The organism is Flagellimonas lutimaris (assembly GCF_051494225.1).
GTDB lineage: Bacteria > Bacteroidota > Bacteroidia > Flavobacteriales > Flavobacteriaceae > Flagellimonas > Flagellimonas lutimaris_A.
This window is the reverse complement of the sequence record NZ_JBNPYE010000001.1, coordinates 980,412-1,165,562: the sequence shown is the minus strand read 5'-3', so window position 1 is coordinate 1,165,562 and position 185,151 is coordinate 980,412. Positions and strand designations below refer to the sequence as shown.

General features: G+C 39.9%; 156 protein-coding genes and 1 tRNA gene. 96 read left to right on the top strand and 61 right to left on the bottom strand.

What is annotated here, in order from left to right; all coding sequences use genetic code 11:
- A partial coding sequence (locus tag ACQQ5U_RS05165) for a GMC oxidoreductase (RefSeq protein WP_437395883.1) occupies nucleotides 1–1,651 on the bottom strand: 1,651 nt, incomplete at its 3' end.
- Nucleotides 1,652–1,927: 276 nt separating this feature from the next.
- On the opposite strand from ACQQ5U_RS05165, the gene ACQQ5U_RS05160 reads away from it, so the two are divergent.
- Nucleotides 1,928–3,382, top strand: coding sequence for an alpha-L-fucosidase (locus tag ACQQ5U_RS05160; protein ID WP_437395882.1), 1,455 nt, complete (start codon nucleotides 1,928–1,930; stop codon nucleotides 3,380–3,382).
- A gap of 452 nt (nucleotides 3,383–3,834) precedes the next feature.
- Nucleotides 3,835–5,451 (top strand): carboxylesterase/lipase family protein, encoded by a 1,617-nt coding sequence (locus tag ACQQ5U_RS05155; protein ID WP_437395881.1) that lies wholly within the window; start codon nucleotides 3,835–3,837, stop codon nucleotides 5,449–5,451.
- 82 nt (nucleotides 5,452–5,533) lie between these two features.
- Here the strand turns inward: ACQQ5U_RS05155 and ACQQ5U_RS05150 are convergent, their stop codons facing one another.
- The 3 genes from ACQQ5U_RS05150 to ACQQ5U_RS05140 form a co-directional block, all read right to left on the bottom strand.
- Nucleotides 5,534–7,021, bottom strand: coding sequence for a serine hydrolase domain-containing protein (locus tag ACQQ5U_RS05150; RefSeq protein ID WP_437395880.1), 1,488 nt, complete (start codon nucleotides 7,019–7,021; stop codon nucleotides 5,534–5,536).
- Nucleotides 7,022–7,121: 100 nt separating this feature from the next.
- A complete protein-coding gene (locus ACQQ5U_RS05145) occupies nucleotides 7,122–7,751 on the bottom strand; it encodes an NAD(P)H-dependent oxidoreductase (protein WP_437395879.1) in 630 nt (209 codons plus the stop codon).
- 21 nt (nucleotides 7,752–7,772) lie between these two features.
- Nucleotides 7,773–8,222: a DMT family transporter gene (locus tag ACQQ5U_RS05140; RefSeq protein WP_437395878.1), complete on the bottom strand. Its 450-nt coding sequence runs from the start codon at nucleotides 8,220–8,222 to the stop codon at nucleotides 7,773–7,775.
- Between the two features lie 175 nt (nucleotides 8,223–8,397).
- Here ACQQ5U_RS05140 and ACQQ5U_RS05135 point away from each other — a divergent pair, with 175 nt between their 5' ends.
- The 6 genes from ACQQ5U_RS05135 to ACQQ5U_RS05110 all read left to right on the top strand — a co-directional run bounded on the left by ACQQ5U_RS05135 (nucleotide 8,398) and on the right by ACQQ5U_RS05110 (nucleotide 15,844).
- Nucleotides 8,398–9,861: a serine hydrolase domain-containing protein gene (locus ACQQ5U_RS05135; protein ID WP_437395877.1), complete on the top strand. Its 1,464-nt coding sequence runs from the start codon at nucleotides 8,398–8,400 to the stop codon at nucleotides 9,859–9,861.
- Between the two features lie 4 nt (nucleotides 9,862–9,865).
- Nucleotides 9,866–11,194 (top strand): amidohydrolase family protein, encoded by a 1,329-nt coding sequence (locus tag ACQQ5U_RS05130; RefSeq protein ID WP_437395876.1) that lies wholly within the window; start codon nucleotides 9,866–9,868, stop codon nucleotides 11,192–11,194.
- A gap of 181 nt (nucleotides 11,195–11,375) precedes the next feature.
- Nucleotides 11,376–11,720, top strand: coding sequence for a 5-carboxymethyl-2-hydroxymuconate Delta-isomerase (locus ACQQ5U_RS05125; protein ID WP_437395875.1), 345 nt, complete (start codon nucleotides 11,376–11,378; stop codon nucleotides 11,718–11,720).
- Between the two features lies 1 nt (nucleotide 11,721).
- Complete coding sequence (locus ACQQ5U_RS05120; protein ID WP_437395874.1) at nucleotides 11,722–12,864, top strand: alpha/beta hydrolase; 1,143 nt, start codon at nucleotides 11,722–11,724, stop codon at nucleotides 12,862–12,864.
- A 155-nt stretch (nucleotides 12,865–13,019) separates the two neighbouring features.
- Entirely contained in the window at nucleotides 13,020–14,615 is a 1,596-nt protein-coding gene (locus ACQQ5U_RS05115; RefSeq protein WP_437395873.1) for an alpha/beta hydrolase-fold protein, read from the top strand.
- A 62-nt stretch (nucleotides 14,616–14,677) separates the two neighbouring features.
- Entirely contained in the window at nucleotides 14,678–15,844 is a 1,167-nt protein-coding gene (locus ACQQ5U_RS05110; protein WP_437395872.1) for a serine hydrolase domain-containing protein, read from the top strand.
- 126 nt (nucleotides 15,845–15,970) lie between these two features.
- On the opposite strand, the gene ACQQ5U_RS05105 is transcribed toward ACQQ5U_RS05110, so the two are convergent.
- The 6 genes from ACQQ5U_RS05105 to ACQQ5U_RS05080 form a co-directional block, all read right to left on the bottom strand.
- The gene (locus tag ACQQ5U_RS05105; RefSeq protein ID WP_437395871.1) at nucleotides 15,971–16,270 is read right to left on the bottom strand and encodes an antibiotic biosynthesis monooxygenase family protein; all 300 of its coding nucleotides are present in this window, start codon (nucleotides 16,268–16,270) and stop codon (nucleotides 15,971–15,973) included.
- A gap of 24 nt (nucleotides 16,271–16,294) precedes the next feature.
- Nucleotides 16,295–16,696: a DoxX family protein gene (locus ACQQ5U_RS05100; protein WP_437395870.1), complete on the bottom strand. Its 402-nt coding sequence runs from the start codon at nucleotides 16,694–16,696 to the stop codon at nucleotides 16,295–16,297.
- Between the two features lie 17 nt (nucleotides 16,697–16,713).
- Nucleotides 16,714–17,337: a hypothetical protein gene (locus ACQQ5U_RS05095; RefSeq protein ID WP_437395869.1), complete on the bottom strand. Its 624-nt coding sequence runs from the start codon at nucleotides 17,335–17,337 to the stop codon at nucleotides 16,714–16,716.
- 166 nt (nucleotides 17,338–17,503) lie between these two features.
- Nucleotides 17,504–18,232 carry a GNAT family N-acetyltransferase gene (locus ACQQ5U_RS05090; protein WP_437395868.1) on the bottom strand — a complete coding sequence of 243 codons (729 nt, stop codon included), beginning with the start codon at nucleotides 18,230–18,232 and terminating at the stop codon, nucleotides 17,504–17,506.
- A gap of 10 nt (nucleotides 18,233–18,242) precedes the next feature.
- The gene (locus ACQQ5U_RS05085; protein WP_437395867.1) at nucleotides 18,243–18,866 is read right to left on the bottom strand and encodes an NADPH-dependent FMN reductase; all 624 of its coding nucleotides are present in this window, start codon (nucleotides 18,864–18,866) and stop codon (nucleotides 18,243–18,245) included.
- A 77-nt stretch (nucleotides 18,867–18,943) separates the two neighbouring features.
- Nucleotides 18,944–19,522 (bottom strand): Crp/Fnr family transcriptional regulator, encoded by a 579-nt coding sequence (locus ACQQ5U_RS05080; protein ID WP_437395866.1) that lies wholly within the window; start codon nucleotides 19,520–19,522, stop codon nucleotides 18,944–18,946.
- A gap of 178 nt (nucleotides 19,523–19,700) precedes the next feature.
- Here ACQQ5U_RS05080 and ACQQ5U_RS05075 point away from each other — a divergent pair, with 178 nt between their 5' ends.
- Nucleotides 19,701–20,381, top strand: a complete 681-nt coding sequence (locus tag ACQQ5U_RS05075) for a DUF4386 domain-containing protein (RefSeq protein WP_437395865.1) — start codon at nucleotides 19,701–19,703, stop codon at nucleotides 20,379–20,381.
- A 15-nt stretch (nucleotides 20,382–20,396) separates the two neighbouring features.
- Here the strand turns inward: ACQQ5U_RS05075 and ACQQ5U_RS05070 are convergent, their stop codons facing one another.
- The 5 genes from ACQQ5U_RS05070 to ACQQ5U_RS05050 all read right to left on the bottom strand — a co-directional run bounded on the left by ACQQ5U_RS05070 (nucleotide 20,397) and on the right by ACQQ5U_RS05050 (nucleotide 27,186).
- Nucleotides 20,397–20,972 (bottom strand): Crp/Fnr family transcriptional regulator, encoded by a 576-nt coding sequence (locus ACQQ5U_RS05070; RefSeq protein WP_437395864.1) that lies wholly within the window; start codon nucleotides 20,970–20,972, stop codon nucleotides 20,397–20,399.
- A gap of 248 nt (nucleotides 20,973–21,220) precedes the next feature.
- A complete protein-coding gene (locus ACQQ5U_RS05065; RefSeq protein ID WP_437395863.1) occupies nucleotides 21,221–22,621 on the bottom strand; it encodes a Gfo/Idh/MocA family protein in 1,401 nt (466 codons plus the stop codon).
- A 23-nt stretch (nucleotides 22,622–22,644) separates the two neighbouring features.
- The gene (locus ACQQ5U_RS05060; RefSeq protein WP_437395862.1) at nucleotides 22,645–24,003 is read right to left on the bottom strand and encodes a TolB family protein; all 1,359 of its coding nucleotides are present in this window, start codon (nucleotides 24,001–24,003) and stop codon (nucleotides 22,645–22,647) included.
- A gap of 145 nt (nucleotides 24,004–24,148) precedes the next feature.
- Nucleotides 24,149–26,347: a PAS domain S-box protein gene (locus ACQQ5U_RS05055; RefSeq protein ID WP_437395861.1), complete on the bottom strand. Its 2,199-nt coding sequence runs from the start codon at nucleotides 26,345–26,347 to the stop codon at nucleotides 24,149–24,151.
- 137 nt (nucleotides 26,348–26,484) lie between these two features.
- A complete protein-coding gene (locus ACQQ5U_RS05050) occupies nucleotides 26,485–27,186 on the bottom strand; it encodes an arylesterase (protein WP_437395860.1) in 702 nt (233 codons plus the stop codon).
- Nucleotides 27,187–27,229: 43 nt separating this feature from the next.
- Here ACQQ5U_RS05050 and ACQQ5U_RS05045 point away from each other — a divergent pair, with 43 nt between their 5' ends.
- The 11 genes from ACQQ5U_RS05045 to ACQQ5U_RS04995 all read left to right on the top strand — a co-directional run bounded on the left by ACQQ5U_RS05045 (nucleotide 27,230) and on the right by ACQQ5U_RS04995 (nucleotide 45,176).
- The gene (locus tag ACQQ5U_RS05045) at nucleotides 27,230–27,907 is read left to right on the top strand and encodes an ABC transporter ATP-binding protein (RefSeq protein ID WP_437395859.1); all 678 of its coding nucleotides are present in this window, start codon (nucleotides 27,230–27,232) and stop codon (nucleotides 27,905–27,907) included.
- A gap of 2 nt (nucleotides 27,908–27,909) precedes the next feature.
- Entirely contained in the window at nucleotides 27,910–30,447 is a 2,538-nt protein-coding gene (locus ACQQ5U_RS05040) for an ABC transporter permease (RefSeq protein ID WP_437395858.1), read from the top strand.
- A gap of 424 nt (nucleotides 30,448–30,871) precedes the next feature.
- Nucleotides 30,872–31,426, top strand: coding sequence for an RNA polymerase sigma factor (locus tag ACQQ5U_RS05035; protein ID WP_437395857.1), 555 nt, complete (start codon nucleotides 30,872–30,874; stop codon nucleotides 31,424–31,426).
- Between the two features lie 149 nt (nucleotides 31,427–31,575).
- On the top strand, nucleotides 31,576–32,754 hold the full coding sequence (locus ACQQ5U_RS05030) for a FecR family protein (protein WP_437395856.1): 1,179 nt from the start codon (nucleotides 31,576–31,578) through the stop codon (nucleotides 32,752–32,754).
- A gap of 65 nt (nucleotides 32,755–32,819) precedes the next feature.
- Complete coding sequence (locus tag ACQQ5U_RS05025; protein WP_437395855.1) at nucleotides 32,820–36,344, top strand: TonB-dependent receptor; 3,525 nt, start codon at nucleotides 32,820–32,822, stop codon at nucleotides 36,342–36,344.
- 18 nt (nucleotides 36,345–36,362) lie between these two features.
- Nucleotides 36,363–37,742, top strand: a complete 1,380-nt coding sequence (locus tag ACQQ5U_RS05020) for a RagB/SusD family nutrient uptake outer membrane protein (protein ID WP_437395854.1) — start codon at nucleotides 36,363–36,365, stop codon at nucleotides 37,740–37,742.
- Nucleotides 37,743–37,933: 191 nt separating this feature from the next.
- On the top strand, nucleotides 37,934–38,821 hold the full coding sequence (locus ACQQ5U_RS05015) for a PIG-L deacetylase family protein (protein WP_437395853.1): 888 nt from the start codon (nucleotides 37,934–37,936) through the stop codon (nucleotides 38,819–38,821).
- A 59-nt stretch (nucleotides 38,822–38,880) separates the two neighbouring features.
- The gene (locus ACQQ5U_RS05010) at nucleotides 38,881–40,137 is read left to right on the top strand and encodes an MFS transporter (RefSeq protein ID WP_437395852.1); all 1,257 of its coding nucleotides are present in this window, start codon (nucleotides 38,881–38,883) and stop codon (nucleotides 40,135–40,137) included.
- Nucleotides 40,137–40,982, top strand: a complete 846-nt coding sequence (locus ACQQ5U_RS05005) for an ROK family protein (protein WP_437395851.1) — start codon at nucleotides 40,137–40,139, stop codon at nucleotides 40,980–40,982. Before ACQQ5U_RS05010 ends, ACQQ5U_RS05005 begins: the two co-directional genes overlap by 1 nt.
- Before the next feature lie 21 nt (nucleotides 40,983–41,003).
- Nucleotides 41,004–43,658 carry a hypothetical protein gene (locus tag ACQQ5U_RS05000; protein WP_437395850.1) on the top strand — a complete coding sequence of 885 codons (2,655 nt, stop codon included), beginning with the start codon at nucleotides 41,004–41,006 and terminating at the stop codon, nucleotides 43,656–43,658.
- An 84-nt stretch (nucleotides 43,659–43,742) separates the two neighbouring features.
- Nucleotides 43,743–45,176: an SLC13 family permease gene (locus ACQQ5U_RS04995; protein WP_437395849.1), complete on the top strand. Its 1,434-nt coding sequence runs from the start codon at nucleotides 43,743–43,745 to the stop codon at nucleotides 45,174–45,176.
- A gap of 76 nt (nucleotides 45,177–45,252) precedes the next feature.
- Here the strand turns inward: ACQQ5U_RS04995 and ACQQ5U_RS04990 are convergent, their stop codons facing one another.
- Entirely contained in the window at nucleotides 45,253–46,350 is a 1,098-nt protein-coding gene (locus ACQQ5U_RS04990; protein WP_437395848.1) for a formylglycine-generating enzyme family protein, read from the bottom strand.
- Nucleotides 46,351–46,602: 252 nt separating this feature from the next.
- Between ACQQ5U_RS04990 and ACQQ5U_RS04985 the strand changes: the two genes are divergently transcribed.
- Both ACQQ5U_RS04985 and ACQQ5U_RS04980 read left to right on the top strand, forming a co-directional pair.
- A complete protein-coding gene (locus ACQQ5U_RS04985) occupies nucleotides 46,603–47,445 on the top strand; it encodes an ATP cone domain-containing protein (RefSeq protein WP_437395847.1) in 843 nt (280 codons plus the stop codon).
- Between the two features lie 6 nt (nucleotides 47,446–47,451).
- Nucleotides 47,452–48,822, top strand: a complete 1,371-nt coding sequence (locus ACQQ5U_RS04980) for an MBL fold metallo-hydrolase RNA specificity domain-containing protein (protein ID WP_437395846.1) — start codon at nucleotides 47,452–47,454, stop codon at nucleotides 48,820–48,822.
- A gap of 14 nt (nucleotides 48,823–48,836) precedes the next feature.
- Here the strand turns inward: ACQQ5U_RS04980 and upp are convergent, their stop codons facing one another.
- On the bottom strand, nucleotides 48,837–49,490 hold the full coding sequence (upp, locus tag ACQQ5U_RS04975; protein WP_437395845.1) for a uracil phosphoribosyltransferase: 654 nt from the start codon (nucleotides 49,488–49,490) through the stop codon (nucleotides 48,837–48,839).
- Nucleotides 49,491–49,693: 203 nt separating this feature from the next.
- On the opposite strand from upp, the gene ACQQ5U_RS04970 reads away from it, so the two are divergent.
- The 3 genes from ACQQ5U_RS04970 to ACQQ5U_RS04960 all read left to right on the top strand — a co-directional run bounded on the left by ACQQ5U_RS04970 (nucleotide 49,694) and on the right by ACQQ5U_RS04960 (nucleotide 51,887).
- Nucleotides 49,694–50,605: a DnaJ C-terminal domain-containing protein gene (locus ACQQ5U_RS04970; protein ID WP_437395844.1), complete on the top strand. Its 912-nt coding sequence runs from the start codon at nucleotides 49,694–49,696 to the stop codon at nucleotides 50,603–50,605.
- 6 nt (nucleotides 50,606–50,611) lie between these two features.
- Nucleotides 50,612–50,902 carry a chaperone modulator CbpM gene (locus ACQQ5U_RS04965; RefSeq protein WP_437395843.1) on the top strand — a complete coding sequence of 97 codons (291 nt, stop codon included), beginning with the start codon at nucleotides 50,612–50,614 and terminating at the stop codon, nucleotides 50,900–50,902.
- A gap of 85 nt (nucleotides 50,903–50,987) precedes the next feature.
- Complete coding sequence (locus ACQQ5U_RS04960) at nucleotides 50,988–51,887, top strand: universal stress protein (RefSeq protein ID WP_437395842.1); 900 nt, start codon at nucleotides 50,988–50,990, stop codon at nucleotides 51,885–51,887.
- On the opposite strand, the gene ACQQ5U_RS04955 is transcribed toward ACQQ5U_RS04960, so the two are convergent.
- Nucleotides 51,888–52,295 (bottom strand): hypothetical protein, encoded by a 408-nt coding sequence (locus ACQQ5U_RS04955; protein ID WP_437395841.1) that lies wholly within the window; start codon nucleotides 52,293–52,295, stop codon nucleotides 51,888–51,890.
- Nucleotides 52,296–52,381: 86 nt separating this feature from the next.
- Here ACQQ5U_RS04955 and ACQQ5U_RS04950 point away from each other — a divergent pair, with 86 nt between their 5' ends.
- From ACQQ5U_RS04950 to ACQQ5U_RS04900, 11 genes are all read left to right on the top strand, one after another.
- Nucleotides 52,382–53,920 carry a PAS domain-containing sensor histidine kinase gene (locus tag ACQQ5U_RS04950; protein WP_437395840.1) on the top strand — a complete coding sequence of 513 codons (1,539 nt, stop codon included), beginning with the start codon at nucleotides 52,382–52,384 and terminating at the stop codon, nucleotides 53,918–53,920.
- On the top strand, nucleotides 53,892–54,941 hold the full coding sequence (locus ACQQ5U_RS04945; RefSeq protein ID WP_437395839.1) for a response regulator: 1,050 nt from the start codon (nucleotides 53,892–53,894) through the stop codon (nucleotides 54,939–54,941). Before ACQQ5U_RS04950 ends, ACQQ5U_RS04945 begins: the two co-directional genes overlap by 29 nt.
- Before the next feature lie 88 nt (nucleotides 54,942–55,029).
- The gene (locus ACQQ5U_RS04940; RefSeq protein WP_437395838.1) at nucleotides 55,030–55,866 is read left to right on the top strand and encodes a universal stress protein; all 837 of its coding nucleotides are present in this window, start codon (nucleotides 55,030–55,032) and stop codon (nucleotides 55,864–55,866) included.
- A gap of 149 nt (nucleotides 55,867–56,015) precedes the next feature.
- The gene (locus ACQQ5U_RS04935; protein WP_437395837.1) at nucleotides 56,016–56,858 is read left to right on the top strand and encodes a universal stress protein; all 843 of its coding nucleotides are present in this window, start codon (nucleotides 56,016–56,018) and stop codon (nucleotides 56,856–56,858) included.
- Between the two features lie 8 nt (nucleotides 56,859–56,866).
- Complete coding sequence (locus ACQQ5U_RS04930; RefSeq protein ID WP_437395836.1) at nucleotides 56,867–57,682, top strand: universal stress protein; 816 nt, start codon at nucleotides 56,867–56,869, stop codon at nucleotides 57,680–57,682.
- Nucleotides 57,683–57,740: 58 nt separating this feature from the next.
- Entirely contained in the window at nucleotides 57,741–58,592 is an 852-nt protein-coding gene (locus ACQQ5U_RS04925; RefSeq protein WP_437395835.1) for a universal stress protein, read from the top strand.
- Nucleotides 58,593–58,604: 12 nt separating this feature from the next.
- A complete protein-coding gene (locus tag ACQQ5U_RS04920; protein ID WP_437395834.1) occupies nucleotides 58,605–59,033 on the top strand; it encodes a hypothetical protein in 429 nt (142 codons plus the stop codon).
- Between the two features lie 73 nt (nucleotides 59,034–59,106).
- On the top strand, nucleotides 59,107–59,526 hold the full coding sequence (locus ACQQ5U_RS04915; RefSeq protein WP_437395833.1) for a hypothetical protein: 420 nt from the start codon (nucleotides 59,107–59,109) through the stop codon (nucleotides 59,524–59,526).
- A gap of 77 nt (nucleotides 59,527–59,603) precedes the next feature.
- A complete protein-coding gene (locus ACQQ5U_RS04910; protein WP_437395832.1) occupies nucleotides 59,604–60,044 on the top strand; it encodes an Hsp20/alpha crystallin family protein in 441 nt (146 codons plus the stop codon).
- 50 nt (nucleotides 60,045–60,094) lie between these two features.
- A complete protein-coding gene (locus ACQQ5U_RS04905; protein ID WP_437395831.1) occupies nucleotides 60,095–60,538 on the top strand; it encodes a hypothetical protein in 444 nt (147 codons plus the stop codon).
- Between the two features lie 21 nt (nucleotides 60,539–60,559).
- Nucleotides 60,560–61,567, top strand: a complete 1,008-nt coding sequence (locus ACQQ5U_RS04900; RefSeq protein ID WP_437395830.1) for a 2-hydroxyacid dehydrogenase — start codon at nucleotides 60,560–60,562, stop codon at nucleotides 61,565–61,567.
- On the opposite strand, the gene cls is transcribed toward ACQQ5U_RS04900, so the two are convergent.
- Nucleotides 61,562–62,968 (bottom strand): cardiolipin synthase, encoded by a 1,407-nt coding sequence (gene cls / locus ACQQ5U_RS04895; RefSeq protein ID WP_437395829.1) that lies wholly within the window; start codon nucleotides 62,966–62,968, stop codon nucleotides 61,562–61,564. The genes ACQQ5U_RS04900 and cls overlap by 6 nt on opposite strands.
- A 153-nt stretch (nucleotides 62,969–63,121) precedes the next feature.
- On the opposite strand from cls, the gene ACQQ5U_RS04890 reads away from it, so the two are divergent.
- Complete coding sequence (locus ACQQ5U_RS04890) at nucleotides 63,122–64,162, top strand: zinc-dependent alcohol dehydrogenase family protein (RefSeq protein ID WP_437395828.1); 1,041 nt, start codon at nucleotides 63,122–63,124, stop codon at nucleotides 64,160–64,162.
- 57 nt (nucleotides 64,163–64,219) lie between these two features.
- Here the strand turns inward: ACQQ5U_RS04890 and ACQQ5U_RS04885 are convergent, their stop codons facing one another.
- From ACQQ5U_RS04885 to ACQQ5U_RS04875, 3 genes are all read right to left on the bottom strand, one after another.
- Nucleotides 64,220–65,548: a rhodanese-like domain-containing protein gene (locus ACQQ5U_RS04885; RefSeq protein WP_437395827.1), complete on the bottom strand. Its 1,329-nt coding sequence runs from the start codon at nucleotides 65,546–65,548 to the stop codon at nucleotides 64,220–64,222.
- Between the two features lie 54 nt (nucleotides 65,549–65,602).
- Nucleotides 65,603–66,268 (bottom strand): peroxiredoxin, encoded by a 666-nt coding sequence (locus tag ACQQ5U_RS04880; protein WP_437395826.1) that lies wholly within the window; start codon nucleotides 66,266–66,268, stop codon nucleotides 65,603–65,605.
- A 135-nt stretch (nucleotides 66,269–66,403) separates the two neighbouring features.
- Nucleotides 66,404–67,099: an aspartate/glutamate racemase family protein gene (locus ACQQ5U_RS04875; RefSeq protein WP_437395825.1), complete on the bottom strand. Its 696-nt coding sequence runs from the start codon at nucleotides 67,097–67,099 to the stop codon at nucleotides 66,404–66,406.
- 279 nt (nucleotides 67,100–67,378) lie between these two features.
- On the opposite strand from ACQQ5U_RS04875, the gene ACQQ5U_RS04870 reads away from it, so the two are divergent.
- From ACQQ5U_RS04870 to ACQQ5U_RS04835, 8 genes are all read left to right on the top strand, one after another.
- Complete coding sequence (locus tag ACQQ5U_RS04870; protein WP_437395824.1) at nucleotides 67,379–69,019, top strand: TldD/PmbA family protein; 1,641 nt, start codon at nucleotides 67,379–67,381, stop codon at nucleotides 69,017–69,019.
- Nucleotides 69,020–69,046: 27 nt separating this feature from the next.
- On the top strand, nucleotides 69,047–70,363 hold the full coding sequence (locus ACQQ5U_RS04865) for a TldD/PmbA family protein (RefSeq protein ID WP_437395823.1): 1,317 nt from the start codon (nucleotides 69,047–69,049) through the stop codon (nucleotides 70,361–70,363).
- A 90-nt stretch (nucleotides 70,364–70,453) separates the two neighbouring features.
- Nucleotides 70,454–71,074, top strand: coding sequence for a DUF4159 domain-containing protein (locus tag ACQQ5U_RS04860; RefSeq protein ID WP_437395898.1), 621 nt, complete (start codon nucleotides 70,454–70,456; stop codon nucleotides 71,072–71,074).
- Nucleotides 71,075–71,084: 10 nt separating this feature from the next.
- Complete coding sequence (locus ACQQ5U_RS04855; protein ID WP_437395822.1) at nucleotides 71,085–72,089, top strand: AAA family ATPase; 1,005 nt, start codon at nucleotides 71,085–71,087, stop codon at nucleotides 72,087–72,089.
- On the top strand, nucleotides 72,089–72,988 hold the full coding sequence (locus ACQQ5U_RS04850) for a DUF58 domain-containing protein (RefSeq protein WP_437395821.1): 900 nt from the start codon (nucleotides 72,089–72,091) through the stop codon (nucleotides 72,986–72,988). The genes ACQQ5U_RS04855 and ACQQ5U_RS04850 overlap by 1 nt, the downstream gene beginning before the upstream one ends.
- On the top strand, nucleotides 72,989–74,260 hold the full coding sequence (locus tag ACQQ5U_RS04845; protein ID WP_437395820.1) for a BatA domain-containing protein: 1,272 nt from the start codon (nucleotides 72,989–72,991) through the stop codon (nucleotides 74,258–74,260).
- Nucleotides 74,257–76,491 (top strand): tryptophan-rich sensory protein, encoded by a 2,235-nt coding sequence (locus ACQQ5U_RS04840; RefSeq protein ID WP_437395819.1) that lies wholly within the window; start codon nucleotides 74,257–74,259, stop codon nucleotides 76,489–76,491. Before ACQQ5U_RS04845 ends, ACQQ5U_RS04840 begins: the two co-directional genes overlap by 4 nt.
- Nucleotides 76,484–78,238, top strand: a complete 1,755-nt coding sequence (locus tag ACQQ5U_RS04835; protein WP_437395818.1) for a hypothetical protein — start codon at nucleotides 76,484–76,486, stop codon at nucleotides 78,236–78,238. The genes ACQQ5U_RS04840 and ACQQ5U_RS04835 overlap by 8 nt, the downstream gene beginning before the upstream one ends.
- Here the strand turns inward: ACQQ5U_RS04835 and ACQQ5U_RS04830 are convergent.
- From ACQQ5U_RS04830 to ppdK, 6 genes are all read right to left on the bottom strand, one after another.
- A complete protein-coding gene (locus tag ACQQ5U_RS04830) occupies nucleotides 78,235–78,438 on the bottom strand; it encodes a hypothetical protein (protein ID WP_437395817.1) in 204 nt (67 codons plus the stop codon). The genes ACQQ5U_RS04835 and ACQQ5U_RS04830 overlap by 4 nt on opposite strands.
- Nucleotides 78,439–78,511: 73 nt before the next feature.
- Nucleotides 78,512–78,988, bottom strand: a complete 477-nt coding sequence (locus ACQQ5U_RS04825) for a hypothetical protein (protein ID WP_437395816.1) — start codon at nucleotides 78,986–78,988, stop codon at nucleotides 78,512–78,514.
- Nucleotides 78,989–78,994: 6 nt separating this feature from the next.
- Nucleotides 78,995–79,837 (bottom strand): C-GCAxxG-C-C family (seleno)protein, encoded by an 843-nt coding sequence (locus ACQQ5U_RS04820; protein WP_437395815.1) that lies wholly within the window; start codon nucleotides 79,835–79,837, stop codon nucleotides 78,995–78,997.
- Between the two features lie 267 nt (nucleotides 79,838–80,104).
- A complete protein-coding gene (locus tag ACQQ5U_RS04815) occupies nucleotides 80,105–81,835 on the bottom strand; it encodes an alpha/beta hydrolase-fold protein (protein WP_437395814.1) in 1,731 nt (576 codons plus the stop codon).
- A gap of 61 nt (nucleotides 81,836–81,896) precedes the next feature.
- Nucleotides 81,897–82,778 carry a cation diffusion facilitator family transporter gene (locus ACQQ5U_RS04810; protein ID WP_437395813.1) on the bottom strand — a complete coding sequence of 294 codons (882 nt, stop codon included), beginning with the start codon at nucleotides 82,776–82,778 and terminating at the stop codon, nucleotides 81,897–81,899.
- 144 nt (nucleotides 82,779–82,922) lie between these two features.
- Nucleotides 82,923–85,643, bottom strand: a complete 2,721-nt coding sequence (ppdK, locus tag ACQQ5U_RS04805; protein ID WP_437395812.1) for a pyruvate, phosphate dikinase — start codon at nucleotides 85,641–85,643, stop codon at nucleotides 82,923–82,925.
- Nucleotides 85,644–85,975: 332 nt separating this feature from the next.
- Here ppdK and ACQQ5U_RS04800 point away from each other — a divergent pair, with 332 nt between their 5' ends.
- The 7 genes from ACQQ5U_RS04800 (at nucleotide 85,976) to ACQQ5U_RS04770 (ending at nucleotide 92,147) form a co-directional block, all read left to right on the top strand.
- Nucleotides 85,976–86,578 (top strand): YceI family protein, encoded by a 603-nt coding sequence (locus ACQQ5U_RS04800; protein WP_437395811.1) that lies wholly within the window; start codon nucleotides 85,976–85,978, stop codon nucleotides 86,576–86,578.
- A gap of 36 nt (nucleotides 86,579–86,614) precedes the next feature.
- Nucleotides 86,615–87,877: a hypothetical protein gene (locus ACQQ5U_RS04795; protein ID WP_437395810.1), complete on the top strand. Its 1,263-nt coding sequence runs from the start codon at nucleotides 86,615–86,617 to the stop codon at nucleotides 87,875–87,877.
- A gap of 78 nt (nucleotides 87,878–87,955) precedes the next feature.
- Nucleotides 87,956–88,555 (top strand): YceI family protein, encoded by a 600-nt coding sequence (locus tag ACQQ5U_RS04790; protein ID WP_437395809.1) that lies wholly within the window; start codon nucleotides 87,956–87,958, stop codon nucleotides 88,553–88,555.
- Between the two features lie 170 nt (nucleotides 88,556–88,725).
- Nucleotides 88,726–89,592: a sugar phosphate isomerase/epimerase family protein gene (locus ACQQ5U_RS04785; RefSeq protein ID WP_437395897.1), complete on the top strand. Its 867-nt coding sequence runs from the start codon at nucleotides 88,726–88,728 to the stop codon at nucleotides 89,590–89,592.
- A gap of 104 nt (nucleotides 89,593–89,696) precedes the next feature.
- Nucleotides 89,697–89,770: transfer RNA gene (locus ACQQ5U_RS04780), tRNA-Arg, on the top strand.
- A gap of 231 nt (nucleotides 89,771–90,001) precedes the next feature.
- A complete protein-coding gene (locus tag ACQQ5U_RS04775; RefSeq protein WP_437395808.1) occupies nucleotides 90,002–91,273 on the top strand; it encodes a site-specific integrase in 1,272 nt (423 codons plus the stop codon).
- 304 nt (nucleotides 91,274–91,577) lie between these two features.
- On the top strand, nucleotides 91,578–92,147 hold the full coding sequence (locus tag ACQQ5U_RS04770; protein ID WP_437395807.1) for a BfmA/BtgA family mobilization protein: 570 nt from the start codon (nucleotides 91,578–91,580) through the stop codon (nucleotides 92,145–92,147).
- Between the two features lie 277 nt (nucleotides 92,148–92,424).
- Here the strand turns inward: ACQQ5U_RS04770 and ACQQ5U_RS04765 are convergent, their stop codons facing one another.
- The gene (locus ACQQ5U_RS04765) at nucleotides 92,425–92,580 is read right to left on the bottom strand and encodes a lmo0937 family membrane protein (RefSeq protein ID WP_437395806.1); all 156 of its coding nucleotides are present in this window, start codon (nucleotides 92,578–92,580) and stop codon (nucleotides 92,425–92,427) included.
- A gap of 21 nt (nucleotides 92,581–92,601) precedes the next feature.
- Entirely contained in the window at nucleotides 92,602–93,072 is a 471-nt protein-coding gene (locus ACQQ5U_RS04760; protein WP_437395805.1) for a hypothetical protein, read from the bottom strand.
- Between the two features lie 112 nt (nucleotides 93,073–93,184).
- On the opposite strand from ACQQ5U_RS04760, the gene ACQQ5U_RS04755 reads away from it, so the two are divergent.
- Both ACQQ5U_RS04755 and ACQQ5U_RS04750 read left to right on the top strand, forming a co-directional pair.
- Nucleotides 93,185–93,403, top strand: a complete 219-nt coding sequence (locus ACQQ5U_RS04755) for a hypothetical protein (protein WP_437395804.1) — start codon at nucleotides 93,185–93,187, stop codon at nucleotides 93,401–93,403.
- Nucleotides 93,404–93,598: 195 nt separating this feature from the next.
- Nucleotides 93,599–95,083 carry a glycoside hydrolase family 130 protein gene (locus ACQQ5U_RS04750; protein ID WP_437395803.1) on the top strand — a complete coding sequence of 495 codons (1,485 nt, stop codon included), beginning with the start codon at nucleotides 93,599–93,601 and terminating at the stop codon, nucleotides 95,081–95,083.
- A gap of 768 nt (nucleotides 95,084–95,851) precedes the next feature.
- On the opposite strand, the gene ACQQ5U_RS04745 is transcribed toward ACQQ5U_RS04750, so the two are convergent.
- The 6 genes from ACQQ5U_RS04745 to ACQQ5U_RS04720 form a co-directional block, all read right to left on the bottom strand.
- On the bottom strand, nucleotides 95,852–98,131 hold the full coding sequence (locus ACQQ5U_RS04745; protein ID WP_437395802.1) for a glycosyltransferase family 4 protein: 2,280 nt from the start codon (nucleotides 98,129–98,131) through the stop codon (nucleotides 95,852–95,854).
- A 319-nt stretch (nucleotides 98,132–98,450) separates the two neighbouring features.
- Nucleotides 98,451–99,617, bottom strand: a complete 1,167-nt coding sequence (locus ACQQ5U_RS04740) for a glycoside hydrolase 100 family protein (RefSeq protein ID WP_437395801.1) — start codon at nucleotides 99,615–99,617, stop codon at nucleotides 98,451–98,453.
- Nucleotides 99,618–100,760, bottom strand: coding sequence for a glycosyltransferase family 4 protein (locus ACQQ5U_RS04735; protein ID WP_437395800.1), 1,143 nt, complete (start codon nucleotides 100,758–100,760; stop codon nucleotides 99,618–99,620). It abuts the gene before it with no gap.
- 21 nt (nucleotides 100,761–100,781) lie between these two features.
- Nucleotides 100,782–101,435 carry a PIG-L deacetylase family protein gene (locus ACQQ5U_RS04730; RefSeq protein ID WP_437395799.1) on the bottom strand — a complete coding sequence of 218 codons (654 nt, stop codon included), beginning with the start codon at nucleotides 101,433–101,435 and terminating at the stop codon, nucleotides 100,782–100,784.
- Between the two features lie 29 nt (nucleotides 101,436–101,464).
- Nucleotides 101,465–101,803, bottom strand: a complete 339-nt coding sequence (locus ACQQ5U_RS04725; RefSeq protein WP_437395798.1) for a cupin domain-containing protein — start codon at nucleotides 101,801–101,803, stop codon at nucleotides 101,465–101,467.
- Between the two features lie 212 nt (nucleotides 101,804–102,015).
- Complete coding sequence (locus tag ACQQ5U_RS04720) at nucleotides 102,016–102,576, bottom strand: helix-turn-helix domain-containing protein (protein WP_437395797.1); 561 nt, start codon at nucleotides 102,574–102,576, stop codon at nucleotides 102,016–102,018.
- A 122-nt stretch (nucleotides 102,577–102,698) separates the two neighbouring features.
- On the opposite strand from ACQQ5U_RS04720, the gene ACQQ5U_RS04715 reads away from it, so the two are divergent.
- The 16 genes from ACQQ5U_RS04715 (at nucleotide 102,699) to ACQQ5U_RS04640 (ending at nucleotide 119,582) form a co-directional block, all read left to right on the top strand.
- Nucleotides 102,699–102,932 (top strand): hypothetical protein, encoded by a 234-nt coding sequence (locus ACQQ5U_RS04715; RefSeq protein ID WP_437395796.1) that lies wholly within the window; start codon nucleotides 102,699–102,701, stop codon nucleotides 102,930–102,932.
- A 797-nt stretch (nucleotides 102,933–103,729) separates the two neighbouring features.
- On the top strand, nucleotides 103,730–104,062 hold the full coding sequence (locus tag ACQQ5U_RS04710; RefSeq protein ID WP_437395795.1) for a cupin domain-containing protein: 333 nt from the start codon (nucleotides 103,730–103,732) through the stop codon (nucleotides 104,060–104,062).
- Nucleotides 104,063–105,624: 1,562 nt separating this feature from the next.
- Nucleotides 105,625–107,784 carry a tetratricopeptide repeat protein gene (locus tag ACQQ5U_RS04705; protein WP_437395794.1) on the top strand — a complete coding sequence of 720 codons (2,160 nt, stop codon included), beginning with the start codon at nucleotides 105,625–105,627 and terminating at the stop codon, nucleotides 107,782–107,784.
- Entirely contained in the window at nucleotides 107,781–108,518 is a 738-nt protein-coding gene (locus ACQQ5U_RS04700; protein WP_437395793.1) for a LytR/AlgR family response regulator transcription factor, read from the top strand. The genes ACQQ5U_RS04705 and ACQQ5U_RS04700 overlap by 4 nt, the downstream gene beginning before the upstream one ends.
- 262 nt (nucleotides 108,519–108,780) lie before the next feature.
- Complete coding sequence (locus tag ACQQ5U_RS04695; protein WP_437395792.1) at nucleotides 108,781–110,484, top strand: hypothetical protein; 1,704 nt, start codon at nucleotides 108,781–108,783, stop codon at nucleotides 110,482–110,484.
- 104 nt (nucleotides 110,485–110,588) lie between these two features.
- Nucleotides 110,589–111,794, top strand: coding sequence for a hypothetical protein (locus ACQQ5U_RS04690; RefSeq protein WP_437395791.1), 1,206 nt, complete (start codon nucleotides 110,589–110,591; stop codon nucleotides 111,792–111,794).
- Between the two features lie 10 nt (nucleotides 111,795–111,804).
- Nucleotides 111,805–112,869 (top strand): trypsin-like peptidase domain-containing protein, encoded by a 1,065-nt coding sequence (locus ACQQ5U_RS04685; RefSeq protein ID WP_437395790.1) that lies wholly within the window; start codon nucleotides 111,805–111,807, stop codon nucleotides 112,867–112,869.
- An 83-nt stretch (nucleotides 112,870–112,952) separates the two neighbouring features.
- Entirely contained in the window at nucleotides 112,953–113,915 is a 963-nt protein-coding gene (locus ACQQ5U_RS04680) for a hypothetical protein (protein ID WP_437395789.1), read from the top strand.
- A 1-nt stretch (nucleotide 113,916) separates the two neighbouring features.
- A complete protein-coding gene (locus tag ACQQ5U_RS04675; protein WP_437395788.1) occupies nucleotides 113,917–114,687 on the top strand; it encodes a hypothetical protein in 771 nt (256 codons plus the stop codon).
- 15 nt (nucleotides 114,688–114,702) lie between these two features.
- Nucleotides 114,703–115,317, top strand: a complete 615-nt coding sequence (locus ACQQ5U_RS04670) for a hypothetical protein (RefSeq protein WP_437395787.1) — start codon at nucleotides 114,703–114,705, stop codon at nucleotides 115,315–115,317.
- On the top strand, nucleotides 115,314–115,454 hold the full coding sequence (locus tag ACQQ5U_RS04665) for a hypothetical protein (RefSeq protein ID WP_437395786.1): 141 nt from the start codon (nucleotides 115,314–115,316) through the stop codon (nucleotides 115,452–115,454). The genes ACQQ5U_RS04670 and ACQQ5U_RS04665 overlap by 4 nt, the downstream gene beginning before the upstream one ends.
- Nucleotides 115,455–115,808 (top strand): hypothetical protein, encoded by a 354-nt coding sequence (locus ACQQ5U_RS04660; protein ID WP_437395785.1) that lies wholly within the window; start codon nucleotides 115,455–115,457, stop codon nucleotides 115,806–115,808.
- A 14-nt stretch (nucleotides 115,809–115,822) separates the two neighbouring features.
- Complete coding sequence (locus tag ACQQ5U_RS04655; protein WP_437395784.1) at nucleotides 115,823–117,130, top strand: hypothetical protein; 1,308 nt, start codon at nucleotides 115,823–115,825, stop codon at nucleotides 117,128–117,130.
- 2 nt (nucleotides 117,131–117,132) lie between these two features.
- Nucleotides 117,133–117,696 (top strand): LemA family protein, encoded by a 564-nt coding sequence (locus ACQQ5U_RS04650; RefSeq protein ID WP_437395783.1) that lies wholly within the window; start codon nucleotides 117,133–117,135, stop codon nucleotides 117,694–117,696.
- Nucleotides 117,697–117,706: 10 nt separating this feature from the next.
- Nucleotides 117,707–118,510, top strand: coding sequence for a DUF1266 domain-containing protein (locus tag ACQQ5U_RS04645; RefSeq protein WP_437395782.1), 804 nt, complete (start codon nucleotides 117,707–117,709; stop codon nucleotides 118,508–118,510).
- Nucleotides 118,511–118,514: 4 nt separating this feature from the next.
- Nucleotides 118,515–119,582, top strand: coding sequence for a DUF3137 domain-containing protein (locus ACQQ5U_RS04640; RefSeq protein WP_437395781.1), 1,068 nt, complete (start codon nucleotides 118,515–118,517; stop codon nucleotides 119,580–119,582).
- Nucleotides 119,583–119,754: 172 nt separating this feature from the next.
- Here the strand turns inward: ACQQ5U_RS04640 and ACQQ5U_RS04635 are convergent, their stop codons facing one another.
- The 7 genes from ACQQ5U_RS04635 to ACQQ5U_RS04605 form a co-directional block, all read right to left on the bottom strand.
- Complete coding sequence (locus ACQQ5U_RS04635; RefSeq protein ID WP_437395780.1) at nucleotides 119,755–120,351, bottom strand: Crp/Fnr family transcriptional regulator; 597 nt, start codon at nucleotides 120,349–120,351, stop codon at nucleotides 119,755–119,757.
- 140 nt (nucleotides 120,352–120,491) lie between these two features.
- Nucleotides 120,492–122,801 (bottom strand): glycoside hydrolase family 3 N-terminal domain-containing protein, encoded by a 2,310-nt coding sequence (locus ACQQ5U_RS04630; protein ID WP_437395779.1) that lies wholly within the window; start codon nucleotides 122,799–122,801, stop codon nucleotides 120,492–120,494.
- Nucleotides 122,802–122,877: 76 nt separating this feature from the next.
- The gene (locus ACQQ5U_RS04625; RefSeq protein WP_437395778.1) at nucleotides 122,878–123,924 is read right to left on the bottom strand and encodes an alpha/beta hydrolase; all 1,047 of its coding nucleotides are present in this window, start codon (nucleotides 123,922–123,924) and stop codon (nucleotides 122,878–122,880) included.
- Nucleotides 123,925–123,934: 10 nt separating this feature from the next.
- Nucleotides 123,935–124,246: an AtuA-related protein gene (locus tag ACQQ5U_RS04620; RefSeq protein ID WP_437395777.1), complete on the bottom strand. Its 312-nt coding sequence runs from the start codon at nucleotides 124,244–124,246 to the stop codon at nucleotides 123,935–123,937.
- A gap of 3 nt (nucleotides 124,247–124,249) precedes the next feature.
- A complete protein-coding gene (locus ACQQ5U_RS04615; RefSeq protein ID WP_437395776.1) occupies nucleotides 124,250–125,596 on the bottom strand; it encodes an acyclic terpene utilization AtuA family protein in 1,347 nt (448 codons plus the stop codon).
- A 3-nt stretch (nucleotides 125,597–125,599) separates the two neighbouring features.
- Nucleotides 125,600–126,901, bottom strand: a complete 1,302-nt coding sequence (locus tag ACQQ5U_RS04610; protein WP_437395775.1) for a CitMHS family transporter — start codon at nucleotides 126,899–126,901, stop codon at nucleotides 125,600–125,602.
- The gene (locus tag ACQQ5U_RS04605) at nucleotides 126,898–128,526 is read right to left on the bottom strand and encodes a carboxylesterase/lipase family protein (protein ID WP_437395774.1); all 1,629 of its coding nucleotides are present in this window, start codon (nucleotides 128,524–128,526) and stop codon (nucleotides 126,898–126,900) included. The genes ACQQ5U_RS04610 and ACQQ5U_RS04605 overlap by 4 nt, the downstream gene beginning before the upstream one ends.
- A 91-nt stretch (nucleotides 128,527–128,617) precedes the next feature.
- Between ACQQ5U_RS04605 and ACQQ5U_RS04600 the strand changes: the two genes are divergently transcribed.
- Nucleotides 128,618–129,355 (top strand): NUDIX hydrolase, encoded by a 738-nt coding sequence (locus ACQQ5U_RS04600; protein WP_437395773.1) that lies wholly within the window; start codon nucleotides 128,618–128,620, stop codon nucleotides 129,353–129,355.
- 55 nt (nucleotides 129,356–129,410) lie between these two features.
- Here ACQQ5U_RS04600 and ACQQ5U_RS04595 read toward each other — a convergent pair whose 3' ends face one another.
- The 6 genes from ACQQ5U_RS04595 to ACQQ5U_RS04570 form a co-directional block, all read right to left on the bottom strand.
- Entirely contained in the window at nucleotides 129,411–129,512 is a 102-nt protein-coding gene (locus ACQQ5U_RS04595; RefSeq protein WP_437395772.1) for a hypothetical protein, read from the bottom strand.
- 38 nt (nucleotides 129,513–129,550) lie between these two features.
- The gene (locus ACQQ5U_RS04590) at nucleotides 129,551–129,790 is read right to left on the bottom strand and encodes a nucleoside hydrolase-like domain-containing protein (RefSeq protein WP_437395896.1); all 240 of its coding nucleotides are present in this window, start codon (nucleotides 129,788–129,790) and stop codon (nucleotides 129,551–129,553) included.
- A 109-nt stretch (nucleotides 129,791–129,899) separates the two neighbouring features.
- Nucleotides 129,900–131,267 (bottom strand): Gfo/Idh/MocA family protein, encoded by a 1,368-nt coding sequence (locus ACQQ5U_RS04585; protein ID WP_437395770.1) that lies wholly within the window; start codon nucleotides 131,265–131,267, stop codon nucleotides 129,900–129,902.
- A gap of 4 nt (nucleotides 131,268–131,271) precedes the next feature.
- A complete protein-coding gene (locus ACQQ5U_RS04580; RefSeq protein ID WP_437395769.1) occupies nucleotides 131,272–131,865 on the bottom strand; it encodes a gluconate 2-dehydrogenase subunit 3 family protein in 594 nt (197 codons plus the stop codon).
- Nucleotides 131,866–131,867: 2 nt separating this feature from the next.
- A complete protein-coding gene (locus ACQQ5U_RS04575) occupies nucleotides 131,868–133,574 on the bottom strand; it encodes a GMC oxidoreductase (protein WP_437395768.1) in 1,707 nt (568 codons plus the stop codon).
- 70 nt (nucleotides 133,575–133,644) lie between these two features.
- Nucleotides 133,645–134,361, bottom strand: a complete 717-nt coding sequence (locus ACQQ5U_RS04570; RefSeq protein ID WP_437395767.1) for an NUDIX hydrolase — start codon at nucleotides 134,359–134,361, stop codon at nucleotides 133,645–133,647.
- 152 nt (nucleotides 134,362–134,513) lie between these two features.
- On the opposite strand from ACQQ5U_RS04570, the gene ACQQ5U_RS04565 reads away from it, so the two are divergent.
- The 5 genes from ACQQ5U_RS04565 (at nucleotide 134,514) to ACQQ5U_RS04545 (ending at nucleotide 144,080) form a co-directional block, all read left to right on the top strand.
- Nucleotides 134,514–134,774, top strand: coding sequence for a hypothetical protein (locus ACQQ5U_RS04565; RefSeq protein WP_437395766.1), 261 nt, complete (start codon nucleotides 134,514–134,516; stop codon nucleotides 134,772–134,774).
- A gap of 180 nt (nucleotides 134,775–134,954) precedes the next feature.
- The gene (locus ACQQ5U_RS04560) at nucleotides 134,955–135,299 is read left to right on the top strand and encodes a hypothetical protein (protein ID WP_437395764.1); all 345 of its coding nucleotides are present in this window, start codon (nucleotides 134,955–134,957) and stop codon (nucleotides 135,297–135,299) included.
- Between the two features lie 251 nt (nucleotides 135,300–135,550).
- Nucleotides 135,551–138,760: a SusC/RagA family TonB-linked outer membrane protein gene (locus ACQQ5U_RS04555; protein ID WP_437395762.1), complete on the top strand. Its 3,210-nt coding sequence runs from the start codon at nucleotides 135,551–135,553 to the stop codon at nucleotides 138,758–138,760.
- 3 nt (nucleotides 138,761–138,763) lie between these two features.
- On the top strand, nucleotides 138,764–140,485 hold the full coding sequence (locus ACQQ5U_RS04550) for a RagB/SusD family nutrient uptake outer membrane protein (protein ID WP_437395761.1): 1,722 nt from the start codon (nucleotides 138,764–138,766) through the stop codon (nucleotides 140,483–140,485).
- 256 nt (nucleotides 140,486–140,741) lie between these two features.
- Nucleotides 140,742–144,080, top strand: coding sequence for a VCBS repeat-containing protein (locus ACQQ5U_RS04545; protein WP_437395760.1), 3,339 nt, complete (start codon nucleotides 140,742–140,744; stop codon nucleotides 144,078–144,080).
- Between the two features lie 37 nt (nucleotides 144,081–144,117).
- Here ACQQ5U_RS04545 and ACQQ5U_RS04540 read toward each other — a convergent pair whose 3' ends face one another.
- Genes ACQQ5U_RS04540 through ACQQ5U_RS04520 form a run of 5 tightly spaced genes read right to left on the bottom strand, consistent with a single transcriptional unit; the run spans nucleotide 144,118 to nucleotide 150,606 of the window.
- Entirely contained in the window at nucleotides 144,118–145,176 is a 1,059-nt protein-coding gene (locus ACQQ5U_RS04540) for a serine hydrolase domain-containing protein (RefSeq protein WP_437395759.1), read from the bottom strand.
- Between the two features lie 15 nt (nucleotides 145,177–145,191).
- Nucleotides 145,192–146,814 (bottom strand): serine hydrolase domain-containing protein, encoded by a 1,623-nt coding sequence (locus tag ACQQ5U_RS04535; RefSeq protein WP_437395757.1) that lies wholly within the window; start codon nucleotides 146,812–146,814, stop codon nucleotides 145,192–145,194.
- A gap of 4 nt (nucleotides 146,815–146,818) precedes the next feature.
- Complete coding sequence (locus tag ACQQ5U_RS04530; protein ID WP_437395755.1) at nucleotides 146,819–148,117, bottom strand: M20/M25/M40 family metallo-hydrolase; 1,299 nt, start codon at nucleotides 148,115–148,117, stop codon at nucleotides 146,819–146,821.
- 6 nt (nucleotides 148,118–148,123) lie between these two features.
- Complete coding sequence (locus ACQQ5U_RS04525) at nucleotides 148,124–149,713, bottom strand: N-acyl-D-amino-acid deacylase family protein (RefSeq protein ID WP_437395753.1); 1,590 nt, start codon at nucleotides 149,711–149,713, stop codon at nucleotides 148,124–148,126.
- Nucleotides 149,714–149,727: 14 nt separating this feature from the next.
- Nucleotides 149,728–150,606, bottom strand: a complete 879-nt coding sequence (locus tag ACQQ5U_RS04520) for an aminotransferase class IV (protein WP_437395752.1) — start codon at nucleotides 150,604–150,606, stop codon at nucleotides 149,728–149,730.
- Nucleotides 150,607–150,853: 247 nt separating this feature from the next.
- Between ACQQ5U_RS04520 and ACQQ5U_RS04515 the strand changes: the two genes are divergently transcribed.
- Genes ACQQ5U_RS04515 through ACQQ5U_RS04500 form a run of 4 tightly spaced genes read left to right on the top strand, consistent with a single transcriptional unit; the run spans nucleotide 150,854 to nucleotide 153,784 of the window.
- Nucleotides 150,854–151,375: a 5' nucleotidase, NT5C type gene (locus ACQQ5U_RS04515; RefSeq protein ID WP_437395751.1), complete on the top strand. Its 522-nt coding sequence runs from the start codon at nucleotides 150,854–150,856 to the stop codon at nucleotides 151,373–151,375.
- A gap of 12 nt (nucleotides 151,376–151,387) precedes the next feature.
- Complete coding sequence (locus ACQQ5U_RS04510) at nucleotides 151,388–152,110, top strand: prolyl oligopeptidase family serine peptidase (protein WP_437395750.1); 723 nt, start codon at nucleotides 151,388–151,390, stop codon at nucleotides 152,108–152,110.
- A 5-nt stretch (nucleotides 152,111–152,115) separates the two neighbouring features.
- Entirely contained in the window at nucleotides 152,116–152,841 is a 726-nt protein-coding gene (locus ACQQ5U_RS04505) for a M15 family metallopeptidase (protein ID WP_437395749.1), read from the top strand.
- Nucleotides 152,842–152,857: 16 nt separating this feature from the next.
- Nucleotides 152,858–153,784 (top strand): alpha/beta hydrolase, encoded by a 927-nt coding sequence (locus ACQQ5U_RS04500; RefSeq protein WP_437395747.1) that lies wholly within the window; start codon nucleotides 152,858–152,860, stop codon nucleotides 153,782–153,784.
- Here ACQQ5U_RS04500 and ACQQ5U_RS04495 read toward each other — a convergent pair.
- From ACQQ5U_RS04495 to ACQQ5U_RS04485, 3 genes are all read right to left on the bottom strand, one after another.
- Nucleotides 153,781–154,899, bottom strand: coding sequence for a THUMP-like domain-containing protein (locus tag ACQQ5U_RS04495; RefSeq protein WP_437395746.1), 1,119 nt, complete (start codon nucleotides 154,897–154,899; stop codon nucleotides 153,781–153,783). The two genes, ACQQ5U_RS04500 and ACQQ5U_RS04495, sit on opposite strands and share 4 nt — an antisense overlap.
- Nucleotides 154,900–154,972: 73 nt before the next feature.
- Nucleotides 154,973–156,073, bottom strand: coding sequence for an AI-2E family transporter (locus ACQQ5U_RS04490; protein ID WP_437395745.1), 1,101 nt, complete (start codon nucleotides 156,071–156,073; stop codon nucleotides 154,973–154,975).
- Between the two features lie 3 nt (nucleotides 156,074–156,076).
- The gene (locus ACQQ5U_RS04485; RefSeq protein WP_437395744.1) at nucleotides 156,077–156,727 is read right to left on the bottom strand and encodes a DUF4159 domain-containing protein; all 651 of its coding nucleotides are present in this window, start codon (nucleotides 156,725–156,727) and stop codon (nucleotides 156,077–156,079) included.
- Nucleotides 156,728–156,766: 39 nt separating this feature from the next.
- Here ACQQ5U_RS04485 and ACQQ5U_RS04480 point away from each other — a divergent pair, with 39 nt between their 5' ends.
- Nucleotides 156,767–157,528: a DUF1223 domain-containing protein gene (locus ACQQ5U_RS04480; RefSeq protein WP_437395743.1), complete on the top strand. Its 762-nt coding sequence runs from the start codon at nucleotides 156,767–156,769 to the stop codon at nucleotides 157,526–157,528.
- On the opposite strand, the gene ACQQ5U_RS04475 is transcribed toward ACQQ5U_RS04480, so the two are convergent.
- Both ACQQ5U_RS04475 and tsaD read right to left on the bottom strand, forming a co-directional pair.
- Nucleotides 157,525–158,232: a 16S rRNA (uracil(1498)-N(3))-methyltransferase gene (locus ACQQ5U_RS04475; RefSeq protein WP_437395742.1), complete on the bottom strand. Its 708-nt coding sequence runs from the start codon at nucleotides 158,230–158,232 to the stop codon at nucleotides 157,525–157,527. The two genes, ACQQ5U_RS04480 and ACQQ5U_RS04475, sit on opposite strands and share 4 nt — an antisense overlap.
- 18 nt (nucleotides 158,233–158,250) lie before the next feature.
- Complete coding sequence (gene tsaD / locus ACQQ5U_RS04470; protein WP_437395741.1) at nucleotides 158,251–159,279, bottom strand: tRNA (adenosine(37)-N6)-threonylcarbamoyltransferase complex transferase subunit TsaD; 1,029 nt, start codon at nucleotides 159,277–159,279, stop codon at nucleotides 158,251–158,253.
- Between tsaD and ACQQ5U_RS04465 the strand changes: the two genes are divergently transcribed.
- The 4 genes from ACQQ5U_RS04465 to ACQQ5U_RS04450 all read left to right on the top strand — a co-directional run bounded on the left by ACQQ5U_RS04465 (nucleotide 159,240) and on the right by ACQQ5U_RS04450 (nucleotide 166,881).
- Nucleotides 159,240–163,802, top strand: a complete 4,563-nt coding sequence (locus tag ACQQ5U_RS04465; RefSeq protein WP_437395740.1) for a translocation/assembly module TamB domain-containing protein — start codon at nucleotides 159,240–159,242, stop codon at nucleotides 163,800–163,802. The genes tsaD and ACQQ5U_RS04465 overlap by 40 nt on opposite strands.
- 145 nt (nucleotides 163,803–163,947) lie before the next feature.
- Nucleotides 163,948–164,934: a 6-phosphofructokinase gene (gene pfkA, locus ACQQ5U_RS04460; RefSeq protein ID WP_437395739.1), complete on the top strand. Its 987-nt coding sequence runs from the start codon at nucleotides 163,948–163,950 to the stop codon at nucleotides 164,932–164,934.
- 22 nt (nucleotides 164,935–164,956) lie between these two features.
- The gene (gene gap / locus ACQQ5U_RS04455; RefSeq protein ID WP_437395738.1) at nucleotides 164,957–165,958 is read left to right on the top strand and encodes a type I glyceraldehyde-3-phosphate dehydrogenase; all 1,002 of its coding nucleotides are present in this window, start codon (nucleotides 164,957–164,959) and stop codon (nucleotides 165,956–165,958) included.
- Nucleotides 165,959–166,029: 71 nt separating this feature from the next.
- On the top strand, nucleotides 166,030–166,881 hold the full coding sequence (locus ACQQ5U_RS04450; protein WP_437395737.1) for an N-acetylglucosamine kinase: 852 nt from the start codon (nucleotides 166,030–166,032) through the stop codon (nucleotides 166,879–166,881).
- Here the strand turns inward: ACQQ5U_RS04450 and ACQQ5U_RS04445 are convergent.
- Nucleotides 166,874–167,254, bottom strand: a complete 381-nt coding sequence (locus ACQQ5U_RS04445; RefSeq protein WP_437395736.1) for a RidA family protein — start codon at nucleotides 167,252–167,254, stop codon at nucleotides 166,874–166,876. The two genes, ACQQ5U_RS04450 and ACQQ5U_RS04445, sit on opposite strands and share 8 nt — an antisense overlap.
- 46 nt (nucleotides 167,255–167,300) lie before the next feature.
- Nucleotides 167,301–169,988, bottom strand: coding sequence for a putative LPS assembly protein LptD (locus ACQQ5U_RS04440; RefSeq protein WP_437395735.1), 2,688 nt, complete (start codon nucleotides 169,986–169,988; stop codon nucleotides 167,301–167,303).
- 128 nt (nucleotides 169,989–170,116) lie between these two features.
- Between ACQQ5U_RS04440 and ACQQ5U_RS04435 the strand changes: the two genes are divergently transcribed.
- From ACQQ5U_RS04435 to ACQQ5U_RS04385, 11 genes are all read left to right on the top strand, one after another.
- Complete coding sequence (locus tag ACQQ5U_RS04435) at nucleotides 170,117–171,319, top strand: N-acetylmuramoyl-L-alanine amidase family protein (RefSeq protein ID WP_437395734.1); 1,203 nt, start codon at nucleotides 170,117–170,119, stop codon at nucleotides 171,317–171,319.
- A gap of 65 nt (nucleotides 171,320–171,384) precedes the next feature.
- Nucleotides 171,385–172,371, top strand: a complete 987-nt coding sequence (locus ACQQ5U_RS04430) for an MlaD family protein (RefSeq protein ID WP_437395733.1) — start codon at nucleotides 171,385–171,387, stop codon at nucleotides 172,369–172,371.
- Nucleotides 172,372–173,697, top strand: coding sequence for a 4Fe-4S dicluster domain-containing protein (locus ACQQ5U_RS04425; protein WP_437395732.1), 1,326 nt, complete (start codon nucleotides 172,372–172,374; stop codon nucleotides 173,695–173,697).
- Nucleotides 173,698–173,707: 10 nt separating this feature from the next.
- A complete protein-coding gene (locus tag ACQQ5U_RS04420; protein ID WP_437395731.1) occupies nucleotides 173,708–174,499 on the top strand; it encodes a (Fe-S)-binding protein in 792 nt (263 codons plus the stop codon).
- 54 nt (nucleotides 174,500–174,553) lie between these two features.
- A complete protein-coding gene (locus tag ACQQ5U_RS04415) occupies nucleotides 174,554–175,036 on the top strand; it encodes an ABC transporter ATPase (RefSeq protein WP_437395730.1) in 483 nt (160 codons plus the stop codon).
- Between the two features lie 80 nt (nucleotides 175,037–175,116).
- Nucleotides 175,117–178,029, top strand: a complete 2,913-nt coding sequence (locus ACQQ5U_RS04410; protein WP_437395729.1) for a glycoside hydrolase family 3 N-terminal domain-containing protein — start codon at nucleotides 175,117–175,119, stop codon at nucleotides 178,027–178,029.
- 28 nt (nucleotides 178,030–178,057) lie between these two features.
- Nucleotides 178,058–179,200, top strand: a complete 1,143-nt coding sequence (gene bshA / locus ACQQ5U_RS04405; protein WP_437395728.1) for an N-acetyl-alpha-D-glucosaminyl L-malate synthase BshA — start codon at nucleotides 178,058–178,060, stop codon at nucleotides 179,198–179,200.
- Nucleotides 179,201–179,235: 35 nt separating this feature from the next.
- Nucleotides 179,236–179,664 carry a hypothetical protein gene (locus tag ACQQ5U_RS04400; protein WP_437395727.1) on the top strand — a complete coding sequence of 143 codons (429 nt, stop codon included), beginning with the start codon at nucleotides 179,236–179,238 and terminating at the stop codon, nucleotides 179,662–179,664.
- A gap of 114 nt (nucleotides 179,665–179,778) precedes the next feature.
- Nucleotides 179,779–180,948 carry an OmpA family protein gene (locus ACQQ5U_RS04395; protein ID WP_437395726.1) on the top strand — a complete coding sequence of 390 codons (1,170 nt, stop codon included), beginning with the start codon at nucleotides 179,779–179,781 and terminating at the stop codon, nucleotides 180,946–180,948.
- Nucleotides 180,949–181,052: 104 nt separating this feature from the next.
- Nucleotides 181,053–184,010, top strand: a complete 2,958-nt coding sequence (locus ACQQ5U_RS04390) for a gliding motility-associated C-terminal domain-containing protein (protein WP_437395725.1) — start codon at nucleotides 181,053–181,055, stop codon at nucleotides 184,008–184,010.
- A 21-nt stretch (nucleotides 184,011–184,031) separates the two neighbouring features.
- Nucleotides 184,032–184,967, top strand: a complete 936-nt coding sequence (locus ACQQ5U_RS04385; protein WP_437395724.1) for a PorP/SprF family type IX secretion system membrane protein — start codon at nucleotides 184,032–184,034, stop codon at nucleotides 184,965–184,967.
- The last annotated feature ends 184 nt before the right edge of the window (nucleotides 184,968–185,151 follow it).

Here is a 185,151-nt window from a genome sequence, read left to right as displayed (position 1 = left end):
TCAAGGATGGGTTCACACAACTTGCGGAGGCCATAAAGGCACCATCGGTAACATATACGTTCTTACAGGTGTGTACTTGGTTGTTGCCATTTACAACGGAAGTCTTTGGGTCACGGCCCATACGTGCGGTACCCATTTCGTGGATACCCAGACCCAGTGCACCAGGGTTATCAAAGGGCTCAACATCCCTTAATCCTGCTTGGGTAAGCATCTCCACAGCTTGCTCCTTCATATCTTCCCGCATCTTCCATTCATTTTCATGGAATTCGGCATCAAAGGTCACTGTAGGTAGGCCCCACTGGTCCAGCTTATCATAATCCAGTGTCATTCTGTTGTCTTCGTAGGGCAGTACCTCTCCGAATCCACCCATTCCAAATGTCCAGCCCCCTGGTTTAAGCATAGCGTCTTTGTATTCCTTGCCAAAGGACAATTCCGCTACGGCTTCTTCCCAATTTCCTCTTCCTGCACCACCTTGGTAACCATAGCCTCGGATAAAGTCCTTTCTATTGGAGTCCCCACCAAGGTTTCTAAATCTCGGAATATAGATACCATTGGGTTTTCTTCCTTTATAGTATTTATCTTCAAATCCATCAAACTTGCCGGAAGCTCCCACTCCTAAATGGTGGTCCATAATATTTCTTCCCAATTGGTCAGAATCATTTCCTAATCCATTGGGGAACCTATCTGATTTGGATTGCATCAAAATGGAGGTGGAAGCCATTGAAGAGGCACAAAGGAATATTACCTTGGCCTTAAATTCAAATTCTTCTTTGGTTTCCCTATCGATTACCTTAACTCCAGTAGCTTTTTTGGTATTTGGGTCATAAATCACCTCGTGAACAATGGAATCAGGTCTTAGGGTTAAGTTTCCTGTTCTTTCCGCCGTTGGCAAGGTAGAGGAGACGCTACTAAAATATCCTCCAAAAGGACAACCTCTAATACAACGGTTCCTGAACTGACAACGTACTCGGCCATCACCTTCAAACTTTTTATCACTGTTAATGTGTGCTGTACGTCCAGCAGTTACCACACGACCGTCAAAATTCTCGGCAACTTTTTCACGAAAATGCTGTTCTACACAGTTTAAATCCATCATAGGTTCAAATATGCCGTCAGGAAGTTGTGGAAGCCCCAAGTTCTCACCAGAAACACCGATGTAACTTTCAACTTTATCGTACCATGGTGCAATGTCTTTGTAACGTACCGGCCAATCCACGGCGATACCGTCATTTTTATTGGCTTCAAAATCTATATCACTCCAACGGTAGCTTTGGCGCCCCCACATAATGGAACGTCCTCCAACATGATAACCCCGCATCCAATCGAAACGTTTGGTCTCGTTGTATGGGTGTTCCAAATCGTTCACAAACCAATGTTTGGAAGCGGCATTGACCGTATAACCCGTTCTGGATTGTTTTTCTTGTTTCTTTTTATCCTCTCTTGTTTGTTGTCCTCCATTGGGGAAGTCCCATGGATCCATATTGGCTGTTGGATAATCTTCTCGGTGCTTTACCATGGGCCCTCGTTCCAATATCAAGGTCTTTAGACCGTTTTCGCACAACTCTTTGGCGGCCCAGCCACCACTGATTCCAGTTCCTACAACAATAGCATCGTAGGATTCCTGTTCCTCGTTGTAATAAAATTTGCTCATTAGTTTAGTTATTGAAGGCGTAATATATTAATTTCAAATGTGTTTTTAAAGGCCAATAGCCGTATAATCATAGCTATGTGGATAATTTTACGTTCATGTTGATTGATTTTGGTATTTTAATCCTAATTATGATAGGCCAGAACTTTAATTGTAAGTTTGATTATCTTCAGGATGAATTATTTTGGGGCGTAAAAAATTATGATGGCTTAATAGAACAGATTATTAAGAGGCACGTCAATTTTCAGGTACCCAAATACGAATAACAACCAAAAAACAATGAAAAATCTTTTTTTGCCACTAGCCATTTGTATGTTTTTGGCCAATATATCCTGTCAAAAGGAAAATAAAGTAAATCCCCCCAAACCATTTGGTCCTCTACCATCTTCAGAACAGTTAGCTTGGTATGAAATGGAAATGAATGCTTTCATACATTTTACTATCAATACATTTACGGATAAGGAATGGGGGTTTGGAGATGAATCCCCTGAACTTTTTAACCCTACCTCTTTTGATGCCGACCAATGGATGGAAACTTTGGAGCAAGCTGGGTTCAAAGGCGTTATCTTAACTGCTAAACATCATGATGGGTTCGCCCTATGGCCTTCGGCGTATACGGAGCATTCCATAAAGAACAGTCCGTTCCAATCCGGAAATGGAGATATTGTAAAATCAGTTTCCGAATCAGCCACGGAACATGGACTTAAGTTCGGAGTCTATCTTTCTCCTTGGGATAGGAACCGTTCCGATTATGGTGAGCCGTCTTATGTGGAGTATTATCGAAACCAGTTAAGGGAATTGTTCACAGGATACGGACCCATTTTTGAAATGTGGTTCGATGGCGCAAATGGGGGAGATGGTTATTATGGTGGTTCAAATGAAAAAAGGACTATTGACAGAAGGAATTATTATGACTGGCCGACCACTTTGAAAATGGTTGATTCGATGCAGCCAAAAGTATTGTTTTTTAGCGATGCAGGTCCCGATTTAAGATGGGTGGGCAATGAACGTGGCATTGGAGGTAAAACCCATTGGAACACCATTACTCCGGATACGTTGTTTGCGGGGAAATCAGGAATTGAAAACTTGTTGCAACATGGCACTCCCGGTGGTACTCATTGGATTCCTGCCGAAGTCAATGTTTCCATAAGACCGGGATGGTTCTATCATAAAGCAGAGGATAGTTTGGTTCGAACCCCAGAAAATCTTTTTCAACGATACCTTACCTCCGTAGGTAGAGGTTCTACCTTGCTTCTAAATATTCCTCCGGATACTCGGGGACTCTTTCATGAAAATGATGTGAAAGCCTTGAAGGGCTTTAGAAAGATTTTGGATAGTGTTTTCCAATACGATATGGCCAAATCATCAACAGTAATGGCCAGTACTTATAGAGGGGACGACTTTAGATTTTCCCCCATAAATCTTATAGATGAAAATGATGAAACCTATTGGACCACCGACGACGGAGTAACTTCAGCATCTTTTGAAATTGAGTTGGATACGGAACGAAAGTTGAATTACCTTCTACTTCAAGAATACATACAGCTTGGACAACGAGTGGCAGCATTTGATATATATACATGGCAAAATAATCAATGGAAAAAGTTGGGCAGTGAAACAACCATTGGCTACAAACGAATTGTACCCTTGAATGGAATCAAAACATCCAAGATTAAAATTGAAATTAGCGAAGCTCTTGCATGTCCTTTAATTTCGAATGTAGGCCTATATTAGTTTTACGGAAATCAGTTATTTGCAAACTATTTCGATATCCGCAATTGTTGAAACTTGCTTCTCTCAATCTTGAGCCGTTGCTTTTTGGACATCCCACGATTTATGGACAACCCATTCTATGCAATTCAAAGAAACTGCTTGTAGTTCCTTTTTTTTCAACAAATAAAATTTTAGTACTACGAGCAGGACAGTATAGAACGGATTAATTACAATTTCACCGTATCTTAACCTTTTGGATAATTGAGATAGAATTTTACGGGATTCCTTTGGGTTCTAAAGGGCTTGTCTTAAATTTAAAAACATCTAATCGGTACTGTATTTTTGCAAAAGGATTGTCCCGACCAGTTGCCAACTAGCAATCAATTTTAGGATTTTGAAGGACCTACAGGTTCTTTCCCTAGCATTAAAATTAAAACAATTTAACCCATATAAGATCAACTAAACAAACTAACATGAAATTAAAAACGATACTCTATTTATTTCTAATTGCAATAGAGATAAGTACTTTACATGCTCAAACAGAAGTGATTACTGGAGAAGACGTTGCGGTTACCGATACTGAATCGGGAAAAGTCCGTGGGTTTATCCAAAACGGAATTTACACATATAAAGGAATTCCATATGCTACAGCAGAACGTTTTATGCCAGCCAAAAAAGTGGAACCTTGGAAAGGAGTTAGAAGTTCTACCATGTATGGTCCCGTAGCACCTCTAATGACTCCGACCACCCAAGTTCAAGACGAACCTGAATTTGTTTTTGATCATGATTGGGGCTATACCAATGAGGACTGTCTTCGGATCAATGTTTGGACCCCAAGTATTGATGACGACAAAAAAAGGCCCGTACTTTTTTGGATTCATGGTGGTGGTTATACCGCTGGTTCCAGCCAGGAACTGCCATCCTACCACGGAGAAAATTTAAGTATTAAAGGTGATGTTGTCGTGGTTTCTATCAACCATAGATTAAATATTCTTGGATTTTTAGACCTATCAGCTTATGGCGATAAATATAAGGAGAGCGCCAACAATAGTATGTTGGATATTGTTGCTGCATTGGATTGGGTTAAAACCAATATTTCCAATTTTGGAGGAGACCCCAACAACGTTACCATTTTCGGTCAGTCTGGCGGAGGCGCCAAGGTCAACACGCTAATGGCGATGCCAAGAGCTAAAGGATTGTTTCATAAAGCCATCAACCAAAGTGGTTCATTTAGAGGTAGATTGACCAAAAAAGAGGTTTCTCAGGAGATTACCGCTGAGGTATTGAATCAACTTTCCCTATCTCCAAATCAGGTAGATAGTCTTCAAACCATTCCATTTGATAAACTAAGTGCAGCAGGCACAGCAGCTCTAGGTATAGTGGAAAAGAAAATGAGAGAAGAAGGAAATGCACCTGTTGGTTTTGGCCTAAACTGGGGGCCGAGTTTGGACGGTATTGTACTTCCACACGATTTGATGTCTGATGAAGCATTCGAACTATCAAAGAATATACCCCTAATGTTGGGAAGCACGAAAAATGAATTTACGCCATTTATGAACGGACGCTTTTTTAAAGCATCGGAAGAGGTAGTGATGTCTCATATAAAAGAGACATATAAGGAGAAGGCAGATGATTATATAGCCGCCGTACAAAAGGCATACCCAAAGGACACAAAACCATCCGATCTATTGGACATAGATGCCACCTTTAGACCAGGAGCGGTCTTTCAAGCCAATGCAAAGTCACAATTGAAGAATGGAGCACCAGTTTACATGTATTTGTTTACATGGCAATCTCCAGTTTTTGATGGGAAATATAAAGCACTCCATTGTATGGAACTTCCTTTTGTTTTTGATAATATAGAGCGTGCCAGGCAAATGACAGGTGGAGGGCAAGAAGCCCATTTGCTAGCAGACAAGATGAGCGGTGCGTGGATCAATTTTGCCAAGACGGGTAATCCAAATCACGATGGATTACCACAATGGCCACAATATAACCCAAAGAATACATCAACCATGTTTTTTGACAACTCCTGTGAAGTAAAACCACAGCACGACAAAGAATTCTTGGCTTTGATGGCCAATATGTAAAAGCTAAGGATATTACATAAAAATCCACCTTGACAACATTGTACAGGGTGGATTTTTATTTTTATAGATTCCTGGAAGAATTTTAAGGCCTTACTTTTTTATATGCCAAGGAACCTGTGGTGAGTGAGTCGTTACTTATTTTAAAGTCTCTGGATAAAACTCCGAGATTACTGTTGAAGTTCCCTTTTTCATTTCGGAATATTTTGCCTTTTAAAACTCCCCAATTAAAAATGTAGTGGCCACCTTCTTTGTAAATTTTGATGGTAGGCCAGTTTTCAGTGTTTTTGTAGGTGCCTATTATCTTATCGTTTCCACTGTTGGTTACTAAAATTTCTGAATCATCAGGATATTGGATGTCATTCTCTCTTTTAAAGCTTTTATCAAATGAAGTTTTCTCAATATTTAAAATACTGTCCGCAGGCTGTTCATTGATTATGTTGTAGGCATAATTTGCCATTAAGTGTGGTAGCAGATACGCTCTGTTATCATTGGAGAACGCAATTACCCCTACATTTTTATCGGGCATGAATGAAATATGGAAACTAATGCCTGCTAATCCTCCAAAGCGAGTCAAAATGCTATTATTCTGATATTCTGCAATGTCCCATCCCAAGCTGTAACCAGATCGTTGATACGTATAATATTTCTTGTCCTGTGTTGCGGTTGAGGTATGGAGCTCCTCCCATGAATCATTATTTAATAATACATTATTCTGATTAATATTTGTCGCTAACCATTTTGACATATCATTTATGGTTGAAATGATTCCTCCAGAAGCGTGCATTGTGATATCTGATTTGTAAAAATCTTTCTCAACGATTCCTCTTTCTTTGTTGACGGTTAATGATGGCCGAATGTTCTTAAAATCAAAATTACTGACATGGGCACTGGTATTTTTCATTTGTAAAGGCGAGAAGATGCGCTCCTCCATAAGTGTTTTCCAGTTCTTTCCTGTCACCTTTTCTGCAACCATTCCAGCAACAATCGGTCCTACGTTTGAATACCGATACCTACCGGAGGGGTCAAATAGAAAATCGGTGTTCAAATCGTTGATCAATTCTTCATTACCTCCGCTATACCCTAAAAATGCGGTTTTCCAGGTCATAGAGGTACTGAATGTACCGTGGGTATGGTTTAAAAGATTTTTGATAGTGATGTTCTTGGCATCAATACTATCATTGAAATTAAGTTCGGGAAGATATTGATCAAGAGAATTGTCCAAATCCAATACGCTGTCCTGATCCAATATTTTAAGCAATGTTCCAGTAAAAGATTTTGTACTGGATGCGATATAAATAGGAGTATCATTATCCAAAGAGGATCTTTTACCATCTAAAATTTCTCGATTCAACGCAAATGAATATGCCAATCCATTTTCATCGACCACGGCAAAGATGAAATCCCCGTACATCTCCTTTTCAAGGTAAATGTCTTTTACCTTATTTTGAAACTGTGTCGAAAACTCTGGGTATTCTTTCCTGAAATTGCTCGTGTTTTCCGGCGTTGTGTCTTTGCTTGTTCCACAAGAATAAGTGATAAGTAATAGTGTCAATAAGAATAACAGTCTCATAAATTGATTAGTTTTTTGATGTAAGGAGTTTGACGAGTAAACTCCATGATGGGTTACACTTTTGCTTTTACTCCTTATGTCATCTAGGATGAACCGATTATTAAATTTCCTCGAACAGGATTTCTTTGGGTTTGCGCACTTTTTGCCTGAATTGTGTGTGGTCTTCCGTTGACCGATATCCCACTGGAGCAATTATCGCTGCATTCAACCCATTTTGGTCAAGTCCTAAAATTTGGTTGAATTTTTCAGGTTCAAAGCCCTCCATGGGGCAAGAATCTATTTTTAGTTCGGCACAAGCGACCAACAGATTTGAAAGCGCCAAATAAGTCTGTTTTTCGGACCAGTTTTGCCATTCTTCAATAGGTTTTGCGGATAAACTTTGTTTAATAAAATCCCCATATCCTTCCAATTTTTCCAGTGGAGTATTTTGTGTTTCGGAGGTTGCTCGAATATATTCGTCAATATGCTCGTTTTTTCTTTCCGTATAATTGCAAAACACAAAAATATGTGAAGCATCGGTCAATTGGGATTGGTTCCAAGCGGCCTCTTTTAATTGAAGCTTCAGCTCATCGTTTGTAATGATCAACACCTTGTACAATTGCAATCCATAGGAGGACACCGATAATTGTACGGCCTCTTTTAATATCTCAATATCCTTTTGTTCAATTTTTTTTGAGGCATCAAATTTTTTGGTAGCATATCGCCATTTCAAATTTTCCAATAGTTTCATTATCGTTGTTTTTAGATTTGTTCAATTTTTATTGATCAATACAATGCCAACCATCATGGTAAGTAACCCTAATAATTTTTTTGTAACCATGGGTTCCTGTGGTAAGCCAAACCACCCATAATGTCCTGCCACTGCCGAAAAAATTAGTTGACCGAAGAGTCCCAGGGAAATCATGGTGGATATGCCCAGTTTGGGAATGGTATAGTAATACAAACCTATTCCGATTACACTGAACAATGCTCCCGTAAACCATAAATGTTTGGGAATGGTGAGCAAATATGAGGTCTTGGGGATGTCTTTTACACCTATAATCACTGCTAGCAAGGCAAAAACCATACTAAAAAAGAAGGCGGTGAGCGAAGCCAACAGTGGATTTTTGAGCTGAATCCCGAGTTGAGCGTTCAGGCCTCCCTGCATGGCCAAAAACACGCCCCCTATAAATGCCAATATAATATTGATGTACTGGTTCATGACCTCACTTTTTTTTGATGTCACAAAACTAGCAGGAAGCTCTATGGGAAATCTTAAGATAGATTAAGAAACTAGAAATTATGTGGACCTAATTTTGATTCCAGATTATGTTCCCCAATCTGCTTTCTTAACCAAAGTCAATGAATAGCATAGTGCGACAAAATAGCTTTGCTTGATGATGAAAAATCAGAATAATAGAATTAAAAAACAGAGCATTCCACGAATAGCACACCTATTTGTATTACTCCTATGTATGTGCCCCATAATTGGTGTTGGTCAAATCACTGACGAATCAAAAAATCAAATTGATGCTTTGTTCAACGATTGGGATTTGGGAAACCATCCTGGAGGGGTAGTCGGCGTTGCAAAAGCAGATGAGGTTATTTATTCGAATTCTTTTGGTAATGCGAGTTTGGAATATCAAGTTCCGAACACTACCGAAACTTTGTTCAATATTGGGTCTATATCAAAACAATTTACAGCGATGGGCATTATACTTCTTGAGAAACGAGGATTGTTGTCCATAGATGACCCTGTTCAAAGGTACTTCCCAGAGTTTCCGATTTTTAATAAATCCATCACCATAAAACATTTGTTACAACATACGAGTGGTTTAAGGGATTTTCACGATTTGATGGCCCTTGCCGGTTGGCGAGGTGATGATTACAGGACTAATGAAGATGTTTTACGATTGCTTCAAAAGCAAACAGACTTAAATTTTGAACCCGGTGAACAATTTATGTATTCCAATACGGGATATGTTGTGTTGGCCGAAATCATTGAAAAAGTGACAGGTGAGGGTTTCAAAACATGGATGCAAAATAATGTTTTTGAGCCATTGCAAATGCAAAACACCTATGTGGAGGACAATTATCAGCGTATTGTCCCCAGTAGGGCCACATCGTACTATCACAGTCACGATAAGGTGTTTGAAATGGCCCAAGGGTATTGGGCATATACTGGCGCGGGGAATATGTATTCCACCGTGGAGGATTTGTTGAAATGGTCCAATAATTTTTATAATTCCTCAAAAGAATGGGAGGGAGCATTTGAAATGCTTCAAACTTTGGGGCAGTTAAGCAATGGCACTCCAATTAATTATGGTTATGGGATATATGTGGATGAAAAGTTCGAAAAAAAACGTATTCAGCATGCGGGAGTAGTTGGGGGCTATCGAACCTTCCTCAGTATCTATCCCGAAGAGGAATTGAGCATTGTTGTATTGACCAATTTTTCGAACGCACCATTTGGGGAAAAGGCAGACGATATTGCCGGAATCTTATTTTCCAAAACTAGAAAAAAGAACAATCCATTTTCTAACTCCAATGTAGTGGAGAAGAAAAAAAATCAACCAAGTCAGTCATTGGATTTAACGGATTACACGGGTACATTTTATAGCCCTGAAATTGACACTCATTATACATTTTACCTAAAGAGTGATACCTTAAAATGTTCCCATGCCAGATATGGTGAACTTAAAATGGAAGTGGTTGGCCTTGATATGTTCAAAAGTTCTTGGCCTTTGGGAAACATCAAAATGTCACGTAATAAAAAAGGAGAAATAATCGGTCTCCACATATCCACGGGAAGGGTAAAAAACCTGTGGTTCAAAAAAATAAATTCATCATCAATCAATTAATATCATGAGAACAATAGTATTTTATGTAATGATTTGCTTGTTCGGTCTTTCGGTCGGATTTGCCCAAACCGACACAATTTCCTTCGACAATGTCAATGTAATTCCAATGTATGAGAACACCCTTCTCCACAATCAAAGGGTGGTTGTTGCCAATGGCAAAATACTTCGAGTTGAAGACATGTCGAACACATCAAAATATTCCTCGGCCAAGCGCATTGATGGCACAGGGAAATATCTGATTCCGGGATTGCACGAGATGCATTACCATTGGCGAAACAAACAAGGTGGAATTCAACGAGATTTGAAATTACTCATCGCCAACGGGGTAACAACAGTGCGTAATATGGCGGAATACGATTGGCAGGATCATGTTGCGATAAGGGATAGTATAGGCAAAGGACAATTGATGGCCCCCAACTACTATACCTCCGGACCTTATTTGCAATCTGGGGATTTAAAAACCAGTGCAGATGTGGAAAGGGTCATAAAACAGCACCACAAAAAGGGTTATGACTTTATAAAGATTGCTGATAATCTGCCCAAGGATATCTATCTGGAAGTTTTGCAAAAGGCGGCTCAATACAAAATCCCAGTAATGGGTCATGCCCAACGGGAGATGGATCTGGAGTTTTCACTTCGGATGAAATCTATAGAACACATAGAGGAGTTTGTGTATTTGTTCAGTGATGAGCAGAGAAAGGATAGTCTGTTCCTGAAAAAGACCGTGCAACAAATTAAAAACAGCGGAATTACCATTGCACCGACTTTGGTGGTTTTTGATATGATCGTAAAGTGTTTGGATGATAATTTCTTTGAGAAACTTAAAGAAAAAGAAGCCGCAACATATATGTTGAAAGGAGATTATGGGTATTGGGCATCCGATGAGAATCCTTATCGACAAAGTTTAAAGGGAAAGGTAATCAACGGAATGGATGCCTTGCCTTTGCTGGAAAGTTACTTTGAATGGATGAAAAATTTTACCAAAATATTAGCAGATGCCGATGTACCTATAATGACAGGAAGCGATACTTTTGGGTTTGTAGTTCCGGGATTTTCCTTGCACGAAGAATTTCAATTTCTTCAAGAAGCAGGCTTATCTCCATACGATATACTTAGGGCAAGTACGTTGACACCGGCCCGTTATTTGGGTGAAATGGCTATGGAAGGAACTGTTTCCGAAGGAAAAAATGCCAATATGGTCCTGTTGAACAAAAACCCATTGGAAGATATTAAAAACACCAAGGCCATTGAAGGTGTATTATTGAAAGGGGAGTGGTTGGATAGGAATCAATTGAATGGGCTTCTCAAGGAAGTGGAATCTTTAAACCAATAATTGAGACATTAAATAGAACAGTTAAAGAACAATATGAAAAATAATCCTTGTAAATAATCAGGGAATATTCCCTTTCAAACAAATTTTCATCCTTTTGGGACTAACCAACTTCCTTATTACTAAGAAACTTTGTATATCGCAGTTTGGATAGAAAACAACATTAGAATCAATTATATAACACATGCCACATTTTGTATTGGACTGTTCCAACACGGTCATTAAATCACAATCACCAGAATCTATAATGCAATTGGTCTACGATACCGCTGAATCCACAGGTTTGTTCGACCCACAGGATATTAAGGTGAGAATCAATCCCTTTGAACACTATATGGTCGGGAATGGAAAGGATGACTTTATCCACATCTTTGGAAACATCATGGAAGGAAGAACTACCGAACAAAAGGCCAATTTATCAAAACAAATTGTTTCGGAACTCAAAGGCATGTTCCCCGAAGTTCCCATCATCTCTATCAACATCAGGGATTTTGAGAAAGCTACCTACTGCAACAAAACAATGGTTTAAAATGCATATAATATTAAAAAAAATAGGCCTATTGGCGTTTGGGGCGGTATTGTTCACGAACATAAGTAATGCGCAAAACAAGGCGGCAGCGAATGTGGTGGGGTTCAATCACCTCTTAGTTTCTGAAGTTTTGGGGGAAGAGCGGGAAGTGCAAATATATCTACCTGAAGGCTATAAAGAATCAGAAAAAGAATATCCGGTAGTTTATGTGCTCGATGGTCAACGTTTCTTTTTGCACGTAGTCAGTTTAAGTCAATCGTTCCAGCAATTTCAGCTTGCGCCCGAGTTTATCATTGTGGGAATCAAGAATTCGTACCCTGATAGGTTTCAACATTTCGGAGAAGGAAAGGAAAACTTTGAAGGCTTCTTAAAAGATGAATTGATGGCTTATGTAAACCAAAACTTTAGGACCAATGGTGAAAACTTGCTATTTGGTTGGGAATATGGAGGAAGCTTTGCTTTTCACATGATGAAGGACCAACCTACACTTTTTAATGCCTATTTGGTTGCCAGTCCATTCCCCATTTTTGATGCTATTGATGATTTGGACACTTCTGCCCGCATGGATACACAACTGTATTTTGCGGTAAGCCCCGATGAATATGATGTACGGCACAGTACCGAAAAGTTGAAAGATAAACTGAAATCAAACTCCATTGAAGGTCTTGAATGGAAATATTTTGAGTTTGAACTGGAAGAACACCGCTCCACGGGGTATCCAACCTTGTATCATGGCCTTCGGGACTATTTTAAATATTATCAGGAGTTTGAAACGAACAACTTACAAAAATTTATCAATGCGGGGGGCATGGAGTATGCCTTGAATCATGCTCAGGAACGAGCCAAGCGCTATGGATTTGAGCCAGATCTCTCCCTATGGTCACGTTTTACCATTATTCGTAGTGCCATGCGAGCCGATGATTTTGATCAGTTTGAAACACTGTTGAATGCCCTGGACAAAAATGCTTTTATACAAGAGCTGATAGAGAATAGGGATTATGCCGTGTCCCAATTTGCTGCATTTTATGAAAAGAACAATAGGTTTCAGGAAGCCGTTGAATTGTATGATCTTTTGTTGAAAAAGTATCCGGATTCGGAAAGGCTATTGATCAAAAAGCGGAGCGCACAATCAAAACATTATTAGCTGATTAAAGAATATAGGTGAAGGATGTAAATAAAGGCAAAAAGGCATTTAACAAGAGCTATGCCCTTACATTGTTACAAAATAGTGGTGACACCGAGCTATACAAAAAAGCCGTGGAAGAAGTAAGTCAATAAAAAAGTAACAGGAAAGACCATATGAAACTAAAATGCACAGTGATCATTGTGACCTTGTTTGGTAGTTTGTTCTCGACAGAAGCCCAGCAAAACAGTTTTACATTTTCAAAATCATTGGTTTTTGCCCAACAAGAGGTGTTTCATTCAGAGATTTTGGAAGAGGATAGGACCATTAATATTTTCCTGCCGGAAAGTTTCCATGAGTCCTCTGAAAAACATACTTACCCGGTATTGCTCCTTTTGGAGGATGAGTTTTTTTTGATGACCTCAGGGGTTGTCAAGCACTTAAGTTCTGTAGAACGAATGCCCGAGACTATTGTAGTAAGCTTGGTGGATGGACCTATAATTCCCAAACTTTATACCAATGGCAGTGATTTCTGGCCCAAGGACTGGAAACAATTACCGTTTGGAAAAAATCCAGACCCATTCACTGCTCATCTAAAACAAGAACTCTTTCCTTACTTGAAGAAAAATTTTAGGGCAAACGACTTTAATATGGTCATGGGGCTTTCGGGAACAGCCATGTATACTTTGCATGCCTTTGCCAAGGAGCCGAATTTATTTGATGCCCATATTGCCATTGCTGCAGGGGATATCCTTGGAATGGGATATAAGGAAGGGGAAAGTTTAATCGATTATGTGATAAATGATTTTGAAAACGGGACGAACAAAACAGGTTATTTATATGTGACCTCAGCGGATTCTGATGGTAATGGCAATTCTCCAATGATAAAGGCCAATTTGGAAGAATTTGAAAAACGACTCTCCGCGTATCGCTCTGAAGATTTTCATTTTATTTCAAAAATATTTCCAAACGAAGGGCACTATGATGTGGCCTTACCTGCATTGGAGGAGGCACTTGGACTCATTTTTCCAAAGGAAAAGTGGTTTGCAAAGTATAGGGATATCATAAATGGGCCGGCTAGTGCCATGAAGAATATCGATAATCATTTTCAAAAACTTTCGGAGGAATATGGGTTTGAAATATTACCAAAAACAGAGCGCTGGAACAGCACGAACAGTTTAAGTCGCATTGGTGCCATTTTACTCAAGGAGGGAAGAACCTTAGAGGCTATAGAAGTTATGGACCGTTGGGTGGCATATCGCCCAAACTCAATAGATGCCCTAAACGAACTTGCCGCTGCATATAAGGCCAATAGGGATTTTGAAAAAGCTGCTTCTGTAATGGAAAAAGTGGAAAAGCTGTCGAGCAAGGTCAATGTTGGATTCAAAGTTCATAAAGATTCCCTAAACCATGTATTGGAACAATACTATAAATTAAACCTTAAGGTTTTCCAACAAAACTCGACTCCTGAAGACATAGACAACATCTTTGAACTCTTCACGGACGATTTTACCTATGTGCATCCCAAATATGGAGGGGTGTATACCAGGGAAGACTTATATAATGGTTACATGCGCAACCAGAAAAATGGAGGTTATGATGGGAGTGTGATAGACATTAAAGTGGAAAACAAAATTGTTGGTCTGAATGCCATCGCTGTCAGTAAACGTTTTATCAAAAGGGAAGAGGGTAAAATTGTGGAAGGCGATCCTCAAATGGCCCTTTTTGAATTTAAGGATGGAAAAATCTTTAAGATTTATGAGTATTGGTAGTTCCTAAATGAAATAATTAATAACCAAACTGAAAAATCAAATCAATTAAAAGAATGTACTGTATGAGAGCTCTTTTATCGTTTTTATGTATTGTAATGGGAGTTTACTCCCTTCAATCACAACAGCAAACTGATTCGATAACCCAGGAATTGAAAAGGATACAGGAAAGCAGCAATCTTGTAGGCTTCGCCGTAGCTATTGTCAATAAAGATAGTATTGTTTACTCCAAAGGCTTTGGCTATTCGAACAAAGAGCAACAGAAACCCTATACAACAAAAACGGTCCAACCTATTGCGTCCATTTCCAAGACGTTGCTCGGAGTGGCCTTAATGAAAGCGCAGGAAATGGGTTTATTGGATTTAGATGACCCCATCAATGATCATTTACCCTTTACCATACAGAACCCATTTTATCCAAATGAGCCAATAACCATTCGTCAACTTGCTAGCCATACCTCCAGTATCCTTGATACGGAGCATTATGAGAAGATTTACATTTTTAATGATAAAATTCCGCCCTTCTATGAAAACTTGCCCCAAAAACTCAAACAGGAGGTACAAAAAGAGGTAAATCTATTGAATGGAAACGAAATGATGCCTGCACCCCAATTTATTAAAAACCAATATTGTACGGATGGAAAATGGTATGCGTCAAATAGCTTTTCAAACACGATTCCAGGATCTTCGTATAAGTACAGTAATATGGGAGCAAATATTGCGGCTTATATTATTGCACAGGCCAGTGGTATGGAATACACCGATTTTTTACAAGAGCATATTCTAAATCCGCTCCAAATGGATAATTCAGGTTGGGCATCCAAGGCCCACCAAATGGAAAATGTTTCTACATTATATTGGTACGGTTACCCCATTCCAACATATGAATTCATTACATATGGTGATGGCGGATTCATGACCAATATAGAGGACTTCAGTCAATATTTGATGGCGGTGATGAAGGGCTACAATGGGGAGAATAATATTTTAAAGGCATCCAGCTACAAGGAAATGCTATCTCAACCGGCCTCAAAAGAATTCAAAAAGAATGTTTTTTGGACTATTGATGATGAAAAAGTCGGGCATAGTGGAAATGATCCGGGTATTATTTCCCATGCATATTTTCTTAGAGAAGGAAGTCATGGTATTATTGTATTTGTTAATACTTCAGAAGTCGAAAACGATATGATATCGGTAAGGGATATCTACCGCACACTGCTTAAACATATATAATAGCCCTAACGAATCCTTTTAAACCCTACTTAAATATTTGATGGAAGAATCATTGGAAGTCAACTTTAGGACCAAAATCAAATAAGCATTGGTAAGGATGTATGCTTTTTCGACCCATAAAATCCCTTAAATCAACAAATCCCTTTTGACTTTCATATTGAACAGTACTGTAATTTCATCACAATACCCATTCATTCGTTGTAGATTTTCTATAGCAGTTTTTGGTAATTTTTGTCTGGCGGATTCCCAGCTTATCTTATCGGCCCATTGGGCATAGGCTATATAACTGCTCGCCTCATTTTTATGAAGACGGGAGCCAAGCCCTCCGGCATGTTTTATAAACGACTCTGTTGCGAGCTGCCATGTTTTCTCAAAGTCTTTTTCACGACCAGGGATAACATCAAACTGATATATTACTGCATACATATTTGACATATTTTATTCTTTTTATTAATCCCAGGAGTTGTTTGTTGAGATGGCATGCTTGCCTGCTCCACTATAGAAAAAAGCAATACCGGCTACAATATAAATAAACAATAAATCCAGAGACCAACCTCCAAACGGGTTCAAGGTAAGCATGTTTTGAGTTTGGGCCATAAGTACGGCCAATAAACAATTAAATGACAAAATAAGCCCTGCCAAACGGGTTCTGAAACCTATGAGGAGCATCAAGGGAGCGATTATTTCACCTACAAATACGCCATTGGCCAAAAACAAGGGTAAACCATAGGTTTCCAATAGGCTGCCTATAAATCCTGCACCGTTCTTGATCTTATCTATTCCATAAATGAGCATGGTAAAAGGAATGGCGATTCTGAATAAAAAAATAGCAGTGTTTTTGTTTCTTTTCATGTTGTAACTATTTGATGTTAAAAATTATACTTTAAAAAAATGCCTGTGTTCGTCAATGTTTTTCGAGCATTATTGAATTGATCAAGATTTATGGCAAGCCCGGTAGTGAATTGTTTTTTCTGCACACCGATTTTAAGTTGTTGGAGTCCTCTTGCATAGCCACTGTTATTAATGTTACCCGTAACAAGAAGATTTATGTAACCCTGATGATCGTTTCCAAAAGAGGGCAAATAACTGGCGATAATAGATTGTTCAAATGAAAATCCATCTTGATACGTACTACCGGCCGAATAGATAAAGTTGAATTGGTGCGATTGGGTAGTAAAGGATAAAGACATGGTTCCAAAAGCACCGGGGTTTTTAATTCCTATGGCCGTGTTGGCTCTTATGTTTTTAGTAAGAGCATAGGAAATAGTATTTCTTATGAAATAAAGGTTGTTGAAATCGTTTCCGTATTCGGTATCAAAAAGGGTCAAATTGTCCACCGAAAGTTTTGGATTGATCGAATATTTGACCAAATGTTTGTAGGTCAACGATCGGTTGCCAAATACCACATCCGGGGCGAAACTTAATTCTTGACCAATAACCCAGCTTGAAACGAACAAATAAACTAAAGTGAATAAAGATGTGTTTCTCTTCATTGTTATAGATTTTACCGTGGCAAACCTAGGAGCAAACAAATGGGGAATAATTAAGGTATCTTAAGAAAGAAACTGGGAGATACCCTTCAAAATCAAAAAGGGTATCATTTTCCAATCTTATTGAAAACATATACCCTTTGAAAGCAATAAAATGGGTGATATTATATTAATGCAACGACAAGGAATAACTCTCCAAAACCCCATGTGTTGTAAATCCCATTTTGGTATAAATCCGCTCCCCAGCCTGTGAGGCGACCAGATACACTTTACTACTTTGATTTTTAATTGCTTGATGTATCAAAAATCGGGTCATCTTTTTTCCGAGTCCCAAACCCCTATAACCAGCTTTGGTACCGATCATATGAATTCCGGAAACACCATTTTTATCCAAATACACCATACCACAACTTGGAAAAGCATTTTCATGTTTGCCCAAGACGAGGGTAAAGGATGGTTTGTTGATCAATGCACTTATGGTTGAAGCGCTAACCGTATAACCAAAAGATTCCGTGGCTGCTTGGGCAAACAGTTCCGCTTCAAGTCGTGAACTTACCCTTATAAACTCAGATGCATCAATAGGATCAAAATGGACTTCAGAAGTATCCAGCGCCATTGCTTTTACTTGGGACGTAGGACAAAAACCGTTGCGTTCCAGTTCGTTTTTGATCACATTGTCTTCAAAAATGGCTATGGAGTTTGGTAACTCTTGTGAACGAATTCTCTTCTGCAATTCAGATAATTCCAATTCACTAATATTTAAGTTAAATATTTTATTGGGCCAAGAGTTATGTTGTGGATTCGTTAAGGAGAATCCATTTTCCGCTTTTAAGAATCCTCCATGCCTTCCAATTTGTTCCCAGAACTCGAATAAATGTTCAACGATTTTCTTGTTCATATCTTCTATTTTATAAAAAACCTTTGTTTTTATATTGATTCACAGTTTTGTTTATGAACACCTCAATTTCTCTTTGTGTTCTATAACTCCCTATCGGTTGTTCTTTATAGTTAAGAAGGGAATTGACCAATTGTTTCAACAACTGCTCCTCTTTTGATTTATTTGGGGTGTTTGTACGGGTGTCAAAACTTTGATAAAAGTCACCCAAGGAAAACTGACCTACGAGTTCACCGCCCCATCGCTGAACCAATTTTGCCATTATCTCCAGATGAGAACTACCTCCGGTTCTTCCAGGTGAAGTACTCAATAGCAAAATGGGTTTGTCGCCAAAAAAGCGCTGGTCTATTCTGGAAAGCCAATCGATATGGTTTTTTAAAAAAGCGGAGGGAAGTCCATTATGCTCTGGAGATGCCAAAATAAATCCATCTGCCGAAGTAAAGGTTTGAAAAAGCTCCTTGGTCGGAACAGGAATACCTTTTTCTTCAATTTCGGGACTGTACATTGGTAGGTCGTATCCTTTAAGGTCAAGCGGTACTATACCGTTGTTCGGGAATTCTTTTACTATATAGTCAATCAATCTTTGGTTGATCGAGTTAGGACTGTTACTCCCTGTAAAAGCTACTATTCTTTTCATAATGCACTGATTTGTGTGTCAGTGCAAACCTATTACGGTAAAGAATCATTAATCTTAAGGTGTATTAAGAAATGGATTTATTTTATCTTTTTTCGGAGGGCACTTAAAAATTCAGGGGTAATCCCCAAATAGGAAGCAATCATATATTGTGGAACACGTTGTTCAATGCTTCTATATTTTGATCGGAATTCCAAATAACGCTCTTCGGCCGATTTGCTCATGGAATTTATGGTGCGGTCTTGCAGGGCAACATAGGCATTTTCAAACTTTAATCTGTAGAATCGTTCAATAGCAGGAACTTTTTCGTAAAGTTCATTAAGGGTGTCCCGGTGAATTTGAAGTACAGTTGAAGGTTCCAAGGCTTGTACAAATTGTTTGGCCGGAGTGCAGGTCAGATAGCTGTATAGATCGTTCACCCACCAACCTTCAATACCAAATTGTACGATATGTTCTTTGGCCTCTTCATCCATATGGTAAGCTCGCAAACATCCTTCGGCAATAAACCGCATGTGATTGGAAACTTCCCCGGCAAAAAGTAAAACTTCTTTCTTTTTGAGATGAATTTCAGAATAGCTATCACACACGATGGATTCCTCCTCGTGGGTTAGTTTAATAGTTTCTTTTAAATGAGATAAGAGTTTATCTTTTGCATCCAAAATCTAGAGATTGATTTAGAAAATTAATAAAAGTTGATTAATGAAGGCTTTTTGGAACAAGTGAATTTTTATTTTATTCAGGTTTGTTTTGATTTTTAAACAGTTATTAACCAAAGTCAATGAAAGGGAAAGTGCTTCAATCTAATTTTACCTAAATTTTGAAATACGAGAAAGGATTATGAATCTTAGGCTAGCATTTTTGGTATCGGGTATTGGTTACCTTTTGATATTTATTTCGGGGTTCTATGCAAATTTTGCTATATTGGAAACCATGGTAGTTCCCTCAAATGGCGAGATGACCGTTGCTAATTTTTTGAAAGACCGTTCAGAATTAGGTTGGGGTGTTTTAGGGTTTTTGGCCATGCTTTTTTTTGATATAATTCTGGTATTCTCCCTCTTTTTTGTGACTAAAAAAGTTAGCCAAAAATTATCTTTCGTAGCTTCTGGTTTTCGATTGCTTCATGCCATTTGCTTCGGAATTGCATTGATGTGTTTGGTTGAGGTTTATCGAATAACTGGTTATTCAGTAGGATTAAATATGCAAAGCTTGCAAAATTTGGTCATGTCTTTATTGCAAAGGTTTGACGAAATTTGGAATATGGGACTATTGTTTTTTGGGGCTCATTTGGCGTTTTTGGGCTATTTGTCCATTAAATCAGATTTAATCCCCAAAGGCTTAGGTTATATGCTGCTCCTGGCTGCTATTGGATATTTGATGAGTTGCTCTGCAAAGCTGGTTATGCCTAATTACAATGATTATGAACAAGGCCTCGAATTGTTGGTCGTTCTCTTCGGGATTACAGGGGAGTTGTCGTTTACTGTTTGGTTATTGATGAAAGGATTAAAAAAAGTGCAATAAAGTACCGATTACAAGTTACCGTTGTGCGATTCGTTTTCGAATGCGGCTTAATGACTCTGGTTTGACGCCCAAATAGCTTGCCAAATAGTATTGTGGTACCCGTTGTAGTAAGTCTGGCCGGTTTTTCATAAAATCAAGGTATCTTTTTTCCGGACTGGAAATCATGAACTGGGCCAATTTATCTTGATAAGCTCCAAGTTCTTCCTCTACGGAAACTCTGCAAATAGACTCAAATTCAGCTACCCTCTCAAAAAGTTCCTGTTCTTTGTCTCGAGATAGAATGGCCAGTCTACAATTTTCTATGCATTCCAAATAATGATTTGAAGGTACTTTGAGATTGTAGCTTTGTAGGGAGGAAATGGCATCTTTTTCTACATAAAATTCGGTAGTTTTTTCTTCTCCATCAACCAAATAATACTTCCTCACCAGCCCTTGTATGTTAAAGTAGGACTCGTTGGAGACCTGTCCTTCACGCAACAAAATATGACCTTTTTCAAAGGTTTTGATGGGAATACATTCTGTAACCGCTTTGGCCTCTTCTTCATTAAGTTCCAAAGCTCCTTCCAGAAGTTGTACAATTTCACTTTTCAATATAAAGGTCTTTTATGATTGCAAAATTAACTTTTTCCTTCACTTCCGTTTTTGAAGGCTTTATCATATCCCATCTGATTTTCTCTTCAAAATGAACTCTTTTGATGCAAAAGAATATTTTTTAAAACAAAAATAGGGCAGGCCTTTTTTGAAGTAGACCTACCCATTTTGATTATTTAGTGGTTCATTTTTTTTATAGAACACACCTCTTAAAATGAAGACTTTGGTTACCTCTTCATAAATTCTTATTAGACCAACTTCATTTTAATAGGATCCCAATTCATGATTTTTTTATCAAAATAACTGGTATTACAGGCCAGGGCCGGAGCTGCTGCCCTAAAACCGAATTCAGCATCCTCTACCACCTCTTTTCCAGAGCGAATGGCATCAAAGAAATTGGTAAAATGATCCAAGTGGTCGCTATAGCCCTCGGGAGCTTTATAAATAACATCGCCTTTAGGATGTCTTTTTTGTTGTACTTCGGTCCATTTGGCATTGTAATCAGCGGCCATACGGTTTTGCATTTCTTTTGGGAAGGTAAATACCGAATCATATCCTCCAAAACCTGGAGCTTCGGGCATTTTACTGTACCCAACAGTGATGTCGTTTCCGTTTATAGTGATAGTTCCTTCTGAGCCAATTAACTGGATAATTTCCTGACCTCCTGTGCCACTGATAAAATTAACCCGTAGGTTTAATTGAAAAGCTGGGTGCTCTTCACTTTTTGGGTATTGCATTACCCCTGACATTACATCGGGCATGTTTCTACCATCGTTCCAATAACTAAATTGCCCCGTACTGTAAATATTTTCTGGCCCTTTTGAATTGGTAATAAAATGGGTTCCGCTCAATAAGTGAATATAGAGGTCACCAGCCACACCTGTACCGAACTCTTTAAACGCTCGCCACCAAAAGAATTTTTTGGCATCAAACTCCATTTTGTCCGTTACCTCAATAAATGTATCCCAATCAGTTGTTTCTGCACTTGCATCATCAGGAATGGTATATTCCCATGAGCCAATTGAACTTTGGCGGTCCCACGCGGCCTGAACCATATTGATTTCCCCGATTTCTCCAGCGGCCAAAAGCTCCTTGGCCTTGGCATAGCCAACGCTACTTACCCTTTGACTACCTATCTGAACTACTTTGCCCGATTTTTCGGCGGCTTTCATCATCGGGTAGCCCTCATCTATTTTATGCATCATGGGTTTTTCCAAGTACACGTGCTTGCCTTTGGCAAGGGCATCTAAGGTGATTTGGGAGTGCCAAACATCAGTGGTGCAAATCAGGACGGCATCAATATCGTCCCTGTCTAAAAGGTCTTTATAGCTTCTGGTTACGAATAGGTCTTTACCATACTGTTCTTGTGCATTGACCAACCTGCCGGAATAGAGGTCGCAAATACCAGCGAGTTCAACTCCTGGTACTCGCAGGGCAGTGTTCAGGTCAAAATGCCCCTGTACACCATATCCAACTACACCGATTCTTATTGTATCGTTATTGGAGAAGTTCTTGTCATATCTCAATATTCGCTCCTCCGCTTTTTCTTGAGAGGCAAAAGATGCAAATGGAGTGGCAGCAGAAGCCAAAGTAGTGGCTCCGATTTGGCGTAAAAACTTTCTTCTTTTGTTTAAGCTATTTTTCTTCATTGGTTTTTTGAGTTTTAATATGTTTAGTTGACGGAATAACTAATAAAGGCCAATTTTTTACTATCGGGACTCCAGGAAGGCACATTGATGGTACCTTGACCGCCGAAGAAAACGGGGGTAATGTCCTTTATATCCTTGGTCTCGACATCCATTAGCCTCAATTTAACTTGTTTGCCGAATAAATGGTTTTGTTTTTGGTCTGATGTGTAGGCGATGTATACGATCCATTTCCCGTCAGGGGAGGGGTGAGCGAACCAATTGGAGTTTGTATCAAAAGTCAACTGCTCCTGTTTTCTACCATTGGTCAACATACGCCAGATTTGCATATGCCCCGATTTATAAGAGTTGTAATAAATATATTTTCCATCGGGTGAATATTCTGGTCCATCGTCCAAGCCTTCTGCTGTGGTCAATCTTTTTTCTTTTCCGCCATTTACACTGATGGTGTACACATCATAATTTCCGTTTCGCTCGGCACAATAAGCCAATCTTTTTCCATCTGGTGACCAACCGTGCCAATACGAAGGCACTTTTGAAGTAACCTTTCTTGGCTTTCCACCATTAATGGGCAAAACATAAATAGCCGATTTATATGATTTTGATGAGGGGTCGGCCATATCGTTATGGCTGATGGCCAACCATTTGTTATCTGCTGAAATACCGTGGTCATTGTTGCATTGGTCTGCAAAGTCGGTATTCAATAGCGCTAAATCCTTTGTTTTTAAATCCAAGGTATATAGCTTGCCCCCACTGTTCACGATAAGATAATTGTCCGGGTGCCAGTTTGGGGCTTCAAAATGTTCGTTGATGGTTAGTACGGTCTCAATGCTTCCTGTTTCAATATCTACGGTTTGGATATAACTGGTGGTATCGATTTTATTTTCTGGAGGATGTTTGTAAAAATGTAAGGACTGTCCAACAAGCTTCCATTCATTGTCAATTTTCTCCAATAACCGGAATTCAGAGGATAGGCTTTCTTTACCATCAGTATTTACGGAAACCTCGTCGTGGTTTACCCATGCAAGATTGCCTTCAATTTTCATTTTATGGTTCGAATGAAAAGCGAATCCTCCATTCCCTATCATACTGGAAGGAGGATTTATAATTGTTTCGACCGGGATATCAATCGTGCGTCCATCAACCATGGAAGCCATAAATTTACCATAAGGTCGTTCTTCCCAACATTCAGCATGGCCTTCTTTATCTCCCATCCGCCAGGTAAGACCTTCTTTTTCCAATAATTTAATGATAGCAAGGGAATCTTGCTGTTGGGAATACATGGATATGCCGAATAGAGCCATACAGAAAAACAGGAAAAACCTTTGAAATAGGTTCTGTTTAGGAACCAAAAAGTATTCCTGATAATGAAAAAAAATCTTCATGATGAGGTTGTTTAGCTTTGGTGTGCGCAATAAATATACATTTTTGTACTGGACAAAAGATGAAAAAGGATCGTTAGGGTTATAACAAAAACGAATGCAGGGTTAGTTTTAAAATCCAAACGTAACTTTCAAAAATTTTCTTTCATCAACCTTTTAATAAAACCACTTTGAACGTTGTCCCTTCCTGAGGCTTACTTTCCACAGTAATTTTTCCTCCCATGGATTCTATTTGGTTTTTGGTGATAAAAAGACCGATTCCCCTAGCATCCTTTTTCCTATGGAAGGTTTTGTACATACCAAATAGTTTTTTGCCATACTTTTCTAGGTCAATACCCAATCCGTTGTCTGTTACTTGTAAAATAACATTTTGTTTTTCCTCCCAAGCTTTGATTAAAACGGTAGACTTTGTTTTCTCAGAATCTCTATACTTAATGGCATTGGATACTAAATTGAGCACAATACTTTCCAAATAGGCCAATATTCCTTTTACTTCAAGTCGTTTGGGAAGGTCTATGGTTATCTGAACATCATTTTTTTCAATAAGTGCCTGAATATCCATCAATACTTTTTGAACGATATAAGGAAGTTGAATGGATTTAAGTTTTTTATCCGATTCCAATTTGACCCGTACCACCTCGTTAAGATGGGTTATGGTTTCATTTAGGCCATCAGATGCCCTTACCAACATGCCCAAACTATCTTTTCGTTCGGATTCTCCAAGTGTTTCATCATTTAAAAAACTGCTGATCATGGTAAGATTTGCAGCATGTGACCTAAGATTATGGGATACAATGTGTGCAAAGTTCAGCAAGCTGCTATTTTGGTTGGTAGAAAGCTCCAAAAGTCCCTTCAATTTTTTTTCAGCTTTGATTCTTGATGTAATATCTACAATTTGAGAAATGAAATGTGAAATTTCTCCATCAATGTTTCTTGCCGCTGTAACGGTGAGGATAGTATAAATAACCTCTCCATTTTTATTGAAATACTTTTTTTCTATTTGATAGGTACTTCTTTTTCCTTGGATGAGTTCGCGCAGCAGGGAGAGATCTATTTCGAGATCATCGGGATGTGTAATTTCTTGAAAAGTAAGATTCAAAAGCTCTTTTTTGGTATAGCCCAAACTATTGCACAGACTTTGGTTAACATCCATAAAGCTACCATCCTTGCCCACCAATGCCATTCCAATGGATGAGTTTTCCAAGGTGCCTTGAAGCGATTCCTCACTTTTAAGCAACTGAAGCTGTGTAGTTTTTAAATCAGTAATATCATTATTGATACCGATCATTTTCAGGGCATTTCCATCTTCGTCTCGGACAATAGTGGCTTCTGCCTTGATCCATCGTATGTCTCCGTTTGGCTTGATTACCCTAAAAATACTATCAAAATCCTTGATTCCGGAGATGGCATCGTTGACTTCAATGGAGGTTGGTTCTTTGTCATCGGGGTGAACACAAGCTTGCCAAGCTTCAAAAACTCCGTCGAAATCGGATTCTTGAATGCCGTACAACAAATACATGTTTTGGTCCCAATAAATCTGATTCTCCGGAATATTGTATTCCCATATCCCGATACCTGCAGTTTTTGTGGCCAAGGATAACCTTTCACTTATTTGATTAAACTTAAGTTCTATCTGTTTTCGTTTGTCTATATCCTGAAAGGTCCCCACTATTCGAATGCATTTATCATTTATCATTTCCGGTTCACCAATGGCCCTTACCCAGAGTTCATTTCCTTTTTCGGTGATAATTTCCAACTCCGTGTCCCAAGATTTTCCATATTCAATAGCATTTTGAACCAGGCGGGTGATAGTTTCCCTGCTGCGTCCCTCTTTATAAAAAGATATTCCCTTCTCCAGGTCGGGGACATAATTTTCAGGTACTTCATGGATTTTTTTGGTAATTTTGGACCAGTATATGGTGTTTTTGAGCAAGTCGAATTCCCAGCCACCGATTCTAGCTACTTCTTGAGATTTGATCATCAGCTCTTCTTCCCGTCTTTTGTCTGTAATGTCCTCCAGAATTACCAAAATATTTGCTGATGATTTATCTTTATCGTTTGCATAAATGCTGCTTATTTTCCAATCGTACCAAACTGAATCCCCATTTCCTAAAATCAGCCTTTTGGAGTCCGACCGATGATCAATACCCTCCAAACAATATTTGATGTCAGACTTTAGTTCTTCGGGCAACTCCGGCATTACATTAAAAAAACCTTGTCCTTTTATCTCTGGATTTAAATTAAATTGGTTCAACCATTGTCCGGAAAAATCGATAATGCAATACTTTTCATCTAAAATGGCAAACGGAATAACGGTATCGTGAAAGATAGATTGGCTTGAGGTCATCTTAGGGGATGTTTTGAAAATCTAATAAAAATATCAAAACAGGATAATCCTCACAATATTGTTTATAAAATAAGTTCCTTTTCGGAAAAAATTGATTCTAACTACTTGTTTTAGAATAAAATCAGCTTTTTTTGGATTTATAGCATCGGCTTTAAAACCACCCATACATTTTCAGCCACCAGTTTTTGACCCTTTACGGTAGGATGTATCCCATCTCCTTGGTTGAGTTCCGGGATTCCAGCTACATTGTCCAATAAAAAGGGAATCAGTTTTATATTTTCCGACGCGGCCAGTTCAGGAAATATGCTTTCAAATTTCGAAGTATATTCAGGTCCCATATTCGGCGGAATCTTCATGCCGGCAAGAATAATTTTTACATCGGGTAATTTGCTTTGAACGGTATCCACCATGCTTTGCAGGTTTGATTTCGTTTCTGTCAGCGGAACACCTCGTAAACCATCATTGGCTCCCAATTCTATGATGATGATATCGATACCATCTTCCAAAACCCACTCCAACCTGTTTTTGCCACTTGCCGTAGTTTCTCCGCTCAGCCCTGCGTTGATCACAGTATAGTCCAAGCCTAAAGAGTCTATTTTTTCTTGTATAACGGCAGGGAAAGCTTGACTGACTTCCAATCCGTACCCAGCGGTTAGGCTATCACCAAAAAACAGGATTTTTTTGTTCGAATCGCTGGTCTCGGTCACTGCTGTGTCCTCTGTGTTCGAAGTTGCCTCTGTATCTTTTTTAGTGTTCTTTTCCCCACAACCAAGCAATAGTAGCGTCAAAAAATAACAAAACATTAACGGCAATGGGAAGCTCGGGGTTTTCTTGGTCATGATCTATTTTAGTATTTTGAGAGTTTTTAACCAAAAGCGTGGTATGTCAAAGATATTAAAAGTTCAAGACCTCTCTAAAACCTATCGAAGTGGAGAACACGACCTCAATGTACTCAACAATGTTTCATTTGAAGTAGGAAGAGGTGAAAGTTTTGCAATTGTTGGTCCATCAGGTAGTGGAAAAACTACGCTATTGGGACTTTGCGCTGGATTGGATACCACAGATGAAGGTGAAATTTGGCTTTGTGGTCAAAATTTGTTCGAACTTGATGAGGATGGAAGGGCACGCTTAAGAAACCAGAATGTAGGTTTTGTTTTTCAGGATTTCCAACTATTACCTACGTTGACCGCACTGGAAAACGTGATTGTTCCTTTGGAACTTCGTGGGGTTAAAAAAGCGGCGGACCATGGAAAAGAGCTTTTGGCCAAGGTCGGACTGCAAGATAGAGCAGGACATTACCCTTCTCAATTATCGGGAGGAGAGCAGCAGCGAGTAGCATTGGCACGTGCTTTTGCCAACAAACCGGCCATACTTTTTGCAGATGAGCCCACGGGAAACCTTGATGATGATACAGGTACCAAAATAGAGGACTTGCTTTTTGAACTCAATAAAGAACAGGGCACGGCCCTTGTCATAGTGACCCATGATCTGGAGCTGGCCCAAAAAACAGATAAAAGTATTCGTTTAAGGTCTGGCAAAATCGAGGAAACCGTAGGTTGATTATGGGAAAGAACTATACTGGATTTTCTTGGTTACTAAAAATGGCATGGCGCGATGGTAAGGCAAGCTACGGTAAACTATTATTGTTTGTATTCTCCATTACCTTGGGCGTGGCCGCTGTGGTCAGTGTTCATTCCTTTAGTGACTTATTGAAAGAGAATATTACTTCACAATCCAAATCGCTTTTAGGAGCCGATTATGTTATAGATAGCGGCAAGCCTGTAAATGATAAGGTCATGGGTATTATTGATTCTTTGGGTGGAGCCGATGCTCGAGAAATCAATTTTATGTCCATGGCCGCTTTTCCAGGTAACGAAGGCACCAAACTCATGGAGGTTAGGGGAGTGGAAGGAGGTTTTCCATTTTATGGAGAATTGGAATCTACGCCCATTTCAGCAGCAAATGATTTTAGAAATGGTGGAGCCTTGGTAGATGCTACTACCATGCTTCAGCTCAACCTAAAGGTTGGCGATAGTATAAAGTTTGGAGCAGTTACCCTTCCCATTGCAGGGGAGTTGGAAACTGTTCCCGGTAGCACATCGGTTTTTGGGGCCATTGCACCACCGGTGCTTATTCCATTTACATATATTGAAGCAACAGGTCTGATCCAAACAGGAAGTCGCATTGAGTACAAATATTACTTCAAAGCGGATGAGAGTCAGGATATGGTTCTCTTAGACAAGAAGGTTGACCCTGTATTGGATGCCGAAGAGGCAGATTTGGACACCCATCTCTCCGAAGCTCGTCGCTTGGGGCGACGGTACGAAAATTTTGGAAAATTCCTCAATCTGGTCGGTTTTATTGCGTTGCTACTGGGTTGTGTCGGTATTGCCAGTGGAATGGGCATCTATGTTCAGATGAAATTAAAATCCATAGCAGTGCTCAAATGCTTGGGAGCATCAAAAAGGCAGAGCTACCTTATTTTCTTCATCCAAATAGCCTGTATGGGCATTGTTGGTGGATTGCTGGGAACGGTATTCGGTTATCTACTGCAACAATTGTTTCCCATCTTATTGGGTGATTTACTACCTGTTGATGTTGATATTACTGTATCCCTTCAAAGTATATTGCTTGGACTTTCATTGGGATTGGCTATGTCTGTATTGTTTGCACTCTATCCACTCATGAAAACTTTATACGTCTCGCCCTTGCAGGCCTTGCGTGTGGTACAGGAAACCAAACCCCGATCAAAAAGGGCAACGACTGCTGTTGGATTGGGCATTGTGCTGTTTGTGTTCAGTTTTTCATTTTGGTTGCTTGGTGATTTTATGCGCTCTCTGTTTTTTGTAATAGGATTACTGATTGTCTTTTTGATTCTTACTGCTGTTGCCCGATTCTTTATGGCCATGTTGAAAAGATTCTTTCCCTATTCCTGGAGTTTTATTGCTCGCCAGAGTTTGAAGAATTTGTTCAGACCACAAAATCAGACCTTGGTTTTAGTGTTGTCCATAGGTATTGGAACTTTTTTGATAAGTACCCTTTATTTTACCAAGGATATGCTTTTGGAAAAGGCAGCAATTGAGGATAGTGCCAACAGCGCCAATATGATTTTAATGGATATACAGAATCCACAAATGGATGGTGTTTCCAGCACTATAAAAGCTTCGGGTTATCCTGTAATCGATAAAATTCCAATTGTTACCATGCGGGTCGAAACCTTGAATGGGAATCATGTGGAAGATATTAGAAAGGATACCACATCGCAGGTTGGTAGATGGATATTGAACCATGAGTTTAGGGTAACCTATAGAGACAGTCTTATTGGTTCCGAACGAATTTTAGAGGGAGATTGGGTAAGCAGTGTCGATGCAGATTCGGATGTCCCTATTTCCGTGAGCAGTGATTTTGCCAATATGGCCAAAGTGACCATCGGAGACCCTATTTCATTTAATGTCCAGGGTAGAATAATGAATACGGTCGTGCAAAGCATACGGGACGTGGATTGGAGCAGGTTACAGCCTAACTTCTCCATAGTTTTTCCAGCTGGAGTACTGGAAAATGCCCCGCAATTCGGGGTTATGACCACTAGAACCTCTGATGATATTGGTTCGGCCAAGCTTCAACAGCAATTGGTGCGTCAATTTCCCAATGTTTCCATTTTGGACTTGAAACGTATCCTAAGTCTTTTGGAGGATATTCTGGGGAAAATTGGATGGGTCATCAATTTTATGGCCTTCTTCAGCATTTTTGTTGGGGTTGCTGTATTAATGGGTGCTATCTACAGCAGCAAACATCAAAGAGTAAAACAAGGTGCTTTATTAAGGACTTTGGGAGCTCAAGGGGCACAAATTTTAAAAATGATAGCCATTGAGTACGCCATTCTTGGATTTTTAGGGGCTTTTATGGGTGTGCTGCTCGCTGTTTTGGGAAGTTCCCTATTGGCTTATATGTTGTTTGAAACCACTTTTACTCCTTCATGGGTACCGTTTTTTATTATTCTTCCGGCAATCACCTTATTGGTTTTTGCGCTGGGCGTCGGAAACAGTATTGGAATTGTTAGAAACTCTCCGCTTTCTGTTTTGAAGAAGGAGAAGGATTAAAGCTTATTGCTTTTACCAATATTTTTTATGATTTAAAGCAATCTTGAAGTCGTTGGTGTGTGTTTTGAGTGTTTTGTTCTTCATTATACTCATGTAAGAACAGAGGTAGATACGAGATCATTTTAGGAATAATTCAAAAAAATCTTCCTTAAATATTCTATTTAAAGATTTTTTTATAATTTGTTAACGTTTTTTGGTATTATTTCAATTGGTTTTTTATTAAATCAAGGAGATAGAACAACTTTCCTTTTTAGAAATACCTCTGTTTGGAGTTATTTCATACATACGGCACTTTTTCGTTTAGAACGAAAACGGTTTCGCATTTCAGTGTTGCGCAGCCATTAGTTTAGAAATGAAGAGGTATATGGCTAAATTGACATAAACAAACGTGTTGTTTGCCACATACTTAAAAGAAAGGCGAAAAATGGACCAGAAAAGCTTTAAGAATGAATCTTTCCTCATTGAGCAGCTAAAAAAAGGCTGCAAAGATGCTTATGGTCATCTGTTTAAGTTGCACCATAGGGAGCTTTGTAACTATATGACCGCAATTTCCGGAGACCCAAAGATTGCAGAAGATATTGTTCAACAAACCTTCATCAAGATTTGGGACAATAGACAAAAACTTTTTGTAACGGAAAATAAGTTAAAAAGATATCTGTTCAAAGTTGCCTACAACCTATTTATTGATTCCCAGAGAAAAAAGAAAAAGGAATTTCAACTATTGGAAAGCCTTAAACAACAGGCATATTTGGATATGACCGATGCCGATACCTCTCTTTTTGAGGAGAGGCTCAAGAAAGTAGAAAAGGAAATCGATAATTTGCCCGAACAATGTAAAAAAGTCTTTATTATGAGTAAAAGGGAGGGACTTAAATACAGGGAAATTTCGGAACAACTTCACATTTCAGTAAAAACCGTGGAGGTTCACATGGCCAAGGCCATGAAGCGTCTACGAGCCCAATTGACCATTTTCTTTTAATACCGGTTCCATCACCGCTATCAAATTGGACGCTTCAATAGTTTGAGGTAAAAAGAGCATATTTCACACTTTAAATGTTAAAAAAATAGAACTATGTAAGGGTTTTTGGAAAATCTCACGTCTCTTTTAAAAGTGACAATATTTTTCAAATGACCAAAATTGATATCAGAAGAATAATTACCAGGTATATCAACCAAGAAGCTTCACAAGAAGAATTGGCCATTTTATACGAATGGGTTAAAAAAGAGAACAACAAAGAAGTGTTCAAAAAGTTGGTGCAAGCCGATTTTTTGGTCAACTATGAAGATAAATCATGGGAAACCGAGGAAGCCTTTGAAGGTTTCTTACATACTATAAAACAAAGAGAAACTTCAAAAGTAAAGCCGTTATACGCAGGTAGTCAAATTTGGAAATATGCCGCCGTAATTATGATTATTGTTGGTTCATCTTTATTCTTTTTACTAAATCAGAGTCCTCAAATAATTGTTCCGGTTGAGGTGGATCCAAATCAGATTACACTTCAATTGGACAATGGCGAGGTTTTGACCCTTGATCCAGAATCCGATGCCACCGTCCAAAGTAAAAATGGAAGCACGGTAGTAACTCTTGTAAAAGGTGTTTTAACTCAGGAGGAAGCACAAATTAAAAAAGGTAAAGTTCAAAACAATACTATTAGAGTGCCTTATGGCAAAAATCTATCGGTTACTTTACAAGATGGGTCGGTTGTGATGCTGAACTCTGGATCTAGCATGATCTACCCTTCCAGTTTTGCAGATATGGATACTCGGGAGGTGCAACTAAAGGGAGAGGCGTTTTTTGAAGTTGCCAAAGACCCAAAAAAACCTTTTATAGTTAAAACAGAAACCATGTACACCCAAGTTTTTGGTACTGTTTTTAATGTTTCCGCATACGAAGAAGATGATACTACCGAAGTGGTGTTGGTCGAAGGCTCCGTAGGGGTTGGCAAATCAAATGAAGTAAATCCAGAAACCTTACAAATGCTTGTGCCTTCGCAGAAAGCTTCCAATATTATGGGAGATGAAAAGGATTTTGTGGTGGAAGACGTAGATGTATCCTCATACATATCATGGACCAAAGGGATTTTGGCCTTCGAAAATGAATCCATGGGACAAATTATAAAAAGACTTCAGCGTCAATACAATATAAAGATTGTTAATCAGTACAAGGAATTGGACGAGCGAAGGTTTACGGGAATGTTCGATGAGGAAACCATAGATCATGTTCTCAAAACCATTCAGGCTCACACACATTTTAGTTATGACAAAGAAGAAAATTTGATAACGATTAAAAAACCAAATAACGAATAGTGCCTATGATATAAAAAACCATTAATACCAAAAAACAATTACTAACTAACTAGACTAAATCAATTATGAAAAAAACCAAAACTATACGTGCTACCACATCAAGGTTAGGGCAAAGATTACTGTATGGATTTTTCCTGCTCTTTATGCTTGGTCAAGTCAATGCTGCATCTTGTGCGCAATATGATAAGGTGGCAATGAGCTTTGACGACACCAGATTAAGTGATGTATTCGAAGCCATTACCGAATCAACGGGCTATAAATTTTTTTATGAAGCATCGGAGGTTGATATTGACCGAAAGGTAACGGTTAATGGTAGCAACCTTTGTATTCAAGATTTTTTAAGGGAGGTTTTTCAAGATACAAATCTATCCTTTGAGATTATCGAAAGACAAATAGTAATCAAAGAGAAGAGCAAAACACTTCCCAATTTAGTTCCGCAAAAGAAGATCAATGCAGAGAATCCCCAATCCAATTTAACCGGGGTTGTATTGGATGAGGCAGGAATTCCACTTGCCGGTGCTACTATTATTGCCAAAGGAACCAATGAAGGAACTACTACCGATTTTGATGGAAATTTTGAAATCACGATGCCTTCAGGGGTCTCGGTTATTCGAGTAACCTATATCGGTTTTAAGGCTAAAGAAGTTAATGTGGCCGGACAATCCTCTGTAACCATTACCTTGGAACAAGATGCAGCCGCTTTGGAAGAGGTTGTTGTTGTAGGGTACGGTACTTTGGCGAAGAAAAAAGTAACTGGTTCCGTGGTTTCAATTACACCGGAGACAATAACCGAAGTTCCAGCATTAACTCCTGAAAGCGCCCTTATCGGTCAAGTGACAGGGGTTCAGGTGCAAGAAGTTTCTGGAGAGCCGGGAGCTGCACCGAACATTCGTGTAAGGGGTTCGGGATCTATCTCCGCAGGAAACGACCCATTGTTTGTTGTGGATGGAATTCCAATTTCCCGTAACCTAACATCTTCAAGTCAATTAGGTGGTGTGGCAAATAGACGCGCAACGTTTCAACCACCAACAATTAACCCACTGGCTACCTTAAATCCCAATGATATTGAATCTATTCAGGTTTTAAAGGATGCAAGTGCAGCGGCCATTTATGGTTCCCGAGGCGGTAATGGAGTTCTTTTGATAACCACAAAAAAAGGTTCAAATGGTGATGAAGGTGTTTTTTCCTTTGATTCTTTTGTGAGCATGCAATCTGTTGCAAACAAAATCGATTTAATGAATGCGCAAGAATTGATAGATTTTACAACCGATGCCAGAAACAATAACTACTTACAATCGGTGGATGGAGCTTCTATTGATGATCCTATTGGGCCTGGAGATAGAGGTGATACCAATTATGAGATTCCAGAATCATTTCTAAACTGGGATGGAACAGATACGGACTGGCAAGATCTTATTTTTAAGACTGGGATAGTTCAGAGCTATAACTTTTCTTATGCCTCGCCAGTGAGGAACAAAACTAGTTTTTATGCCTCTACAGGTTATTTTTCGCAAACAGGTGTAATTGATAAGGCAAAGTTTGAACGTTACTCGGTATTGTTGAACTTAAACTCTCAGTTGACTGAAAAACTGAACTTGGATTTACGATTGGCGCCAACGGTGACCGAAAACCAACGAGTGCCCGCATCCTCCCCATATTTTGCGACCCCTCCGGGTATCGTATATTCCGGCTTGGTACACTCGCCTACGGTCAGTCCTTACAACCCTGATGGAACCATCAACCAATTGAACAACCAATCCTATTTGGGAGGAGGTACCACTACGGCCAGTAATCCATTGGCTATCATTAAGGCCGTGGACGACCAAATTTTCCAATTTCAGACCCGGGGAAACCTTGGCTTGACCTATGATATTACCCCAGAACTGAGTTTCAAGACCTTCGGAGGTGTTTACATCAACCTGTTCAATCAAGATTTTTACAGAGACAATACTTTATTGTACAGAAACAATGCCAATGGAAACCCCTATGGCCAGGCATCATCCTCAACAGAGACCAACTGGCTTTGGGAAAATACGCTTAACTGGAAAAAAGAGTTCGGTGACCATTATATTGATGCAGTCTTGGGGTACATGGCACAAAAGGACAACTTAACGTTAAAACAAGTATTGGCAAATAATTACCCTGATGACCTTGTACCGACCGTAAGTGGAGGACAAGTATTTGGAGGAACTTCTGTTAAAGAACAATGGTCCTTATTGTCTTCTCTATTTAGAGTAAATTATAGTTTTAAGGACAAATATTTATTTACGGGAACATTCCGTTCCGATAAATCCTCAAGATTTGGAAAGAACAACCAAACAGGATATTTTCCTTCCTTTTCTTTAGGGTGGAGGTTGAACGAGGAAGAATTTTTAGTAGACTCAGAAACTATCTCCGAGCTTAAATTGCGAGTTAGCTGGGGTCAAACCGGTAACTTCGAAATTCCAAATTATGGAGCCGTAGGTTTATTATCGCCACAGAACTATAACCTTGGAGGAAATCAAATCAATGGTCTTGTTCAAAGTACAATTCCTAATCCTAACCTTACTTGGGAAAAATCCGAACAGATAGATGCAGGTATAGAGTTAGGGTTGTTCAATAACCGAGTCTTCCTTTTGGCAGATTACTACGATACCAAAACAAAGGATTTGTTACTTAACGTTGCTATTTCTTCAGTTTCTGGGTTCGAGACCCAACTAAGAAACCTTGGGGAAGTACAAAACAGAGGTTTTGAACTTGCTTTAAGCACCAAAAACTTTGTAGGCGAAGACTTTACGTGGAATACAAATATTAATTTCTCCACAAACAAGAACGAAGTACTTTCTTTGAATGAAAGTAATGAGCCCATTTTTTCCTCTGGTAGTGCAGGGGTAAGACACGTAACGCGTGTAGGTGACCCGATAGGTAGCTACTATGGTTATGTAACGGATGGTATCTATCAATCCCAAGAGGAAATTGATAACGCACCATTTGATACTCAGGCCCCAGATCCAGCTCCTGGAGACATTAGGTTTAAAGATGTAGATGGTGATGGAGAAATAACTCCGGACGATAGAACGGTTACAGGTAGTTATTTCCCTGATTTTACTTGGGGTGTAAATAACAGGTTGACCTTTAAGAATATTGATTTCAGCTTTTTGATTCAAGGAGTGGAAGGAAACGAGATTCTTAACTTAACTTCAAGACACATGAAGAATGGTGAGGCCAACTTTAACTCTTATGCCATTTTCAATGAACGTTGGAAGTCACCTTCGGAACCAGGAAATGGATATATACCAAGAGCTGATAGGCAAACAGGTAACCATGGGAACAACAATAGGCCTTCTTCTTTTCAAGTGGAGGACGGGTCCTATGTGCGATTAAGAAATGTGACGCTGGGTTACACCTTGCCGACCAATAACTTTTTTGGAAGCAAAATTCAGAAACTTAGGTTCTATGTTACGGGTACAAACCTCTTCACCATTACCGATTATCTAGGGTACAACCCAGAGGTTAGTAGCATTACCACGAATAGTTTGACACCGGGAGAGGATTATGGGGCATTTCCATTGACCAAATCCTTCACCTTGGGGGTAAACCTAAAGTTCTAATCTAAAAAAAGGAAAAAAATGAAACGAATTCTATATATAATGCTATGCACGGCACTTTTTACCGGGTGTAGCGAAGACTTTACAGATCTCGCGCCCATTTCCAACAGAAATGAGGCAGATTTTTACAATGCTCCCGAAGATTTTGAAGTAGCTATTAATGCCAGTTACGCCGGACTCCAGAGCACCGGGGTTTACGGACGCGGGTACTGGACTATGTTCGAGATGAGAAGCGATAATACCGATCAAGGTCCCGATGCGACCGGATTGGCCCGTCAGTACACGGAAATCAATGCTTTTACCGAGGATGCCCTCAATGAGCAGATTACCTCAGCTTGGAGCGAGTCCTACAGAGTTATTGCCAATTGCAATGTGATTTTAGATCGTATCCCAAATGTTGAAATGGACGCGTCGCTAAAGAATCAAGTATCAGGTGAAGCTTTGTTTATCCGTTCCTTGATGTACTACCATTTGGCAATCGGATTCGGAAATATCCCTTTACAACTTACATCCTTTGATTCGGGAGACGAACTTGTGCAGGTTGACGAAAATACGGTATTACAACAATTGGTTACCGATTTAACAACAGCAGAAGAAAATCTACCTGTATCGTATACTGGAAGTGAAGTTGGAAAAGCTACAAAAGGTGCAGCAGCAACCTTGTTGGCCAAAGTATTGTTGACATTGGGTGAAAATTCTGCTGCAGAAACTGTTCTCAGGAGAATCATAGCCAACTACGGATATGAGTTATTGCCCAATTACGCCGATCTATGGGGTGTTGCCAACGAGAACAACGCAGAGTCTATTTTCGAGGTTCAGTATATCAGTGGAGGTATAGGTCAGGGTAGTCTTTTTACCAATGATTTTTCACCAAGTACCGATTTGCAGACCGGTTCAGGGTTTGGTAGAAACCGTCCGACTGTTTCCATGTTGGAAGCCTATGAAGACGGGGATTTAAGATTAGAACCATCTATGGGAGCGACCTACATTGACCTGGAAGGAGAAGTGGTCGAAGCCAGACATGTAAGAAAGTACCAGTCCGATTTGGCCATTGAGAACGATTCCGACATCAATTTTGTGGTATTTCGATATGCCGATGTTCTGCTTATGTTGGCAGAAGCTTTAGGTGATACACCCGAAAGTTATGATTTGATCAATGAGGTAAGAGATAGAGCTGGATTACCAGATATTGATGCTTCCACACCTGGTACTTTTGAAGATAAATTGCTTCAGGAAAGAAGGGTTGAACTTGCTTTTGAAAACCACAGATGGCCAGACCTAAAACGATTTGGTGCCGTTGGTAAAGTTATCGAGGCAGAAGACTTTATAACCAGTACCAAGGAGTATTTCTTTATCCCACAAAGGGAAATGGACATCAACCCGAACTTTGTTCAGAACTAGGAAGTTCAATAATGATTTAACGAGATTTTGTTTTCATCCATTAAGTTAGTTTGATTGATAAGTGCAGTGCTCCCAAAGCATGGATTACCTACTTATAACTATGGATGAAAATATAATAATACTGTTGCTTCAATAGAGGTGACCAGAGATGGGATTGTAAAATTTTAATGAATTAAATATCAAATAGAAAAATGAGAAAGTTACTTATGGCCGTTTGTTTATGCTTTGCATTTACAACAATTCAGGCCCAACAGAAAAAAGTCTTGAATATTTTGGCTATTGGAGCACATCCAGACGACTGTGATTCCAAGTTTGGGGGAACGGCTGCCTTGTTTGCCAAAATGGGACACAATGTAAAATTCCTTGCGTTGACGAATGGAGATGCCGGCCATCATGAAATGGGCGGTGGCGTATTGGCCAAAAAGCGCAGACAAGAGGCCAAAGATGCTGCAAAAGCATTGGGTATAGCCGAATATGAAGTTTTGGATAATCATGATGGAGAATTGTTTCCAACCCTAAATGTCCGATTGGAAGTAATCCGAAGGATTCGGGATTGGAATGCGGATATAGTTTTGGGCCTTAGACCTAACGATTATCACCCAGATCATAGAAATGCCGGTTCAGTGGTACAGGATGCTGCTTACATGAACATTGTTCCAAACGTGGCTCCAGATACTCCACCACTTAAAAAGAATCCTGTATTTCTGTATATGAGCGACCATTTTAAAAAGCCTTACCCATTTCAGAAGGATATCGCTGTTATCGTCGACGATGTTATTGATACAAAAGTAAAAGGTTTGGCCGCGCACGATTCTCAAATGTTCGAGTGGTTGCCTTGGACCAATGGTGTGGATCTTTCTACAATCCCTACAGGTGAAACAGAAAGACTGGCATGGTTAAAAGATAGGTGGATGAACAGAAAACCAAATGCCAGCACTTTGGATGCTGTTAAAAAGTGGTACCCAGGTGTAGACGTTTCAAAAGTAAAGCAAGTTGAATTTTTTGAGATATGTGAGTATGGCAAGCAACCTACTGATGAGGAAATAAAAGTAATGTTCCCAATGTTGGGTACAAAATAAAAACATATAGCACTGACCACCCAGGTAGTATCCAAACATAAATAACCAATCAATTTAAAATGGAGACCAGCAAGCCCACGACCAAAAGATATATCCATATTATAGGGTTGGTAATGATCGTATTTTTTGTGATATCGTTCATTACCAACATCCTGAATTCAATAATCGTGGATGTAAAGGATAGTTTTGACCTTAGCCTAACATTAACAGGCCTATTGCCATTTACCTTTTTTATAGCTTATGGCATAATGTCCATACCAGCAGGATTTTTATCTGAAAAGTATAGCGAGAGGACATTGCTTTCCGTTTCATTTTTGGTCATGGCGCTTGCTTCCCTGGGTTTTGCATTGCTGCCCCAGTATGGTGTTTTTAGCATAACCTTGTTTGTGTTGGGCTGTTGTATGGCAGTACTTCAGGTAATTATAAACCCCATGTTGCGTGTGGCGGGAGGTGAAGAGCATTTCGCATTTAACTCTGTATTGGCACAATTGGTTTTTGGAGCAGCATCATTTTTAAGCCCTTATCTATATAAGTATTTGGTAAGTAAGAATAACACCGATGATTCTTTAGCTGAGATGTTGCGTGGATGGGTGCCACAAGATTTACCTTGGGCATCACTCTATATTGTATTCGCAGCAATTTCTTTAGTATTGTTTTTCTATGTGTTTTTAACCAAATACCCCAAGTTTGAAAAGACCGAGGAAGAGAAAGCGGGAGATACCAGCTCTTATTGGGACCTTTTAAAGAATAAATGGACAATACTCTATTTCTTGGGAATCTTTTGTTATGTAGGAACAGAGCAAGGTGTAGGAAACTGGATTTCCCAGTTCCTTAACCAATATCATGGCCTTGACCCTCAAACGGTAGGTGCGGATACCGTATCTTATTTCTGGGCCATGTTGACAGTGGGATGTTTGTTGGGCTTATTGCTATTAAAGTTTATGGACAGTCGAAAATTGCTGATTTTGGCAACTTCCATAACCATAATTAGTCTTATACTGGCACTAACCGGATCTGCACAAATGGCTTTGATAGGTTTCCCCGCAGTAGGTTTCTTTATATCCGTTATGTATTCCATCATATTTTCTTTAGCACTTAATTCTGTTAAAGAACATCATGGGTCTTTATCAGGTATTCTTTGTACAGGTATAGCCGGCGGTGCTGTAATTCCATTTATAGTGGGAGGTTTGGGCGAATTAATGTCATTGAAATCAGGGATGTTCTTTTTAATGATTCCTTTGGCTTTTATCCTAACCATAGGGTTTTGGGCCAAACCATTGGTCAATAATAAAACCATAAGCTTAAAAAAAGACTAGTGGAAAACGGAATCAAAACAGTTTTGGGAGTTGATATTGGGGGTACCAAAATCAAAGCAGGAAGGATCTTGGGCAATGATGTGGTACAAACTAGTATTTGTAAAGTTATAAAGGATGATTCAGAAGAAGCTTCCCTCTCAAAATTATTCACAACGATTGATGAGGTAATGACAAATGCTGTTGAAGCTATAGGAATTGGGGTTCCCGCAGTTGTTGACCCAGATTCGGGAATCGTATATGATGTGCAGAATATTCCGTCCTGGAAAGAGGTTCCTTTAAAAGAACTTGTGGAAAAACAATTTAATGTCCCGGTGTATATAAACAATGATGCCAATTGTTTTGCCTTGGGTGAAAAATACTTTGGGAAGGCCAGGAATTATTCGAATAGTGTGGCCTTGTCATTGGGTACGGGACTTGGGATGGGAATTTTAATAAATCATAAGTTGTACAACGGTGTTCTGTGTGGAGCTGGGGAAATAGGGATGCTACCCTATAAAAATGGAATCCTGGAACAATACACGGGAAGTTTTTTTTTCGAAGAAGAATACGGTGAATCCGCCAAAATATTGTATCAAAAAGCATTGGATAACAATAGTGAAGCATTGTCCGCCTTCAAAAAATATGGATTTCATTTGGGAGTGGCAATCAAGGCCATTCTTTACCTTTTTGCACCAGAATCGATAATACTGGGAGGGTCTATAAGCAATGCATATCCATTTTTCAGGACTTCCATCGAAGAAGCGCTAGGTTCATTTGCCTATCAAAAACAATTGGAAAATTTTAAAATAGAAACATCAGATTTGGTGGATTCACCCATTTTGGGTGCAGCTGCCCTATGTCTGTAAAAAAATAACCTTACTATACAAATGAGAATAATAATTACAGTGCTATTAGCATGTTTTTTACTAAAATCCTGCTCTCAACCCATTGCTACAGGGAAACAGGTGAGCATTACCGTGGAGAACAATAAAAAGGGAGCTCCGATTACTTTGGGGATTCCTTTTCCAAAAGGAGAATTAAACTCAGTGGACCATTTACGTTTACTAACATCCGACGGTACTGAAATACCATGCCAGACTACAGAGGTGAGCAATTGGGGCCCAACAGACGACAGTGTAAAATGGGCCTGGGTATTCTTCTTTTCAGAAGAAACACAAGACTATGTATTGGAGTATGGTGAGGGTGTTGTTCCAATGCTTCCAAAGGAAAAAGTCGTTTCCGCTAACAACATGAGGCCTAGAGGAGGAATCGATGTTAATACCGGACCACTATCTTTTTCAATCCACAAAAAAGGGAATGGCTTTCTGGATGAAGTTTTCTTGGATTCTAACCAAGATGGAGAATTTGACAAGGAAGAACTTATAGCGTCTTCGCCAGAGGAAAACAGGGGTTCTTTTTTAGATCTTCTGGACGATGCTGGTATAGATGAATCCAAGGCTGTTATCAATGAGGTGTTCAGGGAAAAAGGATCAGGTCCCATGCATACCATATTTCGAATAGAGGGAACATATACTTATAGCAGGGAGGACAATAACCTATCACCATTTACTATTTGGCTGCACGCTTATGCAGGCAAAAGTTACCTTAAGGTGCTGCATACCATGACCTATACAGGAATTCCGGACAAGCATAAACAGCAGGAGGGAGAACACGCCAATATTGCAACACAGAATGAAAAAATTATCACGGAGAGTACTGAGGATGACATGGGTTGGACACAACCGAACGATCAAATAGCGGCCAGTGGACTTCAACTTAAATACCACTTGGACGAAAATGTAAGTGTTTCAATGCCCATGTATGATGGATCGTGGAAAAACGACGATGCGAATACGGTTATGGAAGAGGTTACAGTGAACAATGAGGCTCCAGTTCAATTATTACAAAAAGGACCTGGATATAGAAAAAGTACCAGCCTTCGGAGTCTGTATTTAAACAAATTCAAAGAGGATAAAGGTAACGAGGATTCAGGGGAGAAATTAGATTTTGAAGCTATTGTATCCAAAGGAAAGGATGATTTGGCAAAATCCCAAAGAGCAAAGGGTTGGGTCAATGTAACCGATGGAAAAAGGGGAGTAGGCGTAGGAATCAAGAATTTTATGAAAGAGTACCCAAAGGGAATCAAGGTCGATCCTGCAAATCGTATACTTTTAGGTAGTATTTGGCCAAAAGAAAATGGCCCAATGAGCTTTGCAAGACACAGTACCGAACCTGATGGTGGAATGCTCGACAATTTTGCCCAAGGAATTACCAAGACCACGGAATTTATCTATTATTTTCATGACAACCAGGCCACCGAAGAAGTAGGTGTAAAAATGGACTATGTTGTAGAAAGTCCTGTGGCCCATGCCACACCAGAGTGGTATACCAATTCCAAAGTTTATGGCAATATGGCTCCTGCATCCAAAAAACGCCCTGAATTTGAGAATGCACTACAATATAGATATCAATGGTGGGCATACAACCAAAAAAATGAGCCATGGTATGGAATGTTCAACTATGGCGATGGAAAAAGTTACTTTTTTAATGGAAAGTGGGTGCAATGGACCAACAACGAACCCACGGTTGATTTTATGCTATGGACCAATTTTATGCGTACCGGTAACCCTAAATATTTCAAATTGGCGCAAGCCATGAGTAGGCATACTATGGATGTGGACAATATCCATTGGCCCAAAAAGCGAACTTATTATGGGGAAATCAATGATGCTATTGATTTTTGGGATTATGAAGATGAACCAGAGTCCACACCTTATTTAGGTATTGGAAGAAGACATGCCAATGAACACTGGTACGCACTGTTAAGTGCCCATGTTTGGATTCAAGGTTGGATAGCCGATTATTATTTGTCCGCCGACCACAGAGCATTGGAGGTCGCCAAAATGACGGGGGATACCTATATCAACCGTATTTGGGGAGAGCATGATTTAAGGGGAAGACGACTGTATCTTTCCGTTCTCAACTTGGTTGAACTTTACGACGCCACCAAATTGCAGAAATATAAGGACGAATTGGATGATAGGGTTGATTTAATGCTTGAATTCCAAGAGCGACAAGGAGGTAATTTATTATTGGATAGATATGGATACAGTCAAACCTACGTGGCACAAGGACTTTATAAATACCAACAAATTACTGGTGATGAAGAAGTAAGAAAAGCACTGTTGAGGCATGCCAGATGGGTACGGGATGTACCACCTTTAAATCACGAAATGGAGTCCTATTTGGCCACAATTTATCCATTGTTATTGGGGTATGAGATAAGCGGGGAAAAGGTGTATTTAGATGAAGCCTTGGCAAGGGCGGAAGTGCTTAAAATTGGAGAATTACCAAAATCACCAGAGGAATATGAATCCGCAGAAACCTATAGCGAGGACCTTTTAGAAATTTCAAACCTACCTATGAGCAAGGGACGATTTACCAATTGGCAAACCAATCAAGGGATTCGTGTGTTTGGATGGACGCACGCCTATAATATTCCTTATTTGCTTTACTGGATGGATAAGGAGAATATCGATTAAATCTTGTAATCTTCGGAAGGGGATGGTGTAGCCTAAGGGCCATCATCCCTTTTTTATTTGCACGGGCTAACTAATTAAACAACTATGTCGTACAAGAAATTTGGCTTTGTATTGGGGCCTGTTCTTTTTATTTTGATTCATTACTTTTTTAAAGACGACGCACTTTCCGAACAAGGGAGGGACATATTGGCGGCAACGAGCTGGATAGGGGTTTGGTGGGTTTTTGAAGTGCTTCCCATTGCTGTTACCGCACTGCTTCCAATACTTCTGTTCCCTCTTTTGGATGCAGTTGCATTGGGAGATACTACTGCAAGTTATGGGCATAAGTATGTTTTTCTTTATTTAGGAGGTTTTATTTTGGCCATTGCCATTGAAAAGTGGAACCTTCATAAAAGAATAGCCCTTCAGATCATTAAAGCAATTGGAACAAATATGTATACCATTGTTCTTGGATTTATGGTCGCCACTGCTTTTCTTTCTATGTGGATTTCCAATACCGCAACTACCGTTATGGTACTCCCAATGGCCATATCCATAGTCAAACAATTAAAAGATAATCCAGAAACACCAGAAAATGAAAACAAAGTTTTTAGCAAATTATTAATGTTGGCAATTGCGTATGCTGCATCAATAGGTGGAATTGCTACCTTGATCGGAACACCTCCGAACTTGGTGTTTGCCGGATTTGTTCAAAAAACATATGGTGTGGATATTAGCTTTTGGCAATGGATGAAATTTGGACTTCCCGTATCATCCGTACTTCTGGTATTGGCATGGTTGTATTTGACAAGAATTGCTTACCCTTTGGGAAAGGCACGTTTTCCTGGAGGAAAAAAAGAGATAAACAGACTGTTGGCGGAGTTGGGGCCTTTGGGAAAAGAAGAAAAATTGGTATTGCTTGTTTTTGTGCTCACCGCTTTTTGTTGGATAACAAGGTCATTTTTACTACAAAAGTTCATTCCAAATATTGATGATACCATTATTGCGATTGGATCGGCCATTCTTCTTTTTATTATTCCCGCGAACAGGTCTGGTGACCCTCTCATCAAATGGAAAGAAGCCGTGCAAATACCATGGGGCATCATACTGTTGTTTGGAGGTGGAATGGCCATAGCCAAGGGATTTCAGGAGACCGGTTTGGCAAATTATCTTGGAGGACAAATGACATTTTTTGAGGGCTTGCCTTTATTTGTGTTGCTGTTGTTGGTAATTACCTGCGTAAATTTTTTAACAGAAGTTACATCCAATTTGGCTACCACGGCCATGATGCTTCCTGTTCTGGCTCCATTAGCTTTAACGCTGGGTATAAACCCATATTTATTGATGGTGGCCTGTACCACTGCAGCTTCTTGCGCATTCATGCTTCCTGTTGCTACGCCACCAAATGCGGTAGTTTTTGGGTCTGGGTACTTGCGTATTCCAGATATGGTCCGAACAGGGTTTTTAATGAACCTGTTGTCCATTGTAATTATGGCACTCGCAGTGTTCTTTATCTTGCCCAACTTATGGGAGTTTTAAGAAGCTTTAACCCCTAACCAATAACATTCAATATAAGTTTGGTGCTTTTTTGGCGGCAAATGAATTTTTTTAAGATTTATTCGGAAAGCACTGTTCTAAAGCCCAAATGCTCCATTCCCGAATCTGGGCTGGTGGCCATTCGTGCAGAGATCCTATAGCTGGCACAGTAAGAAGCACTGCAAAGGAAAGAACCTCCTTTGATAACCTTTTCCTTGGCATAAGGATTACTGGAATTAAAAGCACTTTTTGCACCTGTTGGATTTTTTGTCACTTCATTGTTGGAGGCTAGTTCGTTGTAATAATTGGTGTTGTACCAATCACTGGTCCATTCCCAAACGTTCCCGGCCATGTCGTAAAGACCAAAGTCGTTTTTAGGGTAGGTCATTACGGGCGCTCTTCGCTCATACCCATCTTCCATGGTATTGTTTACTGGAAATTCACCTTCCCAGGAATTGGCATGGGAACTTAGCTGGGCAATATCACCTCCCCAAAAGAACTTATCGCCCGTTTTTCCTGCCCGTGCCGCAAACTCCCATTCCGCTTCTGTAGGCAATCTGCGTCCGGCCCATTTACAATAAGCTTGTGCATCTTCGAAGGCAATGTGTACCACTGGGTAGTCTTTTTTCCCCTCGATGCCACTATTAGGACCATTGGGATGTTTCCAACTGGCTCCTATTCTCCATTCCCACCATTGGGAGTAATCGTACAAGTTTGGAAGGCTGGACTTTGTCTTCTTGAACACAAGTGAACCCGGTTGGAGGATAGAGTCGTGTGGTTTTGGGGTGCCTTTGGGTAATTGCTTCTTAATCTCTTCCCAATCAATTTCACGCTCGGCCACGGTAATGTAACCGGTTTCATCCACGAATTTTGCGAATTCGGCATTGGTCACTTCATGAACATCCATGTAGAAACCATCAATATATACCTTGTGAGCCGGTTTTTCGTGGGACATGGCCATGTTATCATTAGGTACAGCTCCTTGGATAAATTCACCACCAGGTATCCAGACCATTCCTTCGGGCGCTTCTTTTGGGATTTTATTGGATAGTACTTGTGTGGCGATTTCAGTTTTGGTATTTGCTTCCGTGGATTCTTCTGAATTATCCACTTTGGACTTACAGCTAAAAATCAGGGTAAATAGCGAAAGATATATTATGGCCTTTGCTGTTTGCATCTTTTGAAATGATTGAACTGTTGCAGATAACGAATATAAAGATTTAGGTAGGTTTAGCCTCGATTCTTTTAAATTGGAATTGATGTTTTTGTTGAAAGTATTTTATGTTGTTGGTTTCAAAAACTAAAACCCAAGTAAAATATCTGAATATCAAAGATATATTTCTAAAACATGGGCTTTTGGGTATAAATGCAGCAACAAAATAAACATAAAGGAATACCAATGTCCTAAAAGGTTCCGTATTTTAGTAGTATGCCGGCCAAACAGTTTCATATAACCAAATCCACAGGGGAGAAAGTAGATTTTTCCATGGAAAAACTGAAAAATTCACTTCAGTTCAGTGGTGCTACGGAGGATATGGTGTCGGAAATTGTACAACGTGTGCAAGATGAGTTATACCAAGGCATCACCACACGGGAAATTTACAACCGAGCCTACGCCCTGTTGAAGAAAAAGAAGTCGGTCTACGCATCTAAATACAAACTCAAAAAGGCGATTTACGAACTTGGTCCCACTGGCTTCCCTTTTGAAAAATTTATCAGCGGTATTTTACATTACTCTGGTTATCAAACCAAAGTGGGAGAAGTGTTACAGGGTACCTGTGTTTCGCATGAAATCGATGTGATTGCCATCAAAAATGGGATTTTAAATGTTATTGAGTGTAAATTCCATAGCGAGGATGGCCTTAAATGCAATGTAAAGGTTCCTTTGTACATCAACTCAAGATATAAGGATGTCAAAGGTCCATTGGATTCTCAAAAAGAAAGGAACTTTACAGCCACTGAAGGCTGGGTGGTGACCAATACAAGATTCACCAATGATGCCCTTGAATATGGGAAATGTGCTGGGTTATATCTTTTGAGTTGGGATTACCCACATGGTGATGGCCTTAAGGAGAGAATAGATAGGTTAAGATTGTATCCCATCACGGTATCTACACTATTGTCGGGCAGGGAAAAAGATTTTTTATTGGAAAGGGACATAGTACTTTGTAGACAATTGGAAAAAAATGATTTTTTGCTTGACCATTTAGGGGTTTCCAATGGAAGAAAACAACGAATTCTCAAGGAAATGAAATCACTTTGCAACTCATAAAAAATCATGGAAAAGCTTCAAGTTCATTTTTTGGGAGGTTCTGGCACGGTCACTGGCTCAAAGTTTTATCTGCAAACCGACGAAATCAAGATTCTGGTGGACTGTGGTTTGTTCCAGGGTGTAAAGGAGTTGCGCGAACAAAACTGGGAACGTCTGCCCATAGATGTTTCAGAAATAGACTATGTATTACTTACCCATGGACATTTGGATCATTGTGGGTATTTGCCCCTTTTGGTTCGGCAGGGTTTTCGGGGGAAAATTTTGGGAACGTCACCTACACTTGAAATAGCTAGAATTATTCTAGAAGATAGTGCTAAAATACAGGAGGAAGAAGCCGACAAGGCTAATAAAGAAGAGTATAGCAAGCATCATCCCGCCTTGCCATTGTACACCAAAGAAGATGCAGCGTTTGCATTGAAGTTTTTTGAACATGTAGAGGAAGGGGAGAGGGTTTCACTTTCTGATCATTGTGATGCTACTTTTCTTTACAATGGACATATTATTGGTTCAACTTATATTGAGATTGATTTATTTGGCAAACGATTTGTTTTTTCCGGCGATGTTGGCCGACAGGTAGATGAATTGCTCGACCCTCCCAAACAACCTGACTGGGCCGATTACTTGTTTGTAGAAAGCACCTATGGAGACAGACAACATCCAGAAGAGGATGTAGGGCAGATTTTAACGGACCTGGTCAAAGAAACCCTTTACAAGAAAGGCACTTTGATCATTCCTTCCTTTGCCGTGGAACGTTTACAATCCCTAATGTATCAACTGTGGAAACTTTATAAGAAAAATAGAATTCCCAACATCCCCATTTTTGTGGATAGTCCCATGGGAAACAATGTTTTGGAAGTATTTAAAGATTTTCCAATTTGGCACAAGCTATCTATTGAGGAATACCATAACATGTGCAACCACATTACCTTGGTGAGTTCTTATGCCGAAACTTGGGAAACCATTGATGACCCAAGACCTAAAATTGTGATTGCGGGAAGTGGTATGGTTACTGGGGGGCGTGTCCTGACTTATATCAAACAATTGGGGGATATGGAGACTACCTCTATTTTACTTGTAGGGTTCCAAGCCGAGGAAACCCGGGGTAGAAAGCTGCTCGAAGGAGCTTCGGAGCTAAAGATTTATGGGAAATATGTGCCCATTAAGGCGAAAGTCAATCATCTGGAGAGTTTATCGGCCCATGCGGACCAAGATGAACTGTTGACATGGATGGGCGCTATCAAAAACATTCCCGAAAAAGTGTTTTTGGTCCATGGAGAGAAAGATACCATGGAAGCTTATAGGGGTAAAATTCATGAACAACTCGGATGGAATTGTCATATTCCCAAGATGCACGAAGTTGTTGAAATTTTACTGTAGGAAGGAACTGGACATTATAATTTGACTCCATAACTCAAGTCACCTGCATCGCCCAGTCCAGGAATTATATAACCTTTACTGGTTAGGTGTTCATCAACGGCAGCAATCCAGAGATGCGTATCCTTGGGAAACACTTTTTCGACCTTTGCTACCCCGGATTTAGAACCGATTACAGATATAATGTGAATTTGTTTTGGTGTACCATGGCTTTTGAGCACATCAAGCACATTTTCGAGTGTTTTTCCAGTGGCCAACATAGGATCCGTTAAAACCAATATTTTATCATCGAGTGCCGGTGCGGCAAAATATTTTACAATTACCTCAAAAGCATCATCATTGTTAGGATGGTGTCGGTATGCGGAAATAAATGCATTTTCAGCTCCATCAAAATAACTTAAAATACCATGATGAAGCGGCAGACCAGCCCTAAGTACAGAACAAAGCACCAAATTGTCTGAACACAAAAAAGATTTTTTGGTTCCAAATGGTGTTTTGACTTCGGTTTCCTCATAATCCAGCGATTTACTTAATTCGTAGGCAAGAACCTCACCAATGCGTTCAATGTTACGTCGAAAACGCATAGCGTCTTTTTGGATTTCAACATCCCTAATTTCCGAAATAAAAGTATTCAGCACGGAGTTCGTCTGGTCAAACTGATGAATGATCATGTTGTTATGAATTGATTCTTCTTAAAGGTAAATGTTGTTGGTAAGATATAAAAATGAAAGACGTTGATAGAAATAGTTGAACAGGACACTGATAAAGGTCATTGGAAAAAAAGAAGTTTTTTATCGAAATTTGAGAGAGTCATTCACACCGATAAAATTGGAGTGATATAAGGTTTTATGAATTCAGAATTCTGCATCGACCTATGGATTTTATTGATTATTACAAAGTATTGGGGGTAGATAAGAAAGCTTCTACCGATCAAATTAAAAAGGCCTATCGTAAGCTTGCGAGGAAATATCATCCCGACCTGAACCCCAATGACAAGGAAGCCGAAAAAAACTTTAAACAGGTAAATGAGGCCAATGAAGTACTTTCGGACCCAGAGAAAAGGAAAAAGTACGACGAATACGGAAAAGATTGGCAGCATGCCGAAGAGTTTGAGAAGGCCAAACGCTCAAGGGGGCAACAAGGGAGGCAAGGTGACTATTCTGGCTACACTTATAGCCACTCTGGTGGTTCTGCTCAAGATTTTTCCGATTTTTTTGAGTCCATGTTCGGAGGAGCATCCGGATTTGGCTCGCGAGGTCAAAAAGTTCGCTTTAGGGGACAGGATTATAATGCGGAACTACAGTTGTCCTTAATGGATGTGTACACTACCCAAAAACAGACGCTAACCGTCAATGGGAAGAATATAAGATTGACGATTCCAGCGGGTATCGAGGATGGACAGACCATCAAAATAAAAGGGCACGGTGGATCAGGGATTGAAGGCGGCCCTGCTGGCGATTTGTACATCACTTTTTCCATTGTGAACAATACTGCCTTTAAACGTGATGGAGCAAATTTGTATAAAACCGTTCAGGTCCCTTTGGTAAAAGCGGTGCTAGGAGGAGAAATACAAGTTGAGACCCTAACCGGGAAAGTTAAATTGAAAGTAGCCCCAGGAACAGATAATGGAACCAAGGTGAAGTTAAAAGGAAAAGGATTTCCAAAATACAAAAAAGAAGGACAGTTTGGAGATCTTTATTTAACCTACACGGTAAAAATACCGAAGAACCTTACCAAAGAGCAAAAATCCCTGTTTGAATCTTTAGCAAAGACCAATCTAGAATAAAAAGACATGAAAAAAGAAAACTATATATCCATAAAAACTTTTTGTGAACGTCATGAGGTTGGTGAATCTTTTGTCTACTCCATGTACGAGTATGAAATTTTGCAGGTGGAGCAGGAAAAAGATGAAGGAATGCTTCACGTTGAGGACCTTCCTCTTTTGGAAAAAATGGTGCGTTTACACAATGAATTGGACATTAATCCTGAAGGATTACAGGCCATATATCATCTTCTATGTCAAGTGGAAAACTTACAAGAAGAAGTGGCTTCCCTAAAAAAGAAGTTGGACACATTGGAGTGATTTGTTATACACTTAAAGATATGACCAAGGTCATAGGAATAAAAACATCCAAAGGTTATTTTTAAGGAAAACGTAACAAGTGAAAATGGCTCAAGGAATAGGGGTTTTGGGAACTTCCTTTCTATTTCAGGAAGAAAGCCATTTTGTTTTAACATTGGATGTCATGAAAAAAATATTGGTACCCGTCGATTTTTCGAAACATTCTGAATACGCCTTGGAAGTTGCTGCTAAAATAGCCAAGGAACACGAGACTGGTATTATTTTGCTTCATATGATTGGGTTGTCCGATTCCGTATTGGCCAATTCTGAAATTGCGGAAGAAGCCGAAGCAAAATACTTTTTAAAACAGGCTAAAGAAAAAATCAAAGAATTTACAGAAAAGGAATACCTCAAGGATATTTCTGTAGAGGCCATTATTCAAAATTATAAGGATTTTGCCGAGGTAAATAATGTGGCCCAAGAACAAAACTGTGATCTGGTAGTAATGGGCTCCCATGGAACCAGTGGTTTAAGCGAGCTGTTTGTGGGTTCCAATACCGAAAAAGTGGTGCGTACTTCAGATCTGCCCGTTATTGTGATTAAAAAATCACATGAGAACTTCACTATCAAAAAAATAGTTTTGGCCTGTGACCTTAGAAAGGAAAGTATTCCCGTTTATGCCAAAACGGAGGCATTTGCGGAATTGTTTTCTGCATCTTTGGAAGTTGTTTATGTCAACACTGCCGGTGCAAATTTTATGGGATACGACGATATTGAAAAAAGGATTGAGTCCTTCAAAAATGAATGGGGCAAAGAAATCAATGTAAATTTTTATAGTCACCACAGTGTGGAGCGAGGAATCCTGAACTATTGTTTCGAGCACAATGCCGATTTATTGGTGATTCCTACCCATGGTAGAAAAGGTTTGGCACACTTTGTTGTCGGGAGTTTGGCCGAGAATGTATCGAACCACGCCCAATTACCGGTAATGACCATTAAGTTGTGATCATTTTTCGAAAAGTAACTGCAAGCGCCCCAATAAAATCAACTCCGATTTATTGCTACCAGAAAATGAAGACGCAATCGCCCTGGATGTAGACATGGTCAAATTTTTGATTTCTGGGGTGAAAAGTATTTTGTGGTCCATATAAAAAGCTTCAAACTCCTCATAAATCTCTTCATTGTCTTTTTCATACTCCAATAACCAGTCAAAAACAGAAATTATTTGGAAAGCAGCATCGGTACCATATTCATCCTCAACATCATCTACATCCAGCCAAAAATCGCGGACCACTTCATTAAGTTTTTCCATTTCCTTCATATGGACACTGTGGTCGGCCATGGCCATGGAGTAGAATAATTTTCCCAAATTTTGATAAAGTTTCTGACCAAGTTTATTTTTAGATTCCAACATTTTTTTAAATTTTGAACTTAAAGAATAAATATACTCATGTAAATAATTTCCCCTCATGATCTAAATCAGTAAATTTATTTACCGTTTTGGAACGATTCGAAAAAAGTAACGTACTGGGCATTTTATCGGAGGCAATCTCCGAAGGCATTCTTATTGTCAATGAGCAACAGAAAATTACCATCAGTAATAGTGCTGCCAATAAAATGTTTGATTATGCTGATGGTGAACTAAACGGCGAACCATTGGAGATTTTGCTCCCTGAGCGTTTCAGGAATAAACATGATAATCTGTTTTCTACCTTTATGAGTCATGGCAAGGCGAGGAAGATGGGGCCAGAAATAGATTTGGTGGGAATACGAAAAGGAGGTGAGGAGTTTCCTTTGGAGATAAGTCTCAACCCGTTTAAACTGCTTCAAAAAAAACATGTACTTGTCCTTATAAATGATATTACCGAGAGAAAGAAGGCCGAACAGACCATAGATTATTGGTTTCAGATTTTTGATGAATCACTCAATGAGATTTATGTGTTCGATGCAGAATCCTTCATTTTTATCAACGTGAACCATGGTGCCCAACTTAATTTGGGTTATAACATGCAAGAGTTGAGCCAAATGTCGGTTATCAACATAAAGCCAGAGGTGACCATGGAGGTGATGAAACGATTGATCTCCCCATTGTTGTCGACAAGAAAAGAAAAGGTGATTTTTGAAACGGTTCATGAACGAAAAAATGGTACTAGATACCCTGTTGAGGTTCACTTGCAATTATCATTTATAGGAAAACGAAAAGTATGCGTTGCCATAGTGCTGGACATTACAGAGCGTAAAAACTATACCCAACAATTGGAGAACACGGTGGAGGAGCGTACCCAACAGTTGCGACAGGCACTTAAAGCGGAAAAAAAGCTTAATGAGTTAAAGACCAAGTTTCTATCACTGGTATCCCACGAGTTTAAAACGCCACTGACCAGTATTTTGACCTCTACTTCGCTGCTAACAAAATATACGGAAACCGATCAGCAGGATAAAAGGGATAAGCACATTTCCACTATTAAGTCCAAAGTGAAGTATTTGGATAATATTCTAACGGATTTTTTATCAATAGAGCGCTTGGAGCTAGGAAAGGTAAACTATACAATGTCTTCGTTTCCATTAAGCAAATTAATCAACGAAGTGGTTTACGATTCCAACACCCTTCTAAAAGAAGGACAGCGCATTCGTTACCCGGAGAACATTGATGGAATAATGGTTGAATTTGATGAAAAAATAATGGGATTGGGCCTTTCAAACTTAGTGCATAATGCCATAAAATATTCTCCGGAGGATACCGATATTGAGTTAAAAGTTTCGCATCAAAAAAATCAGCTTAAAATTGATGTTATCGACCAAGGTTTTGGAATACCACCAGAGGATCAGCCCTTTATTTTTGATAGATATTTTAGGGCATCCAATGTACTTACGGTACAGGGAACCGGTATTGGATTAAACATTGTTAGACAACATATGCACAACCTCAACGCCAAAGTAACTTTTAAAAGTGAATTGGGAAGAGGTTCAACATTCACACTGTACATACCAATACGTAACAAGGAAAAAAATGAAAAAAATTTTACTGGTGGAGGATGACACCTCGCTGCGGGAGAATGTAGCCGAACTGTTGGAGCTATCCAGTTTTAAGGTATGTTCGGCATCTAATGGAAAAATGGCCGTGGAAATGGCCAAAAAAGAACATCCGGATTTGGTTCTTTGTGATATTATGATGCCGGAAATGGATGGTTATGAAGTATTGGAACAGCTGTCAACATACGAGTCTACCCGGCACATCCCTTTTATTTTTGTTTCCGCGAAAACGGAAAAACAGGATATTAGACGAGGGATGAATCTTGGTGCGGATGATTATTTGACCAAGCCTTTTGAAGAGGAGGAGCTTTTGTCGGCCATAGAATGTCGTTTAAAAAAAGCAGATCAGATGGAAGCTCTGTTTACAGAACATCCAAAAAGAATAAATCAGGAGGACGAAATAAGGAATTTAAACGAACTGAAGAACTTTTTTGATGATCATGGCCAGTTGTTTTCCTTTAAAAAGGATGAGACCATCTATTTTAAAGGAGATCATTCAAACATGGTATATCTCATTTTAAAAGGTGTCGTAAAAAGTTGTGGTTTGGATGAAGAGGGCAAAGAATTGATAACATCCGTATACGCTGAGGACGATTTTTTGGGTTTTACCTCGTTAACAGATCATTTGCCTTACCAAGAATATGCTGTAGCGATGGAAGATGTGGAGCTTGCAGGAATATCCAAAGAAAAAGTAAAGGCGATTTTGGAAGACAATAAAAGTGTTTCTTTGGAACTGATGGATGTCATTACAGGGGATTTGGAAAATATTAAGAAGCAATTGCTGCAAATGGCATACAGCTCGGTTAGAAAAAAAACGGCACAAACCCTTTTAATGTACTACAAAGCCATCAATAAGGACAAACAAGGGCCTTTAAAAATTGCACGTAGCGATTTGGCCGGTGTAGCAGGTATTGCTACAGAAAGTCTTATACGAACTCTTTCGGATTTTAAACATGAAGGACTCATCGCAATCGAAAACAGAAATATTTTAGTGCTGGATGAGGAAGCATTAAAACAGATCCATTAAAAAAATATGCGCCATAATTAGCACAGGTGATATTTATCATTCCTTTTTTTTCAATGAATGATAAACTTGCGCTATCAATTTATGGCAAATGAAGAACATTCTGGTTCCAACAGATTTTTCCAAAAACTCCATTCAGGCGTTAAGGTATGCCCAAGTACTTTTCAGTGCTATAGAGTGCAATTTTTATTTATTATATGTAGGCACATTGTTGGATACTAAAAAAGATGCTGATTCTTTTCAGGAAAGCAATGATGATTCAAGTGAAAATACAAAGAAGAAACTCACAGACCTCGTCAAGGAAACCAGGAAACACAGCACGGAAGCAAATCACTTTTTCTTTACCCTGCACGAGTACGGCTTTTTTATCCCTACCATCAAAAAACATTTAGAGGAGCAAAATATTGACCTTATTGTCATGGGGACCAAAGGCGCCTCGGGGGTAAAAGAGAAAGTATTGGGAAGCAATGCGGGAGATGTTATTACAAAAGTACAGTGCAACACACTGATTGTTCCCGTTCATGTGGAACTCCTTAAACCAAAGGAAATTGTGTTCCCAACCGACTATAATATCTTCTATTCCCTTAGGATCTTACGTCCTATGGAAGAAATGGTAAACTTGGGAAAAGCAAAATTTAGGGTCATGAATGCCCTAAAAGAGGGAGATTATCTTAATGAGGAACAGGAAAAGAATAGGGAACATCTTTTGGACTTTTTGGAGGATACATTTCCAGAAACATACAGTTTTCATACCATTACAAATAAAAAAGTAAAGTCTGCTATACAGTGTTTTGTGGAAAGTAGAGAGATAGACATGATTGTTATGGTGGCCAAAAACTTAAATTTTATTCAACAGATTTTATTCGATTCCATTGTTGAACAGATTAGCTTTCATACAAAAATTCCGTTTTATGTAATTCACGAATAGGTAGAATTATTGATGGAACTTTATCTTTCCCAAGGATTGATTATCACGGTTCATTTCCCTGAAATTTATACGATATGTGATGTAAATCATAGTATAAAAACAATACTGTAGATAGCTTTGTCAATAGTAGGTTATTAAATAATTGAGCTATGATCAAAGTAGTATTGCCCACCGATTTTTCCGAAAATGCGTTTCATGCTATTTCCTATGCGGTTAAATTACTGGAGCACTCCACCTGTATATTTTATTTGGTGCATGCATATACTCCACCGGTGTACAGAATCGATTATACTTTAGGAAGTCCAGGTCAATTGGGTTTACCGGATGATGAGAAATATAGGGCGGAGGAATCTCTGGAAGAAACCAGAAAAAGAATCAAGGAACAGTTCAACCTGCCCAAACACACCTTTGTTACGCATGCAGCTTTCAATTCTTTAGTAGATGAGATTGACTCCATTTCCCAAAAAGAGAACATCGACTTTATTGTAATGGGCACTCAAGGTGCAACTGGTGCCAAGGAAATACTTTTTGGCTCCAATACGGTACATATCATTCAAAAAACAGGAATACCGGTATTGGCGGTTCCATCAGATTTTGAATATAAACCACCGCGGAATATTTTGTTTCCCACGGATTTTGAAGTGGATTACGAAAAAGCGAGTCTTGATTTTTTACTCAAGTTTTCCAAATTGTGGCACTCCAAACTGCACATAATGCACGTTACTACTCCAGAAGGACTTGATGGGGAACAGGCCGATAATAAAATATATTTAGAGGGTAAGCTATTGGAGCACAATCATAAATTTTACGATTTCCCAGATCAAGAGTTGATAGAGGCCATCAATGGATTTCAACGGGAAACCCCAGTTGAATTACTGACCATGGTGAAGAACAAACATTCATTTATTGAGCGTCTTTTTGTGGAACCGATAATCAAAAATATCGGCCTCCATACCAAGGTTCCGTTTTTAGTGCTTCCGTATAACCAATAAGTAAAACCATGTTACAGATTTTAGTACCCACTGATTTTTCAAACAATTCGTACAATGCATTATACTATGCAGCAAGTTTGTTCAAGAATAAGGAATGTACGTTTCATATTGTAAATGTATGTACAGGTGAAAACAATCCCGACAGGGAACAGGCAAAAATAGAGTCGACGCAAGAGCTGGATGCCTTGGTGCACCGTTTGGTAAGAGATGTTGAAGAGAATAAAGAACATGCCTTTGAAAAGGTTTCTTTGTGCTCTGATATGACAGAAGGTGTTGCCAAATATGCAGAAGAGCACCAGATGGATCTAACCGTAATTGGAAATAAGGGAAAAGAAGAGATAAAGCACATATTGTTTGGTAACAATGCCATGCAATTAATTCGGGAGATAACCAGTTGCCCTGTCCTGATCGTTCCATTGGAAATCGACTTTAAGAAAGTGGAAAAAATTGGATTTACATCCAATTATGCAAATCCAATAGGCAATAAAAATATTAAAGCAATACAGTTTTTTAGTGGTTTAACAGATAGTGTTATTGTACCGATGAGTATTGATGAAAATAAGGATGATGATTCTACTGAGAAAAATAAGGCCGATTTTCTAGAGGCTCTCTCCAAAAACATTTACAATGAGGTTGAGTTGCCTGTTTTTGACGGTAAGGTCAATACCATTTTGGAGTTTGTAGATCTATGGAGTATTGATATGCTCTGTATGGTTTATTATCCACATCATTTTTTCTTGGAATTTATCGGTAAAGGAATCATAAAGGAATTGAACACTAAACTAAACGTACCCTTTTTGATTTTGCCCAATACCCCAAATTGACCAAAATCATGGTGTATTATTTGGAGGAAATATAACTTTCGTTTAAATAAAATCGGTCATGGACAAGAGAGTTTTGTTACCCACGGATTATTCAAAAAATGCATTGAACGCCATTAGGTATGCATTGGAGCTGTACAAAAATGTGAGATGCGACTTTTATATTCTGAACGCTTTTCACGTTTCTGGATATACTTTGGACAGTATGAGGGTCCCGGAAACAGGTGAACCCTATTATGAAGCTGCCAAACAGGAATCGGAGGAAGGCATGGAAAAATTGATGCAAATGGTAAAACTGCATCCCCAAAATGATAAACACGAATTCCATACCGTAACAACCTTCAATAGCTTGACAGGGGCCATAAGAAATGTAATAGATAAAAAGGATATCGACATTATTGTTATGGGAACCAAGGGAATCACAGAATCCAAAGCACGAATATTCGGCACCAACACCGTCAATGTAATGGAGCAAATCAAAGAATGCCCAGTTATAGCCGTGCCCAATAATTATGTGTTCGAAACACCAAAGGAGATTGTTTTTCCTACAGATTATAAAACCGCATTTAAGAAAAAGAAAATTGGGGATTTGATAGAAATATCAAAACTATACGATGCAAAAATCAATATAGTGCACATTGATAAGGATAAAGATGGAAAGCTCAGTAGAAAAGAAAAAATAAATAAGGAACTGCTACAGGAAATTCTGCAGGGAACAGATTACGAAATGCATTTTTTGCCAGCTGATAAAATTAGTAGGGGAATCAACAAATTTACTGAGGATCAGGGGTGCGATATGGTGGCTTTCTTAAATAAAAAGCACTTATTCTTCGGAAGTATTCTTTCAAATCCTCTGGTAAAAGAGATTGGGTACGATCCCCAGGTGCCTATTTTAGAACTGAATGATAACTAAAAAAGATGAATTATGAAGCAAGTAGGAATATGGTTGGATAAACAAGAAGCCAACGGTGTAGTATTACAAAATGGAAAGGAAAGTCTTTTTAACATTCCTTCGGAGCTGGATTTTTTTAACCCCAAGGGAGGATCACGGTCTAAAACCAAATGGGGTCCACAAGATGTGGTTCAGGATAGCAAGTATCTGGAACGGGAAAAACACCAACTAAAAGATTATTTCAAAAAGATTGCCGAACAAATTTTCGATGCAGACCAAATCACCATTTTTGGTCCGGCAGAAGCCCCTGAAAAATTTGTGAATGCACTCAAGAAAGATTACCCTCAATTGGCGGCCAAAGTGAAAACCGCCAAAACAGCCGATAGTATGACCCAAAACCAGTTCAAAGCATTGGTAAAACGATCTTTTGGAATAGATGATAGGTATCCAGAGGCTACTTAAATTAATTCATCAAAATGATTTAGATCATTTCACTATAACCAACCAAACCTTACATTCATTAGCAATTAAGAAAATGAGTACCGTAATGATGGTAAGGGAGAGGAAAATAGAGGTAATGCACGATGAACTGCAAAATTGGAAGTCCTATTTGCTTTTCATCGAGGACGAAATGGCCTTTATACAAAGGTTGTTGGATTCCTATGTCTTTGAACCAAGAACGCCTAGCTTGTTTGAGCGGTTGGATACATTTAAACAACACTTCGAAACTTCCAAAAAAAGTAGAAAGTCGCTATCAGAATCCTTAAAAAAACATGAGAAAGGCCTAGGTGGCATATTTGAATGTGTGGAACATGAATGCGATAATCATTATTACGAAAAGCACCAGAACCTTAAGGATAAAATAACGGATTATATCAAGACCTACATAAACTTGAAAAAAGAGGTTTACAATTATGCAGGTTCGGTACTTAAAAAGAAGAAGCCGTTGTACTGACTAGGCTGTGCTTTGCAGCGTAAAACATGGTCTTTGTCGGATTGTTACATATTCATTAATCAGTAAATTATATAGTTATGTCACTTGTAAAATTAGATGGAAAGCGATTTCCATGGAACGAGAGTCTGATTGATTTCTTCAATCGGGATGCATTTATTGATGATGATTTTTTCAATTTGGAAAAAACCCATCCATCAATGAATGTTAAAGAGCATAAAGATGATTTTGAAATTGAGTTTGCCGCACCAGGATTTGAAAAAAAAGATTTCGAGATCACTATGAAAGATGATGTATTGGAGGTTTCTGCCCAAAAGAGTAAGGAAGAGACCGAAGAGGATGAAAACTTTACACGAAGGGAATTCAACTACAATGCATTTACACGAACCTTGCAATTGCCCACTTCTGCCGATAGATCAAAAGATGTTAAGGCAGTTTACGAAAATGGTATTCTTAAGCTAAAAGTCCTAAAAATGGAAGAAGCCAAGGAAGACCAAAAAAAAGTTATCGAGGTAGTATAATTAAAATTTGCGGCAGATGCGTGCCATCTGCCGCTTAATATATTACAGTGATGGAAACAAAATCAAACAAAAGAAAATTTAGAGAGTGGTTCAGTGCAGATGAGCTGCACGAAGAATCCAAAAAATGGTTCTCCGAATTAAAATTCGCCAAGGACGAGCAAAAGTTTCTCAATAGTATGGTAAAGGACTATACTTTGGATATTATTGATTCTGATATGTTCCAGACCATTCAACCTGTCGTGGAATCCTTAAGCAAATCCGAAAAGGATTTGGTGGATCTATTTAAAAAAGTCCAATTGCACGAGAACCAACTTCAGATTATGGTGGATGAGGTGAACCAAGAAAAAATGGAGGAAGCCTATTTGGATACCCATAATGACCTTGCTATGGAGGTGCAGGATTACTTTGAGAAATATAGAGATTCCAAAACCAAAATATTCGACATTGTATCCAACGTGATCAAGCGCAAAAAACAAAAAAGATTACTTAATTAAACTTTACAAGAAGCAAAAAACATGAAAGTACTGGTGTATAGCGCCAAGGATTTTGAGATAAAAAACTTGGAAAAATCAAACGGCAACAAACACAAAATTAAATTTGTGCCCGATGCCTTAAACCCCACTACGGCAGTAATGGCGGCAGGGTACGATGCCATTTCGATTTTTTCTAATGATGATGCATCCTTGGTTGTATTGGAGATTCTTCAGGAGATGGGTGTAAAGTATATTACCCTACGATCTACAGGTTATAACAATGTAAGTGTTAAATCTGCTAAACGAATAGGGTTGAAAGTGGCCCATGCTCCTGAATATTCTCCTCACGCCATTGCAGAGCATGCTGTTGGACTTTTATTGGCCCTTAACCGAAAGTTGATTCGATCCAATGAACAAGTCCACCAATACAATTTTTTGCTGGACGATTTAGTAGGCTTTGATCTAAACGGTAAAACTGTAGGTATATTCGGAACTGGAAGAATTGGTTCAAATTTGGTACGAATTTTCCATGCTTTTGGATGCAAGGTGGTGGCCAATGATCTGAAGCGGAACCAATATTTGGAAAACCATTACGATTTGGAATACCTTCCTTTGGAAGAACTTTGTAGGAGGTCGGATATCATCAGTATAAACACACCCCTTAATTACGAAACCCACCATATCTTTCAAGAACCATTGTTCAAAGCAATGAAGAAGAATGCCATTTTAATCAATACGGCAAGAGGCGGGGTAGTTAAAACTGACGATATCATTCAAGCATTGAGGCAGGGGGACATTGGTGGATATGCCACTGATGTTTATGAACATGAAAGAGGTATCTTTTTCAAGGACAACAGTAAGAAAGGAATTCAAGATGATCAACTTAAAGAGTTGATTTCATTACCCAATGTACTGTTGACGCCGCACCAAGCTTTTGCAACTAAAGAAGCTCTGGTAAGAATTGCAGAGACCACCATTTATAATCTTGATTGTTGGGAAGAGGGCAAAACATGTAAAAACGAACTGGGTTTCGAGACCATTATGTTATAAGAGGGGGCTCAACAATTTTGCAAAGCCTTCGATCAGTTTTTCGCTCCATGGTCTTTCTTTATATTTTTTATAATCACTGAGAAGGGTGGATTTTTCACAATCTTTCAAGAAATCAGATTTCATGTTTTTGCAAAGAGTGGCATCGTAAACAAAAACTTGGGCCTCATAGTTTTGCTGAAGACTTCTGTTATCAAGATTTGCTGTGCCAATGCTGGCAATTTCATCATCACAAAACATTACTTTACTGTGCAAAAAGCCTTCCGCGTATAGGTATATTTTAATGCCGGCCTTAAGGTAGGACTCAAAATAGGCCCTAACACACCAGTCCACAAGTTTAATATCGGTACTTGCAGACATTAAAATTCTAACATCCACACCGCTCAATGCAGCCGTTATAAGAGCTTGTAATATGGCGTGGTTGGGAATAATGTATGGGTTTACGATATAGAGGTATTTTTCTGCACTGTTGATGATTGAAAAATAAACCTGCTCCATTACATCAAAGTCATCATCCGGTCCACTGGGAACTATTTGGAGAGAGGTTCCAATTTTTGGAGCCCTGTAAACTTTGAATGAGGAAAAATCCACTTTAATTCCGCTGGCAAGGTACCAATCGGTCACAAATATTCTGTTTAAAAAATCAACTGCCTCTCCTTCAATTTTTAAATGGGTATCGTGCCATTTGCCCAAAGCCGGATCACCTTTCAGGTATTTGTCCGAAATATTTATTCCCCCTGTAAAGCCAATTTTGTTGTCGATTACAATAATTTTTCTGTGGTTCCTGTAGTTCAATGCGGAAAGGAACCTGCCAAACTTAAAGGGTAAAAATTGTGCCGTTTCCACCCCGATATTTTTTAGTTTTTTGAGGTATTTTTTACTTAGGGAATAGCTGCCAATACCATCGTAAAGAAGTCGGATAGTTACGTTCTCAGCTATTTTGCGTTCAAAAACTTCTAAAAGTTTGTCGGCCAAGAGGCCATCTTCAAAAATGTAGTACTGCAGGTGGATGTGTTCTTGAGCTTCTTCCAGTGCATGAAAAATACTCTCAAAAGTGTTTTTTCCATCTTTCAACAAATCAAGGTCATTATGGCAAGTAACCTGACATTTTGAAGTCTTGTTGATCAGCGATGTTATTTTTTGTTTGTTCCCAGAAATTTCTGGATGGCAGGTTACATACTCCAGTTTGTTTATTGGACCAAACTGATTTTTTAAGGAGAACATCTTGCTTTTTCTTCTGTTTCGTCCAAATAAAATATACAGAAGAAAACCACCCACGGGTATGGTAAAAATGGCCAACAGCCATGCCAAGGTTTTGCTGGGCCGAACACCATTTAACAACAAGCTTATCACCATAATCAAGGCAATAAGAATATAGAGGGTGATAAGAATGGATATAAGCATTGTAATTTACTAGCTAGATTTACAAATATAAACTACTTATGGTATGTTGGGAATGAGACATATCACTATCGGAATCAAAGCTTTTATCAATTAAAAGTTATGATTTTAAATTAAGTTTATAGGCTTAAACCACGAACAACAAATTTACAGCAGATGCGTGCTATTGTTTATGAAAGATTCCAAGGACCAATTTCAGTACAAAATATTGAAGATCCTTCTCCCAAAAGCCATGGTGTTGTAGTAAAGGTATCGGCTACCGGACTTTGTCGAAGTGATTGGCATGGTTGGATGGGGCACGACCCCGATATTGAACTTCCCCATGTGCCCGGCCATGAGCTGGCCGGCATTGTTGCGGAAGTTGGCAAGGATGTGAAGAATTTTGAAGTAGGGGATAGGGTTACTGTTCCTTTTGTATGCGGATGTGGGACATGCCCAGAATGTCATTCAGGAAACCATCAAGTTTGCGATAACCAAACTCAGCCCGGTTTTACCCATTGGGGCTCATTTGCGGAATATGTTGCCTTGGATCATGCAGATATCAATTTAGTTAAGATTCCAGAGGAAATCAGCGATGTAACCGCCGCTATATTGGGGTGCAGGTTTATCACATCTTTTAGGGCCGTTGTTGATCAAGGAAAGGTGCAAGGAGGACAGTTTGTTGCAGTTCATGGTTGTGGTGGCGTGGGGCTTTCTGCCATAATGATTGCCAATGCGTTAGGTGCAACGGTAATTGCTGTGGATATTGATGATGCGACCTTAAGTCTGGCCAAGTTGCTTGGAGCAGCTATGACCATAAACGCCTTAAAACATGAAAATTTGGTCGATGAAGTCAAAGCATTGACCAATGGGGGTGCCCATGTTTCCATTGATGGTCTAGGTAGTCAAATCACCTGTTTCAATTCAATAGCCAATCTTAGAAAACGGGGAAAACATATTCAGGTTGGGTTAATGACCGGAAACCATAAGCATCCACAAGTTCCTATGGATCAAGTTTTGGCAAACGAATTGGAGGTTTTGGGAAGTCATGGGATGCAAGCTTTTAGGTATCCCGCAATGCTGGAAATGATTAAGGAGGGTAGACTTAAACCGGAAAAATTGGTCGAGCGGACCATATCCTTGGAAGAAGCTGCTCTGGAATTGCCCAAAATGGACCAATTTAAAAACAAGGGAGTCTTGGTTATAGATTCATTTTAATAGTAGCTACAAAACGAATGAAATAAAAAAGCCCTTCTTTTCGGAAGGGCGTAAAGTCTAAATAAAATCGTTTATGTTTTCACCAAGATCGTAGACCTGCACATTTTCACTGACACTTTCAATGATGCTGCTTCCCGCTGAACTACGGTAACCTCCAGCACAATGCACAATGATAGGCTTGTTATGGGGTATTTGAGTTGAGGAAGCCCTTAAATCATTAAGAGGAATGGTCAAGGCACTCTCAAAATACTTTCTCTCATCCGTTTCACTTTGGTTACGGATATCCACAATAGTATATTCGTCCGGGTTGTTTTTAAAATGTGTCAAATCAAGTTTATCACTTTGTAAAAGCCCAGTTTCATCCAGCGTCAAAACCAATTTCACCTGTTTCTCATATCCAATTTTAGCAACCCTTTCCAATATTTTTTCCAAGTCATCCGGTTTATCGATAACCAAGTTGAAGGGTTCTTCAGGATTTACTATGGCACCCAGCCAGGTTTCAAATTTGGAGTTTTCTGATACCGCCATAATATTGATGCTTCCCGGTAGGTGACCTTTCTTAAATTCGATTTCATCTCTTACATCCACAATTAATCCATTAATGCTGGTATTTAATTTTAGAGGCACTTTGGCTATGGATGTTCTTAGGTTTTCTGCACCTTTTCTATTGGTATCAACATCAAACCCAAAATAGGATGGGATAAAGGGTTGACTATCCAAAAGGGTACTTACAAATTCTTCTTTCGATTGTGGTTTAAAGGCCCAGTTACCCATTCTTTCGTTACCTAGGGTACTACTGTTGTCTGAACTAAGGTTTTTTCCGCATAGGGAACCAGCGCCATGAGCAGGGTAGACCAAGGCTCCATCAGGTAAATCCTTGAATTTATTTTGAATGGTATCGTACATCATTTCGGCCAGTTCTTGACGTTTTGCGGTCATATTCCCGGCTTTTTCGCGCAGATCTGGTCGTCCTACATCACCAATAAAAAGGGTGTCACCAGTAAACAATGCGGTTTTCCCTTCTTTTTTGGCCACTACGGTGATACTGTCAGGAGAGTGTCCCGGAGTATTTAAGACAGAAACCTTGATATCCCCGACCATAATACTTTGACCTTCATCAAAAGGCTCATATTCATAGTCTGCACCCAAATCTTTACTGTGATAAATAGGTGCGCCAGTTTCTTTGTGTATTTGAAAATGTGAACTCACAAAATCAGCATGTGGATGGGTTTCAATAACCGCTATTATTTTGGCACCATGTTCTTGTGCAAAAGCATAGTACTGCATAGGATTCCTTTCTGGATCTACAACGGCCATTTCACCATTGTCCACAATAGCATAGGAATAGTGGGCTAAAGGTTTATATTCAAACTGTTTTATTTCCATAAATAGGGGGTTAAAGGACACCTTTTAATAAGGTGTCCTGTGTTCAACAATGTCTTAAATTTTTTTCTTGGCCAAATACCAGTCCACTTTTTCAAGTGTATCGTCTGCCAGTCTTTCATTTAGTTGATCTAGAGTCTTTGGAGGGGAAACGATGACCTTATCTCCTTTTTTCCAATCCAAAGGCATGGCCACTTTGTACTCATCCGAGGTTTGTAGTGCTTCCAAGGCTCTTAATATTTCATTCATGTTTCTACCAACATTTAAAGGATAGTACATGATCAATCTAATTTTTTTAGCTGGATCGATAAAGAAAACAGCCCGTACTGCTGCAGTTTCACTTTCATTGGGTTGAAGCATTCCGTACAATTTGGATACCTTCATGTCCAAATCGGCAATAATTGGGAAATCGAAGTATACACCCGTGTTTTCCCTTACATTTTGAACCCAACCCAAGTGGGCGTGGATACTGTCAATACTTAAACCAAGAAGTTCGGTATTTAAGGCATCAAATTCACCCTTTCTTTGCGCGAACCCGCTCATTTCCGTGGTACAAACAGGAGTAAAATCCGCAGGGTGGGAGAACATTACGGTCCATTTATCTTTCGCAAATTCCGAGAATTTTATTCTCCCCTTGGTGGTTACTGCTTCAAAATCTGGAGCCATATCTCCAATACGGGGCATTTGATTTACTTTTTCGTTTTCTGAATAAGAATTTTCCATAGTATTATAAGTTATATTTATTGATATTTAATTCGCGATAAAATTAACTTATAATAAGGGTCTTTGCAGTAACGAATGTTACACTACTGAACTTTAACGGTTGTTTAACGATTGCACAGGTTCTAATTCAATGTACTACTTATTAAAGATAAAGTCAACCGCCATTTGCGCATGTAAATCGGTAGTTGCCAAGGTTGGAATGTCAACATCTCCTTGTTTTATCAGTAACGGTAATTCTGTACAGCCTAAAATTATTCCATCGGCACCTCTTGCTTTAAGCAATTCAATTTGTTGTATAAAAAAATGTTTGGCTGCATCGGAGAATGTTCCCTGTGTAAGCTCTTTGGATACATATTCATGCGCTTGGGAAACAAACTCTTCTTCGGGGATTATGGTTTCGATATCATAATTGTTCTTCAAAACTTTGGGAATAAAGCTTCCAGTCATTGTTGGCTTGTTACCTAAAAGGCCTAGTTTTTTTAACCCCAGTTTTTGTGCTTCTTTTCCTGTGGCATCTGCAATGTGCAGGATGGGAATATCAATTTTAGGTTGGACAAAATCATACACCATGTGGGGAGTGTTGGCGCAAATAACGATAGCTTCGGCACCAGCTGTTTGAAGCTTTAAGGAAGTGTCCAAATACTTCGCATTGATTTTCTCCTTGTTCTGTTCCCTCATCAATTCAATGTTGATGCTATGTATGATCAAGGGAGGGTTTGCCCAATCGCCTATTGTTTTTGAGGCCAATTGATTGATGAGTTTGTAATATTCAATAGTGGAGTGCCAAGAAGTACCCCCAATCATTCCCAAAGTATTCATGCTTTTTGTCATTTTTTTTAAAAATTATCAATGATATTGTAACAATTTACAGAAAAGTGATACAAAAAAGATGTGGAGTTGGTTTTTATTAAATAATGATGAATTAGAAAGAAAAAATCAACCCTTTTTTTTGTGAGTAGTTAAATAGAACCCTTCTTCCGGTATTTTAGGTTAAAATTAACATAAAGCTAAAAGAGCACTACTTAATTTTAAGACCCATGGATTTGAACAAATTAATCTTAGTAGATACCTACCCATTATTAACTCAAAGTAAAATCAAATAACTAACATATGAAAAGAAGAGATTTTGTACAGTACGCTGGTATGGGTGCAGGGGCCATTATGATGCCCTCGCTTCTTTTGGGGAACGATATTCCCGCAGAAGCGTTACTCGAACCAGGTATGGATACCGTACTTAAAAAGAAAATGGCCGATGTTGCCCTTAATACGGCAAAGTCCATGGGAGCTACCTATGCAGATGCCAGAATAGGAAGATATTTGAACCAATATGTATTCACAAGAGAGGATAAGGTTCAAAATGTAGTAAACACCGAATCCTTCGGAATTGGTATCCGAGTGATTGCCAATGGTACTTGGGGTTTTTCTTCAACTAACGATGTGACCGAGGATGGGATCAAAAAAGCCACACAACATGCTGTAGCCATTGCCAAGGCAAATTCCAAAATTCAAAAAGAGCCCGTTGTTTTGGCCCCGGTTGAATCCTACGGGGAAGTTTCTTGGAAAACTCCAATCAAAAAAGACTTCAAAGAAGTACCTATCTCGGAAAAAGTTGATTTGCTTTTGAGTGCAAACGGGGCAGCCATGGAAAACGGCGCCAACTTTGTGAACTCCGCACTTTTTATGGTGAATGAACAAAAGTACTTTGCATCTACCGATGGTTCATACATCGATCAAGATGTACACCGAATTTGGCCAACATTTAATGTTACGGCCATCGACCGTCAAGCTGGAAAGTTCAAGACTCGTCAGGCATTAAGTGCACCAATGGGCATGGGTTATGAGTATATGGATGGTTTGGAATCCGAAAAACTTTCAGGTCCAGAGGGTATTAAACTGTACAATAGAAGTTATGATATTGTGGAAGATGCTACCATGGCCGCCAAACAAGCCAAGCAAAAACTGACTGCAAAATCGGTTGAAGCTGGTAAGTATGATCTGGTTCTGGAACCAAATCACCTCGGTCTTACCATTCATGAATCTGTAGGACATCCATTGGAATTGGATCGTGTATTGGGTTACGAAGCCAACTACGCAGGAACCAGTTTTGCCACATTGGACAAATGGGAATCCAAAAACTTCAATTATGGTAGTGATATCGTAAACATTGTTGCGGATAAAACCCAAGTAGGTTCTTTGGGTGCAGTTGGATATGATGATGAAGGCGTAAAGACCAAAAAATGGGATTTGATAAGAAACGGAACCTTGGTAAATTACGAGGCTATCCGAGACCAAGTCCATATGATCGGACAAAATGAATCGCATGGATGCTGTTATGCCCAAAGTTGGGAGGATGTGCAGTTCCAGCGTATGCCCAATGTGTCCTTGGAACCAGGTAAGGAAAAATACTCCTTGCAAGATATGATCAAGGATGTGGACAAAGGAATATACATTCTAGGTCGTGGTTCTTACTCCATTGACCAACAACGTTACAACTTCCAGTTTGGTGGAACTTTGTTCTACGAAATCAAGGATGGTGAGATTGTAGGTATGCTCGATGATGTGGCTTACCAATCCAATACACAAGAATTCTGGAATTCTTGCGCCAAAATCTGTGATAAGGACGATTACAGGTTGTTCGGTTCCTTCTTTGATGGCAAAGGGCAGCCTTCACAGGTAAGTGCCGTTTCTCACGGTAGTTCAACATCAAGATTTAATGGAATCAATGTAATTAATACAGGTAGGACCATTTAAGGTTTATTCAAATTAAATAATAAGACAATGGCTATATATACAAAAGAAGAAGCAAAAAAGATTTTGGAAAAAGCTTTGAGTTTTTCCAAGGCCGATGCCTGCGAAATAAACCTTAGTGGAAGTAATAGTGGAAATATTCGGTACGCTAGAAATACGGTGTCTACAGCAGGGTATAGATCAACCCAAAGTTTGGTAGTGCAATCTAGTTTTGGTAAAAAAGTGGGTACAGCGACTATAGATGAATTTGATGATGCGTCGTTGGAAAAAGTGGTGCGAAGAGCAGAAGAACTGGCTCAATTGTCACCAGAGAATCCTGAGTTTATGCCTCCTTTGGAACCACAGGAATACGATGAATCGATCACTTATAAGGAAGCTACCGCGAATGTGACACCCGAGTACAGAGCTGAAGTGGCCAATAGTAGTATTGTTCCCGCCGCGGCAAAAGACGTTACGGCAGCAGGTTTCTTGGACGATTCGGCCGGATTTTCGGCCATGATTAATTCCAATGGACTGTTCGCTTACAATCAATTTACCAATGTGGACTTCACCGTAACCATGCGGACCAACGATGGTACAGGTTCTGGTTGGGTGACAAGGGATTACAACGACATCTCCAAGTTTGATGCGGATGAGGCATCAAAAACAGCGATAGATAAAGCAGTAATGTCCAGGGAAGCCCGTGCCATAGAACCTGGAAAGTACACGGTGATTTTGGAACCAGCGGCATCGATTGGCCTTTTGCAAAATATGTTCCGATCTTTTGATGCAAGATCTGCCGATGAGGGTAGGAGCTTTATGTCCGCAAAGGATGGGGGCACTAAGATTGGACAAAAAATAGTTGACGAACGTGTCAATATTTGGTCAGATCCATTGAATCCCGATGCTCCCACACCCACATGGAACGGATCAGGCCAGCCTCTAAAGAAAACAAGCTGGATAGAAAATGGAGTCGTAAAAAACTTGGCGTACAGTCGTTATTGGGCAGAACAAAAAGGTGTGGATCCTGTTCCTTTCCCAAGCAATGGAATTATGGCCGGTGGGGATGAAAGTCTTGAAGATATGATCAAAGGCACCAAAAAAGGTATTTTGGTGACACGCTTTTGGTACATACGAAGTGTGGATCCACAGACCTTACTGTACACAGGTTTGACAAGGGATGGAACTTTTTATATCGAAAACGGCCAAATTAAGTTCCCGGTCAAAAACTTCCGATTCAATGAGAGTCCGATTATCATGCTGAATAATTTGGAATCTCTAGGACAACAAGTACGCGTCAACGGTAACTTAATACCCTACATGAAGATTCGTGACTTTACGTTCACCAGTCTCTCAGACGCGGTATAAAAACAAGAATTGAAACAAACTGGTGGTCAGGTAATCCTTGACCGCCAGTTTTTATTTTGGCAACGATTTTAGCCTACCACCCAAATGGCATTGGATAACGAATTCTTTTTTACACGATTACAATACGAATCAGGAGATTGGGATGTGGATCAGCGTATGCCCACAAATTTGCTGAATTCCTTGGTCGAGTATACCACCCTAAAAGTGGATACTCAGGAGAAGATTATTACTCTGGCCAGTGACGATATTTTTAAAAGTCCGTTTTGTTACATCTCGGGGCATAAATTGGTTCAGTTTACCAAAAAAGAACGGGAAAACTTTGAAAAATACGTGCGCAACGGTGGTTTTGTTTTTGCCGATGACTGTAATCACGATATCGACGGTCTTTTTGCCAAATCGTTCGAACGGCAGATGGAAGAAATATTTGGGCCTGGTGAATTACAGAAGATTCCCAATGATCATGAAATCTATACCATTTTTTTTGAGTTTGATGATGGTCCGCCCACAACCTCACAAGAGCTGAACGGCTGGGGGGATGACCTTGTGCACGATTACCTTAAGGCCATTGTGATAGATGGAAGAATTGGCGTGCTCTACAGCAACAAGGATTATGGCTGCGAATGGGATTATGACTTTAGAAACAAACGCTGGTACAAAATTGACAATACACGATTTGCGGTGAATATTGTCCTATATGCTTTAACCTCTTAACGATACTAATTTGGATAAAGAACTACAACAAATTGCAAGCGAAGTGGAAGGGCTTTCCGAAAAGCTGACCGCCCTTAAAAAAGAAATTGGAAAAGTGATTATTGGTCAAGAGGAAACAGTTTCCCAATTACTGATCACATTTCTTGCAGGTGGACACGCCTTGCTCGAAGGTGTTCCCGGATTGGCCAAAACTTTGATGATTCGTACACTCTCCAACGCCATCGATTTAAAATTTAAACGAATTCAGTTTACGCCCGATTTAATGCCGTCCGACATTATCGGAACAGAAATTTTGGAAGAAGACCATACCACAGGCAAAAAATTCTTCAAATTCAACAAAGGGCCTATCTTTTCCAACATCATATTGGCGGATGAGATTAACCGAACACCTCCAAAAACGCAGGCAGCTCTTTTGGAAGCGATGCAAGAGTTTGAGGTAACCTATGGGGATAAAACATACCCTTTGGACAAGCCTTTCTTTATTCTGGCCACGCAAAACCCCATTGAACAATCGGGAACCTTTGTGCTGCCAGAAGCACAACAGGATAGATTTTTGTTGTATATCAAAATAGGATATCCAACAGACGAAGAAGAAACACAAATTTTAAAAGCCACCACAGGAACTAAAAAGGCCCAATTGAACAAGGTGCTATCAGGCGAAGACATTATAAGATTGCAACAACTGGTTCGTGAAGTTTCTATAAGCGATGGGTTAATCCAATATGTGAGCGATGTGATCCGTGCTACCCGACCAGATACGACTTCGGTGGACTACGTTAAAAAATGGGTGGATTGGGGTGCAGGCCCCCGTGCAGGTCAGGCAATGATTTTGACTGCCAAAGCTAATGCACTTTTGCAGGGGCGATTGGCCGTTACTTTGGAAGATTTACAAACAGTAGTCTTGCCTGTATTGCGGCACAGGGTGCTCGTGAACTTTAGGGCAGATGCCGAAGGAATCACCTCGGATACAGTCACAAAAGAAATATTAAAAGCAGTTAAATTAAGGGATAAATAATGGCGGAAAGGGACTATCACGACCTTTTAAATCCTGAAGTCATCAATACCGTATCGGGCCTTAGCTTGATTTCACGTATTGTGGTGGAAGGATATACCTCCGGACTACATCGGAGCAAGAGCGTGGGCCCTGGAATGGAATTTAGTCAATACCGTGGTTATGAACCTGGGGACGACCTTCGGTTGCTCGACTGGAAGATGCTGGCCCGGTCAGGTCGGTATTACATCAAACAATCCGAAGTGGAAAGTCACGTCACTGTCAAGTTTATCGTGGATGCAAGTGCTTCCATGGAGCACAAAGAAGATGGCATTTCCAAATTGGAATTTGCTCGCGTAATCGTAGCTTGTTTGTCTTATTTGGCCCAAAAACAAGGAGATTCTGTGGGACTATTTGCGTTAAATGAGGACGATTTTGTGAGCATCTATCCCAAGGCAGATAAGAAACATTTCAACCGATTGTTGCTCGAATTGTTAAAGATTTCCACCAAGGGGAAATGGCCCGAACTCACTATTGCATCCAGAAGAATCCACAGCAGGGGAGAAAAGGAGCTGGTGTTTTTCCTGACGGATATGTACGAAGATGCTTCCGAACTGTCCGATTTTGTAAAAAACCTGAAGACTGCCAAAAATGAGGTGGTCGTTCTTCAAATTATGTCTGGAAAAGAAATGGATTTTGATTATAAAAAGTCCGTCACTTTTGAAGATTTGGAAACTGGAGCCAAGGTCAAAGTAGATGTAAACAAAGCCAAAGCAGCCTATTTAAAAGCTTTGGAAAAAAGGGTGAATCAAACCAACGAGCAATTGCTGTCCCAAGGGGTACATTACCATCTTTTTAGAATGGACAATAATCTGGGCGATGCCTTGCAACTTTTTTTAAAAGAACGAATACGATTAATGTAAATGGTTTTTGCAAATCCGTCATATCTCTGGGCACTTTTGGGACTTTTGGTTCCCTTGGCCATCCATTTGTGGAGCAAAAAGGAGGCAAAGACCATAAAAATTGGAAGTATCCAGTTATTGGACGAATCCAATTCAAGGCAATCCAGCAGCATTCAATTAAATGAATGGTTACTGTTATTGCTACGTATGTTGATTATTGCTTTGATTGTCTTATTGATGGCAGGCCCACAATGGCGCACCAAAGGCAATCAGAAACAAATTACTTATATAGTCGAGGCTTCCATTGCCAATGAAGCATCCATCAGTTCTGTTTTGGATAGTTTACAAGAGGATTCTCCAGTTTTTTTATTGAAAAATGGCTTTCCTGAGTGGGAAGTCGATGTCGATTATCAATCGGACAAGGAACAGCCCAACTATTGGCAATTGGTTCAAAAAATGGATTCGTTGCGTTCGGATAGTATTGTAGTATTTACGAAGGCACTGGTTAAAGGTATAAAATCGATGCGGCCAAATACCCAAAAGAAAATCCATTGGGTGGTTATGGAACTTGAGGAAACACAAGATAGACCCTTGCTGGCTTTTAATCGTGAATCAGGAGTTGAATTGATTACAGCTTCAAGTAGTGGTAGAACAACCAAAATCAACAAAGAAGTATTGGATGAAGGTTTTAACATCAGTAACGATAGCCTTCGATTACTTTCGGAGGAACCGCAAACAGTTCCATTGAAAACATTGGATACGCTTCAAATCAATTTGTATGTGGCGGAAGATTTTAAAAGAGAGGGAACATATATTGAGGCCTCGTTTAGGGCACTATCGGAATTTTTAAAACGTGAAATCGTTATTCACAGAGAAGAAAAACCAACGGATAGTCAAGCTGATTTGAATATTTGGTTGAGCAATGGGACAAGCAATGATTCAGAAGGTAAATGGGTGGTTTATCAAGATAACCAGTTGGCCAAACAATTAATTGAATCAGGACCTCGGAAAAACTTGTTTTACCTAACATCAAGATTGAATCCCCAAAATACCGTCGACCAACATTTGCCCGAACAGTTACTCCACATTTTAGCGCTGGACAACAATTTAAAAACTTTGGTGGCCAATGCCGATGCAAGACAATTGGACGAAACTGAACTTAAACCCAATTATGTGGAACCAAAACGAAAAAGAGAGAGAGCCACCTTGCTTGATATTTCCCTCTGGGTATTCTGCATTCTTGCAGGGCTGATGATTGTTGAACGTTTGATATCAAACTATAAAAAGCAATGATGGGAGCAGGGGGTATAAAACAATTTCAAAAACGATGGCAGCAATCCAAATACGTGGAAGGATTGCTCTACGCTGTTGGATTTGGCGGTTTTGCGTACCTGTCGACCCATAATATTTTCTATGGAATTCTTGGTTTGCTAGTGACTTTGGGAATTGCCTTTTGGATTTTAAAACCTTGGAAAATAAGCTTGGAAAATGCTGTAGGTTATATTGATGCCCATGTACCGCAAGCAGGATTTAGTAGTGGATTATTATTATCATCTGGCAATCAGCTTTCCGACCTGTCCAAATTACAGCAATATCGAGTAGCGTCGCAATTGGGACCGGTGTTATCCAAATTAAGACCACCTCACAACTTGTTTCAGGCAACCCTTGCCATGTTTGGACTAATTCTTCTTGGACTTGCTGGTAGTTTTATTTTGACCAAGTTTGAGCATCTATCGGAAGGAAGCCCATCGAATAAGGAGCAAATCACTTTTGCGCCAAAGGATAGCCTATCAGCCACTAGCGAAATCCCAGAATTGATAGAGACCAATATTATCATTCAATATCCTAGTTATACGGGAAAAGAAGCGGTTAATACTTCCATTCCCAATATTAACGCCGTCGAAGGTTCAAGAGTCATTTGGAACCTTGAATTTGATGGCGATGTGCAAACAGTTGAAATGGATTTGATGGGTGAGCGCATTGGTTTTAAAAAAACTCAGGAATCGTATCGGTTGACCAAGACCTTGGAAGCATCAGGGTTTTATAGTTTCACCTTCAAAGATTTGGATGGGAATGACTATGTGAGCGATTTGTATTCTTTGGAAATGGTTACCGATGAACCTCCGTTGATCCAAATTGAAGGCTTGGACAACTACACTTATTTTGAGTTTGATGATGACAAACGTTTGATGCTCAGCACCAACATTTCTGATGATTTTGGAATTGGTGATGCCTACATTATTGCAACAGTAAGCAAAGGCTCTGGTGAATCGGTTAAATTTCGAGAGGAAACCGTTCGTTTTGATAGGGCTATTCCCAAAGGGAATAAACGGATTCAATTGCTGCAGCCCTTGGATTTGGATGCCCTAAAAATGGACCCGGGGGATGAACTGTATTTTTATGTGGAGGCTCTGGATCAAAAAACGCCAACACCCAATATTGCACGTAGCGAAACCTATTTTGCCGTGATTCGAGATACCATAACCGATGAATTTGCTGTAGAGGGCAACTTGGGCGTGGATTTAATGCCCGACTATTTTAGGAGCCAACGCCAATTGATTATCGATACCGAAAAACTCATTGCAGATAGACCCAATATTTCTGAAAAAGACTTCAAATTCAGGAGCAACGAATTGGGCTTTGACCAAAAGCAGTTACGCTTAAAGTATGGACAGTTTATGGGGGATGAAACTGAAATGCAAGCAGCGCCTGGTCAGGTTTCATCTACTGAAAATGAGGGAGACGATGACAATCATGCGGGTGAGGAAGGCGAGGAAGACCTTCTGGATGGATACAGCCACAAACACGACAGTGAAAACGAACACAATTTAGTGGAAGAACACGACCACGAAAATGAGGGCCAGGAAGAAGAGGATCCCTTACACGATTATGTACACAATCATTCGAACCCAGAAGAATCGACTTTGTTTGAAAAATCCTTGAAAGCAAAGCTCAGAGATGCATTGAGTATTATGTGGGACGCTGAGCTCCATTTACGACTTTACGAACCTGAAAAATCATTACCCTATCAATATGATGCCCTCAAAATAATTCAGGATATAAAAAATAGTGCCCGGATTTATGTGCACCGTATTGGGTTTGACCCACCGCCCATTAAAGAAGAAAACAGATTGAGCGGGGATGTCGAGGATATCGAAAATTATGACAAAAAGGAAGAATTTGAATACCAAATGTCCTTTGCTTCAACAAGAGAAGTTATAGCTCGGTTGGAACTCTTGGCTCAAGATGAAAAACAGTTCAATAATGAGGATAGTGCACTCTTTGTGGACGCAGGAAACGAATTGGCACAAAAAGCCATTTCGGACCCGCTTACATATCTAAAAGTGTTGCAGGGCCTTCGTGACCTTGAAAAGGTAGCAAATAGAACCAAAGAGAATTATAAAGAGGTTCAAAAAAATCTTTTGGAAGTGCTTCCCGAAGCAGAGGACAATCCAATGAAAAAGGACAAATATCAAGATGAAATCAATTTGTTGTATCTAAAAGAACTGACCATTTATGAGTGATGGGGCGGTATTTATAAACCAGAATCTTTTGTGGCCAGTAATTTTGGTAGGTCTGGTGCTGTGGGCAATTTTCATCTGGAAAGAATGGTCACAGCGAAAGGAACGAAGGTTTTGGGTTAAGCTTGTTGCGGCATTTTTAGCCATTGTTTCATTGGCAATGATAGTCGTAAGGCCGAGTACTTGGCAAAAATCGACCGACGGAAAGGGCATCATTTTGACCAAAGGGTATCGACCTGCCCAGTTGGATAGTTTAAAATCTATTTACAAACGAATACAGACAGAGGAATATACCAAGGGATCACCATTGTCAATTTTAAAAGATGCAGATTCTTTGTTTCTTCTAGGTCATGGGGTTGAATCTTTTGATTTGTGGCAGCTACAAGATAAATCCATCGCCTTTATGGGAGGTGAGATGGTTGCAGGGTGGACAGCTATCTCTCATGAAAATAAAATTCCATTTGGAGAAATACTACATCTAAATGCCAGACATTCCAATCCAAAAACTGGACATTGGGCAATTTTAGTTGATAATGGAGGTAATCCTTTGGATTCAGTTCCTTTCGAGGAGGCTGAGGAACAAATTGTTCAATTGAATGCGAATACGAAGGCAAGTGGACAATTTGTTTATCATCTTTTGGAAAAGAATGATAGTGGTGAAATCATATCCAATGAACCGCTTCCCATTCAAGTGGTAGAGGGAGAGCCTTTAAAAATTTTGATGGTCAATACCTTTCCGACTTTTGAGACCAAATACCTGAAAAACTTCTTGACTGACAAGGGGCACCAGGTGATGGCACGAACACAACTTACCAAAGGCAAATACAAGTTCGAATATTTCAATGGAGCCTCAGCCCCCATTTATGGTTTTACCGAGGAGAATTTGAAAGAATATGATCTATTGGTTATCGATACAGGTTCTTATACAGCTCTCGGAAGAAGGTCAAAAGAAGCAATGGGGGAAGCGATGAAAACCTATGGTCTAGGTGTATTTATCCAACCCAATGAAAGCTTGTTCAGACTATCTGAAAGGAAATTACCGTTTCAGTTTAATCGGGATTTTATTACCGAAATCACCTTAGGATTGCCTGCCCAAAGCGTACAGAAATATCCTTTTGAATTTAAAAATGATGTCCGAACTCAAAAAATTATGGTTGATTCGGTGCAGGTAGCGGCTTATGTTCCGATGGAAAAGGGTAAAATAGGTGCCACGGTACTTCAAAATACCTATCAATGGATTTTAGATGGAAGCGAAGCGCTGTATGCCAATATTTGGACACAAATCCTAAAGAACATCACCAAAGGACAAGAGGAAGTAATAGCTTGGAATGCAGTTACAAAAACTCCAAGAATTAACCAACCATTTGAGTTTGAAGTTCGAACTTCCATAAATGGTACTGAGCTCACAACCGATGAAGGAGCGCACATCCCTTTGATTCAAAATAGTTTGGTGCCCAGTAAGTGGAGAGGGGTTCAATACCCAAGAAAATCGGGATGGAATACAATAAAGGTTTCCAATGATACCGTTAGCAAGTTTTCATATTTTGTTTTTGATAAAAATCAGCGAAAGTCGATTGCCCTTTCCGAAAGGTTAAAAGCAAACTATTGGGAATTTGGGGCTCAAAAGAGATTTAATAGCATAGCCTCTTCTTCACATAAGGAGTTGGAGCCTATTTCCCTGATTTGGTTTTATTTGCCACTGCTTTTGTGTTTGGGTTGGTTGTGGTTAGAGCCCAAATTGGACAATTAATTTTTTTGGTTATTGTCCCTTTCTTTTTCTTCTTTCTTCTTTTTGCTCATGCCAACAATAAACAATAATCCCCCAACAGCCACAAGAACGTTTCCCAATGGTTCAACGTTGTCCTTTAAGGTGGTTGAGAAAACAATGCCCAATGAGATTACCACTATACCCATAAAAATGTATTTTCTGTACTCTTCTCTTTTTTTCATTTTGATTGTAGGTTTTTCTAGATTAACTATACTTTAATTCATATTTTTATTTTAAAATTCTTGGTGACAACGGTTATTTTCTTTTGAAATGCCACAAATAGTTCAAATTATCTTTTTTTAAAATCAGCATGGTGGCTGCAGCAGCTATAAGCGTTGCAGGAAAAGCAGACCCGACCCCTAATGGTGCGATTGCAATAAAAAATAGAATGGCTCCCACACATGCAATTTGAACCATCAAACCTTTTAAGATCATACCAAAAGCAATTAGTCCCTGCCCAATCGATATTAAGGTAACCGTGGGAACAATATTGGACTTGAACCAATGGATTACAAAATTGTGGTACATTTCAAAAGGAGTGAAAGTGGCATAAATCAAATAATCATCTGGGGTTTTGTGGGCAGTGTTATAATTTAGCCAGCAAGCCCAGGCAAATAGCATAAATAAAAACAATCTGGTTAGTTTTGTCCATCGAAAAGCGGTTACCAAAATGACTAGGGCAACACCATTGCTTACGGACCATGGGATAATATTTTCTTTTAAGAGTTCCATTCTTTTTTAGGAAATAGAGAGCACATTTATGAGACCTTCACATCCAGAATACTTTAAAAACCTTGTATGCCCTTCAAGATTATTAAATTGCTCATTTGTAATTTGGGAACACAAAATCTTTGCGTTGGTATATTGATAGAATGCGTCCAAAGTTTCTTTTGCATATGGATTGTCCATTGAAGATTTTTTAGCTACCTCATGGCACCATTTAAGGGATTTCATCCAGATAGCCGCAGCCAATGCACCACATGCAGCGCCATTTAACCCAAGACCTCCAGCAAATCCTGCCACCATAATGGACTCCTCATCGCTGGCTCCCATTTTTTTTGCGACTTCGGTGGCACAGCTAAGACAGTCTTTGGATGTTTCGTCATTGTTTTCGGATAGTCCTTCCATGGCAGATTTTACGGCTTCAGGCGCCCATTTTTCTGCTAGATTGAAGCAATGTAGAAATCTACCGGTGAAAAAGTATTTGGCCATACTTAGTTTACTGGAAAAATCACAATGCGTAATCTCACGGCAATTTATAGTCTGCTCTCGCTTTTCAAAAGAGTTCATTATTTTTTTGGTGGCATTTACGGCCACAGTAATGGCCTGGTTTTGATTGTTACATCTCCAATATGCTTCGGCACCCACGGCCAATGATGCACCCCACAGCATACCGCATTGATGCCCTTCTTGCATAATACCACCTGCCAAAGAATCGGAGGCGCGTTCTTCGAGTTCCTTTTGATGGCCAAATTCCCGATTCAGAATATAGAAAAAGGTTCGAGAGCAAGTCTTTAACTCCCGAAAGACTTTTTTACCGTCATTGGGACCATCTCGGGTTGTTGGTTCAGTAGGTTCCATTGGAATATACTTTGAATTTCACCTAAAGAAGATAATATGATTCAAAGTACTATCCTATGATATAGATTAGTTTAAAGGAAATATGAGAATCTTGAGCATGATTGGAAAGGCTTGGGCCAATTGCTTTTCATTTTATTGTTGACCTATAAAGGGGTTACAGTATAATGACAACCACAACCATTTTACCAATGGCGTATTTCAGGTAATTTTCAATTTTTCCTTTGAGGAGAAGTGGTTATCCAATTTTTCTAAAGAATGATATCTTTCTTATTTGTATCTCCAACTGGTCAAATCTGCACCTTGAGGGGCGCTTTCAGCAATACGCTTCATAATTTTTGGTACGTACATGGAGTTATATCGTAAACGGCTGATGGCATTGGGCTGATCGGGATCGCCGTTCCAACAATGTTCTGCACGGTCACCGTACAAAACCTCACCGTCATAATAAGGTTCGCTGGTGCTCTCTAAAAAGTCTTCCATTAAATACACTGCATTGTTCAAATAGTAGTTGTCCATATCTCCACAATAAATGTGGATCTTGCCTTTAAGTTGGGGTCCCAATTTGTCCCAATCACGTTCCAAAATATGCCGTAGATCGTAGTTTTCTTTCCAATATTCAGCTACTTCGTGGTCAATGTCCCCAGTCATTTTATCCCAAATGCGCACAGGGTAGCCATCGTCTCCTTGAGGTGAATAGGTGGCTTCCCAAATATCCCATTGTTGCCCGGATCTGGATTTATCGCCCAATACCAACTCTAGGTGGTTCCCCTGCCGCAGGGTGGATTGAATATCACCGAGATAATTTCGATGGGAAGGAACCTCCAATTGTTTATGTGCGGAATCGTAGTAGTACGCATTGTCATCTTCATAAATGTTGGTGAGGCAATATGCTCTAAAATCGATAGGGTCCGGACAAGCCGCAAAACAACCGTTGTATTCCTCAGGGTATTTCACTTGTACGGCCAAGGCTTCCCAACCACCTGTTGAACCGCCATAAAGGAAACGCGACCATCCTTCACCCATGCCTCGAAATTGTTTTTCAATTTCAGGAATCAGCTCGTAAGTAATGGCATCTCCGTAGGGACCTTGGCTTGCTGAGTTGACCGCGTAGGAATCATCATAATAGGGGGTAGGGTGCTGAATTTCAATAACTAGAAAACGAGGGAAATCAGGTTCGTTCCATCTTTTGAAAAAGTCATAAGCTTCCTGTTGTTGTATAATATTATAGCCGTCCAGATCGAAACGAGCCGAATATTCTGGTTCTAAGTTCGGGTCGGGCGGCGTGGTGCGGAAACCACCAAAATCACTTGGAAAATGCCCATGAAAGACCATTAAGGGATATTTTGCTTCGGGATGTTCATCAAAACCCTTGGGCAACAATACATGAGCACCCAGGTACATATCTCTCCCGTAAAATTCAGATAATTTTTCCGATTTGATTTTAATGTGTTTAATCCACTCCGTATCCTCGGGCTCAGGAATCGGTGGAATTTCTTGATCCATGACAACAGATACATTTTTTATACCGTTATCCCCAACGGTAATTTTAAAAGGCTCACTATATAGATTTCCCGGAGAAGTATTCCAATGCTGCCCTTCCCCATTGTCCATTGGAAGTTTTACAGTGTGTCCCGTGGATAAATTGAAGGTTTCGTACACATGTAAAAGTGCCTGCACATTGTATTCTCCAGGAGGAACATCGGATAAACTGGGGTAGGGGTAGCCAAAAACGGTTTCGTCAAATACAATGGATTTGCCTGAAGACATGCCATCCACATTCATTCCAAAAATGAGTTGTGTGTTTAAACCATCATTGATTTGAAAACGTGGTTCCTTGCTGTCGTCCGTGGAAAGCATCAGGAGCAAGCGTCCATCTTTACTTTCGATACTTACAGCTTCATCAAAACTTACAGCAATGTTATATTCTGATTTTTCAACTGTACTACAGGAAATTAATAATAAAAAACAACTGTAAAAAAGAATGGAGAATTTGGTCATGGTGGTTGGGTTTTAGATGAATAAGATACTCCATTTTACCCAGTAACCAAAGTGTAAGTCTTTAATTGTAAGTGTATTCGTTAGGTTCTATATGAATTAAGACATGCCCTAGATTAGGAATTTCTTTTCGTAAATAATCTTTTAGGTTGTGGGCAATCCAATGGCCTTTTTCCACAGTAATTTCACCATTCACGATGGCATGAAGGTCAACATGGTAAGTCATCCCTGATTTACGGATAAAGCATTTTTCTGTCCCCAAAACACCATCTACTTTCAGAGATTTTAGCCTTATTTCCTGAATAAGGCCATCATATTGGTGTTCGTCCATGATTTCGCCCAGAGCGGGTCTAAAAATCAAATAACTATTGTACAAAATAAATCCGGAAGCAAGCAACGCGGCCCAATCGTCAGCGGATTCATAACCCTTGCCAAAAATAAGCGCAATGGAAATTCCGATGAACGCCATCACAGAGGTAATGGCATCACTTCTATGGTGCCAAGCATCCGCTTTTAACGAAGTGCTGTTCGTTTGTTTACTTTTTCTGATGACGATTCGATATGAAATCTCTTTCCAAAGAATAATGGCTCCCAAAACAATCAATGTCCAAGGCTCAGGTGTTTCTTGGGGTGACTTTATATTTTGAATACTTTCGTAGGCTATAATCGTGGCAGAAGTTACCAGAAAAGCTACCACAATGAATGTAACCAAAGGTTCGATTTTACCATGCCCGTATGGATGATTCTCATCAGGTGGTTTTTCGGCATACTTAAGACCGAACAAGACCAAAAATGAAGCAAAAATATCAGTTGTGGATTCGATGGCATCGGCAATGAGTGCATAGGAGTTTCCAAAAAATCCGGCCAAACCTTTTATCAAGGCCAAACTAACATTGCCAAGAATGCTAAAATAAGTAGTTCGTATGGCGGTTTTTTCGTTACTCATTTATTTCTTCTCTTGTGTTTTACAAATATGATTATTAAGGAATGATTCGAGTTTAAAATATCCAATCCATAAAAATCCCCGACTTTGAAATGAATATAAAAGTCGGGGATTCTAAAAAAACAGAATGGTCAGGTTTATTTACAATTAAGATATTACCGCTTGAGCAGCTGCCACCCGTGCAATCGGCACTCTAAAGGGAGAGCAGCTAACATAGTTCATTCCTACTTTATGGCAGAATCCAACAGAGCTTGGCTCGCCACCATGCTCTCCACAGATACCTACTTTAAGACCTGGATGGGATTCTCGGCCGCGTTTTGTTCCAAGTTCAACCAATTGCCCAACACCTTCTTGATCCAAGACTTCAAAAGGATCAGCTTTTAAGATACCTTTTTCAATATATATGGGCAGGAATTTACCTGAATCGTCCCTTGAATATCCAAAGGTCATTTGTGTAAGGTCATTGGTTCCGAAGGAGAAGAAATCGGCAATTTCAGCTATCTCGCCTGCAACCAATGTGGCTCTTGGCGTTTCTATCATGGTACCAACGGAATATTCCACGGTATCCTTACGTTTTTTGAACAATTCTTGAGCTGTATTGTCAATTATTTCCTTTTGTTGTCTAAACTCTTCCACGGTACCTACCAAGGGAACCATTATTTCGGGTTTAGTTTCAATTCCTTCCTTCTTAAGGTTGAGAGCAGCTTGCAAAATGGCTTGGGTCTGCATCTCGGTTATTTCGGGATAGGTATTTCCCAACCTACAGCCACGGTGGCCTAACATTGGGTTGAATTCTTCCAATTCAGCCACTTTGGTTTTTACAGAGGACAAGGAAATATGAAGATCGTCCGCAAGTTCTTTTTGAGTGGCCAACTGGTGAGGCACAAATTCGTGCAAAGGTGGATCTAACAACCTAACGGTTACCGGATAACCTTTCATGGCACGGAATATTCCTTCAAAGTCGCCACGTTGCATGGGGAGCAAATCTTTCAATGCTTGTTTACGCCCTTTAATGGTATCTGCCAAGATCATTTCTCGCATAGCTTTAATACGGTCCACTTCAAAGAACATGTGTTCGGTACGGGTTAAACCGATACCTTTTGCCCCGAAGCTTCTTGCAATCTCTGCGTCTTTTGGTGTATCGGCATTGGTGCGCACCTCCAATTGGGCGTAGGAGTCGGCCAATTTCATAAGTTCGGCAAACTCTCCACTTAATTCGGGTTCTTTGGTACCAACTTTACCCTCTAAAATGTTACCAGTTGAACCGTTGATGGAAATCCAATCACCTTCGTGGTACTCATGGTCTCCCACCTTAAGTACTCTTGTCTTATAGTTGATTTTTAATGCTCCAGCACCAGAAACACAGCACTTGCCAATACCTCTTGCTACCACCGCTGCATGGGAAGTCATACCTCCACGTGCTGTAACAATACCTCTTGCTACGTTCATACCTTCCACATCTTCAGGAGAGGTTTCAACTCGCACAAGAATACTGTTTTTATATTTGTCAGCTTCATCGGCAAAGAAAACAATCTGGCCGGTGGCGGCTCCAGGGGATGCGGGTAAACCTTGTGCGATTACTTCGGCTTCTTGCAAAGCTTTGGGATCAAAGATGGGGTGCAATAGTTCGTTTAATTTGTTTGGCTCTATGCGCATTAGGGCCTTTTTCTCATCTATTAATCCTTCTTTAAGCAAGTCCATGGCAATTTTTACCATGGCAGCACCGGTACGTTTACCATTACGGGTCTGCAAAATCCAGAGTTTACCTTGTTGAATGGTAAATTCCATATCCTGCATATCTTGGTAATGCGTTTCCAGTTTGTTTTGATATTCAAATAGTTCTTTATAAATATTGGGCATCAACTCTTCCAAGGAAGGATAGTTTTCTTTGCGGTCTTCCTCCTCTACCTGTGCAAGTTTGGCCCACCGTTGTGAACCCAATAAGGTAATTTGTTGCGGTGTACGTACTCCGGCTACCACATCCTCGCCTTGTGCATTGATGAGGTATTCCCCGTTGAACATGTTTTCTCCGGTTCCGGCATCTCTGGTAAAGCATACCCCAGTTCCGGAATCATCTCCCATGTTACCAAACACCATGGCCTGGACATTTACCGCGGTACCCCAATCTTCGGGGTATCCGTGCATTTTTCTATAATAGATGGCACGGTCACCGTTCCAACTATCGAACACTGCCGTAATGGCGCCCCATAATTGGTCCCATGGATTGGTGGGGAAGGGTTTTCCGGTTCTTTTTTTGACAATGTCCTTAAAGTCATAAACCAAGTCCTGAAGATCTTGAACGGTAAATTCGGTATCCTGCTCAATTCTTCTTTTATCTTTTAAATGATCAATGATTTCTTCAAAAGGGTCGAGGTCGTCTTTGGACTCTGGCTTGAGTCCCATTACAACACTACTGTACATTTGGATAAATCTACGGTAGGAGTCCCATGCAAATCGTTCATTCCCCGTCTTTTTAATCACCCCTTTAATGGACTCCTCGTTCAATCCCAGGTTAAGTACGGTATCCATCATCCCGGGCATGGAAACCCTTGCTCCGGAACGAACAGAAATCAGTAATGGATTTTCATCATCTCCAAATATGGAGCCCATGGTCTCCTCGATACGGTTTATGGCATTCCGCACATCTGGTTCTATACGTTCTATTACTGCTTCTCTACCTTCTGAATTGTATTGTGTACAAACTTCTGTTGTTATTGTAAAGCCAGGGGGCACCGGAATTCCAATGCGGCTCATTTCGGCCAGGTTGGCTCCTTTACCACCCAGCAGGTTCTTCATTTCTCTTCCTCCATCAGCCTTTTTATTACCAAAAGAATATACGCTGAGTTGGTTTTCTGTAAGTGTTTCCATCTTTATATCTATTAAGAGATTGATAAATGCTAAAATCTGATTGTAAAATTAGAGGGTGTAGTTGGCTCATAACATGATAAAAATCAGTGTTTCAGGTGTTTTGAATGTTTTAAGGGCAATTCTTACCAGTGTTGGTGTAACTAGAACATTTTTTGACTTTAAAATTGACTTTTTAAGTACAAAATAGGAGATATAGACGGTTAAAAACCAGTCAAATAGAAGTTTTTTGTAACATTTGTTACTGAAAACCAGTGGGTTAGGAAAATACTGACATTTATCATCTTTTACGAATATTCCATATTAGAACTTTGTCCCAACAAAACCAAAATACTATGCAATCACAATTCAAAAAAAGACCGTTCTCGATCAAGTCAGTCATTTTGTTGATGACATTCGGATTGATTCCGATCGCACTTGCCGCACAGAGCTATCAAATTAGCAAAGGTGAGGGGGAAGTTATGGTTACAGGTACTTCTACCTTGCATGACTGGGAAGAAGTGGCGGAACAAAAATCAGGTTCTATCGCTCTGGACAACACAGGTGAACTTCCAAAAATCAATATTTTAAAGTTTACCGTCGAAGCCGAAAGCCTTAAGAGTGGAAAGGGAGCTATGGACAAAAACACTTACAAAGCATTGAATACCAAAAGACACAAAGAGATCGTGTTCGAATTGAAAAATGTAAAAAGTGTTTCTCCGGTAGTTTCTTCTTCCGATAAATATAAGGTTGTGGCCACTGGAGACTTAACCATTTCTGGCAATACAAATACAATCGATTTGCCATTTAACCTAACTATTAATGGTAGCAAGGTTCTACTTGAAGGTAAAAAGGCTTTGAAAATGACCGATTATGGCGTTGAACCTCCCAAAGCACTTTTAGGAACAATCACCACCGGTGATGAAATCGAAGTTCACTTTAAAACAGTTTGGAAATAATTAAATCTTAATACTCAACTAAATAAATCTACAATCATGAAAAAATATGTAAAACACGGAATACTGGCAGCTGCTTTTCTAGTTAGCCTATCGGGATTTTCACAAAATCGTCAACTCGATAATTTCCGTTCACCGGACAAAAATGGAATCAATGTTTTTGAAGCACCTAAAGATACCGTCTCCACATTTGATGGGGTAAAAGTAAGGGTCGGTGGATCATCAACCCTTCAGTTTCAAGCATTAAATCATGAGAATTCTGGAGCCGTGGAACTTATTCCAATCGGAGATAACTTTAACTTGGCGACCGCTAACTTGGATTTGGATGTGGCCTTGGCCAAAGGTGTTAGAATGCACCTGAGAACTTATTTATCTTCTCGTCACCACCCAGAGCCTTATGTAAAAGGAGGTTATTTCCAAGTGGATAATTTGGACTTCATAAGCCCTGGATTTTTGGAAGAAGCCATGAAATACCTTACCATTAAAGTAGGACACATGGAAAACAACTATGGTGATGCCCACTTTAGAAGAAGTGATAACTCCCAAGCCATGTATAATCCGTTTGTTGGTAACCTGATCATGGATGCGTTTACCACTGAGGTTGGTGGAGAGGTTTATTTCAGAAAAAATGGATTCATCGGAATGTTCGGACTTTCCAATGGTAAATTGAACCAAGCAGTGGATAAACCAGAAACCACAGGAGCTTCCATTTTGGCCAAGTTAGGTTACGATGGACAAATAAACGAAGACTTGAGACTTAGAATTACAGGTTCCATGTACAGCACAAACAAAATAGCCAGAACATATCTGTATAGTGCAGACCGTACAGGATCTAGATATTATTTGGTACTTGAGGATACCGAAGCTAAACCATCAAGCAATTTTAGATCCGGTAGATATAATCCCGGACTCAACAACGAGATCACTGCCTTTATGATCAACCCATTTGTAAAATATAAAGGATTGGAGTTCTTTGGAACCTTTGAGACTGCATCTGGAAAAACCGATGCCGAGACCGATGATAGAACAGCCACTCAATTTGCTGGAGAATTGATTTACAGATTTGGAAACAATGAAAACTTCTATTTGGGAACCCGTTACAATACCGTAACATCCGACGACCCATCTGCATCAGAAATAACCATTGATAGATTCCAACTTGGAGGCGGCGTTTTCTTGACCAAGAATATTTTGGCCAAAATAGAGTATGTAAACCAACAATATGATGGATACGATACTACAAGTATCTTCCATGAAGGTGAATTTAAAGGGGTTTTATTGGAAGCTGTTATCAGTTTCTAGAATAGGATTGATGATTAATTAAGACCTGGGACAGGAATGTCCTAGGTCTTTAACCTAAAAATATTATATTAGATACTCATGTTGTCCACAAGTCCACATATCACCAAAATTGTTTGGATTGTTTCTGTTCTTTTAATCGGGTTTGGCTTTACCGACCCAGAAAGGGAAACCAAGGTCCGTGTGGGGTCTGAGAGTGAGGTCGTAATTTCGGGAACAACCAACGTCAATGAATTTACCTGTAAATATAATCTGGAAGAACTGGAGCTGCCCATACGGTTGACCTATGACGATAAAGCTGAGAAGATACAGTTCAGCAATGCTCAACTAAGGTTGGCCAACGATTGTTTCGATTGCGGTGGTAAGACTATCAATAAGGATTTTAGGGAATTGTTGCAGACCGAGGAATACCCGCAAGTAGAACTTAGATTATTATATGTTGATCCTCCACAGCCCGATAATCAAAAAATTGGTGTAGGTATGGAGATAAAAATAGCCGGTGTAACCCGAAACTATGAAACCATACTATATTGCGAACAACAAGGCAATATTTGTGTTGATGGCACCATACCTTTAAAATTGACAGATTTTGGATTGGAGCCTCCCAGAAAAGTTTTGGGGATGATCAAGGTGCATGATGAAATAAAAGTAAGGATAGCCTTAAGATTAAACGAAATTTAAAAACTTAAGTACTCATTTATTTTGAAATCCGTTGCGATGTTTTTACATCCAGCGGATTTTTTTTGTTGTATGAATCAGTAAGGTATTCTAACAATATCCATTAAAAATATTAATCGGGAAAACCCTATATTGTAAGACATTTAAACCGAAATTTACAACAAACAATAATGATGAACAGAATTCTATCAACAAAGGGCATTTTTACCTTTGCCTTTGCACTATTTACAATCACATTTTACGCGCAAGATAACTTTGGCGGACTGGCACTTTATACGGTGAGGGACAATATGGGCGAGGATGCCAAAGCAACTTTACAAAAAGTAGCGGACGCAGGTTATGCCTACATCGAGGCTGCAGGGTATAACGAAGGAAAATTCTATGGCATGGAGCCACAAGAGTTCAAATCCTATTTAAAGAGCATTGGACTGACTCCCGTCAGCACTCATATGGGAGGAGTAACTTTGGAAAACGCAGACCAACAAATTGCGGATACCAAGGCGGCAGGATTTGAGTATTTTACTATCCCAGTTCCACCTATGGGCATGTTTACCTTTGATCGTGAAAACCGTACCATGGGTATGAAAGGTACCATGAAAGAGTTTGTGGACATACTTACAACAATTGGGAAAAAATGTGAAGCTGCTGGATTGAAGTTGTTGTACCATAACCACGATTTTGAGTACAAGGACAATGAAGATGGAATCAAGCCAATTGAATATTTGTTGGATAATACGGATCCGAAATATGTAAACTTCCAAATGGATCTATATTGGGTGACCAGAGCAGAGGCAGACCCTGTTGCCTATTTTGAAAAATACCCTGGAAGATTCAAATTGTGGCATGTCAAGGATATGGATGAAGAAGGAAAATTTGCCCCAGTAGGGGAGGGAACCATCGATTTTGCAAGAATTTTGAAGGAAAAAAAGACCTCGGGCATGGAAAAATATTTTGTTGAGCAAGATATGACCTGGGATAAAAAGCCATTGGAAGTGATCAAAATCAGCCATAAAGGATTGAAAGAGATAGGCTTTAAATAAAAAATTGGGTAGCCTATTTGATTCTCTCATCATAAAATTGATAAGAAATCAAAAAAATATTTTTTACAATCGGTTACATTAGTATCTTTGCACCCGCAAAGTTTGGTCGCGTAGCTCAGCTGGATAGAGCATCTGCCTTCTAAGCAGACGGTCGAAGGTTCGAATCCTTCCGCGATCACTTATAGAGTTCAAACAAAAACAAATCCTTGCATATCTTATTGATTTGCAAGGATTTAATGTTTTAGGACCTTTATTTGAATTGGTTTGATTTGGCATGTTTTGGTTTGCAATTCGGTTAGTAAATTTTTTTCTTCAAAGTGTTAACCGAATAAGCTTGTAATTAACTATATTACAGCAACTTAGTATTTGACTTTCGTAGGTGATTTTCGTTCAATTTAACACAAAACCTATGAGAACTCGGTCTACATTTTCAATTAGTTTCTGGATAAGCACTGCCCGGCGGAATGACGGTACCGCTAAGATTTATGCCCGTATAACCGTTGATTCACAACGAGTTAACATGAGCCTTAAATATACGATCCCAATAGAAATATGGGACCGAAAGGGGTCGAGGGTTCTGGGTCGAACAAAAGAAGCACAGGAAATCAACACCTATTTGATGGAGGTCGAAACCGAACTTTTTCAGTGCTATCGGGAGCTTCGATCTCGAACGTCACATATCACTCCACAGATGGTTAAGGCCCATTATTTTGGAGAGGACGCAAATGAATTTACTTTGAAGAATTTATTTGAGTATCACAATACGCACAATGCGCATAGTCTTTGCAAGGCTACTCTTAGTCACTACAAGACCTGTCAGAAGTACCTACTAAAGTATATCAAGAAGCAATACAAATGTGATGATTACAGAATATCGCAGCTTAATCATCAATTTATTGTTGGGTTTGAAACCTATTTACGTAAACTATATCCAATAAATCATCACAATAATCTTTCAAACAATAGTGCAATGAAGCATATTCAACGCTTACGCAAAATGATTAGAATGGCGGTTGACAACGAATGGATTGATAGGGATCCATTTCAAAAGTTTAAGATTAGAATGGAAAGAAAGGAAAGGGAATTTTTGAACTTAAATGAGCTTCAAAAAATTCAAACCTATCATACAGGGATTGAACGATTGCGTATTGTAAAAGATTTATTTGTTTTTAGTTGCTACACAGGCATTGCCTATTGTGATATAATGAACCTTAATGAGGACAATATCGTATTGGGTATCGATGGAAAACATTGGATAAGTACTAAAAGACAAAAGACCAAGAACAGCTTCAAGTTACCTTTAATGGGACCAGCATTGTCAATAATAAAACGATACCAATATCACCCAAAAAGACAACCGGAAAAATTATTCCCCAGAATTTCCAACCAAAAGTTGAACAGTTATTTAAAGGAACTCGCAGATGCATGCGATATCAGAAAGAATATTACTTTTCACATTGCGAGGCATACGTTTGCCACTACAATAACTCTAAGTAACGGTGTTCCAATTGAGACGGTATCCAAAATATTGGGCCATTCAAAGTTGGCCACTACCCAGATTTACGCACGGGTCTTGGACAAAAAAATCAGTGAGGATATGAGTGGATTGGAATCAATTCTGGAATCTAAACTCTCAGATTCAATTGATGATAACGAGAAGTTTGGTAACTCTGTCTTTTAATCTAGAGAATTCATTGCAAAGATCAAGGTGCCAAAACTATCGAAAATTTTTAGTCCCAATCTACAACCTGCTTTGGTAAGAGTTTTCCATTTAGCGTCGCCTTGGCGACACTAAGTTGAAAAGCAAGAGGATAGCGCGCTAAAGCGGCGCTATTGAATCATTTTCCTTCGGAAAAGCCCTGTTTATAAGGGGTTTTGGAAAGTATTTATTGTAGGGACTATGGTGATAGTTGTTGCAAAAATGCTTGGGGCTCCTATAGACACTGAACAAAATTGTAACAATTGAGCCCTTTAAAACAAGTATTATGGACGATTTTAGAGCAGTACGGATAAAGAAAAGGACACTATCAAGATTTAAGGTATTTTCAAGAAAAGTGGGCAAGAGTTATTCGCATACCTTGGATATGGTCATGGATTTTTTTGAGTGGCACGGCTTTTTGCCATCGGAACGTTTTGAAAAGAGCATAGGTCAAGAGATTATTAAGAACAGGAAACGGACAGATGCGGTCATTGCCATAATCAGGGACATTGAAAAGAACCAAACCTTGCCCACCATTGGTATGATGCAGGCCCTGTTCAACCAGGAATTGGACAATGATGAAGTTGGGGATGATTTTCTTGAGGACATGATCGAAAAGAATCCACCAAAGCCAGACCCAGTTTTCGAGGGTGAAGTAACTGTTCCGAAAATCAAGTATGATCGGTTGGAGGAAAAGGCGGCCTCGCTCCAATCGGATTTAAATAGTATACTTGATAATGTCAAGGTGGTCAAGAGCAGTTTTGGGAAAAGTTATCTGAAGCTTGAAATAACAGAAGGGCGGTTGGAACGATATAGACGTGAAGCAAACAGACCTTTGGACTACCTCAAAGGATGAACGGCATGTTTTCAATCGAAAGACAGAGTTACCTCGCTCAGTAGTATTAGTTAAGGGTAAGGTTTGGGGCTTGCAGCGCGAAACTTGGTTTCGCTCGCTGTTTTTAATTAACTCACATTTATACCCCCTAAATAGGGTTCAATATTCAGATTTGAATAAATATTTGGTCACAACCGGGAAAAGGAAAAAGGCAGAGGTATTTCCCCCCACCGTTTAAAAATCTTTGATCACTCGGAAGGTAACAATGTTCAACTTTTAGTTACGAATATGTCTATGGCTACCCGATCTTTCGCCCCTGAACAATTCTTATGATAACCGCAACGAGTGCAATCACTAATAATATATGAATGATTCCTCCCGTATTGTATCCGAAAAATCCAATGGCCCAAAGAATGATCAATACTACGGCCACCGTGTGAAGTAAGTTTCCCATAATCTTATTTTTTTGTACAAATTAATCCGTGTTGTTCTTGGTGAGGTCTTTTAATGCTTTTCCTAGGTTATCCATGTCGCGGTCAAATTCAATCTTGAAAGATTCCCATTCCTTACTGCCCTCATCTTTGTAGTAGCTCATTTTTTCTTTCAGCGATTGGTTTTTTTGTTCCAATGCGGCAAGTTCTTTTTCAAATTCCTGCTTGGCAGCATCGCCATCCATCTTGGCTTTTGCCTTTAATTCTGCAATGATCTTTTCGTTTTCCGCAATTTTATTGTCAGATTCCAGTTTGAATGCTTCGTATTTAAGAACATAGTCTTTCCTGGCCTTATCAAGGCTTTCTTTTGCTTCAACTAAATTTTCTTTGGGATCACCTGTAACTGTTGCGTCTTTGTCTTTGGTAGCCAATTTGCAGCCGTTGAACAAGATAATAGCTATGGCAACGGAAGCAAATCCAAGGATAGTGCTCGATGTTTTTGTTTTGTAGTTCATTATATAAGTATTAGATGTGAAACATTTCACAAGGCAAAGATCAACCGATAACCAGTCATAAACGTTATGTAGTTACCTGTATTAGTTGTATCATTCACACATTTGCATTAGTATGTCCAGAAGTGTTCCCAAACATTTTACCAATGAAGATGGAATGTCTTGGAATTTAAGTAGGGTGGAGCATTTTAATGACTACCTTTATAAAAATCCCGATATATGGAAATCATTTCTAAACAGATACTTTTTTGCCAAAGCAGAAAAGATGATGCCCAGTGACCCATCATCATCACTTCACCATTTCCATAGAAAACTTTCATCAAAAAAGGATTAATACTTCTCGGACATTTGGTTTTCTATTTTGACTGCCATTTAAAAATGTTTGAATGCCCCAGGAAAGGAACAACATGTAATAACCCTATCGCAAGAAAATAGGGTGTAAAATCTAAAATTAAAAAATGACGGATAAAAAGGCTTTGGTTTTTACCTGCACCATTGTGTATAAAACCTTGCGCAAGGCTAAAAGAATATGAGAGTTCCAGTAACACGTAAGCACATAAAATTTCTTCCCGATGCCAGTAGGGTCGTGGCCCGCTCCTTTATGAACGGGGAACAGCGCACCATGGATTTGCTTTCCCTTATTTTCGGAATGAGTGAAAGTCAGGTGAAAGAATCCTTGGAGCAGACCCTCAGGGAATTTGCAAGCAGGCACCGTAACATTTCCAAGCTTTTCCATAAGCATTGTGATAGTGTCAGAAGCATAATTGAGCAAATGGATGTCGCCTTTGATGCTATTTCCAACGAACGGAAAATGCTCATCGGTTCTTATCTTACCATGGAATATTCCATTGAATCCGCCGCTTTTTTTAATCCGTCCATTATCCAAGATTTTGACCAGTCTTATTTGGAAGAGGGTGAACTGAGAGTGATCCTTTCGTTTCGGGCAACAGGGGAAGGGCATATCTCTTCCATAGTTTTCAGAAGGGGAATAATCGATAAAAATAACGAGCTCCATTTAATGAGCGTCGGCAATTCGATCGATATGGCGGAATTCTCCCATAAAAAGCTTTATGACAAAGGCCGATTTGTAAAAAAGATGCGGGAGATGCGCATCCCTGTAAAGTATTCAAAAAGTATTATGGAAGAACTGCCGGACAGATTCGAGTACTATGTTTTAAAAAACGCTGTAAAGAAAGTAATGGATGACCAGGCCATTAGTCTTGAAAAAAGGTTGGCGCTCGAAGAAATTACTTGGCTAGTGGATTCCTATTATGACATAGCCTTTGAGCACGATTCCGACTTGAGCGAACGTGTCATATTCCCAATTTCAGAATCGGAAAGCAGGGGAATCGAAGATGCCCGTTTTGTACGTTTTACCGAAAATGATGGCAGCGTAAAGGTGTATGCCACCTATACCGCCTATAATGGCCATGCCATATTGCCCAAATTACTGTCCACTGATGATTTCTATACATTCAGGATCATGCCCTTGCACGGAAATGGTGCCATAGGCAAGAATCTGGCGCTTTTCCCTAAAAGAATTAAGGGTAAATATGCAATGCTTTCCCGAATCGATGGCGTGAACAATTATCTCATGTATTCGGACAGGACTACCTTATGGAACAACCCCATCCTACTTCAGAAACCAAAGTTTCCTTGGGAGTTTACACAAATAGGTAATTGTGGATCTCCCTTATGGACCAAAAATGGATGGTTGGTGATCACGCACGGGGTGGGACCCATGAGAAGGTACTGTATCTCCGCATCTTTGTTTGATCTGGATGACCCATCAAAAGAGATCGGCCGTCTGGAAGAACCTTTGTTGATGCCCTTGGAGGAGGAAAGGGAAGGCTATGTGCCCAATGTAGTCTATTCCTGCGGATCTATCATCCACAATGACAGTTTGATACTGCCCTATGCCGTTTCGGATTATTCCGCTACCTATGCCGTAGTGGAAATGGAAGCATTGTTTGAAGCATTAAAAAACCAAGACCACTCTCAATCAAAAATGTAGAAAGTAATTCGCTGCATTTTTTTTGGAAATACCCATCCTCAAAACGACATCATTTCAGTTTTGTAAAAAAGACAATGAAATTTTCTCCGTGACAACCCCTGCTTCATAATTTTCTCAATGTGTAGACAAGGGATATGTAAACTGATTAATTTTCCAGTAAAATCAACCCATAAAACTACGATACAAAAGTCCTGACCATAGTGAGCAAGCTTTATCTGGCCCTTGACGTCTTTTAGGCCACAAGGAGCTATTCTAAGAGGTGGTGGGGGCGGTATGGTACTATTAGGTTTTAAGGAGGAATATCATTGTAGGGGAGGCTTTGCACCCCATGGTTTCCAGATAAGGTTTGATGTGTATAATTAACACATTATCAATACGTTAAACTCTTGCCAAAGCTCTAGGCTGCCTGCTTTTTTAAGTTATATTGAGTATAAAGGTGGGTGCTATTGCCCCATCTTAAGAAGTAAATGAAAGTAATAAATGAAACATGAAAAAGGATTGCAAAACGACGTCAAAACCGGTTTTGAAAAGGTATTGAGCCGTCATGACAGTTGGAGAAACCATCGAAGACATACCTTATTAAAAATAATACGGTTTTCTTGAGAACCAAAAAGAGGGCGAAAGCCCTCTTTTTAATTGCAGTGTTATATAGGTTTCCTCTAAGGAATCGGAAGTTGGGCCAAGCTCCGGTTTAATATATACTGCCTGTTTCCATGGCCATAATTAGCTGATGTTGTATTCCATATGCCAAGGCCGACAATGTCGATTTTAAACATTTTGCAATCCATTTAGGGCCATTTTTGAAGCATCTGAAACCGTTGCTTTGCCTAATTCAAAAGACTCTTCATAGGCCTGTAATACGGTTAAATGTGAAATAAGATAGGCCAACGAGCTTTCAGCCCCCTGGTTTCGGTTCACCCCATAATTTTCAAAACCATCGCAACACCCTTTGGTTTCAAAATCGTACAGGCTCATGCGCATATCATTTTCGCCCAAAAACCACATGAAAGAGGTGAACAATTTTTTTAGAAAATCCTGATTTCCAGTTAAAACATAAGCTTGATGGTACAAAAGCACCATGGCTTCGGCATCAATGGGCTGTTGTGCGAACATGGAACGTTCTTTATCCCTTACATACCAATCTTTGTTTCCTATGATGGACAAATAATCATCTTTCATCGTATGTTCGGTAAGAAAATCCATGGTGGTAAAGGCCACATTGGAGATATCCTTATCTTCCAAAACCTCGGCCGCATGAAGCAGTGCCAAGGGTAAAATACCGTTATCATACGCCAAAAGCGATTCAAACCATTCCCAGTTTTCGGTTTGGGTTTGTTCATAATGGGAAACAAGTATATTGGCCAATTTGCGCATGGTATCTTTCATGGCATCATCTGAAGCATTGGTCCTGAGATAATGACTGATTCCGATCATGGTGTTGGCAATTCCTCTGATGCTTTTTATTTTTTCAAAGTTCGGAGCGGCATCAAAGAAGACCAATTTACCTGTTTGATAGTAGGCATCGTTAGGGGCATTGCCCAAAAGATATCCCAAAGCCCAAATGGTTCGGCCAAAGGAATCCTCGGAACCTATTTTATCCAAAAAATTACGGTTGAAACTCAGAAAATTACGGAAGGTTCCGTCCTTGTTCTGCATATAATGGATATAGCTCAAATAAATGGGCATAAGCTCTAATGCAAGTGGATCTTTTTTCTGTTTATAGCTCATACAGACCATTAAAAGCGCCCGGGCATTGTCATCCAAACAATAGCCTTCCTTCAGGTTGGGAATCCCAAATTTTGCATGTTGGATAATACCGGTGTCATCGGTCAATCTTTTAATATGGGCCAACGAAAAAGGGGGCAACAGCAAAGGGTCTATGGCGTTTTCTTTCTTCGGCGAGGGCACCTTGGGTATCGATAGCACCTGTGTTATAAGTTCAGTATATTTTTTACCGATTTTGGGCCAGGTTATGTTTTGCCCGTATTCCTCAGCTTTATCTTGAATCTCGTTAAGGATTTCTGGGTGCTCCAACAATTCATTCAAAATCTGGGACAGGCCATGGGAATCGTTAAAATCAAAAAGGCGTCCTTTGTCTTCGGCCAGCAATTCTGCGGCATGCCAATAGGGAGTGGAGACTACGGCGCAGCCCGCACCCATGGCGTAGGAAAGTGTGCCACTGGTAATCTGTGCCTCGCTGAGATAAGGGGTAATATAAATATCGCAGGCGGAAAGATATTTAAAGAGTTCATTTTCGTCTATAAACTCATTGAGCAACAGCACATGCTCATTGAGTATTAGCGTTTTTATCAGAACCTGGAGATAATTTCGATATTCCTCTCCTGAATGCCGCAACACATTGGGGTGTGTTTTTCCCAAGACGATGTACAGCACTTCCGGGTGCTTTTCAATGATTTGTGGCAAGGCTTTGATCACCGTTTCGATGCCTTTGTTTCGACCGATGAAACCAAAGGTCAGGAGCAGTTTCTTTTCATTCAGTTTAAATTCCTTCCGTGACTCCTGTTTATCAAAATGAATATCGGGGACACCGTGTTCGATAAGCACTATTTTTTCCTTGGGCACATCATATATTTCTACAAGAAAGTGAACGGCCTTGTGGCTCATCACTACAACCCTATCGGACATTTTACAAATTTCCTTTAAGATGGCCTTTTCAGTATAGGAAGGTGTTTCCAGAATGGTATGCAAGGTCGTGATCAACGGAATATTGAGGCGATGTAGGAGGGGCAGTATATAAACTCCGCTCTGTCCGCCATATATCCCAAATTCATGCTCAAGTATGCAGGCATCGGCCCCACTGAGATTAATATAGTTGACGGCTTCCAGATAATCGGTCTGCTGTTCTTGGTTAATACCTAGTTTTACCTCGGGAGGATAGGGGTAAATGTGGTTATGGTCGCTCATTGCGAAAACCATAATTTCTTTCACTCCCTCGCCATTTTCCAACATGGCATGGGCAAGGTTTTGGGTAAAGGTCCCAATACCACATTCACGTGGTGGATAGGTGCCGATATAAGCTAGTTTCATCTTAGGGTGTATTACATTAAAAAGCAAAAGGAAACCATCTATAAGACACGCCCTTTATATTTTCTACTTTTGAAACTTTCCTTAGCTTCCTTATGCGCCTTTTTCTCCTTTATATTTTGGATAAGTTTCGGTTTATTGGATTTTGCAGGGGTCTTGTTTCCTTTTGACATTTTCTTTGGGTTTTAGTGAAATACGTTGTTGCTGACTTTGGTCAGAAAACAATTAATAAGATATTGAAAATCAACGGTAAAAAGTTGAATAAAAAAGGAATAGAGTTACATATTTCACAGGTTTGTACATTACTGATGTGATTTGGATTTTATCTTATGAGATCAAAAAAGGGTGTTCTTTTTTCCGCGACACACCGGGCGGCATATAGGTAGTTTGATGCGCTCCAGGTCTGCCAGTCCTGCCCCATGGGTTTTCCGTCCTGGGCCTTGTACCATTCGTTGAAACCGAATTCAAGTTCCTTGTTTTTGGCTATTTTGATAAGTCTGGTCAATTCCAATAGCTTTTTCTCGGCCAGATCATATTGCTTAACGGCCACCAATGCTGCAATGTAAAATCCCAATACAAAAGGCCATATACCACCATTATGGTAATCCCCTGGTTGGTTGTAATCGGCATATCTGGGCCGCCAATCGGAATCTTCCGGGTGGATAAATGGGAAAAAATTCGGAGGAAGGTCAACAGACAACTCTTTATTTTTTTGCATCGAATTACATGATGTCTCAACCCAATCGATTATTTCCATCGCTTTTGATGGAGAGGCAAGCCCCGATAGAATGGCCATACTGTTTCCCAGCAGGTCGAACCGTTCGCTACTGTACACTTTATAGGCCCAAAGCGCATAATAGGATTGATGAGGAATGACGAGTCCTTCATGGCCGCGGTTTTTTGCTTGATTTGAGTTGAAGATGGGCTGCTCAATTTCAAGATGTAATTTTTCAGCCCTCTTCGTCTTTCCGAATAATTTCAGATAGGTGTATGCCAATGTATTGACAAAAAGTCCATAGCCCAAAACCCATTGTTCGTCGCGCCAATCACTGGTGGGTAGTTGCGCCACCAAACAACGGTCTGACGGACTTTGGTATTCCATCCATAAAAGAGCCTTTTTTATGGCATCTTCCAAAAAAAACGGTTCTTTGGCCACTTTTTTAAAGATTCCTGCCGCAATTAGGAAAAGTGGAGTGGTATCACTGGAACCGCGATCTTCCTTATCATGGACCAAGGATGGGATATGGCCTTTTTTGGATTGGTTTTTGGCCAATACCAACAAAACATTGTGTACCGTCTGCAATAGCTCGGTATTGTTCGTTACCGCAATGCCCAGTACAGAAATCAAGAGGTCACGGGTATAGGGTTCGGGATACCCCCAACCGGCTGTTCGCGGCAGATTAAGAAACGGGCCTTTTGAATTGTGCAAGAGTACTTCCAGAGCGGCCGCTTCTGCGGATTTTATCAATTGTTGGTTTTCTGAGGTCATTTAATCAATTCCCAGTTTATCCTGTACGATTTGAATGAATTTTTTGGCCACTACCCTGTAATCAAAATGTTCCACTATATGTTTTCTTGCGGTATTGCCCATTTCATTTCGTAGTTTTTCATTGTTCATAAGTTGAAGCATATACTTGGCTATCTCCTGTACATTGGCACGGTAATCAACGGTTCTAGGGATGTCGAACTCGATTTTGTGTTTGTTTTCAAAACCTGATTCTTTTCCCAATACCACTTCTTTGACCACAATTTTTTGGGCCACTTCTGCAAGAAAGGCCGTTTTTTGATGTATCAGGGTATCCAGCATTCCCATGGCCTTGATCCCGATCACGGGTTTGCCACAGGCTCCGGCCTCAACTTGTGGCATCCCGAAACCTTCCAAACGGGATGGGGCTGCATAAATATCACAGGCACCGATAAGGTACGGCATGAAATTTCTGGAAACGGTATTGGTGGCGTAGGTGACATTCTTTTCAATGCCTAAATGGGTGGCCATTTCCAGATCTAAGAGGTTCTGGGCCTTGGTTCTGGGTTGGGGCCATACTTTACAGACGTATTTCCAATCCGGAGCTTTTGCGTCAATGATCGCCATGGCCTGCATGACCTCTTGGGCTCCTTTTGAAGCGGCATCCCCGCCAACGGTCAAGATCATTAACTGGTTTGGTGAAATACCCAAAGATTCCCTTACTGCCATAATCTTTGGGTCATTTTTATCAAAGGGAACAAAAGATGCTGTATCACACCCAACGGGCAGCACCTCAATGGTCGATGCCTTGATGCCATCCCTTACATACATTTCCTTGACCCAATTGGAGGTTACCAAGATCAGCGGCAGTTCATTCAAGACTTCTTGGTAGTTGGCAATATAGCCATCGGCAACCAACCAAGGGATGGGCACATTTCCATAGCGCTGTGGGTGCAGGACCAAATGTGGGGTATGGCCCCAATACCCAACGCCCACGACCACATCGGGCTCGAACCATCGATAATACCATTCTTTTTCCTGTGCCGATTCAAAATGAGCGGCACGGGCATCAACGCCCAGTTCCAAAAGCCCTCGATAAAGTAGATCTCCCTGAGTTGCAAGACCACCAGGAGAAGGGGGATAATCGTAAAGAACGAGAACTTTCATGTTTTAAAATTTAAAAAAGGGTCATTGTTGGATTCCCTCGTGCTCCAACCATTTTTGGGCATCTATCCGGTTTTCAAATTTCCAGAAGGCTTCATTTTTTGGGGTTGTCTTGGCCTCAAAACTTGTTTTGTCAAAACCATAAACTTCAGTAATTATCCGGTATTTTTCCTGCCAAATGTTTTTTGGAAGCGTTTGTTGGATGCTTGCACCCTTTATGGCTTGTGGATAGTATTTTTTGTGTCCATCCTCAAAAGCAAAGGTCCAGAGTTGATCTATGGAAATTTTTTGCTCGCTCCACAACTCGATCACTGCCCTGCCGATTTCTTCATGGCGTAAATGTCTGGTATATTCACCAGTGGGACTATGTGTGAGTACAAGGTCAAAATTCTGTTTGGGAACCAGTCTTAAAATGGCTTTCCTTACCACATTTTTGTCCAATGGTCTTTGCGCTGCACCATCATCCAGATCGCCCATGGCTCCCTTAGCTTCGTAAACTGAAAGGGCTTTTTTGAATTTTGGTCCACGATCGCGGTCCTTTTTTCTGCTTAGACAGGCAATGAACCAATAATGTGTAGGGTACATGAGTATGGTGCCCCCACACCATAAGGTCTCATCGTCTGGATGGGCAACAATCACCAAGATGTTCTTTTTCTCCATGGTTTTAAGTGTTTTCATAAAGCTTTTGGTTTTATTCCAATATGATATTACTCATACCCACTTTTAATAATGGTAGATATCATTTTAAAGCGCTCATTGGCTTTAATGGTATTTCTGGAGTGTGCAGGGATGATAATGGACTGGCCGGTTTCCAGAGTCTGTGAATTGTCATCGATCAAGATTTCGGCCCTGCCCTCGATGATTTGAATGAACGTATCGAAAGGCGATATTTTTTCTGTTAGGTTTTCGCCTGAATCAAAAGAGACGGCAGTGACATTCCCAGTGGTTTTTTTTATAATGGTCTTTATGACCACGGCATTGGGGACATATTCGATGATTTCGACGATAATAAAGACTTTTGATTTTTCGACATCTACATTTTCCATAGCTAAGATTTTATGGGAAGGAAGGAAGTGGGGCTTTTATTCCCTCCATTCAACCAGAATAAAGGTGCGGAATCTTTAAGGATAATGTATTATATGGGAAAGAGGAATAATTGCAGTTTTCCCACATTTATCGTGGGTTTGGGAGTTGGAGAAGTAAACCCTTTGTTACATACCGAAAAATTTGAAATGTTAATTTTACTTTTCCAAAGCAATCAAAGATCCTCTAGGTTTTTTAGACGCTTCTTTTTTAGTTTTTTATAGTATGATGGGGTTAGTCCCGTAATTTTTTTAAACTGGTTTGATAAATGGGAAACACTACTGTAATGCAATAAATAGGATATTTCCGTAAGGTTCAGTTCATCATAGAGCAAAAGTTCCTTTATTCTTTCTATTTTGTGCATAATGATGAACTGCTGAATGGTAATTCCCTTCACCTCGGAAAAGGTATTTGCCAAGTAGGTGTAGTCATAGCCTAATTTTTTGCTGATGTAATCGGAGTAGTTCACCTTGGGCAGTTCATCCGAATAATGGATCATTTCTATGATCAAGGACTTGATTTTTTCAATGATGATCTTCTTTTTGTCATCCAGAAGTTCTAGACCATATTTCTTAAGATTCTCACGTAACCGCTCTTTCTGTGAATCGGTGATATCTTCCAAGATTTCTATGGTTCCAAGATCTACATTGACAAAATGGAGGCCGAGCTTATTGAGTTCTTCCTTGACCACCATCTTGCAACGCAAACTCACCATGTATTTTATATATAGGAACATTGTTCTTGAATTAGTTGTTCTTGAGCAAGCGAAGCGAAATGGTCGTTGATAGGTGATTTATACAACTCTTTTTGGAAATTATGTAAACACCAGGATGGGATATATCCTTACCTTTTAATGATATGAAAAGTAAGATTGTACATTACAAAAGAAAAGATAATCAACTGTTGCAAGAGATTTTTGATCTGACCCTTTCCTTTCAAATGGAGTTCCCTGAAATATACGACAATTTACTGGAAACACCACTTTTTTTAAACTATGAAAACAAAGGAATATCAGAAAATGAATTTGAGGAGTATTACAAATTCCTCAAGGCACAGCTCCGTGTTTTAACGAAAGGAAAGACTATAACTTAAACGGCATGGATATTGGTCTAAACCTATGTTCATTTTGTTGTAGAAATTTATTCCAGACTAAATCAACCTATGATATATGCAAGATTTATAAGGATTTCTGTAGCGAACTCCCTAAATATAATTACCACCTTTATAATGTTCATTTCATCAAAAAATTAACAGTAACCATTATATACTATGAAAAAGAAAAATATTATACAACTAATCCCTTGGAAAATAAGATATTTCCTAAGACCGATATTTTATAACGGTACAAATGGAGCAGTCAAGATCGAGAAAACCAAAGACAAGGATTTTCCTTGGTTTGTATAGACAAGAGAGGCTTCGGGAAGCCACATTAATTTGGCAAAAAACTTTTCAGTTACACAAAATGCCGATTTAATTAATCAAGTAATCGTCCCTGATTTTATATCAGAGTCTCAAAAAAGGGCAGGAACTAAAAAACACTGCCCTTTTTAAACTTAAGTGCCAAACTGTAAAAGAGTGATGGCCTCCTTGATCACGACTTTTTAAAATCCAAAACGCAGGTTGTGGGCCAACAATGCCAATTCAAAACCCTTATGCGAAAATGTGCAATCTATTTCATTCTTTTTTTAGCAATGCTGTTGCTGGCCAGTTCATTACCATAAAACAACGATAATTTAAATAATACACCATGTCAAAAGAAAAAGAAGGTAAGCGAAAATCAGACAAGACAACTCCTTTAAAATCACCCAAAGAAAAAAAGGCGGCCAAAAAGGCAAAGCGGGATGCCAAAGATTGGTCTGAATAGAAATACCACAATCCTATCATAAACCATGCAGACAGGTGAATTTGAAGAATCCATCACATTTAATCTGGCGGATATACTGGAGTTCAATTCCAATGCTATATTGGTCAAAAACATAAGTGTCCAGGATAACTGTGTCGTACAGGCATTCGCATTTGATTTTGGCAAGGTGTTGTCCCATGATGAATCGCCCTATATTCGATTCGTCTATATCATTGAAGGAAAGGCCGAGGTCGTCATAAACGGTAATTCCACTTTTATGCAGAACGGGGATTCCATACTTATTCCAGCATTTGCTTCCAGTTCCATTGAAGCAAACCAAAGGTTCAAGATGTTATGCGTCACCATAAAAGATGAATGACCCCATAGACTTCATTGACACAAAATCAGATTCAATGAAAAGGAATATCATAATAAATAGATACAAAAAAGGAGATCTTGTTTGCGCAAAGGTAAGGCCATGTGTCGTGCTTGTCGTGCGGTTGTACGTCCGTAAGGTATACTACTGTGCCATCCCAAACAACCCTGGGGCGAATGAACTGGTTTATTATGATAGCGAACTTAAGCCCTACCCCTAGTTCCACCATATGGTTGAACAATCATATAAAATAACAATATCAAACATGAACATTGAATCCATAATTGCCAAGTTTGTTCTAATTCACTTTGTAGTGGGTATGATTCGAGGGGCTTATAGATATCAAATGATTAAAAAATACCAGTACAATTATTATGACCAATCCATAAAACTTATAGGCAGATTGGCACACAACTGGTTATATGGTACTTTTAATTCAACAACTCTTTTGATTTCAGTTTGTTTAACTATTTTGTTGTTCATCTCCTCCTTGCGATAATACGTATGTATGGACAATGGAAATGAACCGCTGTGTCCATTAGAAAAGAGGAAATGAAATATATTTAGAGGATTCTGTTGAGTGAAAATATATCTTACTTCTAGTTTGCAACAAAACACAATCTTATATGGCGTTCAATCATACCTAAATATCTCAGTAACCAATTTGTCAAATAATTTATAGTTAAATTTGTTGTCTACGAAGTGAGATTATAAAAGTGGTCTGTAATTCGGTTAGTCACAAAACATCAGCAAGGTAAAAGCCAGTAAAAATAAGGGGTAGCGAATGGAGTTCAAATCCTTCCGCGATCACCAGTAAATAAAGGGCCTTGAAGAGTTTTACTTTTCAAGGCCTATTTTTTTGCAAACAATTTGCAAACACCACTAATTTTAACACTTTTCAACTTTTATTGGCAAAGTTTGATGGTATTTGGAGTTCAAACACTTCTTTTGACTATCTATATCATCGTTTAGTATTTGTTCGCAGAAATATGGAGATAGAACCAACATTTTGGAGAAAGGAATTTGAGTTTTAAATCATATCTTTAATCTATGCTTTCAAGCATCATTTGTACGGCATGCTAATTTTGATTTGACTTTCCAAAAGTCCGTACCAAACAAAATGAAATTAAAAGGCAGCCTCACTTCAAACAGATTTAAAGGATATCCTTGGAAAGGTTTTGGGACGCTTGCAGCACGAAACGGGGTTTTGCTCCCTTTCCTTTTTAAGATAATTAGTTCAAGTGATGGTTCAGTTTCGGAATTTCTTGATTTCATGATGCTCAGCAAATAAATACCTTGCCCGTGCATATATTCATTCAAACATTACGTATATACATTAATAACGGTCCGCCCCTAAGAAAATCACGGTTTTATTTCCTGACGGAGATTAAAAACCCGTATTTTGTTTTTAAGTCAAGCCTTTCAACCCACCAGAAAATGAATGTTCTATCCTTAGTAAACGTTGTGCTTTTTTAATTATGTATTTCTTGTTCAAAGCAGCCAACATAAGGATTAATGGAGTTACGTTGACTTTTCGGAATCAAAACTCTCCTATTCATATTTTAATGCTCTTTGTTTTGCTGATCACAGGCACCGCAAATGCCCAGAACAGTAAAATTGATAGTCTTAAAAAGGAATTGTCACTTCATACCAAAAAAGACACAACTAGAGTGAATCTTTTAAACGCACTGGCCTTTTCCCATTTTAGTAGCGACATAGCAAAATCCCTTGAATATTTAGGAGAGGCAGAAACTATAGCTGAATCCATCGATTTTAAGAAAGGAAAGGGCAGAAGCATTTATATTAGAGGAATTACCGAGGCCATACAATCTAATTTTGACCAAGCACTTCGTCACTATAATGAGGCGTTGAAATTATACATAAATATTGATTTCAAACAAGGAGTCGCCAACTGTAACAATGCTATTGCCATAACTTATAAAAATAAAGGGGATTTAAGAAAATCAATAACGTATCTTAAAAAAGCCATCAGTATAGAAGAAGAAATTGGTGGCAAAAACCTTTCTGCCGCCCTAATCAATTTAGGGTCTGTATATCAGTATCTAGGTGAGTTTGATAAAGCTGTCCTACCTTTAAAAAAAGCTCTTTCTATTGCTAAAGTTGATGATAATGAACAACGGGTTGCTTATAGTTTAAATAATTTAGGTACCGTTTACACGGATCAGGGCAATTACCCACTTGCGCTAGAGCACTATAGAGAGTCTTTGTACATTAATGAAAAGCTTAGCGATAGCTTAGGTATAGCCAACAACCTTCTCAATATGGGGCAAATTTATAAGACTCAGAAAAACTATAACAAGGCTATGAATTGCTATGAAAGGTCTTTGGAAATCAACAAGCGGATCAATAGTAAGCAAGGGGTTTCCGCATTGCTGAATGATATAGGTATAATATATGAGGAAAATGGAGACTACGGAAGTGCACTAGACCACTATGTTGATGCATTGGACATAAGTAAACAGATTGGAGTAAAAAGTGATGTACCGTATATTCTAAATAATATTGGCGGGGTTTATCTTACGTTGGAAGATTATGTCGCAGCAAATCAAAATTTTACCGAATCAAAGAAAATCAGTGAAGAAGTTGAAAGTAAGGAAGCTTTATGTGGCGCCTACATTGGACTTGCAAAATCAGATGCCGGACAGAATAATTACAATAGAGCTCTTGACAATGCGCTAAAAGCACAAAAAATTTCGAAAACATACGGTTTTTTGGATTATCAAAAAGAAGCTCTGGAGATTCTTTCCAGGATTTATAAAGCCACTGGCAACTACAAGTATGCACTCCAAAGCTATCAGGAATTCAAAATGTTGAACGACAGTCTGTTCAATAAAGAGAATATTGAAAAAATAGCCCAGATTGAATATGAATATAAGTACAAACAGGCACTTGATTCCGCCAATATCCGGGAACTCAAACTTACGAAGACCGTTCTGGCGACTTCCCAGGATCTGGCTCGCTCAAACCAAAACCTTCTATGGGCCGTTATAGGCATTTTATTGATATCCATCCTATTGGGTTCGATGATTTTTTATCAAAAGTTCCGTAATATCAAGGTCAAGAACCATAACATTATCACGGAGCAAAAACTATTGCGATCGCAAATGAACCCTCACTTTGTATTTAATTCCTTATCTGTTTTGCAAGGAATGATCCTAAACCAGGAAGAAAAAAAATCAGCTCAATATCTGTCTAAATTCTCAAGGTTATTACGCATAACCTTGGAGAATTCTAGGGACAAAATGGTCTTACTTTCACAAGAACTAACCGCCGTTGAAAACTATATGGCGCTTCAAAATTTGGAAAATGACTCCTATGAATTCTCCATTGCCATAGATGAAGGCATTGATGGCTCTTTGTTCAAAATACCTCCAATGCTTATCCAACCGTTTATTGAGAATGCCATAGAACATGCTTTTGTAAATCAAAAAGAGGAGCGAAAAATCGAGATGCACCTCAAATATTTGGAAGGAGAATTGATATGCCTTATAAAGGATAATGGTATTGGCATCAATTCCCAAAAGAAGAACAATGGTAACGACAAAAAATCATTGGCAACTCAAATAACCTCGGAGCGATTACATATATTATCATCATATTTTAAAATGAAAGGATCGGTCACCATCGAAGACAGGACCAAATACAATGAAAAGGGTACGATGGTAACTTTAGTGGTGCCTTATAAGAAACTTGAGACCGCATGAAAGCATTATTGGTCGAAGACAAAGTATATATCAGAAAGGGCCTGCTCCATTTACTACAATCGATGGAAACCGATGTAGAGGTGATAGGGGAATGTGGGTCGGTAAAGGAAGCGGTTGTGGTCGCCAATGCCTGTAGACCAAATCTGGTTTTTTTGGACATCAACCTAATTGATGGTACAGGTTTTGATTTTTTGGACCAGACCGGACATCTGGATTTCAAGGTCATCTTTATCACCGCTTATGAAGAATACGCCCTAAGAGCCCTAAAGATCGGGGCCGTTGATTATTTATTAAAGCCAGTGGATGTTGAAGAACTGCAATTGGCCTTGGAAAAGGTTAAAAATTTGCCCTCTGGTGAACAGAGGAAACGGATAAAAACAGCAAAACAAGTCTGGTACAAAAATGATTCTACCTTGGTGTTATCGCTAAGTGATAGTTTTCAGGTGATAGATCTGCAAGAATTGTTGTTCTGCGAATCCGATAAAGGCTACACCTCTTTCCACTTGGCCAACGGTAAAAAATATATAGTGTCCAAACCCCTAAAGGAATATGAGGAGCAACTGCAAAAAGTGAACTTTACCAGACCTCACCAATCTTTTATGGTAAACCTGAAATTCATAGATAAATATGATAAATCGGGCATTATTTTTTTGAATAACGGAAAAAAGATACCTGTTTCTTCCCGAAAGAAAGAGGCTTTTATAGCCACCTTTCTCAAATACAATAGTCTCTAGGATATACCCATACAAACGCTTTTTCCATACCATTTCGGCATTTTGCCAAATGCACATACACATTTAAACCCAACGAATATATGTTGGTGCTTCACGAATATCTATTGTCTATTTTCTAGGTAATTGACTTATCGCAACTTTAACCTGCGAAAACCATTTCTTGCTTAAGGTTACCTACAAAAAATTGTTCTTTTCAATGGGCGATTCTTGGTCTGACGTGGTTTGAACCAAAATTTTTATTAGAAACAACAAACCCAAAATCATGTCCAAAAAAAACAAACTAAGTTATTTATTTCTATTGACGGTTTTGCTACTGACCCTTGGCTGTAGCAATGACGATGATACAAGTATTGAGGTCAACTTACAAAATCTGGAAGTAACCATCGATGAAAACCCTGCCAATGGCGAAATTATTGGAACCATACAAACCGATGGAGGCGAAGCATTGAATTTAAGCATCGCTTCCCAAACACCTTCTGGTGCCTTGACCATTGATTCTGATTCTGGTGAGTTGACAGTGGCCGATGCCTTGTTGTTCGATTTTGAATCCAACCCCACCATTACGGCAACGGTTACTGCAGAAAATGCAGAAAATACAGTAACGGTAACAATCAACCTTAACAATGTAAATGAGGTGTCCGCTCAAGGCTTTGAAACCACAATTGATGAAAACCCCACAGAAGGACAAGTCTTAGGAACTATACAAGCCAGTGGAGGTGCTTCAGGTTTTAGTATTACAGGCCAGTCCCCAAGTGGAGCCTTGGAAATTGATTCAAGCTCGGGTGAACTAATTGTGGTAGATGCTACTTTGTTCGATTACGAAACCAATCCAACAATTACCGCCACCGTTTCCATTGTAGATGCCGATAGCCCAGTAACGGTAACCGTTAATCTTAATAACGTTATTGAAATAACAGTGCAAGACTTAACAGTTGATATTGACGAAAACCCTACAGATGGCCAAATTATAGGGACCATACAAGTAAATGGAAGTGGTACATTAAGTTTCTCCATTACGTCCCAAACACCAACAGGCGCCTTAAGTATAGATGCCGGGACAGGAGAATTGTCGGTCATTGATCCCAATCTGTTCGATTATGAGACCAATCCTGTAATTACCGCAACTATTTTGGTTGATGATGGCGCAGAAACGGCCACGGCTACGGCAACCATCAATCTAAATGATGTTGACGAAGTAGCCGCCCAAAATACGAACTTGACCCTTGATGAAAACCCATCCAATGGCGATGTTGTTGGAGCCTTACAAGCAAGTGGTTCCAATTTGTCCTATGCCATTACGTTTCAGAATCCTGCAGGTGCCTTTACGATAGACCAAAATACGGGCGAATTGTCCGTAGCGGATGAAACCCTTTTCGATTTTGAAACCAACCCCAATATGTTGGCGACCATTTCCGTAAGCAACGGTACGCAATCAGTTTCTGCCAATGCCTTTGTTGCTCTTAACGATGTAAACGAAATCGGGGAGTACAAATATGGCGGTGTCATTTTTTGGATGAACCCTACCGGGGATGAAGGTTTGGTAATAGCGCTTACGAACCAATCCAGCAGTTCCACTTGGGGATGCTCAGGTGTTTTAACTGGATCGGCAGGAGCTACCATAGGTACAGGAGAAACAAATACCACTGCCATCATTTCCGCTGGATGTGCAACTCCAGGAACTGCAGCTGAGCTTGTTTCCAACTTGAGCTTAAATGGTTATGATGACTGGTTTTTGCCAAGTTCTGATGAATTGATCGAAGTATATAACAACTTGTCTATTATTCAGCCTGTAATCCTTTCCAATGGAGGTGATGACTTCTTGTCATCATATTGGAGTTCTACCGAGAATGATGCATACAATGCTGATTTTATTGTATTCTCGCCCCCAGGTGCCGGTACAGCATATTCTTTTAGTAAAACAAGTGCTGCTGCAACAAGAGCTATAAGGGCTTGGACAGATTTTTAGAAATCCAAACAGATGAGTTCAAACACCTTTGGCATACTTTGCTGAAGGTGTTGTTTTAAAAGCAATAACCAATTAGGCATGACCTGGAATATACCAATAATACCGTGAACATAAACAACACCTATTATCCGCCACTAAACCCTAAGAAATCATCCACAAGACAAGATGAAAAATGGGACGAAGCATTAGCCCTTTTTAATGATAAACAGTATGACAAGGTAGTCCCTACGCTATTGGATTATGCCGGAAATCATCTTTGTGATAAAAAAAAGGGTGACGCCTATGAAATACCCCATGGTTCGGTAGTGGTGTCCATTGCCCAAACAGCGGATGAGCTGTTGGTCAAATGCCCTTTTTTGAACATAGAAAATGCCAAAAAGGTACCCATGATGCGCAAATTGGCGGAACTGCGCATGTATCCGCTTAATCTGACCAACGTGGTCTTGGACGATCATTTGGTGTTTTTCACTTTTTCATGCCCAATATCCCTTTGTGAACCGTACAAAATCTATGGGGTCCTTAGGGAGATCTGCTATTATGCCGATAGCTATGACGACGAGTTTATAGAAAAGTTTGGGGCAGCTCACATCCAAGAGCCAAAAACAACCCCTTTCCCAGAAAATAGTAAACAAGAAGCTTACGACAACTATCTAAAAATTTTGGAAGATGGCCTGCAACGTTTTGACCAGTACATGGAAAAACGGCATGGAAACAACGCATGGTACACTTTGAACATCACCTTGAAAAAGATAGAATTTCATGCAGAACCCCAGGGGTATTTGCGTACCCTTTTGGAAAAGTCGGTAGACGGACTTTTTGATGGTAGGCTGCCTTTTCATGACCGGTTGCTGAATGGAAAATCGGCCTTGGAAAAATTGAAAGAACTGCCAAAGGAGCAATTCATGGCCAACCTCTATCAGATAGAAACCTTTATCCCCTATAAATACAGCGGAAAAAAGGAAAACATTCGGGAAAATTGGCAAGAAAACTATGAAGAGGCGCAGGAAATGATGGCCAATTCAAGATTCGAGGATGCTTCTAATCTCATACAGTCCTGTTTTTATAATTTGTTCTATTACAATTTGCTGCATGCTGACATCAGTACACCTATCACCGATGCCTTGCGTCAGGCAAGTGGGCTGGATTGGAGCCAAGCGGCCCCCATCCTCTTAAAGGGCATGCAAGCCATTATGGAAGATACGTTTATGGGTGCCGATTACGGGATGGACCTTTCCAAACTCATGGGCGAACAAATGCAGCAATCCATGGCGGCCATGCAAGAGATCATGGCCAATTTTAAAACCAATTAAGCAAGGGATTATGGAAAACATAGAAAGTTCGGTATTCAAGATAAATACTGCAAACGGCACGGGTACCGGTTTTTACCATAAAGAAAATGACCTGGTCATCACCAATTACCACGTTGTGGCGGGTTGCCACACCGTAAGCCTGGAAGGAAAAGATAAAAATAGGTATTTGACCCAAGTGCTTTATGTAAATCCAGGAAAGGATATTGCATTTTTAAGAGTTGAAAACCTTCCAAAACCTATGGATACGGTGATCGTTGACCATGATACGGAATCTCGATCTAGGGACAAAGTGATTGTCTTGGGGTATCCTTATGGTATGCCGTTCACGGTGACCGAAGGTATCGTTTCAAACCCGCGTCAAAGCATTGGAGGCAGCTATTACATTCAGACAGATGCCGCCATCAATCCAGGAAATAGTGGCGGGCCTGTCATCAATGAAAAAGGGGAGTTGATAGGTATCGTAACTTCTAAATTTTCTGATGCCGATAACATGGGTTTTGCCATTCCCATGGAGACCCTTCGGGAAGAATTACAGATTGCGGGCGAACTATCCAATACGTTTACCCTAGGTTGCTCCAATTGTGGAGGGCTGATGGAAGAAAAGACCGATTATTGCCCGAATTGTGGTACCAACGTAGACGAAAAACTATTTGAGGAAATGGTACTATCGGACTTTAGTCTAAAGGTAGAGGAGGCCATAACTAGATTGAACATCAATCCCGTTTTGGCCAGATCTGGCAGGGAGCGTTGGTATTTTCATCAGGGCAGTGCGGAGATACGAATGTTTGTTTATGACAACAATTACCTGTTCGCCACTTCGCCTCTAAACGATTTGCCCCGTAAAAATCTGGCAGATATTTATGAGTATATCCTAACCGCGGATATGGGCCCGCACAGGCTTTCCATTTCCGACAACCAGATTTACCTCTCCTATCGCATCCATATTAGCGATTTGTATTCTGAAAATAAAGATGAGATACAAGAATGTCTCGCCCAACTTGCCACCAAAGCAGATGAACTGGACAATACATTTGTGAACGATTTTGGGGCGGAAATGACGCATTATAGCAAATAGAATCCGGAGGCATACTCGGTGATGACGAATACTAGTTAAGTATCCATATATAACGTAAAAATAAAAAGAAGTAGAACAATCCCATGTTGACGTTTGCCCAAATACTATTTAGCGCATCGGCTATTTTTTGTCTGCTGATATTGGTGCTTTTGGCCTTGTCAAAAAGGAAATCAATTACCGTGACCCTGCTTGTAGTGGCTGGACTTTTCCTTGCGGCAGCATCATTTTATGCTTTTTCGGAGTATTCGGCCTATCAAAATAGAAAGGAACGATACGCCATTCAAGAAATGTCCGTTTTGGAAACACCTGATGATAATGGTCCCACGGAAAAAGAGCTGAACGCTTTTATATACTTTCAAGAATATCGAAATGTTTTGCACGGTTACGAAGCTTTCCTATTGAATATGGGCGCGAACGCTTTGGATGTGGTTTCCTATAAAAACACGATACGGGATGAAATAATGGCCCGTTTGGAAAGCCAAGAATATGGGGAAACCTATTGGAACACCGTTTTGAACATTACGTTTGAATATGACTGGAATACCAAAGATTTCCACAGGTCGAATTATGGGGCGTTGTATGTGGTGCCTGCCGTATATGAATACGACGATTTTGATGGAAATTATGGCGATTTGAACGATACGGAGAACTATGCCTTTTTTGAACGCATGAGCCAGCTATTGTACATAGGCCAAAAGATCAAATCGTTTGACCGATCAGCAGAAAACATTGGCAAGCTATGGAATCACAACAAATCCTATATCTATACTTTTTTCTCGAAAAAGAAATACGACCAGCTCTGCAAACAAGTTGTGGATGATTTAATAGAAGTACACGACACCATAACGGCAACACCAAACTATATGGAATTTTATAGAATGTACGATGTTTCGGATGAGGTTTTCCTCGATTTTCCATCGTTGGAGTATACCCGTTCTTTCGAGTATTCATGGCCATTCAGTTTTTGGGACCGTCGTTTTACCGAAAACAATGCGGCTGAGGTGTATGGTATTTTAAAGGAAGTTCAAAATCATTACAAAGATTGAAATGAAAAAAGTAGTTGTCATCTTGTTGGTTTTTGCTCTTGGGTCGGTAGGTGTGGCCTATTATTTTTCCTCGGAATCGCTCAAGTTGATTGAAATGAAGCAGGAAGGCGATTATCTCAACGAAGTACTTCAAGAGAACAAAATGATTGCAGCTGAATCTGCAAGGGAAGAGTTGCTTTATGGCAATACCATGAGCTATCAATCCATAGATTTCACCAAAACCGAGTATGCCATCATCAATCCGTGTCTAAAGGAATTTCAGACTAGTGAAAAATTGGATGCCTTGTGTGTAAATGAAATAGTGGATGTGGTGGTCGATGATTTTGGAGAGGAAGGTTTTATTAAGGCGGTAATCGGTTCCAGTATTGACTATACCAATCTTGTTTTTAATTCTACATTCTTAGATAATCTGTTTGACAAAAATGCCTCGTTGGCCAATAGACTAACCCTTGGTTTTTTGAATAGGTACCGTAACCCGGAACAGTTACAACAAGCATTCAACAAGTATAAGCAGGATATCTTTAATAATACTCCTAAAAGTCTGTATCAAAACGTATTTAAAAATCAGGTGGAGGAATTGTTGTCCGCCCACGAAGAAATATCGGGGCAAAACAATAAGGAAGCCTTTTTTGAAGACCTCTACTTTAAAGCGGATACGCGATACTTACATGGCCAATATTGGAAGTATACCTTTTGGAAACGTAGGGAAATAGAAAAAAACGATGGGGTCGTTTTCACCATCCTAACCGAAATACAACACTATTATCAGTAAGCGATAAACAACGTAATGGGAATCATCCTCATCCTCTTTCTGCTCTTATTGTTGGCCGGCCTGGTTTTTCTGGGCAAGGTGCTTATCAAATGGATTTTGCGGAATAAAATAAGGCTAAGGGTATTTTTAATGGTGCTTGCGATCGGTATCCTTTCGGTGGGCATCAACCACTTCTTTTTTAAGCATATGCGGTTCATTCAGTCAAACGTATATCCCAATTTGTATTTGGTAAAATACCCTGATAAAGATTATTCCATAGTGGAAAAGGCAATCCAAGAAAAAATAAAGGAACACCTGAACACCGAACATAAAGAGGGGAAAGCACTTGCTTATCGCAGGGAAAACGGCATCTATTTTTATGAATACGGCGGCATGACCTTTGGTTTTGTTGGCGATGCCGGTACGGGCTACTTTATAGACCATGAAGAAGACCTTGGTGGGTTCGTAACCGAAGAATTGGGCATGTATCCAGATTACAAGTTGGCCGAGGTTTATTATAATCCATGCCCGCAGGATTCCACCTTGCTTTGTGGGGAAATCAATTATTTCAATGAAGGGGAACTTATACGGGTCGATAGCCTAAATAGGGTTTCGGCTGGTGTTTATCCTAATAATAAAGGTTTAAAATGAAGCTTCTTGTCGTATGTGTAGTGCTGTTGTTGATGTCTTGCCTTAAGGATTTGGCCGATGCAGATGTATTGGATAAGCTAAAAGGGATGCCTGATGAAGTTGAAGGAGACCGTGTATGCACCAAAGAAATGCTATAGATGCACCTGTTAAAACACATATTGACTTACTTGTTATGGACAGTCTTGTCATTGCTTATAGGCATTGGGTACATGCGTGTGGTTTGGCGTTTGGTTTTAGGTCCCGATGCGGTAAGCGAAGAGGGATGGGGATATCTGTGGTATCTTTTTTTTGCGGTTGGAACAATCCAGGTAGGACTATGGGTTGGGGCCGTCATTGCAATATGCTTTGTAGTGTTGGATGTTTTTTACTTAAGAAAGAAACTAAAAAACAACCCGAAAAAGACGGTTATCCGTTTGGCGGTACTGCTGATCATTACAGTACTCGTAGCCATAGTACATTATTTACTTGAAAAGGTCATTGATGTGATATAAATAAAAGAGATAAAATGAAATACATACACCTAACGGCCCTCTTGATTTTCATCGCTTGTGGCCAAAACAAAAAACAAGAACCCCCACATAGGGCACAAGATGCTGATGAAAATGTAGTAGATGCCGTAGCCGAAGAAGTGCCCAAAAAAATGGACACACGGAAATTTAGTGATGTGATGGACGGTATCAAGGAAAAACAGCTACCACTAATCGACACCACAAATTTTGACAGATTTATCGATGAAGCGGATCGTAAAGCGTTTGATGCCCAAATTTTAAGTATCGAAAAAGTATACCCGGATTTCTACGCTGAAGCATCGAAATATCAACCCATGGACTTGTACAAAGTTCAATTGTCATCAAAATTTTATACCGTGGTGATGACCTTCAGAAAGGGGGATTTTGAAATGGAATCCACATTGGTCAATTATGATCTGGAGGGTAATATGATCGACCATCAATTAATTGCCTATGATGAAATAGCAGAAGGTTCGTCTAGGGTGGAGTCCAAAATAAGTGAGAACAAGATTTTATCGAACCGTATTTTTTGGACAGAAAAAAAGGAGATTGAACAAGAGGAGTACAGGATTAAGAGCGATGGGAAAATAGAAGCCTCAAATTCCAAAACACTTAGTAAAACCCTTAAGGATTATACGCTCATCTTATCTGTTTTGAATGAACTTGGCCTCAATCTTTTGATGGTCAAGACCAATTTGGTCGCATCCAAGGTAAGTCCCCAGGACCCCAATGAGGTCATCATAGCAATCCCTGAAATCGTGGACGAGGGGGAACACTACTTTGAGCTTAACAGCCATATCGTTATTGCGGATAGCCGTTCAGGAAAAATAAAGTACAAGTACTTTGAAAGTTTCCAAACCAACGAATGGGTATCCGATGCGGTAGAACTTCGGGAAATTAAGATAGATACGGCTCCTTACCAGGTTTTAAACGAAAAAAGGGCTTTTGGGATTCGGGTGTATTATTTAGGATTGTCCAGGCCCAACCCCTATGAGAACGAAACCCTATCCCTTTTTGTAAAATCTGGAAATAAACTACAAAAAATCCTGGGCAATTATAGTGTTATGGATTATGGCGGCGAATGGGATACCGATTGTTGGGGGGAATTTGTTCGCAACGAAAAAATACTCTTCCTGTCAAAAAAACAGACCATGGGCTGGTTTGATATTTTGGTAAAAAACAAGATCACCGAAACCAAAGACGATGTGGATGAAAATGGGGAATGCATTTCAAATGAAACCATTTCAACTGAAACCTCGGTGTTGAAATTCAATGGAGAGGAATACAAAGCGGATAAAACTTGAGTATGAAAATCATTGTTATCATCAGTTGCATTGGGGCACTTATGGGCCTTATGGCCATTATGGCCAACAACCAAATCATTGCCAGGAAAAACCAAGTGGCTCAAGCCTTTGGCAGTATTGAGATCTATCTTAAAAAACGATTCGATCTGATCCCAAACCTTGTGGCCATGCTGAACAAGTATATTGCGCATGAAAAAGAAGTTCTGGTGAAAGTGACCCAACTGCGCAGTCAGGTAAGTACGGCCATGGAACCGAAAGAAAAGATTCAGGCTTCCAATGAATTGACAAAGATTATGGGGGGGCTTGACCTAAACGTGGAAAATTACCCCAACCTAAAGGCAGATACGCAATTTTTGGACCTTCAGAATCAACTTACCGATATCGAGGACCATATTTCTGCAGCACGGAGGGCCTATAATGCGGCCGTCACGGTTTATAACAACAAAATTCAAATGTTCCCGATCAACCTGATGGCGCAATTACGAAAGGATAAAGCCGCCGTATTGCTGGAAATACCCGAAGCGGAACAGAAAGAAATCAATATCAATCAACTTTTAAATCCATAAAAACATGCAAATGTTCGAAAATCTACCTTGGTACAGTTACATCATACTTTTAGTGGCCGTCGGCTCTTACGTATTTCGTTATTTTAAAATCGGAAAAAAGGAATACGATGCCCCGGATATGACCGAGGCAAAATTTAGAAAATCGTCAGACAGTACACTCGATCAAGAACAATTATTCGCCCTGGCGTTTTATACGCCCATAGCCGAATGGTGGGAGGCCAACACGAATACCCTTTCATTTTTAACCGCCAAAAAAGTTAAGCCCTATCTGGAAGGTTGGGGCATGGATACGCCAGCGGGCTATTGGAGTTTGGCCGAGTATTTTATGAAGGATGGTCGGCGGTGGTACTTTGATTTTATCCAAACAATGATTGAAAAGGAACCTCAAGAGCAATGGGAGCGAATAATGGAACAAAAATTTGAGAACAATGAGCGGGCTCATCGTTATTTGGAGTGGTTGAGTTCTGGGAAAACCTTAAACATCCTAAAGCAAAAAGGCATTCTCACCTTCGATTCTGAATTGGAGCTTGGGGTGGCCGGTTATGATGCGGCCATGTTGGTCGGCCAGGCACGCAAAGCTTATACGGGCAATCTTATTTCTGAAGAAGAAGCATGGAAGGTCATCAATTTTGCCAAAGGATTGGCGTTGGAGTATTTTTCCTCTTGGGAAGACTTTGGAAAAAGTTTTATCATTGGGTTTGCCTTGGATATGAAAGCCGATTACAACACCTATAAAGAGGAAGTATACCACCTCTATAAACAAGTGCAAGAAAACCCCAACAGTCCTTGGAATACGATTGACTGGCCACGGTAAGACTATGCAGCACAACATACAAAAAGCATATAGCGAAACCAGCGGGGCGCTCAACGAGCTATACAAAAAGAGAAAGCGCACCCTGGTTTTTCAAAAAATAATGTGGGGCGTTACGGGTGTATACGTTTTGTTGATGGCGTTGCTATTGCTCGGCAATTATTTTCCACCCTTGAAGATAGGTTTTCGGTCCGTTATGAAACCATTTTTGCCCGCCCAAGACGATCCTTATGCGAATGTCTATCCCATCATAGGGCTGTTGGTGTTGCTTTATCCGACTACTTTTCTTTTTACCAGAGCTTTTCAAAAGTTTAAACAGCGGGAAAAGGAGACTATTGCCAAAATGGTTAGAACATTATTTCCAAAGGTGGAATTTACCCAAGGTGCCGTCCCTCCTATAAAAGAAGTCATCCATAGCAAATTATTTGCATGGGTAAAGAAAGACACTCCCATATATAATTTTGGACAGATAAGGGGAAGAACCAACGATACAATCATTAACATAGCGGATATCGGGGTTGTAGAACAAAATGTACCCAGCAAGGTAACTGGAGGTTTAATGCATGTTCCCATCCTGAACATGTTGGTGGTCTTATATGAATATGTTTTCAAGAATGTGTTTTCAAATACATCGGCGGACAATCAATATTTCACCTACCGAGGGATGTTTTGTTGGCTACATTTTAAAAAGAAACTGGATGGCCATACCGTGGTTTTGCCCAATAATCAAATGGCTGTATTGGATAGATTGGCGAGTTTTAACTTCAAGGAAGAACATAAAATACACATGGAAGACCCAAGATTTACAGATAAATTTGTGGTGTACGGCACAGATCAAGTGGAAGCCCGTTATGTTTTGTCTTCTTCGCTAATGGAACGAATAGTTGCCCTAAAAGAAAAATTTGCCCGTCCCATATTTTTATCATTTCAGGATAGGCAACTGTATTTGTCGGTCGTGAATGATAATGGGCTGTTTTCGTTTTCTTCGGGAAAACTGGAAAAAATCGAGATAATAGAGGAGTTGGTTAGGGAAATCGAAACAGCCTTGGAAATTTCTGAAGAACTAAAGTTGTAGATGGTACATTCATTCAATAAGATGATTTTTCCTTAGCATAAACTGATTCTATTTAGGATTTAGTTAAAAGGGCTAATTATTTTTTTGTAAAACATCCATAAATTTTACTTCTTAATGTACCGTTTTGTGGACAGTTCAGAATTCGATTAAATGGTTTCAGAAACAATATTAATTAATCCCTCTCCCTCATAAGTCTTGACAATGTTTCTGGCCTCATTGCTAAAAATGAGGCCAAATATTTTTTTGGAATCCTGTCAACTATTTCTGGTTTACTGTTTGTTATAAAATAGTCCAACCGTTTGCTAGCATTGGGAATCCTGGCCAAATATACTCTATGCTCGGCCAAGATATAGTAATCTTCAAGCAGTATACGGTTTATTTGAATCATTTCGGGGAAATGGTCCAAACAGTGTTTATAATCTTTGTATTCTAAATAATCACAAGAGGTATTTTCCAGACTTTGTATGTATTCCTGGCTTACTTCATTTCTAAAAAAGCCGGTAATAGAGGTGAAAACTTCATTTTCACTGTCCACCCATGTCGTTATTTCGGAGGATTCACTTTCAAAATACCCACGAACCATACCCTTTTTGATTAGATAAAGCTTATTGCAAACCTCTCCAGCTTTACTAATGATTTCGTTTTTATCGAATGAACAGCTCTTAATATTCTTGATTAAAAATTCTTTGAGGTTAGGACTTATAGGATGAATGGAATTGAGAAAATCAACAATGAACAGGTTTTTCTCGGTATTCTCGCTAGAAAGCATTTATAAAGTCGGTTTGGTTTAAAAAAATTATTTATACGCAAAAATAGTACAATGTATTGGACGTAAATTTTCTTTTAGAATTAATAAATGTATGTTAAAAAAAAGCTCCCTTTATTAGGGAGCTTTTTAAAATTGAGTGCTTATTTGTAATTTTTTACTCTGGCATCATCGATTATACCGTGCCAGTTAAGCCCAAATGCAAAATCGTATGTATTCCCATCAGCATCCGTATAGGGTTCCATATCTCTAGGGACATCTTCAAACTGGAGTTCTACGGTTTTCATATCCTTTGGCATTTGAAACGGCAAAAGGGCGGAGGGTTCCTCTTTCCCTGATAGGATGTCCATCAATGCTTGGTCCTGTACTCCCATTTGTACTAAAATCGCATCGGAAGAAGGTTCAATTTCTGCAAAAATCATGGGTTTGGACACTTTTACCACAACAATAACAGGTTTATCTCCCATTTTTCTTTTGGTGTCTGTGACCAAAGCCATATCAGCAATGTTGGAGGACGTGGTTGTTTTTCCTTTATAGGAACGATTGGTGGCCTCCTCTAATGGATTTCCCGATGCTAGGCTAGTTTCTCTAGCATCCGTTGCGGTATATGTACCATATTGTAGACTGATGGGCACATAACCATTGCCTCCTTTTTCTTTATCATTTACATCATAACCGACACCACCATTGGGATTTTCAATACCCACTAGAGCAAAATCGGCCTCCGAAGGGTATTCAACAACATCGTAATATTTTCCGACCACATCCATATTGAAAGGATATTCGGTGCGTTCTGGCGTTTCTATGCCAAACCAATTTCGACTCGATGCAATAAAGCGTTGAGGGACATAAACTTTCTTTTTGACCTCTATAGGCAATGTTTTGGCTTGGTTCTTCAGCATAACAATCGACTTAAGTTGTGCATTGTAACCAGCGGTCATAAAATCGGCATTACCTACAATTTGTTCGGACTCTGATACATCCAAATATGGATTTTCGAACAATCCGGTTCGGAAAATATTTTTAAGTAATCGTACTGCCGAGGTTTCAAACCGTTGACGCATATATTCTTCACCGTGCTCTTCCACGCCCATTTGATATGCTTCGATAACGGGACCCATTTCGTTGTTGCCACCAAATTGATCGCATCCAGCTTCTATTATTTTATAATGACGTTCAGCCACACTTAAATCTTCGACCCCCCATGGTTTCCCCTGAAACTCATAAACCGTTGCTGCATCTCGTGTAATTCCCCAATCCGTGCAAACCACACCATCGTAACCATATTTGCCTCTAAGGAGGTCAGTGATTAAATATTTGTTGTACGAGTTGCCTACATTTTCTCCATTTTTAGAGTCCTGCTTATAGGAAATGGTATAATAGGGCATAACTGCCGCTGCCATTTTTGTTGGTCCATCTAAATTAAAGGCTCCTTCGGTAAATGGTTTTAAATGGTCTTTTAAATTGTTTCCAGGGTATACTGCATAGGATCCATACCCAAAATGGGCATCACGACCACCTTCTTCGGGTCCACCTCCAGGCCAATGTTTTACCATGGCGTTTACACTTTGATTGCCCCAATCACCATTTTCTGAAGCTTGAAAGCCCTCGACATATGCACGCGCCATATCCGCAGCGAGTTTCGGGTCTTCGCCCATGGTACCATCAAAACGTGACCATCTTGGTTCTGTGGCCAAATCAATTTGTGGTGAAAGTGCCGTGGCTATACCCAAAGCTCGGTATTCCTTGGAGGCAATATCGCCAAATTGTTGCATGATCGCAGGGTCAAAACTGGCAGTTATGCCCAACGTACTTGGCCACATGGATATTTGCCCTCCCGCTCCTGCATTAAATTCTGCATAGGAGTCACTTCCATGTCTTGGGTCGGAACTTGTATTCACAGGAATTCCCATTCCAATACCCTCTACCATGTTTTGGGCATTGTTGTTCCATTGTGCGGCAATTCCAGGTGTCTCAACACTCGTAATCAGTACATGCCTAAGATTATCATCTTGAAGGAATTTTTTTTGCGCATCCGAAAGGTCGCTTGGTTTTGCGCCACTTTCAGCATAAGGCTTCCCATTGTACGTCACAGGCCCAAAAAAACTGTTACCACCTCCGGGAATGGATTGGTGGGCACTGTAGAGCATTAAACCGGCGATTTGTTCCACACTCATTTTTGATGCAAGATCGGAAGCACGTTCGTCCACGGATAATCTCCAATCTTCGTAGGGATCCAAAGTGCCATTTTTATTCAGGTCTTTAAAAGCCAGTTGGTCATCTGTAAGAATGGATACTCCCGAATTTGGGCTATACCCCAAGGTTTCCCCATTTTCATTGTGTACTAGGTTAAAACCATCTTTCTGTTCTTCTGTGAACTTTGGTGAACATCCCACCACGAGTATGGCCAGGAACATACTGGCAAGTTTTATTCGATGTTGTAAAGTATGCATAATATATTGTTTAGTTGTTTATGTGATGATCAAAGGCAAGCTAATGACTTGCACTAAGAAAAATATTTCATTAACCCTACTTTTGATTGGTTCCCACTTCAAACTCAAGATAATATTCAAAAAAGGGCAAAACCTGTTGTGGAATACGACCATCTTTTGTGTATATATTGTTTACGTGTGTTCCAATATATTCTTCTGCAAAATGTGTTATACCTAAATTCTCCAACTTTATACTGAACATTTTGCATTGCTGGGTAAACCGCTCGCCAGCGTTTCGTCCCCAATCCATTTTAATGGCCTTTAAGCTTTTAAGATTATCAATGTAATTTTCGAGATTGTAGAAAGGCATGTTGTCGTGCCATTTTTTAAGGGTTTGCTGATGTATTACCAATTCCCCATCTTCATATCCGAATGGAAAATCACAATAAAAAGGTAGATTATCTGGATTGGGCGACCAAGAACGGGCAAAGGCCACCATTACTTTTCCAAAATATGTTTTTTCCAACTCTTCATAGGTAGATATTTCAGATAGTTCTTTGAAAGTGTTGCTGTTAGGACCATATTCACGTACTATGGCTAAAGCTCCTGGACTAATGGCGTATACAGTATTGAAAACATCAGGGTATTTCATTGCAATATTCAAAGCGCCATAACCGCCCATACTGTGCCCGGTTATTCCACGGCTTTCCTTTTTTGCAATAGTTCGATAATTCTCGTCCATATAAGATACCAAATCTTGAACAGTAAAGTCTTCCCAGTTTCCAAATACGCCCGAGTTGGAATAAAAACTGCCTTCATAGGTCGTTTTTTGGTTGGGAATCACCAAAATAAAGGGTCGGATACGTTTGGTCGCTATGGCGAAATCCAAGATTTCCTTCATAGGCTCCAGCATGGTATGATCACCATAAAATCCATGTAAAAAATAGATTACGGGATATCTTTTGGTTCCTTCCCCATAGTTTGGTGGCAGGTATACCCCAACTTCTCGTGTAGGGTTCTCTTCAAAATCATTGGCCAAATTCTCCGAGTATATGGAATCGATTACAATGGTTCCTTTTGCGGTTTGTGCGTGCGTCACCTGAAAGGTAAAGATGACCAATAGTAATTTTAAAAGCGTTTTCATCAATCTGGTTTTAATGTTTAGTATCCACGGGCATTTCCAACAAAATCGAGGATAGTGTTTTGCCATGTTTGTCCATTCGCAGTGAGCGGGTAACCCCGCCCCTTAAGGCTTTTTGCACAACAAAATTCATCGCTGCCAATGTAGGAAGCTCATATCGGGTCACTTCACCCAGGGCGGTCTCCCCAAGAAACTGTTTCACTTTTGCTGAGGTAACCTGTTCTACCAATAGGGAATAATCCTTTTCATCAAATGCAATGACCGAGATATTTATAATATCTCCCTTGTCACCTGTACGTGAATGTGCTATATCTTTTAGTTTCATAGGTCAACTTTTAAAGTGTTCGACTTTTGGGGCCACCTTGCTTTTGTCCATTAAAATGGATTGTATGGCTATGATTTCAGTAACGGATTTTGAAACACCGCCCCCAGCTGCCGGGCCATTGGTATATAATGTTTCCACTTCGTTCACCAATTGTACGGCAGCTTCCTTGGTCTTTGTTTTGGCCGCTACGCGCAACCGTATTTCTTGGGGATTTGCATGGGAGGTTCTTTCTTTAAAAAGGCTGTCTATACCAATCAGATCAAATAAAATATCCTCAGGTTCCAAATATTTCGCCCGAAGCCCTTCCTCAATGATTTCAATGGCCAATCGGCTTCTTTCCAGCGCATAACTACCACCATAGCTTATCTGGGCATCTGCCATATATCCGTCACGATAGCCAACGGATACTTTTAACTTTCCGGTCAATGGTCTTCCCGTTGCTCCAGTGACCTTTACGATGTCTTTATCCAATTCTTGGAATGAAACCCCAGAAAAATCAGCAACCACATCCGGCGTCAGATACTCAGCAGGGTTATGTACCTCGTACAATAGCTGTTCTTTGCAGGTTGCAGGTGTTACCATTCCTCCAGCATCTTTTAATTTGGTGATGTGAAAAGAGCCATCTTCTGTGATTTCTGCGATGGGAAAACCAAGATTTCCCAGATTTGGAACATGTTTTTTGACTCCATCGGCAAAATATCCCCCGCATACCTGTCCGGCACATTCCATTAAATGACCCAGAACCGTACCTTTGCCCAATAAGGGATAATTCTCCAATGACCATCCAAATTCATGAACTAGGGGAGCCAAAAACAAGGAAGGGTCTGCCACTCTGCCTGTTAAAATAATATCAGCTCCATCTTCCAATGCTGTTAAAATTCCTTCCACGCCTAAATAGGCGTTTGCCGAAATAATTTCGTCCGCTAAAACCGATAAGGAATCGCCACTTTCCAAAAAATTCTGTGTATTGAAGTTGAGCATCGATATAACATCATCACCGAAAACAGCAGCTATTTTTAAATTAGCCAGGCCAAGTTCCTGTGCAATCCTAGCAGTTTTTTTGGCGGCTACCACTGGATTCGCGGCACCCATATTGCTTATGAGTTTCACGCTGTTTGAAACACAAAGAGGCAGGCAGGCCTTCATTCTATCTTCCAATAAAGGATCATATCCCAATGTTGGATCCTGCATTTTCTGTAATTGTGCCAATGCTATGGTACGCTCCGCCAGACATTCAAAAACGATATAATCTAAATTACCTTCTTTTATAAGGTCCACAGCGGGTTCGATACGGTCTCCCGAATAGCCTGCTCCTGATCCAATGCGAATTGTTTTTTCTTGTTTGATCATAGTTTATATGGGAATGGTCCCGATTAATATGGAAACAATGGTCATTACGATGGTAATGGCAAAGGCATATTTAAAAGTAAACCGCTGGTGTTCTGCCAAATCCACTTTTGCCAAGCCAATGAGCAAAAATGTGGTAGCTGTCAATGGGCTTAATGGAAATCCAGTAGTCATTTGCCCCAATATAGCGGCCTGTCCTACACTAATGGGCTCCACACCAAACTGGCCAGCAACTTCCGACAGTACCGGTAGAAATCCAAAATAGAAGGAATCGGGGTCAAAAACAAAGCTCAAGGGCATACTGGTAACCGCCATGATGACCGGAATTTGTTTCCCAGCACTGGCAGGAATCACATCTGCAGCCGCACTTGCCATTTCAGCGATCATACCGGATTCGGTCATGATACCTGTAAAGACACCTGCAGCCAATAAGATACTAGCCATCAATAGGGAGGCTTTGGCATGCGAATCTATTCGGGATGCCTGATCTTTAAGATTTGGATAATTGATAGTTAGAGCAATAATGGTACCCAACATAAAGGGTAGGGCAGGGGCAACAACACCGGTGATCAGAAATGCAATGACAGCAATCGTTAACAGGATGTTGAACCAGAACAATCGAGGTCTCCTAAGATGCATTTCGTCTTCTGTTATCTTTTTTGAATAACTCTTGCCTCTATCTTCCATGGAATTCAAATGAAGTCGTTTGGCTTCCTTGGAGCCTAAATACCATGCAATGACCAAAACGAACAATATCCCTAACAATTGGGGTATCATAACAGGAGTGTACAATTCTGTAATCTCGACCTGCAATGCCGTAGCTGCCCTAATGGTAGGGCCTCCCCAGGGTACCAAATTCATTGTTCCAGCACCGAGGGCAACTACACAGGCCAGCACCCTTTTATCCATTTTAAGTTCCTCAAAAAGGGGAAGCATGGCCGGAATGGCAATGAGAAAAGTAACTGCTCCGGAACCATCTAAGTGAACAATCATCGACAGGATAGCCGTACCTATGGTAATTTTAACCGGATTGCGTCCCACCAATTTAAGGATGGTATTGATAATGGGGTCGAACATACCAGCATCGGTCAAAACACCAAAAAACAATATGGCGAAAACGAACATGGCGACCACTGGTGCAATGTTTTTGATTCCTTGCATGGCAAAATCAGCGGTATCCAGACCGAAGCCTGCCATCAACGAGCCTACAATGGGCACAATGATCAAAGCGGAAAGGGCACTTACCTTTTTGGAAAGAATAAGTGCTAGCAGTACCACTGTTATCGCTATGCCCGCAAAGAGTATCAATTTTTATAGACTTTGTCCAAAAAGTTATAGCGCGCATCGTTCTCCGCCTTGGTCGATCCGCTCTCCGTATCAATGACCATTACTGGAGGCTCACTCTCATTTGCTTTGGCGGCATCCCAGTTGGGAACTTCATCGCCATTGGGATTTCCAGTTTTAATGAAATTGGCAAAAAACTCTTGCATAGTGCTGGAGGTTTTGTAATCATCGGCGGTCCAGGCATAATCATCCACAAGAGGCAAATTGCCCATGGCATACTCTATTTCTGCAGCATGTGGTGCTCCAATAGGTTTTGGCATTTGAGGCGCATTGGAACCCCGTTCCACGGTCCCGCCCGCTAATCCAGAGACTAGATTTTGATCGCGTAAAGGCGGACGTATCTTACTGTATAGATAACGGTAAACGGATTGGTCTGAGTTTTTACGGTGCAAATCGAACCATTTCCAGGTACTATATGCAATAAAATTATCGGATGCCAAATTGGTCGCTGCCCATTCAACCTCTGTGGGTGTACCATGAGGATAGAGCTCCAAAACCTCTTCGTATTTTTTGGGATAATTTTGCTTTACCTTTTCTACAAAGGCCTCTTTTGTAATCGGGCCCTGCGTAAATGCCATACCTGGGATTTCGGCAGAGTTCCATCCAACCAATAAGGGCACTTGCGCTTGTTGTTTCGAAGCAAATATTTCGGGCAGTGTTTTTGGCAGTAGATAACCATCAATGACCATGGGGAAACCAAACCTTTGGGTGTCGTTGTACTTTTCATAAATCTCTCTTGTGCTCAGTTTTCGCAACGCAGCTATGCTTTCTACACCTATGCTTTCAAGAAATTGTGTTCCTTGTTTTTCGGCTTCTTCCAAGGAAACGGGGGCCATGGTCGGTACAATGGCTGCCCCGCTTTCCCCAATAGCTCCTGCAATAAGATTTTTTGATAGGGGAGATGCCATCTGGACGCTTACTCCTATTGAACCGGCAGATTCCCCTGCAATCGTCACTTGGTCGGGATTCCCTCCAAAAGCAGCAATGTTGTCCCGTACCCATTGAAGGGCCATGTTCTGGTCCAACTGGCCATAATTTCCAGAGGCCTTATATGGAGCCTCCGCTGTCAACTCTGGATGAGCCAAATTTCCAAAAACGTTCAAACGATAGTTGGTAGTCACCACTACTATGCCCTTTTTGGCCATACTCTCACCGTCATAACGGTATTCGGAGGCATCGCCTGCTACATTGCCCCCGCCATAAAAATAGACCAAAACGGGAAGATCCTTGTCATTGTACTTGGCAGGTGTCCATACATTCAGGTATAGACAGTCCTCGCTTAAACCTCTTGATCGCGATTTCATATCCCCGAACACCATGGCCTGAACCGGGCGTGGCCCAAATTCCTTAGTTTCCTTGATGCCCTTCCAGTCATCTAAGGGCTGTGGAGCTTTCCATCGCAGTTCGCCCACAGGAGGCTTTGCAAAGGGAATACCAAAATACTTTTGAATGCCCGTATGGGTGTCATAGAGTCCCTCTATCGTTCCGTTCTTTAGGTCAACCTGAACGGGAAAAGCATTATCGTCCTGAGCTGTTATCGTAAGACCAAAACCCAGTAAAACCAGAAAGCTTATAGCTAATTTCTTCATTATGCGTTTGATTATTTGTTATTGTAACAATTTGTTACAATAATAATTTGTTTTTACGACTTTTCATGCTTTATTTACAAAAAATTCTATTTTGAACACTGATAAACATTCTCAAAACCTTAAAAAAGAGGACTATCTTTCTCATATCGCATTTGATTCGGTCATATTCGGTTTCAATGGAAAAGATTTAAAAATACTAGTATTGCAATACCACAATACAGGCCTATTTGCATTGCCCGGAGGTTTTGTGCGACGAAACGAAAGCTTGGACGAGGCGGTAGCTAAAGGTGTGGTGGAACGAACGGGAATCGACAATATATATTTGGAACAGTTCCAGACTTTTGGAGGACTTGATAGATTTGATTCCAAAGCTATGGAGAGGATATTGGAAATGAACGGGCTAGATCCCAAGGCCAATGAATGGCTATTGGACCGATTTATATCCATTGCCTATTATGCGCTAATCAATTTTGAAGAAGTAAATCCAGTGCCTGATGCTTTGGCTGACAGCATTGATTGGTATTCCTTTGACGAACTTCCCCCTTTGATGATGGACCATTTGGAAATTGTACAAAAAGCACTTGAGACCCTGCGCTCAAATCTGGACAGAAAATTATTGGGGATGAACCTGTTGCCCGAAAAATTTACGATGAGAGAACTGCAAAGCGTCTATGAAAAAATCATGGGCGAACCGTTCAAGCGAACCGCTTTCCATAGAAAAATGTTGGCGACCAATGCCTTGATCCGTCATGAAAAAAGATTTACGGGAGGTGCCCATAGAGCTCCTTACTTGTATAGCTTTAAAAACTCATTTATAGAAAACCAGTAGTTGAATAATCTTGGCTATCCCTTGTTCTAACACTTGTTTTACTTTTGGATCTAAATTATTGAATTTTAAAGATTACCCTTTGATATCTTGTTAGGGCTGATAAACCAGTATTCATACCTTCAACTATCAGATGAAATTCCCCATCTGCTTGAGCCATTTCGGGAATTTGTCATATCAATTTATTGTTTTCAAGTGTCACGTTTGCTGCTCCATCTTCTGAATCCAAGTAGTGCCAGGCCATCTTAATTCGTTTCGCTCCCCATAAATATTGCGGGTCATTTCCATCTCTGAAACCATAATTGTGCCCTTGCCGTCTCCTTTCCAGTGCCACATGGAACTCGAATAGATTAAACCTTCGGTATCAAATTCATTGGTGTACATGAGAAACCGAATAAAGGTATTTACATCGTAGATTTCACCGTCTGTGGTAACAATGGTGCGTCTTCTAAACTAGTAGCGATTACAAACAAAAAGGAGAGTAGAGGCTGGATTTTTTATTATGAGTATTATGATTCACTACCGATTTAATAGCAAAATTTGATAATTAAATAGATTCAGAAGGATGCTGCCAAGGTCCTCGATAATTACGCTTTAATAATGTGGTAGCTTCGACATCATCAACAACAATTCTTTTTTGTGGATTGTAAACCAAAGGACGCTCCAATCCCATGGAAAGGTTGGCCATGATGCAGCTTGCAGTGGAAATATGACCTTCTTCCACGTCCGCTACTGGCAGTCTATCTTTTTCAATGGAATCTAGTAAATCTAACATATGACCTCTTGTAGCGGGTGCTGTATGCAACTCAATATCCTTTTCCTTTAAATCCTCTGGATATTGCTCACGTTCGTAAACCACTTCTCTTTTTATTGTTTTACCACTATCATTCGGAATAAACTCATATTGGAACACACTTCCTTTAAAAGTGCCTTTTTCACCATGTATAAAAAATGCCCAAGGATACTCTGGGTCTGCCGGGTTGCCCCAGCTTCGGTGTTGCCATACACAATTGAGCTCATCAAATTCAAAAATAGCGGTTTGCGTGTCGGAAGTATTAGCAATAGAATCTTTTTGCACATAAATCCCACCAGTGGAACTAATTTTTCTAGGCCATCCGAGCCCCAACATCCACCGAACGGCATCCAACATGTGGACGCACATATCTCCTACAATGCCATTTCCGTATTCCGTAAAGGCACGCCATTTTCCATGCGGTAAGCCTACAAAGGGTCTCAATGGAGCTGGGCCTGACCAAAAATCGTAATTAAAATAACCAGGAACTTGCGTAACTGGCGGATTTTCATTCCATCGCATGTGGTAATAACAGCACATTTCCACATGTGATATTTTTCCTAATAGTCCAGCATCAACAATATTTTTCTTCCCCTCTATTAAGTGAGGGGTGCTTCTACGCTGTGTACCTACTTGTACTTTTTTACCAAGTTTTCGGGCCGTTGCCAGAATAGCTTCACCTTCCAAAATATCAAGGCTAATGGGTTTTTGAAGGTAAAGGTGGGCACCTGATTCCATGGCTTCAATGGCTTGGAGTGCATGCCAATGGTCTGGTGAGCCAATCAGAACAATATCCAAATCCTTTTCAGCCAACATTTTTCGATAATCTTGATATAATCTTGGCTTTTTACGAGATTTTTGTCGTAGCGATACTAAATTGGCCGCTTCTCCCAAATGTTTTTGGTCTACATCACAGAGGGATACGACTTCGACATTGGCTACTTGAATCAGTTTGAACAGATCACTTTTGCCATACCATCCACAGCCGATAAGACCCACATTCCATTTTTTTGGGGAATACATTAAATCAAGCCCATAGGCACCAAAGGATGAAAGCGCCATGGCAGCGGTAGTGCCGGATAAAAACTTCCTTCGGTTGATATAAAATGGTGCGGATTTCATAAATCTAAAGGCTCCACTTATTTCCTACTTCATCTAGGTTCAGACAGCCATGGTAGGCTCCTGGAATAGGGTCGTAGTTCAATACATTTTCCCCTATTTGCTCCGAGGTAAAATAGCCCCATAATGCGGTCGATTTTAACGAGCGATAAAAGCCTACCGGTTCTGGGTTTCCAATGGCAGTTCCCCAAACACTGCTTTCAAATTGACCAGAATTTTCCTCCGCTTTTTGGAGGGCTTTAATTTGGTCGGATTCGGATAGGGAGACAAAGGCATCCCCATAATCGATTCTGCAGTCATCATTGAATTTTGCGATTTCTTTTCGAACATTATTTTGTCCATCCGTATCGTACAAATTGGCATAGACCTTGTCAATAAAAATATCCACCTTTACATCCAAAGCCCCTGGAGTTTTTGTCCGTGGTAAAATCATATCCACTATTTTGGATACGAAGGCTGCTTCGTCCATGGTCAAGAATTGTGGTTGCCAATCAACTCTGGATTCGTTTTTGCATGACTGTAATAGTGAAAACAATGAAGGGCCAGCAACGACAGCAGCTGCCATACTTCCTGTAAATTTTAAAGCTTTTCTCCGGTCCATAATCAAATGTTGAATTTTTTAAGTTCTTCTACTGCATGATTTGCGGCTCTTGCGGTAAGTGCCATATAGGTGAGTGAAGGATTTACACATGAGTTGGAAGTCATACAAGCACCATCGGTAACAAACACATTTTTTACCGAATGTATTTGATTGGTGCCGTTCAAAACGGAAGTTTTTGGGTCACGGCCCATACGTGCCGTTCCCATTTCGTGAACGCCGTAGCCTGGTTCGTGTTCATTATCGAAGCCAACTACATCTTTCACTCCAGCCTTTTCCAACATTTCGACTGCATCTTCTTGAATTTGTTTATTCTGGGCCAGTTCGTTTTCCTTGTATTCACAATCGATGGATAGGGTAGGTTGTCCCCATTTATCAGGTACCTCCTTGTTCAGATATACTTTGTTATCGTGATAGGGCAGACACTCTGCAAAACCTGTAATGAAGAATTCCCAAGGCCCTGGTTTCATAATACTGTCTTTATAGTTGCCTCCAAATTCTTTGCGGTTGGCGGCTTCGCTATTGCCCATACGGTAACCTCCACCTTGATATCCAAATCCACGTAAAAATTTATCCGTTTTTGAGTTTTCGTCGATGTTCCAATACCGTGGGATATAAATCCCGTTTGGCCGGCGTCCGCTGTAATATTTGTCATCAAAGCCTTCAACTTTTCCAAGGGCACCAACGCGGTATGTATGATCCATTAAATTGTGCCCCAATTCCTCACTATCGTTACCCATTCCATTAGGGAAACGGTTGGAGGTGGAATTCAATAGTATCTGTGTTGTACTTAAGGTGGAGGCGTTACAAAAAATGATTTTTGCTTTATACTCAATAGCTTCATTGGTTTCTGCATCAATAATTCTAACACCCGAAGCTTTGCCTTTTCCTTCATCGTACATAATGGACTGAACAACGGAATAGGGCCTAAAAGTTAAGTTTCCAGTGGCATTGGCCGCAGGAAGTGTTACGGCATTACTGCTAAAATATGCACCATAAGGGCACCCACGACTGCATCGGTTTCGATATTGGCATTGCCCTCGTCCATTCAGTGGTTGTGTAAGATGTGCCACGCGCCCAATGATCATATGTCTTCCAGGAAAATTGCTCTCAATTCGTTTTTTGACTTCTTTTTCCACACAGTTCAGTTCCATCGGGGGAAGGAAGTGGCTATCGGGAAGCTGTGGTAATCCTAGCGCTTCGCCACTGATACCGGCAAATTTTTCTACGTAAGTATACCATGGTTCCAAATCTTTGTAGCGGATTGGCCAATCTACTCCGTGACCATCTTTGGCATTGGCCTCAAAATCCATTTCACTCCAGCGGTATGTCTGTTTGCCCCATAGGAGCGAACGGCCACCCATTTGATGGCCTCGTATCCAAAGAAAAGGCTTTACCTCGGTATAGGGGTTTTCCTCGTCATTGGCATAAAAATGTTCTGTATCCTTACCTATAAATCCTGATCGGATGGCCTTATAATGTTTTTTTTGTTCCTCAGGCGTTAATCCACCACGAAGTTCCATGTCCCACGGATCAAGATTGGCCGTGGTGTAATCTTTTGGGTGTTCAACCATGGGACCTCGCTCTAAAACCAAGGTTTTCAATCCTTTTTGGCAGAGTTCTTTGGCTGCCCATCCACCACTTATTCCTGAACCAATTACAATGGCATCGTAGGTATATTTGGCATCGGCATCAATATTAAAGTTTGGCATTTTGGTGTTTGGTTTAGATTTTTAAGATTAAAATTGTTTGCCATTTCTTATAATGGTTTAGGTGTTGCTATTATGGCTTTTCAGCTTTTTCCTTGTCAAAACTGTATAGGTAAGGGGCTTTGTTGGCCGCCCCGGTATATAATTTTTCGTGTCTTTTTAAAAAGTCCATACTTAGCATTTTACGTTGAAATGTAGTACGCCGTAATTTCTTGTTCAAAATAGTTTCGTATACCTTTCGCAATTCTTTCATGGTAAACTTTTCAGGTAAAAGATTTGTCCCGATCGGTTTTTTACCCAAATCATTTCTAATGGCTTCCAATGCTTTCTCCACGATTTCTTTATGATCCATCATCAAAGGGGGAAGGTCGTTGATACTATACCAGTTTATGGAGTCGGAAAATTTATTAGGTGCAGGTCGCACTTGATTATAATCTATCAAGGAATAGTACCCAATGGTGATAAACCTATCCAGCACCCAATTATCCTCTTCTAGTTCGTAACCCAATCCACGAGCAATTTTTTTTGAAGGCTCCGGATCGGACCTGTTCAACTTTCCGAAAGTGTGGAACTGCTCCAAATGTATTTTTTTTAGCCCTGTACGTTTCATGACCCCTTTTTTAACTGCATCGAGTAAATTTTGATCACGTCGAATGTATCCTCCGGGGAGTGCAAACATGCCAGAGTTTTGATATTCTAGGATTAAAATTTTTAGTTCTTCTCCTGTAAAACCGAAGATTACAGTATCAAAAGAAACGTTGGTCAGGTATTTATTTTCTGAAGGTAGCATATTGTAAACATCGCAAAATTTACATCAAAAAAATATAAATATATAAAAAAGAAGGTGTTATTGTAGCAAATTGATACAATAAGAAACTTTAAAGATGAAAATATCAAATTTGTTTATGGTCATGGTCCTCACCCTTGGCAGAGGGTGATAAAATGGAAAAGAAGTTTTTGGATAAAGCTGGAATATCATCCATAACAGAACTTCGAAAAATGAGTACTCGTGAAATCTATAATGAATCTCAACGTTTTGGGTTTTCAGTAGAAATTGACGGTTATTTTCTTCCCAAAATATTACGAGAAATATTTGAAGCAGGGGAACAAGCTCAAGTGTCTCTTTTGCTGGGGTGGAATTCAGCAGAAATACCAACAATGGGATTGATGCAGGGTCAACTGCTCACCGTTGATAACTATTAAGAGTAAAAAGCAATTTTATCCAGAGGATTGTCAAAAGGTGCTGGAGTTATATCCATATGGTTCGATTTACACCGAAATAATAGCGATCAACCTATTTATAGCTATTTGTATTCTAAAATAAGACCACCTTTAAGGAATACCAATTTGATTTCAGGTTTGGCAGTGAAACCATTGTAAGCAATGGTAGTACACCTAGGGCTCCTGAGCCTGTTGGTGTACCGCATGCTTGTGAAATTGAATATGCCCTCGGAAACCTTTCACTTGGTTGATGATTATCCAGGGACAAAAGATGATTATAAAGTCTCTGGAACCATGCAGGACTACTTTGTCAACTTTATTATCCTTGGCGATCCCAATGGTGTGAAATTGTCCAACAGACCCTATGTGAATACCTCCAATAGCAATCCGTCTGTTATGATCATCGATATTGAAAATGAATCCATCCCTGCGGATAAAGATGAAAGGTATAAATTCTTGGATGAAGCATACGGGAATAAGTATTGTGTATTTTTAACATTTAATTGATTTATTGTTGTTTTTTTAACCCTTAAAAATATAGTACATCGACTAACCGTGATTTTTGGTCAGCCTTTATACGCAGTTGGCTGAGAATCACACATAATGGCAATTTCATATTATTTATGCCCCAGTTTTGATATAATTAATATTTTATGTTAAAATATTGCCAATTGTAAAATTTTACCTATTATTGTTCCTGATTGAGACAATATGCACAATCTTAATCAAACTAAGTAACTAAACTAAATAGACTATCTATGAATCAAAACAGAATTCAGATTTTGACAAGGTGGGCCGATTCGGTTAAAACGTTTCAGGCTTTCGTTTTGTCAATGGCATTGATGTTGGTGGGTGGCTCTGCATATGCAGCAGGCCCAGACCTGGATGAAACTACTTCACCCCCTTACCAAGTAACCATAACCGGAACGGTTGTGGACAATTATGGTGCTCCATTACCGGGAACCAATGTAATTGTAAAAGGTACTACTAATGGTACGCAGACAGACTTTGATGGTAAGTATACCATAACAGCAGCTTCTGACGCAACCTTAATTTTTTCCTATGTTGGATTTAAGACAACGGAAATTCCTGTAAACGGAAATAGCACCATTGATGCAACAATGGAAGAAGATGCGGCTGCTTTGGATGAGGTTGTGGTAACTGGGTATGGTACCCAGACAAGAGGTGAACTTACAGGTTCTGTTGGAACTGTTGATGTTTCGGAAGCTACAAAAACCCCAATCGTGAATGCTGCAGAAGCATTACAGGGTCGAGTTTCTGGTGTTACCATCACAAACAACGGTACTCCGGGTGCATCACCTGTTGTGCGTATCAGGGGTTATGGAACTGGTAACAGTAACGATCCACTTTATATTATTGATGGAGTGCAGACGGATGACCCAAGTATTTTGAATTCCATTAACCCGGCAGACATTCAGCAAATGAACGTACTTAAGGATGGTGCAGCTGCTATTTATGGTGCCCGTGCCTCTAACGGTGTTGTTATCATTACTACTAAAAGTGGTGGGTATAATTTGGATACGGCAAAAGTTACCTTGGATATGTATACTGGTTTTTCAACTCCGACAAATGTTCCAGATTTGTTGAACACTCAACAACATGGAGAAATGATCTGGCAAAGTATCCTTAATGATGGGGGTACACCATCGCATCCACAATATGGTGATGGTGCAAGCCCAGTTGTGCCTTCAGTAATACAAGGAGATGTTCCGGTAACTATGAATGTTAAACCAAACGGTGGTACAGACTGGTTGGATGAGATTTACAGAACAGCAATTACACAAAATGCTTCCATTACCTTGGAAAATGGTAATGAAAAATCTAAATTTCTTTTCTCTGCAGGTTATTTGAACCGTGAAGGTATTCAGATTCACACCGGTTTTAAAAGGGGTAATGTAAGATTAAACTCTGAATTTAAAATTGGGGATAGAATTAGAATTGGTGAACACGCGAATATTTCTTTTGATAGAAGAAGTGGAGGACAATCATGGTTCAACTTTGCTACCAGAATGTCGCCATTGGTGCCTGTTTATGACGCTGAGGGCAATTTTGCAGGAAGCTACAGTAACTCCAATGGTCTTGCCAATCCAAACAACCCGGTTGCAGAAGCTACTAGACAAAAAAATGATTTCAGGAAAGCGTTTAGAGTATTTGGTGATGTTTATGCTACCGTGGATATAATGGACGGATTGCAGTTTAAAACATCTATTGGTGGTTCCATCAGAGCGTATAACGATCGACGATTCAGAGCATTGATTCCTGAATCTCCGGAACCAATCTCTACAAATACTTTGACCGAGGCCGATCAAGATACCTATGAGTGGGTTTGGACCAATACTTTGAGCTATAACAAATCTTTCGGCGATCACAGCATCAATGCTTTGATAGGTATTGAAGCCTTGGATAACCATGGTAAAGGAAAAGAGATTTCCAGAACAGGTTACTTTTTTGAAACACCAGACTACTATTTATTGAGCAATGGTGGTGGAGCTGCTAACGTAGCATATGCTTATGATAATTCATCATCTCTGTTCTCTTTGTTCGGAACTGTAAATTATGATTATGATGGCCGTTATTTATTAACAGCTACCGTACGTCGTGATGAGTCTTCTAGATTTGTTGGTGATAACAAGAGCGATATATTCCCATCTTTCAGTGCTGGGTGGGTTTTAAGTAACGAATCATTTTGGCCAGCGGATTCTTTCTTGAGCCGATTGAAGTTGAAAGGTTCTTGGGGGCAATTGGGTAACCAAACACTTCCTGTGGATAACCCAACAGTGAACTTTTCTGTTTTGAGTGAACAATATGCCAACTATGCGTACTCCGGTAGTGGAGGGGCTACGCAAGGAGCCATTCTTTCTGCTGCAGGTAACCCTAATTTGAAGTGGGAAACGAGTGAAACTACCAACTTTGGTATTGAACTTGGTTTCTTTGACAACAGATTGAATCTTGCTGCAGAATACTTTACAATTAAAACCAAGGATTTGATCAATCAGGATGGAAGCTTGTACAGCTCAACAGCTTTAGATGCAGCTCCACCTTATGTAAACCTTGGGTCAATCCAAAACAAAGGTGTAGATGCAACTTTGAGTTATGCAGATCAAACTACATCAGGTTTTAGCTACGGAATTGATTTAAATTTCTCGAGCTACAAAAATGAAGTAATTGATTTAATAAGTGCCTTCCAGACTGGATTCGGAGGGTTTAGAACTACCGGAACAGTTACCAGAACACAAGAGGGTGAGCCAATTTCTTCCTTCTATGGTAGAATTGTGGATGGTATTTTTTCTTCAGAATCTGAGGTTGCAGCAGCACCCGATCAAGGTTTTGCATCTGATGCTGCAGGAGTTGGTAGATTCAGATATCGTGATTTGAACAATGATGGAATAATCAATGATGATGATAGAACTTTTATCGGTTCTCCTCACCCGGATTTTACATACGGTGTTAACTTAACAATGGGTTATAAAGGCTTTGATATGTCAGCATTTTTCCAAGGATCACAAGGAAATGACATCTTCAATAATGATAAAGTATATACTGATTTTCCATCCTTTTTTGATGCAAACAGAAGTACTAGAGTTTTAGATTCTTGGACCCCTCAAAATACTGATGCTTCACTGCCAGCATTGAGTCAGAGTATTACAAACAATGAAGGTCAAGCGAATTCCTTCTTTGTAGAAGATGGATCATACATGAGATTGAAGAACCTTCAGATCGGATATACACTAAGCGAAGATGTATCCAGCTACTTAGGAATGGACAGCGTTAGGTTATATTTACAAGGAACCAACCTATTTACTATAACTGGTTATGACGGTGTTGATCCTGAATTGCAGCCTAGATTTTTGAACAGTGGAGCTATAGACAACCTTACGATAGGTGTATCTGACAACAACTATCCTTTAGCTTCAATTTATTCCTTTGGGATTAATCTTAAATTTTAAAAAATGAAAAAGAAAGTAATATATTCAACCTTATTAGCAGGGCTATTGCTATGGGCCTGTAGTAAAGATTTTACGGAAAAGGCAGCTACTGGTAATATTCCAGATTCGGACTTAAAGACCGCAGTTGGTGTAGATCTTAAGTTGACTGCAGCATATTCGGCCATGGACGGGGAGCGTGTTAATAGACAAGGAGAAGGTGTTTCCGCTGGAGGTGATAACTGGTGGGCCGATGTTGTTTCAGACGATGCCCACAGAGGAAGCGAAGATGGTGATAATACTGCTTTGTTTCAAGTTGAAACCTTGGATTGGCAAACAGGTAATAGTTGGTTTTTGGGAAGATGGAGTGCCCTTTTTGGAGGTGTGAACCGTTGTAATGCCGTTTTGGATCTGATCAATCAAATTGAAGAAGGTGATTTTACCCAACAGGCAGGAGAAGCCTATTTCTTAAGAGCTTATTTTAATTTTGAGCTCCAGAAGTTTTATGGGAATGTACCTTTTATTTCTGTTGAAAATTTGGTAAACGAAGAGTTCAACCAACCTAACCCTGGTCCAATTTGGGCACAGATTGAGGCTGATTTGACCGAAGCTATAAATAATCTGGGCGATGAAGTTGTTGTAGGAAGGGCAAATGCCTGGGTAGCCAAGGCTTTCTTGGGGAAAGCTTATTTGTACCAAGGAAAATATGATCAAGCACTTCCATTATTCCAAGATGTTATCAACAATGGGCCATATGCTCTAAACACAGAATTTGTGGACAACTTTAATGCGGCTGGTGAAAATGGACCAGAATCCATGTTTGCTATTCAGTTTGCTTCGGATGATGGACGTTCCTATAACGGAAATGGCGCAGGAACATTGAATTATCCTGGTGGAGGTCCTTTGGGAACTTGTTGTGGTTTTTATCAGCCAACGCATGATTTGGTAAATGCATATAAGACAGATGGTAGTGGATTACCATTGTTGGACACGTATGCCGATACTGATGTAGTTAATGATTATGGAATCAACAGTGATGAGCCATTTACTCCACATACTGGTCCACTAGATCCTAGATTGGATTATACAGTGGGTAGAAGAGGTATTGATTACAATGGATTTGGAAATAACCCAGGGAAAGAATGGATAAGAGCATCTTTCGGTGACATATCTGGTCCTTATTTGCCTAAAAAGAACTTTTACCAGGTCGATGAGGTTGGATCCAACCGTGGTACCGGTGGTTGGGGATCTGACTGGTCAGGTATCAACTATAACATTTTACGCTTTGCGGATGTATTGCTAATGGCCGCTGAAGCTGCCACCGAGCAATCCACTCCTGATTTAGCTTTGGCTTTGAACTATGTAAATCAAGTAAGAAACAGAGCTAAAAACATGAGTTATGTGCAGGCACTTGATGCCGATAATAACCCTATTCCTGATACCGATGCGGCCAATTATCAAATAGAACCTTATGTTTCTTTTGATAACCCAGATTTTGCCCGTAAAGCGATTCGTTTTGAGCGTCGTTTGGAATTTGGTATGGAAGGACATAGATTGTTCGATTTAAGAAGATGGGGTAATGCAATGGAAACTATCACTACCTATCTTCAAAACGAAGGAGAAGATTTTGATGGATCAGGGTACGATACCAAATTTAAAGCTTACTCCGCTAAGCATGATTTGTTCCCGATTCCAATTAACGCCATAGACCAGAGTGGTGGTGTATTGACACAGAACCCTGGTTATTAAAGATGTGTAGTCCGAGTTAGTTTAATTTAATTCGAGTCAATAGGTTGTCAATGTATATTGGCAACCTATTTTTGATTACAATCCTTTGAGTTGATTTTCATGCTTCTTGACTTACTTTTTATTCAACCAATCACTAAAATAGAATCTTTGATAAATAATTGATTAAATTTTAATTAATAAAAGATTACTGCTTTGCAGTAAGGAAAAGTCTTGCTACATTTTATTTTTTATCAATCTGTAAATATCGTCATCCACAATGTTCAAATATTCCGTTTTAATTGTACTTGTTTCCCTAATTGCTATTTCTTGCTCTAAAAAGCAAGAGCATACGCTATTTTCCAAAGTTTCCTCTAACCATACTGGAATTACATTTAACAATCAAATTGTTGAAACGGATAGTTTCAATATACTCACGAGCGAATACATCTTTAATGGAGGAGGAGTAGCGGTGGGAGATTTTAACAATGATGATAAACCCGATATTTTCTTTACAGGAAATCAAGTGACCAACAAGTTATACCTTAACCAAGGTAATTTCAAGTTTAAAGATGTCACGGAAACTTCTGGTGTTGCGGCAGCAGATAAATGGAAAACCGGAACAGCTGTCATCGATATTAACAACGATTCCCTTCTCGATATCTATGTTTGTGCGGCCATGTATGCCTCACCAGAGGAAAAGGCCAACATGCTCTTTGTGAATCAAGGGGTGGATGATAATGGAGTCCCCATGTTTAAGGAAATGGCCAAGGAATATGGCGTTGCAGATACCGGAAATAGCATGAATGCGGCTTTCATCGACTATAACAAAGATGGCTTTTTGGATCTGTATGTGCTCAATAACGTAGACATTCATATTCTACCTGCAAACTATCGTGAAAAAATAACCGATGGTTCATCCTTGAGCAATGATCGTTTGTACCGCAATAATGGGGACAACACTTTTACAGATGTTACTATGGAAGCTGGTATAACCATTGAAGGATATGGCCTTGGTGTCGCCATTTCAGATTTGGATTACGATGGTTGGCCCGATATTTATGTAAGCAACGATTATTTGAGCAATGATATCCTATATATCAACAATGGGGACGGAACCTTTACCGATAAAATCAGTGATTTTGTAAAGCATCAAAGTAAATTCTCCATGGGCTCTGATATAGCCGATTTTAATAACGATGGCTATCTGGATATTGTCACACTTGATATGTTGGGAGAAACTAATTACAGATTAAAAACAACCATTAAAACGACCAAGTATAATGATTACCAAATGAATGATAGGTATGGCTACGATTATCAATATATGCGTAACATGCTTCAGATGGGCCAGGGCCCCGATATGCCCTTCAGCGAGATTGGGTTAATGGCGGGAATTGCCAAAACCGATTGGAGTTGGTCGCCGCTTTTTGTTGATGCGGATAACGATGGGCGCAAAGATGTATTGATAACCAATGGTTTCCCTCGCGATATAACAGATCTTGATTTTGGTGAGTTTAACTTTAATGTTCAGAAGTATTTGACTACTTCACAAATTTTGGATTCCATTCCTGTTGTAAAAATTCCGAATTATGCATACCAAAATGTTGGCAATGGTCAGTTCAAGGATGTAGGCAAGGAATGGGGATTAAGTATACCCTCATTTTCAAATGGAGCTGCATTTGCTGATTTAGATGCAGATGGTGATTTGGATTATGTGGTAAACAACATTAACGACGAAGCTTTTATTTTCAAGAATAATCTCGAAGTTGAACAAAAGACAGACAAGAACTTTCTTCAGTTGAATTTAAACGGTCCAAAATCGAATCAGGCAGGTTTGGGTACCAAGGTAGCCCTACGCTTTAAAGATGGAACTTTTCAATATTACGAACATCAGCTCAATAGGGGCTATTTGTCCACCGTGGACAGCAAGGTGCATTTTGGTTTGGGAGCTAAGAAAGACATCACTTCCCTGGAAATTGTATGGCCGGATGGAAGTATTCAGGTTCTAAAAGATGTTAAAAGCAACCAAACCCTAAGTATCAACCATAGTGATGCCGCCTCTTCAACGGGACATGAATTGGCATTTCCTTTGGCACCCAAAGAATCTAAACCCATATATCAAGAAATTTCAGAGCAAGTTGGGGTCAATTATGTTCACCAGGAAACAGATAAGGCAGATTTTTATGTTCAACCTACACTCCCTCACAAACTCACCCAAAATGGACCTAGTCTTGCAAAAGGTGATATTAACGGTGATGGATATGAAGATTTTATAATCGGTAGTTCATCAGGATATTCACCTATGATCTTTATGCAAGATGCCAATGGGGCTTTTTCCAGTTCACCATTGTTTGAAGATGAAAAAAATAAAGAACACGAAGAAACCAGTATAGTTCTTTTTGACCTTGAGAATGATGGAGACCTTGATGTTTATATGGTTGCCGGTAGTAATGAGTTTGATCTAGACTCTCCGTATTATCAGGATTATTTAATGATCAACCAAGGTAATGGGAAATTTATAATGGCAACCGATAAGGTTCCAGAAATAAATTCAAGTGGCTCTGTAGTTGAGGCTACAGACTTTGATGGAGATGGTTATGTAGATTTGTTCGTGGGAGGTCGTACCCCATTTTCTCAGTATCCAAAACCAGATAATTGTTATTTGTTGAAAAATGAAAAAGGCACCTTGTTGGATGTTACCGAGGACTATAACAAAGCCCTCAGAAATCCTGGAATGGTAACTGATGCCATATGGACAGATTTAGATAAGGACAATTTACAAGACCTTGTTTTGGTAGGGGAGTTTATGCCCGTCACCATTTTTATGAATAAAAAGGATAAATTCGAGTCTTTGGACACTACTGGGATTCAGCAACTTTCTGGATGGTGGGAATGTGTTTTGGCCGAAGACTTTGACGGTGATGGTGATATTGATTTATTGGCAGGAAATTTAGGAATGAACAATTTATATAATCCCTCACAAGAAAGACCGGTTACCATGTTGGCCAAGGACTTCGATAATAATGGAGCCATTGACCCAGTAATGTTCGCGTATTTCAAAAGTGATTTTGAAAACCCGACATATGAACCCTATCCCATTAATTTTTGGGGAGATCTTATAGGCCAAAGCCCTTTGTTTAGAAAAAAGTTTAATTATTTCCGTGAATATGCCACAACCACCAAAAATGAATTGTTCACTCCTGAAGAGCTTGAAGGAGCGGACGAGTTAATGGCTAATTATGATCAAACCAGCTATTTTGAAAATGATGGAAGTGGACAGTTCAAAGTGGGTAAACTCCCATGGCAAACACAGGCAGCACCTATAAAATGTATGATTGCAACAAATACTGATACGGACACCTCTACCGATGTGCTAATGATAGGCAATGATTATGGAAATGAAGCTTTTATTGGTAGGTATGATGCTTTCAATGGCGGTGTATTATTAAATGATGGCAAAGGAAGTTTTGACTTTAAAAATGCTGAAGAAAGCGGTTTTAAAGTAACTGGAGACGCAAAAGACATGATATTGGTGGAAAAGGCAACTGGAGGAAACCCATATGTTATAGTTACACAAAATAGGGGTAGGGCGTTAGTGTTTACCAAAACAGAGTAATTCAATTAAGTAAAGTAGAGCCTGTACTCTTCAAAAACTATTGCTGCATATCGAAGATTTCCGCAGCCTTTTTGGCAACATTTATCCTAACTTGGGATGGATTGGCTCTTCGATATGCTGCTTTGGTCTTAAAGGCCAAAACCGTTTCAATAGCTGGGTATACGGTAATATTCTGCCCCATGGCCCCCTTGGCGGAATAAGCGCCTTCAAAGCGTTTGTCTTCTACATTTTGCCATAACCACCACATGTAACCATATCCGTAATTCACCCCGCTCCCTTTAAAAACTGGGACATTTTGGTTCAGTTCTTTATACGTGGTTCGAGTCTTTAGCATTTCATCTACCCATGATTCACTTACTACTTGTACATCTTTCCATTTTCCTTTGTTCAACATCAACAAGCCCAATCGCGCCATATCTCTTGTAGAAAACCACATGGGGTATGCCAAATATTTCGAAATTTTGGTGTTCCCCTGTTTGTGTTGTACGGAACGATCCCAGTCCTGCATATGTAACGGATTCGCCAATTGCCGTTCCACTTCATCGTAGATGTTTTTGCCTGTTTCCTGTTCAAAAATGAAACCTGCCACATTAAAATCCCAATTACTGTACAGCCAATGGGAACCGGGTTCCACCGAACCTCGTTTCGGGGCATATTCCTGCATGCCTCCAGGATATCCTTCGGGATGGTAAACCCCAGATCTTGCAGAAATAATATCTTTAACGGTAGCCTTTTCCTCAATGGGAAGAATGCCCTCTACATCGTCGATGCCCAACTCTTTAATGGTTTTGCTCAAATCGATGGTACCATTCTCTACATATTGCCCGTAGAGCATGGATAGCACACTTTTTCTACAGGAAGCGATATAACTGAGTTCTTCCAAATCACCAAAATCAAAGACCACCTTACCCTTATGCACAATCATGAGTCCAGTGATTTTTGTACTATCAATCAAATATTTCCTAAAAGCCTCTGATTTTTCGTTTTGCCATGGTTGGACTTCATCTTCCGTTGCCGAATGCCAAACCCTATCTGGAAATGTTTGGGCGTCCAATGTTAGGCAGCAGAACATTAAAAAGATGAAAAATAGTCTCATAATGGTCGGTTTTTGTTATTCGGTTTTAGTGAACCAAAGGTTGCGAACCCTACCGTTGGATATCCACCCCCCTATGATTTTCCCATTTTCTCTTTTGAATCTGATGTAGGACAATGGATAAAAACCTTTTAGCAGGTCTTTTTTCTTTTGTTCAAGGTTAACTTTTCCATGTCTAATATGATGGGCGTAGAATTCACCATCATCATAATGAATGGTGTAAGCGGTTTCAATTTCAGGACTAAAATAGGTGCCTACATATGCTTTGGCCAATGATTCGGTTAACTCCTCTTGTTTCAATTTGGAAAACACCATGGGCTTACCACTTTCAGGGTAAATGGTCATGGTTCCACTTTTGAATTTAATTTTAGTATCATTTTCCGATGAAATGGCGATAAATTCATCGTTTTGAGTGGGCAAAAATGCATTTCTTCCTAAATACAAGGTATCTCCGCTTATGGTAAGTTGTTGTTCGGAATAGGTTTCATCATCCCAATACGTTCCAGAATAAGACTCCATTTTCTTTTTGGAAATTGAAACCATGCCCAATTTCTTGGCTGATGGTTTACCAAAAAGGATTTCTACTATGTTGTTGGATTTACCGGCAGGGCCAGAACTTGAAAAGTTGGTAATAACGGCAATACTGGTTTCCTCCTCCGGAAAAACAGCAATGTTAGATCTAAAACCACCGATGGATCCTCCATGGCTCACTCGTTTTTTACCATAAAGCTCATCAACATTTACCCCAAAGGCATATTTGTTAAAACTACCATCGTTAAGTGGGTCTAGAGTCTGCATCATATCAAATGCAGGTTTCCATCCAGGTAACGCATTGTAATAGTTTTTAAGATATTTAAGCAAATCCGAGGTTGTGGTATGCATATTTCCCGAGCCAACATAGCCCCAATACTCCACGGAACGAACAAAACCATCCAAAGTTTGGTTATAAGAAGTGGCATTGTTGGGAACAATTCTGTCATAATCGACTTCCACATAGGTGTCGTTCATGCCCAAAGGGATGAAAACTTCTTCCTTCATATAATCTATAAAGGATGTATTAGTGACTTTTTCAATAATATTGACCAAGAACATAAAGCCCGTGTTGCAATACATGTATTCCGAACCAGGTTCAAAATTGAGTTCGGTTTGTTTTGCAATGATTCTATTCAAATCGGCATTGGTCCTAGTATCATCTCCTCGCCAACCCGCTAGTCCAAACAATGCATGAAGACTTCGCAACCCACTCGTGTGGTGAAGCATATGCCGAATAGTAATCCTATTTCCAAATGGTGCGAGTCCATCAATATATTTATCTATGGTATCGTCTATGGAAAGTTTGCCCTCCAGATGCAGTTTTATAATGCCCAAAGCACTGAACTGCTTGGATACAGAAGCCACATTAAATCTCGTTCCCGTGGTGTTGGGAACCAGATATTCCATGCTGGCCAGCCCGTAAGCTTTGGAGAAAACCACATCGTCCCCTTGCATAATCGCAATGGCTCCTCCAGGGTGGTTGGGTTTGTTCCATTGTACAAACAAGCTGTCTATTTGTGATAGTTGGCCTTCGCTAAGTTGCGCATCGACCAAACCCCAAAATAGAAGGGCGAGGGTAAAGAACAGTTTGGGGAAGAGCTTTTTCATGATGCTATTTATCTAACCCTGCTTGCGCCAACGTAATCAAAAGTGCCAATTTAATGGACTCATCACCAGGTTCGTCGTTTACGTACCATTCGTGCAGAGAATGTGCGCCACCTCCTTTGCCTCCACGGCCAATACATACCGCTGGGATACCTTTGGAAACAGGAATGTTTATATTGGTGGAACCTCTTCCAAGCGATGGGTTTACTCCGAAGAATTCTGTAGCGGCCATACTTCTCTGGACCAATGGAATTTCAGGGGATAGTTCACCTGAAGGACGATCGCCAATTTTGATAAGCTCATAGGTCACTTCACCTTGTACACCACTGGCATTGTACTCTGCGATGGCTTTTTCCACAGATGATTTAAAAATAGTCTCAATTTCATCCAAGTTTTTTGGACTAATGGCGCGCATATCCACTTCCATCCAAGATTCAAAGGGGATAGAGTTAACAGAAGTACCGCCGCCGATTCTGCCCACGTTAAAACTTGTTTTAGGGATGTTGCCCGAAGTGTATTTCCAAGCCGCCTCAGAAAAAACATCAATGGCTTTGCCCATAGCGTGATGTGGGTTGGCAAGTCCAAAAGCTCCCCACGAGTGACCACCTTTCCCTTTTACCAACAATTTATAGCGTTTGGAGCCCAATCCGGCATTGCTAATACGACCCATGCTGCCTCCATCTATGGCAATCCAAGAATCTATATTCAGACCGGATTCGTTGAACATATATTTCATGCCACGCAAATCTCCCAAGCCTTCTTCACCAACCGAACCTACAATAAGTACATCTTTTTCTGTTTTGATACCAGCCTTGTTCATAGCTTTGAGCATGGATATAAGATTTGCCAATGCACGGGTATCATCACCAATACCAGGAGCTTTTAATGTATCTCCAACTTTTTTTACGGTTACATCGGTACCTTCCGGGAATACAACATCAAGGTGGGCATCTATACCTACATATCCCGATGCTCCAGCAGTACCTTTTCTAAGTCCGATTACATTACCGACCTTGTCAGTCCAGATGCTGTCAATGCCAGCTTCCTTGAGCATGTTTCCAAATACCACTCCTTTGGCATCTTCTTTGAACGGGGGCGCTAATACCTCTGTTAAGGTGATGTGGTCTTCAGTGGTTTGTTCTTTTTGCTCTTCAATAAGAGTAAAAGCAGCCTTTACCTGTTTTGCTTTGACCAAACGTGCTACCTCTTTTGTGTATTTTTTTTCGATGCTTTTGCTTTCTTGTGCCAAAATTGAATTAGAAAAGATGCCGGCAATCATCAATAAGCTTGGTACGATTTGTTTCATTTTCATCTATTGTTTTTTTAGAACTATTCCTGATTTTATATCCTTGAATTCCCCATTGTCTACCGCCAAACCACCGTTTACGATTACGTAATCGATTCCTTCTGAATATTGGTGTGGTTTTTCAAATGTGGCTTTGTCTATCACAGTTTCGGGGTTAAATATGGTAATATCCGCTCTCAAGCCTTCTTTGATAAGTCCGCGGTCCGATAAGTTAAGACTTTGTGCGGGTAAATAGGTCATTTTTCTAATGGCTTCGCTGAGCTCCAAGGTGTTTTTTTCTCTAACATAGCGTCCGAGGACTCTTGGAAAAGTTCCATACCCACGTGGGTGTGGATGTCCCATTCCCGGTTTCACCAATCTACCGTCCGATCCGATCATGGTAAAAGGATGTTTCATGATATTCTCCACATCTTCTTCGGCCATGGCATGGAAAACACATCCTGCACCGCCATTTAATTGCGCTTTGATTACCATTTCGGCCCCATTTTCCACAGAAGGCTCTAAATTATTTTCCTCGCACCAATATTTTAATGTTTTCCCTTCCAATTCCGGTGCCCATTCCACTTTACCAAACTGTACACGGTCCAAATCAGACCCACCTCGGTCGTTTAGTATATTGAAAACAATGCCATTTTTAATACTGTCCTTAAGCACTGGATCTGCGATTCGTTTTTTAAATTCTTCTGGTCCACCAGCCCTTGCCCAGTTGGGTATTAAGACTGAAATGCCAGTGTAACTAGCGGCATAAGGGTATTGGTCCATTTTAATGTCAAGTCCTTTTGCCCTAGCCGAATCTACCATAGCCAAAGTTCTTGAACTTTTGCCCCACATGGGTTTTCCAATAGCTTTGTGATGGGTCAATACAACAGGAATATCCGCTTCTTCCGAAATTTTGATGGCTTCGGCAACAGCATCAAAAAGTCCCAAACCCTCTTCTCTTAGATGTGATGTGTAAATACCGCCATAACTTGAGGCTACCTTGGAAAGACTGATGACTTCATCCACTTTTGAAAATGCTCCCGGGAGATATTTTAATCCTGTGGAGATACCGAAAGCACCATCTTTCATGGCACTGTCCACTTCGGCTTCCATAGCTTTGAGTTCTTCGGCTGTGGGAGCTCTGTTCTCCAGCCCCATAATATTCCTTCGAATAGTGTTGTGTCCTACCAAATAAGCCACGTTCATCCCAACCCCTTTATTTTGGAGACTGTCCATATATGGTTTGAGCGGGTAAGGCGAACTGCCATCGGGTCCGCCCAAAGATGTAGTGACTCCTTGCCTCACATGACTTTCACAGGAATTAAGTTCCATGATAGGCTCAATGTGTGTGTGCATATCAATAAAACCAGGAGAAACAGCTAGTCCGGAAGCATCAATTATTTTATTTGCTTTGGCATTGCCAAATTCACCAACTCCTACAATTAAGGAATCTTTGATGGCAATATCGGCAACTATCGCATCACCGCCCTTACCATCGTAAACGGTACCGTTTAAAATGAGAAGGTCATAGGTTTCTTGGTTGCTGCAAGAAGAAATCCATAGTAGACATAGTCCCAAGATGGTTTTATAAAGCTTATTGGAATTGTTTTTAGTCATAATTAAAGGGGTATTTATAATGTAATGTTTGAGGTATCTGTTTTTCTTAGTTGAGCAAATGCTTCTTGAAGCTGGCGGGTAACTTTACCGACTTCATCATTTTTATGGAAAGTGTGGGAACCCAGTTGGGCGATAGAGGCAACTTGAGTGGTTGTTCCGGTAAAAAATGCTTCGTCCATACGTTCAATTTCTTTTTCGGCAATGGGTTTCTCGCTTACGGGCAAATCGAGGTCATTACAAAGCTTTAGAACAATTTTTCTTGTAATGCCGTTTAAAATATGTTCGTTGGCAGGATGGGTAATAACGGTTCCATCTTTCACAAAAAAGATATTGGTATGCGACCCTTCTGAGATTATCCCATCTCTAACCAAAGCAGCTTCATTGGTATTTGCATTCATCGCCGATTCGTTGGTCATAATATTGCCCAATAACGATATGGATTTGATATCACATCGGTGCCACCTAAAATCTGGCTCCAAAATGGCTTTCATGTTTTTAGTATTGATGTGTGGAAGACTGTAGGGTAGGGCATACATCATCACGGTTGCGACAACATCTTTTGGATAGGAATGTTTTCTTGGGGCGACTCCACGAGTTACCTGCATATAAATTAGGCAAGATTCTCCTTCTAGATTTGAGGCTTGAAGAAGTCCGCTAAGTCGGTCGTCAATTTCCTGAACTTCGTATTGTATTCCAATTTTGTTCAGATTGTTTTGCAGTCTGTCTAGATGCGCCTTTTTATAGAAAATACCATTTTCCAATTGCATCATTACTTCGTAAATACCATCTCCGAATAGAAATCCTCGATCAAAAATTGATATTTTGGCGTTTTCAGCTGATACTATTTCACCATTTAAATAGACTTTTTCAGGAAAGTTTCCTTTGGGCAACATGTAAGGTCGGTTTTAAGCAAAAAAAACGCAATGTTCGCGCTTTTAATAATCTAGTTATGTGAAGGTAACTGTTATTTTTTTAATTTAAAATTCAGCAATATGATTTGGTTAAATGATGGACAAATTCTTGTGAAATTTTAGAAAAGCAATGGGTCTTATTAAGAAATTCATGTCTGTTAACAATACATTCATAAAGTAGGTTTTTAAAATTGAAGAGTTTTGTCGTACTTCATCAAAAAAATAGAATATGATCATTTTTGTTGACATGGATGAGGTTATTGCAGATGCATACCAAGCCCATATAGACATTTACAACCAAGAATTCAACGCCCGGATAAAAGCCGAAGAATGCTATGGTAAGGAATTTTGGCAATGTGTTCCAGAAGAACATCAGCAATCCATAAAAGACCATACAAGACGGGATGGTTTTTTTCAGGATTTAAAGATTATCGATGATAGCCAAGAAGTTCTTGAAGAGCTAAGTAAGAAACATGAAGTATATATTGCCTCTGCAGCTATGGAGTTTCCACAGTCATTGCGTGAAAAATCGGATTGGTTGGATGAATTTTTTCCCTTTATCCCATGGCAAAATCGAATTTTGTGCGGGAACAAACACGTTTTAAAGGGTGATGTGCTTATTGACGACCGCAGCAAGAACCTTGCGCTTTTTGATGGTAGGTCCATTATGTTTACATCACCGCACAACACAAATGTAATGGCTTTTGAACGTGCCAATACGTGGAAGGATATCGCCGACAAACTTTTGTAACTTGCAACTTCGATGAAAAAGAATTTATCCAGATTTTTAGCATTACTCGGTATGCTGCTGATTCAAGCATGTGCCGCACAAACCAATTTGATTCAAGGTGAATTGGAGACAGTGACCAAAGAACAATTAAAGTATTATCTCTATTATCCAGAGGATTATTTTTCTTCAGAAGAGAAGGAGTTTGGTCTTTTGCTCTTTCTACATGGAGGGGGCGAATCAGGAGGAAATGTGGAGGAAATCAAAGATTCAGGTCCACCTAAAATGTTGGTAGAGGGGAAGCAGTTCCCATTTTTGATTTTGGCTCCCCAAAACTCGCACGCAAAAAAATGGTGGAACACTGATGCCGTTGTTCAATTATTGGATTCCGTGGTCAATTCCAATAGAGTAGATAAAAATAGAATCTACCTGACAGGGTTGAGTAGAGGGGGAAGTGCATCGTGGGAACTGGCTACACAGTACCCCAAAAAGTTTGCAGCTATGGCCGTTGTATGCGGTATGACCCCTTTACCGTATGCCCATTGGATAGATAAGAATATGCCTATTTGGGTTTTTCATGGTGAGGAAGACGAGGTAATTCATGTGGAGGAATCTGACAAGATGGTTGAAAAGCTACGTGAAATGGGCCGCGATGTCCGTTACACCAGATACAAGGGCGTTGGCCATAATGCTTGGGGAAGGGCCTATACTACGGATTCCCTCTATACATGGTTGGCTGCGCAAAAACGTATAAATTAAATTTGATGAAATACCTGTTCATTTCTATAAGTCTTTTTTTAACGATAAGTTGTAAGCAAAAAGCTAAGACGGGCCAGAACAAACCTGAACACGTTGAAACAGAAGTAAGCCTGGATACCTTAACCAAGGATACCCTTATTGAAGATCTAAAACCTGTTTTAAAGACTTTTAATGGGCTTGCCGACACCATTTTTGTGCGATTGGCAGACTTTAGCGAAGATTTTGTATATGACATGAGGTATGCCACCGAGAATAATTTTTTAAAGGCTAAAGTGTACGATTGTGCCGAATGCTATACCCGGGTAAAAACGGCAAAGGCCTTGATCGAGGCCAATAAGGATTTTATGAAAAAGGGGGTGAAAATCAAGTTTTTTGATTGCTATCGTCCCAACTCCGTTCAATACAAAATGTGGGAGATTGTGCCCAACCCACAATATGTTGCCAATCCGGATAAAGGATCTATTCACAATAAAGGAGGTGCCGTGGATATCACTTTGGTGGATTTAGATGGTAATGAACTTGATATGGGAACCGATTTTGATTTCTTTGGAAAAAGAGCCTATCACGATAACATGGATCTACCTAAAGAGATATTGGATAACAGAAAATTGTTGAAAGAGACCATGGAAGCACATGGATTCTGGTCCATCAGAACAGAATGGTGGCATTATAATCTTTCGGCAGCCTCCAACGATCGGGTGGCTAACTTTAAATGGGAATGTAACGACTGATCAAAATTCAATAAGAATGAAAGCACATAGAAAACTAACCTTATTCATTATTTTATTTTCAATTGGAATGTCAGCACAAAAAACCATTATTCCGCTTTGGCCTCACAATATTCCCAACCAAAAGGAATCTGTCGAAAAAGAAGTGGTGGAGCATACGGAGGATGGGATGGAATGGATTACCAATGTTCAAAAACCAACCTTGGAAGTTTACCTACCAACGAAAAGAAACGCGACAGGACAAGCGGTGGTTATTTTCCCTGGAGGTGGCTATTATGGTTTGGCGTATGATTGGGAGGGCACTGATATTGCAAAAGCCTTGAATGCCAAAGGAATTGCAGGCATTGTGGTGAAATACCGTTTGCCATGGTCTAAATCGATTACCACAGATAAAAATGTGGTTCCCCTTCAAGATGCACAGCGCGCCATCCGTTTAGTGAAGTCCAAAGCAGAGGCTTGGAACATCAAATCTGATAAAATTGGAATCATGGGATTTTCGGCAGGTGGTCATTTAGCATCTACCTTGGGCACACATTATAACGACCAAGTTTATAATCGACAGGATGATGTTGATGATTTATCGGCAAGGCCTGATTTTATGATTTTAATTTATCCTGTGATTACCCTTGGAGTTCCCAGTACCCATACAGGTTCCAGAGTTTCATTGGTGGGGGAGAACCCAACCGAAGATGCAGTTGTATATCTGTCCAATGAAAAACATGTTACGGAGGCAACACCACCTACTTTTTTATTGCATGCTATGGATGATGATGCGGTACCTGTAGAGAATACGACCTTGTTTTTTGAGGCACTAAGAAAACATAACGTGCCTACCACCATGCACGTTTACCCTAAGGGAGGACATGGTTTTGCTTTGGCTTTACATGATGATAAACTAAAAAATTGGACGAACCTGCTTTTTGATTGGCTTGAAACCTTGGATTAATCATCCACTTTTTCGCAATCTAGAACTAATAAGGAGTCGTTAAAGGCCTTAGTGAAGAATACATAACGATTGCCACCATCTTTGATTTTATGTTTTTTACGAAGCTCCGCTACGGAAAGTGGAAAATTCCTTGTCGTGATATTTGCTTTTGATAGGGAGATTGATTTCAATGATTTTTTGGAATAGGGGAGAACCTGTTGGACTTTAAATCTTCTGCCCGGGAAATCAAGGATTTTCTCGGATGTATATAAATGTGAATGCGGGTGTAGTTTTTTTAAACCATATACTTTTGCCACAGACTTAAAACCTCCAGATTTTAAAATAGCGGCATTGGGTTCGTATAAATAAGAAGCGGGTTCACCAAAATCTATATTGATGTGCTGTTCCTTTTCCAATAAAAAGTTGAACTCATCATTTTGCTTTGGTTGCAAGTTGATGGTTTTTATTTCAATGCTTCCACTGTACTCTTTTTCTAGTACAAATAGAAGTTCTTTCACTTCGTTTTGTATGGCCACGACATGAACCTCTTTTACAAAATCCAATTCTTCAATCCCCATTTTTATATCCAAAAGTGGAGATGTCTTGACCAAGATGTTTTGTGTTTTTTCAAAAAGCAAAGAAAGATGTTCGGGTAAATTTGGGAGGCAGTCTTCTAGTAAAAATACCTTTCCTTTTTTATCATTTCTTCGTGAGGGGTCAACAAAAATCCAATCAAAATTCGAGGTGGAACCTTTTAAAAAATCAATACCGTTTACTCGAAAACATTCAATGTTTTCTTGCCCTAAAATTTTAAAATTATGATGAGCGATTTCACTTAATTCTGGGTTGATTTCACAATGCAGAACGGACTCCATTTTTTTGGAAAAAAAATAGCTGTCAACACCAAATCCTCCCGTAAGATCAATGAGTGATTTTCCACGTACAATTTGAGCTTTGTATTTAGCGGTAAGTTCGGAACTGGTTTGCTCAATATTGAGTTTGTTGGGGTAATAAATGTTGGCTGTAGCAAACCACGTAGGTAGCTTGTCCTGACATTTTTTCTTAGCTTCAATCTGCTCCGCCAATTCTTTCTGGGAAATCCCCTCCAAAATAGGTTTGGCAAGCAATACTGTCATGATGTCAGATAACAAATATTTTAATATAAAACTCTGTACACCAGTATTTAAAATATTCTTATTCAAACTGATACTATAAGTTTTTGGTCAGTTTCTTGACAAAGGAATAATCTGCTAAAAATTCCTTTAAAATTACTTTTATGGCGGTATATCCTGGTACTGCCACCACCATACCTACTATACCAAATAAGAGTCCTGCGATGATGATGATCAAGAAGATTTCCAAGGGATGGGATTTGACACTTTTGGAAAAAATAAAAGGCTGTGAAAAGAAATTATCAATGAGTTGACCTATGGTCAAACCAATTAAAACATACATTGCTTTGGGTAAAATAACGGTGCTAAAATCAGCATCCAAAAAACTGGTCATCGTTAACGTGATCATGGTTACCCCACCTATGATCGGACCAATGTACGGAATGATGTTGAAGAGTGCACACAAGAACGCAATCACGATGGCATTTTCTACACCGACAATTAGGAGTGCAATGGTATAAATTACAAATAATATAAAAAGCTGAAGCAATATACCGGCAAAGTACCTGGAAAGTAAATTATTGATTTTATCAATGGACTTTACCAAGTTACTTTCTTTGTTATCTGGAACAAAAGTCAAAATTCCATTTTGCATCAACTTACTATCCTTTAAAAAGAAAAATGAGATAAAGAGAACAGAAAAAAGCCCGATACTAAAATTACTTAATGCATTAACAAACGAATTAAGAAAGTTAGGTATGAAACCCAAATCCAAATCGTTTAGTACATTCTCCTCGATGTGGGATTCGTTCCATAAATTGGAAAAGCTTCCCGTTGAGGCGCCAAAATAGTCCAAAGTTTGTAAGTATAAGGTATTAAGGTTGCCCTTAAGGGCTTCAATGTCCAGTAAAGAGAGATTTCTACTTTGCTCCACAATTAGCGGAATAAATAAGGCCAGAATTCCTAAAAAAATGGATATCATAAATATCATGGTGACCACTACTGCCAAGGTGTTTGGGAATTTTAGTCTCTCCCGAAGGAACATTACAATGGGCCTGCCCAATAATGCTAAAACAGCAGCGATGGCCAAATATGCCAGGACGGATTGGATTTTATAAAAAAACCATCCCAAAAGTACCACGCCCACTATAATGGCGACGGCCCGTAGTATTCCGTTTGCTATGGTTTTTGCGTTCATCGATTAACTTTTAAAAGCGTATTCCACAATATTCGCTCCCATCTGAAGAGCTTTCAACCTTACTTCTTCGGGGTCGTTGTGCACGGAAGGGTCTTCCCAACCATCACCGAGATCACATTCATAAGTGTATAGCAAAATAAGCCTTCCTTGGTTAAAAATGCCAAAGGCTTGCGGTCTTTTTCCATCATGCTCATGGATTTTGGGAAGTCCATCCGGAAAATTAAATTTTTGAGAAAAAATAGGATGGTCGGCACCTAGTTCCTCCAATTGTTTATTTGGGAACAATTTTTCCAATTCTCTTTTTAAATAAGGTTCCATGCCATAATTATCATCAATATGTAAAAAACCTCCGGACAAGAGATAGGTTCGTAAATTTTGGACTTCCTCATCATTAAAAAAAACATTTCCGTGTCCGGTCATGTGCAAGAACGGATATTTAAAAATGGAAACACTACCAGCCTCAACGGTCTCTGGTTCAGCATTGATTTTAGTACCAATATTGGTGTTGCAAAATCGAATCAGATTGGGTAGTGCCGTAGGATTGGAGTACCAATCGCCACCACCACCATATTTAAGAATTGCAATTTCCTGCGAAGTAGCCAAAGCCATCACAAAAAAAGTTAAAGTACATGTTAACTTGGTAAGTTGTGCCATTTAAATACGAATAACTATACAACCAAAAGTACAGTATTCATGATTAAAAAGGCCATAATTCTCTCATTTACCTTTTTTGCTTTGTCTTTATACACGCTATATACAGCGAACGAGGTAAAGCCGGTAGTTCAAGAAAACAAGAATCCAATTGTGTTGGAGCTTTTTACATCGCAAGGATGTTCTAGCTGTCCTCCAGCAGATGCTCTTTTGAAACAGATAAAGAGTAAGTATCCAAATGATATAATCGCATTGTCATACCATGTAGACTATTGGGATTATATAGGTTGGAAGGACCCTTTTTCCAATCAGGCCCACACCAAAAAGCAGAGGGAATATGGAAGAAAATTTAATCAGCGAAACATTTATACGCCTCAAATGGTGATTAATGGCAAAGAACACTTTGTTGGCTCAAATAGTTCAATACTGTATTCAAAAATTAAAGAATATGGTATTGAGAATAGTAGTAACCCTATAGAAATCTGTGGTGTAGAATTATCAAATGGGACAATATCTTTTTCATATAACACAATTGAAGATATAAACGATAAACGGTTGAGAGCTGTCTTGGTAATCAATGAAAGAGAGACACAAGTCAAAAGAGGGGAAAACAGAAACCGGAGGTTAAGTAACAGCAATATTGTTGTTGCTGAAAAAAATATTAAATTGAATAGCTCCCAAAAAGAATCTTTCTTAACAATACCCGATTTGGTCACAGGCACTGATGATTTGACACTTGTAGTGATTCTTGAAACCCAAAACCATGATATTATTGGGGCTTCACAAAAACGTATTGGGCACTAACTATTGATTATAGCTACCGTCGCACATGCTACAATAGCGGCAGTTTCGGTACGCAGTCGATTTCTTCCCAAAGAAATGGGGACGTATCCCTTTTCTTTGGCCAAATCAATTTCTTCATTGGAGAAATCACCTTCGGGGCCAATAAGGATGGTAGTATCGTTATCGGCGATGACCTTTCTTTTTAATTCCATTTTATCGCCTTCTTGGCAATGAGCTATAAATTTAAGGCCAGTGGAAACATCTGACTCCAAGAATTCCCTGCATAAAATTGGTGGGTTAAGCTGTGGCAAAACAGTCTGTAGAGACTGCTTCATGGCAGATTGTAAAACCCGTTCCATTCGTTCCAATTTGATAGTCTTTCGTTCAGAGTGGTCACAGATAATTGGTGTAATCTCGTCCACACCTATTTCTGTTGCTTTTTCCAAAAACCATTCATAGCGGTCGTTCATCTTTGTGGGAGCAACCACCATATGCAGTTTGTACCGTTTCGGAATAGATTTTCGATTAGAAATGATACGAGCTTTGCATCTTTTTTGGTCGGCCTCTAAAATTTCAGCTTCGAACAAATAACCTTTACCATTGGTAATGTGCACAATATCCCCTTCAGATTTTCGGAGAACCCTGACCATATGTTTGCTTTCGTCTGGGGGAAAAGTGAACTGCTTGGCACTATTGTCCAATGTGGGATTATAGAAAAGCTGCATAGATAAGGTTTAAATTAATTAGTCACCAATGGCATAACGTGCCTTGGCAGCAATGCTTTGATCTGTGAATTTGCCCCTTTCAAATTTTAGGTAACCCACAATGCCGATCATAGCTGCATTGTCCGTGCAATACTCAAATTTAGGAATAAAGGTTTGCCAGTCCAACTTTTCTTCTGCATCCTTGAGTCTACCTCTAATTCCAGAATTGGCCGCAACTCCACCTCCAATAGCAATTTGTTTAATACCGGTTTGGTTAACTGCCATTTGTAGTTTGTCCATCAATATTTCCAATATGGTGAACTGTACAGAAGCACAAATATCATTCATGTTTTGGGAAACAAAATCTGGATTCTTTTGGGTTTCGCGCTGTAGAAAGTACAGAATACTGGTTTTTAATCCGCTAAAACTAAAGTTTAGTCCATCCACCTTAGGTTTAGGAAACTTAAAAGCCATTGGGTTGCCGAGTTTAGCGTATTTATCAATCAATGGGCCACCAGGGTAGGGAAGTCCCATCAATTTTGCGCTTTTATCAAATGCTTCACCAACTGCATCATCCAAAGTTTCGCCTAAAACTTCCATAGTAAAGTGGTCCGATACCTTTACAATTTGAGTATGTCCTCCACTAATGGTCATGGCTAAAAAAGGGAATGTGAGGGAAGCTTGGTTTTCATCCTCGATAAAATGGGCGAGAATATGCGCTTCCATGTGGTTCACTTCTATCAATGGGATGTCCAGACCCAATGCCAGAGACTTGGCAAAAGAGGTTCCCACCAATAAAGAACCCATTAGTCCAGGACCTCTGGTAAATGCTATGGCAGATAGTTGTTTTTTATCGATATTTGCCTTGGCCAAGGCTTGGTGCACCACGGGAACAATATTTTGTTGATGTGCCCTGGAAGCCAACTCTGGGACAACACCTCCATATTGCTTATGGATTTCTTGGGTAGCTACCACATTGCTGAGTACTTTTGTATTGCAAAGTACAGCAGCAGAGGTATCATCACAGGATGATTCAATTGCTAGGATATATTTTTTTGGATTTTCCACAGGTTTGGAACAAAAATTGGTCGTCAAAGGTAAAACATAAAAGCCCTATCAAAAAACTTCGTAAAATACTGTTGCGTTTCCTTTTGGCCATTATCCTTATTTTGGTTTTGGGTTCATTAATACTTTCTCTCCCCTATGTGCAGACGAAGTTGGGAAAATACGCGACGGATTCCTTGAACGAAGAGTTTGGGACGAACATCCAAATCGATAGGGTAAGCATGTCTCTATTTAATTTAAATGCAGGCTTAAAAGGCATTTATGTAGAGGACTACAAACAGGATACTCTAATCTATATACACAAACTTTCCACTTCCATTTTAAACCTGCGCAATATGGCTAACAACAAAATGGAGTTTGGTGATATGGAGCTGGATGGGCTTACTTTTAATTTAAAGACTTACGAAGGGGAAACAGAAACCAATCTGGATGTTTTTGTGGCGAAATTGGATGATGGCAAACCTAGAGCCCCGGGTACTCCTCCTTTTTTTATGTCTTCCGATGAGATTGAAATCCATAACGGGAAATTTAGGTTGATCGATGAGAACTTGGAAAAACCAGGAGTATTGAATTTTTCCGAGATTGAAATTTTATCCCATGACTTTCAAATTCTTGGTCCAGATGTATCTTTAAAAATTGATAACCTTTCCACTTTGGCCAGACGGGGCATCCGTCTTAAAAAACTGGCAACGGAATTTAAATATACAACTCAGCAAATGCGGTTCGATTCTTTGCTCATAGACACCGAACAGTCCGAACTGAAGGGTAATCTGGTATTCAACTATGAGCGGGAAGACCTAGCGGATTTTGTTGACTTGGTAAACATCGATGCCAATTTCACAGAATCTTCCGTATCCCTGAACGAGATAAATGCTTTTTATAATGAATTTGGTCAGGACAAGACGGTAACTTTTACGGGAGATTTTAGTGGTGTCCTCAACCAACTGCAAGTGGATAACCTGTTCCTTTTTACGGACAACACAGGTATTCGAGGGGATTTTAGGTTCGATAATATGTTTAGTGGGCAGGCGCCATTTGTACTTCGGGGAGATATAGACAATCTTACTTCAAGCTACTATCAACTAAGGAGCATATTGCCAAACATATTAGGTAGAAACATACCGGAATCTGTCCAAAAACTAGGACAATTTACTGTACGTGGAGATGCAGAGATAACTGAAACTTCCATTGATGTTACCGTAAATCTAAACACGGCTGTTGGCGATAGCTATGTGGACCTTCAGATGACCAATGTACAAACCATTGAAGATGCATCCTATATTGGTTTTATTTCCTTGATAGATTTTGACCTGGGTGAGTTTATTGATAATGAAGATCTAGGACTTTCATCTATGGATATGAATGTGGAAGGAAAAGGTTTCGTTGCAGAAAGTTTGAACACCGAGGTTTCTGGAGATGTTTACAAATTTGAATTCAATGGGTACGAGTATAATAAAATTAAAGTTTCAGGTATACTTAGAAACCAGCTTTTTGATGGTGCTTTGTTATGTAATGACGAAAATTTTAGGTTTGACTTTCAAGGATTGGCCAATTTTGGGGCACGGGAAAACGATTTTAATTTTGTTGCCGCAGTGGATTATGCGGACCTAAAAGCGTTGAACTTTATTAACGATAGCATCTCTATCTTTAAAGGACATGTCAATATGGATATCGAGGGCAACAACCTTGATGACATGGCGGGCCAACTACAATTTTCCAATACCACTTATCAAAACATAAACGACACCTATTATTTCGAAGACTTTACGGTCACCTCTTCCTTTGAACAAGATACCATTCGAACCATTGAGATAAATTCTCCCGATATAATAACAGGATATATGAGAGGGAATTTCAAAGTAAACGAGTTGGGTCGATTAGTACAGAACTCCGTTGGTAGCATTTATACCAATTATCAACCTTTCGAAATATCCGATGGGCAATACTTGGATTTTAATTTTAAAATTTATAATAAAATTGTAGATGTTTTTGTGCCAGAAATGGCATTTGATGCCAATACTTTTATTCGCGGGGCCATAGAAGCGGACCAGAGTGATTTTAAACTCACCTTTAAATCACCAAGTATCGAGGCTTTTGGAAACAAGTTTGATAATATTGAGTTGAAGATAGATAACAAGAACCCGCTCTTCAACACTTTCGTCTCTGTAGAGGATATGTCCACAGTGTACTATGATATCAAAGACTTTAATCTTATCAACACCACTTTAAAGGATACACTTTTTTTTAGAACGGAGTTTAAGGGGGGGAGTGAGTATGATGATAGCTACAACCTAAACTTTTACCACACATTCGACAAAAATAACAGGTCGGTAATAGGTCTGAAAAAATCCGACGTAAGTTTTAAGGGGAACACTTGGGTACTCAATAAGGATGGTAACGATAAGAACAAGGTGATTTTCAACAGTTCATTGGATAGCATCAAGATTGAAGATGTGGTAATGGACAATAACAATAAAGAACAAATCCGGCTTAGGGGAGAGTTCGCGGATTCCACATACAAAGATTTAGACCTTCAGTTTAAATTAGTATCACTCAATAAAATTACGCCCACGATAGATAGTTTAAAAATGAACGGGGAAGTGGATGGTTTTCTTAATATTTTACAGAAAGATGGGAACTACTTGCCAACATCTAGTCTAAAGATTCAAAACTTTAGTGTCAACAATATGCGGATGGGCGATTTGGAGGTTGGTATTTATGGGAACAATGACCTTACCGAGTTTGGGGTAAGTACTTGGTTGAATGATGATGGAAAGGAACGGATGAGCATTAATGGCAAGATAACCAATATTGATGATAAACAAGAACTGAATTTGGTGGCCGATTTCTCCGATTTTGCCTTGGAACCCTTCCGGCCTTTGGGGGAGGACATTATATCCAACATAAGAGGGAAGGTAAGTGGGAATACCACTATCACTGGAGATGTGAACAACCCTTCCATCAATGGAATTCTTAGTTTAAATGATGCTGGAATAGGAATACCGTATCTAAATGTGGACTACGATTTTGCTCCGTATTCACAAGTTCGACTTTTCGACCAGACTTTTTATTTCGAAAATGTTGAGTTGTCCGATGTGAAGGAAGGTACCACCGCCACTTTGGATGGTACTATCAGCCATACCGGTTTTGATGATTGGTATTTGGGCTTGGATGTCGATACTAAAAGTGACCGTTTCATGATTTTGAACACAGAATTCGAAGAGGAATCTTTATACTATGGAACAGGATTTATTAATGGAACAGGAAGTATTTACGGTCCAACAGATGCTTTGACCATTTCCGTGGACGCTACCACAGCTGCAGGTACCTCCCTTAAAATTCCTTTGAGTGATGTGACCAGTGTGGGGGATTACTCATTTATCAATTTTTTAGAAAAAGGAGGCTCAAGCTCTTTTGAGGAGGAACGAGTGTTGGATGAATACCAAGGTTTGGAAATGGCTTTTGACCTTGCAGTGACCCCCGAGGCTGAAGTGGAGATTGTGGTAGACCAGAGCACAGGTAGTTCCTTAAAGGGAACGGGAGAAGGTATTTTGTTGATTGAAATCAACACCAACGGAAAGTTCTATATGTATGGAGACTTTGTTGTGGTTTCGGGAGAGTACAACTTTAAATATGGAGGTGTAATCGATAAAAAGTTCAAGGTCCGTCCTGGAGGGACAATTCTCTGGGAGCAGGATCCATTGGCCGCACAGCTGAATTTGGAGGCAGTGTATTCTCTTAATGCGAATCCTGCACCACTTTTGGACAATGCCGGGTACACCGGAAGAGTACCTACTGAGGTTGTTATTCGGTTGGATGGAGAACTGGAAAGTCCAAATATTAACTTTGATATTGATTTTCCGGGCACTACTTCTATTGTACAATCTGAACTGGAGTATCGATTACAGGATCCAACTATCAAAGAGCGCAATGCATTTTACTTGTTGGCACAGGGGACTTTTGTGAATCCACAGTCGAGTGGAATCAACCAACAAGCCGTAACAGGAAATTTGATTCAGACAGCTTCCGGACTTTTCAATCAAATATTATCCGGAAATAATGATAAGTTGAATTTTGGGCTGTCTTATGAGCAGGGCTATAATAACCCCAATGCCGATATAGCTACCGAAGATAGAATAGGAGTCACCGTTTCTACTCAACTATCCGATCGTATTTTGGTAAATGGTAGAGTGGGGGTTCCTGTTGGCGGTGTTTCCGAAACCGTGGTGGCTGGTGATGTTGAGGTTCAGGTATTATTGAATGAGCAAGGAACATTGAGTGCCAAGATTTTTAATCGAGAAAACCAAATACAACAATTTTTGACGGAACGGCAAGGATATACCCAAGGAGTAGGTTTATCATATCAAGTTGATTTTAATAGCTTCAAGGAACTAATGCGAAAAGTATTCAACAAACAAGACAAGCCGGAAAAACAAGCCGAACCATTACCCAAAAAACAACCTTCGCAAGTTATGGGTAAAGACAGCTTGATTCGTTTTTCAAAAAAGCCCATTAATCGCCCATAAATCAGTTTGTTGAATTTTATATTTTTCAAAGTTTTTGGATAAATTTATTACGAAAACGTTTGAGAAAGCCCTTGAAAACAAATAAATTATTAAGATATTCAAAATTTGAATAAAGTTTCCTAGCTTTGATCTCTTAAAAATTTGAATGGCTTCAGAAATTAGAAAAATAGGAGTTTTTACGTCCGGCGGAGACTCTCCTGGAATGAATGCCGCAATTCGTTCCGTTGTCCGTACTTGTGCATATTTGAAAATTGAATGTGTAGGTATCTACAGGGGGTATCAAGGTATGATCGAAGGTGATTTTAAGACCTTGGATGCACGTAGTGTGAACAACATTATAAATAAGGGGGGCACCATTTTAAAATCGGCCCGATGTGACGAATTTAGAACCCAGCAAGGAAGAAAGAAAGCTTACGACCAATTAACCAAAGAAGGAATAGATGCCTTTGTGGTAATAGGTGGTAATGGAAGTTTTACCGGTGCACTTTTGTTCACTGAGGAATATGATTTTCCAGTAATTGGAATACCGGGAACTATTGATAACGATATTTTGGGATCGTCTTACACCCTTGGTTTTGATACGGCCATCAACACAGTTGTTGACGCCATAGATAAAATACGTGATACCGCAAGTTCCCACAACCGGTTGTTCTTTGTGGAGGTAATGGGAAGAGATGTAGGCCATATAGCTCTTAATGCCGGTGTAGGTGCGGGAGCTGAGGAAATCCTAATTCCTGAACAAAACCTGGGACTTGAACGTTTGTTGGAATCCTTAAAACGAAGTAAGGCCTCTGGAAAATCTTCCAGTATTGTTATTGTTGCGGAAGGCGATAAAACAGGTAAGAATGTTTTCGAGCTAAAGGAATATGTGGAAGAGCACTTACCAATTTACGATGTTAGAGTGTCCGTGTTGGGACATATGCAGCGTGGAGGCAACCCAACTTGTTTCGACCGTGTTCTTGCGAGTAGAATGGGGGTGAAGGCTGTGGAGAGCATTTTGGAAGGAAAATCAAATTTAATGGTAGGTATCAGAGATACCAAATTAGTGCTCACACCATTGGCAGATGCCATAAAAGCACATACAGAAATTGACGAAGAACTCATTAGAGTTTCGGATATAATGACAACTTAATTTAAACACAAAAAAGAAGAACATGTCAAATTTGAAAATAGGAATCAACGGATTCGGTAGAATTGGAAGGTTGGTATTCAGGGCAACCGTGAAAAGAGGTGATGTAGATGTTGTGGCAATCAACGATTTGTTGGATGTTGAGCACCTTGCCTACTTATTGAAATATGATTCGGTACACGGTAATTTTGACGGAACCGTGGAAGTAAAGGATGGTCACTTGGTAGTAAATGGAAATACCATTAGAATTACAGCTGAGCGTGATCCAAAAAATCTAAAATGGGATGAGGTTGGTGCTGAAATCGTTGCAGAATGTACAGGGATCTTCACCACTTTGGATATGGCACAGAGCCACATCGACGGTGGAGCCAAGAAAGTAGTAATCTCTGCTCCATCCAAAGACGCTCCAATGTTTGTAATGGGAGTAAACCACAAGGATGTGAAAGCAACCGATACTATTATCTCAAACGCTTCATGTACAACTAACTGTTTGGCTCCAATAGCCAAGGTGTTGGATGATGCCTTTGGTATTGATGAAGCTTTGATGACAACCGTTCACGCAACAACGGCTACACAGTTGACCGTAGATGGTCCATCCAAAAAAGATTATAGAGGAGGTAGAAGTGCCCTAATCAATATTATTCCAGCTGCAACTGGTGCTGCAAAAGCCGTTACAAAGGTTATTCCTTCCTTGGAAGGAAAACTTACAGGTATGGCCTTTAGGGTGCCAACTGCTGATGTGTCCGTTGTGGATTTGACGGTTAAATTGGAAAAAGAGACTTCTTACGAAGGAATCAAAAAAGCAATGAAGGATGCTTCTGAAGGAGACATGGCCGGAATTTTGGGGTACACTGAGGAATTGGTGGTTTCCCAAGACTTTGTCGGAGACACCAGAACTTCCATTTTTGATGCCAATGCCGGTATTGAGCTGAATTCCAAGTTCTTTAAAGTAGTTTCTTGGTACGATAACGAAGCCGGATATTCAAACAAATTGGTAGAGTTGACCCTACACGCGGCAAGTCTATAATATTTTATCTCATAAATGTTTATCCCGAGGAGGGAATTCCCTCCTCGGGAATTAATATAAAATCTCGACGTATGGTTTTGATTGTGGATAGTGGTGCCACTAAATCCGATTGGATTGCCCTGAATGAAAAAGGGGAACAATTGTTTGTAACGCAAACGTTGGGCCTTAGTCCCGAAGTGCTTACCAAAGAGGTTATCGAGGATAGGTTGGCCAATAATTTTGAACTTTCCAAAAACAAGGAACAAGTACGTCAATTATACTTCTACGGTGCCGGTTGCGGAACCGATAGGATGAAGACTTTTTTAAAAGCCATTTTCAAGGATTTCTTTCCCAACGCCAAAGCAGAGGTAAGGGAAGATACCTATGCCGCAATCTACTCAACCACAAAAATTGGAAGACAAGGTATTGTTTGTATTTTAGGTACAGGGTCCAATTGTAGTTATTATGATGGGCATCAGTTGATTCAAAAAGTAACCTCGTTGGGATACATCCCAATGGATGATGGTAGTGGAAATTTCTTTGGAAGAAAATTGATTCGAGATTACTACTTCCATAAAATGCCGCAGGATCTTGGGATGAAATTTGCCAAAGAATATGATCTTGATGCCGATGTCATCAAAGATCATCTTTACAAGCAGCCCAATCCGAATACCTATTTGGCAACATTTGCACGTTTTATTATAGAAAATAAGGAGCACCCATATTGCAAAGGGGTAATTGAAAAAGGACTACAGCAGTTCGTGAACAATTACATTATGCAGTATGAACTTGCTACCAAAGTACCTGTTAGCTTTGTTGGGAGCATAGCACATTTCTTGCGAGATGAACTTACCGCCTGTATGGAGCGCAACGATTTGATTCTAGGTGTTATCCGACGTAGACCTATCGAGGGGCTAGTGGAATTCCACCGGGAAACTATTTAACCGCGATCATCGATATTTCTACATGAACAAACTTTGGAAGGTTGGCAACTTCTACCGTTTCTCTTGCAGGTGCAGTATCGGCATCAAAATAAGTCCCATAAACTTCATTGATTTGAGCAAATTGGTGCATATCCGCTATAAAAATAGTGGACTTGATTACGTGCTCAAAAGTCATTCCTGCTTCCTCAAGAATTGCTTTTAAATTCTCCATGGACTGTTTGGTTTCCTTTTTGATATCACCTTCCACAAGATTACCTGTAGCGGGATCAATTGGAATTTGCCCTGAAATGTAAAGCGTATCTTTTATAAGTACCGCTTGGTTGTATGGACCAATGGGAGCTGGGGCTTTGGAGGTGTTTATTATTTTTTTCATTGTGATGGTTTTATATGGGTTGAAGGTAAAAAATATCGAAATAATATCAACGCTGACTTCTGTTTTCCCATTTGATATCACTAAGTATGGAACTCTTGATACCGATAAAGAAGTACCAGCGCTCATACCTGCCAAATGGCGTCCAATCAAAACTTAATCTAAAACTGCCAAGGTCACGTTTAAATGCAAAACGGGTATCCGCAAAACCTTTGTCTTTTATATCGTAGCCAGAGTTGAATCCTACTTCCCATTTTGGAGTAAGTTGTATGTTCCCTGAAAACATTAGGGAGTGATTGGTGATTTCCCCTTGTCGGTTACTGTTGTTATAGGTAGCCACATAGGTAAATCGAGCATCCCAAGGCAATTTGTTGTTATAAATAGGTCTGTCTTCATTTTGGGCCCTATTGTTACGGTCACTGCTTCCTTTATTAAAATGAGAATTGTCGCCCCGTACATCATCTATGGCAAAAGGGTTGTCACTAAAATTTGATTGCTTTTCTTCATCATTTTTTTCCTTCGCCCCTCCTTTTTGGAACATCTCACTGTTAAGGGAAAAACTGGTGTTTACCCTTGCCGATGTTAAACGTGCAATACCCCCACCATTGTTAACATTAAGGATGTTGATTCTTCGCCCATTGTTGTCAATCGCATAAGGATCAAAAGTGGCAGCAAAATTTATGGGTACATTTTTAATGATTTCTGTTGCCCCGCTCATACTGATAGGGCTAAGTCTAAGGGAATCGGCCTCGAGGTTATAACTTGCAGAAAAGGTAAGGTTGCTCAAAATTTTCACCTTTCTCGGTTCAGTGGCAGTGGAGTCTTTGTCCCTTACTTTGGCCTCCAAGGAATTCTGAAGGGAAAAACTCAACGAACTCCCCTTGTTTAGGGAGGGTCTTCCGTAGATGCTGGTCTCATATGGGGTGTATTCTACCTCTTCACCATCTTCATCCGTGTAGGATTCGTAAAACTGTTCAAACGAAGGTGTGTAGCCATAACTTATCGACGGACGCATTACGTGACGTAGAGCTTGGATTTTTTTATCCTCCCCAAAGTTCCAAGTACCGTACATGGTTGTACCGATACTGGTCCCAAGGCTGTAACGGTTAAAACGATCAAATCCAGCTATGGTGTCGGTAACTACCTCTTCGGTTTCCGCATCATACTGTCGTCGTATGGTTTCCAAGGTCCAAATATCCTCGTAGTTGCCATTTAAGCTTACACTCAAGTACTTAGCCAATTTAAAATTGGTGGCAATAGGTATCCTATGACGGGCACCTACCTTGGCATCATCAAACATACCGCTTTTGAAAAAGTTCTCTTCATCCGTGGTTATGCTGTTCTGGGCATTTACATCATACTGAAAGTTGATGTTTTGAAAGATTCCCTTTTTAATGGCATCTCGCTTAACAAATGGATAAATTCGTTCCATACTTGCCTGAAAGGTAGGTAACGACATATTTATTACCTGTGTCCGAGAGTTTTGGGTATGGCTCACGGTTAAACTGGTATTGACCGCTGGATAGGCCGGAAATGTTTTGGAATAACTTATGGATGATGCAAAGGTGTTGGTTTGCGAATTATTACGATTGACCTGATTAAGGGAGTTCGTATAGTACTGACTGGAACCAAGGTTAACCGAAGCTGAAAAACGTGAATTTGGACTTGCCTTGGTATCTTGTGAGTGTGATATTCGAATATTATAGTTGCTTGTTCGACTATAGTCATCAAAACCTTTTTGACTGGTCACCAAATTCTCATAACTGATATTGACGTTTCCTTTAAACTTATATCGCTTGGTGTAAGTAGATCGTCCTCGTAAACCATAACTGCCGTTGGTGTAATAATCCCCGGTAAGGCTCAAATCCACATAATCACTTATAGGTAGGTAATACCCCCCCTCCTGTATAAAGTACCCTCTTCTTGGATCATTGCCAAAGGTTGGGAACAGAATTCCCGGTGCTCTTCCTCCCGTTAATGGAAAATAAGCAAAGGGTAAGGCGACAGGAGTAGGTACATCAACAATATACATATTGCTATACCCTGCAATTATTTTCTTTTTTGGAACAAATTTGGCCTTTCGGATCCTAATATAATAATCGGGATTAACCGTATCATTGGAGGTGGTAAGTTTACCTTCGCTCATAAAGTAGACCGAATCGTTCTCTTTTTTTGTCTTTTGGGCATACACTTTCATGGCGTCACTCCCCAATTGCCCCAATCCAGCCTGTTGTTCTGTCCTGGAATTCCAAATAACGGCTTTTTCCGTATCAAAATTAAATCGAATTGAATCTGGTCTTACCTCGTTCTCTCCCTGTTTAAAAAAGGGCAACTGCGAATAATTGCCCAACGAGTCCTTCATCCGTCCCGCGTACACCTCATTTTTTACATAATCCATTACAATGACACCTGCTTTTAGTTCGGTATCCTGGTAATAAATTTCCGCTTCGTCGTATAGATAGATTTTGTTGTCTTTTTGACTAAGTTTTACATAGTCTTTTGCCTTGTATTTTATTTTATCCAACAATAAAGCCTGCTTTTTTTGTACGGTATCTGTAGTAACTGAATCAACCCTGACGAAGTCGTTCAAGATGTTTGGTGGAAGTAAGGGAGCAAAAATAGTATCCTTGATGGCCTTTATTGGCAAAGGTGTAATTGGATCTTCCTGAGCACTTAAGGTAGCGATGCCACAAAGAAGAACAAATAGGAAAACTAAAAGATGTTTATTTGGTTGCAACGTGATAAATCCTATTTTTGTGCTAGTCGGCCCAGTTTTGGGGTCAAACTTACATATATTTTTTGTTCTACTAATTGGGGATTACAATATTTTTAACCATTAGAGAACACTATAATTACTCAGTTCTTATGAATAAAAGTCGGTTTGCATTTTTAGTTTTTCTAATTCTGGTCCTTCCTTTGGCCTCTTTTAACGAAAATGATACCGGGGAATTTCCGAAAGATAAATTTATTGTGGTCTTGGATGCAGGGCACGGTGGACACGATCCGGGAAACCTTGGTAATGGCTATTTAGAGAAGAACATAGCATTGGGTATTGTATTGAAGGCAGGAAAGGAATTGGAGAAAAATCCAAATATAAAAGTGATCTATACACGTGATGATGACACTTTTGTAGATCTTTTTGTTAGGGGGCAAATTGCCAATCAGGCTAACGCTGACCTTTTTGTATCCGTACATTGCGATTCCCATAATTCCGATGCACATGGTGCAGGTACCTTTGTTTTGGGTTTACACGCCAATCGACAAAATTTTGAAGTAGCAAAAAAGGAAAACTCTGTAATCTATTTGGAGGATAACTACGAACAACGTTATGCAGAATATGATATCAATTCTCCAGAATCCATCATTGGGTTGACGATAATGCAAGAGGAGTTTTTGGAGCAGAGCATCCAATTGGGTAAAAAGCTTCAGGACAACTTCACCAAAAAACTTAAAAGAAAGGACAGGAAGGTAAAGCAAGCAGGTTTTATAGTGCTGCACCAAACATTTATGCCAAGTGTTTTGGTCGAAACCGGATTTTTAACCAATAAAAATGAAGGTAGCTATCTGAATTCCGAAAAAGGGCAAAATGAAATGGGCGGGGCTATAGCGGATGCCGTACTTGCTTATAAGGATGAAATTGGCTTTACGGCTGCCCCAGTTGCAGAAAATCCTAAAATTGAGGATACCGATGTCGCAGTAACTGTTCCAGAATCGAAAAATGAGGTGGAGAAGAAAAAAGAGGAACCGTCAAAAAAGACATCCATTAAGGAGGGCACCAAGGAAGTAATGGAAGTCAAAAGCGAAGCACAAGGTACCGGTGTGGTGTTCAAAGTGCAATTAATGGCCAGTGGAAAAAACATTGCGCTTACTGGAAGTAATTTTAATGGGTTAAACGAACTTTCCAAAGAACCGTACAAGAATATGTTCCGATATATGTACGGCAGCGCAAGCACGTATAAGGCTGCAAAAAAGTTAAAGGAAGAGGCGGATGCCAAAGGATATACCACATCATATATCGTTGCATACAAAAAAGGGGTAAGGGTACCGATTACGGCAGCATTGAAGTAGAATCGTTTCAAATGCACTCTTGTTATAATTATTCCTAAATTTGTTTAAACCATAAACCGAATCTTTTGAAACTATCCAGGGAAATCAAAACTGGGATTATCGTAGTCGCTGGAATTATAGCCTTCATTTTTGGGCTTAGCTACTTAAAATCCTCTCCACTTTTTGAAAACAACAAGACTTTTTATGCAGTTTATGATAATGTTGGGGGATTACAACCAGGTACCCAAGTTTCCATAAATGGATACAATGTCGGTAATGTTACCAGTATCAAATTTAAGGACGGCTCGGGTAAATTGTTGGTCACCCTATCCGTTAGCAATGAATTTGAATTTTCTAAAAACAGTATCGCAGAACTTTTTGATACAGGAATTATTGGAGGTAAAGGAGTTCAAATTGTCCCTGTTTTCGATAAAGCGCCAAGGGCTAAATCTGGCGATACGCTACAATCAAAAATAAAGCCGGGGATTACCGAATTGGTTCAACAAAAACTTACTCCATTGCAGTTAAAGGTAGAAGGAGCCGTTTCCAACGCGGACTCATTGCTAATGAACGTAAATCAAATATTGGACGACCCTACCAAAGAGCAGCTTAAAGAAACCATAGTTTCATTGAATGCGTTGGTGAAGTCTTTTAAAGGAAGTGCGGATAATTTAAACGTTTTGTTGGACAACAATAAAATGCAATTGGATAGTTCCTTAAAAAATGTGAACCATATCACTTCCAACTTTTCTAAACTCTCCGATTCTCTGGTAAATTCTGATTTAGGCGGAACACTTACTGAGTTTCAAACTACGGTAAGCAAATTGAACGACATATTAGCTAAAATTGAAAGGGGAGAAGGGTCATTGGGTAAATTGCATCAAGATGATGCCCTTTACAATAATTTGGCCGATGCATCAAAAGAATTAGATCTTTTGCTGCAGGACTTTAGGCTTAACCCAAAGCGTTACGTCAATGTTTCGGTATTTGGTAAAAAGCAAAAAGAGTATACACTTCCTGAAAATGACCCGGCTGAACAGCAGGATTCTACTGAACAAAAAGAAAATCGATAAATGGAATATTTGCCCAATATAGTATTTGCCGTAGCCCTTATTTTGGGCATTGGGTTTTTCGCCCGCAACGTAAAAAAGTTGTCCAGGAATATCAAGCTTGGAAAAGATGTTGATGTGAGTGACAACAAACCCCAACGGTGGAAAAACATGGCCAAGATAGCTTTGGGACAGACCAAAATGGTGGTTCGGCCCATTGCGGGATTGATGCACATTATTGTTTATGTAGGCTTTGTCATTATCAATATTGAGGTGCTGGAAATTATACTTGATGGATTATTCGGAACCCACAGGTTATTTTCACCACTAGGATCTATCTATAATTTTTTGATAGGGTCTTTTGAAGTTCTTGCACTTTTAGTGATTGTAGCTGTGGTTGTTTTTTGGATTAGAAGAAACATCATACGGATACAAAGATTTATAAAACCTGAAATGAAAGGGTGGCCCAAAACCGATGGAAATATGATTCTGTACATCGAGTTGGTACTTATGACTTTGTTCTTAACTATGAACGCTGCGGATTTTCAATTGCAGCGATTGGGAGCAGATCATTATGTTCAGGCGGGGGCATTTCCCGTAAGCCAATTTATTGTTCCCTTGTTGGAAGGTCTCTCAGAATCTTCACTGATCATGGTTGAACGAACAGCTTGGTGGTTACATATTTTGGGCATATTGGCTTTTTTGAACTATCTCTATTACTCAAAACATTTACATATCCTTTTGGCCTTCCCGAACACCTATTACGGAAAATTAAAGCCACAGGGACAATTCAATAATTTGGAATCTGTCACTAATGAAGTAAAGTTGATGATGGATCCAGATGCAGACCCATTTGCAGCCCCTGCAGAAGATGCTGCCGCTGAGCCAGAAAAATTCGGCGCATCGGATGTCATGGATTTGAATTGGGTACAACTGCTAAACGCATATACTTGTACCGAATGTGGACGTTGCACCTCAGAATGTCCCGCCAACCAGACGGGCAAAAAGCTTTCGCCAAGAAAAATTATGATGGACACCCGTGACCGTTTGGAAGAAGTGGGTAAAATTATGGATGCCAACAAAGGAGAGTTTGTTTCCGATGGCAAGCAGTTGTTGGACGATTATATCAGTAGGGAAGAACTTTGGGCATGTACCACCTGTAATGCGTGCGTACAAGCTTGCCCGGTTAGTATAGATCCACTATCCATTATTGTGGAAATGCGTAGGTATTTGGTGATGGAGCAATCAGCCGCGCCAACAGAGTTGAACAATATGATGTCCAACATCGAGAACAACGGAGCCCCTTGGCCTTATAATCAAATGGACCGATTAAATTGGGTGAACGAATAAAGCTAGAACTATGAGCGAACAATTGAAGGTAAAAACCATGCAGGAGTTTATGGCTGAAGGCAAACAGCCTGAAATATTGTTTTGGGTTGGCTCTGCCGGTAGTTATGATGATCGTGCCAAAAAGATTTCTAGAGCATTTGTGAAGTTATTAAACAAGGCAGATGTTGATTTTGCGGTTTTGGGCACCGAGGAAAGTTCTACGGGCGATGTGGCCAAAAGAGCTGGTAACGAGTTTTTGTTCCAGATGCAGGCTATGATGAACATTGAATTGTTGAATGGCTATGAAATAAAGCGCATTGTAACCTGTGACCCGCATTCCTTTAATACCCTTAAGAATGAGTATCCGGGATTAGGAGGTAATTATGATGTGGTTCACCATACACAATATTTAAAGGAACTTATAGATAATGGGCGTCTGACCATTACAGGCGAAGGATATAAAGGAAAGCGTATTACATTCCACGACCCTTGTTATTTAGGTCGTGCGAACTCTGTTTTCGATGCGCCGAGAGAAGTGCTCTCCAAAACCAACGCAGAACTGGTAGAAATGAAGCGTCATAAAAAAACAGCCTTATGCTGTGGAGCAGGAGGAGCCCAAATGTTCAAAGAACCGGAGAAAGGCGATATGGACATTAACGTATTACGCACTAAGGATGCTTTGGAAACTAAACCAAATATTATTGCAACAGGTTGCCCGTATTGCAATACGATGATGACCGATGGTATTAAAGCACACGAAAAAGAAGATAGTGTTCTCGTTATGGATGTTGCCGAATTATTGGCAAACTCCCAAGGGTTATAAATTAAATATAAAATGTTAGGTCGAGCGCAGTGGAGACCGAAACGGAGAAAAAATATGCTAGTAGATTTTAATGAATTGCCCGATCACTCACGAATTTGGGTTTATCAAGCCAATAGGAGTTTTACAGAAGAAGAGCAGAAGGAATTGGAGGAAAGTCTTACCGAGTTCCTAAAGGAATGGACGGCCCATGGCAGTGACCTTAATGCTGGGTTCGAAATGAAATACAAAAGATTTATCGTTATAGGTCTGGACCAGACCAATGTAAGCGCATCCGGTTGTTCTATTGATGCCTCCGTGCACTTTATCCAAAGTTTGGAACAGAAGTATAATGTGGAATTATTAGATCGAATGAATGTATCCTTCAAGCAAGGAGAATATATTGCTTACAAGCCATTGAAGGATTTTAAAAAGATGGCAAAAGCCAAATCTGTTTCTGCAAATACTATTGTATTCAACAATTTGGTAGCCACTAAACAGGAATATTTAGAAAATTGGGAGGTTCCTGCTAGTGAAAGCTGGCACTCCAGATTTGTATAAATTATCTTAATTTTCGTGTATTCCTCGATGAAATGCAATATTTTTATCGGCAATAAGTTCAGGTCTTAGACAAGATATTTATGCGGATAAATCGCTACTTTCCCTTTTTCATACTGTTTTGTTTGCAAGCCGTGGGGCAAATCAACCCATTGGTTGTTAAAGATTCTATTGCTCAAGCTGCATGGGTGGAGAACCAATATGCAAATATGTCCCTACAGGAAAAAGTGGGACAGTTGTTTATGGTGAGTGTTGCCTCCAACCAAAGCAAAACAGCGACCGATAGAATTAAAAACCTGGTAAAGGAGCAAGGTGTTGGAGGAGTTATCTTTTTGGTTGGGGGACCTGTTCAACAAGCCAAATTGACCAATGAATATCAATCCGTATCCAGAATCCCATTATTGATCGGCTCGGATGCTGAATGGGGCATGGCCATGCGGTTGGATTCTACCTATGCATTTCCATGGAACATGACCTTGGGGGCGATTCAGGATAGTGCTATTGTGGAAAAAGTGGGCTATCAAATTGGTAGACATGCCAAACGTCTTGGAGTACATATCAATTTTGCACCGGACTTGGATGTCAACAATAACCCCAAGAATCCTATCATTGGTAACCGTTCTTTTGGTGAGGATCCTAAAAATGTGGCCGAAAAAGGGAGAGCTTTTGTACGTGGTATGGAAAAAGCTGGTGTACTTTCCAGTGGAAAACACTTTCCTGGCCATGGCGATACGGCAACCGATTCACACAAATCCTTGCCCATAATCAATTCTTCGGTTGAACGATTGGATACTATAGAGCTCTATCCGTTTAAAAAAGTTATGGAGAGTGGTTTAAGTTCCACTATGGTGGCACATTTGGATGTTCCCAGTTTGGAGCCAAGGGAAGGGCATCCATCAACACTATCCAAAAATATTGTGACAGGAGTTCTGAAAAACCAATTAGGCTTTCAAGGTTTGGTCATTACCGATGCTTTGAATATGAAAGCCGTTTCTGAGTTTGCTCCAGAAGGTAAAGTAGAGCTTGAAGCTTTTTTAGCAGGTAATGATATGCTTTTGATGCCCGAAAATGTACTAAAAGCTAAAGAAACTATCATTGAGGCCTATACCAAAGGGACTATCACCGAGGAACGACTTGCTGAATCAGTTAAAAAAATATTGATGGCCAAATACAAAGCAGGGTTGTACAATTACAAGCCTGTGGATTTGGAAAATTTGCACGAAGATTTAAACGGTATCGAAAACGATGTGGTTTATGAAGAGGCTATTGAAGGCGCCATCACGGTTGCAAAGAACAATTTTGCTTTGATGCCCATCAAAAAATTGGACAATAAAAAAATTGCCTATGTCCATTTTGGTGATGATTCTGGAACTCCTTTCTTAAAGACACTGAATAAGTATTACAAAGTAACCCATATTCAGGCCAAAGATATTGCTCAGTATAAAAAGGAACTGGCGAATTTTAACTTGGTTATCATTGGGTTCCATAAAGACAATGCAAGTCCGTGGAAAGGTTATAAATTCTCGAAAAACGAGCTTTTTTGGCTGGAGGAAATATCCCGTTTACGAACAAGTAACACCATTTTGGCCTTGTTTGCCAGACCGTATGCCTTATTGGATGTTCTCAATTTTGATACTGTTGATGGGATAGTGGTTGGTTATCAAAATAGTGAAATTGCACAAGAAAAGGTAGCCGAAGTTATTTTTGGAGCGATTGGAGCAACAGGAAAACTACCTGTATCGGCTCATGATGATTTACCCGAGGGCACAGGTGTAGATGTTGAACCGATACAACGTTTGGGCTATAGTATTCCGGAACGTGTAGGAATGAGCTCCGAAATGCTTGCCGAGGTGGATACGTTGGTGCAGCATGGGATGGATTCTTTAATGTTTCCTGGGGCACAGGTGTTAATTGCTAGAAGGGGTAAAGTGATCTACAACAAGAATTTTGGAAAGCCCACGTATCAATCCAAAGAGGATATTAAAGAAGAATCTATTTATGACCTGGCTTCTTTGACCAAGATTCTCTCCACCTTGCCCATGATCATGAAAATGGAAGAAGAAGGGAAAATTGCACTAAACGATACTTTTAAAGACCTTATTCCGGAATATGCCGATACGGAATTGAAGGATGTTTCTGTGCTCAAGGCATTGTCCCATTACGGTCGTCTTCCATCGTGGATAGCTTTTTATTTGGACACTTTGACCAAGGATAGAAAGCCATCGTCCGAATTTTATAGAAAAAATCCTTCCGAGGCTTTTCCATATAAGGTAGCTGAACACTTATATCTCACCAGAACATTTAAGGATTCTATTTATAATAGAATTGGAAGGCAAAGCTTAAAATCCAATAGATACCGATATAGCGATGTAGGTTACTATGTGTTTAAAGAATATATAGAAAATACTTATAACAGACCTATTAATGAGTTGGTGGATGAGTTTCTATATAAACCCATGGGGTTACAACGAACCACATTCAATCCATTGAACAAATTTTCGGAGGAAGAGATAGTTCCTACTGAGGAGGACGACTATTTTAGATATCAGAGGGTGCAGGGGTATGTTCACGATATGGGAGCGGCCATGCAAGGTGGAGTTGGAGGACATGCAGGGCTCTTTAGTACGGCAAATGAGGTGGCCAAAATTATGCAAATGTATTTGCAGGGAGGTTATTATGGTGGCGAACGATTTTTTAATGCACGTACGATCAAGAGATTCAATACATGCTATTTCTGCAACAAAAATGTAAGAAGGGGAGTTGGTTTTGACAAACCGCAGTTAGAGGAGAAAGGGCCTACATGTGGATGTGTATCCAGGAATAGTTTTGGACATAGTGGTTTTACAGGTACATATACCTGGGCGGACCCCGATGCAGAGATTGTTTATGTCTTTTTATCCAACAGAACCTATCCGTCTGCGACCAATACCTTATTGATAAAATCTGGATTGCGAACACGTATTCAGCAGGCCATTTATGATTCCATTATTAATTAGGTAACGAATATTGCCTTAGATTTGTCTTATGAAAATAGCGATTGTGTGTTATCCAACGTTCGGCGGTAGTGGTGTTGTAGCCACTGAATTGGGTATTGCCCTTGCTGAACGAGGTCACGAAGTACATTTTATCACTTACCGTCAACCTGTACGTTTGGAACTTTTGGGAAATAATATTCATTTTCATGAAGTACACGTTCCCGAATATCCATTGTTTCATTACCAGCCATATGAGCTGGCACTTTCCAGTAAGTTGGTGGATACCATCAAACTATATGATATTGAGCTTTTACACGTACATTATGCCATTCCGCATGCTTATGCAGGGTATATGGCCAAAAAAATGTTACAGGAATATGGCATTTTTATACCCATGATCACCACGCTTCATGGTACGGATATAACTTTGGTGGGCAAACACCCGTTTTATAAGCCAGCAGTTACGTTCAGTATGAATAAATCCGACGTTGTGACTTCTGTTTCCGAAGCGTTAAAAAACGAAACCTTAAAACTCTTCGATATTGAAAAGGAAATAGAAGTGATTCCGAACTTTATTGAAACCACCAAGTACCGAAATAATTACACCGATTGCCAACGCTCTATGATGGCCAAGGAGGATGAGCGTATCATTACACATATCAGTAATTTTAGAAAGGTAAAACGCATTCCTGATGTGGTTAAAATATTCCATCGCATACAAAAACGCATTCCTGCTAAACTTATTATGGTAGGGGAAGGTCCCGAGAAGGAGAAAGCTGAAGACATGTGCGATGCTTTGGGAATAAAGGACAAAGTACTGTTCTTGGGCAACAGTAATGAGATTGATAGAATTCTTTGTTTTTCCGATTTGTTCCTTTTGCCATCGGAAACAGAAAGTTTTGGTTTGGCTGCATTGGAGGCCATGATTAACAAAGTTGCCGTTATTTCAAGTAATACGGGTGGTATTCCGGAAGTGAATATAGATGGCGTCTCAGGTTACTTGGCAGATGTGGGAGATGTGGATACCATGGCGGAAAAAGCCGTTGAGATCTTAAAAGATGATAACACTTTGGAAAAGTTCAAAGAAAATGCTTTTAATGTAGCATCCAAATTTGATATTGTACACATATTACCTTTGTATGAAGATCTATACGAGAAAGCTTTTAAATCCCGTTTTAAAAACACTTTTTAGCAATTAAGTATTTTTTTCTCATAGCGTTAACTAGTTTGCTCTCTTGTAAGGCACAAAAGGAGGGATATTCCCCTGTTGGTGAAGAAATGGAAAACATGGTATTGGTAGACCACGATGACTTCACCAATATAGAAGCCTTTGACGCAAGAGTGATAAAGGATGGAAAATCTTTGCGGAAGTTTTATTCAGAAATAAACAAAACCCGTAAACCAGGACTTCCTGTACCGGTAATCGATTTTTCCAAAGAGACACTGATTTTGGTGTGCTTGGGGGAGCAGCGAGGCAGAAAAACGCCAGTGTTATCTAAGTTGAAAGAGACCGAAGAGGAGATTTCGATAGCTGTTGAAATTTTTGACGAACAGCAAAAAGATGAAATCACGATACAACCCCTATATTTTCCATTTTACCTTTACAAAATACCATTGGTCGATAAAAAAATAGCTATCCTAAAAGTAGGAAAATAGATAATTGAATGGGGAAATTACCACTTATCGATTTTTACGGTAGTTAAAAGTTCATTGTCAGATTTATGTTTTTATTAACTTAAATTTGATTTCGATAACCTCAAATCGAAAACTATGAACGCTTTAAAAACTGCTTTTGCAGTTCTTGTACTATTCAGTACCGTTTCAATCTTTGCCCAAGATGTGGAACTCACCAAAAAAGACAGTATTGTACAAAACTACTGGTTGGTTTCCGTTGGAGCCAATGCAGTAGATGACTCCGGACACGAATTCAAAAAAGTTTTTGACATTAAAAATGCTTGGAACATAGCTCCATATCCATCCAGGGTAAGTATTGGGCGTTATTTTAAAAATGGTATGGGTCTGGAGGCGATTGGAAGTTATAATCAGTACCAAGAAGGTAAGAGGGTCGATGGAGCAATTATGCAAGAAGACATCGACTATTTTGGATTTGATTTTAGATTGAGTTATGATCTCAATATGATACTCGGCGAAACAGGTTTTTTTGACCCTTATATCGGTGTTGGTGCGGGATATACGGATGCCAACAATCACGGTGGAGGTACTTACAATGCCGTTATTGGGTTTAGAACTTGGTTCTCGGACCATTGGGGATTAGATTTCAATTCCACAGGAAAATGGACCATGGATACAGGAAATGCAACCAACCATATTCAACATGCAATAGCAGTTGCATATAGATTTAATGTAGAAAAAGGACTTTCCAGAAATGGACAGGAAAAGTTGGCTCTTTTACAGGAAATGGAGAAAGAGCAGCAAAGAATCCAAGATTCCATTGCGGAGGTGGAAGAAGCCAAACGATTGGCCGAACGTCTACAAAAAGAAAAAGAAGCTGCTGAACTTGCTGCAGCAGAAAAAGCCAAAAAAGAAGCAGAGGAGGCACGGAGAACCGCAATCCAAACTAAAATCAATGATTTGGGCAATGTGTACTTTAAGCTCAATTCATCTTATTTAACCTCAAAGGACGAGGAATTATTGGACCAGCTTGTCGCTATTATGGAAGAGGAGCCAAAATTGACCATTAAGGTAACTGCCCATACCGATTCCAGAGGAACCAAGAAATATAATCAATGGTTGTCGGAACGCAGAGCTGAGCGCACAGTGGAATATGTAATATCTAAGGGAATTGCTGAGAATAGAATTAGTAATGAAGCCTTTGGTGAAACCCGATTGGTAAACGATTGTGGAGATGGGGTTTACTGCACAGAGGAGCAACATGCCAAGAATAGAAGGTCAGACTTTAGGATTACTGCTTTTGATTGATAATGCCCGGTAATGGGATTGGAAATATAATTAAACAAACTGATTGTAACTAAAATGCAATTGGAAGGACCAGTTAATATGGAAAATAACCTCAACTTTTTATAATGACACTATATAATTTATTAAACTGTTTATTTTACAAGAAAAAGCAGGTGTATGGTAAGTTTTTACTGCTACTTGTACTTTTTATTTCCCCCTTCTCGTATGGTCAGTACGATAAAGTGGTGGTCATTGGAGCTTCCATAATGGAGCAGGTATATGGACGTGATTTGGTCACTCCAAATGCAACTCGAACCGCCGAATGGCAAGTCAATAATCCAAATGTGGATGTCTACGGTTATGGTTTTTCAGGTTATGATATCAACCAGATCATTCCCGAAGTACTAACAGCCATGAATACGCCTCTATTTGCAACCAATACGCTCTTTATGATTCACATTGGGGGCAATGATGTGAGTGCAACTAGACCATATAATACGGCCACACAGCCTCAGCTGGATGCTATCAGCCAAGCATATGATGATTTGTACGCGGCAATTGATCCTGCTCGATTGAACGATGTGATTGTAATGCCGATTACGTTTAGGGAATATGGTACAGACGATGTGTACAATAATCAAGAGTTGGGAAGTTTGCCATACAATCAGGAAATTTTGATTCCTAAAATATTGGCCAATACCCCGGCACAAATTAATTCGGATGGTAATCCGATTGTGGATCTATATAATTTCACAAGGAATACCCCCGAAACCTATTCGGGAGATAATATTCATCCAACAGTTCCTGATGGGGAGATTTTGCTTTCTGACTATATGAGCTTAAGGGCATCTTATTTTATTAACAGTGAGACTACGCCTCCAGATCCCATAGCACCAGCAGATGACAACGATGGGGATTTTGTAGTGGACAGCCAAGATTTGGATGATGACAATGATGGCATATTGGATACGGATGAATCTGCCGATTGTGCCATTGGCGGCTCCTCTTTGGTTTGGGGTAATCCCACATGGAGTGGAGGCGATCCCGATGATGATTTTTCCTCTACCGCTACGACAACAATTGATGGCACTGTGGTGACCGCAGATAATTCACAGACTGATTTTCCTGAACTTGAAAATCCTCTTTTTGCGAGTGAGGTGGGTACTTTCAATGGTGTTGGGGGGCTTACTTTGCAAGCACCAACGGCACAATTTTTGGATAGTGTCAATATTTTGCGATACCGTGTCAGTTTTGATAGACCTGTGACCGACCTGTCCTTCCGTATAGTGGATATTGATATGAGAGAGTTGGCGGACGGAGATCCTTACATTGGACAGGTAAAAGTAACTATTTCGAGCCAAGGACAAATAATTACACCAACTGCTGGTACTGATTATACAGTCGGTTCCGCAGTTACGGATTTAGGAGGAGGTTTTTTTAGAGGTAATTCTTGGGTTCCTGGCACACCGGATATTGGAGATGTGGTGTATACTTTAAATCAACCAGTAGATGATATTTTTATTGAGTTGGCAAACGTAGACCCTACTACAACGGCTGCTACACCTGGAAATATGGCAATTCTAATTTCTCATATGACATGGTCCTGCGCAGCAATTGATACCGATGGAGATGGTATCCCAGACCATTTGGATACTGACAGCGATGGTGATGGATGTGCCGATGCCCTTGAGGGTGACGGTGGTTTTACCCTTGCGGACCTTGACGGTGACAATAGCTTGGGTGATTCTGTCGATGCTAACGGAGTACCTACGGTGGCATCTGGAGGGCAAGCCGATGTAAGCAGTACCGATGATACAGTAACCAGTGGTGAATGCGACGATGACGGTGATGGTTTAACAAATAACGAAGAAGCAAGCTTGACTACCGACCCATTGAACCCAGATACGGATGGTGATGGAGTAGACGATGGTCAAGAAGTGGCCGATACTAGCGATCCTTTGGACCCATGTGATCCATCACAAGTGGCAGGTTATACAAATTATGATAGTTCCAATGCGATTTGGTCGGCTGCCGACTGTGACGGTGACACCGTATTGAACGGTGATGAAGCCGCTGCGGGCACGGACCCATATAATGTTGACACGGATGGTGATGGTGTCAATGATGACCAGGAAGTCTCTTTAACAGAGGCACAGGACCCATGTTTGCCAGCTCAGCCAGCCGGTTATGCAGGCTATGATAGTTCCAATGCGATTTGGTCGGCTGCCGACTGTGACGGTGACACCGTATTGAACGGTGATGAAGCCGCTGCGGGCACGGACCCTTATCTAGCAGAAATCGATTCTGACGGCGATGGAATATATGATGAAGTTGAGATTACCAATGGTACCGACCCCAATGATCCATGTGATCCCGCTCAAGGCGCAGATTATACCGGGTATGATTCCAACAATACAGTTTGGTCATCTGCAGATTGTGATGGTGATGGTCTAACAAATGGTGAGGAGCTCAGTTTGGGAACAGATGTTTATAATGCAGATACCGATGGGGATACTATCAGTGATGGACAAGAAGTGTCAGATGGCACCAATCCTTTTGAAGATTGTGACTCAGTTGGAGGAACTCCGCTACCAGATTCTTTTTGTGATCGCGATAATGACGGTTTAAGTGATGATAATGAAATCGAGCTAGGAACGGATCCGGACAATGCCGATACAGATGGTGATACCATTGAAGATGGTCAAGAAGTAGCTGATGGTACGGACCCATTGGATTCTTGTGATTCCAATGGAGGGACACCGCCACAGGGCACCATTTGTGGTGTTGAAATTGGGAATTCGATTATTACACCAGATGGTGATGGGGTAAATGACAGGTTTACACTAACCAATATCGAATTGTATCCTAATAATAGTGTGCAAATCTTCAATCGTTGGGGAGCAGCAGTATTTAAAACTGAAGACTATAACAATATTTCCAATGCTTTTGAAGGAATCGCAAATACCGGAACATCACTTAATAAAGGGAATGTGCTTCCTGCTGGAATTTACTTCTACATTATAAAATATGTAGACGAAGGTGTGTCTAAAAATGCATCTGGCTATTTATACATCAACCAATAAGAAACTTAAGATATACTAAAAATGAAGAATTATTTTATAACAACATTAGTCGTTGCTTTGGGTATAACCACCATGGCTACTGCTCAACAGGACCCACAGTATACCCATTACATGTTGAATACTATAGTTATAAATCCTGCATACGCAGGAGCAGGTAATGTTTTAAGTATTTCTGCCTTGCACAGATCACAATGGATAGGTCTTGATGGTGCTCCGGAAACCCAAACTTTGAGTGTGGAGAGCCCTATTGGTGAAAGACTTGGCGTTGGATTCTCCTTGGTTAATGATAATATTGGTGATGGAACAGTTCAACAAACCTATATGGATCTAGCTTTTTCATATACCATCCCTGTTTCTCAATATGGAAGTTTGGCCTTTGGCCTTAACGTAGGAGGTGATTTTCTAAATGTGGACTTTTCTAAATTGGTGAATTACGGAGCTGAAACCAATTTACCCAATATAGACAGTAAGTTTTCACCGAACGTTGGTTTGGGAGTTTATTTTCGCCAGGAAAAATTTTATGCAGGTCTTTCCGTACCAAATCTTTTGGAAACAGAACATTTTGACAATTCATCTACAGGAACCTCATATCTGGCAAAAGATAAGATGAATTTTTATTTGCTTTCAGGATATCAATTCGACTTGAACCCAGATTTGGCATTAAAACCCGGCTTTATGGTTAAAGCCGTTAGCGGTGGGCCCCTGCAGGTTGATTTGACGACAAGCTTGACCTTTAATGATAAATTTTCAGTTGGTGCGGCATATCGTTTAGACTCTGCTGTCAGTGCCTTGTTTAGTGTGAAATTAGCTGAAAAATTCCTTGTTGGCCTTGCTTACGATGTTGAAACATCTGAATTGGGGAGTACTGTGTTCAATGATGGTTCTTTTGAGGTCTTTCTAAGATTTGATTTTCTTAATAGGCTCAATAGAAGGAATGTAATGGGTAGGTTTTATTAGATAAATTAGACCTGACCTATTATGTTGTCTTTCTTTTAGATAAGAACATAAAATTGGTTGTCAATACCGTTTTGGGGAAGAACTCTTCTCTAAAACGGTATTTTTATTCCCGCATTATTTATGGTTCGATGATTTATTCGCCCCATGGTAACAAGGATACAAAATAAATGTAGCTGTACTTCTA

Excerpts from the sequence above, each read along its gene's own strand:
- ACQQ5U_RS04875 (WP_437395825.1), bottom strand. The coding sequence starts at position 67,099 with ATGACAAAAAGCATGAATACTTTGGGAATGATTGGGGGTACTTCTTGG.
- ACQQ5U_RS05135 (WP_437395877.1), top strand. The coding sequence starts at position 8,398 with ATGATGAAAAATCAGAATAATAGAATTAAAAAACAGAGCATTCCACGA.
- ACQQ5U_RS04555 (WP_437395762.1), top strand. The coding sequence starts at position 135,551 with ATGAATCAAAACAGAATTCAGATTTTGACAAGGTGGGCCGATTCGGTT.
- ACQQ5U_RS04490 (WP_437395745.1), bottom strand. The coding sequence starts at position 156,073 with ATGAACGCAAAAACCATAGCAAACGGAATACTACGGGCCGTCGCCATT.
- ACQQ5U_RS05110 (WP_437395872.1), top strand. The coding sequence starts at position 14,678 with ATGAGAGCTCTTTTATCGTTTTTATGTATTGTAATGGGAGTTTACTCC.
- ACQQ5U_RS04830 (WP_437395817.1), bottom strand. The coding sequence starts at position 78,438 with ATGAAAAAAAGAGAAGAGTACAGAAAATACATTTTTATGGGTATAGTG.
- ACQQ5U_RS05025 (WP_437395855.1), top strand. The coding sequence starts at position 32,820 with ATGAAAAAAACCAAAACTATACGTGCTACCACATCAAGGTTAGGGCAA.
- ACQQ5U_RS04385 (WP_437395724.1), top strand. The coding sequence starts at position 184,032 with ATGAAGAATTATTTTATAACAACATTAGTCGTTGCTTTGGGTATAACC.
- bshA (WP_437395728.1), top strand. The coding sequence starts at position 178,058 with ATGAAAATAGCGATTGTGTGTTATCCAACGTTCGGCGGTAGTGGTGTT.
- ACQQ5U_RS04675 (WP_437395788.1), top strand. The coding sequence starts at position 113,917 with ATGAAAAAAGTAGTTGTCATCTTGTTGGTTTTTGCTCTTGGGTCGGTA.
- ACQQ5U_RS04770 (WP_437395807.1), top strand. The coding sequence starts at position 91,578 with ATGGACGATTTTAGAGCAGTACGGATAAAGAAAAGGACACTATCAAGA.
- ACQQ5U_RS04725 (WP_437395798.1), bottom strand. The coding sequence starts at position 101,803 with ATGGAAAATGTAGATGTCGAAAAATCAAAAGTCTTTATTATCGTCGAA.
- ACQQ5U_RS04525 (WP_437395753.1), bottom strand. The coding sequence starts at position 149,713 with ATGACTAAAAACAATTCCAATAAGCTTTATAAAACCATCTTGGGACTA.
- ACQQ5U_RS04840 (WP_437395819.1), top strand. The coding sequence starts at position 74,257 with ATGATGGGAGCAGGGGGTATAAAACAATTTCAAAAACGATGGCAGCAA.
- ACQQ5U_RS04980 (WP_437395846.1), top strand. The coding sequence starts at position 47,452 with ATGGAAAAGCTTCAAGTTCATTTTTTGGGAGGTTCTGGCACGGTCACT.
- ACQQ5U_RS04415 (WP_437395730.1), top strand. The coding sequence starts at position 174,554 with ATGCTAGTAGATTTTAATGAATTGCCCGATCACTCACGAATTTGGGTT.
- ACQQ5U_RS04640 (WP_437395781.1), top strand. The coding sequence starts at position 118,515 with ATGCAGCACAACATACAAAAAGCATATAGCGAAACCAGCGGGGCGCTC.
- ACQQ5U_RS04395 (WP_437395726.1), top strand. The coding sequence starts at position 179,779 with ATGAACGCTTTAAAAACTGCTTTTGCAGTTCTTGTACTATTCAGTACC.
- ACQQ5U_RS05055 (WP_437395861.1), bottom strand. The coding sequence starts at position 26,347 with ATGACCTCAAGCCAATCTATCTTTCACGATACCGTTATTCCGTTTGCC.
- ACQQ5U_RS04740 (WP_437395801.1), bottom strand. The coding sequence starts at position 99,617 with ATGACCTCAGAAAACCAACAATTGATAAAATCCGCAGAAGCGGCCGCT.
- ACQQ5U_RS04760 (WP_437395805.1), bottom strand. The coding sequence starts at position 93,072 with ATGAACTACAAAACAAAAACATCGAGCACTATCCTTGGATTTGCTTCC.
- ACQQ5U_RS04870 (WP_437395824.1), top strand. The coding sequence starts at position 67,379 with ATGAAAAGAAGAGATTTTGTACAGTACGCTGGTATGGGTGCAGGGGCC.
- ACQQ5U_RS04820 (WP_437395815.1), bottom strand. The coding sequence starts at position 79,837 with ATGGAACCTACTGAACCAACAACCCGAGATGGTCCCAATGACGGTAAA.
- ACQQ5U_RS04700 (WP_437395793.1), top strand. The coding sequence starts at position 107,781 with ATGAAAGCATTATTGGTCGAAGACAAAGTATATATCAGAAAGGGCCTG.
- ACQQ5U_RS05000 (WP_437395850.1), top strand. The coding sequence starts at position 41,004 with ATGAGAATAATAATTACAGTGCTATTAGCATGTTTTTTACTAAAATCC.
- ACQQ5U_RS05040 (WP_437395858.1), top strand. The coding sequence starts at position 27,910 with ATGGGAAAGAACTATACTGGATTTTCTTGGTTACTAAAAATGGCATGG.
- ACQQ5U_RS04785 (WP_437395897.1), top strand. The coding sequence starts at position 88,726 with ATGAACAGAATTCTATCAACAAAGGGCATTTTTACCTTTGCCTTTGCA.
- ACQQ5U_RS04515 (WP_437395751.1), top strand. The coding sequence starts at position 150,854 with ATGATCATTTTTGTTGACATGGATGAGGTTATTGCAGATGCATACCAA.
- ACQQ5U_RS04945 (WP_437395839.1), top strand. The coding sequence starts at position 53,892 with ATGAAAAAAATTTTACTGGTGGAGGATGACACCTCGCTGCGGGAGAAT.
- ACQQ5U_RS05105 (WP_437395871.1), bottom strand. The coding sequence starts at position 16,270 with ATGTATGCAGTAATATATCAGTTTGATGTTATCCCTGGTCGTGAAAAA.
- ACQQ5U_RS04755 (WP_437395804.1), top strand. The coding sequence starts at position 93,185 with ATGTCCAGAAGTGTTCCCAAACATTTTACCAATGAAGATGGAATGTCT.
- ACQQ5U_RS04565 (WP_437395766.1), top strand. The coding sequence starts at position 134,514 with ATGGAAAAGAAGTTTTTGGATAAAGCTGGAATATCATCCATAACAGAA.
- ppdK (WP_437395812.1), bottom strand. The coding sequence starts at position 85,643 with ATGGAAACACTTACAGAAAACCAACTCAGCGTATATTCTTTTGGTAAT.
- ACQQ5U_RS04715 (WP_437395796.1), top strand. The coding sequence starts at position 102,699 with ATGAAAAGTAAGATTGTACATTACAAAAGAAAAGATAATCAACTGTTG.
- ACQQ5U_RS04930 (WP_437395836.1), top strand. The coding sequence starts at position 56,867 with ATGTTACAGATTTTAGTACCCACTGATTTTTCAAACAATTCGTACAAT.
- ACQQ5U_RS04560 (WP_437395764.1), top strand. The coding sequence starts at position 134,955 with ATGGTAGTACACCTAGGGCTCCTGAGCCTGTTGGTGTACCGCATGCTT.
- ACQQ5U_RS04955 (WP_437395841.1), bottom strand. The coding sequence starts at position 52,295 with ATGTTGGAATCTAAAAATAAACTTGGTCAGAAACTTTATCAAAATTTG.
- ACQQ5U_RS04825 (WP_437395816.1), bottom strand. The coding sequence starts at position 78,988 with ATGGAACTCTTAAAAGAAAATATTATCCCATGGTCCGTAAGCAATGGT.
- ACQQ5U_RS04605 (WP_437395774.1), bottom strand. The coding sequence starts at position 128,526 with ATGAAGAAATTAGCTATAAGCTTTCTGGTTTTACTGGGTTTTGGTCTT.
- ACQQ5U_RS05140 (WP_437395878.1), bottom strand. The coding sequence starts at position 8,222 with ATGAACCAGTACATCAATATTATATTGGCATTTATAGGGGGCGTGTTT.
- ACQQ5U_RS05150 (WP_437395880.1), bottom strand. The coding sequence starts at position 7,021 with ATGAGACTGTTATTCTTATTGACACTATTACTTATCACTTATTCTTGT.
- ACQQ5U_RS05120 (WP_437395874.1), top strand. The coding sequence starts at position 11,722 with ATGCATATAATATTAAAAAAAATAGGCCTATTGGCGTTTGGGGCGGTA.
- ACQQ5U_RS05020 (WP_437395854.1), top strand. The coding sequence starts at position 36,363 with ATGAAACGAATTCTATATATAATGCTATGCACGGCACTTTTTACCGGG.
- ACQQ5U_RS04865 (WP_437395823.1), top strand. The coding sequence starts at position 69,047 with ATGGCTATATATACAAAAGAAGAAGCAAAAAAGATTTTGGAAAAAGCT.
- ACQQ5U_RS04735 (WP_437395800.1), bottom strand. The coding sequence starts at position 100,760 with ATGAAAGTTCTCGTTCTTTACGATTATCCCCCTTCTCCTGGTGGTCTT.
- ACQQ5U_RS04745 (WP_437395802.1), bottom strand. The coding sequence starts at position 98,131 with ATGAAACTAGCTTATATCGGCACCTATCCACCACGTGAATGTGGTATT.
- ACQQ5U_RS04665 (WP_437395786.1), top strand. The coding sequence starts at position 115,314 with ATGAAGCTTCTTGTCGTATGTGTAGTGCTGTTGTTGATGTCTTGCCTT.
- ACQQ5U_RS05090 (WP_437395868.1), bottom strand. The coding sequence starts at position 18,232 with ATGAACAAGAAAATCGTTGAACATTTATTCGAGTTCTGGGAACAAATT.
- ACQQ5U_RS05115 (WP_437395873.1), top strand. The coding sequence starts at position 13,020 with ATGAAACTAAAATGCACAGTGATCATTGTGACCTTGTTTGGTAGTTTG.
- ACQQ5U_RS04630 (WP_437395779.1), bottom strand. The coding sequence starts at position 122,801 with ATGCATACTTTACAACATCGAATAAAACTTGCCAGTATGTTCCTGGCC.
- ACQQ5U_RS05035 (WP_437395857.1), top strand. The coding sequence starts at position 30,872 with ATGGACCAGAAAAGCTTTAAGAATGAATCTTTCCTCATTGAGCAGCTA.
- ACQQ5U_RS04445 (WP_437395736.1), bottom strand. The coding sequence starts at position 167,254 with ATGAAAAAAATAATAAACACCTCCAAAGCCCCAGCTCCCATTGGTCCA.
- ACQQ5U_RS04915 (WP_437395833.1), top strand. The coding sequence starts at position 59,107 with ATGAGTACCGTAATGATGGTAAGGGAGAGGAAAATAGAGGTAATGCAC.
- ACQQ5U_RS04530 (WP_437395755.1), bottom strand. The coding sequence starts at position 148,117 with ATGAAACAAATCGTACCAAGCTTATTGATGATTGCCGGCATCTTTTCT.
- ACQQ5U_RS05075 (WP_437395865.1), top strand. The coding sequence starts at position 19,701 with ATGAATCTTAGGCTAGCATTTTTGGTATCGGGTATTGGTTACCTTTTG.
- cls (WP_437395829.1), bottom strand. The coding sequence starts at position 62,968 with ATGCTTATATCCATTCTTATCACCCTCTATATTCTTATTGCCTTGATT.
- ACQQ5U_RS04680 (WP_437395789.1), top strand. The coding sequence starts at position 112,953 with ATGTTGACGTTTGCCCAAATACTATTTAGCGCATCGGCTATTTTTTGT.
- pfkA (WP_437395739.1), top strand. The coding sequence starts at position 163,948 with ATGGCTTCAGAAATTAGAAAAATAGGAGTTTTTACGTCCGGCGGAGAC.
- ACQQ5U_RS05030 (WP_437395856.1), top strand. The coding sequence starts at position 31,576 with ATGACCAAAATTGATATCAGAAGAATAATTACCAGGTATATCAACCAA.
- ACQQ5U_RS05065 (WP_437395863.1), bottom strand. The coding sequence starts at position 22,621 with ATGAAGAAAAATAGCTTAAACAAAAGAAGAAAGTTTTTACGCCAAATC.
- ACQQ5U_RS04500 (WP_437395747.1), top strand. The coding sequence starts at position 152,858 with ATGAAAGCACATAGAAAACTAACCTTATTCATTATTTTATTTTCAATT.
- ACQQ5U_RS05015 (WP_437395853.1), top strand. The coding sequence starts at position 37,934 with ATGAGAAAGTTACTTATGGCCGTTTGTTTATGCTTTGCATTTACAACA.
- ACQQ5U_RS05125 (WP_437395875.1), top strand. The coding sequence starts at position 11,376 with ATGCCACATTTTGTATTGGACTGTTCCAACACGGTCATTAAATCACAA.
- ACQQ5U_RS04390 (WP_437395725.1), top strand. The coding sequence starts at position 181,053 with ATGACACTATATAATTTATTAAACTGTTTATTTTACAAGAAAAAGCAG.
- ACQQ5U_RS04575 (WP_437395768.1), bottom strand. The coding sequence starts at position 133,574 with ATGCCAAACTTTAATATTGATGCCGATGCCAAATATACCTACGATGCC.
- ACQQ5U_RS04585 (WP_437395770.1), bottom strand. The coding sequence starts at position 131,267 with ATGAAATCCGCACCATTTTATATCAACCGAAGGAAGTTTTTATCCGGC.
- ACQQ5U_RS04655 (WP_437395784.1), top strand. The coding sequence starts at position 115,823 with ATGAAATACATACACCTAACGGCCCTCTTGATTTTCATCGCTTGTGGC.
- ACQQ5U_RS04720 (WP_437395797.1), bottom strand. The coding sequence starts at position 102,576 with ATGTTCCTATATATAAAATACATGGTGAGTTTGCGTTGCAAGATGGTG.
- ACQQ5U_RS05155 (WP_437395881.1), top strand. The coding sequence starts at position 3,835 with ATGAAATTAAAAACGATACTCTATTTATTTCTAATTGCAATAGAGATA.
- ACQQ5U_RS04520 (WP_437395752.1), bottom strand. The coding sequence starts at position 150,606 with ATGTTGCCCAAAGGAAACTTTCCTGAAAAAGTCTATTTAAATGGTGAA.
- ACQQ5U_RS04910 (WP_437395832.1), top strand. The coding sequence starts at position 59,604 with ATGTCACTTGTAAAATTAGATGGAAAGCGATTTCCATGGAACGAGAGT.
- ACQQ5U_RS04535 (WP_437395757.1), bottom strand. The coding sequence starts at position 146,814 with ATGAAAAAGCTCTTCCCCAAACTGTTCTTTACCCTCGCCCTTCTATTT.
- ACQQ5U_RS04885 (WP_437395827.1), bottom strand. The coding sequence starts at position 65,548 with ATGGAAATAAAACAGTTTGAATATAAACCTTTAGCCCACTATTCCTAT.
- ACQQ5U_RS04750 (WP_437395803.1), top strand. The coding sequence starts at position 93,599 with ATGAGAGTTCCAGTAACACGTAAGCACATAAAATTTCTTCCCGATGCC.
- ACQQ5U_RS04685 (WP_437395790.1), top strand. The coding sequence starts at position 111,805 with ATGGAAAACATAGAAAGTTCGGTATTCAAGATAAATACTGCAAACGGC.
- ACQQ5U_RS04810 (WP_437395813.1), bottom strand. The coding sequence starts at position 82,778 with ATGAGTAACGAAAAAACCGCCATACGAACTACTTATTTTAGCATTCTT.
- ACQQ5U_RS04550 (WP_437395761.1), top strand. The coding sequence starts at position 138,764 with ATGAAAAAGAAAGTAATATATTCAACCTTATTAGCAGGGCTATTGCTA.
- ACQQ5U_RS04995 (WP_437395849.1), top strand. The coding sequence starts at position 43,743 with ATGTCGTACAAGAAATTTGGCTTTGTATTGGGGCCTGTTCTTTTTATT.
- ACQQ5U_RS04940 (WP_437395838.1), top strand. The coding sequence starts at position 55,030 with ATGAAGAACATTCTGGTTCCAACAGATTTTTCCAAAAACTCCATTCAG.
- ACQQ5U_RS04625 (WP_437395778.1), bottom strand. The coding sequence starts at position 123,924 with ATGAAAACGCTTTTAAAATTACTATTGGTCATCTTTACCTTTCAGGTG.
- ACQQ5U_RS04435 (WP_437395734.1), top strand. The coding sequence starts at position 170,117 with ATGAATAAAAGTCGGTTTGCATTTTTAGTTTTTCTAATTCTGGTCCTT.
- ACQQ5U_RS04670 (WP_437395787.1), top strand. The coding sequence starts at position 114,703 with ATGGGAATCATCCTCATCCTCTTTCTGCTCTTATTGTTGGCCGGCCTG.
- ACQQ5U_RS05100 (WP_437395870.1), bottom strand. The coding sequence starts at position 16,696 with ATGAAAAGAAACAAAAACACTGCTATTTTTTTATTCAGAATCGCCATT.
- ACQQ5U_RS05045 (WP_437395859.1), top strand. The coding sequence starts at position 27,230 with ATGTCAAAGATATTAAAAGTTCAAGACCTCTCTAAAACCTATCGAAGT.
- ACQQ5U_RS04645 (WP_437395782.1), top strand. The coding sequence starts at position 117,707 with ATGTTCGAAAATCTACCTTGGTACAGTTACATCATACTTTTAGTGGCC.
- ACQQ5U_RS05130 (WP_437395876.1), top strand. The coding sequence starts at position 9,866 with ATGAGAACAATAGTATTTTATGTAATGATTTGCTTGTTCGGTCTTTCG.
- ACQQ5U_RS04710 (WP_437395795.1), top strand. The coding sequence starts at position 103,730 with ATGCAGACAGGTGAATTTGAAGAATCCATCACATTTAATCTGGCGGAT.
- ACQQ5U_RS04815 (WP_437395814.1), bottom strand. The coding sequence starts at position 81,835 with ATGACCAAATTCTCCATTCTTTTTTACAGTTGTTTTTTATTATTAATT.
- ACQQ5U_RS04730 (WP_437395799.1), bottom strand. The coding sequence starts at position 101,435 with ATGAAAACACTTAAAACCATGGAGAAAAAGAACATCTTGGTGATTGTT.
- ACQQ5U_RS04890 (WP_437395828.1), top strand. The coding sequence starts at position 63,122 with ATGCGTGCTATTGTTTATGAAAGATTCCAAGGACCAATTTCAGTACAA.
- ACQQ5U_RS04925 (WP_437395835.1), top strand. The coding sequence starts at position 57,741 with ATGGACAAGAGAGTTTTGTTACCCACGGATTATTCAAAAAATGCATTG.
- ACQQ5U_RS04505 (WP_437395749.1), top strand. The coding sequence starts at position 152,116 with ATGAAATACCTGTTCATTTCTATAAGTCTTTTTTTAACGATAAGTTGT.
- ACQQ5U_RS04790 (WP_437395809.1), top strand. The coding sequence starts at position 87,956 with ATGTTGTCCACAAGTCCACATATCACCAAAATTGTTTGGATTGTTTCT.
- ACQQ5U_RS04410 (WP_437395729.1), top strand. The coding sequence starts at position 175,117 with ATGCGGATAAATCGCTACTTTCCCTTTTTCATACTGTTTTGTTTGCAA.
- ACQQ5U_RS04510 (WP_437395750.1), top strand. The coding sequence starts at position 151,388 with ATGAAAAAGAATTTATCCAGATTTTTAGCATTACTCGGTATGCTGCTG.
- ACQQ5U_RS05050 (WP_437395860.1), bottom strand. The coding sequence starts at position 27,186 with ATGACCAAGAAAACCCCGAGCTTCCCATTGCCGTTAATGTTTTGTTAT.
- ACQQ5U_RS04795 (WP_437395810.1), top strand. The coding sequence starts at position 86,615 with ATGAAAAAATATGTAAAACACGGAATACTGGCAGCTGCTTTTCTAGTT.
- ACQQ5U_RS05060 (WP_437395862.1), bottom strand. The coding sequence starts at position 24,003 with ATGAAGATTTTTTTTCATTATCAGGAATACTTTTTGGTTCCTAAACAG.
- ACQQ5U_RS04545 (WP_437395760.1), top strand. The coding sequence starts at position 140,742 with ATGTTCAAATATTCCGTTTTAATTGTACTTGTTTCCCTAATTGCTATT.
- ACQQ5U_RS04765 (WP_437395806.1), bottom strand. The coding sequence starts at position 92,580 with ATGGGAAACTTACTTCACACGGTGGCCGTAGTATTGATCATTCTTTGG.
- ACQQ5U_RS04900 (WP_437395830.1), top strand. The coding sequence starts at position 60,560 with ATGAAAGTACTGGTGTATAGCGCCAAGGATTTTGAGATAAAAAACTTG.
- ACQQ5U_RS04985 (WP_437395847.1), top strand. The coding sequence starts at position 46,603 with ATGCCGGCCAAACAGTTTCATATAACCAAATCCACAGGGGAGAAAGTA.
- ACQQ5U_RS04660 (WP_437395785.1), top strand. The coding sequence starts at position 115,455 with ATGCACCTGTTAAAACACATATTGACTTACTTGTTATGGACAGTCTTG.
- ACQQ5U_RS04695 (WP_437395792.1), top strand. The coding sequence starts at position 108,781 with ATGTCCAAAAAAAACAAACTAAGTTATTTATTTCTATTGACGGTTTTG.
- ACQQ5U_RS04920 (WP_437395834.1), top strand. The coding sequence starts at position 58,605 with ATGAAGCAAGTAGGAATATGGTTGGATAAACAAGAAGCCAACGGTGTA.
- ACQQ5U_RS04775 (WP_437395808.1), top strand. The coding sequence starts at position 90,002 with ATGAGAACTCGGTCTACATTTTCAATTAGTTTCTGGATAAGCACTGCC.
- ACQQ5U_RS05085 (WP_437395867.1), bottom strand. The coding sequence starts at position 18,866 with ATGAAAAGAATAGTAGCTTTTACAGGGAGTAACAGTCCTAACTCGATC.
- ACQQ5U_RS04990 (WP_437395848.1), bottom strand. The coding sequence starts at position 46,350 with ATGCAAACAGCAAAGGCCATAATATATCTTTCGCTATTTACCCTGATT.
- ACQQ5U_RS04965 (WP_437395843.1), top strand. The coding sequence starts at position 50,612 with ATGAAAAAAGAAAACTATATATCCATAAAAACTTTTTGTGAACGTCAT.
- ACQQ5U_RS05095 (WP_437395869.1), bottom strand. The coding sequence starts at position 17,337 with ATGAAGAGAAACACATCTTTATTCACTTTAGTTTATTTGTTCGTTTCA.
- ACQQ5U_RS04485 (WP_437395744.1), bottom strand. The coding sequence starts at position 156,727 with ATGGCACAACTTACCAAGTTAACATGTACTTTAACTTTTTTTGTGATG.
- ACQQ5U_RS04450 (WP_437395737.1), top strand. The coding sequence starts at position 166,030 with ATGGTTTTGATTGTGGATAGTGGTGCCACTAAATCCGATTGGATTGCC.
- ACQQ5U_RS04800 (WP_437395811.1), top strand. The coding sequence starts at position 85,976 with ATGCAATCACAATTCAAAAAAAGACCGTTCTCGATCAAGTCAGTCATT.
- ACQQ5U_RS04425 (WP_437395732.1), top strand. The coding sequence starts at position 172,372 with ATGGAATATTTGCCCAATATAGTATTTGCCGTAGCCCTTATTTTGGGC.
- ACQQ5U_RS04595 (WP_437395772.1), bottom strand. The coding sequence starts at position 129,512 with ATGGCTCAAGCAGATGGGGAATTTCATCTGATAGTTGAAGGTATGAAT.
- ACQQ5U_RS04835 (WP_437395818.1), top strand. The coding sequence starts at position 76,484 with ATGAGTGATGGGGCGGTATTTATAAACCAGAATCTTTTGTGGCCAGTA.
- ACQQ5U_RS05010 (WP_437395852.1), top strand. The coding sequence starts at position 38,881 with ATGGAGACCAGCAAGCCCACGACCAAAAGATATATCCATATTATAGGG.
- ACQQ5U_RS04705 (WP_437395794.1), top strand. The coding sequence starts at position 105,625 with ATGCTCTTTGTTTTGCTGATCACAGGCACCGCAAATGCCCAGAACAGT.
- ACQQ5U_RS04570 (WP_437395767.1), bottom strand. The coding sequence starts at position 134,361 with ATGCTACCTTCAGAAAATAAATACCTGACCAACGTTTCTTTTGATACT.
- ACQQ5U_RS04880 (WP_437395826.1), bottom strand. The coding sequence starts at position 66,268 with ATGGAAAATTCTTATTCAGAAAACGAAAAAGTAAATCAAATGCCCCGT.
- ACQQ5U_RS04960 (WP_437395842.1), top strand. The coding sequence starts at position 50,988 with ATGGCTCAAGGAATAGGGGTTTTGGGAACTTCCTTTCTATTTCAGGAA.
- ACQQ5U_RS04580 (WP_437395769.1), bottom strand. The coding sequence starts at position 131,865 with ATGGACCGGAGAAAAGCTTTAAAATTTACAGGAAGTATGGCAGCTGCT.
- ACQQ5U_RS04620 (WP_437395777.1), bottom strand. The coding sequence starts at position 124,246 with ATGAAACTAAAAGATATAGCACATTCACGTACAGGTGACAAGGGAGAT.
- ACQQ5U_RS04465 (WP_437395740.1), top strand. The coding sequence starts at position 159,240 with ATGATTCAATTGCTAGGATATATTTTTTTGGATTTTCCACAGGTTTGG.
- ACQQ5U_RS05160 (WP_437395882.1), top strand. The coding sequence starts at position 1,928 with ATGAAAAATCTTTTTTTGCCACTAGCCATTTGTATGTTTTTGGCCAAT.
- upp (WP_437395845.1), bottom strand. The coding sequence starts at position 49,490 with ATGATCATTCATCAGTTTGACCAGACGAACTCCGTGCTGAATACTTTT.
- ACQQ5U_RS04615 (WP_437395776.1), bottom strand. The coding sequence starts at position 125,596 with ATGATCAAACAAGAAAAAACAATTCGCATTGGATCAGGAGCAGGCTAT.
- ACQQ5U_RS04480 (WP_437395743.1), top strand. The coding sequence starts at position 156,767 with ATGATTAAAAAGGCCATAATTCTCTCATTTACCTTTTTTGCTTTGTCT.
- ACQQ5U_RS04540 (WP_437395759.1), bottom strand. The coding sequence starts at position 145,176 with ATGAGACTATTTTTCATCTTTTTAATGTTCTGCTGCCTAACATTGGAC.
- ACQQ5U_RS04970 (WP_437395844.1), top strand. The coding sequence starts at position 49,694 with ATGGATTTTATTGATTATTACAAAGTATTGGGGGTAGATAAGAAAGCT.
- ACQQ5U_RS04475 (WP_437395742.1), bottom strand. The coding sequence starts at position 158,232 with ATGCAGCTTTTCTATAATCCCACATTGGACAATAGTGCCAAGCAGTTC.
- ACQQ5U_RS04845 (WP_437395820.1), top strand. The coding sequence starts at position 72,989 with ATGGTTTTTGCAAATCCGTCATATCTCTGGGCACTTTTGGGACTTTTG.
- ACQQ5U_RS04935 (WP_437395837.1), top strand. The coding sequence starts at position 56,016 with ATGATCAAAGTAGTATTGCCCACCGATTTTTCCGAAAATGCGTTTCAT.
- ACQQ5U_RS04850 (WP_437395821.1), top strand. The coding sequence starts at position 72,089 with ATGGCGGAAAGGGACTATCACGACCTTTTAAATCCTGAAGTCATCAAT.
- ACQQ5U_RS04495 (WP_437395746.1), bottom strand. The coding sequence starts at position 154,899 with ATGACAGTATTGCTTGCCAAACCTATTTTGGAGGGGATTTCCCAGAAA.
- ACQQ5U_RS04420 (WP_437395731.1), top strand. The coding sequence starts at position 173,708 with ATGAGCGAACAATTGAAGGTAAAAACCATGCAGGAGTTTATGGCTGAA.
- ACQQ5U_RS04905 (WP_437395831.1), top strand. The coding sequence starts at position 60,095 with ATGGAAACAAAATCAAACAAAAGAAAATTTAGAGAGTGGTTCAGTGCA.
- ACQQ5U_RS05145 (WP_437395879.1), bottom strand. The coding sequence starts at position 7,751 with ATGAAACTATTGGAAAATTTGAAATGGCGATATGCTACCAAAAAATTT.
- ACQQ5U_RS04650 (WP_437395783.1), top strand. The coding sequence starts at position 117,133 with ATGAAAATCATTGTTATCATCAGTTGCATTGGGGCACTTATGGGCCTT.
- ACQQ5U_RS04635 (WP_437395780.1), bottom strand. The coding sequence starts at position 120,351 with ATGCTTTCTAGCGAGAATACCGAGAAAAACCTGTTCATTGTTGATTTT.
- gap (WP_437395738.1), top strand. The coding sequence starts at position 164,957 with ATGTCAAATTTGAAAATAGGAATCAACGGATTCGGTAGAATTGGAAGG.